Source organism: Virgibacillus litoralis, assembly GCF_017873675.1.
GTDB lineage: Bacteria > Bacillota > Bacilli > Bacillales > Amphibacillaceae > Lentibacillus > Lentibacillus litoralis.
Genome location: NZ_JAGGKK010000001.1, coordinates 1 through 230686, shown reverse-complemented (window position 1 = coordinate 230686; position 230686 = coordinate 1). Strand labels below are relative to the sequence as shown.

Sequence of the window (230686 nt, the reverse complement as noted above, 5' to 3'; positions counted from 1 at the left end):
TTCCTAATTTTTCATAGAAGTCTGCAATATATTGTGCTGTTTTTGTTTCATGAAAAGAAAGTTCCGGATACTGATGCAGATAACGACGGATTTCAACCATCTCCGGGTAAAGTGCATCAAGCTGTTTATGTATTTCATTTAGCAAAATAAAAACTCCCCTTATATTTTCTAATTATTATAACATTTTTAGGAGCAGGTTGAATAGTTTTGCTAAGAAAGTGCAGAAGGAGGGAGTGAATCGCCGGTTGGAGAGTGCGAATGTGCAGGAGGAGAGTGTGAATGTGCAGAAGGAGAGTGTGAATGTGCAGAAGGAGAGTGTGAATGTGCAGAAGGAGAGTGTGAATGTGCAGAAGGAGAGTGTGAATGTGCAGAAGGAGAGTGTGAATGTGCAGAAGGAGAGGCTGAATCGCCAGAAGGAGAGGCTGAATCGCCAGAAGGAGAGTGTGAATGTGCAGAAGGAGAGTGTGAATCAACAGAAGGAGAGTGTGAATGTGCAGAAGGGGAGTGTGAATCAACAGAAGAGCGCAAACATCAACAGAAGAGCGGAAACATCGACAGAAGAGCCCGAACATCAACTGGATACGTGCACAAATTAAAAAGGCTGCCTCTAATTTGAGACAACCTGACTGGATTATGATGAAAATCTTGGGTCTTTTAATAATCGTTCAATTTCTTCCTTATGATGTGTTTCATCAGCTATCATGTCTTCGAGTTTAACAACTAGCTCAGTATAGCCTAATTCGTCTGCTTGTTTTTTACGTTGTTCATAGCGTTCAATCGTGTCTTTTTCCGAATTAAGTGTTGCCTCTAATAAGTCTTTTACTTCAGTAGGCTGCGGAATATCTGCTGACTTCGTTGTTGGAGTTCCACCGAGTGTGCTGATTTTTTCGGATAGGTATAGTGCATGACCCATTTCATCGGTGATTTCCGCCTCGAAAAATGGTTTCAATGCAGAACGATATAGCCCAGAAACAACTGAAGCACTATACGTATATTGGATTGCTGCTCCATATTCATTCGCAAGGTCTTCATTTAGACCATCAATTAAATTTTGTAAATCTTTATTCATAGCATATCGCAACCTTTCATAAGATTTTTATCTATATAATTACATTTCCCTATTCCGTTTTTTTAAAACGTTAAATGAGGTATTATGGGATAAGGAGGTTATCTACGTGTGGAATAAACGGAATTATATTATTATTTTTTTATTTACAATTGTCATTATAACCTTAGGTACCTGGGTGGCGCGGATTATTACTGGACAAACCTTGTATGTTGATCGGCTGACACGTGGAATTGTTGAAAAATTTGATGACTCCAGTATTTATACGTTTTTCCGCTGGACGACAGAACTAGGATCTGAAGAGTTTTTAGTGCCATTCACAATCATTATTACCCTTTTGTTATGGTGGCTTTTTCGTGACTGGCTGCCGGCATTGGTTTTTGGAGTAGGAACGCTTACTAGTCATGGCTTGAATATATTGATAAAAAGACTTGTTGAGCGGGAGCGCCCTAGTATTCTTGTTGCCGCAAATGCTGAAGGGTATAGTTTTCCATCCGGGCATGCGATGATATCAATGGTTTGTTACGGTCTGCTGGCGTATTTTATTACAAAGAATCTTAAATCTGCAAAAGCCACTTTTGCGGTTCAATTTCTGTTTGCGCTGTTAATTTTTCTGATTGGAATAAGCAGGTATATGATTAATGTGCATTATTTAACAGATGTACTTGCGGGATTTATATTTGGATTTATTTTTTTAGTGGGTTTAATTTATTTATACGAACTGATACGTAATCGCAGGTTTAAGATTCAGTCTTAAGACGGAGGCAGAAACATTCCAGAGACCATTACCTTTCGAGATACCACTTAGTAAAATAGAAGTAGGTTAAATCAGAGGGAGTTTTCGAAATGGAGGCTGTATCGCAAAATTAATTGGTGTTTACAGCTTAAGTGTAATTCTAGGTATCAAATGGGAGAAAGAGGTGTGCAAAATGAGGAATAGTTTTTTGCGGTCTTTTGTAGCAATTACGCTGATTTTAGTAGGAGCAGCATTAGTATTAGCTAATATAGGAATTATTGATTTTAATATGAATAATGCCTGGATTTATATTTATCCAGTTCTATTTATTATATTTGGTCTAAAGTGGATGCTTGATAAAATAAGGTATAATGGAGGAAGCTGGATTTTTGGGTCATTTTTCTTCATATTTGGTTCACTGTTGCTGTTTGACCGTTTTGAACTAATTGAATTTACCTTTAATGATGTGTATAAATTGTGGCCGCTGCTAATTGTTTATATTGGATTTTCTTTTATAGGTAATTCTCAAAAGCGAAGCAAGTGGAATATCAAATGGGATAAAAAATTGTCTAAAAAGAATAAAGTAAAAGGCAATTATGACAGCAGTTTTTTCTCAATTGGTGAACATGAGTTTAATCAGCCTAACTGGAAAGTAGAGGCGATGAACCTTAAAAGTATGGCTGGTGATTTTTATCTCGATTTTTCAAAAGCATTTATTCCAGAAAAAGAAATTCCAATTACCATTAACTCGTTGGCTGGTGATGTTCATATTCTAATTCCTGAGAATATTGAGTTTCGTGTTGATGCTTCTGTTAAGGCAGGAGAAATTGACATAGCCGGGAGAAAGGCGGAAGGAATCAATAGACATCTACTGCACGAAACTGTTGATTACGAAACAGCAATAAAAAAACTGGATATTCTACTTGATCTGAAGGCAGGTTCCATTCGAGTTGTTACGGTCTGAAAGGGGAACGAATAAATGATGAAAAAATTTAGCAGTATCCGTTACATGTATATTCGTTCTCATTTATATGCGGTTTTTCTAACAACTGTTATTCTTTTATCTGTATTACTGTCGATACATGTCCTGGTAAGCCCAGACTGGCTTTCTGCAATGAGTATATTTGTCTTTATTTTGCTGTATGTTTTATTAGGTCTTATAATTTCTGTTTATGCCGGGTTTAAATCAAGTGGCGAAATAAAAGAACGGTTGGATTATTTATCTGTCTTAATTACCCAATTTGCGAATGGAAACTATCAATCTCGTGTCTATTTTAATGAAAGTGACGAGGTTACGAGAATTAGTAATGAAATGAATGAACTTGGCGAAAAGTTACAAAATCAGGTGAAGTCATTACAACGAATGGCTGATGAAAAAGCCGATTTTGCCAAGTCGTCACATAAGGCTGCAGTCATTGAAGAAAGACAGCGATTAGCTCGTGATCTGCATGATGCGGTCAGTCAGCAGTTATTCGCAATAACCATGATGTCTGAAGCGGCTTTGAAGCAGTTGGATATTGATTCTGAAGTAGCTAAGACACAACTAAGAGATGTAGCTGATAGCGCGTTGAAGGCACAGACTGAGATGCGTGCACTATTATTGCATTTACGTCCTGTTCATTTATCCGGGGAACCTTTGCCAATTGGGGTAAAGAAGCTAATTGATGAACTGAAACAAAAAACGAATATGAACTTTACGGTATCGATTGATGAAGATATTGAACTGTCCGAAACTACGGAAGAACATGTTTTTCGTATAATTCAGGAATCATTATCAAATACACTCCGTCATGCCGCTGCATCAGAAGCTAAAATAAAAGTTTTTATAAGAGCAAATGAGTTATTTTTGCATATCAGTGATAATGGAGAAGGTTTTAATGTGGATGAAGATACGAACCGTAAAACTTCATATGGATTGAAAACGATGAGGGAGCGAAGCGAGGAACTAGGTGGAACGTTCACGATCCGTTCAATTCAAGGTGAAGGAACATATTTGGATATCCGCATTCCTTGTTAAATTAGGAGGAGAGAAATGATAATTCGTGTAGTAGTGGTAGATGATCATGAAATTGTGCGTAAAGGGATAGTAGCCTATTTGCAGACGGAGAGTGACATTGAAGTTGTTGGTGAAGCTGCTAGTGGCAATGACGGTGCCGATTTGATTTTACAAACAAAACCAGATGTTGTTCTAATGGATCTGATGATGGAAAATGGTTCAGGAATTGAAGCAACTGCAAAAGTAATGAGAGAGTTGCCAGCATGTAAAATTATTATTCTAACAAGCTACTATGATGATAAACAGGTGTTTCCTGCAATTGAAGCGGGGGCGTTTAGTTATATTTTAAAAACTTCTTCAGCATCCGAAATTGCAGATGCAGTTAAAAAAGCTGGAGCCGGCGAAAATGTAATTGAGCCAAAGGTTGCTGGGAAAATGATGACCAGTTTTCGGACAGAGCAAAGGAAAGCACACGATGAACTAACGGAACGCGAGCTTGAGGTACTTTTGTGTATCGGTGATGGCCTTACCAATCAGGAAATCGGCGATAAACTTTATATTGGGATTAAAACAGTAAAAACACATGTTAGTAATATACTGTCAAAACTGGACGTTCATGACCGTACACAAGCAGCTGTATATGTTCACAAAAATGACATAGTTAAACAAGAGGATTAGAATTATGTAATCCTCTTTTTTGATTTTTTTATATAGAGTCTTGTATAATTCTTATGTATGATAAATAAAGGAGTGCGCGAACATGGACAATACAAAATCAAATGAAACATTATTAATGCTTGTTTGGGCACAGGCACTTCTTGCGCTATTGGGCAGCTTGTTCTTTTCTGAAGTAATGGGGTATGTCCCTTGCGAATTATGCTGGATACAGCGAATCTTAATGTATCCGTTAGTGATTATCTATGGTGCAGCAGCTTTTAAAAAGGATATAGCAGTTGCCTTACCAGGGTTAATCTTAAGTGGAATTGGCTTGTTAGTCTCAATCTATCATTATCTAATTCAAAAATTGCCAGCGTTGCATGAAGCTGGTGGATCTTGTGGAGCAGTTCCATGTAATACGCAATACGTTAATTATTTTGGATTTGTTACGATTCCTTTTCTAGCTGGAATTGCGTTTATTGTAATTTTTGTTCTACATATTATAATTATCAAACAAGATGGGAGGAAGTAAGATATGCAAAAGAAAATGCTAATTATATTGGCTTCAATACTAGTTTTGTTTATTGCACTTTACTTTGTGATTGATTATAAAAACAACCAGGCAATGGGCGATAATGAAAATCCTTATGGAAAAGATAACTTGCATCAAGCAACAATTGATCAGCTTGATGATCCTGATTATCAGAATCAAATCACCCCTGATAACTTGGAGGAAAAGTTGGATAACGGAGAGGACGTAACCGTGTATTTTTATGATCCAACATGTCCACACTGTAAGCGTACTACACCGATACTTGCCCCACTGGCTGAGGACATGGGCGTTGATATGAAGAAATTAAATGTACTGGAATTTGAAGATGCATGGAGTAATTATAGTATCCAAAGTACCCCAACACTTGTTCACTTTGAAGATGGAGAAGAAGTAGATCGAGTGAATGGATCGCAATCGGAAGAAATGTTCAGAGCGTTTTTCAATGAGTATGCAGTAGATGGGAATGAAGAAGCTAGCTAGGGTGGTTACCCCAAGCTAGCTTTTTTACTGTTTAGGAAATTATAAAATTTAAGTATTGTGGATATTTGGACTTCCGAATCAGCGACGTCCAGCTCCGACGTACAGGACGTACTAGTGCCGGTGACGCCACAGGACGTGGCGTTCTCACCGGCCAGCGCCTAGCGCCTAGTGGACTTCCCTCCCCGTGTCTACGATAAGTCAACATCGAATCGCTTACGCTCTTCGTGTATCCTTTATCTCAGGGAAAAGGAAGATCGACTAAGACCGCCGCTTTGCGCGGCAACGTCGACCCACCCGCAGCGCTGAGCGCAGTCCATACGGCACTGAACAGGCGCTTGCGCTTTTGTTCTTGAGTGTGTAAGTATAGCTAACGTATTCAGCGATTGAGCCTTTTGCGGATGACAAATTTTTATCTTCACAGTTGATAAACTGTGAAAGTCAACTAATGGTAACCGATTTGTAGTCTTTAGTGAGGCACCCTGTGAGGTTGAGAATCTCTTTACATGGACTCCTCATCATCCAGGTTTATCATTCGATAGCTTGTTATGAACGGTCTGTCTGCAAAATATGCAGGTGGTTTTGTTCCGCCGTCTTTATGGGCTTTTTTAAATTGGTCCGAGTTTTTCCAGTTTTCAAAGTCATCCTCTCTGGCCCATTGTGTCAAGACAACATAAGTATTACCTTTTTTCGGCTTTAACAAACGAAATGCTTGGAATCCAGGCATTGAGTCCACATTCTGTTGCCGTTGCTTGAACCGGTCTTCAAAAACTGCTGCACCGTCCTCGGTAACAGGGATGTTATTCATGACAACAAAGCCACTTTCCTGTAATTCTCCATTTTTGATAATTGCCTCATACGATCTCCCTGCTGAGAAAATGCTTTTACTGCTAGCTTCATAATAAACTAACGTGCTAGAGTCCCCGCTCATATAATAAAAATTAATAGATGGATGGTCGTCTCTAAGTTTTTTTAGAAAATCAAATGTCCCATTCGTCATATATGCGTTCATAATATACCCCTTTCTTTCTTTTCATTTTAACATACCCTATTTTTTGGCTCAAACTCAATTAAAATAATTATTAAGTAACATTAAGTATTATTCCTTTTTTAATGACGAATTTTGTCGTATAATAAAGAGTGTGTGCAGTAAATATAGAGGTGAACAAATGCATAAATCAAAGAGCTCTATAAGAAAGAAAATGAAATGGCTGTTGATTTCGTCCGCTTTTATTTTAATTGTTGCAATAATAGGATATACGGCTATTTTATTCGGTGGAAACCTTGTTGTTGATAAAGAAGAATTAATACTGGATGCAACGACAACAATTGAAACAAGTAATGGGCAAATAATTGGTAAATTATATTATGAAAATCGAATCCCGGTTAACATAGAAGAAATTCCAGACCATGTAACGGAGGCTTTTGTAGCTGTTGAGGACAGACGTTTTTATGATCATGGAGGTGTAGATTTTCAATCGGTTGTGCGAGCGGTCTATCGTGATATTATAGCTATGGCTAAGGTGGAAGGTGCAAGTACCATTACACAGCAATTAGCTAAGAATTTGTTTTTGCATAATGATAAAACATGGATGCGTAAGACCAAAGAAGTGATGGCAGCAATACACCTGGAACGCGAATTTTCGAAAGAGAAGATCTTAGAACTATATTTAAATGAAATTTATTTTGGACAAGGCTTATATGGAGTTGAGGCTGCTTCACAAAAGTTTTTCTCGAAGCCAGTTAAGGATTTAAATGTGATGGAAGGCGCGCTATTGGCAGGACTAGCTAAAGCACCTAATGGATATTCGCCAGTTGATCACCCTGAGAAAGCAAAAGCACGAAGAAATGTTGTCTTAAAAGCGATGGATGATACAGGCAAAATTTCGACTGAGAAGCGTATGAGTGCTCAAGGTAAGACATTAGGATTAGAACTAAAAAAAAATAAACCAAATCCGTGGACAGATAGCTATATTAGTTTAGTGTTACAGGAAGCTAAAGAAGATTATAATTTGTCGAATAGTGAGTTAAAACGCGGTGGATATCGAATTGTTGTAAATATGAATGAAAAGGCGCAAAAAATTGCCTTCAATAAATTCAAAAATGGGGACTATTTCCCAGGAAATACGAAGGGTGTTCAAGGCGCTTTCGTCATGATGGAACAGGATTCGGGAAAAATCGTTGCTGCTATTGGCGGCAGGGATTATCAGTTAGGTGATTTGAACCGTGTGACTGTTAACCGACAGCCAGGTTCAACGATGAAACCAATTGCAGTATATGGACCGGCTATGATGCAGGAAGCATATCAGCCATATACACTAATACGTGATCAAAAAATGGAAATAAATGGATATACCGTGACGAATTATGACGGTAATTATGAGGGTGCTGTATCTATATTTGAAGCATTAATAGAATCAAAAAACGCTTCTGCAGTTTGGCTTTTGAATGAATTGGGGGTATCCCATGCAAAGGACTACTTAACTAAAATGGACATTAAGATCCCTGATGAAGGTCTTGCTATTGCGCTAGGTGGACTTTCCGAAGGTCTGACCCCTTTAAAAATGGCTGAAAGTTACACTTCATTCGCTAGAAACGGGGAAACTATTGATTCATTTGCAATCGATAAAATATATGACAAGCAAAACGACATTATTTTTCAAGGTAAGGCATTTACAACCGATGTATTCAGTCCACAAGTGGCTTGGAATATGACATCGATATTAATGGAAGCTGTTAACGAGGGGACAGCAAGTGCTGGCGAATTCTCAAAGGCATTAGCAGGAAAAACTGGTTCAACTCAGCATCCGCATGTCGCTGATGAAGTAAAGGATGCATGGTTTGTTGGATATACCCCACAATATGTAAGTGCGCTTTGGATGGGGTATGATACATCAGATAAAGAGCATTACTTAACTGGCGGCAGTGAATTTCCAACAAAACTTACGAAGGCGATTCTTTCTGAACTGGATAAGGAGCAAACTCTTGCAGCTACTTTTGACAAGCCTGAAAATGTTAAGGATTTACCAAAACCGATTGAATTACCTGAAGAATTGGTATTAAATGCAGACTATACATTTGGGGGCTTCTCATTATTTAAAGGAAAGCTGCACTGGACCCCGGCTAAAGACGATCGGGTTGTTTATCATATTTACCAGGAAAAAGAAGGTGTTGATGAACGAATTGGTAAAGTTGAAGAGAAAAACGAATTTACTGTAAATAATATAAGTATTTTTAAAGCTACCAGCTATTATGTTGTACCGTACGATCCCTTGACTAAACGGGAAGGGAATAAATCAAATACCGTAACTTTGTCAATGTAATTTAGACAAATTGGTGACAATCCTTGTGGTTTGCTATACAGTGGGATGGGAAAAAGCTATAGTAAATAGTAGATAGTTGACCTTAAGTAGGTAAAATGGCAGTTTAAAAGGATGAAGATAATGTCAGAAAAAATCAATGATACAATTTTAAGAGCTTACAATGGAGAAAAAACGGATTATATCCCAGCTTGGTTTATGCGACAGGCTGGGCGTTCCCAAAAAGAATATCGGGAATTAAAGGAAAAGTATTCATTATTTGAAATTACGCATCAGCCGGAATTATGTGCGTATGTGACACGACTGCCTGTTGAACATTATGGAACAGATGCAGCTATTTTATATAAGGATATTATGTCGCCTCTACCTGCACTTGGAGTTGAAGTAGAAATTAAATCTGGAATCGGGCCAGTAATTCACAACCCAATAGAGAGCTTTCAAGATGTAGAAAGGTTGGGTGCAATCAACCCTAAAACCGATGTTCCTTATGTACTGGATACCATTCGTTTATTAAGTGAAGAGCAGCTGGAAGTTCCGCTTATCGGATTTAGCGGTGCGCCATTTACATTGGCAAGCTACATGATAGAGGGTGGACCATCTAAAAACTATGCAAAAACAAAAGCATTTATGTATCGTCAGCCAGAGGTATGGTTTGCATTAATGGACAAACTAGCAGATATGACGATTGCTTATGTTAAGGCACAAATTGAAGCTGGCGCAAAAGCCATACAAATTTTTGACTCATGGGTAGGAGCACTAAATGCTGCTGATTATCGTGTATATATAAAGCCAGTCATGAATCGTATTTTTACTGCCTTGCAAGAGGAAAATGTGCCTTTAATTATTTTTGGCGTAGGTGCACGGCACTTGTTGATGGAATGGAATGATTTACCAGTGGATGTAATTGGCCTGGATTGGCGCACATCCATTACCGAAGCACGAGAATTGGGTGTAACAAAGGTAATGCAGGGCAATCTTGATCCAGCCGTTTTGCTTTCAGATTGGCAAACAATAGAAGCAAAAACAAAAGGCATTTTAGATGAAGCGATTATGCAAGAAGGTCATGTTTTCAACTTGGGTCATGGTGTAACACCAGATATTAACCCAGAAACGCTTAAAAAATTAACCGAACTAATTCATTCCTATTCACAACGATAATAAGAGGATAGAAGAGGTGTTTAACAATGGAAAAAAAGAAAATGGGACTACTCGTTATGGCATATGGTACACCGAATAAAGAGGAAGATATTTTGCCGTACTATACGCACATCAGACACGGAAGAAAGCCTTCTGAAGAAGCATTGCAGGACTTAAAAGACCGTTATAAAGCAATCGGTGGTATTTCTCCGTTAGCAAAAATCACACAGGAGCAGGCAAAAGCTTTAGAGGTCAATCTCAATGCTTCTCAGGATGAAGTTGAATACAGTGTATACATCGGATTAAAGCATATTGCACCATTTATTGAAGACGCTGTTGAACAGATGGCTGAAGATGGGATTAATGAAGCTGTATCACTCGTGTTGGCTCCCCATTATTCAACATTCAGTGTGAAGTCATATAATTCTCGTGCAAATGATGAGGCAGAGAAATACGGAATTAACATTGAATCAGTTGAAAGCTGGTATGATGAGCCTGGATTTATTGAACACTGGTCAAATCAAATTAATGCAGTTTATGATGAAATGTCTGCTGAAGAGCGTGAGAAGGCAGTATTAGTCGTTTCAGCTCATAGTTTACCAGAAAAAATCTTGCAAAATGGTGACCCATATCCTGACCAATTAAAAGAGACAGCACGGCTTATATCTGAAAAAACAGGAATAAAAGATTATGCGATTGGCTGGCAAAGTGAGGGGAATACACCTGATCCTTGGCTTGGTCCTGATGTACAGGATTTAACACGTGACCTGTATGAACAAAAAGGATATCGTTCATTTGTATATGCTCCAGTAGGTTTTATTGCAGACCACCTGGAAGTTCTATATGACAATGATTATGAATGTAAAGTAGTATGTGATGAATTAGGCGCAAATTATTATCGACCTGAAATGCCAAATGTCCATCCTGATTTCATCGCTACCTTATCTAATGTTGTGTTACAAAAAGCAAAGAGTGAAGTACGATGAACGAAACGAAAAAAATTGTAATAGTCGGCGGCGGGATAACTGGGTTAACCGCTGCTTACTATTTACAAAAAGAAATTAAAGAAAACAATTTACCCTATGAGATTAAGCTTGTTGAAGCAAGTGACCGACTTGGAGGGAAAATTAAAACAGTCAGACAGGATGGATATACAATTGAACGCGGCCCTGACTCGTTTTTGTCACGCAAACAGCCTGCTGTGAAATTAGCAGAAGAATTGGGTATGACCGATCAACTCGTTCGTAATGGCACTGGGCAGTCGTATATTTTAGTGAACAATAAGTTGCATAAAATGCCTAAAGGCGCATTTATGGGTATCCCGGTACGAGTACGTCCTTTTTTATTTTCAGGAATATTTTCACCTAAAGGAAAGCTTCGTGCCGGAATGGACTTTGTGATTCCAAAAAGCAAAAAAGGCAGCGATCAATCATTAGGTGGATTTTTCCGTCGTCGGTTTGGGAATGAATTGGTAGAGAATCTGATTGAACCGCTATTGTCTGGTATTTATGCCGGAAATATAGATGATATGAGTTTAATGGCAACATTTCCGAATTTCTATCAACTCGAGCAAAAGCATCGAAGTTTGATTAAAGGGCTGCAAAAAACTACACCGAAAAAGAAAAAGTCTATAGGCAAAAAACCAGGTATGTTCTTCTCCTTTATAAATGGTTTTGAATCATTGATACATACGCTTGAGAAAACACTTGAAGATGTTGTTGTTTCATTGAACACAGCAGTAGATCATGTTGAAAAGAAGGACCAAGGCTATCATTTATTGTTAAGCAGTGGTGAGGTATATAAGGCAGATGCGATTGTAATGGCAACACCACATTATACATTGCCAAAAATGTTTAGCCAGTATGACATGTTTAATGAATTTCATGACATTCCAGCAACATCGGTGGCCAACGTTGCATTAGCGTTTGATCAATCAGCAATTAAAAAGGATATTGATGGAACAGGATTCGTTGTGTCCAGAAACAGTGATTTTCGGATTACCGCATGTACATGGACTCATAAGAAATGGCCACAGTCTACACCTGAGGGAAAAGCATTATTACGTTGTTATGTTGGACGGCCAACTGATCAATCGGTAGTGGATTTGTCAGACGAGGAAATTATCGAAATTGTGCTGAATGACTTGAACAAAACAATGAACATTACCCAGAAGCCAGAGTTCAGTGTCATTACACGCTGGCAAAATGCAATGCCACAATATACTGTTGGACACAAAGAGCGGATTGCTAATGTACGGGACGAGGCAAGCCGTGAGCTTCCCGGACTATTTTTATCAGGTAGTTCATACGAAGGAATCGGTGTTCCTGACTGTATTGGTCAAGGTGAAAGAGCAGTTGCTGATGTACTGGAATATTTGCGTGGATGATTGGACTGGCATCAAGGCGATAAGTAATCGCCTGGTGCCAGTTTTTTATATGATGATGGGTTTGGTTTTCTGCAGTATTTGTGTGAGAGGTGGTTATGGGGCGATTCAGTCTTCATGCGGATAATTCAGTCTTCGCTCAGCAGTTTGATCTGTAATTCAGTTTTCGTGGAGCTTAATTCAGTATTCACATCACTTGATTCAGTATTCATGCCGCAATATTCAGTTTCCAGCAAGATTTGAGTCTGGTGATGGGCTTTCTGCTGTGTATTTGTGCGAGAGTTGATGCTGGGCTGATTCAGTCTTCATGCGGATAATTCAGTCTTCGTTCAGCAGTTTGAGCTGTAATTCAGTTTTCGTGGAGCTTAATTCAGTATTCACATCACTTAATTCAGTTTTCATGTCGCATTATTCATTTTCCAGCAAGATTTGAGTCAACTAATGGCGCAGAAAATCTCTTTAATGAAATTAAAAAGTGCCCCAAAGCTCGATTGCTTTGGGGCACACTTTCGTTATTCGTAACTTTTCTCCAATTCGTCGATAAGTTCCCCGACATATGCAACCGCACCTTTGATTGCGTCTGGCTTGGACATGTCAAGACCTGCTTTTTCAATCAGATCCTGCGGCTTCATGGAACCGCCAGCTTTAAGTACAGATAACCAGCGATCAACGGCTGGCTGTCCTTCTTTTTGAATCATTTGTACGACTGCGGTAGATACTGTTAATCCTGCTGAGTATGTGTATGGATACAGACCCATGTAATAATGTGGCTGGCGCATCCAAGTTAGGCCAGCGCCTTCATCCAATATTACTGTATCACCCCAGAAGTTTTCCAAGGCTTCTTTCTTTTGTTTGGACAGTACATCTGCAGTTAATGGGGTGCCTTCTTCGGCTAAATCATAAATACGACGCTGGAATTCACCCTCTAGTAAATGAGTAACGAAATTATGGTAATACGTTCCTAATAATTGTGTGATGACCCATCGCTTCATTCGTTTGTCATCTGTCTTTTTAATCAAGTGATCAGCTAATAATAGTTCATTTAAGGTCGAAGGTGCCTCAACAAAATAGGTTGATGGTCGTGTATTGAAAAGCGATTGGTTTTTACCAGCTAGATAGAAATGGCCAGCATGTCCTAATTCATGTGCAAGAATGAAAGCGCCACGCATGGTATTTGTCCACGTGATTAAGATATAGGGATGGACACCGTATGGACTCGCACAGAATGCCCCAGTTGCTTTTCCAACATTATCTGCTTGATCCACCCAGCGATTGTTAACCCCTTGCTTCATAATCTTGCTATATTCAGACCCCATTACCTGTAGTGCCTCAAGAATAGTCGTTGTTGCTTCCTCGTATGTTGTTTCTGGATTGAATTCAGGGTCCAATGGTGCCTTTAAATCTGAAAAATGTAATTCATCTAAGCCCAGCTTATCCTGTTTAAGTTTTGCGAACCGGCGCATATGTGGTGCTAATTCTTTCTGGATTACATCTAACTGATTATGATACATGTCTTGTGTTACTTGTTGTGATTGGAGCAGCATTTCTGTTACGGAACTATACGAACGCAAGCTAGACATCTTAACCTGTTTGTTGACTTCGGTGGCATAAGTAGCCGCATATGTGTTTTTGTATTGGCTTAACGTTTTGATGAAGGAGTCATATGCTTTTCTGCGAATGTCTTTATCAGGTGATAATTCGTAGCGGTCTTCATAAAGTGCAAATGACATTGGCAACTCTTCACCATTATCATCTACAATCGGCTCAAATATCATATCCGATGATTTGCTGCGCTGATAGATCATGTATGGGGAACTATGTACTTCACCAAGAGCTGCAAGTGTTTCTTCTATTTCCGGTGCTAGTGTAAATGGTTTTTTTTCCATTATATCTTCAAGCATTTTACGGTAGGTTTCTAATCCTGGTTCATTGGCAATAAACTGTTCAATGGCACTAGGAGAAAATTCCAGCAGCTCGGATTCAATAAACGTTAATTTAGCACCTAAAGTAGCCATTACGGAGGAAATCCTGGACATATCACCTTGATTTTTAGGATCTGTCCCGTCAGCACTTGCCTTAAGATTAGCATATGTTCCTATTCGAATGAGACGTTTTTCAAAGTTCTCTAAAGCAACCAGGCAATTTAATAAATTATCGGCGTTATTCAGTCTTCCTTTGAATTGTGTAACATCACTAACATTTGCCTGAATAGCTGTTAGTTCTTTTTCCCAATCTTCTTCTGTAGCAAATAAATCTGTCAGGTTCCAAGTTTGCTCAGTCGGTACTTCTGAACGTGTCCAACGTTTGTTTTTAGTTGTCATAACTGTACCCCTTTCAAAATAATTAATTCGTCTCTCTAATTAATTATAAATTAAATACAGTTTAAATGAAATATTTTTCAGAAATATGCTGTTGCTCAGAAAATTCGGCATGTTGCCAAGATAGTGGGTGCGCACTCTAACGATATTGGCTTCTTAACTGCAAAAAAATACAGCTATTTTATATAGCTGTTAAATAGAAAGAGAATCTCTGTTATAGTACATTTAAAATAGGTTTCAGTTTTTTGGTCATACTAGATACTATCTAGCTGGATGATCACATTCGTCACATAAATTACCATAGCAATCAGCTTTCTCATGCATGGCCTGCCCGCACTGATGACACTTTTTCTTTGGTAAATTTCTGAAAAACTCAACGACGTTTATCATGTGTATCCTCCTTTAAGTTGATAGCTATATTGTAATATAACAGTATGCGTAATGTCAATACTGTGTTACAACAAATTAATAAAATGAGGTGAATGTCTATGAAATTAACGGTAATAGGCTGCTGGGGTGGTTATCCTGCCCCGGATGGAGCGACTTCGGCTTATTTAATTGAGAAGGATGATTTCTCATTATTAGTTGATGCAGGAAGTGGTGCATTATCTAAATTACAGAATTATAAACACATAATGGATATCGATGCAGTTGTTCTTTCCCATTATCACAGTGATCACATAGCTGATATTGGTGTTATGCAGTATGCATGGTTAGTGCATTCGTTTGTACATGAGCGAAATGAAATTTTACCTATATATGGTCATTCGGAAGACCTAGGAGGGTTTGAATCACTAACACATAAAAATACGGAAGGAATTGCATATGATCCAAGTGAAACATTGGAGATAGGTCCTATATCCATAACCTTTCTAAAAACCAAACACCCTGTTCCATGCTACGGTATGCGAATTACTGATGGCGAAAGTGTTATTGTTTATACAGCAGATACGTCTTATACGCAAGAGTGGTCTGAGTTTGCGAATAATGCCGACCTCCTGATAACAGATTGTAACTTTTACGAGGAACAGGATGGTTCGAGTGCAGGGCATATGAATAGTAAAGAAGGGGCTATGATTGCAAAAGAAGCACATGTGCAGGAATTATTGCTCAGTCATTTACCACAGTTTGGTAACAATTACGATTTGGTAAAAGAAGCAGGCAACTATTTTACAGGTGAAATTCAACTCGCGAAGGAAGGATTTGTCTGGGAGAAAAGTCGTTAGTTTTGATTGTATCAGCCTTATCTATTAAACTTATCAATGGATACATTATCAATAGGGAGGCTGATTTTGATGAAATTTATCGATAATAAAGGCATTACAGATCCAACCATAAATTTGGCATTGGAAGAGTACGTTTTACAGAACTTCGGAGAGCAAGATACATATTTGTTATTTTATATTAATAAACCCTCCATTATTATTGGACGCAACCAAAATTCTATTGAAGAAATTAACACGAACTATGTGGATGATAACGGTATTAAAGTTGTTCGTCGTCTTTCTGGTGGCGGAGCTGTTTATCATGATGAAGGTAATTTAAACTTTAGCTTTATTACAAAAGATGACGGGGAGAGCTTCCAAAACTTCGCGAAATTCACTAAGCCTATGGTGGAAGCATTGAATAAATTGGGTGTCCCAGCAGAATTACAAGGCAGAAACGACCTTGTTGCAGATGGACGGAAAATATCCGGCAATGCTATGTTTTCAACAAAAGGACGCATGTTTAGTCATGGAACCTTAATGTTCGACTCGGAAATTGAAAATGTTGTTTCAGCGTTAAATGTGAAAATGGAGAAAATCAAATCTAAAGGAATAAAATCAATTCGCAGCCGTGTTGCAAATATTTCTGAATTCCTGGAAGACAAGATCACGATGGACGAATTTAAAGAATTGATTTTACGTTATGTGTTCGACGTGGAGGATGTGAAAGACATACCACGCTATGAGTTAACGGAGCAGGATTGGGAAAATGTCCGTAAAATATCAGAGGAACGCTATCAGAAATGGGACTGGAATTATGGGAAGTCTCCTAAATTTAATATTCAGGAATCACATAAATTTGATGCTGGACTTGTCGACGTTCGTTTAGATGTAAAAAATGGAACGATTGAGAACTGTAAGATTTACGGGGATTTCTTCGGACTTGGTGAAGTTCGTGATATTGAAGATAAGCTTGTTGGTGTTCATCATGAGCGAAATGCAATTGAAGAGGCATTAAAAGATGTTGACGTACCACATTATCTTGGCAAAATCTCAAAAGAAGACTTTATCAACTTGTTATACTAATCAACAGTGAATATTGGATCTCCGTTACCAACCACAAATCTAAAACATTAAAATTGGATATGAGTGACCATCAATTTGTACTGCTGATTGATGGTCATTTTTTTGGGCTCTATTTGTAAGTTTTCTCGTTTTAATCTTCGCATTAGATATAAACTGCGACGTACTATTTAAAAGTTTGAGTGCTATGATGCCGCTTCGGAAATACACTTCGCTTTCCGTGGGCGGCTGATGAGCCTCCTTGCTCCTACGTCGCTGCGTAGTCTCATCTAGGCCTCAGCTCCCACAGGAGTCTACGTGTATTTCCTCCGCTGAATCGCTATAGAATAAATTTGTGACAGCACTAAAGTAGTCCGGGTGAGTGGAGGGCGGTGACTCCTGCGGGAATAGCACGTTCCGAAGACCCCACAGAGTGGTCTTCTCGAGGAGGCTGAGGTCGTGCCCGCGGAAAGCATCCGCCCGTAGCGAACCCCGGACGGCGGGACGAGAGTTTATAGATTTTATTCCTGCAGTTACTTCGCATTTTATATCTATTGTTAACCATTAATTATACTCCAAAACTACTTATTGCTGGGAGGTTCGTTTTTTAATGAATCAGCAAGCGCTTTCACTTGATTTGTCGTTTTCTGTATTTTATAATTAATATGAATTTTACTATAAAAATGAATGATTATTCATTCATATTACTAATCGTAGGGGGATTAATGTGAACTTAACAGAACAATTATCCATTACAGCCAAAGAGAACCCGCATAAGACCGCATATGTTTTTCAGGATAAAGAGACAAGCTATATGGAATTAGAAGAATCTGTTACAAAATTTGCTTCACGTTTACAAGAACTAGGCTATAAAAAAGGTGACCATATTGCTCTTGTAGTTGGGAATAGCCCATACTATGTGATTGCACTGTATGGAGCGCTTCGTATGGGGGCAGTCATCATTCCAATTAATCCACTATACACAGCACACGAAATGAGTTACATACTGAAAAATGGTGATGTTAAAGCTGTCATTACCATGGATGTGTTACTTGAGAAATTTGAAGCGATAGCTGATCAGGTTCCAAGTGTAAAACATTATATATCCTGCGAGAGTGGTGCAAATATTTCATTAGATGAAAGTCCTTTATCAGCTAAATTGAAATCGTTTACTCAGTTGATACAGGAAGGAAACCTGGAATTTGATGCACCACAAATGAGTGACGAGGATACTGCAATTATTTTATATACGTCCGGGACCACAGGTAAGCCAAAGGGTGCGATGCTATCTCATAAAAACATCTATTCGAATGCAAAGGATACTGCTGATTATTTAACAATTAGTGGAGAGGATCGAGTTATTGCAGCGTTGCCGATGTTCCATGTGTTTTGTTTAACTGTATCGTTGAATGCTCCATTAATGAATGGCGGAACTGTATTGATTATGCCTAAATTCTCGCCGCAGGAAGTGTTTAAGATAGCTACTGATCACAAGGCAACTATTTTTGCAGGCGTACCAACAATGTATAATTACTTGCTGCAAAGCGCAGAAGGCAATAGTTCAGCATTTGCTGGAATTCGTTTATGTATCTCCGGCGGTGCAGCAATGCCTGTTGCGTTACTCGGCCAATTTGAAAAAGCCTTTAATGCAATAATTTCTGAAGGATACGGCCTGTCTGAAGCATCACCGGTTACCTGCTTTAATCCATTGGATCAGCCTAGAAAACCCGGGTCGATTGGTAAAAGTATTATTAACGTTGAAAACAAAGTGGTTGATGAATTTGGTGAGGAAGTTGAGGCAGGTGAAGTCGGTGAATTAGCTGTTCGTGGCCCAAATGTGATGAAAGGATATTATAAGCTGGAAGAGGAAACTGCTTTAGCATTAAGAGATGGCTGGCTTCACACTGGTGATATGGCACGAATGGATGATGAAGGATACTTTTACATCGTTGACCGGAAAAAAGATATGATTCTTGTCGGCGGATACAATGTTTATCCTCGGGAAGTAGAAGAAGTATTATATGAGCATCCAAGTATAGCTGAAGCAGCTGTTATCGGTACACCTCATCCAGAAACTGGTGAATCGGTACTTTCCTTTGTTGTAACAAAAGACCCTTCGTTAAATGATGATATTTTAATGGAGTTCTGTAAAATGCATTTAGCCAAATATAAAGTACCATCAAAGATTGAATTTATGGATGAATTGCCAAAGAATACGACAGGGAAAATTTTACGAAAGAATTTGCGTAATAAAGTAGAACAGTAGAATTTATTTATAGAAAAGAGATGTTCTGAACCAGAGCATCTCTTTTTACTGTCTAGGAGCTTCTTCTTTTGCTAGTATAATTGACCTCAAATCCTGGAATACTAAAAAATAAAAGGATTTGTTAAAAATGAAAAAAAATAATGATACCCCGGAATTAGCTACATTCACAATATTAAATCCGGATTTTCATGCACAACTAGATCAAAGAGGGGGAGAGGAACAATTAACTGATGAAAATAATAGCAATGATGACAACTTGCCAGATTCAACAGATTAATTTTGTCTAAATTGTGAACATTGCTAATAATTTGTTGAAAAATTAAATTATTAATACCTTTTTTACTCGAAATTTGGTAAATTATAAATAAGCCTCTTTCTTTTCATTTAATTATGAAAGGATGAAGATAAAATGTTAAATGATGTTTACTTTCCATCGCATGAAGTAACTCCTCTAACCATGGCAGTGATAGCAAAGCATGATGAAAACGGAAATATTAATACGACTGTTTTAGAAGAGCAGGAAGAGTATTTTGTTCAACAACCCCCAAGTAAAGTCATAGATTATGCTTGCAAGTTCTTCGGTTCAAGTTTACGTGGCCGTCAAGACGGCACCCGCGATATTTGTGGTATTACACACAAAGCTCCCATTTCGATTGATCCTACCAGTGGCATGTATTTCTTTCCTACAATTGCACCAACAAGCCCAAAGTGTTCGTGGATTGCCCATTCTCATGTTAATCAGGTCATCAAAGGCCCTGGACAGTTTACTGAAGTTGTATTTAAGAATGGCAAAACGATTTTTGTGGAAGTTTCTCACGGGTCTCTGCTCAATCAAGTACATCGAACTGCACAATATCGCTATTTATTGGATAACCGTATTAAGTATTTGCAGAAACAGAATGCTGATGTGGTGGCAGAGCCTTTTGCATAAGTTCCTGGACGATTAGTTCCACTTTTTTGCGGATAGCAGGGTTAAAATAATTACGTTTTTCTTCCCGACCTTTGCTAATAAATAAAAATGAAGAAAATGAATCATTTTTATTTAGTGTTACTACCCGTATGCTCCCGTCCTCCATCATTTTTCGCAATTTCCTTCGCTCACTTGTTGCTTCTGAATTCATTTTTTCCAAAAGTTCAACATAAGGTTCTTTAATCTTAAAAGCTCCCTGCTGGATGTGCTGAATATCCTGTTGAATAACAACCATTGCCATCGAAAGAAATAGAAAGCGTGAAGCTAACTGTAATTCTTCTTCATTAAGATAGCGCATGATAACCCTCCATCAATAGAACGTTTGTTCTGTTATCATTATATGATAAAATAAATAAAAAATACACTAAAAAATTTGAAGCTGAAAAGAAAGAGGCTAATATCTTTATTTCTGGCTTTGCAGATAGTCAGGTTTAATTTAAACTAAAAGAAGATAAACTTGCATTAGGTGTATACGATGTTTATAGGTGATTAAGGGAGACATATTAATGGATGCGTTAAATTTTATAGCTAATCTCAAGATATTACTTCAAGAAGACAAGTTAGATGAATATATCATGCAATTATTAAATGAATATGAAAGTTTAGGTCCTATTCCAGGGATTGCATTACCTTTCATAGAGGCATTTTTGCCATTTTTACCATTGGTTGTTTTTGTGTTTGCAAATGCTGCGGCATATGGGCTGCTGGAGGGTTTTTTGCTGTCATGGGCTGGGGCATCGGTTGGTGCTGTTTTGGTTTTTCTAATCATACGAAGACTTGGTGATAAGCGACTTTTTAAAGCAATCCGTAACAATAAACAAGTACATAAGGTTACTGGCTGGGTTGAAAGACGTGGCTTTGGGCCGCTATTTCTATTAATGTGTTTTCCCTTTTCACCTTCAGCAGTGATAAATGTTGTATCCGGTTTATCCAATATAAGCACCCAACAATTTATATTGGCAGTATTGCTTGGTAAATCTGTCATGATATTTTCCATAGCTTATGTGGGATCAAGTATTTTTGAATTTGCAAAGGAACCGGTAAAAACGATAGTAGTTGGGATATGTATTGTATCATTTTGGCTTATCGGTAAATACGTTGAGCGTCGTTTACAACGAAAAGCATTAATCAAAGAAATTTCCGAAAGAGATTAGGTTAGAAATTATCTAAACGGGGTATGCTAGACAAAGAGAAAAGCGGAAGCGTCTATTAAAAGGATGGATAATTATTAACTCCATTAATCATGGGGCGCTTTTGCTGGACCGGAGAAAACGCCCTGGAGGAAATTTGTATGAAAAGAAAATACTTACGTAAAATTATCCCTGTTGTATTATTAGCAATAGCATTGGCATTTCTTTTTCGATCCTTTTTATTTGCAAGCTACGTCGTTGATGGTGAATCGATGGAACCGACCCTTTATGATGGAAACCTGTTAATGGTAAATAAAGTAGTATACGATTTGACAGATGTCGATCGTTTTGATGTTATCGTGTTTCATGCAAGTGCGAAAGATGATTATGTGAAACGGGTTATTGGCTTACCTGGTGATGAAATAGAATACAAGGATGATAAGCTTTTTATAAACGGAAAATATGTCAAAGAAACTTTTCTGAAACCATTTAAAAAGATGGATGAGATAAAGCCATATACAAGTGACTTTACACTGGAGGAAAAGACTGGGAAGACGAAAGTACCAAACGGAAATTTGTTTGTCATGGGAGATAATCGTGAATCTAGTTTAGATAGTCGTACGTTTGGTTTTATATCGGTTAATCAGCTTGTCGGAAAAGTAGATATAAAGTATTGGCCATTTTCCCAAATGCAATTAAGCTTTGGTAAATAGCTATAATTAAGCCTTTGTCTCTGATAAAATAGGGGATAGAGGTTTTTTTATTGAAGCTCTTTTAGTAAGGAAGTTCGATAAGGGGGATAAAATATGGGGATACGATTTTTATTAGGCAGATCAGGTACCGGCAAAAGTGGCAGGTCACTGGATGAAATTAAAGAAAAATTGGCTGATAACCCACAAGGTAAACCAATATTTTATATCGTACCGGATCAAATGACCTTCCAACAGGAATATGCCTTGTTTAGTGGTCATGATATCCATGGAAGTATTCGTGCGCAGGTTACCAGCTTTTCACGTCTGGCATGGCGTGTTTTACAAGAGACTGGTGGAGGTACGAGGCAGTTTATTAGCTCTGTCGGCATTCAAATGATGCTTCGAAAGATTATTGAAGAGAAAGAATCGGAGTGGAATGTATTCCAAAAAGCTTTGGAAAAACAAGGATTCTTGGAACAACTGGAAAAAATGATTACCGAATTTAAACGATATCGTATCACTCCCGAAATGTTATATATGCAAATTGAACAGATGAATCAGTTTGTTCATAAAGAATCTGGTGAGGCTGCACTATCGGATAAACTTAACGATTTATCGTACATATATGAAAATCTGGTACACGCCTTACAAGGTAAATATATAGATAGTGAGGACCAGCTACAATTACTGGCAGAGAAAATTAAGGATGCGACATTACTTGAGGGTGCCGAGATATACTTGGATGGCTTCCATCGATTTTCACCTAAAGAACTTCTTGTTGTTGAGGCGTTAATGAAGAAGTGTAAATCAGTGACTATTGCATTAACTGTCGATCCAACAGATGATGCAGATCTATCTGAATTAGATTTGTTTTACCAAACGAAAGAAACACATCAAACCCTTCAAACGATTGCTGCTGAAAATTATATAAGTATAGATGAAACTGTCGTACTTGACCCTGCGAACGGCAGATTTAAGGAACGTCCTTATTTTGCCCATTTGGAACAAAACTTCGATGTGCGTCCTGCACCTGAATACAATGGCGATGTTCCATTACAAATTGCTGAAGCAGTACATCCCCGTGCAGAGGTAGAAGGGGCTGCTCAGGAGATTTTGCGTCTGGTACGTGAGGAAAACCACCGATTTCAGGATATTGCTGTATTTATTCGACAAACAGATATGTATCACGATTTAATAGATACCATTTTTAGCGATTATGATATCCCGGTTTTTATCGATGAAAAAAGAACGATGCTGAATCATTCGCTGATTGAGTTTATTCGTTCTGTCTTAGACATTGTCGAAGGAAATTGGCGGTATGATGCTATCTTTCGTGTACTCAAAACTGGGTTTATTCCATCGATAGATTCAGAATATCCACTTACTAATGATGCGATTGATGAATTGGAAAATTATATACTTGAATATGGAATCCGCTCACGAGAACGGTGGATAGGGGATAAACAATGGATTTTCCAGCGTTTCCGTGGCTTTGATCGTTCAGCACAAACGGATACGGAAAAAGAAACGCAAAAGCGAATAAATGCGTACAGAAATCAAGTTGTACAAGCGTTACAAGAGTTTGATCAGAAAATAAGAAAAGCTGCTACGATAAGTGAATTATGTGAAACAGTTTATCTGTTACTGGAAGAGCTAGGTGTTCCGCAACGACTGGAACAAATGCGGAAAATGTACGATGCAGAAGGGGAAATTGAAAAAGCGCGAGAGCAGGAACAAGTATGGAATGCTGTCATCCAGCTTTTCGATGAAATGGTTGAGATGGCCGGGGACGAAACAATGAACCTGGATACTTTTCGCACGACAATAGAGGCTGGCTTTGATTCGTTAACATTTGCCCATGTACCGCCTAGTATGGACCATGTAATCGTTGGTACCATTGACCGGTCAAGAATCAGTGGAATGAAATGTTCCTTTTTGCTTGGTGTGAATGATGGCGTATGGCCAATGAAGCCAACCTCAGAGGGCATGATTAACGAACAAGAGCGTGAATTACTAGCGGGACAGGGTATCCAACTTGCAGAAAGCAGCAAGCGGCAACTCTTGGATGATTGGTTTTATATGTATGTTGCATTCACATCTCCAACTGATTATTTATGGTTAAGTTATCCGTTAAGTGATGAAGAGGGTAAATCGAAAATGCCATCACAGCTGATTAAGCGGATAGAGGATTTATTCCCATCGTGTGGCAACCATATTTTACTGCAGGACCCTGAGGAGCTGACAGAGGCGGACCGGTTTATAACGACCCCTATTAAAACAAGAGCGGCGCTAACAGCACAGTTGGCCCGCAGTCGAAAAGGGTATCCTGTTAAGCCTGTTTGGTGGCATGTTCTAAACTGGTATATCGAAAATCATCCAAAATATAGTACAACCTATACGATTTTACAAAGCTTGTACTATCAAAATCGCCCAATAAATTTAACAAAGGAAACAACCGAACAGCTCTATCCAAAACAGGTGAAAGCAAGTGTATCAAGATTAGAATCTTATTATCGCTGTTCCTACCAGCATTTTGCCAAATACAGCTTGAAATTGGATGAAAGAAAGACGTATAAACTCGATGCGCCTGATATTGGCCAGCTGTTTCATGAGGCATTGAAAAAAATAACCGAGTGGATTAAGGCAGATGGCAGGGACTTTTCCCAGTTATCAAAAAATGATAGTTCAGGCTATGCGCAAAAAGCGGTTGAAAGTCTTGCACCGATTTTACAGCATCAGATTTTGCATAGTTCTAACAGATATAAATATATTCAGCAAAAATTGCAGGAAGTTATCACAAGGGCAACGTATATTTTAAGTGAACAATCACGACAAAGTGAATTTTCACCAGTAGGATTAGAGCTCGGTTTCGGGTTTGACGATGAAAAAGCATTACCCCCTGTTACGCTGAAGTTAGAGAATGGTTTTGAACTTATGCTGCGCGGACGGATTGACCGGGTTGATAAGGCACTCAACAATGAAGATTTATTTTTACGGATTATTGATTATAAATCAAGTGCAAAAGGATTAAACTTGGTAGAGGTTTATTATGGTCTTGCTTTGCAGATGCTGACATACCTTGACGTTGTACTCTCCCATTCAGAACAGTGGCTTGGCGCTAAAGCAACACCAGCTGGGGTCCTTTATTTCCATGTGCACAATCCGATGGTTTCAGGCAAGTTAAAAATGAATGATGATGAAATTGAAAAAGAAATATTCAAGAAGTATAAAATGCAGGGATTGCTGCTATCAAATGAGCAAATTGTAAAAATGATGGATACATCACTTGATTCAGGAACAAGCCAGGTAATACCAGCAGGAGTGAAGAAGAATGGTGATTTCTACAGCCATTCTAAAGTTGCTGACAACGAGACGTTTTCCAGTTTGCAGCAGCACATTCATCACCTAATGATGCAGGCAGGAATCGATATGACATCTGGTGGTGTCCATTTAAATCCATTCCAGCATAAACAGAACACGGCTTGCACGTATTGCCCATTCTTGTCAGTCTGTCAATTTGATCCGATTTTAGAGGAAAATAATTATCGAAAGCTAACTGACTTAAAGGATGACGAAATACTGGAAAGACTCCGTCATAAGGAGGAAATGTAATGGCTAATTGGACAAAGGAACAGGAACAAGCAATCTATACGGACGGCAGTGATGTGCTCGTTGCCGCGGCTGCGGGCTCGGGGAAAACAGCCGTACTTGTCGAACGGATAATTCAAAAGTTAATTAAAAAAGATGACCCGGTAGATATCGATTCGCTGCTTGTTGTAACGTTTACCAATGCTGCAGCTCAGGAAATGCGGAACAGGGTTGGACTTGCCTTGGAAGAAGCATTGGCAGAAGACCCGAGCTCACCGCATCTTAAAAAGCAATTATCACTTCTGCAGCGTGCATCAATATCAACTTTACACTCGTTTTGCCTTGATACGGTAAAACAATATGCTTATTTACTGGATATTGATCCCGCTTTTCGTATTGCTAATGATATGGAAGCAGATTTAATTAAACAGGAAGTAATTGATGACTTATTTGAAGAATGGTACGGGAAAGAAGGCGAGGAACAAAAGAGTTTTTTCGCTGTTGTAGACCGCTTTTCCAGTGATCGCAGTGATGCAGATGTGGAAAGCCTTGTCCTTGATTTATATACATTTGCGGCGCAAAATCCGTGGCCGGATATGTGGCTTGATCAAATTGCAGATGTCTATGATATTCCAAATGATTGGAATGAAGATGAATTGCCGTGGCTGTCAATCATAAAAAGAGAAGCTAAAAACCAGCTGGAAGCGATGCAGCAAGAAATAAATCTTGCAATGGAACTAACAAGAGAAAGTGATGGACCATACCATTATGCGGATGCAATTGATTCAGATGCGGAAAATTTGCAAATAGCATTGGCACATCTGAATTCGTGGGATGATTTGCAAGCACATATGGCGACAAGTTCTTTTGCTAAGCTATCAGGCAAAAAAGTCGATTGTGATGATGCCAAAAAAGATAAGGTTAAAAAATTGCGTGATAGCTATAAGAAACGATGGAATGAAATGAAAGAAGGCTGGTTTAGCCGTGATTTGACAGGCCACATTGCAGATATGCAGGAACTGGCCCCGGTGATCAGGCAATTAACAGAGATTGTGAAACAATTTAAAACACGATTTACAGAACAAAAGCGGGAACGAGCTATTGTTGATTTTTCTGACTTGGAACATTATTGCCTGCAATTGTTAACTGACGATTCATCCACTGCGGATAAGGTTTTACCTTCAACTGTAGCCGTCAATTTGCAGAGACAGTTCAGTGAGTTATTAATAGATGAGTACCAGGATACAAACCTTGTCCAGGAGACAATTTTAATGCTGATTAGCGATCAGGCAGGCCCTGGAAACCGGTTTATGGTTGGTGATGTTAAGCAGAGTATCTATCGCTTTCGACATGCAGAACCATCGTTATTTATCCAGAAATACAAACGTTTTGCTGATGAAGGGATTCCCGCCAGACGAATCGATTTGGCAAGTAATTTCCGCAGCCGTGAACATGTCCTGATTGGTGCTAACTATATTTTCAGACAAATCCTTGACGAGGAATTAGGGGAAATTGCCTATGATGAGGATGCTGAGCTGATTTATGCAAATAAAATGTATGATACATTACCACATACTGAACCACAGCCAGAGCTAATCATTATTGATCGTGAAGTTCCAGAGGAAAAAGAGGATATTTCACAGGATGAAGAGGACTATCAGGATCTGGAAAAAGCACAGCTTGAGGCACGTGCATACGCAGAAAAAATTAAAGGCTGGATTGGACAGAAGGAAAGCGATCCCTTACAAGTCTACGATAAAACAACAGATACACAACGGGATATGCAGTATCGCGATGTTGTTATTTTAATGCGCTCAATGACATGGGCACCAACGATTGTCGACGAATTAAAAAAACAGGGAATACCGGTGTACGCCGAACTCTCGACAGGTTATTTTGATGCCATTGAAGTAAAAATCATGCTAAGTCTGCTAAAAGTGATTGATAATCCAAGGCAGGATATTCCGCTTGCTTCCGTACTCAAGTCACCAATTGTTGGGTTGAATGTAGAGGAGCTGTCACTAGTTCGATTAGCAGATCAGAAGGGAACATATTATGATGCATTGAAGGCATTTAACCGTCATAATTCGGATGATACAGCCATTAAGGTAAGTAATTTCCTGGAACGACTTGAACGTTACCGGCTTGCATCACGGCAGGGTGCTTTATCTGAATTGATCTGGCAGATTTATCGGGAAACAGGATATTATGATTTTGTTGGCGGTATGCCTGGGGGGCGTCAGCGTCAAGCGAATCTTAGAGCTCTATATGATCGTGCCAGAGGATATGAGTCAACATCGTTCCGTGGATTATTCCGCTTCCTGAGGTTTATTGAACGTATGGAGGAGCGTGGTGATGATCTTGGGGCAGCCCGGGCATTAAGTGAGCAAGAGGATGTTGTCCGAATCATGACGATTCATAAAAGTAAAGGTTTGGAGTTCCCAGTTGTTATCCTGGGAGCGATGGATAAACAATTTAATTTTATGGATTTGAAACGTCGTTATTTATTGCATAAAGACTTAGGGTTTGCCAGTAAATATATTGATCCGGTCAAACGGATAACCTATCCGACACTGTTTCACCATGCATTGCAAAAAGAAAAATTGCGAGAGCTCCTGGCAGAGGAAATGCGTGTATTATATGTTGCATTGACACGCGCGAAAGAGAAGTTAGTGATGGTTGGTAATGTCCCATCATTTGAAAAGAAACAACAGAAATGGGAAAAAATGATTGATCATTCGGAATGGATTCTTCCTGCACATTACAGGATTGAATCAAAAACATACCTTGATTGGGTTGGTCCTGCTTTAATCCGTCACAAAGGAAATGATGTACTGCGGACGTTGGAGGTTGATGATGCTGTTTTGGAAGCAATCCAAATCGATCCTTCTGAATGGAATGTTTCAATTTTACACGGCAGTTCGCTAACCAATCTAGATGAAGCAGTTACGCAAGCTGATCTAGAGCGAAAAGAAAATATCTTGAATTGGCAGCCGCTGGAATTGGATGATAGCCACTTGGATTGGGCTGTTAACGATCGCCTTGCTTACACGTATCCGTATCTTGAAGCTGCAACTTACAGGGCCAAACAAACAGTGACCGAAATTAAAAGACAGCGTGAGATAAAAGATGAATATAGTGGTGAACAGCTTATCCAAACGTCTCAAGCCCCAATCGCCAAACGCCCTGCTTTTATGCAAAAACAAAAATCGATTACTGCGGCAGAACGTGGTACCGCAATGCACACAGTGATGCAGCATATACCACTGACGAAGCCAATGACTGCAACAGAAATAGAAGAATTTGTGGAACAATTAGTAGAACGGGAAGTTTTGACGAAACAGGAGGCAGAGGTTATCGAGACCACTGCTGTTGAACAATTTTTCAACACGTCAATTGCCCAATTAATCATGGAATCACCGATTATTTATCGGGAAGTACCATTCAGCCTTTCGTTATCTGCAAAAGAAGTGTATGCAAACTGGACCAATAATACGGACGAACAAGTATTGGTGCAAGGTGTGATAGACTGTGTTATTCCAAAAGATGATGGGTGGATTATTCTTGATTATAAGACTGATGCCATCACTGAGGAAGTAACCAGCCATGTAGAAGATAAACTTTTAGACAGGTATAAAATTCAAATGAATTTGTACAAACATGCGGTGGAACATATTTGGTATGAACAAGTAAAAGAGACATATCTTTATTTCTTTTCCAAGCAACTTTTACTGGCAGTTAAGAATGTATAAATACTCTCTGACTGAATAAGTCCATAAGATTTGCACTTAAAGTAAAAAGTCATCTATGAAAGTAAATTATGTTTTCATTGGGTTGGCTAATGAATATCAGTTTTTTAATAAATATAATTTCCGAAAATGTGTCGAAGTAGTTACAAATTATAATGGTTATATTTAAAGAGTAAGACCCTGTCATATCAAGGGTTTTGCTCTTTATTTTTTTTGGAATTCTTTGCAAATGATTACTGGAATTCTTCATGTAATTAAAATCACGTATTCGTGTGATTTAGTTCACTTCGAAAAACACCTTAAAAAAATAAGATGTAGTAGAAAGATAGTTTACAAGGAGGGGATTTGTGATGGAAGCAGCAAAAACGAGTACTCCAGTCGAAAATAAAGAAGAAACATCATTAAAAGGTACAATGGTTTCCGTGTTATTTGTGTTAGGAGTCATCGTTGTTATGTGGGTAGGAGTCTTTTGGTTATATATGTCCAGAGTATAGGAGGGAAACGATATGCATCGCTTAGAAGAAATTTGGCTTGGATTAAGTGCCGGTATTTTAATTTTATTTATGGTTATAGTAGGTTATCAAACATTCGCGTTAGGTATGGGACCACCAAGTAATAAAGAAAATATTGATCCTGAGCAAGTAGATCAAACTGCTCCATTTGATAATCCTGGCGTGAAAAAGGTTGGGGAAAACGAATATGAAGTAGTTATGACATTACAAGCGTTTGGCTTTACTCCCAGCGATATTGAAGTTCCAGCTGGGGCAGAAGTGACATTTACAATGACTTCCAAAGATGTTGTTCATGGCTTTCAAGTTGCTGGAACAAACATTAATGCAATGGTAATGCCAGGTCACATCCAAGAAATCACTCACACATTTGATGAGCCAGGCGAGTATCTAGTGTTATGTAATGAATATTGCGGTGCGGGGCATCAGCTTATGTCCACGACAATCACGGTGAAGTAAAGGAGGTAAAGTCAAATGGAACAATCAATAAAAGAAACATTTCGCGAGAAGGCGAATAAAGGATTAGGCGTTAATCCTCTGGATGCTAAAATATCGAAATCATATTTATCAGTAGCCTTTATTACATTACTTATTGGCGGAATTTTAGGATTAGTACAAGGACTTCAGAGGGCCGGTCTTCTGGAATTGCCAGCATGGTTAAACTATTACCAAGTGTTAACAGCACACGGTATTTTATTAATTCTAGTTTTTACAGCTACATTCACAATTGGTTATTTATATGCAGTTCTATCCCATACATTAGGAGGACTTCTTCCAAAAGTGAGGAAAATGGCTTGGGTTGGACTTGGATTGATGCTGTTAGGAGTAGTACTAGTAGTAATAACAATTTTAATGAATGAAGCGTCCGTTTTATATACGTTTTATCCACCACTTGCTGCATCACCTATCTTTTATATCGGGTTAGTATTTGTTGTGCTAGGTATATGGTCATGCAGTTTTGGAGCATTCATCAATTACAATCATTGGAGAAAAAATCATCGTGGTCAAGTAACGCCGCTGTATGCTTTCTTCGCAATGGGTGTATTCATACTTTGGTTCTTCGGAAGTATTGGTGTAACAGTAGAAGTATTAACGCTCATTCCTTGGTCGTTGGGATGGAAAGAAACAATTAACGTCATGGTTAGCCGAACACTATTTTGGAGTTTTGGACACACATTGGTAAATATTTGGTATATTGTAGCAATTTCAGCATGGTATGTAGCAATACCAAAGATTATCGGCGGAAAAGTGTTTAGTGATAAACTTGCTCGAGTTGTTGTAATATTATTAGTTATTTTAAACATTCCTGGTGGATTTCACCATCAAATTATTGACCCAGGAATTTCAGAATCAGTTAAGTTTTTACACGTGTTTATGAGTACATCAATCGCATTCCCTTCATTGATGACTGCGTTCGCCATATTCGCTATGTTTGAAAGAGCTGGCAGAAAACGCGGTGGTAAAGGACTATTAGGCTGGTTCACAAAACTTCCATGGGGAGATGTGCGTTTCTTAGCCCCGATGATTGCTATGATTGCTTTTATCCCTGGCGGTGCTGGTGGAATTGTCAATACAAGTAACCAGATGAACCAGGTAATTCATAACACAATGTGGGTTGTTGGGCACTTCCATATAACTGTAGGTGTAACAGTTGTCTTAACATTCTTTGGGATTACTTATTGGCTTGTACCGTTTCTATCTAAGCGTAAGCTAACCCCTCAAATGAATAGACTTGGTGTTATCCAGACAATTATCTGGACAGTCGGAATGATCTTCATGTCAGGTTCACAGCATTTAGTAGGGCTGTTGGGTGACCCAAGACGGACATCTTTCACAACGTATGGAGACCATGAAATTGCATTAAGCTGGGTGCCTTACGAGTATGTTATGGCATTCGGAGGAACATTACTGCTTTTAGGTGTAATTATTCAAGTTTATGCAGTATTCAATATGATGTTTTTCGCTCCAAAAGGTGAAACAGAATTCCCTCTTGGTGAAGCTGAGGAAAATGAAGCACCTACACCACTATGGACTGAACGCTGGAGCATTTGGATTATCTTAATGCTAATGGTTGTAGCTATGGCCTACGTTGTACCGATTGTAGACTTTGTTGTTAACGGTGGACCCGGATCACCACCAATCAGAACATGGTAGTTGAAACAAAATTAAAGAGATAGTCCTGTTTGGGGCTATCTTTTTAAGCAGTAGGAAAGTATAAGTACTTTCTTACTGCCAAGTTTTCTAAAGTAAAACGAATGATAAATTACAAACTTGGGAAGTGATCGGTTATGATCAAGGACAGACGTAATTTAATAGCTATCATTCTCGTAATCATATTTGGAATTGGTTTATTTTTTATTGGAACCGATGGATTCCGTGCATTTACAGCAGAAAGTGCCAGAACATATGAAGTATTACAAAACAAGCCTGAATTTCCTTCTGTAACTTTGGAGGACAGTCACGAGCGAACATATACTTTTGATGAATTTGCAGAAGGAAAATACGTATTTCTAACATTTATGTATACAAGTTGTACCACCGTATGTCCACAGCTAGAAATGAACATGGCAGATGTCTATGATCAAATTCCGAGTAAGTATATTGGTGAGGACATCGTCTTTCTAAGTATAAGTTTTGACCCTGCAAGAGATGATCCAGCAACGTTAACCAAATACAGATCCTACTTTGGAAGTGATGGAGAAACGTGGCGCATGGCAAGAATAAATGACCAATCGGAACTGGACATTCTACTTGAAAAACTGGGCGTAATTGTTATCCCTGATGGTAATGGAGACTTCACACATAATAGTGCTTTCTATTTTATAGGAAAAACCGGCCATTTGCAGCAAGTGATGGATTTCACCAGAATTGATGAAGCTGCTGATACTGTTGTAAATATTCTTGACAGTGAAGAGGGGGAATAGACGATGAAACAAGCAATCTATGGTTTAATGCTTTACGTCTTTCTAATTCTTCCACCTGTAGCTAATTTACTTGAATCGATTATGATTGTGCACATGCATATGCAAATGCCACTCCTTGTGATATCTGGATTTCTAATGGCACGATTTTTTCAGATGAAGTTTCCGGGTTTTTTTGAAAAATGGAATGGTAACGGTGTACCTGGAATTCTATTATTCATTGTTATTTGGAGTTACTGGATGATCCCACGTTCGATGGATGAGGCTGTTACTATACAAATGGTAGAGGTATTTAAATTTATCAGTTTGCCGTTTTTAGCAGGGATTCCTCTACGTGATAGCTGGATGAAACTTGGGGAAGTTGGCAGAAATATTACTTATGTATTCTTTGTTATCATGTTTGGACTAATGGCGTGGCTGTATATTGGGGCGGATAGTCAGATATGCAATAACTATTTGGAAGTGGAGCAGAAGACACTTGGTTGGGGTTCACTCGCAATGGCAGCTTTTTTACTAATATATGTTTTGCAATTATTATTCATTGATCAATCAGAATTTGAATAGGAAGAAAAGTGCCTTGTAGTGAATAAATATACTTAAGCTATCAGGTGTTGATTCTAGATTTTGTAATAGGAGAGGGAACACGTTACTTGTCGAGGAGGAAGTATCATTTCGTATTGGGACTTCAATCAGTCACACGAAAATAGGAGCAAATAGCCAAAAGAACTGTCGCATCAATTGGACAGTTCTTTTAAATTAAGCATTAGCTGTTAAATTCTGATCGTTCACATCAGGGTCAAATGGGTTGGTGGAGCTTAAACCACTATTGGTACAAATGAAATCACCAGTGTTTTGTGATCCTGCACCTGTGTTTGTTTTGGAAGTACTTTTAGGTGCGAGATAAAAGGAATCACCAAAGTTTATGACGCCACCACCCACACTATTTATCTTTATTGGTCCAACAATTGATGGCATGAAGAACTCCTCCAGAATTTATTTTTCAGGATACACATAGTTTATGATGTCATGTTGTTATCCGTGTCAGTGGTATACTGACGGAAGTGTTTAACCCTTGCTTCTGCAGATAATTCATTAAGGTTACCAATATGCAAAATAGATGATTGACTGACCCCGAGGATAGATATGTTCCCTACTTTAATTACATTAGAATGATTTAGTGTATTTTTTTGGACTCCTGTGGCATTAGTCGGCCAGTTCGCGTCCCGCTGAAATAGTGAAAATTTATTAAAATGAAGACCCTCATCACCTACAAAAGTTGCACCTTCTTTTTGGATTGCAATTCCCCTTGATTTCGGACGGGCATTTAATGTATCGCCAATATTAAAAATTCCGCTATATGTTAGACCATGAACTCTGATATGTCTAACGGATGCTGTTCGCTTTTGCATCAATAAAACCCCTCATCCTGATAGTGGAACGATGGAACCAATCATAGTTGCTTCTGGTGGAGTATCGAAGAATGATGAGAGGATTATATCTTCACTGTCTCCTACTAAAAACACAGACGAAGATGTGATCGCATCTATTTGAACATTTCCGACTTGTAAACCCCAGTTATGAACTTCCATATTCATTTTCTGAATCATTCCTTTCCATATATGTTGTTAACGAATGATGAATTTCATTTTTAATTTGCTCCATAATGAATTGCTTCTTCTGGTCCTCTGAAAGGTTTTGATTGTTACGTTTGGATTCTTCTTCATAAAACGTGATTCGTTCGGGTAGCTGTTTGGCCATATCCTCGATAAGTATTGATGGATCTGTGTTATCAATAGAAAAATGATTCTGGTCAGCTATATTACGGATTAGGTTTGCTCCATGTTCTTTTAGGTACCTATTTAAGTCAGATAATAATTGTTGTTTGACTGGTGTTTTGCCAGGTGGAACAGAGAGATCTTCTATATCTTTCAGGTCATTTGGTGACAAACCAATGTGGAGAGTTCCATCAAGATTCTCTATTTTCAGCTGGTCAAAGTGATATTCAATTTTTTCAATGTTGTTGTGGTTCGATTCTTTTTGTTCAAACTTCTCGACTCTTGATTCCAGTGACCTGATTTTTCTGTCCTGCTCATCAATGCGTTGCAGTAAGTTATACATATAATTATTCCAGCTATTCATAAGAGTGTGCCCTCCTTACAACTAGGCAAATACCTATAGTAACATATGCATAACAGGCAAATATGTGCTATTGACCAGGCTGTTGCAATCGAATGATTGAAGACTGACCAACAGGTTCAGCCGGTTCCGCAGCTTCTTCATACTCCCCTGTATTGTAAATATCCGATTGTGCCTGAATACTTCCGGTGCTCCCAATTTGTACAACTGAAGAATTTGTGATCGCGCCTATTTTTAACATATGAATACTTATAGATTGGTGAATAGTAAAATTCATGGTATACACTCCATTAATTATCTATATTCTGATCAGCTACATCTGTATCCCGTACATACGTATTTGACTCTTTTAGCCTTATATGGGTCCCATCCCCTGTATTAAAGGAACCACCACCAGCATATGTTTTTGCAGTGCTTTCAGGACTCATTGAATAAACATCTCCAATGTTAAAGATGCTGGAAGAGCCTATATTAATTACTTTGACTGCGCCGACTTTTGCTGGCATGTTAAATCCTCCTTCAGGTTTAGTTTATGATTAAGGTGAAAATTTGTTGAAGCAGCAAAAAGAAGTTATTATTAATTTATAGAATAGTAGAAAAAAACTATCTATTTTTGCAGTTATTTATTCTTACTGCATAAGTACAGCTTAAACTTTAGACTTGCTTTCCAAAGTATAAGGATTCTAAGAAAGGTAGTGAAACGAATGAATGTTGCTTCGCCATTGCAGGGATCCAAACGATTAACATGGATTGATGCCGCTCGCGGTTTTGCTATTTTAGGAATTTTCGTCGTAAACATTGGAGCTTTCTCTGCACCATATTTTATGTACGGTGGGGAGGAAGATGCATGGACATCCACTGTTGATCAATCTACACAAGTAGTTATTGATATTTTCTTTCAGGCAAGCTTTTATACACTCTTCTCACTTTTATTTGGATTTGGCTTTCAGATCCTAAAAGAACGTCTGGTAGAAAAAAATACTGATGTCTATCCATTCTTATTTCGAAGGTTACTTATATTAATCTGTTTCGGTTTGATACATGCATTTTTACTCTGGCATGGTGATATTTTATTATCATACGGGGTTGTTGGTCTGTTTTTAGTGGCGTTTGTGAACCGCAAAAATAAAACGCTGTTGGTCTGGGGAACACTGATGTTAGGACTCAGTGTAATCTACTTTTCAAGAATGTTATTTGATGCAAGGGCATTTTTGGATGGTTATAACACTTCAAAAATTTCACTTGTGAAGGAAAATTATAGTAGCAGTGATCTGGCAGTAATTTTATCTCAAAACGCTAGCGACTGGCTTTATTCGAATAGTTTATTCTCCAGTTTGCTTTTAGCAACAACATTATTACCTTTGTTTTTATTCGGTATGTTCATTGCAAGAAAAAGGTGGCTGCACAAGCCCGACGAACACAAACAAACAGTCCTTATAGTATGGTTTATTAGCTTTCTGTTCTTTGCAGCACTAAAAATGGGTCCATATTTATATGGAAATCCGACTTGGTTCTCGTATATTCAGGATAATGTTGGCGGGACTGGATCCGCATTATTCTACTTATTTTCAATAACGTTGTTGAGCAGAAGCAGTTTTGGAAAACTAATATTAAAACCGCTCACATATGTTGGCAGAATGTCTTTAACAAATTATATAACCCAATCAATCATATGTTTTATATTGTTTTATGGAGTGGGTTTCGGGTTATATGGTTCCATAAGGCCAATCGTTGCCATGGGAATTGTTGCAGTTGTCTTTAGTCTGCAAATTATCTGCAGTAAATGGTGGCTGGCAAGGTATCGTTTTGGGCCGCTTGAATGGATCTGGCGAAGTCTTACCTACAAAGAAAAACAGTCATTACGAAAAGTGAAACGGAGGAATTCCTAATGTAAGCAGCAGGTGAGAATTGTACATCAGTGTGGCGTTTTTATTATCAAGCGAAACCGCCACAGTAATGTCAAAGATAAAGGTACAAAAGAAAAGGTATTTAAGTTATACTGAACAAAATACTTTACATATTTTAAATTGTTGAACGTCTTAAAGACATTAGGATTCGGCAGTGAAAGGAGAAGTAATATTGAGTAATCAGAAATTACAATTACCCCTCCAAACATTAAGTTTAGTTGCTGGATTTATGGTATGGGTAATTTTATCTTCATTAATGCCATTTATTAAAGAGGATATTAATTTAACAATTGGGCAAGTTTCTTGGGTTACAGCAGTGCCTGTTATCTTAGGGTCTATTTTACGAGTACCTATCGGGTATTGGACGAATCGTTTTGGAGCCAGGTGGATATTTTTAATTAGTCTTATCTTTTTAATATTTCCGGTATATTATATTAGCATAGCTAGTTCATTTATCGGTTTAATTATTGCTGGCTTATTTATTGGTGTCGGTGGAGCAATTTTCTCTACTGGTGTAACTTCACTTCCTAAATATTATCCAAAAGAACGTCATGGCTTCGTAAATGGAATCTATGGTGTCGGTAATATTGGTACAGCGCTAACTGCCTTTGGGGCACCGATTATTGCTGGGCAATTTGGCTGGGAAGTAACTGTCCGTTTATTAATAATACCGTTAATATTGTTCGCAATATTAAACTTCTTCTTCGGTGATCGCAATGAACCAAAGGTATCGACACCACTAAAGAATCAAATTAAATCAGTTTATCGTAATCAAAAGCTGTGGTTTCTAAGTCTATTTTACTTTCTGACTTTTGGTTCGTTTGTAGCATTTACAGTTTATCTTCCAAATTTCTTAGTATCAGAATTTAATTTGACAGAAGTTGATGCTGGGCTGCGTACAGCTGGTTTTATCGCACTTTGTACATTAATTCGTCCCCTTGGTGGTTGGCTTGGGGATAAGTTTGATCCCTTTAAAATCTTAATACTCGTATTTACTGGGTTAACATTGTCCGGGGTTTTGCTATCATTTTCTCCAACGATCACATTGTATACGGTCGGTACGTTAACCGTTGCGATTTGTTCTGGGATTGGGAATGGGACTGTTTTTAAACTAGTTCCTTTTTACTTCTCAAAACAAGGTGGAATAGTAAATGGTATTGTTGCAGCAATGGGTGGCTTAGGAGGCTTCTTCCCGCCACTAATTTTGTCTACTGTTTTCAGCCTGACAGGTCACTATGCAATTGGATTTATGGCTTTATCGCAGTTCGCGTTAGCAAGTTTAATTATTGTCATTTGGATGTATTATTCAGATAAGCTTAACCTTTCCAATCAAATTGTGGAAAACACTGGTCAAGGTGTTATGGTTACAGATACAACTGGAGTAATAACAAACGTAAATAAAGCTTTTACTGAAGTAACCGGGTTCAGAGCCGAAGAAGCATTAGGAGAAAAGACAAAATTATTAAGTTCTGGTTATCATACTGCTGATTTTTATCAATCCATGTGGGATGAGCTGGAGAGAAACCATTATTGGCAGGGTGATATTTGGAATAAACGAAAAAATGGTGAAGTCTTTCATGAATGGTTGACTATAAGCGCAATTGAAGGTGATGAAGGAGAAATCATTAAATATGTTGGTATTTTTAGTGATATCTCAAATGAGAAACCATCTGTAAACTAAACTTTCTCGATAAGGTCTGTGGTTTTTTAGTCATTGCGTGTAGACATAAGATGCGATACTGGAGCAATGTTGATTCTCGTTGAATCTAATACGTAATTGATATAAACTGCGACACACTTTAAAAAAGTTTGAGTGTTATTATGCCGCTCCGGAAATACACTTCGCTTTCCGTGGGCGGCTGATGAGCCTCCTTGCTCCTACGTCGCTGCGTAGTCTCATCTAGGCCTCAGCTCCCACAGGAGTCTACGTGTATTTCCTCCGCTGGGTATTCCTCACTAGAACTTAAAAAAACAAGATTTTATACCACTAGCAGTTGGAATATGCGAGACTCCTGTGGGACAGCGATCCTAAGAAGACCCCACAGGGAGCGTTCTTTGCGAGCGAGGCAGACTAAGTACGCCACGTCCTGTGGCAACGTCTGCACTAGCACGTCCTATGCGTCGGAGGCTCGTGGTGAGCCCTAGGTGCGCGAGTATATTCCAACTGCGCGGTTAGTGACCCTCACTAAATGATATTAATCGAATCTATGTCGCAGTTTATATATAATCTGCAATAAAAAATCCGAACTAATTCGAATTCTATTTCAAGAATTTTGAATCATAGTTCGGATTTTACTTTGACTAAATACTTTTATCCCAGCCACTTTATTTAATTCTAGGCAGATAAGAAAGTATAACTACTTTCTTACTGCATAAGTGCAACTAAGGCAATTCACCCAAAGGCTTGCACTCCAGAGTACAAGGGGTTCTAAGAAAGCAAAATACGCTTTCATAAGAATCCCTTTAACGAATGGCAAGTTTTCTAACCTTTTAACACATCTTTAATATGGTTTACTGCCCATTCCAGGTCATCCTTTTCAATGATAAGTGGAGGAGCAAATCGAATTACATTTTCATGTGTTTCTTTACATAGAAGGCCTCTTTCCTTCAATGCCTCGCAGTATGGGCGAGCAGCTTCATTTAGTTCAACACCGATAAACAGTCCTTTACCCCGTACTTCTTTGATCTTCGGATTATCGATGCTTTTAAGCTCGTCCATCATATAATTACCAAGTTCAAGTGAACGGTCGGCCAATTTCTCTTCTTCCAATACTTCGAGTGACGCAACTGAGACCGCACATGCTAGTGGGTTTCCGCCAAATGTAGATCCATGTGATCCTGGGTTGAACACGCCAAGAATGTTTTTGTTGGCAACGACACAAGAGATAGGGAATACACCACCACCTAGCGCCTTTCCTAGAATGAGAATATCTGGTGACACATTCTCCCAGTCGCAGGCAAACATTTTTCCAGTCCGTCCTAATCCAGCTTGAATTTCATCAGCAATATATAATACATTGTTTTTTGAGCATACTTCATATGCTTCTTTAAGGAATCCTTCCGGTGGCATGACAATTCCAGCTTCGCCTTGAATTGGCTCGAATAAGAAGCCTGCAGTATTTTCGTTAATAGCTGCCTTTAAAGCGTCAATATCTCCGTATGGAATGACTCTTATTCCTGGAAGCATTGGTCCAAAACCACGCTTATTTTCTGCATCTGAAGATAACGAAACTGCAGCCATCGTACGTCCGTGGAAGTTACCTTCGCAAGCAATTATTTCTGCTTTGCCCTCAGGAACATCTTTTACATCATAAGCCCAGCGACGCGCTGTTTTAATAGCTGTCTCGACAGCTTCAGCTCCAGTATTCATTGGGAGTGTCATTTCTTTGTTGGTTAATTTGCAAATCTTTTCATACCATGGACCTAACTGATCATTATGAAAAGCTCGTGAGGTTAGTGTTACTTGGTCTGCCTGTTTTTTTAATGCATCAATGATTTTCGGGTGACGATGACCTTGGTTAACTGCTGAATAGGCACTAAGCATATCCATGTAGCGATTGCCTTCTGGATCTTCAACCCAAACACCTTCCGCTTTAGATATGACAACAGGAAGCGGGTGATAATTTTTAGCCCCATATTCCTGAGTCTGATCAATAATTTGCTGACTGTTTTGTACCATACTATCCCTCCGATTTTATATCTCCATTACACTTTATAGTATAACAGTTTTTATACTATTTTACTTCTAGTTTGGGATGTTCAAATAATTTTCAAATGAATTTCTTAGTGGTACATGATATGATAGTTTTATTATGTATTAATGCATAGGAGGAACATAAATGAATACACATCTACACGTCACTGCATGGGTCTTGGCAGCTATTCTATTTATTGTAGTGGTAGTGCTGCACAAATCAGACAAGGCAAAAGGTGCAAAGATAGTACAAATGATACTGCGTCTGGACTATTTATTAATATTATATTCCGGTGGTACACTGCTTGCAGCATACTTCAGCGGCCCGCAAATGGGAGAAGCCATCTTTAAAGGGCTTGCAGGAATATGGGCTATTTTTGCCATGGAAATGATCAGCTTGAAAATGGGAAGAGAAGAAGCAACAAAAAGCTGGTGGATTCAGCTTGCTATCGCAATTATTCTCACATTAATTTTAGGTTTTGGACGTTTAGGATTTGGCTTTTTACCATAGGTGATCAAGGAAGGACTTTTCCAGTGAGGAGAGGTCCTTTTTTAGTGTGTTTTTGGCATTTGGCTCAAGCTGTCACAATATCGGCTCAAGTTCACAATTTTTTGGCCCAAGCTGTCACAAAGTCGGCTCAAGTTCACAATATCCCGGCTCAAGCTATCACATTTCCCTAGACTTATTGTGTCTGTTCATAACTATAATCGAATGCCAACGTAAAAAAGTGTCATATTTAATTTAATAAATAATGACACTTTTGACCGGTGAGATTCGATTGTATTGGTAGAACAGTTATTTCGTTAACGCTTTAAGTACATCATCGATTGTTTTTTCGGAAGCGATTAATCCTTTATTAGTCCAGTTACTCGGGTCATTCAAAGTATATACATTACCATTTTCGGCTGCTGGGGTACTTTGCCAGACATCACTGTTTTTCAATGTATCGATTCCTTGTTCACCTTCTGAAGCAAGCAGGAAAACATGATCGGCTTTTAATTCGGAAAGCTTCTCAAGTGAAAGAGGATTCCATTGTGTTTGGGCCTCTCCGAGATTCTTAATGAGTTCTGGTGAATTAATCCCTAATTCTGAATAAAGTACCTCTGCACTATGGCGATTTTCTTCAAATACAAAAAACTGATTCCCTGTTGCCCAAATCGCTGCAACAGTTTCATCGCCTATTGCACCACTTAATGTTTCTTTTGCATTTTCTACCTTGTCTTTATATTGATTTAGGGCTTCGTCGGCTTTATCTTCTTTTCCAAGAATCTTGCCAAACGTTTCTATTTGCTTACGCCAGCTGTTTGTTGTTTCTTCTTTCATGACATAAGTTGGAGCAATTTTTTGATAATCTTCATATGATCCTTCATAACTATCGATACCATGCTCGAGTATGATTAAATCAGGGTTCTGATTTAGAACCTGTTCAAGGGGGAGATTCCATTCGATTTTTGGAAGATCCATTAGTTCATATTCCAAGTAATTCTGGATGCTCTGTCCGATTGCCCATTTGGCAACCGGGGTAACGCCAAGTGCGAGTAATGCGTCTTCATGAAAGGGAGCAATAATCCGCTCTGCGTCAGTTGGGAGGGTAACTTCCCCCATCTTACTGTCTACCGTTACCTCGGAGTTCTGTTTGCTGTCCTGATCACTGCCATCTGAGGTTGAATCTGAATTATCACCGCCACATGCTGAAATAATTAATATTAGCAACAAGGTAAAATTCATTAATAAAAAACGTGATTTTTTAATTTTAAACATATGTAAGTCTCCTCTTATGTTATAATAAATCCCTAATGGTAATGATAATCATTTTCAATTGTAATGTCAATTAAATTTTTGTCATTGCAGTGGGAAGATTGAAGGCTTATACTTTTACATTAGGAAATAAATTGTAATTGCAGGAGAAAATCATGTTATCTACTATTCAGCATTCGTCATTCTTAAAAATAATAATCAATATCTTAACTATAATAGCATTATTACTTGCAATGGGACTATCAATTGCTTATGGGGCCGTAGATATAAATTTATCAACTGTTTGGCAGGCGATTATTAACTTTGATCGAGATATAACATCCCATCAGGTCATTCAGGAATTGAGGCTTCCACGTGCGATTGCTGCAGCACTTGTTGGTGCATTTTTAGCTGTATCAGGTGCTATTATGCAGGGTATGACCCGTAATCCGTTAGCTTCACCTTCAATCATGGGGGTCACCAATGGAGCGGCATTCGCTCTAGTTCTGACAATGGCATTTATTCCAGGTGTATCTGGTCTTGGTTTAACAATTGCTTCGTTTGCGGGTGCCGGTATTGCAGTTGTTCTGGTCTTTATGGTTGGTTCTTTTTCAACGGGGGGATTGACACCGGTTAAACTTGCATTAGCAGGTGTTGCAATTGGGACACTATTAAGCTCGGTTTCAACTATAATTGCACTTCATTTTAAGCTTGAAAAGCAATTAGGGTTCTGGCTTGCTGGGGGACTGGCAGGAACAAACTGGAGCTCTATTCAGGTTTTGCTGATATCTGGTGCTATCGGAATATTTATTGCTTTTATGATAGCAAAATCAATTACAGTATTAAATCTTGGTGAAGATGTTGCAGTAGGGCTTGGGCAAAATAATATCGTCATTAAAATATTAGGCATTCTGACTGTACTTATTTTAACTGGAGCAGCAGTCTCTGTTGCTGGTGCAATTGGTTTTATGGGCCTGATCATTCCTCATATGTCCCGGTTTATCATGGGTACGGATTTTCGCTGGATTATACCTTCATCGGCATTATTCGGTGCACTTCTGCTGGTTTTATCCGACATTGTCTCAAGGCTGATAAATGCCCCATATGAAACGCCGGTTGGTGCGATAACATCGCTCATTGGTGTACCATTCTTTTTATATCTAGCTCGTGGCAGCAGTGGGGGTGGCAAATAATGAACCCGATTTATCAAAAGAAAACAGGTCGATTTATTGGTATTATAGCGTTATTAATCGTATTAATTATCACTATGTTCTTTATCAGCCTTAGTACTGGTGTTATCAATATAGCGCCATTAGATGTAGTAAGGACGATAATTGGGCAGGGGACGGAAAGACAAGGTCTTGTGCTGTTTGACTTTCGTTTACCAGGGATTATTTTAGCTTTACTGATTGGCTCAGGACTTGCGGTATCCGGAGTAATTCTGCAGGGTGTCACCCAAAATGATCTGGCTGACCCCGGCATTTTAGGTATTAATACTGGGGCAGGACTTGCGGTCGTCTTATTTATATTTTTTATACAGGATTCATTGAATACAACGTTATCCATTTTTATAATGCCGCTATTTGCGTTAGTTGGAGCATTATTCGCCGCATTTTTGGTATATACATTAGCCTGGAAAAACGGTGTCAATCCGATACGGCTGGTGCTTGTGGGAATAGGTGTGAACGCAGGATTCAGTGCAGCCTTAATTATTTTTCAGCTGAAAATGAACCCACAGGACTTCAGACAGGCAACCGTTTGGCTTTCCGGTGATATATGGAGCGCCAATTGGTCATTTGTGTTAGCTCTCTTGCCATGGATCCTTATACTCGTTCCTTATGCACTCCACAAGGCAAACGTACTTAATGTCCTAAACCTCGGTGATGATGTGGCTGCTGGGTTAGGGTCTAAAGTTGAAGGGGATAGACGTCTGCTGCTGCTTATCGCAGTTGCTTTAGCCGGAGCTAGTGTTGCTGCTGGTGGAGCAATTGCCTTTTTAGGACTAGTTGTACCGCATATTGCACGTAGGATAATTGGGCCGTTGCATCAATATATTATTCCGATTTCAACGTTAATTGGTGCACTTTTGTTAATGGTTTCAGATACAATCGGCAAAAATCTGTTAACGCCAACAGAAATACCTGCCGGAGTTGTTGTGGCTGTCCTTAGTACACCTTATTTTGTATATCTTTTGGTTAAAACCAAATAAGCCGGGGAGGTTTTTTTATGTCCGAACAACATGAAGTTTATGACGTTACGATTATTGGCGGAGGACCTGTGGGCTTGTTCACTGCCTTTTATAGCGGCATGCGTGAGATGAAAACAAAAATAATTGAATATCTGCCATTTTTAGGTGGAAAAGTTCCCTATTTTTATCCTGAAAAAGTAATTAGGGATATTGGAGGTATAGCGAATATTTCCGGCGAAAAGCTGACTGATCAATTGATTGAGCAAGCAATGACGTTTAATCCGACTATTGTTTTAGGAGAACAATGCTTACATGCAGAAAAACGTCATGACGGTACGTTTATCCTTACAAGTGACAATGGAGCGAAACATTACACTCGAACGATTATCGTAGCAACAGGCTTTGGGACGCTTAAATCGACGAAATTGGAATTGCCGAATGCACATCAATTTGAAGAAAAGAGCCTGGATTATACGATAAAGCGCTTGGAAAGTTATCGGGGAAAACGTGTACTTTTGTCTGGCGGAGGAAATTCGGCAGTTGACTGGGCAAACGAATTAGAGTCAATAGCAGATCAGGTTACATTGGTTTACCGTAAAACAGCTTTTACCGGAATTGAAAGTAATATTACAAAGATGAAGCACTCATCTGTGGATGTTAAGACTCCTTATTCCGTGGATAAGTTAGTAGGGGATAAAGGACAAATTTCAAGCGCATTCGTTAAAAATTTGCATACAAATGAAGTGGAAGAGCTTGAGATCGATACATTGATCGTAAATCATGGATTCGAAATTGACCTTGGACCTATTGCAGACTGGGGAATGGAAATGGAAGGTGGCACCATTAGAGTAAATGGCGAAATGGCGACTTCAATCCCAGGTATGTTTGCAGTTGGTGATATAGCCAACTACCAGCACAAACTTCAACTGATTGCCGGCGGATTTAATGAAGGGCCAATTGCTGTAAACAGCGCAAAATTGCATATAAACCCAGAGGAAGAACTATCTCACTTATTTTCTACAACCTATGACTTTTCGGAATAAATCTTAAATATGAAGGATTTTCGACAATATCACAGTATTCATTGACTATTTTTGAAAAAGGTTAATAATAGGGAGGTATCAATTATCATTTTCTGGCAGTTGCAAAGTGAAAACACGCTTTTATTTTAACAATTGTCCAAGTTTTCTAAAAGGAGTACAATGATGAAACACTTACTAGTAGCATTTATAATTATTTCTTTTTCGTTGGGAATAAATAACCCGGTACAAGCAGCGAAAAAAGAAACCATACATAGTGAAATTATTTATAATCTGTTAGTTGATCGCTTCAATAACGGTGATCCTGCAGCGGGTGAGCAGGTTAATTTGGATGATCCCCTTGCTTATCATGGTGGAGATTTACAAGGAGTAACTGATAAACTTGGTACCTTAAAAGAATTAGGGTATACCACAATTGTATTGTCGCCAATTATGGAAAACGCACCTGGTGGATATCACGGGTATTGGGTTGAAGATTTTTATAAAGTTGATGACCAGTTTGGTACAATGGCGGACTTGAAAAATCTAGTAAAAGAAGCCCATGAACGTGACATCAAAGTAGTAATGGAGTTTGTAACAAACTACGTGTCAGCGACAAATCCCATCACAGAGGATTCAAGTAAAAGTGACTGGCTGAAAGAAAACAATAATGTTCAGTCATACCAATGGCTTGATCAAGCTGTTGTACTTGATCAGTCCAACCCAGAAGTACAAGAATTCATAATGGATGCTGCAGATTACTGGATTGAGGAAGCTAACATTGATGGGTATAAATTTCATGCAGCTGATTATACCAATGAGTTATTTTTAAAAGAATTGACTGCTCACATTAATGAACAAAACCCGAATTTTTATATGCTTGGAGATATTTTAAACAGCGAGGAATATACAGGTAATATAAAAGAGAATACACAAATTGATATGGTGGAGAATCATCCGTTATATCAACCAATCACAGGAACTTTTGCAAGTGCAGGAGAGCCTGTTTCAACCCTTTATGATGCATGGGTAGACAGTGGCAAAAGCGAGGATCTAACCTACTTGGATAACAAATACACTGAACGCTTTACGCAAAAACTGCTGAAAAATGGCCGGAATCCATTAACGACATGGAAATTAGCTTTAACCTATTTGTATACTGCTCCAGGAACTCCAATGATTTATCAAGGATCTGAGATTCCGATGGGTGGTGGTGCGTTTCCAGATAGTCAGGAGATGGTCCAATTTAATAGTGGAGACGAAGATTTATCAGAGTTCATCAATAGAGTTGCAGCACTTCGCTCACAATTTCCTGCCCTGCAAAAGGGGGATTATGAGCTATTAGGTTCAAGTGGTGCCATGAGCCTGATGAAACGTTCATATAAAGGTGAAACGGTCTATATCGCTATCAATAATGATACAGAGTCACAAGCTGTTTCAATTGATGGAATTAACTCTAATTTGCAATTAAAAGGTCTGCTTGGTGATAATCTTGTACGGGAAAATGAAAAAGGTGAATTTAAGATTGGCCTTGCACGTGAAACAGCAGAAGTATACATCGAACAGAATGATACTGGACTGAATTGGACATTTATTGGAACGGTTATAGGCATTTTTCTTTTATTCGTATTGGCAGTCATCCTATTAAGCAGAAAACAGAAAAAAAGAGAAGAAGCTGAAGCGTAAGATTTCAGTGTTGGACTGACCATCAATTTTGTAAGTTAATTGATGGTCAGTTTTATAGGGATTTAAAAAACCACATGGCTGCCGTGTGCTCAGCCACCATCAACAATGAAAAATGATAAACTGAAAATTAACCTGAATAGATAGTAAAAACTTTGGCGGGCACCAGAGTCCTTATATAGCGGGTTTACCCCTGTTTTACTCTGATATATGTTAAATAGGGCTTCTGTGTCCTCTAATTACTAGTTTTGCTTAAACCGTATGCTCAATCCACAAACCCACTTCCCTTTACCCGTTAACAATCATTCCGCCATTTATATGAATTACTTGTCCTGTCACATAGCTTGCATCATTACTTGCGAGATAGACATATGCTGGTGCTAACTCCTTTGGTTCTCCAGGGCGCTTCATCGGAGTATTTCCGCCAAAGGTATCAACTTTTCCTGCGCTGAAGGTTGAAGGAATTAGCGGGGTCCAAATTGGTCCTGGTGCAACTGCATTTACTCGTATGCCTTTATCCACTAATGATTGTGACAATGAGCGTGTAAATGAAGTAATAGCACCTTTTGTAGCAGAATAATCAATTAGATCTTCACTTCCTTGATAGGCTGTTATCGATGAAGTGTTGATAATCACACTACCCTGATGCATATTTTGTAATGCTGCTTTCGTCATATAAAAAGTTCCGAAAACATTCGTTCGAAACGTTTGTTCAAGCTGATCACTTGAGATGTTTGAGAATGCATCTTGCGGATGTTGTTCAGCTGCATTGTTTACAAGGATATCTACTTTTGAAAACGTCTCAAGTACTTCTGTGACTGCCGCTTCACAAAATGGCTGGTTGCCAATATCACCACTAATAAGCAGGCATTTTTGATCTTCCTGTTCAACTAATCGCTGTGTTTCTTTTGCGTCTTCATGTTCGTTAAGATAGACAATCGCGACATCTGCACCTTCTTTTGCATAATGAATACTGATTGCGCGTCCAATTCCGCTGTCACCACCAGTAACAATGGCAATTTTGCCTTGTAATTTGTTGCTTGGATTATAGTCTTTACTTATATATTCCGGCTCAGGATGCATTTTCGACTCTACGCCAGGTTGCTTTGATTGATGTTGGGGTGGTGGTGTTTTTCTTTTGTTGTTTTTATCCATCTTATCTCCTCCTGGAAAGTTAATTGATGTTTTATCCATTCCCCGAGATTAATAATTTAAACTAAAAAAAAGCCCTCTTCTGGAGGACTAATTGTTTCGCTTAAGCATACTCATGAGCTGAGATAGCGCCTTGTCTATGCAAATAGTAATAAATCTTTCGATACTCATTTATGTCAATTTCACTGTGGATGTATTTTTGCTGATAGAAATCCAAAAGGGCATTAATGGAATCAGGTGGCTGATTTCGATCCGTTTCAAAAATCGTTATTAGTTCAAATATACTCATACTCATATAAACCCTCCATAAAAAAATTCGCTTAAGGTTGTCCTATCAGAAATATATGCTGGAGGCATTTATATAATGCTAATTAATTCTACTTTCTCAGCGTAAAATGAACGCATAAACCTTGAAGGAATAAGAAAGCCTGAAGATACACTACTTTAGTTGACTTAGATTAATGGTACATATTTGATATAAACTGCGAACTAGTTGGGTGCAATAAAACCGCTACGGAAATACACTTCGCGCACCAAGGGCGGCTGATGAGCCTCCTTGCTCCTACGTCGCTGCGTAGTCTCATCTAGGCCTCAGCTCCCACAGGAGTCTCCGTGTATTTCCTATGCTGGGTATTCCTCACTAGAACTTAAAAAAACAAGATTTTATACCACTAGCAGTTGGAATATGCGAGACTCCTTTGGGACAGCGATCCTAAGAGACCCCACAGGGAGCGTTCTTTGCGAGCGAGGCAGACTAAGTACGCCACGTCCTGTGGCAACGTCTGCACTAGCACGTCCTATGCGTCGGAGGCTCGTGGTGAGCCCTAGGTGCGCGAGTATATTCCAGCTGCGTCGTTAGGAAGCCTCACAAAATGCTTTCAATAGGACTCCCTTAGTTAGTTCGCATTTTATATCAACTACAAAACTGGAAAATTTAAGCTATATTGCTGAAGACAGGAGGGAGGTTAACAAAAAAAGGGCTCCCTAAAATTAAAGGGAACCCCAATATCATTGTTAATACCTTTCTTTCAGTTCTGGTAGTTCGACTGTTTGTGTAACATACTCTTCTGACATATCATATACTTTCATTTGGCTTAGGGAGAATGTGTATAATGTGTCCCCAACAGATACCATCCGTTTAACTTCGGATTCCCATTTTGGGTGTTGCATTTGTTTGATCTCTTGCTGATGTGTGATGGTATCTTTTACATTGATTCCATTTTCAGGTGTAATATTGTATAAAAAGGCACCTTCGTAAACTAGTGACTGTTCTTCATATGTTGCATCACCTTTATGAACTGTTTTGGTTTCAAACAATGTTGCAGGAAAGCCAAAAATATTATCCTCTGGATGCTTATATAATGCATTATGGTTATGGTTGAGTTCTGTATAGGAGTGTCCCTGACCTATAATCTCACTATATTTTTCCTTAGGTTCTGTTGGATCACTTACATCAAATACTGATATTTTCAGTCCGTTAATCCTGACTCGTGGCTCACGACCATCCTCTGTTTCAACTAACTTTGTGTTTTGGCCGAAACCAATTACATGGTTATCATCTAAGGGATGCAAGTAATTGCTGAATCCAGGTATCTTTAGTTTGCCGAGAACAGCAGGTTTTTCTGGATTCTTTAAATCGATAACAAAAAGTGGATCAACCTGTTTAAATGTTACCATGTACGCAACTTCGTCCATGAATCTGACGCTATAGATTCGTTCGTCCTTGGCTAAACCTTCTAATTTTCCAATCGGGTTCATCTGTAAATCGAATGTATACAGGTTATTGGTAGAAGGTTCTTTTTCATTCCACATATCTCCCTTTGTTGTTGCCACACGAAATGTTTTGTTACGTTCATCCATGGCAAACTGATTAATTAGTGTACCATTAACAATCGTAGAAGCATTATACGTTATTTTTCCGCTATCGATTTTAAATTGATTGATTTCTGTATTTGCTGGTGGCCTTGCAATAGCGATGTCAGTTGTGTTTTTACCAGCATCATTTTCATCTTTTTCGTCCTGGTAATTATATTTATTTACTGCTATATAGATATTTTTCTTGGACATATACATTTGATTGGAAGCGCCAAGATAGGATTCCATAGCTATTTCTTTATCCATATTGTCTAAATCAATTGAACCTAACAGCAAGAAATTCTCATCCTCACTTTCAGGAAAAAAGTACATAGAATCAAAATCCAATGGCCTTACTTCGTTACTAACAGCAGTATCCTTAATAAATGGTCTTACATCAGTATCTGTAGCGTCCTCTTCAAGAATACGATAAGGGGGGTGCTGATTTGCAATTAAATACATATGTCCATCCATCAATCGCGATGCTGTAAGAGACCCTTCAAATGACACTTCCCGGACTTGCTTGGGGTTGCTTTTGTCAGAAACATCGTAAATCAGCACTGAAGTTTGTGCACGGTGCAAAGGAAAGCTTTCTATGCTGCTGGATTTGGCTGATTGTTGTTCTCGGATAGGTTTCGATTTATGTCCAATCATAATCAGGTTGTCTTTGTGCAAATAAATTTCAGCTGGACGAAAATTTTCCTCGGATATCGTGCTTAATACGTTACTATTATCATTATTAGCAGTTGTTATCACAACGTCAGATTCTCTAGCAAAATACACAAATTCGCCATCAGTTTTGATAATATCACCTTCATCAATACCATCAACTTGAACATTTGTTGTAGAGGCTTCTTCACCACTACTTGCTGTGTCCATTGCTGCATCGCCACTGGAACTTTCTTCCGTTGAGCTATCATTTTGCTGTACAGTCATTTCTTTTCGTTGTTCCATCCGTTCTTTAAGTAATGTCATTAGTTGTTCATTGTCTTTTATGTTTGGTATTTTTGCTACAGCTGTGAAAGAGTGAGTAAATGTATTGTCCAATTGACTACCTGCAGTTGTTTCAACATCGGCAGAAACGGTTATCATATACGTATGGTCAATGTTATACCCATCATTTGGTGCTTGCAGTGTCAACACCGTATTATCTTCATTCCATTCAAACGAAACATCAACTTGTTCGTTGTTGTTGTTCATGACTGTTACAGTTTTGCTTGTAAACGTATCAGGATTCATCTTTTCAGAAAAATGAATCGTCCAATCCTTGAATGTAGGCGCGTAACTTGATTTAGAAGGAATGTTTGCTGTTATTGAGTGAGAAAAGAAGATAAACGCCACTGAGATTATAACAATAAAACTTGTTCCAATTATCCACCAGATTTTCTTTTTCATAATTTAGTCACCTCTATATTTTTTTGCGTCTTTAACTTGTTAGACGACAGAAGGGGAATAATGTTACAAGATTATTACAAAAAATACTGACCCAGACTAATTGGATCAGTATCTATAATTACTTATATTCTTTATTTAAGAAGAAAATTGCGATTGTTCCTGGTCCTGCGTGTGATCCAATTGCTGAACCGACCATTTCGATTACAATATCGTGAGCACCAAATTTTTCTTTAATCATCTCAGCATATTTTTCGGCTGTCTCCAAGTCGTCGCCATGACTGATGCCGATCGTTTGGTTTGTGAAGTCAGTCCCGCGTTCCTCCATGATTTCAAGCATACGGTTCAATAACTTTTTTGAACCTCTTATTTTTTCGAGAGGGACAAGTTTTCCATTCTCAACATGCAGAATTGGTTTTATTTTTAGGAGCGTACCAACAAACGCCGCTGTCTTACTTACACGACCACCACGATAAAGGTATTCCAAATCATCAACAGTAAAGATGTGCTCCATGTGTTTTGCATGATATGTAGCTGTTTCGATGATTTCATCAACACTTGCCCCATCTTTAGCAAGCTCGGCAGCGCGGAGGACGATTAGTCCAAGTCCGATTGATACACACTTCGTATCGATAACATGGATTGATGCATCAGGATATGTTTCCTTAACTTCCTGTTCCATCATTTTTGCTGTTTGGTATGTACCGGATAATTCTGATGATAATGCCAGGTAAATTAGTGGCTGATTTGATTCTGCATACGATGTGAAAATACTTTTAAAGGATTGTGGAGAAACTTGAGATGTCTTGGGACTTTTTTCTTCTCGCATAGCATCATAGATTGCTTTAGGCTTTATTTCTCTACCGTCTGCAAATTCTTTCTCGTCTAAGTGAACCGTTAATGATACCATCTCGATGTCATATTCGTTATAATGTTCTTTTGAGAGATCACATGCTGAGTCTGCTAGAATTTTAATACTCATTATAATCACCTTCATTCATATAAAGTACTTGTATTTATTTAAGTTTAAAGCTATATAGAAAGATAGTCAAAGCATATTTGTAAGAAATGTAAAAATAATGATAAAATTAATCGAAGCTGACAGTAGGGAGGTAGCTATGTTTTTATTTGAAGCAAAACGTATTATAATTGTAATATTCGGAGCGATGCTCAATGCAATGTCACTAAACTTCTTCTTAATTGGGGCAAATGTTTACGCAAGTGGCTTTACAGGTGTCGCCCAGCTTATTTCCAGTGTATTCAATGATTTCCTGGGAATCGGTGTTAGTACAGGTATTCTATTATTCATATTAAATATTCCAGTTGCCATATTAGGCTGGTATAAAGTAGGTAAAGGATTTACTGTATATAGTGTTATTTCTGTTGTTTTTACAACAATATTTTTAGAGCTGTTGCCTATTGTAATTTTTTCAGAAGATATTATACTTAATGCTGTTTTCGGCGGAGTTTTAGCTGGGACAGGTGTTGGAATCACATTAAAGCTTGGTGCTTCCACAGGTGGTATGGACATTGTAGCGATGGTGTTATCCCGTATGAAGGATAGACCAATCGGAACTTATTTTCTGTTGTTAAACGGAATAATTATCGCCATGGCTGGGTTCCTTTATGAACCTGAAAACGCACTTTATACATTGTTAACACTTTATGTTACAACACGTGTAATTGATGCAATCCATACCCGTCATGAGAAAGTAACTGCAATGATTATTACACTTAAGGCAGATGAATTGCAAAAAGCGATCCATGATACAATGGTCCGTGGAATTACGATAATTCCAGCTAAAGGGGCATATACGAAAGAAGACAAAAACATGATGTATCTTGTTGTAACACGTTATGAGTTATATGATTTGGAACGAATAATTGGTGAAGTTGATCCGAATGCATTTACTAATATCGTTCAAACAACAGGAATATTTGGTTTCTTCAGACGTGACAACTAAAATAGTACAAGGGGTAATTAAAAATGAAAAAGTTAATCATTACTTTACTCTGCGCATTTGCTCTTGTGGCTTGCAGCAGTGAAGAAGGAACAGACTCAGAATCAGCTAATGAAAATAACGAAGAAGAGACTAACTCAGAATCAAACGGTGAGAAGAGTTCAGAAACGGAAGGAAGTGCATCGGTTCAATTTAGAAATGTTGAAATGAATATTCAGGAAAGTACTATTAGGGTTTCGGGTGAAGCCAAAGCTATGGACAATACATTCTTCTATAAATTTGAGCAGGGGGATTCAGTAATCGTGAAGGAAACTGCTGTTGATCTAGAAAAAAATGATCAAGGCTGGGGTAGTTTTCAGCTTGAATTAGAACTGACCCAAAAGGTAAGAGATGCACAAGTAATGCCAGTTATTACGTTATATGATAAAAAAGAAGATGGAACGATGGTAAATAAAAATTATCTTCCTGTCGATTTAAGAAATCTGCAAAATCAGCAATAATAAAGAGGTACAAATCATAACATAATATGATTTGTACCTCTTTGTTTAGCAGTTAAGAAAGTATAAATTCTTTCTTACTGCATAAGTGCAACTACGGCACTCGCCATTAAGACTTGGCGAATGCCAAGTTTTCTAACATATTGCTTATGTAATTTTAATATCCGTGGTTTTCAAATACTTCTTTAACTTTTGCTTCCAGTTGGTCCCATTCTGCATCAAACAGTTTATTGATCGTAATAAAGTTTTGGTATCCAAAAACATTATCGACACCATCAAGCTTCATCATATCATTTAATATTTCATGCTCACTTGTATCTCCAGGCATTACAGAAATACTGCTGTCTCCTTGAAATATAAGTTTGTCCGTTGTAAATTTTAGTGCATTTGGATTAGGTGTAGCTTCAGCTCTAACTCCCATTGTTAATTACCTCCCTAGATAATACCTACTTAATTTTATTTTAGCAGAAAATTACCCTGGAAAAAAGGAAAACACCCTTACCACCAAAATGTGGTAAAGGTGTTTATTTGCAGATAAGAAAGTATAAATACTTTCTTACTGCATAAGTGCAACTAAGGCTTATCTATATTAAGGCTTGGCGATAAGCCAAGTTTTCTAATGCACGTTATAATCCCTCGTCATCAGAAAAATGATTTGAAAATCAGTAACGCACATATAATGGAGGTTAACCTAATTGGTTGTGTTGACGTAATTTCTGTTCAAGTTGCTGTAATTGCTGTTGCTCTTCAGGAGAACTTTCTGCTTTCGCAGACTGTATTGCATTTTGTGCAGCCTGTTTATCCTGCTGGTTAGCAGCTCCCCTTTGACCATTCGTTATGCGGTTAACGGCAGTTTTAGCTTGCTGAAATAAATTATTTTCCATCTAAAACCCTCCTACTGTGTGGCTGTCCGCTTCCTCACGTTTACGTTCAGTATCACTGAAACGTGATCGGTAAGGAAATCGTTCATCGTGTTTTTTTACAGAATCAGCACTGTGTTGACTAAATCGCCTTGATTTGTTTTTTTTCCCCATCGGTGATTCCTCCTTAGAAAAACAGTTGCAACCACTTCTGAAAAGTGATTGGTAAAGTTTATCTATTCCGGAAGTCAACAAAAAAGTAGTGAACGCTTTGATACGCTCACTACTAGTATGGTTTAATTTATGGTTTATATTAAAGGAAATTTTTAGAGGGATTCTGTAACTTAAGCTTCAAATAATCTTCAAGAAAAACACCAATGCCATCTTGTTCATTTGTAGCTGTTACATGTTTTGAAATGGACTTTAATTCATCTATTGCATTTCCCATTGCAACGCCTACACCTGCATAGTCAATCATTTCCAAGTCATTATCCTCATCACCAAAAGCAATAATTTGCTCTTGTGGGATATGATAATAATGTGCAATTTTTTGAAGTCCTACTGCTTTATTCATACCTTTTCGGACAATTTCAATTATATTCCATGGTGCACCCCATTTACGGTGCTCAATAAGTTCGGCATGATAATCATCCAAATGGCTTCTTAATTCATGAATATGTTCTTCTTTTGGGTGAATTAACAAGGATGTTGGATCTTCTTTCAGTTCATTTTTAATGCTGCCGATTGTAAAAGGTGGATCCTGCTGAGTTGTTTGAAAGATATCAATAATATTCTCATCGTATTGATCAAGGTATACAGTATCCATAACTTCAGCTAAAACGTTATTAACGTTCAAATCATGGCATGCGTCAATAATTTTATGGGCTGTTCTAATGGGCATCGGGCTATGCAGCGCATCCCATTTATGATCAGTTGGATGGTGGATTAATGCACCATTGAAATTAACCATTGGCGTATCCATTCCGAGTTCATGGTAATAATTAATACTTGCACGGTGTGGTCTGCCTGTTGCAATAACCACAATATGCCCGTCATTCTTTGCTTGTTGAAGCGTTTCTAGATTACGGATACTAATTTCTTTATTATCTGTTAGAAGCGTTCCATCTAAGTCTAACGCAATTAAGTGCCGTTTATTTTCCATAAGTTTTCACCTCATATTAGTTTAGTTTATAAGTCATTTCCATATATGTAAAGGATTATATTACTTGTCGCTTGCAATTTACACAAATTTAATAATATGATGTTCAATATATGAAATTATATTATATGAGAGGGTCCTGAGAATGATTGGGATATTTCACCAACAAATCAAATCCATACCGTGTTTAATCATTGTTGATGCAGCAAAGGAAAAGGAACCATTACCAACACTTACATATTTCCACGGATTTACCAGTGCAAAAGAACACAATCTTCCCTTAGCCTACTTGCAAGCAGAAAAAGGATATCGCGTTATTCTTCCAGACAGCATGTATCATGGGGAACGCGAGGCAGAGATTTCCACAATTAAAAAGCAAATCTCCTTTTGGGATATCGTAATGCAAAATGTAAAAGAACTAAAATTTATCAAGGGCGCATTAGATGAAGATAACTTAATTTTGGATGATCGGTTTGGGATTGCTGGCACAAGCATGGGCGGAATTACAACTGCTGCTGCTTTGACACAATTTCCGTGGATTAAAGCTGCTGGCGTATTAATGGGATCACCCAAAATAACGACATATGCAAAAACGCTTGTAAACAGCTTTAAAAAAATGGGCGACTTACCAGTGACAGACGAAATGATTGGCCAGCTGTATGAACAGTTACAGCACTATGATTTGTCGAATCATATGGAGAAACTTCAGGAGCGCCCATTACTATTTTGGCATGGGGAAAACGATTCTGTTGTGCCATTTGATCATTCCTATACGTTTTTTGAGGATGCTAAGCAGCATTATTCTGACCAGGAGAACATTCAATTTTTGAAAGAAACAAATGCTGGCCATAAAGTAAGCCGTTATGCAATACTCGAAACAGTAAAATGGTTTGAAAAACATCTATAGTGTGAGTTGTATCATTTAAAAATTACTAAAAATATGTTTAAATAAAGGTAGTATAATGAAGGAGGGTATTGGTTATGGACGAAGCTCTGAAGGAAAATATGATGGGTGCACTTGAGAATGTAATTGACCCTGAGCTAGGCATTGACATTGTTAATCTTGGGCTAATATATGACGTTGATTTAAATGATGAAGGTATCTGTGATGTTACGATGACATTAACAGCTATGGGTTGTCCATTAGCTGCGCATATTGAACAGGATGTAAAACATGCACTATCAGATATACCTGAGGTAAAAGAAATAAATGTTAATATCGTATGGAATCCGCCATGGGGCAAAGATAAAATGTCACGTTATGCAAAAATTGCACTTGGAGTTCCAGATTGATTTTTAAATACGAGGTTGGTTCATATAACATGAATCGGCCTTTTTTTATATAATTGAATCAATTTTATAATTCGAAAATAAAGCAGTAATCCAAACGTATTTCTGGAGCGGTGTCATAGCACTTGAATTATTTTTCAACATATTTATATCAACTGCGAGGGTTAAATTCGTAACAATACTTACGAAAAGGTTACTTATATAAATGAGGTAAAAGTATGCAAATTTGTCAGATAGTTGGTTATAAAAATTCAGGGAAGACGACGGTAATGAATAATCTGATTCGTTACTTTTCATCAAGTGATCTGAAAGTTGGTACTCTAAAACATCATGGGCACGGTGGCGAGCCAGATGTAGTGGAGAATACGGATAGTACGATACATATTGAATCTGGTTCACTCGTAAGTGGTGTGCAGGGTGAAAATATAACCCAACTGACATTCAATATGAAGATGGATATTGATATGCTGATTCAGCTGTACAGCAGTTTTCCGATCGATTTACTATTAGTTGAAGGATATAAAAATGCATCCTATCCGAAGATTGTACTGGTAAAAGACGAGCAGGATTCTTCGCTTTTAAAGGGATTATCCAATATAATTGCAATAGGAACATGGGATGAGGGATTATTTAAAAATAGTGGGATTCCCACATTCAGTATAAAAAATATTGATGAAAACATAGTTCAACTAGCTGAATACGTAAGAAGGTGTTAAGATGGATAACAAATTTTGGATTACCGATAAGCCGATTCAAATAAATGAGTGTATAGAGAAAGTGGTCCGTGCCGAAGCGGGGGCAGTTAATACGTTTATTGGTACAGTTCGTGAGTTCACTAAAGGCAAAAGGACATTATACCTAGAGTATCAAGCATATCAGACAATGGCCGAAAAGAAATTAGCACAAATTGGTGAAGAAATCAATGATAAGTGGGATGATGCTGAGACAGCGATTGTTCACAGGGTTGGCCACCTGGATATATCTGATATAGCGGTAGTGATTGCCGTTTCGACCCCGCACCGTAATGATTCTTTTGAAGCAAGCAGGTATGCAATTGAACGAATCAAAGAAATTGTCCCCATTTGGAAAAAAGAGCATTGGGAAGACGGTACAAAGTGGGTAGGCGATCAGAAGGAACAAACGACCTATATACCTTCCGAGGAGGAATTGCGAAATGATTGATGTGTTATTTTTTGCCGAATTACAAGAGATTGTAGGTAACGAGAAAGTGTCTGTTGAAGCGGATGGAATGACCGTTACTGATTTGAAAAACAACCTTTTATCAACGTACAATTTGGATAATCTGAACAATGCAATGGTAGCAATAAATCAAGAATATGCCCAATCGGATGCAACCCTAAAGAAAGGTGATGTTGTCGCATTTATCCCGCCGGTAAGTGGCGGTTAAAAAAAGTATCGTTCGGCTCAGTCTTTGCAGCCGTACGATACGTTATCAACCCATTCCAAGCATATCTTTAGCACGATCACTCATTTTTACGGGTGACCATGCTGGTTCCCATACAAGGTCAATTTTTATTTCACCAACACCTTCAACTTGACTGACACGATGCAGAACACCTGATTTTATACTGTCATGCATTGGACATCCGAGAGTTGTTAGTGTCATTACAATTCTAATATTGTCATCAAAATCAACCTCGATACCATAAATAAGTCCAAGATCCATGATGTTTACGCCAAGCTCCGGATCAATTACTTCAAATAAGGCAGCTCCAACTTTTTTATCCAATGACATAAAGAAAGTCTCCTTTCTGATTTTACTTAATAAGAACATGAATAATTGATAAAGCGTATAGCAGGGACGTAACTGTAAGCAGTCCCTGAAAAACAAATACTAAAAATCCGATATAAAGTAAGCCGCTTCCGGTAAGGCCAACAACACTGATTACAAATAATGTGAATAGGATGACGGCATGCTTTTCATTAATCATTTCTTTCAGTGTAGGTACCTTTTCTTTGCCAATCTTATCTGCGTATTTATGTGTCCACCACAGAAAAGGGACGATTTTATACAGATAGCCGAGAATACTAAAAATAATCCAGCTCATAACATATAAAAATATCAGCCATCCCCAAACAGCAGATTCACGAACACCACTTACACTGAACATGAAAGCTAGCATATGAACACCTAATCCATTGAAAATAGCTAAAACAGAAAATGAAAATGGCTTATCTAGCTTTTTCTTAAGCCGTTTTGCTAAGATTTCCTTTATATCAAGTACAAAAAAGAAAAAACCTGTTAAAAGTAAAAACCAGCCGTTTGATTGGACTAGCGTATTTTCCATCCAAAATGAACTTATTAAGCTTACTAGGCCAACAATATATGTGATAAATGCGGGTTTTGCCCATTTCATTGAATAACCATGTGACAAACTGAACATTGGAACAAGTTTATAGGAAAATCCAAAGATCAATAATGTGAACCATCCAGAAACACCAAGGACAATGTGGGATGATAAAATTGTTCCATGACTGGCAATACCACCAACCGTGATATTCCAGGCTAGTAAAAAGCCAGCAACGATTGTTAGAAAAAAGCTTGTAATCGCACCAATCACAAATAGTGTCATGGTGTTCTTTTTCTTTTGTTTAAAAATCGTTTTAGCCATTTGAATGATAAACATAATAATTCCTATGATGGCTACTATTCCACCGTATAATGCGTATTCAGGCATTAGTCCAAGTAATAAAGCAAATGCTGTTACACCAATTGCAGTTATCAGAAATTGAATAAAGCCAAATGTCTGATTCCAGATTGGTGTTAAGAATGCAACAGGAACGAGCTGATACATCGCTCCCATCGCAATCATTGCCGCATATCCTAAAAGTAAAAAGTGTGCTCCCATCCAAATGTCTGGGATCCTGAATTGTCCCGTTGCCAGTACATCGTTATTAAAAAATAAAATTGTTTGTGAAATAACGAGCGCCGCTAGTGCATATAGGATAAAGGCTAGAGGCAATTTTATATTTGTGTCTGATTTAAGGCTTCCGCCAGCCATCATGTTATTCACCAGATTTCGTTATTGTAATTTTAAAGCTTCCATCTTCTTGTTCTTCCGTATTGTGCTGGTATCCGCGATCGTCCAATTCTTCATATAAAAATAACGGGCGACGGTCATTAATGATTGAAAATGATGCACCGTTTTCCATTTTATCCAGTGTCTTTAACGTGCGCATCATGGGTTGAGGTGGTTCTAGGCCCCGATTATCAATAATCACTATATAACAGCCACCTTTTTTGTGTAAGTTACTTTCCAATGTTTTGACTCTACTTTTTCAACAACCCGATCAAAGCCCTTGCGTCTTAATATTGCGTGCAGTGGCACAGGATTGAATGGGGCATGCAGGATAAAAGATTCCCCATCGCCTACCTCTTTGACAGCACCCATGATTTTATCGAAAGGTTCCTTCTTCATGCGCAAATCTTCGCGCACATCAAGTTCTACAACATTTACATCTGTTTTCATGAAATCACCTCATGTTTTATTCTGAATCTACTATCATGATAATGATTTTCAATTAACAAAGTAGTGACTTGTATCACGTTTTGAAAAATTTATTAGAGAAGAGTGCGAGCATCGAAAGAAGTGGGCGTGAATCGCCAGAAAGAGAGCGTGAATCAGCAGAAGGAGAGCATGAATCAGCAGAAGGAGAGCGTGAATCAGCAGAAGAAGGGCGTGAATCAGCAGAAGAAGGGCGTGAATCAGCAGAAGAAGAGCGTGAATCAGCAGAAGGAGGGCGTGAATCAGTAGAAGAAGAGCGTGAATCTGCAGAAGGAGAGCGTGAATCGCCAGAAGGAGAGCGTGAATCCCAGACGAAATGAAAATAAAGAGGTCATCCTCAATTTGAGATGACCTCCACTTAAAACAATTCTTCTTCTAACGCATCAGTATCCAGAATGAATGAACCTGACTTATCAGCAATTATTAGATTTTGTTTTTTTAACTGTGTGAGTGTACGGCTGACGGTCTCACGACTGGAACCTATCATGTTGGCAAGTTCGCGATTTGTGAAATGTGTTGTTATTTTAATCATTTCATCCTTGGTTTCTTTTCCATAGTCTTTGGCAAGTCTTAAAAGCAGCATAATAATCTGTTCGTATGTATTATGAAGAATTTTTTCTTCTAATCTATTATGTAGATCCATAATTTTATCGCCTAAAACGCGGAAAAGTTTAATACAAATTTCAGGATGGGTTATTAGGAAGTTCTCGAAGGTCTTAATGGGAATATAAATTAATATAGCATCTTCCAGTACTTCGGAGTGTGCCGGGCAATCACCTTGTCTAAAAAAACCTTGGTGCGGAAACATATCGCCAGGTTGAAGAACGTTTACAATCTGTTCTTTCCCATGTACGTCAGTTTTATAAATTTTGACTTTTCCTTGATGAATAAAGTAAACGTTTGTCAATGGATCGCCTTGCATAAAGATATGCGTGCCATGACGGTACATGCGGTGTTTAGCTAATTCAACAATTGGCTCCATTTCATAGTCTGTCAAATCTTTAAATAATGGAACCTTTTGTAATAATTCTTGAATGGATTGTGTATTCAATGTCATACTCCCTTCTTAAAAAAATTAACAGTGCCTCATCTTAATATTAGTCCACTTCCATTTTAACACTTTATATAGGTTTCTATAACCAATAAGTGTGAAAATTATTTGTCGGGCGTGATAAATATCATGTCAAGGTGTGTTCTCACTCACAACTAAGAACTGATTTTGCGTTTATGATGAAGTTGGTTAAAGGTTATCAAATCTTAATTTGGAGGGAAAAGCAATGAATGATACGCAGTTTGCAGTGAAAATTCATGCACCGGAAATAGAGCCAAGGTTTAGGCATCAGAAAATATTTGAAGTATTTGATGAGCTGAAATCAGGAGAGTTTATGGAGCTTTCCAATGATCATAATCCAAAACCGCTTCATTATCAGTTTATGATTGAACGTGAAGATACATTCTCATGGGAATACTTAGAAGAAGGTCCATCGCTATGGCGTGTAGCAATCGGTAAACAGTAAATTCATTAAGCCCTTGGTGGTTATTCCAAGGGTTTTAATTTGCAGATAAGAAAGTATAAATCCTTTCTTACTGCATAAGTGCAACTAAGATAATTCGCCCAAAGGCTTGGCGAAATACCAAGTTTTCTAAGCAGTTAAGGAAGTTTAAATTCTTTAGTAAAACTTGGCGATTTTATGACATTTACATAATAGTGAGAAATGTCACATCTGGTCACAAGGAAAATAGGTAAGCTAAATGCAGCAACTAATTTAGGAGGGGTAGCATGTTTCCACAAGATTATAATGAAAACCCGTTTATCGTTATTTGGGAATTGACACGAGCTTGTGAATTGAAATGTCTGCATTGCAGGGCAGAAGCGCAATACCATCGGCACCCATTAGAATTATCATTTGAAGAAGGAAAAAAATTAATTGATGATATATATGAAATGAATAATCCGATGCTTGTTTTTACAGGTGGGGACCCATTAATGCGTCCGGATGTTTTTGATATAGCTGAATATGCGGTGAAAAAAGGTGTGCGTGTATCGATGACACCATCTGCAACACCGAATGTAACGAAGGAAGCAATGGAAAAGGCGAAAAATGTTGGTCTAGCACGATGGGCATTTTCCATTGATGGACATTCTGCAGAGGTTCATGATCATTTCCGTGGTACTTCAGGTTCGTTTGATTTAACGATGAATGCGATTAACTATTTACATGAGCTCGAAATGCCCCTCCAGATAAATACGGTTATTTCAAGATATAATGTCGACTATCTGGACGAAATGGCTGAAATGGTAGAGAAATTAGGTTGTGTGCTCTGGAGTGTATTTTTCCTTGTGCCAACAGGTCGTGGAAAAGAAAGTGATATGATTTCACCTGCTGAACATGAAAGAGTATTACGATGGCTATATAAACTGTCAAAACGTGTTCCATACGATATAAAAACAACCGCAGCACAGCATTATCGCCGTGTTGTTATTCAAGGAAAAATGCGCGAGAATAAGGATCATGATGATGCGATTCGTTATGAGGATGCACTAATGAGTGGTAAGACAGGCCAAATTGATGGGCTCGGTCGTGCGCCTAAAGGGGTAAATGATGGTAATGGCTTTGTGTTTGTTTCACATACCGGTGATGTTTTTCCAAGTGGTCTGTTACCGATAAAAGCAGGAAATGTGCGCGAGACACCACTTGGAACGATTTACCGCGAATCAGAAGTATTCCAAAACCTGCGTAATCCCGATAAATATAAAGGAAAATGTGGTGTATGTGAATTCCGGCATGTATGCGGTGGATCAAGATCAAGGGCATATAACGTAACCGGTGATTACATGGAGAGTGAACCATATTGTGTTTATATTCCAAAAGTAATGCGGAAAAAGAAAAAACAAGCTAACTAAACTACAAAAACTTCTAGCAGGTATTTGGCTAGAAGTTTTTTCTTTTATTGGAAAATCGAAAGGCATGTATTAATTTTATAACAGGTCGTGCGAGCAGTTGCGCACTTCCTACGATAAATAAAATGGCACCTGCAGTTTTTAAATGGTCAAATAGAAAAAACACACTTCCAATCAAAAACCAAAGCCCAAGTGTGAAGTCATTTAATAAAGTTATCAATCGGTATTTTTTGTTAAATGAAAGTTCATAGGTGCCGAGATGGATGTCCAGGAAATTTTTTTCATCTTTAATAAAAGCCATAAAAATCCCTCCATAGGGTTAAAATACCCAGTTGGAGGGAGTGTCAAAACATAATTATAGGAAAAGAATGACAAGAATACCTACGACAAAGCAATAGAACGCGAAGTATTTAAGGTTTCCGCGTGCCATTACATTCATAAACCAGCGTAATGAATAATAGGAAGCAACAAGTGATGCCGCAAATGCCAGGATATATGGTATCGCTAGCACACTAATATTTTCATCACCTATAATATCACCAGCAGAAAGAAGAGTAATACCTAAACTAACTGGTATATAGAGCAGGAATGAGAACCGCAAAGCAGTTTCTGATTTCATGCCAACGAGCATTGCTGCAACAATGGTAGCACCTGAACGACTAATCCCTGGTATTAGAGCGACAGATTGAGCCAAACCAACAATAATTGCGTCCTTTATGGTTATATCACTATCATTTTTACTGCCGCGTAAATTGCGGATAATCCATAAAGCTAGCCCAGTTATAAGTAGTGTATAACCGATTACGGATACTGTGCTTAACTCTTCTTCAATATAATCTTCAAATAATATGCCGAGAATACCAGTTGGAATTGTTGCGATAATGAGAAACAGAATAAATTGAAAATCACTTTTTGCAGCGTTATCCTTTGTTGAAATATACCGAATCCCATTTTCAACCAACCGATATATATCTTTTCGATAAATAACAAGGACAGCAATAAGTGAGCCAAAGTTAACCAGTATTTCAAACGATAGCCCTTTCACCTCGGTTACACCAAACAGCTCGCGTAAAATAACAAGATGGCCGCTTGATGAAATCGGAATAGGCTCCGTAAAACCTTGTATCAATCCTAAAAAAGTATATTTTATTAATACCCAAAGCGAATTTATTACTTCCATAGTATTTCCTCCCAAACGAAGATGGATTTTCAACCATAACAAGTCACCAACCTATAGGCAATTGAATAGTCTAGTTGGTGAGGAGGTTGAAAATATGAATCAGAATTATCAACAAATGTTTGAATTATGTAAGAACCATATGCATTCCTATGTACTGGTTGAAATGAATGATGGAACAAAAGTAGATGGTATCATAACAGGTCTTGATGATGAATATGTGTATGTTGCAGTTCCAATAGGGCAAGGAGATGAGCAGCATGCAAATGCATACCCGTCTGATCAGCAACAGCGCCAATTTGGTTTCGGGTATCCTGGTTTTGGGTATCCCGGTTATGGCTATGGTTATGGGTTCGGATATCCTAGAAGAAGATTCAGACGACTTATCTTACCTTTGGCAGCACTTACTGCATTAAGTGTATTACCCTGGTATTAAAACAAAAACCCTTGCCATTCGTCACCTTGAAGGCAAGGGTTCATTTCAACAGTTTAAATGACTGCTTAAGTACAATTATGACATTCGCCATAAAAGCCTAATTAATGCCAAGTTTTCTAATAAATTTTAAATTATATTATTGTTCTCTTTCACTTTTTAAAGCACCTTCACCCAAAATGCTGATAGCTATTGTAACGATTACGGCAAGTATAACTGTGTTCATCAAATTGAATGGGTTGCCAGCCATACTACTTAAAACGTATGAAATAACACCACTAATTAAAAGTGCCCAAACTAATGGAAGTAGAAACCGCATAATTTACACCTCTTTTTTTATTGTATAGGAAATTATAAAATTTAAGCGCTGTGGATAATTGGACTTCCGAATCAGCGACGTCCAGCTCCAGCGCCTAGCGCCTAGTGGACTTCCCTCTCCGTGTCTACGATAAGTCAACATCGAATTGCTTACGCTCTTCGTGTATCCTTTATCTCACACGGGTCAGTCCAGTCCATACGGCGCTGAACAGGCGCTTGCGCTTTTGTTCTTTACGACAAGTACTGATTCGTGAAACTTTCCTCATATAGTTTATCAAATCCACATAAAAAATAAAAGTATTTATTAGTTACGAATAAAAGTGAAGGATGGGTATTCATGTTATTTTTGGTAGAGAATTGTTTTCAATGGATGGGCTTCCATCTTGTTAATTGTTTATTAGAGAATGGGAATGAAGTAGATGGAGTGGATGATTTATCCTCAGATAAAAAAGAACACCTGTCCATGTATGTTGGAAGAAATGCATCATTCCAGCATTTATCTTCTTTGGAGAGAGAAGCAACGTATGATAGAACAATTAAAATTACAGAAGATCAACTTGTTTTAACACTGCAGCAGAATACAAGCCATAGAATTAACCTTCCAATACTTTTTGGTGAGTGGATGCCTATGAAAAAAGCTGGAATGTACTATAAAAATAAGTTTATTTCATTTGATTCGGATATTTTTTTGAATGAAGCAATTTATATAGGAGACTTTATGAAAAGCCTTGCCCAGTGGATAAAGTCGTCTCAATTACCAGAAATCTTAGAAGTAAAATCAATAAATAATAAACAAAGTGAGGAGATAAAACTTGAAAATTCCGTCTACATTCGAAACAATAGAACTATAGAAGAAAATTTAAAAATGGTTATAAAGCACTATGAGAAATTTGAAGATTTTTATTAATATCCTGAAAGCTAACAGGTAAAGGTATTTACCATGTAGCAGTTTATGGCCAAAATACAGACAAGCAATCATTGATCCGGATTGGAGTGCGCGCGTTGAAAAAAGTTGCCATTGTTATATTAACAGCTATTATATTTATGATTTTATCGGGATGTTCAAATTATTTCGATCAAGGTAAATTGCAGAAGGCGGGAATGCTGGTTGAAACATCTATTCATGATCAGCCATGGGGGAAAAAGGGATATCAGGGATTACTTGAAATAGAGGAAGAGTTTAATGTTGATGTTTTTTTCAAAGAAGGTATTCAAACCGAACAAGAAGTTAACGAGGCAGTTGATGAACTGGTTAACCAAGGGGTGAACCTTATATTTGGACATAGCAGTACATATGGGAAACACTTTAAAGATATTTCAACAGCATACCCAGATGTTCATTTTGTCTATTTTAATGGTGGTCAGTTTGATGAAGATTTGACGAGTCTGAATTTCAACTCACATGCCATGGGTTTTTTTGGTGGAATGATTGCAGCAAGGATGACCGAAACGGATAATGTAGGGGTTGTTGGAGCGTTTGAATGGCAGCCTGAGATAGAGGGTTTTTATGAAGGGGCAAAATACCAGAACCAGGAAGTTGAGGTACACTTAAGTTATGTGAACAACTGGAATGAAAGTCAACTTGCATTGGAAAAGTATGAACAAATGCAGAACAAAAATGTAGATGTATTCTACCCAACTGGAGATATGTTTAGTGCTTCTATTATTAAACAGGCAAGTGAGGATGGCTTGTATGCGATTGGATATGTTTCGGATCAATCTGATATTGCTGAAAATACTGTTTTGACAAGTACAATCCAGCATGTTGAAAAATTATATGTTCTTACTGCGGAAAAATTTGATGAAGGAGAGCTTCGTGGTGGGGTGTTAACGTTTGATTTTAAGGATGAAGTTATCTCTTTGGGAAAATATAGCCCGGATGTCCCTGAGGAATTTAAGGATAAGATGAAGGAAGCAGTTGAGGAGTATAAGGAAACTGGATTATTACCAAATGAACAAGAGTCAGATTAATTCTTTTTCTTGCACATTGGGAAAGAATGCATTAAAATTAGTACCAAGTCATAAGATTTGATATTAACATTAGTTATAAGGGGATGAAAATATGGATGTTGGTCTTTTAGGCACTGGACATTACGTCCCAACCAACGTAGTGACGAATAAGGATATGGAGAAAATTGTTGATACAAACGATGAATGGATAAGAACGAGAACTGGTATAGAAGAACGCAGAATAGCAAGCGATGATATAAATACTTCAGATATGGCCTTTTTTGCAGCGCAGGAAGCATTAAAAGAGTCAAATGTAAAGGCAGAAGATATTGATTTAATACTTGTTGCTACTGTAACACCAGATACACCGTTTCCATCCGTATCATGTATGATCCAGGACAGATTAGGAGCAAATAAAGCTGCAGCAATGGACATAAGTGCAGCCTGTTCAGGATTTATGTACGGGGTAGTTACAGCTAAACAGTTTATCGAAACAAATGCTTATAAAAACATTTTAGTGGTTGGCGTCGAAAAACTTTCTAAAATTACCGATTGGTCAGACCGTAATACATGTGTGCTTTTTGGTGATGGAGCAGGCGCTGCAGTAGTAGGACCGGTTTCAGAAGGTAAAGGGATTCTGTCATTTGAACTTGGAGCAGATGGTTCAGGCGGAAAAGAATTATACCAGAATGATGAGGATCACCTTATTATGAATGGCAGGGAAGTATTTAAATTTGCTGTCCGACAAATGCCTGATTCGTCGGTAAATGTCGTTGAACAAGCTGGATACAACAAAGAAGATGTTGATTATTTAGTACCGCACCAGGCGAATATTAGAATAATGGAAGCCGCCCGTGAAAAATTAGGGATTTCCGAAGAAAAAATGGCGACTTCCATTAAACGATATGGAAATAATTCGTCTGCTTCTATTCCAATAGCTTTATCTGAAGGTGTGAAGAGTGGTAAGATAAAAGATGATGATTTAGTCGTTTTAGTTGGCTTCGGCGGAGGATTAACGTGGGGTGCTATTGCGCTTCGCTGGGGCAAATAATTTAGTTTACGTCATAGGAGGAATACTCAATGGAGGAAAGAAGAGTAGTTATAACAGGACTCGGATCAGTTTCCCCCGTAGGAAATGATGTACAGACAATGTGGGATAACGTTGTCGCAGGGAATTCTGGAATTGATTATATAACAAGACTTAATAAAGATGATTTTCCCGCTCATGTAGCTGCAGAAGTGAAGGATTTTGATCCAACACATTTCATGGAAAAGAAAGATGCGAGAAAGATGGATTTGTTTACACAATATGCTGTGGCTGCTTCTAAAATGGCAATTGATGATGCAAATCTGACAATTGATGAAAATAATGCTAATCGAGTTGGAGTTTGGATTGGTTCTGGCATTGGTGGAATGGGAACATTGGAAGATCAGCATACGAAGTTTATGGAAAAAGGATACCGTCGTGTAAGTCCTTTCTTCGTGCCAATGATGATTCCAGATATGGCAGCAGGTCAAGTATCCATCCAGTTTGGTGCAAAAGGAATTAACTCATGTACTGTAACAGCATGTGCATCAGGCGCAAATTCTATTGGTGATGCTTTTAAAGCTATTGCACGTGGTGACGCAGACTATATCATTGCAGGCGGAACCGAAGCACCGATAACGAATATGGCATTTGCGGGTTTTTCTTCGGCAAAAGCTTTATCAACAAATGAAGATCCTAAAAAAGCAAGCCGACCATTTGATTTAGATCGTGATGGATTTGTAATGGGTGAAGGAGCAGGGATTCTAATTTTAGAAACACTAGAATCTGCACAAGAACGTGGTGCGAGCATTTACGGTGAGATTGTTGGCTATGGTGCTACAGGCGATGCCTATCACATTACCGCTCCAGCAGAGAATGGCGAAGGAGCTGCACGTGCCATGCAGCATGCAATCAAAGATGCAGGGATTTCTCCTTCTGATGTCGACTATGTGAATGCACACGGCACAAGTACACATCTTAATGATAAGTTTGAAACTGTAGCAATCAAAACGGTTTTTGATGAATATGCTTCTAAACTGCCAATATCATCGACCAAAGGTGTGACAGGGCATTTGTTAGGAGCAGCTGGTGGTATTGAATCAGTCATATCTATTAAATCGATTGCAGACGGTCAAATTCCCGGGACAATGAACTATGAAACACCAGACCCGGATTGTGATCTTGATTATGTTACCAACGGATCTCGGAAGCAGGATGTCAACGTCGTGATGAGTAATTCACTAGGATTCGGTGGACATAATGTTTCGTTGATTTTTAAAAAGTTTAACTAGTCTAAGTAAAAGGCTGGCCTTGAGAGGTCAGCTTTTTTTTATTGTATAGGAAATTAATTTAAGTGCTGTGAATAACTGGACTTTCGAATCAGCGACGTCCAGCTCCGACGTACAGGACGTACTAGTGCCGGTGACACCACAGGACGTGGCTCGATCTGCTACAGCTATTCATGTATTCCAATGCCTATGCATAAAATAAAACAAAATACACTGGACAAGCATGGGTGGTGGAAAATGAATGGGTACAGTCTTTTTATTTTTGATAGGCTTTGGACTAGCTGTTACAGGTGGGGTAACAACGATAGCATACATGAATTTCTTGCCCTCAGGGATTTCCTGGGCGGATTATTTTATTTTTATAACAGGACGGCTGGAATGTTATTTTTTACCAATAGGCTTTGTATTAATGGCAATTGCACTTTTTCGATATCCTAACAATATGTAAACTTCTCACAAATCGAATATTTTTTTGCATGATGGTCATAATGTATTTTAAATGATTTCATTTTAAAAAAGACAAAGTGCAAAGAAACGAGGGTTGTTTATGTTGTATTTACACGATGTTTGGGTTAATTGGTTTGAAGGTGAAGAAAATGGCTATAGTGTTTGCTATTTTCATGAATGGCGAAAAGAGGACGGGATAGAGCTGTTAGATCAAGTTCCATTACTATACATATCTGAGGTGCTTTATAACTACATAGAAAATGACATGCATGATTTACCTAAAGGACTTCTTGATATGATTCATAAACGTGCATATGTCCGCAAAGGCCAAGAGAGAACCATGCTTGATTATGCGTGTGTTGTTACGGATGGCAAGGATATAATCGCTTTTGATTCAATTGGCTACCGGATCCCTATTCGTAAAAGCAGACTTATTCCACGTCAGGAGCAGCTTGTGTTTGATATGATTAAAACCACAAAACCAGAATCGTTTAAATTTGAAGGAGAAATAGTCGAAAAAGAATATCATATGCTTTCGATGGCTCCAGAACTTGTTCATGGATTGACGCGTAGAGAAAGACAGCTCAAGCAATTGTTGATGATCGCCCTTGATCAATTGAGAACTGCAAATAACCTGGAAGAACTTCGCTACTGGCTGACCGAATGGGATCCGAAAAAATACCCTTATATCCGGTATATGAACGAGGATAAAGTGTGGGAAGCACTTTATGAGGGAGTTAAGCAAGGGTGGAGTATAGGGCATGAAGAATTGTGCAGTAAGATGATTAAAGGACAACCATTTTTGGAAAGAATGTGGGAACTTGAACATGCTCCTGAGCAAAATACATCGAAACAGAATTAGATTGCGGAATTTTACGGTAGATATGGCTGAATAGATAAAGTTCGACACGGGATCGATAAACATGCTGCCGGAATCGATAAAGATCGACGCAGAATAGATAAAGTTCGACATAAAAACGATAAAGTTCACAGTAAATGCTTACAAAAAGGGTGCTTCGATAAATTAAAATCGAAGCACCCTTATTTATTATCGCTTTTTCTTTACGCGTCCTAATCCCATTGCCTTTTTAGCTTTTACTAATGATTTATTAGCTATTAATGAAGCTTTTTCTGCCCCTTTATCTAAAATATCATCCAATGCTTCAGAATCGATTAACTCGTTGTAGCGCTCCTGAATAGGTTTCAGTACATCCACAACAGCATTCGCAACATCCTGCTTGAATTCACCATATCCCTTTCCGGCATAATCTGCTTCGATCGTTTCCGCCGATTTGCCAGTACAGCTTGCCAAAATGGTAATCAAGTTGGAAACGCCAGGTTTATTTTCTTTATCAAATTTTACAATCCCCTCTGAATCAGTGACAGCACTTTTGATTTTTTTCTCAATTTTCTTTGGTTCATCAAGCATGGAAATAAATGCTTTTTCATTTTCATCTGACTTGCTCATTTTACTTGTTGGTTCCTGCAATGACATGATACGTGCGCCAACTTTAGGTATGTGGACTTCCGGTATCGTGAAAATGTCATTGAATTTATTATTGAAACGTTGTGCCAGATTTCGTGTCAGTTCAAGATGCTGTTTTTGATCCTCACCAACAGGAACAATATCTGTCTTATACAACAAAATATCTGCAGCCATTAGTGGCGGATATGTTAGTAATGATGATGAAACGGTCTCTTTACCAGTTGATTTATCTTTAAACTGTGTCATCCGTTCCAGCTCGCCGATATAGCTGATGGACTGCAGCATCCAGCCCAGCTGTGTATGTGCTGGAACTTCTGATTGAATGAACAAGGTTGATTTATCTGAACTAATTCCAGCTGCAAGGTATAAAGCTGCAAGTGAACGAATGTTTTGTCTTAGCTTCAGTCGATCCTGAGGTACGGTTATGGCATGCTCATCCACGATACAAAAGTAGCAATCATGATCCTCCTGAAACTCCACAAATTGCTGAATTGCACCTAAATAGTTACCAATCGTTAATGTCCCGCTAGGTTGAATCCCAGAAAATATTGTCTTCATTTTCCACACTCCAATGTTTTTTTTCATTAAAAAAAGCCCATTTATCCCTATCGAAAAGGGACGAATGAACCGCGGTGCCACCCTGATTATTCTACATTGTACATAGAATCACTTAAAAGTTGATTAGCTCGAAAGTCCAATTCCAATTCACCTTGGTACTTGTTTCCACCAGCCACAAGTTCTCTAAAAATCCAGAGGGTAATTGTACTTTATCTTTGTCAACGCTAAATTTATTAATTTGCTTTATTATATATGATAATAGTGGAGAAAATCAAGTACGAGAAAAATGGTGTAGTTTTTCTACTACTAGTATAGTCCAGGTAGCCGTTTAACAAATTAACATAATAATTTCAATTATGATAAAATACTGGTATGAATTGAGCGCTAATTATGAAATGTTGAAAGGAAGAGTTAGCTTGAAACGTAGAGTTGTGGTTACAGGGACGGGTGCTATTTCACCTCTAGGAAATGATACTGAAACCCTTTGGGATAACATAAAGAAGGGAAAGTCCGGCATTAAACAGTTGGAGTCCGAGGAATATGAGGATATTAACACAAAAATTGCGGGTTATATAGATGATTTTCATGGGGAGAAATACCTTGAAGCTAAGGAAATAAAACAGTATGATTTGTTCACACAATATGGGTATGCTGCTGCAATGCAAGCATTGGCACAGTCAAAAATAGATTTGGATACAGTGGATAAGGATCGAGTTGGAATTTATATTGGCTCCGGTGCGGGAGGTCTGCAAACACTATTACATAATCATAAAACAATGCTGGAAAAAGGTGCGAAACGGGTGTCTCCGTTCTTAATCCCAACGTCTATAAATAATATAGCTTCGGGATTAGTTGCGATTAAGACAGGGTTTCGTGGACCAAGCTTTGCAACGGTTTCTGCTTGTGCGACGAGCAATCATGCTATTGGTGAAGCTTATTTAAATATTGCTCATGGATATTCAGATGCAATTTTAGCAGGTGGGGCAGAGGCCACCATTACACCACTTTATTTTGCCGGGTTTTCAAAAATGCGTGCGATGTCAACGAAAAATGACACACCTGAAACGGCTTCTCGTCCATTTGACCTTAACCGTGACGGCTTTGTTATGTCAGAGGGAGCAGGTGTTTTATTTTTGGAAGAATATGAACATGCAAAAAATCGTGGTGCACCTATACTTGGTGAAATTATCGGTTATGGAAGTACAACAGATGCATACCATATTACAGCGCCGGATTCTCAAGGAGCTGCAAAAGCGATGAAGCTGGCAATGGAGCGGGCACAGGTTCAGCCAGAAGATATAGACTATATTAATGTCCATGGGACAAGTACTCCGGCGGGTGATATTTCCGAGACAAAAGCGATTAAAGAATCCTTTGGGGAACATGCTCAACATCTCAAAGTCAGTTCGACGAAATCCATGACAGGTCATTTGTTTGGTGCAGCAGGAGCCATTGAGGCAATAATTACACTGAAAAGTATAGCAGAAAATATTTTTCCGCCGACGATAAATCTGAAAAGTCCAGATCCAGAATGTGACTTGGATTATGTAGGAAATAAAGCTGTTAAAGGTGACATTACTATTGCTTTATCCAATGGATTTGGATTTGGCGGTCATAATGCTGTTATTGCTTTTAAAAAGGGCTGACTTTTTGCGATATTTTTTTCATAAAAACATAAAGGAGGAATATGAATGTCTTCAATCACAAATGAAACAACTCTAAGTCAGAGTGTTTCGGAAAGACGAAAGGTATTAGAGGAACTTTTTCCAGTATGGCCACGGGATACAATTGCGAGACACTTTTCAAAAGCATGCAGTCAATATAAAGATAGGCCTTATATTTACATAAATAATGAAGAATTCACATATGGAGAAGTCTGGGACAGAGCTGTTCAATATGCGAAGGCATTTATAAAACTAGGGGTGAAGCGAAGAGATCATTTGGCGGTTTTAATGGATAATGATTCCACATTTCCATCATTGATGATTGCCTCTTCTCTAGTTGGAGCAGTATTTATCCCAATCAATGGGATGCTCACGAAGGATGAGTTGAGATATATAATTTCCCAGTCAGACACGCAATATTTAATTTTAGAGCAAACGATAAAGGATAAACAACATGGTGAAGCAATCTCTGAATTACTGGATGAAGCGGATTTTCAAGAAAATAGTGAGTTAGAGCAAGTTATTTGCTTTGAAAATGAAAAACAGGATTCTATCAAAGATCATTTTCTAACATGGGATGACTTTATCAAAGGCTCAGAATCTGTTACAGATGAGGAACTGGAACAAAGGTGGGGGGAGTCCCTTTATCCAGATGAGGTTGCTATCATAATGTATACATCCGGTTCTACCGGGAGCCCAAAAGGTGTAATGCTTACAGATGATATGCTTCTTCAATCTGGATATGGTACATGTATGAGCAGAGCAATTGAAGATGGGCGGGTGACATATGCGCCTCTGCCATTTTATCATTGCTTTGCTATTATTGAGGCGATTTTGGCGATGTCCTTTGTCGGTGGTTCGTTCATATCAGCACTTGGGGCATCTCCGCTTTTATCACTGCAGTTAATGGAGAAACACAAAGCAAACGATTATCTGTGTGTACCTTCCACATTGGTCCCATTATTGAATCACCCGCGTGTTTCTGAATTTGATTTATCCAACCTTTTCGCCATGTGGTGTGGTGCAGCACCAGCCCCAGTTCCTGTATGGAAAAAGGCAATAGACGTACTTGGGTTAACCGAAATAATTACTGGATATGGTCAAACAGAGGTGGCGTCATCAGGGGTTACGACGGAAATTGGTGATAAGCTTGAACGCATTTCTTCAAGGGTTGGACGTCCTAAGCTCAATGGGGTCAGTGGACTTCCGGAATTTAATGGCAGTGCAGTACAGTATAAAACGATTGATCGGGATACCGGGGCAGATTTGCCTGCTGGTTCTGTCGGCGAACTTGCAGTTAGGGGTGCTACGGTTACCCGAGGTTATTATAAAAAGCAGGAAGAAACGGCAAAGACAATTGATAAAGATGGATGGCTGCGTACAGGGGATGTTGGAAGAATTGACGAAAATGGATATATCCAGGTGCTTGGCAGAAGTAAAGAAATGTATAAGGTATCAGGTGAGTTGGTATCTCCTCGTGAGGTGGAAATAGCGATCTCACATCATCCAGCAGTCAGTCAAGTAAGCGTTATTGGCGTACCGGACGCCCTAACAACAGAAATAGGTGCTGGTTTTATTGAATTAATAGAGGGTGAGACCTGTACACGAAGGGATATTATAGACTGGTGTTCTTCCCGCCTTGCCCGTTTTAAAATTCCACGTCATATTTGGTTTATAGATTCTTCTGAGTGGCCAATGACGAGCACAGGAAAAGTGCAGAAATTCCGTTTAACGGAAATAGCAGAAGAAAGACTATCAAAAAGTAATTGATGGAATTTTTAGCAGTTAAGAAAGTATAAATACTTTCTTACTGCATAAGCGCAACTAAGGCTTATCTATATTAAGGCTTGGCGATAAGCCAAGTTTTCTAATGACGGGAGGAATAAAAAATGGCAGAAGCCTGGCAACAAGAAAAGTTGCGTGTCCAGTATAAGGACACGGACCAAATGGGCATCGTACATCATGGCAATTATGTAACCTGGTTTGAAGTTGGCCGTACCGAATGGATGCGTCATTACGGGATTGCTTATAAAAAGATGGAATTCCTAGGTCTTCTTCTCCCGGTAATAGATGTAAATGTGAATTATAAAAAGTCTGCCCACTTTGACGATTGTATCGCTATATTTACGAAAATAGCTAACGCTTCTCCAGTGCGATTGGAGTTTTTATATGAGGCCAGAAAAATTAGTGAAGAGGAGTTCAAACGAAGCGAGGGGAACGAAATAGTTGAACCTTTCGGAGAGCTGCTTGCAAAAGGTTCAACAATGCATATGTGGGTAAATCAGGAGTGGAAACCAGCACGCATCAATAAAGTTGCTCCTGAAGTTTATACTGTTCTTCAAAATTTAATATAGAAATTAGCGAGTGAAAAAGACAGTTTTAATAAAAAATCCAGAGTTGACCATCAATTTGATGGTCATTTTTGGGTGTGACTTTTGACTCGAAATGGGTATGATTAAATCTTTACAAGCGGTTTTCATTGTAATTAATGAAAAAAAGTAAAGAATATGACACATATGGATGATACTTAATTTCTATTCAATTCAACAACAATGGCAAATCACATTAGGCTTGTTTTATCTAACCAAAATTGAAAGGGGGCCTTACTTGATGAGAAATGAATTAATGACAATGCTTGAAGAACAGGAAGATGAAATGATTAAGATTCGTCGCTATTTACATGAGCATCCTGAGCTTTCTTTTAAAGAAGAAAAAACAGCAGCCTATATTGCCGATTTTTACAATGGGAAGGATGTTGAAGTAGAAACGAATGTCGGAAATGGACTTGGAATCATTGTAACGATAAAAGGGGAATTGCCGGGCAAAACAATCGGACTCCGTGCTGATTTTGATGCGTTGCCAATCAAAGAAGAAGCAGATGTTCCTTTTAAATCAAGCACTGAAGGTGTGATGCATGCGTGTGGACACGATGCCCATACAGCATATCTGTTAATTTTGGCCGACTGTCTCATCCGATTAAAGGAAAACATCAAAGGAACCATTAAAATTATTCATCAACACGCAGAGGAACAGCCTCCTGGTGGTGCAAAAAGCATTATGGATTCTGGAAAACTTGATGAATTAGAGGCAATCTTTGGCATTCATGTATTACCAATGGCGAAAGCAGGAACAGTTGGCTATCATAGTGGATATTCTTTTAATGGACGTACTTATTTTAAATTGCGGGTACAAGCAAGCGGAGGGCATGGATCATCCCCACATAAAGCAAATGACGCTATCGTGGCAGGTTCCTACTTTGTAACTGCAGTACAAACGATTATCAGTCGCAGGGTAGACCCGCTGGCAACTGGTGTCGTAACAATTGGTTCATTTGATGGGAAAGGCAGCTTTAACGTTATTAAAGACAGCATTGAGCTTGAAGGCGATATTCGTTATTCGAATGATGAAACACAAGCAGTTATCGACAAGGAATTTCATCGGATTGTGAATGGATTGGAAGAATTGTTTGGGGTAACTTGTGAACTAACGTATACACCTGACTATCCACCATTATATAATGATCCTGAATTGACTGCATTTGTTGCAGGGAGCTTGGAAGGGGTTAAGGATAAAGACATTACAGAAGTCAAAGAATTTCCTAGGATGGCACCATCAGATGATTTTGCGTATTACTTGGAAAAAATTCCTGGTTCTTACTTCTTTATTGGTTGTACCCCAAAAGGTGTCGCAAAACCTTACTTCAACCACCACCCCAAATTCGATATTGACGAGGATGCGATACTAGTTGCAGCCAAATCAGTGGGTCATGTTGCTTGCAGTTATTTGGAAATGGATTAAATGACTAGTTTCGTCGCACATGAACCGGAGTGCCACCCTGATTACGGAGGGATGAGAGCGCAAAACTGGAGTTGAAGCTGTCGAAAGGGTTCTCATGAAAGGGATGAGAGCGCAAAAGTGGTGATGAAGCTGTCGAAAAGGTTCTCATGAAAGAGATGAGAGCGCAAAAGTGGAGTTGAAGCTGTCGAAAGGGTTCTCATGAAAGAGATGAGAGCGCAAAACTGGAGTTGAAGCCAGCAAAAAGTCCTTCATCGAGGTAATGAAGGACTAAAGGCATCATAAAATTTTATTCGTAGTAAGTCCACTGATGAACCCCGACAATATGGAAGTTGGTAGTATTTTTCGAATCGTCCTTTTCGGTTGCACTACTTGACACCAATCATGAATGAGATTGGTAGTAATCTTTCCATTGGGGAATAGAATCTTAAATTCTTTAACACTTCTTAATACAGCGCTTGTAATCGGCTCTCTATCTCCACAGTCGTGACAAACACATTTCCTTTTCATTATAGACACGGAAAATGAATCACATTTAGCACAGGTAGTCCCTTTTTTTAGTTGGTCATAATTGTAGGAAGGTATTTGTTTATAAGGAGAATCTGTGTTATTCAACGACAATAATTTTTCTGCAAGTTTTTTATGACTTTCAGTTAATTTTGAAGGTATTACATTTAAATTTTCCATGTATTGCTTAACTTGAGTTGGAAAAATAATTGGTTTATCTAGAGGTGCTTGGTATAAGGTGAATTTAGGATTAATAAAGACTATGGAAGCATCAATTTGGAGTTTGAATCCGAGGCTGAGAAGTAACTGACGTAGTAAGGATTCGCTTCTGCTCAATTGGTGATATGGATTAATAACTTCTAAGTTGGGTTTCTTGAATAGCTTATCATACTCATAATAATAATCGCCTTTATAGTTTTTCACTTCAAAAAAATAGATCTTTCCTGCCATGATGATGAGGGAGTCAATTTGGAATGTGGTATTATTTACTATCAGTAACAAATCATTTAATATCAAGCATTCACACTGTAGTTTTTCTGTTAAGCTATCAAATAACACCTCTCCTTCGTAGCCTTTTTTTAGATTGAAATAGTACTGCCTTACCTTGCTATCTAAATTCATTCGTTTGCTTAATAATTCTAAGATTATTAATTCATTCGATTTCATACGCGATTTATAAGGCATAGTCCACCTCCTCTTATTTATAGAATCTAGTTTTATTATACTATAATAGAATATTGAAATGGAATACAAAAGGAGCATGAAGCATTTATTGACATTGGGTTTGTATTATAAGTATAATATGAACATATACCGATATAAACATATATATTGTTGAATTGAAACGGAAGGCGAGGGAAATATATTGGAAGAAAATAAAGAAGCTGAAGAAAACGAAATAAGTAAAGACCTGGATGAAGAAACGTTATTTGTGGTATCTCAAACCTTCAAGGCATTAGGAGATCCAACAAGGATTCGAATTCTCCATTTGCTATTTAATAAAGAATACTCCGTAAATGAGATTGCAGAGACACTGCACCTTAGACAGTCAACTGTTTCACATCAATTGCGCATCCTGAAAAATTTACGATTAGTTAAGTATCGCAGAGAAGGTACGACGTTATATTACTCTCATGATGATGAACATGTGATGAATATGTTAAAACAAACATTAGATCACGCTTGTCATAATTAACAAAATAGTACATCTAAGTTGAGCGAAGTGTTGCATAGGAGGTATTACAAAATGGGGCACGATCATGACCATACACATGGTGCAAATAAAAAAGCTTTGATGATCAGTTTTTCAGTAATAACAGCCTATATGATTATTGAAGCAATAGGCGGATTACTTACCAATAGCCTAGCATTATTATCGGATGCAGGTCATATGCTAAGTGATTCCATATCACTCGGAGTTGGACTATTAGCCTTTAAATTTGGGGAGAAAGTAGCTAATTACAGCAAGACTTACGGGTATAAGCGATTCGAAATACTGGCAGCTGTGTTTAATGGTGTTACACTCATATTAATTTCTATTTATATTTTTTTTGAGGCTTACAAACGTTTTACAGCACCACCTGAAGTTGCATCGACTGGAATGCTAATTGTCGCTTCCATCGGCTTATTGGTTAATATTTTTGTAGCATGGATATTGCTGCGTGGAGATACAAAAGAAAATTTAAATTTACGCGCTGCTTTTCTTCATGTGTTAGGCGATTTATTAGGATCAGTTGGCGCAATTGCTGCTGCATTGCTAATCATATTTTTCAATTGGGGATGGGCCGATCCGCTGGCAAGTGTTATCGTTGCAGTTCTTGTGCTAATAAGTGGGTGGAGAGTTACGAAAGACGGGATTCACGTGTTAATGGAGGGAACTCCTAAGAATGTGGATCTAGATGAAATAATTAATATAATGGAAAATGCACAAGGTATTAAAAGTATACATGACTTGCACGTTTGGAGTATCACTAGCGGACAAAATGCGCTCTCCTGTCACGCGGTAGTAGATGGTGACTTGTCTGTCCATGAAAGTCAGGGACTGTTACGAACGATTGAACATGATCTAGAGCATAAAGGTATTGGCCATGTGACAATCCAGATGGAAAACAATGAACACCCACATGAAGATTCGCTGATGTGTCAAAACGACCATGAACATTCGGACCATCAACATGATCATTAAAAACCGCCATTGCCGTTTCATAACGGGTTCACTTCAGAGATGCAAACATTAAAAATACACACGAGATTTCGCTTGTGAAACCCCGTGTGTATTTTTATTGTATGAATTCAGCGGAATGTGAATCACACAAACCAGTGAAGTGAATCGTGGTTCCGCTAAATCGTTAAAAAAGCTGTTCTAGAAGGTTGAAACGGTTCCTGGTTCCGTTATTTACCCAATAACAATGAAAAATGTGGCTGAAAAGGGTAAATAGCGGAATGAGGATTACATAACGCGATCAAAATAGGCGTTTTTAAGGAAATAACGGAATGAGGATCCGCCAAATCTGTGGACATCAGCCTGTCTAGTGAAAATTATGTGATTATAGGTGAGACATAACTTGTGAATTACTGTTTTGCACCTCCCAAGTGAACCCGTTAGAACTCTCAATGGCGTTCTTTTACCATTAGAAGTAAGTTCTACTTCTCCATTTAATATCGTAAACTTAAATATAATGAATTAAATACCGATTACAAAACTAACATAATAACATACACTACTTTCTCCTTAATTACAAGTGAAATTGAACGAATTTTTTCGACAAATTTTGAAATATAATGTTCTAAATTACCTCGTTATCCGTTATAATATAATTAAAATGGGAATGGGAGATTGATAGAAAATGGAGAAAAAGAACATCATGATTATAGCAACAATAAGTGTTATTCTCCTACTTGGTATTGCAGTTCCAATGACTTTACATACAAGCAGTGGTGAGGAAGTCTATAATGCTAGTCCACATATGGAACGACAGACAAGCATAACCCCAATTGACACGAGCAAAAAATTACAGCGTTTTACATATGATGCGGGGGTAAACTTTGAGTATCCGGATGCCGTTCGCGGTATTTATGTTACAGGGCCATCTGCTGGAGGAAGCAGATTTGGAAAACTTACTAGTCTAGTAGAAAATTCAGATTTAAATGCAATGGTAATTGACATAAAAGAAGATCATGGTAATTTAACATTTAAGCCAAAAGAAGGCTCACCATATGAGGATATAGGCATTAATTATATTAATGAACCACGAAAATTGATTAAAGTCCTTGAAGAAAAAGGAATTTATCCAATTGCGAGAGTAGTAGTTTTTAAAGATTCCGTTTTAGCGAATAAACGGCCAGACTTATCTTTTACTAAAAATGGAAAGGTTTGGACCAATAATAAAGGGGAAGCCTTTGTTAATCCATTTAAAAAGGAAGTATGGGAATACAATTTAGAAATAGCTAAGAAAGCAGCTGAACTGGGATTTCAGGAAATTCAATTTGATTATGTTCGTTTTCCGGAAGGATTTGAAAAATACGACAGTGAATTGAGTTATGGCCAAGGTGACTATAAAGATGATAAAACGAATAATATTCAACGTCGGGTGAACGCGGTTACTGACTTTGTCTCATATGCAAGAGAAGAATTGGAGTATTACGACTTAGATGTATCAGTGGATATCTTTGGCTATGCTGCAACAATTCCAGAAGCACCAGGTATTGGACAAAACTTTACGAAGATTTCAAAGAACGTAGATGTTATTTCTTCTATGATTTATCCAAGCCATTGGACATCTTATTTTGATATCCCTGTGCCTGATAAAGAGCCATATAAGTTAGTAACGGAATATGCTAAAGTTGAGAATAAAGTGCTAGGAAAATTGGAAGAACCGCCAACTTCCAGACCGTGGATTCAAGATTTTGAAGCACCATGGTTATATAGCGGCGCAACTAAACAGTATGGAAAAGCCGAAGTAGAAACACAGATAACTGCATTAAAAGAAAATGGTATTAATGAATTTCTAATTTGGAATGCTGGAAATACTTACACCGAGAATGTTGATTATACACCTCTCAATTAAATACGACAGCACAAAAATCATATTTTCATTGTGAAAAATCGGGCTTCTTTAACGTATAGAGTCCGGTTTTTTTACGTATAATAAGCTTTAAAATCGAATTGTGGAAATAACTGGCTATCATTAAAAAATAAGAGGATAATGGACTCTGTAGAAGTTAAATCATGTATTTACCCATTATTTGTTGTTCATAAGCCATATTCTCTATCAAAATCGATTTAACAAAGGCAGGCTCATTCGTTATAATGTAAAAGACTACTAAAGATTAAGGAGTAGATCTATGAATTGGTATCAAAAGCTAAACAAATATTTCCCAATTGAGGAAATGAAGTCCAAAGAGCATATGGATATGCTTTTAAAGGAGAAAGGTGACGTCTACTATAAGGATGAAAGTCCTGAGCATGTTTTGATGTATGCTGAGTTTAATTCATTTCTATTTATAGACTATGTTTGGGTCTCTGCGAACTCTAGAGGCAAAGGAACCGGACATAAGCTAATAGAAAAGCTTAAAAAAAAGGATAAACCAATCATTCTTGAAGTGGAACCAGTCGATTACGATGACACAGACACAGCGAAGAGACTTCATTTTTATAAGCGGGAAGGTTTTGCCCACGCACAATCCATTGGTTACAATCGCCGCTCATTAGCTACAGATGAGGATACTCCTATGGAAATCCTGTTTTGGTCTCCAAGTGATGATTCCGAAGAGGAAATTTATGAAAAAATGAAAAAGATGTACGAAGACATTCATACCTATAAAGACGAAGAGATATATGGTCGAGCATATCAGCCTGTCGATGAAGTACTAAGCTACGATGAAGATCGTGAGTCTGATAACATATTTGAAAATCTAAAAGAAAAAGCATGAACAAATTTTAGCCTCTTGTTATTTTAACAGCAAGAGGCTAAATTTCTAAGTATTTTTCAATTAAAAGGTTTAATTAAAAATGATTTAGGGTATGTTAAAACTAAATGAGAACATTTCATGAACATTTATCAGCACAGTAAATTTTATAGGAAATACTCTACCTTTCGTTTGACAAATGTAGTATAATTATACATATAGGTTATTTAAACTTATTTTAATCTAATAAGTTATTCAAATGTTTATGAAATGACCATACACACTTTTAGATTGAGGAGTGAAGTTTCATGGTAACACTTTATACCTCACCAAGTTGTACATCTTGCAGAAAAGCAAAAGCATGGTTAGAAGAACATGATATACCGTTCACAGAACGTAATATATTTTCCGAACCATTATCGCTGGATGAGATAAAGGAAATATTACGTATGACTGAAGATGGTACAGACGAGATTATTTCAACACGATCAAAAGTCTTTCAAAAATTGGACGTCAATATTGATCAACTTCCGATGAAAGATTTATTTAATCTAATCCAGAAAAACCCTGGATTATTACGTCGACCAATTATTCTTGATGAGAAACGTTTGCAAGTAGGGTATAACGAAGATGAGATTCGCAGGTTCCTACCTAGAACCGTAAGAACTTTTCAACTACGTGAAGCTCAACGACTGGTAAACTAAGTTACTCGTCGATGTATAACAATTACTAACAAAAACGCAGAACCTGAAGTTAGAGGTCTGCGTTTTTTTTATTAAAAGCTAGTGACAAATCGAACGAAATAGGTTAAAATATGAAATTAATTATTAATTTATAGGCATATGAATTTTCAATTTGTATAAGATGTCATACAATAATAATATAAGATAAAGAATGGTTAATAACGTGTAATAAAGGGAACACGAATAATAAATAAACATTAAAGGTGAAGTAGTCTCTTCCACCATTACTATTGACCGTGAAGTCAAGCTTTTTCTAATAGAAGGGAGAGAAATATGATGGAAATAGAACGTATAAATGAGAATACGGTAAAATTCTATATTTCCTATATCGATATAGAAGATCGTGGATTTGAACGTGAGGAAATTTGGTATAATCGCGAACGTAGTGAACAATTATTCTGGCAAATGATGGATGAAGTTAATTATAAAGAAGACTTTAATGTCGAAGGGCCATTATGGATTCAGGTGCAAGCCTTGGATAAGGGACTGGAAATTGTTGTAACCAAAGCACAGGTCTCCAAAAATGGTGAGAATATCGAGCTGCCAACTGAGAATGGAAAGACAATCGATATTTCAGTTGATGATAAGATTGAGGATATGCTGGATGACAAATTTGGTGAAGGGGATGAAAAATCATCCAAGTCCAAAAAAGAAGAGGACGAAGATGGAAATCTATCACTAAGTGTAATGTTTAATGACTTTGAAGATGTTATTCAGTTAAGTCATTATTTCCAAGATAACAAAGATAAAACAGATAAAATAGAAGATACACTCTTCCATTACAACAATAAATATTATCTGTATATAGAATTCCCACAAGATGAGGAAGTTGAAGATGACCATCAAGAAGATATGATTAGTCAGGTTTTTGAATTTGCGAATGACACGGAAGTAACCATTCACTTTCTGGAAGAATACGGGAAACAAATCTTTGCTGATAACACATTTGAACAAGTACGTTCCCATTTTCCAGCTATTATTGGACGCTCTTAATAAAGGGTGTCCTTTTTTTTATGCTGTTTTTTGAAAAGACAAGCCCGGTGGTGAATGTCACTAATACATAATAAATATATGTATTTTTTTAAAGAGCCTATAAAATTGAAGGAATTTGTCACTCGCTGTCGAATAGGTAAAGATGGAGGTGTAAAATTAATGCTTCAGGCTAAAACTAAATATGGAACTTTTGTAACGCTAGCAACCTTAACTAAGCAAGAAATTTCAATACTAAAAGAGCGAGAAGAATTCAGTTGTCCAACATGTAATGAGCCAGTAATAATGAAAGCAGGTACGCTAATGGTTCCGCATTTTGCACATCGTTCCAACAGCAGTTGTCCTTCGAGTGAGGGTGGGGAAGGGCCGTATCATGAAAAGGGAAAATTGTTATTATACCAATGGCTTAAGCATCAACAGCTTACTGTTCAACTGGAGGCGTATTTACCTGAGATTAAGCAGCGGCCGGATATTTTAATTACAATAAACAATAGACTCGTAGCAATCGAGTATCAATGTGCACGAATTCCTGCAGCGCAAGTCCGTGAGCGTAATAAAGGATATCGCAGCGCAGGTATTACACCGATTTGGATCTTGGGTGCGAATCGACTGACACAAAGCAACCGTAGTCACTTAAAAATTGATCAGTTCCTACTTCAATTCATTCATCAATTTTCCTCTGTATTACCACTCATGTTATTCTACTTTTGTCCCAATAGTCTTCAGTTTATTTCATTTCAGGATTTTTACTTTTCAAAAACACAAACAGCAATAGGTAAATTTCATACGAAAAAGTTAAATCAAATGTCATTTAAAGACATGTTCCAAGCAAATTTCTGTACTACAAATGACTTGTTTCAATCCTGGAAATGGGAAAAACGCACATTTCGGTTAAAGGCGACAAACCGCTTATATGGACGAGAGCTGAATTGGCATCAATGGATCTACCTTAAGCAGACACACAAGGAGTTCCTCCCATCAATAATCCACCTGCCGATTTCCTCACAATATATGATGAAAACTCCACCATGGGACTGGCAAAGCAGACTTTGTATTGAAGTCATAGATCCGCTCCCGATGGAAAGCCCTATTTCGGTTAAATCGTGTGAGCATCTACTTCGTCATCATTTCCATCATCCGAATGAATTCCCCTTAATCAAGCAAACAGTTAACCCGGTTCATCAATACCTTCAATTGCTGGAACAGTTAGATGTAATTCAGCAAGTTTCTCCAAACTATTTTGCCAAAAAAAGCCCCATAAAATTTTATAAAAATATTGAGGATGCTCTGGCTGGGGATGAAAAGCTGTTAAATTTGCTGATTACAAACAAAATACGGGCATGATTACGAATTATTTCGTTATACTAATTAGAATGAAGGATTTTTTTCATTTTATCTAGAAATAGTAAGGAAGGATTAGAAAACTAGGCTTATCGCCAAGCCTTAATGGTGAAAGCCTTAGTTGCACTTATGCAGTAAGAAAGGATTTATACTTTCTTAACTGCGAACAAAGGAGGAAACGATAGTGGCAAAAGCAACAAAGGAGTTACCAAAAAGAAGTGAAATACCACAAGAAAAAACGTGGAAGCTGGAAGATATTTTTAAAACAGATGACGCATGGGAGAAAGAACTGCAAGCGCTAAAAAATGATATCCCATCAATTGAAAAATTTCAAGGCAAAATAACGGAGTCTGCGCAAAATCTATATGATGTATTAAGGCTTCAGGATCAGCTGTCAGAGCGAATTGGCAAACTATTTACATATGCACATATGCGATCTGATCAGGATACAACAAATTCAACATATCAGGAGATGAACTCAAAGGCCGAGAATCTGCTGACACTTGCATCAAGTTCAATGAGTTATATTGTTCCTGAAATCCTGGCAATGGACGAAGAAAAATTGGAAAGCTTTGTTAACGAGAAAAAGGAATTAAAGCTATATGATAAAACACTAGATGAGATTTCTCGTCAGCGACCGCACGTGTTAAGTGAAAAAGAAGAAGAATTATTAGCTGAAGCATCAGAGCCCATGTCAAGCGCAGAAAATACGTTTGGAATGCTGAATAATGCCGATTTAACTTTTCCAACGATTAAAAATGAAGATGGGGAAGAAATTGATTTAACCCATGGCCGTTATATAGGATTTTTGGAGTCAAAAGATCGCAGTGTTCGTGAAGCTGCTTTTAAAGCAATGTATGAAACGTATGGCAAGTTTAAAAATACATTTTCTGCTACATTAACTGGCACGGTTAAAACAGACAATTTTAATGCAAAGGTCCGTAATTATAATTCCGCACGGCATGCAGCTTTAGATGGTAATAATATTCCAGAACAGGTGTATGATAATCTGATTGAAGCAGTTAATGATAAATTATCATTGCTGCACCGTTATGCCGAACTGCGTAAGAAAGTGCTAGGACTCGATGAATTACACATGTATGATATGTATACACCACTTGTTAAAGATGTTGATATGACTGTTCCTTATGAAAAAGCACAGGAATATGTGGTTGATAGCTTTGCACCTCTTGGTGAGGACTATGTGAGTAAAGTGAAAGAAGGCTTTGATAGCCGCTGGATTGACGTTGAAGAGAATAAAGGTAAACGTAGCGGTGCATACTCATCAGGCGCGTACGGTACTAATCCATATATATTACTTAATTGGCAGGATAAAGTGAATGATTTATTTACTTTAGCACATGAACTTGGTCATTCATTACACAGCTATTATACGCATGAGTCACAACCATTTCGATATGGAAACTATTCGATTTTTGTAGCAGAAGTTGCATCAACATGTAATGAAGCGTTACTAAATGATTATATGCTAAATCATGTGGACGACGAGAAACAAAAGCTTTATCTGTTAAATCACTTCCTTGAAGGATTTCGTGGGACTGTCTTCCGTCAAACAATGTTTGCAGAATTCGAGCATGACATTCATAAACGCATGCAGGAAGGCGAGGCTTTAACTGCAGAGAAGCTAACGGAAATCTACTATGAATTGAATAAAAAATACTTCGGTGATGAAGTTGTTTCAGACGAGGAAATTGGTCTAGAGTGGGCGAGAATTCCACATTTTTATATGAATTATTATGTCTATCAGTATGCAACTGGATATTCGGCAGCTACTGCACTATCCAATCAGATTCTCAATGGGGAAGAAGGAGCGGTCGATCGTTATCTTGACTTCCTAAAAGCAGGAAGCAGTGATTATCCGATTGAAGTTCTGAAGAAAGCAGGCGTTGATATGACATCCAAAGAGCCGATATTGGCAGCACTTGATGTGTTTGAAGAAAAGCTTAACGAAATGGAAGAACTGCTGTTGAAATAAAAATAAAGTGCTGTCACCGTCTTAATTGTGGGTGACAGCACTTTTTTGGCAAATAAGTGCAACTAAGACTTATCTACATTAAGGCTTGGCGATAAGCCAAGTTTTCTAAGCAGTTAAGAATTTATACACAGCATTAGCGCAACTGAGTTTTGTCGTTAAAGCTTGGCCATAAGACAAGCAATTTTAATAAGAATTATCCTCGCATTCCTCCACGGTAAACATTTCTATGTGTAAACGTATAAATGGTTAAATAAATTGAAATAAATAACATTGGTAATGTAATGAATAGAGGTATCAACTGCATTAGACCGAGAATATTTAAGAAGATGACTATAACCGTTGTGATTAAAAAGATAAGTGGGAGGAGATCCTGCATGATAACCACTCCTATCATAGTATGTTAGTACATCATATGTGACAGAAAAATGAATTAGAAGTGTGACATTTTTGTGAAAAGCTTCACCTGCGATTGAAAAAAACTCCTACTGTTGATAACATAAAAAATGTGAGATGAATCACAAACAAAAAACCCCTTTTGTTTGATCATGAAACTTTCTCCCATCCCCCCCTTTGTTTATTATAAAGGTCGGAGAACTAACTTAGGATATACGCTGCCCCGTATATCCTTTTTTCTTGGCTATTTTTAACCCGACATGGCTGCCGAATGCCCGGCCATCATCTGTCATGTCTTATAGCAAATCTGAGGTTTTGCTGACACCAGGGACCTTATTTGATACATATGCCCTCTAATAACCATGATATATGTGAAATAAGGGCTTCTGTGTCCGCTCGTTAAACCATTTATAGGAACACCCTGTGCCTTTGCAACACGCAGACACCAGCTAAATGAATTTGTAATCAAGCTAGTTAGGTATCTCCATACAAAACACCGCAACTATTGGCTTGGCGATAAGCCTATGAGGTGAGATCTGAACTCGGAAGACTGCCCGCTAAAACGGGAGAGGTTCATCAATATCAAGAGCCCTTAATAATCAGTCAAAAAAATACGCAAAGCACAATCAACTCCATGCTTTGCATATTATTCATCATTATATCTCCAAAATGTCCCGTATTTCACAGGGATCTTTTCTACTGACCGCCTTAACAGCAATTTTTTCATTTCTTTTTCTGTTTTAGCTGTTGTCCAGTCATATACTACCGAAATTTCTTTATTACCGACAACACCATAATTTTTAAGGAAGTTTTCCAATGGTGGTTTGCTTGAAGGTACCGGGTCTTTCTGTAGAATCTGTTTCAGCACTTGGACATAAATATCATATGGATAAAGACCGGAAATTTTAATTCCTTCTTCTTCAGAAACTTGATTAAAAAAAACAATTGTCGGGATATAATCTACTTCCATTTCCTTTGTCAGCTTCAAATCACACTGAAATGCTTTTTTAGCTGAAGTAGAATATAAATCATCTTCAAATTCTTCGATGTCGAGATTTGATTGTTTTGCACATTCCATCAATACTGCTTCATCAGAGATGTTCTTCTTTTTCAGGAAGACATTCTCCTGTATTTTTCGTAAAAAGACTCGGCCCGCTTTTTTCCCTTGCAATTCGGCTGCTTTTATTGCAAGCGATGCAATCCATGGTGACGAAACTGGATTCTCAACCCATAGATCACCATCACAACTCATACCCGTGCGGTTAGCTGTTTTTTCCCAAATATCTCTTAACCGTTTCGGTTTATCAAATTTATCTTTATTAAGTGTATTTAAATGCCCGCTAATAATCGGGCGTATAGTGAAAAATCTACCATATTCAATAGACAACTTTTTCAAATACGGTTCCAGCGACCAGCACTCGGGACAAAGCGGATCTACAAATACATAAATTTCAATTGGTTTTTTTACAAAATCGAAGTAGCTATATTTTGCCGATGTGTTTGTACTTTTTGAGCTTATTAGCCCAGATTGACTCCAACTCACATCGATTCTCCTTTCTATTATTACGGTGTATTCATCATATGGTGTGCTGTCATGGTCAGTTTTTCAAATATAGCTGTTTTGTATGGTTCTTCTATTTCTGCTTCTTCCAATGCTGCATTCATACATTCCAACCAAGCGTCTTTGCGTTCAGCTGTGATTTCAAAAGGCAGATGACGTTTGCGCAGCATCGGATGACCACGTTCTTCGGAATATAGTCTTGGTCCACCAAAAAACTGAGTTAAAAACATTCTCTGTTTTCTTGCAGTTTCCGTTAAATCATCTGGAAAAATTGGAATCAGCTTTGGATGATTACCTACTCTTTTATAAAAAGCTGTTACTAATTTATCGATTGAATCAAAGCCGCCAATTACTTCGAACATTGTTCCAGGTTTGGTCATACAGTTATTCTCTCCTACTATGTTTGTTCTAATTGTAGCAACGTAAAATTTTAAGAGCAACTAATCTGATTTATTCTATTAATTAATTGCTGTCGTTTTTAACCTTGGAAGTGAAGAAACGTTGTATCTTATTAGGTGTTTGACGTCGTTTTATATTAAATTTTTCCAATATCTCCTGCATCATTTTACGACCGGCTTCCTCGGAAGTAGCTTCTAGTTCCAATTCATAGTCAGATGTGTCACCATAAGAACTATAATCAAGCACTAATAACACGTCTTGATAAGTTAGTTCACGTCGTTTGGTTGTCAAATTCCCGAAGTATTTTAAGTCTTCCAGATAAACACCTTTATTTTCCAATTGTTTGGAAGTATACTCTTTTGCTACGAATTCCCCGTTTATCCATTTTTCAGCTTCTTGTTTTGTTAACGTATCATGTGTTTCGAGCAAACCAGTATCATGTGGTTCTTTTAATGTTAGTGTGAATGTGTTATTTTTTTCCCTGATCCTTAATGCACAGCCATTTTTTTTAAGAGAAAAATCAGCAGTTTCAAAATAATGATTTGTTTGTGTTTGCGCATCACTTGGGAAAGGCAAACTATTTAAGACGCGTTCAAACTCGTCTTTTGTTAATAAATTTTTATATTCGATTTCAATTTCCTGTGCCAATTAAAAACCTCCAGTATAAAATATTAATAGGAGTTTAAAAAGGTAAAAGGATGGCAGCTGAATATGCTTAAATAATAGAAATAGCTACTTCCAATAACCAGTCACTTTCACTTTTGTTAATTATGGCGAATGATGTACAAATATGCAAAGATTATCCATTTTCATATATTATGATAAAATGGGAAAAAAGATGATATATAGGTGGTGTGAGGATGAATTGGGATGTATTACTTGCCCCTTATTCACAGGCAGTGGAAGAATTAAAAGTAAAACTAAAAGGAATTCGTGCACAATTTGAGCACGAATCAAGACATTCGCCAATTGAGTTTATTACGGGAAGGGTTAAACCAGTTCCCAGTATCTTAGAGAAAGCAGAAAGCAGACAAATACGACTGGACCGGGTCGAACAGGAATTGCAGGATATTGCGGGAGTTCGAGTTGTTTGCCAGTTTGTTGATGATATTTATACAATTGTAAACATGATCAAATCACGTGAGGATTTAAAGATTGTTGAGGAAAAAGATTATGTATCAAGAAAGAAGGAAAGTGGCTATAGATCTTATCATATGATTATCAAATATCCAGTTGAGACGATACACGGCGTGAAGATGGTAATAGCTGAAATTCAAATTCGCACTTTGGCCATGAATTTCTGGGCAACAAACGAACATTCATTAAACTATAAGTATAAAGGCAGTATTCCATCGAATATTAAATCAAGGCTGCAGCGAGCTTCTGAAGCAGCATTCAAATTGGATGAAGAGATGTCTATTATAAAAAATGAGGTACAAGAAGCACAACGAATATTCCACCGAAAGTAAGGAGAGAGTGTACTGTGAAATTTGCAATAGTATCAAAAGGCGATGAAAGATCAAACAAAATTAAAGCTACTATGAAACAATATTTAACAGATTTTGATTTGGAATATGATGAAGATGATCCGGGTTTAGTTATTTCTGTAGGCGGCGATGGCACGTTCCTTGAGGCTTTTCATCGCTATGTGCATTGCATTGATTCCACCGCGTTTATTGGAGTACATACAGGCCATCTAGGATTCTATGCGGACTGGGTGCCAGATGAAGTTGAAAAGTTAATTATTGAAATTGCGAAGACTCCTTTTCAAATTGTTGAATACCCATTATTAGAAGTGATTATTCGCGGACAAAACGGTGGAAAAGAAGATCGTTTTCTTGCTTTAAATGAAGCTACAATTAAAACGACAGAAGGGTCAGTTGTGTTCGATGTAGAAATTAAAGGAGATCACTTTGAGACATTTCGTGGTGATGGCTTATGTATTTCAACTCCTTCAGGCAGTACAGCGTATAATAAGGCGTTAGGTGGCGGGATTATCCATCCATCACTTGAAGCGATTCAGCTTACTGAAATGGCGTCAATTAACAATCGCGTTTTCCGTACTATTGGTTCACCATTAATTTTGCCGAAACATCATACATGCCTATTGAAGCCGGTTGTGGACCGCAGCTTCTTAATCACGATTGATCACTTTACGGAAAATTATACAAATGTAAAATCAATCCAATGCCGTGTGGCGAAAGAACGAGTCAGATTTGCAAGGTTTAGACCATTTCCATTCTGGGACAGGGTGCGCGATTCATTTGTTGCAGATGATGATAAGGAATTTTAGTAGTAAGGTAAAGAGTGTGGCAGGTGAAGCGTGTTGAAATGGATAATTGAAAATGAACATCAGGGACTGATTATTCGAGAATATTTACAGCGGATACAAGCTTTCTCCAGAAATGTAATTAAAGCAATCGTTCATGATGGTGGGGAAATCAGTGTGAATGGGTCACCCAAAACGGTTCGCTATCAATTAGAAGTTGGTGATACGCTTTCTGTTACATTTCCAAAAGAGAAAAAAGGGCCTTTTATGATACCTGAAGAAATACCGCTTTCAATTGTTTATGAGGATGAGGATGTCTTAATTATTAACAAGCAGCCGCATACTGCAACTATTCCATCCAATATTCACCCTTCAGGAACTATTGCAAATGGGGTTCTTTTCTATTATGAAAACCACGATATACCATACACAGTTCACATTGTAACACGACTTGACAGGGATACCTCAGGATTATTACTGATTGCAAAACACCGTTACAGTCATTCGATTATGGCAGCATCACAAAAGGCAGGCAGGATAAACCGACGCTATCATACAATAGTAGAAGGCCATCTACAAAATAAAAAAGGAACCATCGAGGCTCCTATTGGACGCAAAGAAGGTTCCATTATTGAAAGAACAGTAACAGCAACAGGGAAGCCTGCTATAACGCATTATAGTGTTGTGGAAGAGTCGTTAACCCATTCGCTCTTGGATGTTCACCTGGAAACAGGGAGGACTCACCAGATACGCGTACACTTTTCAGATTTAGGCTATCCAATAGCAGGGGATGACCTGTATGGAGCTTCCACACAATCGATTAGTCGTCAGGCACTTCACTGTTACCAGCTTTCATTCATGCACCCTTTAAGGAAAGAGAGAATGAATTTCACAATACCTACAGCTCATGATATGGCCGAATTGATTCACTCAAAATAGTGAAATTTCTCCTCGACTAAAGGCTGTTTTGATTGTACAGAAACGACTTTTTCCTCGGGTAATCGAAAAGCAGTCAACATATTTCCGAATACACATCCAGTATCAATATTAATTGTTTTATTAATGGTACGCGGCTGTTTTATCGGTGTATGGCCATAGACAATCCAGTAACTACCTTGATAATCCTGGGCCCAATCGCGTCTGATCGGACGGCCATCCTCGTCAAACTTTCCAGTAATATCACCGTATAGGACGAACGTTTTTACTCGTTTATCCGTCCGTCCTATATATTCTTCCTTAATTCCTGCATGCGCCACGATCGTTTTTACTTCCGGTATTTCCAGATATAATGGAGTATTTTCATATAACTCGATAAATTGTTCTTTTACCGTTTGCTGTTCAGACTTCGGTAATGATGTATATTCCGCTACCGTCGTCTCTAAGCCATACCGCTGCTTAACATCATTTCCTAAAAAGTACCGATATAATTTATTGCAATGGTTACCTGGAACATAACGGGCTTTCTTGTGAACAATCACCATATCATATACAAGTTTAATTAATGCTATGGAATGTGGACCCCGATCGGTAATGTCACCTAGAAATACAGGCGTTCTGCCGTCAGGGTGCAAGAAGATTCGCCTTTCATATCTGTAGCCTAATGTATGAAAGAGCTCTTGAAGCTCCTCCATACATCCATGTACATCACCGATAACGTCAATTTTCATTATTCTTTCCACCTAGCCTCGCTAAACATATATTCTTTCGTTCTCGAATGCACATTAAGAACAATTCCAATCGACAGCATATAGGTAATTGTTGAACTACCGCCATAGCTTAAGAATGGGAGCGGGAGTCCTGTAATAGGCAACAGCTGGATTGACATGCCGATATTTTGGAAAATCTGATAGGCAAACATACCAACAATACCTGTTACAAGGTAGCTGCCGTAAGTATCGTTACTTAACAATGCGATGTGGATCAGACGATAAACTAACAGGAAAAATAACATTACAACAAGACTTGCGCCTACAAAGCCAAATTGTTCTGAAATTGCAGTGAAAATCATATCGGTATGGCGTTCAGGCACATAAACCTCCATATCACCAATACCTTTTCCAAATAACTGGCCTGATCCTATTGCCATCATCGCCAAAATCAACTGATAGCCCGCATCATAATTTTGCTGCGGATTTAACCAGCCGTAGAACCTGCTTGAGACGTGGTCAAATACTGATTCTTCCAGGAAAACAGCGATTGGCCCAGGGAATAAATACCATGCGACAATTGCCAGCAACACAATATCAATTACGATAAAAGCAATTGAAAAAAGAATTCGCCACTTAACACCTGACACGAGAATCATAAAGCCAGTTATCGCTATCAGAACTAACAATCCACCCAGATCAGGCTGTACTGCTAATAAAGCCATTGGGGGAGCGGAAATGATAATTATTTTCGCAAGCAGTCCTAAATCACTTTTAATCGTTTTCTCGATATATTTAGTGTTATGACGAACCATTACATGTGCAAGTGTCAAAACAAGAATTACCTTCATAAATTCACCAGGCTGGATCGTTCCTATCACCGGAAATTTAAACCAGCTGATAGCACCATTTGCTTCATGGACAATTCCAGCCGGAAATCCAGCGAAAAGCATAAGCAGTGAAGTTAATCCAATCCCATATAGTATCCAGGTAATTTGATGAAAACGGTCATAATCAATAAGCATGACTGCAGTTATTACGATTCCCCCAGCTATGAACCATAATGCTTGTTTAAGCATAAAATTTGACCCGTCATATTTTTCAGGTAAGCTGGGTTCGATTGTATATAAAGTAAATAAACTTACTAACCCTAAGAGTATTAAGATGAATACCAGCGTATAATCAATATTAAGATTTTTCATATTTAACCATGCTTTCTGTATAATCTTGTTTGTTTCTATCCTTTAGCAATTTTACACGATAATGACAAATAAATTAAGTCCTCTTTTCAAAAAGAAATAAGCAGGAACATATTGGGAGTTAATTTTATAATGTCTTTTTCCATGCTATAATTACCGCAGGACAAAGATAGAAGAAGGATGTGATCATATGGAACATATAGATAACCAATTGCAGAGCCTTATAAAAAATGAGCAAATAGAAGCATTCCGAGATGAATTTCTGGATTTGCATCCATATGATCAAGCTGTGTTTTTTATGGAACAGCCAGAAGATATCCGACTACGAATTTATATGTACTTATCACCTGAAGAAACTGCAGATTTTATGGAAAACATAGATCTTGACGATATTGAACCGTTTTTCATGGAGATGGACCCCCGTTTTGCAGCGATGGTATTGGCGGACATGTCGACTGATGATGCGGTAGATATTTTAAATGAATTAGAAAAAGATGCCGTTGTAAGTTTTCTCACGATAATGGACAATAAAGCTGCCAACGAGATTAAACAGTTGCTGCATTATGAGGAAAAAACTGCCGGCAGTATTATGACAACGGAGTTTGTAGCGATATATCAAACCAAAACTGTAAAAGATACAATGCAGTATTTGAAGGCTGAAGCTCCAGAGGCTGAGACAATTTATTATTTATATGTAGTTGATCAAGATAAACGGCTTGTTGGAGTGCTATCGTTACGCGATCTGATTATTGCTGATGAAGATACACTGATATCGGATTTAATGAATGAAAAGATTGTTTCCGCATCGGTTGCTAAAGACCAGGAAGAAATTGCTCAGATGATGCGTGATTACGACTTTCTCGCCTTACCGGTAGTTGATTTCCAGAATCATTTATTAGGAATTATTACTGTCGATGATATTTTAGATGTTATGGATGAGGAAGCAAGTGATGACTATTCTAAACTTGCTGGTGTATCTGATATGGATCGGCCAAATGATAACGCATTTGTTTCGGCAAAAAAGCGCCTGCCATGGCTTGTCATATTATCGTTTTTGGGAATGCTGACAGCGAGCTTGATTGGTCAGTTTGAAAATACACTTGATGAGGTTGCAGTTCTAGCGATTTTTATCCCGTTAATAGCGGGAATGGCCGGGAATACTGGGACACAGGCGCTAGCTGTTGCAGTTCGCGGACTTGCGAATGGTGATTATGGCAAACAGGGGAAGATGAAGCTGGTGTTACGTGAAGCTGGGACAGGGTTAATAACTGGGACAGTTTGCGGACTAGTCATTACTATTATTATTTTCCTATGGCAGGGCCAGTTCTTTCTCGGTTTACTAGTAGGCTTATCGATTATGGCAACGCTGATTGTTGCAACACTAGCAGGATCACTAGTACCTATCTTGATGGATAGACTAAATATCGATCCAGCTGTTGCATCTGGGCCATTTATCACAACAATCAATGACATCATTTCAATTCTTATCTATTTTGGAATGGCGTCCGCATTCATGAGCTTTTTAATTTAGGCGAAATACACAAATCCGAAACTGGGTTCATATAATGGTCTGACTAAAGGAATACAAAGGAGAGAATGCAGGATGGGAGAAAAAAAGTTTGCCAAAAGCCCATTACTCTATATTCATCAGCCATCAATTGGAACACCAAAAGCTCCAATGCAACATCAATACACAACGCCAAAAAAAGCATCTGCTGAACAGGTGGTGGCTCAGGAAACAAAAAGTGTGCAGACACGTACCTTAAGACGTGATAATTTTAGTAAGAAAAGTGAAAGTGAAGAAGATACAAATGAAGACGCAGATGAGAGTGATGAAAGCTCAGACCAGGAGCGGAAAAAATTTAAGGATATGACAATAAACGAGCGCGTGGACTATCTTGTAAATCCACCCAAGCATGTGCCAGCAATGAAATGTGAAGTTAAAACAGATGAACGAAATTATCGAGGTACCATTGTTGATTTCATGGAAGATAATGTGATCATGCGTCTTGGCAGAAGAACATCAAAAACAGAAATACCTTTTGAGTCGATTAATGATATACGTCTTATCGGTTTCTAAAAAAGAAAGTGCGCCGCATTGTTGCTGGCGCACTTTTTTAAGTTTTTTTAGATTAGTTAAAAGCTGAAACTGCAGGAAGGCATGTTATATGACAGAAGCAATTTAAATCAACCGTCATGCAGATGCCTGTAGCACGAAGAGGCTTTGTGTCCTGATCTACTGGATCCTTTGGATTCTCGTCATTATCACCTGGGTCTCTTAATAATTCAACTACAGCACAGCAATCATCCATCACACGCTTAACGCGGAAGTAGAAGCTTGCTTTAACATCCCCAATGTCATCTGGATGAGCACCGAAGCCTTTAAAAGGTTTACAACTATCTTTACAGTATAGTATTACCGGTACTGTGTCTAATCCATTGCCATTGTCTGTTTCCCCAAGCAAATCATTGATGGACCGTTCGCAACTCGTGTCACATTGATTTTCTACAACATCATTTTGTGCATCAACTATTTCTTTTAAAATATCGCATACACAGTTACCTGTATCAAAGTCTTTTCCACAACCCATGAATTATATCTCCTTCCTAAATATTATTGACTTGTTGTCTTTAATAGGATATGTGTCAGTGGGTATATGGTGTGGGCATTCGTCAGCATTATCAAGATATTTATAACAGAAATCTTTTTTTATTTGGGGCATTTGTCTATACCCATTGAAAAAAGATACATAGACTAATAGCGACCATGAATCTCAAAGGGAGTGTTAATGAAATGTCTGATAACAGAAAAGTTATTCATGTTAAGGATTTAGTAATAAAAGCAGATAATGTTTACTTTGACAGACCTGATCGTCGTCGCAGAGATCCTTTTTTCGGAGACAGGCAGGATGACGATGAGAGCGTAGAAGGTACTGAAAGCTCAAGTCATCGGGACCGTGATGACGAAAGTTCAAGTTCAGATTCAAACGACAACGATAATCGTGGACCTTTTTCCTGGATATAAAAAGCAGAAGAATACAGACAGCTTTGGGTAGCTGTCTTTTTCTTAGTTAAGAAACCAACATGGCTGCTGAATGCGCAGCCACCATCTATCATGAAAATTAAAGTTAGCGGACACCAGGGACCTTATTTAGCAAAAATCCACGAAAATGGTGGTGTTTGCGGACACCAAGGACCTTATTTCATACAAATACAGTTAAATAACCATGATATACGTATAATAAGGGCTTCTGTGTCCGGGTAAACTTCGAGAAAGTTGCTTTTATATAGAAATAGCGTCTCCTGTGTCCGCTAAAATCAAGTTATAGAGGTATTTTCATAGAAAATTATAAAATGAAGTGCTGATGATTACTGTTCTTACGAATTAGCCACGCCAGCTCCTAGTAGCCCAACCCGCGTCTGAGATAATGTTTGACTAAAACCATCACATCTCGTGGCAACATCGAACTTCCGGGATATGCTGTCACAGTCCATATGGCGCTGAGCAGGCACTTATGCTATCTAAGGGAGTGAGTGAATGAGAGAAAAGCGTGACATTCGATTGCTTAAGCAGCTGAAAATAATTGAAAAGCATTTAGCTAAAAATGAAAAATGGTTCCAATATCCAGAGAAGAAAATGCAAGTTTTTGAGAAAGAAATGGACGACTGGAATAAAGAGTTTTTGCAAGGGGTTTCCGATTTTGAAAAAATAATGAATGAATTTGAAAAAAGAATGGAATAAATTCCATTAATAAAGGGTATTGTTATATAGGTATCGAATATAGACATAAAATGGTGTTCTTAGCAGTTAAGAAAGTAGATTTCTACTACTACGAATCAATTTAAACAGGTGGAAGGGGATATTCACGATGGGTTATATTTTGCCGATAAATCATTATCAGTATAAAGATTACCAGCAGCGTGTAACTGAAGATAAACAGGATCCTTATTACATTGAAAAACCGTACAAAGCAATGTTGGAAGCAAAACACCTGGATATAGCCAGGCAAGAGGCGCGGCTTAGGACAATTAGAGACTCTGACCACAAGCTATCTGCTGTGAAATCACCAACAGCCGAAAAAATACTTGCCGATGTCACGGGGAAAGGTCTCCATTTTAGTGATAGTATATAATAAAAAAGAAATGGGCCCTTGCCAATTAAGGCAGGGCTCAATTTAACAGGCAAGAAAGCATATAAATACTTTCTTGCCTGTTAAATGTGTGACTAGGTTTTCACCATTAAATCCTAGTGATATGCAGTTTTCTAATGTTAAAAATAACCTAAGTTTCTTTCTCAGTGAACGGCAGTACAAATAATTCATCTTTCCCCTCATTCCACTCTGCATAAAAGACTTCTTTTACTGAATTGAATTCTTGTTTAGTTAGTTCCTGTTCCAGCCAATCCTTCGAAAGATTTGCTTCTTTTAGGTTATCCCACAATACCTCTCCATCATTAATTAATGTAATTGGCAGCCGGATAGTTTTAGGAGCAATATTAAAATCTTGTTTGGTCGTAGTTTGGTGAATGGATTTTTTCATCACGGAAACCGTGCCGTCTGTTTCCAGGATTGCGTACTCAACTTCTGAGACGGAAAATACGTCTTTAGATCTAAGTAAGTGTTGTAACTGGTTGATATCCAGCTTATTTTTCTTCATTTCTTCTCTTATTAATTTTCCTTTATGAATAATGATTGAAGGCTGTCCTTCCAAGAGTGAACGGGTTCCTTTATACTTTTGCGTAATAATTTCTGTCACGTACAAAACAATTCCAGCTACTGTTACTGCAAAAGCAATTTCAATTACCCCAGCTTTATCATCAAAAATTGCATTTCCGACAAGTTCACCCAAGACCAGCGCTGCAATAAAGTCGAACGCAGTTAGCTGTATTATCTGTGTTTTACCCAGTACCTTAGTCAATATAAATAAGGCAAGGAAGCCAAACAATGTTTCAATAAGTATCGGCATTAAATTTTGCATAGAAGCTCCCCCTCATAGCACTTTCTCCATTAGGATATCCGAAAGGGGAAACACCATACATTAGAAAACTTGGCTTTTTAGTTACGGCATTAGTTGCACTTATGTTGCCAAAAAGTTCGTAAATGCTAAAAAAAGCGACAGTCCGTTTGGAAACAGACTATCGCTTTTAAATTAGTTCTTTTACCATTGCTACATGCGGGATGCCAGCGTCCATGAATTCACCGGAAATTGTTTTGTATCCGAGCCGCTGGTAGAAATCAATCGCATGTGTCTGGGCATTCAATTTGGCTTTATCATAGCCTTCATTTTTGATGATAGCTTCCATTGACTCAATCATTTGTGCGCCATTGGACTTGCCTCGCTCGTCCTTAAGAACACAAATTCGTTCTAATTTGCCGTAACTGTCAACAAAACGTACCCGACTGGCTGCTATAGGCTTGTCATTATCGTAGCCAATCAAATGAATGGCTTGCTCGTCAAACGCATCTAGCTCCTCTTCAGGAGGTACGTTTTGTTCATCAACAAAGACTGCTGTTCGTACGTTATATGCCTGCTGTCTCTGGTCATTTGTCTCAACTACTTTTATTCTCACACTTTTTCCTTCCCAAAAACAAACGATTCATAAACAGTCCATGTTCCATTATCCAATTGATACAGAAGCTGAAAGCGATCTACAGTATCCTCAAATTGAATGTCTTTCATTTGCATGCTGCCAAACACATCGGAATACTCATCCTGAGAAAGCTTCTGGGCAATCGTAATATGCGGTACGAAGTTGTACTCCATATTTTCAGGAAACTTGCCCGTCTGCATTTTTTCGAATAAATCGATAATCTGCTGAGTTGGCTCGACCTTCAGATAGATTGTGTTTGTAACCGGCGCAAACGTACTCACTTTGTTGATTTGCAGCTTAAACGGCTCTGTATCATTTGCGATATGCTTTAATTCTGTAACAAGTTCATAGATTGTTTCATCATCAGCTTCAAAGGCTTCCTTAAGTGTAAGGTGTGGCGGAATCAGAGCATAATGCGGATCGTAACGTTTTCTATACGAGTTAATATCATCTTGAATTGGTTTTGATGGAAAAATTGCTATACCATATTTCGTCATAAGAATCCTCCTTCATAATTTTAGAAAACCTAGTTTATCGGCTTATTCTTAATGTTGAATGCCTTTGTTGCACTTATGCAGTATACTAATAACTGCAATAAAATGCTCTAATTGCATTTTGGTCTATCTTTTATTATAACAAAAATTTACTTAATGTATAAAGAAGATTTTCAGAAATTAGTAAATATTTAGCCGAAAAGCGTTGATAGTGCTCGCTTTAAATCTTTTTGCCAAAATTTCCAAGTGTGTTCGCCATCTTCTAATTCATGATACGTATAGCTCATGCCTTTATCCTTAAGTAGTTCATTTAGCCCACGGTTTGGTGTTATGAAATCGACTTGTTTCCCATCTGTTGTATCTACCGCTGTTTCAGCTGTTCCAATCGTATGATAAATATCAATTGAATGGGGGTTTTTGGCGTTTTTAACGGCTTCTGTAACAGTTTCATCAACATAAGGTGATTGCATGATTACTTTGCCAAATGTGTTCGGATATTTCAATGCTGTCATGAGAGCTAGTGTCCCGGCAAGTGAATCTCCCATTAATGCACGGGACTGACCCATATGATAAGTAGGGAGCAGGTCATCAAGGAAAGGGACTGCCTCGTGTACGAGAAATTTGATATAGGCCTGCTGCTGATCACCAGTTGGGTGGTACTTTTTTTTGCGGTCATATTTATCCTGATAATGAATCCCAACAAAAACCGTATTATTAATTTCTTCACTAGCATGCAGCTTATCACTTAATGTGGCAACGCGGCCAAGCTGATAGTAATCGTCACCATCCTGCATTATACAAATGTGGTATTTGTAAAGAGGTGAAAACGATTCTGGCTGATAAAGTTTTAGTGTCATTGTTTCATTTAAATAGTTGCTTTCAATTTCTTTTTCGACCATTGTTCCTTTTCGTCCGATTGTATACACCTCATTTGAATGTGTCTTGTTAGCTTCCCTATTTCTGGCAAAATAAAACAGTTACAAATAGTCTACCATGTTTGGAATCGATATTCTATGCGCGCTGTTTAAGTTGACCTTTGTACAAGTCATAGTAGTTGCCTTTTTGCTCAATTAATGACTCATGTGAACCTTGCTCAATTATTTCGCCATGCTCAAGCATAATTATTTTATCTGCTTCCTGAATTGTATTTAACCGGTGGGCAATTACAAAACTGGTTCGGCCTTGCATGAGCTCTTTTAATGCATCCTGAATTTTTAATTCGGTTACTGTATCAATATTACTTGTTGCTTCATCCAAAATAAGGATTGATGGATCGGCTAAAATCGCTCTTGCTATCGTAATAAGCTGTTTTTGCCCTTGACTGATACCACTGCCATCCTGGTCCAAAATAGTATTATATCCATTTGGAAGCCTTACGATAAAGTCATGCGCATTTGCATTTTTGGCAGCTGAAACAACTTCTGAATCTGTGGCATCCAATCGTCCGTAACGGATATTTTCCCGGATGGTCCCGTTGAAAAGAAATGCATCCTGCAGCACAAACGCCATATGCTGTCTTAGACTTGAACGTTTTATGTCTTTTATATCCACACCATCAAGCGTTATTTCGCCGGAATCATAATTGTAGAAGCGTGAAATTAAATTGATGATTGTTGTTTTTCCGGCGCCAGTATGACCGACAAATGCAACTGTTTGACCAGGGTGGGCCTCAAACGTGACATTCTTTAAAATAGATGTATCTTCATAGGCAAAGGAGACATTTTGGAACCGTACATTTCCATCCGTATTCTTAAGGTCTCTTGCAGTCTGTTCATCAGTTTCTTCTTGTTCCTCGTCGATTACATTGAAAACCCGCTCTGCACCAGCAACAGCTGACAGTAAAATATTAAACTGATTCGATAGCTCGTTTAATGGGCGGGTGAATTGTCGTGCGTACTCGGTGAAAATAACAATTACCCCAACTGTGATAATCTCTTCAATCGCAAGAATACCGCCTACCAACGCAATCAAGCCAAAGCTTAGAAAGTTCAGCATATTCATGACCTTTGGAATAAATCCTGAGATTGTCATCGCCCAAAAGCCAGAGTGCTGGAGGTTTTTGTTCCGTCCCTTAAACTCATTAATCACACGCTTTTCCTGGGAAAAGGTTTTGATTACATGCTGGCCTGAAACAGTTTCCTCAACATATCCATTCAAATCACCCAAATGATTTTGCTGCAGTTTATACAATGGGCCAGTTCGCTTGGTAATCCAGCGTATTCCAAGAAACATTGCTGGTATAATCGTCATCGTAACAGCCGTCAGAAGCGGACTCAAGATAAGCATGACAACTAAAGTACCAACTAGGGTTAGGATACTTGCGAAAATTTGAATAACCGACTGGTTGAGAGTGTTGTTTACATTGTCGATGTCGTTGGTAATCCGGCTCATTAATTCACCATGCTGCCGTTTATCAAAATACGAAATCGGCAGGCGATGGAACTGATGGAACAGGTTTGAACGCAGTGAATATACGGTATTCTGCGCAATGCCTACCATCCAGTAATTTTGTAAAAAAATCGATAATGAATGGAAAAGGTAGATAATAACCAGCCAGATTAACAGCACGCCAAGTCCTGATGCTTCTTGTGTCACGATATAATCATCAATCGCCATTCCGACCATGAATGGCCCAAGCAGACTTAATCCGGAACTGATCAGCACCATGAAAATCACAAGTGCGAGCATCGCCTTTTCGCGAGCAAGGTATGACCAGATTCGCTTGATCGTGCCTGAGGTGTTGCGGGCTTTATCTTTTTTCTCGTGTTGTATGTTTTCAAGCGGAATTTTTTTATATTGAAAAGGATGTTTAATATCTTTAAGTGGCATCAGGAAGCTCCTTTCCAAACTGTGATTCCACAATTCTGCGGTATAGACTAGACTGCACAACTAATTCATCATGTGTACCAAGGGCAAGCACTTCACCATTATCCATCAGTAAAATGCGATCAGCACTCATGGCAGTAGATATTTTCTGAGTAATAATTAACGTTGTGCAATCATCATGCTGAATCGCATCGAGCAGCTTGGATTCAGTCGCAAGATCCAAAGCACTCGTACTGTCATCAAGCATTAGTATTTTCGGACGGCGGATCAATGCGCGCGCAATTGAAATCCGCTGCTTCTGACCGCCAGATAGATTGACACCTTTTTGCCCGATCTTTGTATCGTATTGGTCAGACAAGTCCATAATTGTTTCATGAATTTGCGCATCCCGTGCCGCCTGAAAAACTTCCTCCTGTGATGCATGTTCTTTTCCCCATGCAATATTATCAGTGACAGAACCGGTGAACAGGAGCGGGTTCTGAGGAACATAACCAATACTCCGCCTAAGCTGTTCCAATGTATAGAACGTAATCGGCTTATCGTCAATATAGATATTACCGTTTATTACATTGTACAGCCGTGGAATTAACTGGAATAATGATGTTTTACCAGATCCTGTAGCACCAATTATCGCAAGCTTTTCACCTGGGTTGACCTGGAATGAAATGTCATTAAGTACTGGTTCTTGTTGGTTTGGGTACTTGAATGAAATGTCATCAAACTCAATTTTTCCGCTAGGGACAGCAGCCTCATCCCGTGCATCCTGATGGTCCACAAGGTCAACATTAACACTGAGCACCTGATTTAAACGTTCGGCAGACGCCTTTGCACGCGAAAATGCCAGGATAATAAATGTGAACATTGAAATCGCCATTGCCACGCGTAATGCATAATTCACTATCGCAACAACGTCACCAACTGATGTCTGCCCAGATACTGCTAGTGAGTTTCCGTACCATAAAATGAAAATAAGACTTAAATTCATTACAAATAATAAAATCGGCATCGATGCTTCAATAAAACGAAATGTCGACCGTGTCATCGTTGCCAGATCGCTATTTGCTTTGGTAAATCGCTCTTCCTCATGGTTACGGCGAAGAAATGCTTTGATCAACCGCATCCCAGCAAGATTCTCCTGCATTACGCGGTTTACATTATCCACACGGCTTTGCACCATATCGAACATTTGACTCGCAACCTTGAGAACCCATAATATAAAAACAACAAGAAGTGGCACCGTAATTAGGAAAATCAGTGCGAGCTTAGCATTCACAATAAATGCCATCACCACACCGCCGATAACAATCAATGGTGCTTTTGTCATAATCCTTAACGCCATAAAAATCGTATTTTGCAGCTGCCGGACGTCATTCGTAAACCGCGTAACAAGCCCAGATGTCGGATATTGATTCAAGTTCGCAAATGAGAATGACTGAATCTTATGAAACAGCTTCTCCCGAACATCATAAGCAAATCCCAAACTCGTATGCGACGCAAAAAAGGAATTGAAAATCCCAGCTATAAACGCAGTAAAAGCAAGGCCAATCATAATCAAGCCCCACATCATAATCGTATCTAGATCCTTATTCATAACCCCATCATTAATCATCTTCCCTAGAAAGAAGGGAAGAAGCAGTTCAACCATAAGCTCAATTATTGTCAGGCTATATGCTACTGAAATAGGAATTTTATACGGTTTCAAAAAAGAAAAAACATTCTTCACGTGATGAACCTCCGATGCAAGAAAAACTTGGATTATCGCCATCCTGAAAGGCGAAATATGTGTAAAATCTATTATAATAGGAAAACGTTTTTATTTCGAGTGTGGAAGTATTTTTTGTGGAGTTGTTGTGTTTTTTTTATAGGGGAAAAGGGCGCGAAAACTGAATAAACCCGGGTGAATCCTGAATGTTGTGCCACGAATCCTGAATCACTGGTGCTGAATCCTGAATAAACGCAGAATCATCGTATGAAACTGAATAATCGCTGGCGAAGACTGAATAAATCGAGGTGCTAACACCTGGAGCGGGCAGGGGACAGTATTTTCCGTACTCAGTACAAAAACATATTGACAGAATTTATCATTCTACTATATAGTAATAGTTGTCCGATATTTACTATTTTTACGATTCCGTAGCTCAGCTGGGAGAGCGCATGCTTGACAGGCATGAGGTCGTTGGTTCGAGCCCAATCGGAATCATAGCTAGGAATCCTTGATAGATAAGGGTTCTTTTATTTTGCAATTAAAAAAGTATAAAGCCTTTCTTACTAATCCAATTTGTTAGAGGGCTTTAGTCATTATGCTATGGGTGCGTTTCTACAATAGATAGAAGCGTTTTTTTACTTATGTCTAATTCTATCTTTTAATATATTCTCCACGCATAGATGATTACTTTTATTGAAAAATTCCTAGAAATGTAATTTGTATATAAAAAATTTCGTCTTATATATGAGGAGAAGCAAATCGGGGGGAGAAAAGCTTGGCAGAAAAAGAAGTGATAACAAGATGGTTTCATGAATATAGTGATGACATTTTGAATTTTCTGATCTACTATACAGGTTGCGTTGAGGTGGATGACATGGTTCAGGAAGTGTTTATTAAAGCGTTGAATCGAATTGATACGTTTAATGAATTGTCCCGACCTAAAACATGGCTTTTTAGTATTGCACGAAATGTTGCAATTGATGAGATAAGAAAATGGAAAAGAGAGAAAAATAAAATTGAAAAAGTAGGGAGTTATAAGGAACAAAAGGGTACCCAATCACCTGAAGAGATTTATCAATTAAACGAAACCAATCGAGAATTGTATCGGATTATCAAAACATTAAAGCAAAGTCATCGTGATGTTCTAATATTAAGAGGGATAAAAGAGCTTAACATAAAAGAAACAGCAGCAGTCCTACATTGGAGTGAAAATAAGGTGAAGGTTACATACCACCGAGCATTAAAAGCTCTTGAGAAAAAATTAGGAGGGCTACCTGATGAATAATAATAAATTATCACAGCGATTAAATTCTTTCCCTAAAGATCACCAATTAAATCAAGATACAAAAGAGAAAATTAAACATGTTTTACAAGCAGAGGTTAGGCGAGAAAAGAAAAAGGTGGAATGGAAGGGTCTCAAAGGTTTTATTAAAAAAACAAAGATACCAGTTGCCGTAACTACAGCTGCAATATTATTTTCCTTTTTGCTATTAACGGTAAAGAGCTTTGATTTTAGTCAAACAGAAGATAACAAAAATTCTGTTGATGATCCAGACACAGAATTACCAGCAGAACAGCCAGAGATGGATAAATCAGAAGAAGATAAAGACCAGGACAAACTAAAAGAGGAAAAAGAACAGGTTAGCCCTAGATTGAAAGCTATAACGAAAACACTATCAGATTTTGAACTTCCTAAAGATAATAGAATTACGGGAGAACGGAAAAAAGAATTAGTTGGTAACTACTCAAACTTTGACAAGTTGATTGTTTATAAGAGTGGATATGTCTTGAATAAAGATAACAAAGCAATTGAATCAAGAATATATTTTAATGACAAACCACCAAAAGCAACAGGAACAATAGCACTAGCATATTTTAGAACACTGCTGTTAAAGGAGATATCAAATCATACTAATTTACAAGGTGAACATAGAGTTGATGATGAAAAGATGACTATTACGGAAAAAGATCGTACCATTATGGAGAACTTTTTAAAAAATGACGATCCAAACACACAAAGCGTTCAGGGTTGGGATGCAGTGGAAACAGATATAAATAGTAAACTAAAACGGCTAAACTCCGTAGAAGGTCAATTGCAAGAATACGAAGATTTGTATGATTGGATTAATGAAGCGAAATCCTATTTTAAAAAAGCAAAGGAAATTGGTGTTAAGGATTGGGAGAAGGCATACAGGAAATACATTAAAGGTGCAAAATTTGTAGATGAATTAAAACACGCTATGAATCAATAAGAAAAAGAAAAAATCTCTTGTATCGAAAACATATTAAGAAAAAATACTAAATGAATATAACGCCTTCCTATTTAAATAATGGGCTCAAGTTAAGCTATAAATTGTAAAATCAAAAGGGGTGGTTAGTATGGCGAGAAAAGTATTGATAGTACTCGTATTAGTCTTTTTTGGTATTTCTCTTGTAGGTTGTAGCGCAGGAAGCACACAAAATCAGCACACAAATATAGACGAGGACGAAAAACAAGCCGAAGTGAAAAAAATACTGGAAGATGGAATAGGCCATCATGTTGGTATATATGAGAATCTTCCAAAAGACATCAAAACTTATCTTAAAAAGAAACCTGAAATGCTGAAAGAATTGGTTCAGGGCCCAGACCCAAGATTTATGGCAGTAGTAGACGCAGCAAGGTATCATTTAGATAAAGTGGAGATCAAAGATATAGTTTTTCTTTACAAACATAAGGAGGCGAAATTTTCACACCTTGTAGAGAACGAAAATGGCGAGGAACCACCTGCAATGAAAATTGTGGTTAATAAAGATTTAATTGAAAAGCTAAACAATAATTGATTGGAAAGCAACCTTTAATCGAGGTTGCTTTTATATAAAAATCTAGATTTGTATCTGAATTTATGTTTATGATTGTGAGGAAGGGTAAAGGTTATGAAGTGGAGCACATTACTTTTCTAATGCCATAAAAAGGAATTATTATATAACAGCGAACCCCCCTGGAAAAGAAATTATGCCAATTTTGACAGGCATGAGGTCGTTGGTTCGAGCCCAATCGGAATCATCAAAGTTACTAAGCTGTGAATTCAGGTAATTCAAGGATTCGTAGCTTTTTGCCGTGTAGAAAACTATAAAATTTTAACCCTGTAATAACCTCTCTGTGAAAAAACATCTGCCCTGAGCACAATCCAGTAATAACAGCCTCAACAAAGAGCCTTTCCTTCATCATTAAACAAATTTCTTTCCATTCTTCCGGTTTTGTAATAGCATAGTTCAAGTGATTAAGAAATTAGCAATTGGAGGAACAACTGATGTCTGATCGCAACAAAGGCATTATTTTATTATTAGTATCTGCTTTAGGTTTTTCACTTATGGGGGCTTTTGTGAAGCTTTCTGGTGATTTACCAACAGTTCAGAAAGCATTTTTTCGCAATATTGTAGCTGCTATTATTACATTAGGCATCGTAATATATCATAAAGAAAGATTGTTCGGAAAAAAAGAGCATCAGAAGCTCCTGCTTTCCCGTTCTGCACTTGGGACGGTTGGAATTGTATTGAACTTTTATGCCATTGATCGTTTGGTTTTATCTGATGCTGAGATGCTGAATAAACTCAGTCCGTTCATTCTTATTATATTCTCGGCGGTTTTTCTGAAAGAAATTGCTCGCCGGTTTCAGGTCTTTGCCGTAATTGTAGCGTTTATTGGCGCATTATTCATCATTCAGCCCGAATTTTCCGTAGAGATTTTCCCGTACATTATCGGTGTACTGGGTGCAGTGTTTGCAGCTGGTGCTTACACTTTTCTTCGGGTATTGGGAAATAAAGAAAAATATTATACCGTCGTTTTTTACTTTTCTTTGTTCGCAACAGTGGCGCTGCTGCCGTTCACAATTCTTTTTTATGAACCGATGAGTATAAAACAGTGGGCATTCCTGATCCTGGCTGGGTGTTGTGCCACTGTCGGCCAATTTGGAGTGACGCTTGCTTATAAGTTTGCACCAGCCAATGAAATATCGATTTTCTTTTATTCGACGGTCGTATATTCGGCACTGTTAAGCATTGTTCTATTTGGACAAATTCCAACGATCCTCAGTGTCATTGGCTATATCATCATCTTTGGTTCATCGTTCTATATGTTCTTGAAAAATAACCGGATGGATATGCAAAAAGCAAAATAGACAATATTTATAAAAAAATAAGTTAGCTTGAGAGCAGGGTAGTATCTTTAGTGTAACGGGTTCAGTTTTGGGAGAGAAAAATGCTAATAACAATAGAAATAACATATAAATTAGCATACAATTCGAACCGTATTTAACAGTATAAATAGCAAACTAAAACGCTCAGAAAATAATCTGAGCGTTTTATAACGTAATATTTAATTTTCTTATTCAACTAACGCACCCTATAGTTAAACTTCTAGTTTTTATTCATTATCATTGCGGGTGAATTTGTCAGCTAATTTTGCGCCGATATAAGCACCTAAAGCAGCAATTAAGGCAATTATAATTTCCCTATAACTAGAATTTGGAACGAACATGCTTGCTGCAAAAGCAAATAGACCAGTAATGAGTCCTACCAAAACACCTTGTGACCAACTTCTCTTTCTTTTCATTTCTACCTCCTATGCTTTTATTAGCCATTTTATTTCTAAATCATTAGGAACTGCCTCATCGACAACCCCTTGTTTCACTTTTGCACCCGTTAATGCAATAACAAACCTTTAATCAGATTTCCTAATAAAATGAAAAGTCAAACTGGATAAGACAAATGAAAGTATAATTATTATAGGTGATACAAAAATAAGTCCTATTAAATTTGTTTTATAATTCAAAGGAACAAATTCTTCCCAAACTTCACCTGTAACTTTCCATAACACCATAAAAATTAAAATTGTGAACACAAAATAAATAATTTTTTCTATGAATTTCCTCATTTTACCTCCCCGTCAAACTAGCGCACATCTAAATTTTAAAGAATACAACTAATGCCCCATAAATAGTAACTTTTCTTCTTTCACTAAACTGCGTATATAGTTGAACAAGGGTGCAATCCCTTATTCAAGGAAAGCACCCGATAGTGAAACAGATAATTATATGTCCGTTGGAGTAAGAATGATTTTTTCCTCTTTTAACTCATTATCATTTTTACCTTTCCATTGAACAATAATATACACTTGTTTAATATTGTTCATGGCTACTGGTTTCCCAAACTTTGTTAAATATATTGGCGATGACCCCCCTGTATCCATTTCGGCTATATCCAATACATCATCATCCCACAAGGTTGGAAGATTATCAGACATCAATTCATATTCATGCAATCTACTTCCACGTTCCTCCTCATTTTTTAGAACTACATGAAAAGATAATTTAAAGTAATCTGCAAAAAACTCTGTCTCCCCTTTCATATAAAGCTTGCCTTTACCAATATTTAAACGCTCGTTAGCACTAATTTTAACATCTACAACCTTCCAAGTTTTGCTCTCTCCTGAATATACCTCACTTGTTTGAGTTGGATACATTGATTTATAAAATATTATCCCAAGTATAGTAGAAAAGATTATAAATATTATTACTTTCTTCAACTTTATTCCCTCTTCCTTATTAAACTCTACTGCTGCTTTAGTGGAACAAGGATGCAATTCCTTCTTGTAGGAAAGCACCCTTTAATAAAATAAGATACTTCTGATTGATACAAATAAAACAAATATAAATGCAACTATACTTAGCCAGCCCAATACTTTATAACCCTGTAGAAATGCTTTTATTCCTAATACCAACGTCACTAAACCCAAAAACAACAAATTATATGGCTGAAACTTAAAATCCTCGGTAATCAACCCATACCCTCCAAGAGAAACAACTGTTATTGCAAAAATAATTAGCAAAAAATTCAACAATTAAAAACCCCCATTTAACCAATTTACTACTATTGCTAATTTCTTGTTCAAGTAACCTGCCTCTATAGTTGAACAAGGAGAACAACTCCTTATTCAAGGAAAGCACCCGTTAGGTTAAGTACATATTTTCACAATGTTTCAGCGTCAGCTAATTATTAATCCTAAGATAATGGGTAAAGTCAGCATAAAGATTGAACAACACATTAAAAGTAATGTTGTTGGTTGAGATAGTTTTTTTCGTCCTTTTCCTTTATACCAACCTGAAAATTGGAATCTATTCCTATACAATACAAACAGTGAAACATAAATTCCAAGTGCTGCAATCCACTGATAACTCTCTGTAACTTCGTTTATTGTATAGATATTTCCTATTACTAACCAAACCAGTCCACCTAATAGCATAAATATAAAAATAATACGTAGTAGCTCTAAAATTACTCTCATCGTCTCCCCTTAACCGCCCCTTTGGCTCCACAACAGCACCAAAGGGCTTATAGAAATAAAGCCACCCTTTAGATCAAGATGATTTCTCTGCCCAAAAATTTACATATAAGTTTGTAACTGTCACATCAATCATTCCTTCTTCTTCAAAATCAGGATTTATATTGTCTGGTAAATCTAAATAAAATCCAAACTCTTCTACATCACTTGTATCTTCAGAAGGACTTAATTGATAAGTATCACCTCTATACGTTGCTTTTGCTTTCGCCTGAAATTTACTAATTAAATCATCATTATTATGTTGGAGTTCCACACCCGATACTAGTGTTGCACCACCTAAACTATAACTTCCACTTGACCTAAAGAACATTTCATATTCATTTGAATTATGAGCGATTACTTTAAACATATAAATTTGGTTTTCTCCATCCTGAAAAAGCACTTTTTCTTTGTTACTCTCCAAATCATTTAAATCAATCTCGATTGTATTTTCTCCTTCAACAGGGTGTGCATTATTATGATAATCTTCAATGTTAGTGGTAAAGTAATTTATCCCTTGTGTCCGAAGATTATATGTTTCCACTGCTAGAGGTACAAGCACAACACCAAGAACTATTATTGCTGCTGCAATATATACCGTATTTAGATTTAGGAATCGTTTCATTGAACTCCCCCAATTCACAACATTTTTATTTTCGCCATAAGCCTAATTCCATTTTTTTACAAAACTGTTTTGTTAGTTCAATAAGAAATGCCTTCCTAATTGAAGTAAAGCACCCAATAGTTTAAGAAGCCTCCTAATAATTTCGTTGTTTTTTGAGAAACATACACAAGAGGTGATTTTATGGATAAAGAGGAATTAAAGCTCACATCGGCTGAGATAGGGACACTGTGGGGGGAATATGTAAATGGAACAGCCGTTGATATTATCAACAAATATATGCTATCCATCATTAAAATGAAAAGATAAAAACGCTTTTTGAAGATGCGATAAAAACATTTGCGAAACAGAAAAAACAAATAACTACTTTTATTGAAAACGAAGGATTTCCCATTCCCATTGGGTTTACCGATTCAGACCTTAATACAGGGACAAAAAGATTATTTTCAGACATATTCTGTTTGCATTATTTACACATTATGACCTTACATGGTTTATTAGGGCATACAACATCGCTTAGTTCATCTGTAAGAAAAGATTTACGAAATTTTTATGATTCCTGTGATAATGACGGAAAAAGAATGTACCATCAAACGATTGAATTATTACTAGAAAAAGGGCACTTCCAAAGGGACCCTTACTTTTATCCTAAAGCAACCCCTGAATTTGTTTCAGGTCAACAGTTTTTAGATGGTTTTTTTGGAGACCAACGTCCTTTAGCTGCAACCGAAATTATCGCTATTTCATTTAATATGAAAAAGAAGGTAATGGAAAAAACTCTTTCCATTGGTTTTAGTCAAGTGGCACAATCAAAAGAGGTTAGAAAATTTTTAATGTCAGCACAGCAAGCATCGGACCAGCAGATTCAATTATTAGGTAAAATATTGCATCAAGATAATTTACCAATACCAATGTCTTGGGAATCAGAGGTGACAAATTCTCAGGATTCTCCTTTTTCAGATAAGTTAATGTTGTATCACATTGGATTCTTATTACAAGCTGCACAAGCTTATCATGGAACAGGATTAGCATCAGCCATGCGGACAGACCTTGTAATGACTTATGAAAAAATCATATTGAAAAACCTCATGGTTACAAAAGAGTGGTTTAATTTGATGACTAAAAATAAATGGTTAGAACAACCACCATTTGCTCCTGATAGAAAGAAAATTGCAAAAGACAAATAATACACTTTTATGATGCTTCAAGAATAAAGGGGCATTTTATTTTTAACCAAAATTCTTCTTAAGTTAAACTGCGTCGTTAGCACAATAACTCCCATATTCATTTTAACATAAAATTCTATTTATTTTCTTCAAAAAAATAAACCTTTGATTAAGGTCCGCACGGCATCTTCAATTTTTGCATCCGTTAGTGATATATCATATGTAATCCATAAAAACCAATCATTTATTCTTACTTGACTTATAAAATCTTGCGGCAGTCACTAAAATACCTCCAACTATGAGTAAAGGCATTGAGTATGGAGAAGATTCTGGTGCATCTTTAAGAAAGTCCAATACTATGCCAATTAGCATTAAAATTGTTCCAATAATAAATAAAGCTCTGCGTAATTTATTATTCAAAACAACCATCCTTTCAAGTTTTCCCCATTCCATTTTATCTCGGAAAATAATTACATTATATTGATGAAATTTATTAATTATCTACGTCTTAAGTGGAACAAGGGTGCAATTCCTTATTGAAGGAAAGCACCCGTTTATTTAATATCTTTGTTATTGTCCAACCTTTAATGGACCAGCTTCAACTAACCATTCATCAATGGCTTTAGCCGAATAATAGAACTCATTTCCAATTTTTATATATGGAATGACACTTTTGGAAATATCTTCACTGATAAACATTTGAATTTCCTCTTCTGTAAGCCCAAGGTATTCTCCTAATTCAGATTGACTTAATAAGAGTTGTTGCTTCATCGCTTCTGTTTCTTTTTCTTTAAGTGCTTCACTATTATTTAAACCACTCGAAATTAACCAACTTCCTATCACAATAGCAATGGCTAATGAAAATATTGATGTTGCAATTAAATTGTTTTTCATTATTTGACCCCTTCTGTATTTTTAACGATTCAGGTGTAGTAAAGTTTCAACCTTCTTCAACTAACCTGCTTCGTTAGTTGAATAAGCTCGTTTTGTTTTTCTATCCATATTTTAACATAAAATCCCAGAAAACCTTTCCATAATATAGAACAACTCACTATTAGCATCACATACCACATTTAAAGCAACATTGCTTTTAACACTCGTTTTCACACCTTAAATGCACAATGTACATAAATTTATGTACGTTTGTTAAAAAGATTGCTATTTACTATATTAATCTGGGTCTTAAAAATAGACAAACGTTGTCATATCAATAAAAAAAGGAGTACGAAACGCTATGCGATTTGTGCTCCTTTTTAGTATGTTATTTATTGTTTTCTCTCCCGTTACTGAACCCGGTATCTTTAATGATGCTGCTCTATTTTTATTCGTACGATGAGATTAATTACCACTATACCTGCATATAATCAAGTAGCAACTTTAGAACAGTTTACTTAAGAGAGAAGTCAGGTACAGATACATAGACAATTAATTACTAGCATAGGGAGTGAAGGGTCATGAAGGTGCTCGTAACCGAGTTGATGTGGGATGATGGAATTGAAGAACTCAAGCGCAATGGCTATTCCGTGGATTATGATATGGAATTGGGACGGAAAAGAAGTGAATTGCTTGAATTGGTGCCTGCATATGATGCACTCATTGTCAGAAATGAAACTAAGGTCGATGCAGAATTGCTTGATGCAGCCAAAAATACCAAAGTCATTGGCCGTCTTGGTGTTGGCCTTGATAACATTGATCTTGAGGCGGCAAAAGCTAGAAACATTCCAGTCATCCCGGCTGTACATGCGAATGCGACGTCTGTTGCAGAGTATGTAATGGCATCGATGCTGGATGCCTATCGTCCTTTGGCTGAAGCAGATGCTGATGTTCGCAAGGGCAATTGGGATCGAAAGTTCTTTACTGGATATGAATTAAACAGGAAAACGCTCGGACTTGTCGGATTGGGTGAAATTGCCCACCGTGTTGCCAAACGTGCCAATGCTTTTGGAATGAATGTCATCGGCTATGACCCATTTGTTAAGCCATACGATCATATACTGGCAGAAACCGGAGTTCGGCCGGTGGAAACGCTTGATGAACTGCTCATTCACTCAGACTTTGTTTCCATCCATGTCCCATTGACAAAAGCAACCCGGCATATGATCAGCAAAGATAATTTTAAATGTATGAAGCGCCATGCTTACGTAATCAATTCAGCAAGAGGCGGGATTGTACACGAACAGGATTTGGTAGAGGCTGTGCAATCCAAGGAAATTGCCGGGGCGTACCTTGATGTACTGGAAACAGAGCCTGTTCAAAAGGGTTCACCACTTTCCAAGGTTGAAGCTATCCACCTTTCCCCGCATATTGCCGGTTTAACAGATGAATCGCAATCCCGTACAGCTATGATGGTTGCCAAAGAAGTGATGAAAGTGCTGGAAGGCGGAAAGTCACTTTGTGCTGTGGTGTGATTTACGTTACATCCAATCACGGATAGTTGACACTTTTAAAGACCTCCATATTCTTACTGATACAAGGAATGGAGGTCTTAGGTTTGATTATTTATTAGCTGCACTTTTTAGGTATTCCAAATAAAGAAGATCGAACCAATTCTTTGTCTGTCATAAAGTATTCATGATTGCGCAACAGCTTAGTTTGCAGAGAAGCTGAGATAGCAGAAGCGTCGTACGCACATACGGACATTATCCCGATTTCACTAAGACTACAGTCTTCAATATTGTCAAATTCCTCAAGTTTATTTGAACTGGTATTATTACTTTTCCATTCCACATGTGCCCACGTGCGTATAGTACTATTTTCATTTATACAAGCATTTAATTTATTATGGAAATGTTTGACAATGCTTTGCATATGGGATTTTGTGTAACTCCGATAAAATGAATAATTATCAATATGATGAATATATTTTTGTTCCTCATTTGAATATAACTTCTTAATTTTTTCCTCTACCTCATGAAAAACGTTTTGATTTTCTATGATAATAAGATGATGACCACTTTCCGTGCCTGCCTTAATATACGCCATCATATTTTCTATATAGTTATTCTTTTCTTCAAAAACATACAAGATATGTGCTGAATCGAATTCTTGCAGATACTTTGTCAATGGAATCATTTAATCCCTCTCTTTCTTCTCAGTAGAAAACTTGGCATTCGTTAAAGGGATTCTTATGAAAGCGTACTAACCCCTTATACTTCGGAGTGCAAGCTTTAATCGTGCCTAGGTTGTATTTACTGCGAATTAATAAGTAGCTAATTATTTCCTGTTTAATTAGAATCTCTCTTGGATGAAAAGGGAAGGGAAGATAAGTGATTTATTTAGTGAGCGATAAAAGGGAGAATCTACTATTTCAGAATCCGTCATAAGATATGAATAGCAACGCATTTTTTGTATATGCAGCCCTGCTGATATTAATGAAGCATCATAAGCTCGTAAAAATAATAACTTTCTGTATGCTACCTTCAAATTATAATTGTCCTCCAGATTAAGATACCTTCCTAACTTGTTTATCCAATCATCTTCGGTATATTGCTCTTCAATCATCCATATACGTACAGGTTTTTCTTCTTCAAACATATCTTGTAATTTATGAAACTTATCCACTATACCTTTAGGTTCATGCTGAAGTATTTCATTCTGGTCAATAAAGTATATGAGATTTTCTATTTCAGTCTTAGTTAAGAAATTTTCTAAACGCTGCTGTATCTTTGTGTGATTTCTATTATGCTCGATGATAATACAATAACTACCTTTTTGAACTCCTGTAACAAGAAACGTCACAACATGGTCAAGATAGCTATTTTTATTATTAAAGAGATATAGTATATCTCCTCTATCCATGCTGCTGAAGTATTCAGGTATATGACGATATGAAGGGGTGTCCTTAACAATGCTAAGGTTATCCTCAAAAAATATCATTGGATCGAAATTTAAAACTTTAGCGATGTTAAGAGCAATGTTAAAACTGGGATTGCGTTTTCCAGTTTCAATTTGTGAATAAAAAGCCCTATCAATATAAGCATCTAAGGCCACTTTTTCTTGCGTGAATTGTTTTGATTTTCGAAGCCGGATTAACCATTCTCTCTTCATAACTCCCCCCCCAGTCTTGTTAGCAGTTAAGAAGGTATAAATACATTCTTACTGCATAAGTGCAACTAAGGCACTCGCCATTAGGCTTGGCGAATACCAAGTTTTCTAATAAAAGGCATAAGATTATCCCGTACTATTTGAAATAATCTGAACTAAATGTTTGCATATTAGAGTATTTTATCAAATATTGAATGGATATCGTGTGGCTAAGTTGCCACAAAATTCTGTTGTTTGCACCAAACGCATTAAAGTATATACGATCAATATTCTCGGTTTGTGGCAATTCGACACATTTCGCATTTTATCTTGAATTGAAAAGGTTGTGTAGGTAGTATTTATTATATTAGATAAAGATAATGCAAGATTGGCTTGATTCACTATGGAACATTGTACCATGAATACTTAGTCTAGGGATGTGACTTTTACATTAATAGATTAAATATTTTTAATGGTGGGGACCATTTTCTTATAGAGAGGTTGCTGTAAAGCCACAGTTTTAATTTAAAGTGAATTATAAATAGAAGATTAATTAAAATAGGGGTAATTAAAATGATGATATATTTAAGTGACGAAGCGTTAATAAACGCATATAAAAAAGCATTAAAATTAAGACTGGAAAGAGATTTTCTTGAATTATTAATGATTGAGCTGGACAGAAGGGGAATAACTTTCAGAAACTATGAATATGAAATAGAGGCATTAACTTGAATTTATCCGGATTTAGCTCAGTTGGAACTGGTCAATTCCAATATCCATTCTTTAAAATCCACAACACGATTATGTTTAGGGTGTGAATCTGTACCAGTGATGATCATGGGTGTAATTGAATCTTTTTCGTGTAAAGATCCATGCCCTGCTCCACCAAGGTGAGCAGGGGAGTGTTTTGCGATAAATTCATGGCCAGGCTTTGCATCGACCACAAGATAACGGCCTTCGTGAGAGTGAAGAGCTCCATTTAATCTTGCTAGTGCGTCAGGAAACCTGCCGTATGATATTTCATTTTGGTCATTAACGGATAAATTCAATACGGTAAAGTCACCATTCATATCCCATTTTTTATTATATGGATCAGTAAATTCACCATCAGGCTTAGGTTGATAGGTGAATTTTCTATTTACATTCCCGGAATATACATGATTTCCTTCATCGTCTTTCCACGCAATAAAATTAATTCGAGAATCTCCTATTAAATCCAAAGCCATTTCCGTATAACCAACTTTTTCATCTAACAAATTAATATAGGCCATTCGTTCATTAACGGCCAATACAATCTGATCTTTTTTAGTGATTGGTTTTCCTGGTTCGGATACCCGGTACTTTCCGGCCAGTGTTGTTAAATCAATAATCGATTTGGAATGTTCCTTTCCAATTGCTGATTGGGCGCTGTCACCATAGACAATCAAGACCATATTTTTGGTTGCTTCTTCCCAAGTAGGATATGCGTCCAGAATCATTCGAAGATGCTGATCAACCTTTTCAATCCCTTTTAGATCCATTGGACCGTGCTTATGGACACGACCATCCAAATCCGGAAAATAGCCAAGTGTAAAAGCGGGGAGGCTATTATTTTGAATAAGATATTTAAGTTCTTCAGCAGTAAAGGCATCATTGAGCCCTAATCCTTGCCAAACCTTGTTATGTTTATCATTCTCAGGACTTAATTGAGATAGACTTCCCAAGGAGAACAATGTTGGTCCTTTTACAGTTATGTTGTCGGACATTAAGTTAACCCCAGAAACTAATCTTGGAATATGCAGGTTATGTGTTTGCTTTCCACGATAAATCAGCCCATTAATGGAGGCGGTTTGAAGTTGTCTTTTATTTAATTCCTCATAAATAGTATCAGTACTTTTACTTAAATGCTGTTGATTCAAGTTGGTAATATTGTCGTTAAGAACCTGTTTAATTCCAAGCCGGAGGACTTCCATTTTTCCACTACCATAGTTCACTAAACGGTTCTCAACTTGATTAAACCAAACAAGTCCAGGAAGTTTATGCTTATCGGCATATGTCCCTGTTAAGAGACTGCTGTCAACTGTAACTGACATGGTAGGATATGAGCTTACAACGTTATCTAAATACTGTCCATGTTCAGATAAGAATTTCAATGCAGGTGCTCGTCCGTCTTTAATAGCCTTTTGTAAAGGTTTATCCATTAAAGAATCAACAATTATCAATACAACTGGTTTAGACTTAGAAGTTGTATCGACTTTTTCATCACTTAAGTCTTTTGTCGGGGTTGAAAAACCATACCAAATAATAAAAATTAAAACGAGGGCTAAGCTTATCAGCGCAATAATCAATTTTTTAATCATTCCAGTTCATCCTTTAACTTAGTAATAGTATTGTTACGATTACTCGTAAAATTATGTGCTTTATTTGGGAACTGTGTGGAACCATATAATTTTGTTATAATAAAAGTGTTGTATGGAGGGGTGGCAGATTGCATTATTTAAAGGATATATACAAAGAGGAAATTTTTGAAACAGTTTTTGAGAACGCTTACCATTGTTTTGTTGTAGTAGATGGTGAAGGCTTGATAACATACATGAATAATACGTATTGTGACTTTCTAGAGACAAATAAACAAGAAGCAATTGGCAAACATGTAACCGAAGTCATTGAGAATAGCAGAATGCATATAGTTGCTAAGTCCGGTGTGGAAGAAATTGCTGACCTTCAATATATCCGTGGTAATCATATGATTGCCAATCGTATTCCTGTACGTTCTGAGGGGAAAGTTGTTGGTGCAGTTGGGACTGTATTGTTTCGTGATACAAAAGAATGGAAAAAGATGAACAGTCATATTAAGGATTTATTGCTGGAATTGGAACATTATCGCAGTCAATTGAACAATCAGCACGGAACAACATACTCGCTTCATGATATTGTAGGCAGTTCCCCGCAAATGAATGAATTGAAGAATAAAATAAAAAAAGTTTCACCTGGCGATGTTTCTGTATTACTCAGAGGTGAGAGCGGCACAGGAAAAGAGCTGTTTGCACACAGTATTCACCACTTAAGTGAACGAAGCGGTAAACCATTTATTAAAGTGAATTGTGCAGCAATACCTGAACACTTACTGGAATCGGAATTATTCGGCTATAAAGAAGGTGCTTTTACAGGAGCTAAAAAGGGTGGCAAATTAGGTAAGTTTCAGCTTGCTAATGGTGGTACCGTTTTTTTAGATGAAATTGGTGATATGCCATTAAGTGCCCAGGTGAAAATTCTAAGAGTTTTACAAGAAGGAGAAGTCGAAGCGCTTGGGGCAAACGATACGCAAAAGATAGATGTGCGAATTATAGCTGCCACAAATCAGTCTCTGGAAAAATTAATCGAAGAACAGCGCTTTCGGGATGATTTATTTTATCGGATAAATGTTGTACAGGTCCGGATACCTCCACTTCGAGAACGAACAGAGGATTTACGGGTTTTATCCAAATATATTCTAACTAAAGTGACAGAGCGCTCAGGCAAACGGGTTATCGACTTTGACCAGCCTGTATTGGAATGCTTCATGACATACCAATGGCCAGGGAATATTAGGGAATTGGAAAATGTTATTGAATCCGCGGTCCATCTAACGAATACCGAAATTATAAAAGTGGAAGACTTACCAGACCATATCCAGCCAAATTCTAATTTTTTGCAACAAAATGGTACCTTAAAGGAAATTCTGAATAACACGGAAAAGCAAACAATCGAAAGAAGTTTAAAAAAAGCCAATGGAGATAAGCTAAAAGCTGCAAAACTGCTGGGAATCGGTAAATCGAAATTGTACGATAAAATAAAGAAATACGGAATTTGAATTTTCCGTAATATCGGAAAGTTATTCCGTATTCGTGGAAAGGCAATACAAGTAAGGGCTTACATTACTATTAAATAAGAATTTAGATCCAAATTCCGTAAAATCGGAATTTGGATTTTTTCGTTCCAGTTAAAAACGTCGATTTTGTGACATTTTGCAAGGATAGCTAAAGTTGGCATACTTTTTGCTTATATAAGAGTGAGGGGAGTGCAAAAAGATGAAAAATACCTATACATCATTTAATGAAGCAGTTAAGGACATTCAGGATGGTTCCACGATTATGGCCGGTGGATTTGGCCTTGTCGGAATTCCGGAGAATCTGATACTTGCTTTAGTAGAATCGAACGTGAAGCATCTGACTGTGATATCCAACAATTGTGGTGTTGATGATTGGGGGCTAGGCCTGCTGCTGAAAAATAAACAGATTGATAAGATGATTGGCTCGTATGTTGGGGAAAACAAGGAATTTGAACGACAGGTTTTATCAGGAGATTTAGAGGTTGAACTTGTTCCTCAAGGCACATTAGCAGAAAGAATTCGGGCGGGCGGTGCTGGAATACCTGCATTCTATACACCAGCTGGAGTCGGGACCCCGCTTGCAGAAGGTGTGGAAGTACGAACGTTTGATAATAAAGAGTACTTGCTTCAGACAGCGTTAACGGCAGATTTTAGCCTTGTCCGGGCAGCAAAAGGGGACAGAAATGGAAACCTTGTGTACAACAAAACAGCCCGGAACTTTAGTCCATCGATTGCTGCAGCAGGAGAGGTGACAATTGCTGAAGTTGAGCAGCTGGTTGAGCCGGGTGAACTTGACGCTGATCACATTCACACTCCAGGCATTTATGTACAAGGATTAATTGAAGGCAAGCAAGAGAAACGGATTGAACGATTAACGTTAAGAAAACAAGCATAAGAAGGAGGAGTATTTATGGTGGAGCAGGCCGATAAGGCAACTATACGTGAAAATATCGCTAAACGAGCGGAGCAGGAAATTGAAAGCGGTTCATATGTGAACTTAGGAATTGGCATGCCGACAATGGTTGCAAACTATATCCAGCAAGGAAAAGAAGTTGTTCTTCAGTCAGAGAATGGCTTGCTTGGAATTGGCAGGTCTCCAGAAGAGGAGGAAGTTGATCCGGATTTGATAAATGCTGGAAAAGAAACCGTTACAGCTTCATTAGGTGCATCTTATTTTAGCAGTGCAGAATCCTTTGGCATGATTCGCGGGGGACACCTTGACCTTGCTATCCTCGGTGGCATGGAAGTCTCCGAAACAGGGGATTTAGCTAATTGGATGATCCCAGGAAAAATGATTAAAGGCATGGGTGGCGCAATGGATATTGTCCATGGAGCTAAGAAAATTGTTATTATCATGGATCATGTTAATAAACATGGCAAGCCGAAAATATTAAAAGCATGCACACTTCCGTTAACAGGTAAAGGTGTCGTTAACCGGATAATAACAGACCGTGCAGTAATTGATGTTACCAGTGCTGGTTTAAAACTAACAGAGGTGACAAATGGCTGGACAGTTGAGGAAGTTGTTCAGTCAACAGAAGCAGAACTTATTTTATGTGAGAATTTGAAAGCGGCATCACTATAAAAAAATGGAGGGGTTCAGATGTTAGTAGATAATAAAGTCGTTTTTATCACAGGTGCAGCAAGTGGAATAGGGTACGAGATTGGCGTTGATTTTGTCGAAAACGGAGCAAAAGTTGTTTTTTCAGATATCAACGAAGCAAAAGTAAATGAAGTAACGGAAAAACTGAGTAAAGAAGGGCATGACTGCTTTGGAATAAAATGTGATGTAACAAAGGAAGATGAACTCACTTCTGCCATTGATAAAACGGTTGAACGATATGGCAGAATTGACGTTCTGATTAACAATGCCGGGCTACAGCATGTTGCATCAATTGAAGACTTTCCAACTGAAAAATTCGAATTCATTACCAAGGTTATGCTCGTTGCACCATTTATGGCAACAAAACACGTATTTCCGATAATGAAAAAACAAGGATATGGCCGAATTTTAAATATGGCATCGATTAATGGGTTGATTGGTTTTGCTGGAAAAGCTGCTTATAACAGTTCAAAACATGGCGTAATCGGACTAACAAAAGTTACTGCTTTAGAGGGTGCTGAACACGGAATTACGGTTAACGCTGTATGCCCGGGTTATGTCGATACCCCACTTGTCCGAAATCAGCTTGAAGATTTGGCAGGTAACCGAAATGTTTCGCTCGAGAAGGTGTTAGAAGATGTTATTTATCCGCTAGTACCACAGAGACGTCTGCTGTCTGTTAAGGAAATCTCTGATTATACAATGTTCCTCGCCAGTGACAAAGCAAAAGGTGTAACAGGTCAGGCAGTAGTATTAGATGGAGGCTACACAGCTCAATAGACGAGACGTGGGGACAGGTCTCTTGTCCCGAAATTTCCTACAATGCTCAATAAATAGAATCTACTAATCTATGAGGAGTGAGAAGATGAATGATGTATATATTTTAGAAGGAGCACGAACTCCATTTGGAAGTTTTGGAGGAGGGCTTAAAGACAGTGACCCAACGGACCTTGGCGTAACGGCAAGCAAGGAAGCAATCAGACGCAGTGGGATAAAGCTTGAGAATATCGACTTAACCGTGATGGGAAATGTTATTCACTCGTCCAAAAATGCTCCATATCTCGCAAGACATGTTGCATTAAAAACCGGTATCCCACATGCAAGTCCAGCTCTTGCAGTGAATCGTTTGTGTGGATCAGGGTTACAATCGGTAGTTTCCGCGGCGCAATCGATCATGCTGGGTGAAGGTCAAGTGGCACTTGCTGGTGGAGTTGAAAGCATGAGTCTATCACCATATGCATTAAGAGGAAGTCGCTTTGGAGCGAAACTTGGAACACCGCAAATCGATGACATGCTCTGGGCTGCTTTGACGGATGAATATATTGGCGGCGGTATGGGCTTAACCGCTGAAAATCTTGCCGAAAAATATTCTATCTCGCGCGCGGATCAAGATGAATACGCTTACCTGAGCCATCAGCGGGCAGCAGAGGCAAGAAGTCAGGGTAAGTTTGCTGAAGAAATCACACCAGTTGAGGTGAAATCAAGAAAAGGTACTGCTTTTGTTGAGGATGATGAGCAGATCCGTGAAGATACAAGCACCGAAAAACTTGCTAAGTTAAAACCTGCTTTTAAAAAGGATGGCACGGTAACTGGCGGAAATGCCAGCGGAATAAATGATGGTGCTGGGGCAGTAGTTTTGGCAGACAAGCAGTTTGTCCAGAAAAACAAGGTAACCCCAATCGCCAAGATTATCTCATGGGGAGTAGGCGGTGTTGACCCGGCCTATATGGGTATTGGACCTGTTCCTGCAATTAAGAAAGCATTGGCGAACTCGAACTTATCGTTAGATGATATTGATTTAATAGAGGTAAATGAAGCATTTTCGGCACAGTATCTTGCTGTTGAAAAAGAGTTAGGTCTGGATCGGGAAAAAGTGAATGTCAATGGTGGAGCTATAGCGCTAGGGCATCCAATCGGCGCCAGCGGTACACGAGTGCTTTATTCCGTTATTAAAGAATTACAGCGAAGAAATAAAAAATATGGAATAGCATCATTATGTATTGGCGGCGGCCAAGGAATCGCTATGGTTGTAGAAGCAACATAAAATTTAAGTGGTTTATATTTTTAGGAGGGGTTTTTAAATGTTTGGTATTTTATTAGGACTTGTTGTATTAATGGTATTAGCGTATCTTGGCTGGTCGATTATATGGGTAGCGCCAATTGCAGCTGGGGTAGTAGCAATTACAGGTGGTTTGGATATACTCGATGCATATAAAGACACATATATGGGTGGATTTGTCTCGTTCGCGAAGGCTTGGTTTCCTGTATTTATGCTTGGGGCAGTGTTTGGCAAGCTGATGGAAGATACAGGGATGGCAAAATCTGTTGCGGTAGCATTTACTAAAGTCATTGGCACGCAGCGCGCGATATTGGGTGTGCTGGTTTCAGCAGCAGTGCTAACATATGGAGGCGTTAGTTTATTCGTAGTTGTATTTGCTGTTTATCCACTTGCGTTAACACTATTCCGTGAAGCTAATATCAGCAGAAAATTAATACCAGCAACAGTTGCGCTTGGTGCATTCACGTTCACCATGACAGCAATACCTGGAACACCACAGATCCAAAATCTGATTCCGATGGATTATTTTCATACTGACGCGATGGCGGCTCCAGTTATGGGGATAGTTGCAGGGATAGTAATGGCTGTTGGTGGTTACTTGTACTTACGCTGGCGCGAAAAAAAGATGACAGCAAAAGGAGAAGTTTTTACGGAGCCAAAGGATAACAAATTTATTAATGTAGAGGGAGATACACCTTCATTTCTGTTATCGGTATTACCACTTTTAACTGTACTTATTACCCTGAATGTATTTGGATGGGATGTTGTGGTGGCGCTGATAGCCGGAATTGCTTTAATCATGGTGCTGAACTTTTCCAAATTTAAAGGATTTGTTAAGACAATTAATGCTGGAGCGGTTGGTTCTGTAACAGCGATAATCAATACTAGTGCAGCAGTAGGGTTTGGTACAGTAGTTAGAGCCGTCCCTGGGTTTGAACGGTTAACCGAACTGCTAATGGGAGTAAAAGGAAATCCGTTAATATCCGAAGCAATTGCTGTTAATATACTTGCTGGTGCTACAGGTTCGGCTTCAGGTGGTATGGGGATAGCCTTGGAAGCTCTTGGCGATAAGTATTATCAAATATCCCAGAATACAGGAATCGATCCCGAACAGCTTCACAGAATTGCATCACTTTCCTCGGGTGGACTTGATGCACTACCACACAATGGAGCTGTACTGACATTATTCGCCATAACAGGTATGACACATAAAGACAGCTATAAAGATTTATTTGTAGTTGCAGTGTTAATACCAGTAATTTCCGTAATCGTAGTAATCCTACTAGCTGCAATCGGAATCTTTTAAGGGACAATAGGGAAAGGGACAATAGGGACAGGTTCATTGTCCCAGAATGTTTTCCGAACAAGATGAAGATAAGTTGTTTTAATTGATATTCTATTCTAAATAATCTATATATTAGGAAAAGGACAAGGAGATGATATTTATGGCAGATTGGCTCACAAGTTTAAAAACAGATACACCTCAAGAAGGGTTCGAACTTGCGATTACACTCTCTAGAAAGGGCGTAGGATACACCCAGACTTCTCCAGATGTTCGTGAAAAATTAAGGGCAGACTACGCAGAAAGTGCAGATAGTTTAACAATGGCCTCACAAGTTATAGCAATACATTATCAAACAGTTGCTGCAGCAAATAACTATTGGAAATAAGAACATATCTAAGGACCGGGCGGCTTTTTGCTCGGTCCTTTCTGTTGCAGTCAAGAAATCCTTCATTTTGGATACGTACTGTTCAAATTTTCGAATAATGGTAGTTATGTTATAGTTGTTAGGTTAAAAATTGTTTGAAAGGGGGACTCAGTACAGCATGAACTGGTACATAAAGGTTTTAAAAAATTATGTAGAATTTGAAGGAAGAGCAAGGCGGCAAGAATACTGGATGTTTGGGCTTGTTAGTTTTATTATCGCAATCATATTAGGGATATTTGAAGGGGTGTTAGGAATATCAGGGGTGTTATCAGGACTTTATTCCCTATTTATATTTCTGCCGGGATTGGCTGTTGCTGTTCGCAGATTACATGATACTGGAAAGTCCGGATTTTGGGTTTTAATTAGTCTTATCCCAGTGGCAGGGGCAATTGTTTTATTAATTTTCATGTGTTTGGATAGTGATTTATATGAGAATAAATACGGGCCAAACCCAAAGTTTAATTAAAATCTATTAACCTATGAATAAAAAATGCCTGGCAGCCGGACTTTAGTATAGTCCGTCATGCCAGGCTTTTTCTGTTAAGCGGGACAAGGAACCTGACCCTCATGTCCCCCTGACCCTCAGTCCCTTATTCTTCAAACATTGCGCTGACATCTGGGTTTTCTTTTTTGGATTGGTCTGTTACTTCAAATGATGGTTTTTGGCTGAAATTAAAGATAGATGCGATGATGTTTCTTGGAAATGTTACGAGATAGGCATTGAAGTCTGCTACTCTAGCGTTAAAAGTTCTTCGTTGCGCCTGAATATTTTCTTCAATATTTGTAATCCGGTTTTGCAGGTGATTATATTGAGAGGTGAACTTGATATCAGGATAAGCTTCCAACCTGCCTAACAGGGTATTTACAGAGCCTTCTAACCGCTGGGAGTCTGCCAATTTATCTTCCACATTTTTAGTTGAATTACGATTCACCTGTGAACGTAAAGCAGTTACTTCCTCAAGCAATTCCTTCTCATTTTCCACAGCACTTTTCGTCGTTGAAATTAAATTAACAATTTCATCTGCCCGATTTTGTAAGAGTACATCCATATTGGAAAAGGATTGTTCCACTTTTACCGCGCCTTTTTTAACGTTATTGTATGTGATAATGATATACAGAAGAAACAGTGCAACTACACCAATGATAATAAACATTGTCATGACCTTTCACCCCATCTATGCCTTATTCCATAGTTTTAAGTTAAGATCTAACTCTTCCACTAGTATTAATGCCTGATTAATATCTTCAAAATAATTATAAATCGATTCCTTATCAGCCTTCTTGTCGATATTAAATTCGAAATGGTCCTGAAGTGTGTTTAATAGGAAGTACATTTTCCCATCTTTAAATGAAAAATAAGGAACAATCTTCTCAATAGTTTTAGCGACGATTTTTAAGTGCTGATTCGGTATACGTTCTTTTGACCTTTCTTTTGCTCCATCAGTCAAAGCCAGCATTTTTTCCATGAAGCCTGGTGTTAAAATATAGCGTGCTTTGACTTCATCTGTTGTCTTAACTGCAAATCGCTCATTAAATTCCACATTGTCAAGCTCGATTTCTTCAAGCTTAGGCTGTTTATGAAATATGTCCAGTTTTTTAAAGTCGAAAAATAGATTTTTTCTCGGTGCAATGACAGTGGTTCCTTGAAAATCTTTATTAAAATCAACATCAAAGAACAACCCTTGGAAAATGACGGTTTCTTGTTGGTGTCCATCGGTATCTGACCATACGTCTATAGCTGTCACTTCGGAAAAAGCGATATCTGTTTTAGGGCTCTCTTCCGGTTGCAAATCTTCCTCACTTCGTTCCAGACTGGAAGTAACCTGTTTAATATTTTCTGGTGTAGCATTTTGGACTGAAAATTCATGTTCCTCGGTTTCAGACTGATCCTGATCATAGACACTTCCCCAAATTAGATCGTCCCCGAGATATTTATCTGGTTTCTTTGGGAAAACCCTTGTATCTAAAAAAGTCTCTTTAGGTATATGTTTTTCTGGTGCGTATTGGAATTCGGGGTTAATAAATGTTACAACCTTCCGTACAATTCGTTGCTTCATGACGCCTTCGAATGACTTGTATGTTTTGGACATCTTACTAAATCCAATAATAAGTACGACAAATGTTGCAATAAAAAACGCAATGAAATAGTCTGAGAAAATCAGGCCAAACACAATAGGAATTAACGCAGCTACGGTAGTTATTTTGGCTTGCTTATTTCGTCTCTTCTTTAAATTATTTCTGTTCGCTTCTAATTCTTCAATTTCGCCCTTTATTTCCTCTTCATAAAACTGGTCGAACTCTTCTTTTGTTTTAGAAATCTTCTTCACTTTACATTCCCCTCGTTTATAGGTGACATATCTATAACTACTATATTCATCATACCGAGGAAAAATAATAACGTATATTATACTCTCGTATACATTTTTAAACTACTGCGCAAAATGAAGAATGTGATATCTTTCCAGTTAAGTGAAATTCTGCAGATATCTACAGGAAAGGAGTGGATTTGTTTGAGTGATGCTATTAAAGCAGACATTGAAAAAATACTTCAAGATAGCCATGTTGGGCCAATGGCTACGGTACAAAATGATAAACCGCATTCCAGGTATATGACTTTTTTTCATGAAAACCTGAAACTTTACACAGCAACAAGTAAAGAAACACATAAAACCGAAGAGGTTGAAAAGAACCCTTTCACACACATTCTACTCGGATATGATGGCGAAGGGTTTGGTGATGAATATGTGGAATACGAAGGAAAGGCTACCATCAGCAATTCCGAAGAGCTGAAAAGACAGCTGTGGATTGAAGATATGAAGCATTATTTTGATGGACCTGAGGACCCGAATTTCATTGTACTAGAGATTGAGCCAATTCAAATCCGGTTAATGAATAAAAAAGGCAAAGCGCCAAGAGTACTGGATTTGTAATGTGAAACGCAAGCTATTCAACTGTTGAATAGCTTGCGTTTTTTTAAAATAATAGGGGAGGCTCATTTGATGAATCCTCGTTCCGTTATTCATTACAAAAACCCTGTTTAGAGCATGGCTAAGGATCCTCATTCCGCTATTTGCCATTTTCAGCCCTATTTTCCATTGAATTTGTACAATTAACGGAACGAGGATCCGCCTCATCTCTTTTAGAGAAGTTTTTTAGCCTTTTAGCGGAATGAGGATTCATTTGTATTTCGGATTGGAAAAACTTCACCTTTAAGCATTATTTCAACCGTCTGAATCCCTCCTGATGGAGATAGTCAGCCGCTGCATTATATGTTGCGTGGGTTCCATCTAAGTCGTCCCCAGCATAGATATTCCAAGCGTTATAATCGTTGGTTAACATTAATGTCTGGTTTTCAGGATTAATCCATGTTTCTTCAATAAGTTCGGATTCTGACAGCGAATCAATTGATTGTTTTAGCACTTTCCAAAGCTCCTGTTCCGAAAAGTCACGGATATTAACCATGCCTTTGGAATCGATCGGGTAGTTTTCATCTATCTCTTCAGCGTATACAAAACCGTTCCCGTTTGGGTGCAGACGATATACTACTATTTTTTTATCCATTATGCTTTCTTCAAAATGGAAATTAACACGACCAAGTGAGACATCGTGACGCTGTAATTCAGGAAAGGATTCAATAATTGCTAGTTTTTCTTCAAATGTAAGCATGAGACCTCCACGGTGAATGTGATTTAAGATTCAACCCCTATTATACCACTGGATTTTTTAAAAATACGAATGATTCGGATTTGACCAGACAAACAACTTTCCCTCCATCTGAATTGATTTATAGCAGCAACGTCATGATAAAATACCTAGTAGAAATGGATTATTCACTAAATTTTAAAAATTTGCTATATTTAGTATATAAAACTATCAACTACTAACTAATAGATTCACACAGTGTTCCTATATTCGTTGGTAGTGAAAAATTTATCTATATAGTTATCAACATAAAAAAGGAGGAACTAGTTTAATATGGCTCATTATAATAATTGGAGAAGAATCTTGATGGTTTGTTCAATTTTATTGTTATGTGTACCGTTTCTAAATACGAATAAGGTATCAGCAGATAGCACAGAGGATGTTACTATTAACCCCAAACCACAGGAAATGAAAATACTGGGTGAAGCATTCCCTCTTACACCGGTAGTGGGAATTGTAGTAGGGAAAGAAACGGATGAACAAGCTATTCAGGAAGTAGTTCGTGCATTAAAAGCTGCTGATGTAAAGCAAATCGTACGCAAAAATGCAGGTGAGAAGGTGAATACACCTGTTACCATTTGGATTGGTGGTCCTTCCGAAAATCAAGCCTCGGCAGACGTGTTGAATCAGATGGGTGTAAATGGAACTGAAACGTTAAAAGATGAAGGCTACACCCTTGTATCAGCAAATAATGATGATAAACAAATCGTTCTTGCCGGAAAAGACAAGACAGGAACCTTTTATGCAGCGGAGACGTTTAAGCAAATTATTCAAGAACGAAAAGGGCGAGATTTGATTTCGCAAGCAGAAATCCGTGACTGGCCAGAAATGCCAATTCGTGGATCAATCGAAGGGTTTTATGGACCGACTTGGACACATGATGACAGATTAAGTCAAATAGAATTTTATGGAGAAAATAAACTTAATACGTATATTTATGCCCCTAAGGATGATCCATATCATAGAGAAAATTGGCGTGAGCCTTATCCTGATGAAGAATTGAAAAAGATAGAGGAACTGATAGATAAGTCAAAAGAGAATCATGTGAACTTCACTTTCTCCCTTTCTCCTGGACAGTCAATTTGCTACTCTGGGGACGATGATTTTGCATTGTTGAAGAAAAAAATGGAGAAGATGTGGGATTTAGGTGTAAGATCCTATGCGATTTTTCTAGATGATATTAGTAAAAGCTTGCACTGTGAACAGGATAAGGATAAATTCGGAGACGATGCGGATCCAATAGCAGCGGCGCACGCTCATCTGCTGAATAGGTTTACCAAGGAATTTATTCAAACACATGAAGGTGCTGAGCGGTTGATTACTGTTCCAACAGACTATTCCGGAAATGGTACAACTGTTTACCGTGAGCGCTTTGCTGAATTACTTCATAAGGACACAGTTGTTATGTGGACTGGTCCGAAAGTTGTATCTGAACAAATAACATCAGAAGGAGCAACAAAAGTTCGGAACATTTTTCAACATGATTTGTTAATATGGGATAATTACCCTGTTAACGATTTTGATCGTAACAGCTTGTTTTTAGGTCCACTTGTTAAAAGAGATTCAGATTTAACAGAGAATGGTGTAGTAGGTTTAACAACAAATCCAATGAATGAGGCAGAAGCATCTAAAATTCCGATGTATACGATTGCCGATTATACATGGAATCCAGCTGCTTATGAGCCAAGAGAATCATGGGAACGCAGTGTTCAATCATTTGGCGGAGATGCAGCAGACGTTTTGAAAACGTTTGCTGAGAATTCTTATTCTTCTCCGCTTAACGAAACCGAGTCACTGACGCTAACACCATTAATCAATGAGTTCTGGAAGGCTTATGTATCCAATAATGCGGACCAAGCTGCGGATGAATTAATAGCTGAATTTAAAAAATTGCAGCAGAATCCAGCCAAACTTCAAAATCAAATGGAAAATGATAAGTTTCTACTTGAAGTCGAACCTTATCTAGAAAAACTGAAATTGTATGGTGAAGCTGGCGAAGTCGTCGTCAACTATTTAATGGCACAGCAAGAAGGAGAGGCAGCTAAGGCAAGCGAGTACAGAAAAGAACTAATTACGTTGTACAATCAATCTGAACAAATTCCACAAAAAATTGGACAAGGTGTTATAAAACCATTTCTGGTAAAAAGCGCAATAACCTTACCTTCCTTATCATTAACGTTACAACCGTCAATAGATGATTTTTGGGAGGCGTATGATAGTAATGATATAGGTGGAACTGCGGATAATTTGATCAGTGAATTTGATATGTTGCAGCAGATTCCTGATACTATGCGGCAGAATATAGACAACGAAGAATTCCTGAAGTCAATTGAGCCATATTTAAAGAATCTCGACGTATACGGTGAAGCTGGGGAAGTCGCTGTTAACTATTTAATAGCGCAAAAAGAAGATCAACCAGATAAAGCAAGTGAGTACCAAGAGAAACTAAGAACTTTAATGGTACAGGCTTATAAGATGCCACAGAAAATTGGAGAGCAAACAATCAAACCGTTCTTAATCGATAGTATGTGGGGAGATCTTAACGTTATTGGTTACAGAATGTTGGACGGTGTCAATACATTTCGAGGGGGAGGAGAACTGATTCAATATACACCTGAACATGGAGACACTACTGGAACAAACCCTTGGGGATATGAAGTAACTGTAGTGGACGATACTGTAGTAGAAAGAGGCGGAAATAATTCCGCGATTCCAGATAATGGCTATGTACTAAGCATCCATGCGAATGATTGGCTGCGGGATAATGCGACGATCGAAGCTAACGTTCAAATAGAAAATGGTATCGTTCTTATCACAAAGCCCGAAGAGTAAACAGCAGTCGAGATAAATATCTTGAAACATAAACCCATCTGTCTATTTAACGACAGGTGGGTTTATTTATTTGCACTTATGCAGAAAACAGGGTTTAGGTTTTCTAACATTAACAATTTGTATAAAGGGAACTTGAGGATATGTGCGGGACGAGGAACCTGTCCCCCCGGACCACCTCCGAAATCAAAGGGCCATTTGACAAAGTTATATAAACCTTCTAAACTAAATTATGTAATATGAACTTGTTCATTAGAAGAACGTGTTCATAAAATGAATGGATTCAATTTAATGATGAATCTCTGTGTAAACAAAAAGATGAAGTTTACATATCTTAAAAATCCAAAAGGGGGGACTAATTTGATTGAATTAAAGAACATAGGAAAAACGTTTGATGATGGATTTCAGGCATTAAAAGATATTAATTTAACGTTTGAAGAGGGAAAGATAAATGTATTAATTGGTCCAAGTGGTTGTGGTAAAACGACAACTATGAAACTGCTAAACCGATTAGTAGATTATACACAAGGCGAGATTCTGATCGATGAAGAAAATATTAAAGACATTAACCCGATTACCCTTCGCCGCAAAATGGGATTCGTTATCCAAAATATAGGCTTATTCCCTCATATGACCATTTATAATAATGTAGCAACCGTGCCGAAACTATTGAAATGGGAAAAGAAGAAAATCCGTAATAGAGTTGTTGAATTGTTAGAAATGGTCAATCTCGATCCAGAAACGTATATGCTACGCTACCCTTCAGAACTAAGTGGTGGTCAGCAGCAGCGAATTGGTGTTATTCGTGCTCTTGCTGCAGAGCCTTCTACCATTTTGATGGACGAGCCTTTTAGTGCTCTAGACCCCATCAGCAGAGAACAATTGCAAGATGAACTACTTCGTCTTCAATCTGAAATCAATAAAACGATTATATTCGTCACACACGATATGGATGAAGCGATAAAAATTGCTGATCAAATCATTTTAATGAAGGATGGCAATATTGTCCAAAAAGGGTCTCCACAGCAAATTTTAGAGAATCCCGCAAATGATTTTGTGAAGGATTTTATCGGAGAAAAAAGGCTTGGAATGGACAGAAAGCTACCGCAGCTTAACAAGTTTATATCTAAGGATTATATCGCTATTTCAGATGACACTTCGGTTGAGTCAGCGATGGATAAGATGATAGCCAATCAAATCGCTGAAGCACCTGTTGTGAAGCGTGATGGAATTTATGCCGGTGTAATTAACTTATATGACATGCTGTCAAACAAGGATCAGAATATGCAGGATTTAATTAAGCAAACAAGCTCGGTGATTACGGAAGATGAAGATACGGAAAGTGTATTAAAGAAACTTGACGAGTTACACGGATCAACTCCAATAATCTCTCCAGATAATTCACTTGTTGGTATTCTGGATAAAGACAAATTGTTGCAGGCATTGAAGAATGTAACAGAAGGTAAGAGTGGTGTTGCTTAAATGGAATTGCTATCAGAGTATTTGACATATTGGTCTGAAGATTATTCATCCATTTTAGAGTACATGTATGAGCACATTCTTATTTCCTTTACCGTGATCATCTTAGCAGTTGCTATAAGCGTACCATTAGCTATTTATATGACGAAGATGAAAAGTAACAAAATCAAGAGTCTTATTTTTAACATTGCTAATGTGTTTCAGACAATACCAACCATTGCTATGTTAGCCATTATGATTCCTATAATGGGAATTGGCTTCACACCCGCAGTAGTGGCTTTGTTGTTATATTCATTGCTGCCATTGTTACGAAACACGTATTCAGGTATGGAGTCTGTTAGTTCGGAAATCATTGAAGCAGCGAAAGGAATGGGATTCAGTACATTTCAAAGGCTGTTCAAAGTTGAATTGCCTGTTGCTTTTCCATACGTTATGTCCGGAATCCGTGTAACTGCTGTTTATATCATTAGCTGGACAACACTGGCAGCATTAATTGGTGCAGGCGGATTAGGTGACCTTGTACTGGCAGGTATTGGTTACAATGATCAATACATGATTTTCACGGGTACGATATTGGCCATCGTAATTGCAGTTTCACTAGATCTTGTTTTAGGCAGAATTGAGAATATAGTAAAAAGAGCTTAAGAAAAGGGGATTTAAAAATGAAGATAAAAAGTTTTTTAGTCGCAAGTTTAGTCGCTTTAATGTTTTTAATTACAGGTTGTGGAGATGATAGTTCAGCAGATGGTGGAGAGGTATTTACTGCAGCAGCAGCTAAAAATACTGACTCTAAAATAAATGTACAAATTTTAAAATCATTAGTGGAAGACCAAACAAGTCATGAAGTAGAAATTGTTGAAGACCTTCCAGCGAGTGCTCAGATTTTTGCTGGAATTGATCGTGGAGAATTTGATTTTGCTAACTTATTTTCTGGTGAAGTATATAACAACTATTTTGATGATGTAGAGTATTCAACCAATCCAGACAAAACATTGAAGCAAGCCCAAAAATTCTTTGGTGAAAAGTACGACATCAAGTGGTATGACCCGGTTGGCTTTATTAACAACTACAGTATTGCAGTTAACAGAGACTTTGCAGAAAAAAATAATGTAGAAAACTTAACACAATTAGAAGAATTTGCAGATGAAATGGTATTAGGTACTGATAATGCCTGGATTGAACGTGATAATGATGGGTATAAAGGCTTTCAGGAAACATATGGCTATAAATTTGCTGAAGCGCGCGGAATGGACGTTGCATTAATGTATGAAGGAATTGCAAACGGTGATTTGGACGTTGTAACTGCCTATACAGTAGATCCGCAATTAAAGGAATATGACTTGAAAGTTCTAAAAGATGATAAACATTTCTTTCCACCATACGAGGCTTCTTTAGTCGCACGTAATAGCGTGATTGATGAAAATTCGGAAATTGATAAAATCGTTGAATCTACAGTTGGGCTAATTTCTACAGAAGAAATGACCGATCTAATATATGAAGTGGATATTGAAAAGAGAAGTATCAAAGAGGTATCAGAGGAATTTCTAAAAGAAAAAGGAATGTTAGACTGAGAAAAGGTGAATAAACATGGAGTTCATTAGTAGACTTGTCCAATATATAATTGAAAACTACAGTGAATTGTTATCTCTATCGATAGAACATTTATTAATGGTGGCCTATGGTATCGGGCTGGCACTCGTGGTTGGCGTACCGCTTGGTATTATTGCAGCAAAGTTTGAAAAGCTGGCACCGGTTATCATCTCGCTTACCAATATATTGCAGTTGATACCTAGCTTAGCCATGCTGGCAATATTAATGCTCTATTTAGGCTTTGGATTTGAAACGATTGTCGTTGGATTGTTTCTATATTCCTTGCTTCCTATAGTGAAAAACACCTATGTTGGAATTAAAGAAGTAGATGACAGTATTATAGAAGCAGGAGTTGGCAACGGGATGACGACACTTCAATTATTGTTAAAAATACAATTTCCCTTATCTATTCCGTTTCTGCTGGCAGGGGTAAGACTGGCAGCGGTAATCGCTATTTCTGTCGCTACACTTGGTCCTTACGTTGGCGCAGGTGGCTTAGGAAAAGAGATTATTTCCGGGATTAGCCTTCAGTCGGATGTAAAGATTTACGCTGGTACAATCATTGCTACTTTAATGGCGATTATAGCTGATATTTTACTAGGGAAAATCGAAGGAAAAACGAAACGCCGGCTTGCTTAATTGAAACATATTGCAGAAGTTTTTGCGTGAGTTGGAATGATGAAGAAGCCCCTTGGTTGTCTTGACCAGGGGGTTGTTATGAGCAGTGAAGAGAGAATAAAGTACATTGGCAAATGTCAAGTTTACCAATATGATTCTCGTAGTGGAAAAATATATTAAATGAAATTTTGAGGTGTGCGGCTAATGAATGTAAAAAGAAAAGAGATTCAAACGGCTAGAATGTGGCGTTTTTTTCTTGATGCAACTTCAGAGCTTATTGAAGAGAAGGGTTTACACCATATAACTATCCGAGAAATCGCGGATCGGGCTGGGTATACCAGCTCTACAGTTTACAATTACTTTCGGGATTTATCTCATTTGAAGTTTTTTGCTGTCATGCGTGATACGGATAAATACTTAAAAGACCTGCCTGGTTATATGGAAAAAGGCAATAATACAGTGGAAAAATGGTTGTATGCATGGGAATGCTTCTGTAAACATTCCTTTCAATTACCTGAGGTGTATTCTCTTCTCTATATTGAAAACCTTGGTACTATTCCAGAAGAACTTATGCAGAATTATTATCAGGTTTATGCAAATGAATTAATTAATCTTTCTGAAGAAGTGCAATCCATTATCACACATCACAATATAGCTACCCGAAGTTCTCTCTATATTCAAAGTGCTAAAGAGGAAGGGTTTATCCATGAAGAGGACATTGAGTATATCGCTGATATGACTATGTTGATCTGGACGGGGATGCTAACAAATCTCCTCAATTTACGGAGAAATGTTTCAAAAGAGGAAGCTGCAAAGCAAACAATGAATTATGTATATAAAAGTATTATGTCCACAGTTGTTCCTGAAAAAAGAAAAGAGGTCAACTATATATATGGTGACCGTAACGATAACGAAAACGGAAGTAGTACATCTTAGAGGAGTGAAATAAGTTGGTTTTTAATGTAAGTGATTCAAATGATAGAAAAACAATAACAGAGTTTCCAAGAGAAATAGAAAAGAAAGATCATGTGTGGATTCCTATGTCTGATGGGACAAAATTAGCAGCTACAATCTGGCTGCCAAAAGATGCAGCGGAAAATCCCGTCCCAGTTATATTGGAATATCTGCCGTATCGAAAAGATGATTTCACAGCAATTCGCGACTCAATTCGTCATCCTTATTTTGCCGGGCATGGGTATGCAAGTATTCGTGTTGATATCCGCGGAACTGGTAATTCAGATGGTTTTTTGCCAGATGAATATTTGAAACAGGAACACGATGATGCTTTGGAAGTATTCGATTGGATTAACGAGCAGTCATGGGCAACAGGCGATGTTGGAATGATCGGGAAATCCTGGGGTGGATTTAATGGGTTGCAGGTTGCTGCAAGACAGCACCCAGCCTTAAAAACAATAATTACACTTTGCTCCACTGATGACCGTTATGCAGACGATGTTCATTACCGCGGAGGAAATATACTGGCATCAGATATGCTTTGGTGGGCATCAACCATGTTCGCTTACAGTGCTCGTCCACAGGATCCAGAAGTAGTTGGAGAAGGCTGGAAAGAAAACTGGTTGGAGCGATTGAAGACTACTCCATATGTTAATGAATGGATGAGCCACCAAACAAGAGACGACTATTGGAAGCATGGATCGATAAATGAGGACTACTCGGATATTCAGATACCGGTCTTTACTGTTAGTGGATGGCAGGATGGCTATACGGATGCTGTGTTTCGTCTAGTTGAAAATCTCCCATATGCTAAAGGGTTGATTGGACCGTGGGCTCACGAATATCCAGAAGTCGCAACGCCAGATCCGACAATTGGTTTTCTGCAGGAGTGTCTTCGCTGGTGGGATCAATGGTTAAAAGGGATTGACACTGGAGTTAAGGATGATCCGAAATTTATAACTTGGATTCAGGAGAACGAATTACCGGAAGTTAACTATGATGAAAGACCTGGAAAATGGGTAGTTGATTCTTCATGGCCTTCAAAAAATGTTAATGAAAAACATTTCTGGCTTCATGACGGAAAATTGGAATCTGAACAGAATTCTAATGAGAAGGTAATTGTGCCAAGCGTTCAGGAACATGGATATTATGCAGGGGTATTTTGCCCATTTGGAGAACCAGGTGATTTACCGTCTGATCAGCGATTCGAAAACGGGAAATCAGTCGTTTTTACAACGGATCCTTTTAAAGAAAGTTTTGATATGCTAGGGCATCCGATGTTTGACATGGAATTTACAGTCGATCAGGAAAGTGCTCTTGTTGCTGTCAGGCTTTGTGATAAGGCGCCAACTGGAGAATCTACTTTACTTAGCTGGGGAATGTTAAATTTAAATCACCTTAATTCCCATGAGCATCCGGAAACTTTGGAACCTGGAAAGAAATATCAGGCATCTATTAAACTGAATAGTGTCGGACAAACAATTCCAGCCGGGCACTCACTGGAAGTAGCTATATCACCAACGTATTGGCCGCAAGCTTGGCCATCACCAAAACCCGTGACATTGGAAATCTATGCTGGGGAATCAACGAAAGTAAGGCTGCCAGTCCGTACACCACAGCCGGAAGTGGATGGTGCAGTTCATTTTGATTCTCCGGAAACGGCTCAAGTGATTGATAGAGAAATTCTCAGAACCGAAAATCGGACACGAAACATCTCGCATAATACCATAACAAATGTATGGCTGCTTGAAGACTTTTCAGACGAAGGGGAGCGTTTGCTGCCTCATAACGGGTTGAAGCATGGAAGTATAAATAAAAACACTTACACGATTCAATCAGGTAATCCTTTAGCTGCCAAGGCGCAATGTGAATGGGAACTGACAGTTGGAAGAGACGACTGGGAAGTAAAGCTAATTACCAATAGTGAGATGACGAGTGATAATGATACATTCTATCTAACAAATACAATGACCGCTTTTCACAATGGAGAACAATGCTTCCAAAATACCTGGAAAAAAGAAATACCAAGAGTCTATCAATAGAATAAAGGCAGTAAGGAGAATAGCGCCTGTCATCTGGAACATAATCATTCCAGCTGACAGGCATTTTTTTGAGAAGCAGGGACAGGTTCCTCGTCCCTGTTCAATCTGCGAGTGCGACAAAAGGGGGACGAGGAACCTGAACCCACATCCCGCTAAAAAGAAGGAATGACCATGACTTTTGTCGAATAGTTAAGGACATCACTTTAATTATGCTGGAGGATACAAATGAAAATTTTAGAACTGAAAAATGTTGAGACGCAGCTTGGCGGCAGTACACTGCTCAGTAAGATTTCGTTTGCGATGGAGGAATCGAGGGTAGTAGCACTGGTTGGACATAATGGTGCAGGGAAATCGACATTAATGAAGACAATATTAGGTGAACTGGAAAAAGCAAAAGGTGAAATTACCATTAACGAAACGTCAACCCAAGACGATGATCTTTTAACATACAAAGAACAAATTTCCTATTTGCCGGAAGAACCGCTTTTACTGACAGAGCTAACTGTCATGCAGCATTTTCAACTGTACGCAATGAGTTATGGAGTAGAAGAGGCGATAATGGAGGAGAAAATAAAAACGTACACCTCCGGATTTGAACTGGAGGATAAACTAAACGAATATCCTGAATCATTATCTAAAGGTATGCGCCAAAAAGTACAGACCATCTGTGCGCTGCTTCCGGACACGCCGCTGCTGTTAATCGATGAACCATTCATGGGACTTGATGTCTTTGCGATGGATTATCTTGAGGAATTAATACGTGAAAAAGCCAGGGGCGGAACAGCAGTATTATTGACATCCCATCAACTGGAGCGGGTAAAGGATATTGCAGATACATATATTATGCTGCAGCATGGGGAAGTGCTGGATCAAGGCCCGATTGATGATTTTAAAACAATTAGACGGAGGAAGCATGATGATCACTAGAAAGACAGATTTTCGTGCATATTGGTTAATCCGCAGGGGCCGTTTCGCCAAAAAGAAAAAGGTTTACAAACAAGTAGCAGCCATAGTAATTGATCTAACGACAGCCATTTATGTTGCCGCATTAGTTGGTTACATAGGGGTAAGTTTGTTTCTTACCGGTAATATCATTGAGGAGCTTGCACCGTTTTTTGCTTTTGTTGAAGAGAATGCGAGCAAAGGCTATTTGCTATTATTAAGTGTGCTGCCAATCCGCTACATCGTTAGATCTTTCCAGCATCCAGGTTTGCTGTTTTCTACCTCAGAATATCAGTTGGGATTGCTGCCATTTAGTAGAGAAAAAATTTGGGCATTTATATTGGTGGAAAAATTAATTAAGCTACTCTTGCTTTACAGCTCAATAGCAGCACTTCTGATTTTAGTAACGCCTATTTCCAGTTCAATGATTATCTCATACCTAACACTATTTGCTGTGTATGATCTGGTAATGGTAGTACCACAATGGAAACTGTTTCAGCAACGTTTTTGGATAAAAGCTGGGTGGCTACTGCTTTTTATTTTAAGTAATCTCATTGCAGTTATATTGGAAACGAAATTAATTGGACTCTTACAGCTTATATTAATTATTCTTGCACATATTTATATGTTGCCTCGCTTATTCAAGGGAATTAATTGGGAGCGAGTAACTGAAATCAGTGATTATTATATATGGAACATGCTGGTGGTCTCAAAAGTTTCTCAAACTAAATTTAAAAAGAAAAAGACCTATAGTATTCTACAAAACTCATCGAGGCGAAAGCGTTCTTTTGCTACTAAATTCTCTATCTACCATAGGCTTTGGGAGCTGTACCTTGTCAAGAACTTTGGTGTGATTGCACAGGTGATCGGTGCAATCCTGTTAATGCTGGTTGCGTTACAATTTTTTGAGGAGTGGATTTTCTATATTGGGATGGCAGTTGCAATTCATGTTTATACAGCCTTGTGCGCCAATCTGTTTCATAATCGTTTTCATGCAGACATTGTCGAAGTTCTCCCGTGGGATCTATCTATGTATAAGCGGACATATTTCAATTGGATGGCAATAGGGGGCGGACTGTTATTTCTCCCCATCTTTTCATACTTCATCAGGCATTGGGACATATGGGCTCCTTTTCAGTTAGTGTTCGTAATTAGTGTTTTCTTATATGCGTATCACGTGAACATGGATAAAACAATCATTGTGCTGGCTAAAAAAGCTGGCTCCCTTCAATTGCGGGAGGGGTTAAGCTTTGTGTTCATTATTTTAGTTGCAATCAGTCATATGCTCCCAGTAATTTCGCTTACAGCCATAGGAATTGTCTGGGCGTTATATTTTCAAAATGGTCTCAAATCTGTTATTTAGGTTTGGGACCTTATCCTCCTGATGATTTTGCATTTTTAAAAGTAGCGCTTTTTTCCCCGCATATACATAACAAAATCACAGTGTTTTTGGGGGGTGAATATTATTGGGTGTAATTTCTGTTATGAATTATAAGGGTGGGGTCGGAAAGACGACGCTATCCGCTAATATTGCAGCTGATCTAGCAAACAGAGGTAAGAAGGTATTACTGATTGATATGGATCCACAGGCTAACCTGACATTGTCATTTATAAATATAGAAGAATGGCAAAGCCTTGATCGGCAGGGTCGGACAATCAAGCATTGGTATGATGACTTTCTGGATAAAGATGGGGAGGCATCGCTTGGAGATTTAATAATTACACCAAATCGCGTTAACAGCCGATTAAAGAAAACCGGTGGAAGAATCGATATGATCTGTTCGCATTTAGAATTGATTCATGTCGACATGGAACTTTCAAGCAGGCTTGGTGGGAACACAGAGAGAACCATTCGCAGCAATTATCTAAAGGTGTTATCACGTCTTCAAACGAAACTGGATGAAATAAAGGGTGAATACGATATAGTCATTATCGATTGCCCGCCGAACTTTAATTTAGTTACACAAAATGCGCTAGCAGCAAGTGACGCATATATTGTTCCGGCAAAAGCGGATTATTTATCGACGCTTGGAATCGATACGTTAATGCGCTCTGTAAAAGCATTGACGGAAAAATATAATCAATACAGTGAAGAAGCTGATTCGAATGTATCGAAAAGAATTTCTCCTCGCGTGTTAGGTGTGGTATTTACAATGGTCGCTTTTAATAAGGGGAGACCCATCGCCGTACAAAGAGAATATATAAATCAAGTTCAGAAGAGCCATCCATGTTTTCGTAACGTATTACGTGAAGGTAAAACAAACTTTGCCACAGCTCCTGAAACAGTCATTCCGGTCATGTTAACCAAGGGCAATAGCCTGCCGCAGCAAGTAATACGAGACGAAATCAGGCAGATTACAACTGAATTGCTCGGATTATATGGGGGGAATCATGGGTAAAAAAGAAACGGAAAAGATGCTGCGAATCACAATGGAATTCTTAGAAGGGTTAACGAATAAACAATTTCAGGAATTAGTAGAAAAGAAAGCTTTTATTCGCTTTGAAGCAAAGTTTGATTATACAGCAGATTATGACCAGATCATGGATAGGATTAAGAAGGATTCAAATGTTGAAAAAATCCTGAAAAAGTATACGAAAAAAGAACTCGCTTTATTCTGCTGCCACCATAATGTGAACATTAAATCGAACGATACCAAAAAAGTGATTTATAAAAAGGTAGCATCTCATCTGAACATTGATCATTCGTTTGCTAAAGAGACAGGAGAATCAAATTGGAAGCAAATCGAAAATGCCTTACATAATTGCGGCACGTTGGAGGAAGCCAAGAATCTTCTGGCAAACCAGAGTCTACTACAGTTAAAAAAAGATATCACCGCATTTGCCAAGGCACAGGGAGTCTATGTAAATCAGGGATACTCAAAGCAGGAGTTACTGGAGCGGATTGCAGACTCCGTTGTTGGAGCTCGAATAAGAGGGGAGATTATAAGGTCGGCGTCGGCGGATTAGAAAGGGCAGGGACAAAACCTGTCCCTTCTGTCCCTTTCACGTGAAAATGGATAAAACAATCATGCTATTGGCTAAAAAATCCGTGTCCCTTCAATTGCGGGAGGGGCTAAGTATTGTGTTCATTATTTTAGTGGCAACCAGTCATATGCTCCCAGTAATTTTTCTCACAATGGGTGGAGCTTTCCTCGTATCTGGCAATGCGACCGAAGTAGCGGAAGCGAACTTTTCGGCGATCCAGCGAATGGAACGATGGTTTTCCAAGCTTGCATTGCACCGACCTGGTAGGAAAGTGGGAACATCACTCATACGAGGAAAGATGCCACAGTGCAAGATTTTAGGCAAGAATTTTTCCGTCATAGACTTCTTTGGTCGTTAAAGTTAGGCTTGTTAATATAAGGAAAAGTCCGAGCATTGTGCATATATTGTAATGAAGTTACGGGAAGGAGTTTTCTAAGGAAATGTACAATTACTATCATAGAATATTACAGACTAGTCCTGCTTTTATAGAGCAACAATTAACTTTGGGGAGACTAGGTCATTTTTACCGAGTGAACATCTTGGGTAATGATGAAATTGTTCAACTTGTTTCCTGGGATCCAAATACTCAAGTAGTAGGTATAAATATGAACGGTACTTACAGACAATTTGATCCTAATGATCTTACTGGAATGTCTTATATTGGACCACAAATACCTCAGCCCCAAACGCCAGCACCACCAAGTGGAGGTCCCATACCTGGTCCGGGGGGAGGAATACCATGGACACCACAGTTATGTCCACCAAAGTGGCCCGGTGGAAATCCGGGGATTATGATACCTGGATACGGTTGTGTTTATTATTAAAATAATACAGATTAATATAAAAGCGTTTTTGAAGTTTTTATTCAAAAACGTTCCTTTTTTGTTCAGTTATCTAGATCATTAGTATTAATGTAATCAATCCAACATAAGCAACAATGTACAGTTATTATTTGTTAGCATTTTTCTCCAGCCAGGTATCAAATGCTTCGATTTCTTTTAGTATCTTGCTCTACTTTGAATTTTTTTCTAATAATTCATTTGCAATCTTGAGTTTTCTCAAAAGCCATATTTTAATTTTCTTATCAGGCAGGATATATTTCACAGAGGGTATCAAAAAATTGCTGTCTTATTTCCCCAGAAGGATGATGTTTAAACCTTATATGATAATTAAAATCATCAAAGTAAAGAAATTCTCCTACAACTTTTATTGCAGGATCATACGTAGTATATAACGCTATCATTCTCCCTGCTGATAAAGACCTTACAAAGCTTTCCATTTGACTCCTAGACATACAAGGCAATGATTGTGATGGATGCGGCGAAATATCAGTTGTAACGGTGCAAATATCTGAAACGTTTATACTATATCCAGATACAATTACTTCTCCAGTAATAGCATTATAACTGCGATATCTTCCAGGACTAAATGCAACTGGACTATCAATCGTATTATATTTAATAGGTGAACCTTTAATGGATGTTCTAAAAAACTCTCTTATTTCAGCTTGACTCTGACATTTTGAAATAGGCTCGCTTGGTGGCGTTCCCCCTTCTTGTGACCCATCACCTGGAACTTCAGGAGTTTCCCCACTGGGTATCCAATTACCAGGGAGCCAAGGAATTCCATCACTTGGGTTCCAACCACCAGGAAATCCAGGAAGACCAGGAAGTCCTCCATCTGGCAGAAGCTGTCGCTGCTGGGGGGGAGTAAGTGCACGCATATCAGGCCCTAAATAAACTAAATTGGCTAGATTAGTGGTTTTAAGATTCGTAGGCTTTTGTTGTCCAACAATATACACTCTAATTACGTTGGTTTCTGGAAAATACTCAAAAAGTTGAAAGGTGTGTGTCATATGATGAATTTTATCATAGGCTTGGAAATAGTGATTCCGCCACCCTTGATTGATACTTTCTATAATTTTGATAGTAAAATCTTTATAGCTCATATTTTAAACCCCTTTACTTTGACGTTCTATACATAGTATTCACTATGCTCGACAAATGACATTCCACCTTATTCCTTATCAGGGACGAGGAACCTGACCCTTATGTCCCCCAACCTGACCCTACCTCCCGCGTTTCTCTAATTCTGTTCGGATGTTCATGTGGTCATTTTTGCTATAGGGGTAAAGGAATGTTGCGATTAGAGCCATGATGACGAAGATGCCTGGCGCGATGCTCATTGTCCATTGAATGGTTGTCATAGTTGTTTCGCTTTGAACCTCGTTTGCTGCATAACCCGACAATTCAAGAATTACACCAATCAAAAATATGGCTATGGAGTTGGTAATCTTCATGAAAAAAGTCATAACCCCAGCATATACGCCTTCACGCCGTGCTCCTGTCTGGTATTCATCCATATCAACCACTTCTGGCAGCATCGCCCATGGTAACACGTGCGCAACGCCATATCCTATACCGACAACTGCACCGATAACATAAACAACGAAATCAGCTGATTCCTGAGATACCAGCAGCCACCCGGCCTGTCCTGCAATCCAAATAAACAATCCAATTAATAGTGCACTTTTCTTACCCAATATTTTGGTAAGCTTCGCCCAAACAGGTAGGGATAAAATACTGACACCGATAACAATGACAAATAGAATCTCCATATCAAATTCACGATTCAGCCAGTATTTCATGTAGTAAATGACAAAACCTTCAATAATATTTGCCGCTGCATAACACCCTACATAAATCCATAATAAATATTTCAATGCACGATTCAGCCGTAAATGATTAAATTCTTTTTTAAAATTAAATTTCTCTGGTTTAGGGGCATCCGCATTTTCCCTTGTAAAACCAAACATAACAAGCGCTAACGTCAACAGGAAAATCCCAACACACATTGCCATGACCGACCATCCGTATTGATCGGCAATCATTTTCGGAATCGTCGCTGCAATCAGCCCAAAAAACAATTGGAAAAAAATCCGGTAATTATTGATGCTCGTCCGTTCATCATAATCTGTGCTATATTCAGTGATCAGTGAGATGTACGGTACATGGAACAGGGTAAGCGACGTCATAAATAGAATATAAAAGAGGGCATAATACAAAAAAGTTATCAATTGTTCGTCAAAACCAACCTGGCTCCAAAGCAGCGAAAAGAAAATCGCAAGTGGAACTGCAGCAATCAGGAAGAAAGGACGTCTTCGGCCCCAGCGTGTTTTGGTCCGGTCAGTAATAACTCCAATGAACGGATCGGAAATAGCATCCCAGCCACGGCCAATCATGAAGATAGCACCTGCTAATGCCGGTGAAAGACCAACAACATCTGTCATGAAATATAAAAAGTAAAGCCCAAGAATCGTAATCCCAACAACGGACACACTTTCCCCAGAACCAAACAACATTTTACGGCCAAATACTTTCATCCTAATTCTCCCTTATATTTTTTTATCATATCTTAAGTGCCTCATGACGAGGGTTAATGCAACTTGCTAGAAAGGTAGCTTGATTCAATATATGTTTAAGCGCTGTATTTATAATTAAGAATTCTAGATTCATTCTGTGATAACCTCTATTCATTATCATTCAATTACTAAAAATATTTATCTATTCCATGCCACTTTTTAACCGCCGCATACGATAGTAATAGTGACCACCTCTTTCTATATATACAATCGAACACCAGGCCGAAAAGGTGGCATCAGCATATAAAAAAGGGAACTTCTTATTAAAAAGAAGTCCCCTCATTACAAGATTGTACTATCGAACGACCCGCCGTACACCAGCTATATACAGTACTCCCAGCATCACGAACAGACCCAGGAAGCCATTACGAAATCCAATGGTATCGATCATCAGTCCGAACAACGGAAACAGGAGCATAATGCTGAAGCTCTCGACCACGCTAATCATCGAAAAGAAGGTAGCGCGGACATTGGACTCCAATCCCCCCTGGATAAAGTTCGAGAATATTGGTTCGTATAATGTCACAAGCTGCGAAAGAATCAGGAATGACATAACGATTGCCCAGTCAGGCGAGACGATAAATAACAGGAAAAACACAAGGTATAGCACATATCCATAGCTTGTAATACTGCCAAAGCTCCATTTTGACTCAAGTCTGTATGCTACCTTGGCCATTACAACACCAAGTAGCCCTTCCACTGTGAAAATAATTCCGATTGTCATCGAGCTGTAACCCAAGCGTGTGAAGAATTCCTGTCCATAAAAAGTCAAAATGACAATCGATGTTCCAATCATAATAAAAAAGATAATCGGAATATGGGCAGTCTGGTTAGTTCGCCAAATTCGGATGCCTGCCTTTAGCTGACCCAGCCATTGCTGCTTTATGCCGGTATGGGAGCTGGAATTCTTTTCTCGTTCAGGTTCGTGCAGCATGGCAATTGGAATCAAGGCCAGCAAATGGGTGATAATAATCCCCCCATATACAAGCTCCCAGTTGATTTCAGCCATCCAGCCACCAGCCAGTTTGGCAAAGCTAAGCGATAATAGTGCGAGCGCCGTCATGTTGCCAAATACGCGTGTATACTGTTTTTCCTTGTCTTTCTCCTTCAGGGTGTCATAAATAAGTGCTTCCTCGGCACCTGACTGGAATGTGATACTTGTTCCAAGTGTCATGAGCGCCAGGCCGAATAAGGAAAGGGAATCACCGACAAGCATGAAAGTCCCATACCCAACACTTAAGATATTACCGATAAACAGGCTCACTTTCCGGCCGTAAACGTCGGCGATTATCCCGGTTGGAATTTCAAGCAGGACGACACTTAAGTGCATCAGTGCCTCGACTATTCCAATTTCGCTCATGCTTAATCCTTTGTCATTCAAATAAATAACCCACAACGCCCGGTCAAAAAATAACTGGGCGACAAATATATAAATATAAATATACCGAATGTTTTTTGTTAAACTTGTTGTTTTCAATGTTAAATCCTCCGTGAACTGACGCAAAAAAACCACAGGCAAAATTACTTACCTGTGGCGCGAGCGAAGGATATACCTTTCTCAATTAAATACCGATACGATTGAGGCAAGAATTTTTTACGTCAGATAAGTTTTTGAAATATAAAAGCTAAAATTAGACATACGTATCCAATTTCGCTGAAAAATTCCAAAAACAGTTGCCATGAACGCAATAAATCGCTTTACTTCATGCACAACTTTAACTAACGTAAACATTCTATCTGCCTCCTTTTCTAATAAGTTAATTCCATGATAATTCAACTTGGATGAAAAAACAATCCCTGTTTCTTCTAGAACCTTCTTATAAATATACAATCGAATGCCAACTCTAATAGGTGTCATCAATTTTGAATTTTTCAGGTTCAAGGAGTTATTATAAATCTATTAAGGACAGGGAAGGAAGTTAAATAATGAAATTAGATCTTCGAAGTATAGATTCAAAACATGCATATAAACTTTTAATTGGATCTGTCGTGCCACGTCCGATTGCGTGGGTATCAACTATAAATGATAAAGGAGATAATAATTTAGCACCTTATAGTTTTTTCACGGTTGCTTCGCGCAATCCTCCAATGCTGTGTATCTCCATTAGCCCTGGAATCGAGGAGCGCGAGGGAACTATAAAAGATACACTTTCAAACATTAGGTCACAAAAGCAATTGGTTATTAATATCGTTCCATCACTTCTTGGTAACGAAATGCAAAAAACCGCAGAACATGTTCCAAGCAAAGTTGACGAGTTTAAAGCTGCCGGTTTAACACCAGCTAAAAGTACTATAGTAAATCCACCCAGAGTGGAGGAAGCACCAATTTCAATTGAGCTCGAGCTTAATCAGATTCTAGAACTTGGAAGCGACCACCTGGTTATTGCAAATGTTGTTCATTACCATATACAAGATGAGTACTATCTTGGTGACTATAAAGTAGACGTAGAAAAGGTAGGTTTTCTCGCGCGTCTTGCAGGAGATTATGGTGAAATAAATAACATACACCAATTGCCCAAACTATAATCTATTTATGAAAGTAAGTTTTCGATTATCAAAAAGATGTCATCCAACTTGACTCTGGCTTACGGCGATAGAAAGTAAGTATTCATGTCCCCAAAAACAAAACATGATTTGTCCTTCTTCTGAATAGCAATAAAGAAAGAGGTTCTATCAGGAGGAGTATCTATGCTGCAATTATTGTTGGAAGTTTTTACGAGTGAGCGTATAGCGGAAGACATTTTATCAAATCCAGTTACCGAGCTGATTTTCGTGATTCTGTTCATTAGCTTTTTCCTTACCGTTTTCGTTCATCTGGGTCTATTTACGAAGCTTAAAAAAATAAGAAATTATATGGAATCAACAGATCAAATGGATATTGAACCACTTAACACATTTAAGGCCCAGTTTGATAGAATCCGTGACAAGGAATCGGTGAAACCGGAGACTTTCGTACAAGAGAAATTTTCCGGTTGGCGTGTGTTTAACATGCCTGTTGTCAATCTCATCAAAATGGTTCAGATGACCGTTTCCATTTTTATTTTAATCGGGGTATTAGGGACGTTTATCGGTCTGACAATATCACTTGGAAGTATCAACGCCACTGGCTCTCAATTGGTTGAGAATATAGCTGCAGTACTGTCAGGAATTGATGTGGCATTTTACACCAGTATAGCTGGGATGGGGCTTTCCCTCATCATGACCGTGCTTATTAAAATCTTTAACACGGAGTATATGCTAACAGATATCATGTTAAAAGTAGAATCCAATCTAGATGGCCAAGAACAGGAAGGGATGAGCCGGCTGATTGAAGTGTCTGAGACGATAAACCATTCCATTCAGCATTTGCAGGAAACAAACCAGGAATCACTGACAGGAATTGAGAACGCATTTTCAGGCTTTCAGGAATATACGAGCGGTCTGCAGCAATCTGCCAAAGATTTGGCCAAGTTTAATGAAGGGCTTTCCAGCAACCTGCAGGAATTTCAGGAACTGTTCCACCATATGAAAGAGGTGACAGATGGGTTTGGCGAATCTACCAAAAAGCTAAATGACAACTTTGATTCGCTGTTTTCCTATTTTAAACGAATGGATGGAAAGAATGAACGGATGGCTAAAGCGTTTGAGAATACCTATGAGAAAGTGAAGGAAGTTTCGACAGCTCAGATGGATACCCTGAATCAATTCGAGGAATCTGTGGTTGAACTAAAATTGTTTACGTCATCGATCATGGAGGGGCAGGAATCCATACATGCTGCATTTGAAAAAATTACTCAGAAAAATAATGACCTGGCCAATAAAATGGATGCGCATAATAAAGAGTTTAAACAGGTTTTTGGAAGTGACCTCAGCTCGAAACTGGCAGGAATTATCTCTTATATTGGGGAACTATCAAAGCAATTTGATAAAATGGGCGATTCGATTGTTCAGTTACCGCAAGCCCTTGAAGTGATCAATCAAACACAGGCAGAATATAAGTACCTATTAACAGATCGTTTTGACGAGCTGAAGGAATTTAACCGAACGTTTAATAGTCATTTAAAAGCACATTCTGAGGAATCGAAGGCATTTGAAAAACAAATAAATGAAGCAACCAATACGTATGAAAAAGTCGGCATGCAGAATAACCAGCTGATTAACGATATAAATAAGACGATATCCCAGATGAACAATACGTTCAATCAACGCGAAAATCAGTTGGAAGTAAGTGTGGATGTTTTAAAAAATACACTCTCCAATTATGTGGATAATCTGGAGGGAGGACTCGGGGATAAACTTGATAAGGTAGCACGAAATATAACTGATTCAGTGGAAATGACGAATGAAGCGATCAAGAAGGAATTCCAGGAAATACGGCGCCTGTCTGAAGAAATCGGGCAAAGCAATTCCCGTTATGCCCAACAAACCTTACAGGATCTTGGTCGGGAGATTCAAGGGTTAAATCGGCAGCTGAATTCCATCGGCCAGCAACCTGGAAATAACGGTACAGGGTTGAGACAAAATGACTACTAAATACCAGCGACTCTTTAAAAAGGAACAGGACGACGGGCATTTTTGGCCATCATTTACCGATCTGCTGACGATTATCCTATTATGCTTCATCTTAATTTTCATTACGATGATGATTATCAAATCCCTGCAAATTGAAGAAATGAAAAAGACCATCGATCAAATTATGGGAGTACGGGCCAAGCTTGTTAATGAGCTGCAGACAGAATTCAGTGATTCAACTCTGGAAATTGAAGTGGATGAGAAGACAGGTGCAATCATCTTTGATACAGAAATCTTATTTGCATATGATAAATCCGAATTGAAGCCTGCGTCCTTTCAGTTTTTGGATGAATTCGTCCCGAAGTATCTGGATATATTGCTGCAAAACGGCTATGAAGAATATATTGCGGAAATCATTATCGAAGGTCACACCGATCGTGACGGCAGCTATTTATATAATTTAGAACTCTCACAGGAAAGGGCCTACAGTGTCGCAGCCTACATTCTCAGTGATGATTTTCCATATAAAAATATCCAAGACCATCTGCAGGAAAAATTAACAGTGAACAGTAAATCATATACCGATTTTCGCACAAATGAATCCGGTGATTACAGTGCAGCTGAATCCAGAAGAGTGGAATTTAAATTTCGGTTGAAGGATGAGGAGATCCTTGAGAGGACGCGAGAGATTTTAGCGGAATAGCTGTGGAAAAGAGCCCCGCTTTCGCCTGTTTGGCGGACTCTACCTAAAACTCAGGTGGTTGGATTAAAGTTTATCTTTGCCCGCACCAACAAAGGAAGGTTGTGAATAAAGATTTAACTTAACTTAGCTTTTTATAAGTGGATATTGGGCTGACCAAAAACTTAAAGACTATGATTTTTAAAAGGCTAGTACAATTGCTACAGATAGGCAAGTTATTATTTTAAAGCCACCAATAGAAGGGCACTATTAGTTACCCTTGCTTTTTCTTTGCTAATTCATCACGGTCAAGTGCTCGTGGTGGCTCTTCCATCCACCCGTATTTAATCATCAATTTAGCCCCGTCATCCGCAAATTTTAAGCTTTCCGCTACAAGTCTGCTGTACATGGCTCCAATATCTCTTCTAGGGCTCACTGACATACTAGCTCCATAATAACCAACACTGATTGCCGTTAAGGCTGTAGTATAGAACAGCATCTTTCTATCAGAAAACGTGTATGTGATTGAATCCGTAACCTCTGTATCCAATGACGTAGGACTAGGAATATCACATTCGCTTAAATAAGATCCAAATATCTCACAATGTTTTTGTGCTATTTCTTTACCTCTAAGAATAAATTCAGTTACATCCTTCTTATTTGCAACCTGACTATACCCAATCATAGTGGCTGAACCTAGTGCATTTCTTTGGAAATTGGCATAAAGATTTGTAATTTCAGTACCAGTTAATGGTCTTTTCTCTCCAAAGTATCCTGCAAGAAAGTTTTTCTTCTTCACAAAATCGAAGTTTTCAGGGGTTGGAAGAAGTGGTGGCTTTATATATAACCCTTTTTTTAACAATAGATCATTAGTCTTCTTAAGAATATCATCTGATTCACGTAGACATTCACTAAAAAAAGTATAAATATCTTCTCTCACAGCAAGTGGTAATGCTACACTATATGCATTCAGCCCCAATTTACCTAAATTGTTAGTAGAGAATAAAAAATAAGTATCAGTAAATAACCTAGGAGCCGTAACGTCCACATCTTCATCTAACTTAAAACCGTGTGGAATAGGATAGTTTTCATTATTTAGTATTTTTGTTATTGTTTCGATATGTGATTTTGATATATCCAAAGCATATTGAATTAATGCCTTTATTTCCATATCTTCAGCTTTATTTACTTCATATTGTAAATGACAAATGGCACCACTATCATTCATATACGTGTTCCACAAATTGGTTATTTCAGCAGAAGTTAACTTCATTTTTTTCATCACCTTTCATTTATTTTTCGTCCAATTATGTTACTAGTTAATAATTTACCCGTAATCTTGTGAAATATGAATATCAGTGTTTTTCCTTTTTTTCATTTGAATCAATTTCATAATTCAAAAATAAAGTAGATATTCAAGTAACACTTGCTGCCTCCAATAAGGAAACGATGCACCTGGCTGCTACCATTTAATAACACCAATATTACAGTTTGATGAAAAAAGTAATTGCGAGAATTATGGACAGGAAAAATCCATACATTGTAGGGAAGTATTTGAAAATTAAAGGAGTATGTGAAAACACAGAACAGAGCCTTGGAATGTACCATAGTGTAAATGTGAACGTTCGTGTAGCAGCTATGGAGGTGTTTTTTTAATGGCTTTTTTTATAGGAATATTAATTGCATCGTTGTTCTATTTTAATTATTTAAGAAAACCCCCGGAAAACAGCTTCATCCCCTCATTCAAATTAAGGAATGAAAGCATTGGTAAGGACCGAAATGTAAACCGGGAACCGATTGAGCCAAGCTTCACTACTCGATATATCAATGTACTCGAGGCTGATGGAGGGCGGATTATTAACCTTAGCAGACAGAGGAAGGAGAACGCTGTGGAAGTGTTCGAATGTAAAGATCAGGATAGTGCGGATACCACAATTGCCCTGTTATTAACAACATTCTCAGGATCAGTAGCAGATCACGATGCACGCCCTTTATACATCAACATTACAAATGAAGATCAAATTATAAATATAACAATTAGCAATGATAGGGATGACAATGCAATAGAAGTTGTTAAGTGTATGGATGAAAGAGAATGCAAGGACCTTATCCGAAAAGTGGAAACCCATTATGAAAAATATAGACCGGTGCTTGTGTTTAAGTGAGGGATGATATAATTTTTGGAGCCAAATGGATCTGGCTTGATGGGATCCCCAAAAAAAGTATTCCGACAAGAAGGGACAGGAGCCTTGTCCCAATATATTACGATGAAAGTGGTGGAGGCAGGAATCAACTAGGATTACTGCCATTACTATTTTCAAAGAGGCAAGAAGGACCTGTTCCTCTATTCGATTTGGATTACAATAATCTTTGTTTATTAAGGCAGTATATTAAATAGTTGCTAAGCACTTTGCCTTTACGTAAGAACCTTTTGGGGATTATTTTAATAGTGGTTTTGGAGCGGTGGCATTAAGGTCTATCTGCTCAGATTTCTTTTCATCCAATAGAAGGGACGTACATGATTCAGGAAAATCAAACGGTATAAACTGCTGATAGTCATCCGGTAAGATGTCAGCGTCCTGGTAATTTCTATACGTATTATCAACTGATTCCAGCAGATTTTGTTGTTTCAGATGCTTAACAATAACATCCCCAATGTATCTTCCTAACCGAATTCCTTCATTATTATCAGATGGAAAATGAACGCCGGCATATAAACGACTTACTGCATCGTCTTCCGCTATTTTCCATAGTTTCCTTGATTCCTTTGGAAAAAAATAGCTTAACACAATGGCTGTGCAAGCTGACATTGTTGCATGACCGGATGGATAAGTTGGAAATCGGGGAGTGCATAGTAACGTCCGCAACTTTTGATCATATTGATTGGGTCTTGCTACATCCCATCGATATTTTAAATCCCATACGACGATCATCGTGTCATTAACAGCTCCTTGTACTGCAGCAATTAATCGCGCAGCATTAGTTGGACCAAGATTATACGAATCAATTAAGCGGTCAATGACAGGCGTCCACTGTTTGGTAGGGACTCCTGTACCGTAATAGATACCTATTTTACGCTGCGAAGAGGTTAAATTTCGCAGGGTTCTTTTGACGGTGCGTAACTCTCTTTCAAAGTTAATCAGATTAGGGGGTGTTATAGGCAGGTTCAATTTCTCACCCTCTGGATCTAAGAATCTTCCATTATTGTTTCGTTGTAAATAGGTTAGAGGCCAAGATCCTGCAGAAGGGGTAACAGGTTCACTTGGGGGCTTCTTTTCTCCAGCATATGCTAGTTCGGACCAGCGTAGGTAATTTGTTTCCAAAACGTTCTCACCTCTCGTTTTTCTTTATAATATGGAAATAACGGGGAAGTGAGTAGGCTTATTACAGAATTATTAAGTGTCTGGCCCTTAGATTGACCTAAGTTCAATAGGTGTGTTTCCGTCAAATAAGGGTTCTTATGTCCGCTAAAATTCTTCTCCTTTAACTGCAGTACGTTCAACTTTCCATGCTGCCCCGAATCTGGATAAGGCAGATCTGTTATTGGTATTTCTAAAAGCAAAAAGAGATGTATAATAGGGGGAACTACTATTTCCAGTAATCCCCAACTATAAATACGAAAGGAGCATAAATCTACATGCAAACTGAAGCAGTAAAACAACTTAAACAATCTATGAAACTGCCTGTCATTATGGCGCCGATGTTCCTCGTTTCGAATCCTAAGATGATTATTAATGCCTGTGCATCTGGAATCATCGGTTCTTTTCCGGCCTTGAATGCTCGCACCAGTGATGATTTAGAGGAATGGATGCACCAAATCAGCACTGAATTAAAGGAAATAAAAAGCAAAAATCCAGATAAAACGGTAGCACCATGGGCAATTAACCTTATCGTGCATCGCTCCAATAAAAGGTATGAAGAAGACCTTGCCTTAATTGAAAAATACCAGCCGCCAATTGTAATTACGTCGCTTGGGGACCCAAGTGTTGTCGTAAAGGTTGTCCATGAATATGGCGGGTTTGTTTTATCCGATGTCATTAACGTGAAGTTTGCTAAAAAGGCGATTGAAAAAGGAACTGACGGATTAGTACTTGTCGCGAGCGGTGCAGGAGGACATGCTGGAGTCTTGAATCCCTTCGCTTTCCTTCATGAAGTGAAGGAATTCTGGGACGGGCCAATTGTTCTGGCTGGTGGTATGTCAAAAGGTGAGGATATCCTGGCAGCAGAAGTGCTTGGAGCGGACTTTGTTTACATGGGCTCCAGATTCATTCCATCTGCAGAGAGTTCAGCCGTGGAAGACTATAAAACTATGATTATCGATTCATCCATAGACGATATCCTTTATACCGATACGTTTAGTGGTGTGAATGCAAATTACCTCATTCCAAGTATACGAAAGGCCGGATTAGACCCTGATAACTTAAGGGAAAAAGAGGAAATAAACTTTGATAAATTAAATAACTCCAAAGCAAAGGCATGGAAGGATATTTGGGGTGCTGGACAAGGTATAGGGGCAATCAACAAGATTCAATCTGTTTCCCAAATCGTTGATGAACTCCAGCTTTCCTATGAAGAAGCAAAAGCTGGAGTTGTACGTCATGACAAATAGGAGGTAATGAGTTTGCTAGAGGAATACGGATTAAAACAAATAAAGCTTGATCTTCCTTTTCGGCTAAACCATGTGAATTGTTTTATTGCGGAAGGGGAGGACGGCTGGAAGGTTATTGATGCTGGACTTCATAATAAGGAAACTGCAGATAAATGGGACAAGGAATTAGCAGGAAAAAAGGTTACCGATATTTTAGTTACCCATTATCATCCTGATCATTTTGGTTATGTCGGAGCTATGCAAGAAAAAACGGGTGCACGTGTTTCGATGACAAAAATTGACACTGATGCGGGAATAAATGCTTGGCAAGAGAGCTTTATACGTGAACTTGCAGCGAATTACTCGCTGGCAGGTGTCCCTAATGAGATTGCCAACTCCATGACAACCAATACTAATGAATTTGTTTCCCGTGTTACACCTTACCCTAATGTGAACCACTATTTTCAGGAAGGTGAAATGATCCCAATTGGCAACTATGAATATGAAGTAATCTTTACCCCAGGGCATTCGGAAGGCTTGATTACTTTTTATAATAAAGAGAAGAATATGCTGCTTTCGACCGATCACATCTTACCAAAAATAACACCGAATATTTCATATTGGTTTCATGGTGATCCTAATCCATTAGCTACCTATCTAGCATCTTTAGAGAAAATTAAAAAGCTTGATGTCGACTTTGTAGTCCCATCCCATGGTCAGCCATTTCACGGGGCGAATGATCGAATTGACGAAATAAAAACCCACCATGACCATCGGCTTGAACAAACATTAGAATCAATTAGTGGCGGCAGTACAGTGTACGATACGTGTCAGAGATTATTTTCCAAAAAACTGACGATCCATGAGATGAGGTTTGCTATTGGTGAAACACTTTCCCATCTGGAATATTTACGATATAAGGGAGAATGTAAACGGGACATTAAGGATGGGACATATTGGTATGAGGTTCGGAGTTAGAAATATTAAGTGAAAAAGGGGTCCTAATGCTATAAAAAGCCGAATAGCATTAGGACTCCTTGTCACTTATTTTATCTTCTGCGATTCTCTATTTAACTAAACTTCCAACCCTGCAATCCCAAATCCACCAGGTCCTGCGTGAGTTGAAATCATAGCACCAGCTTGCATCCATTTTATATTTTTAAAACCATTTTCTTTAGCGATTTCTTCCACCCGTAGCTTGATACTTTCATCAAGTCCGATCGAATATTGAAAATAAAGCTGTTCCCGGTCAATGTCGAATTGATTCAAATAATCATGCAAAAGCTTTTCGGCAACGCTACTCATTTTACCGCGATATTTCTTAGTAGAAACAAGCTTTCCATCTATTAATTCAATCCGTGGCTTTAATTTTAACAAGGCCCCTCCAAGATAGGCGACATTGCTTACACGTCCACCTGCTCTTAGAAACTCTAAGCTTCCGGGTACGAATGCCAGTCTTGATTTCGGGATGATAGCTTCTATTTTTTCTATTAGACGATCAGGTTCAATTGCAGGTTCATTCTCAAGCAAGGTAACAGCATGCATCACAATAGCTGCTAATCCACCTGTAACGTTTAAAGCGTCAATTAGAAAGAGATCCTCAAAATCCTCAGAGGCAATCACTGCACTTTGAAAAGAAGCGGAAGCCTTTGAAGTATATCCAATGTGAATAATGATGCAATCAGGATAATCCGCCTTTATCTTCGTAAAAAAGTCATGATATTCATGAGCATTTGTGGCAGTTGTAGAGGGTATATTTTTTGTACGATCATAATAGTCGTAAATATCCTCTACGGGTAACGAACCATCTAAGTAATCCTTCCCATCCATGATGACATGCATCGGCACCACCTGAACAGCATGCTTCTCAGCCAAATTCTCCGGTAAATCTGCTCCACTTTCTGTCGATAAAATAATTCTTCTCATAGTACATCCCCTTTCGTGTGAAAAAATCCACTGTTTTTCGTCCTATATTACGTTTATCTAATTATACAGTATAGGGAATAGTTATTCATTAAATAGGAAAAGAGTATTTATACATTTTATGACACTTTTTCCTCGCTGCAAACGATAGAAATAGTAACCCCCCCTTCTATTTATATAATCGAACGCCGACCTTAAAAGGTGTCATCGAAAATGTTACAGAGCCTATTTGAACCTATCCAGTTTATTGTACAGTCTATTTTATTATAAAGATATTTTTAAAGTCATTGACATAAAGTAAGCCGTTTAATTTGGATGGACGATAAGTTAAAAAAGAGAAAAGACCACTAATGTTTCATAATGTGAAATATATTTGTTGCACGACCAAATTTATATCGATATAATCGTCAAAGATGAAATATTTAAAATTTTCAATTATGGAAGCGATTACAATTTTAGAGTCAATCATATTAAACATGATACTTATTGGGATTTATCAATACTTTTTTTGTGGAGGAATTAGAATGATAGAGTCTGTAAGAAAGGCTAGTAGAATTATAAATTGCTTTACAACTGAAGATCCTATCTTAGGAAATGGACAAGTTGCAGAGAAACTCGGGTTGAATCGTAGTACTACACATCATTTAATTAGCACCTTATGTGATGAAGGGCTGTTGATGCGAGCTAGTAACGGAAAGTATCGTCTTGGTTGGAAATTACTTGAATTAAATAACAATGTAATGTTCCAGCAAGATATATATGATAAAGCAATTCCGATAGTTAAGGAATTGACCCAAAGATTTAAAGGGACGGTTCATATAGGTATGTTTGACAAAGGCGAAGTTGTATTTGTTTTGAAGGTTTCTTCACTAGATTCATACTCTATACAGACACATGTCGGAGCAAGGAAACCCGCATATTCCACCAGTGCGGGAAAAGTTTTACTATCTTTTAATTCATCTTATTTGAAAGAAACTATCAGTAGAGGGTTATCACGTCAAGCTCCTAATACGATTACGAATACGGATAAGCTAAAACAAGAATTAGCAGTAGTACGTAAAACTGGCTACTCAATTAGTAATAATGAGAACGACACAAACACATATGCAATTGCGGCACCAATATTATCTTATTCTGGAAAAACTATTGCAGCAGTAAATTTAGTCGGTCCAATTTCTTATATGAAAGGAAGTCACCGGACTATAATGATTAAAAGTATTATTAACACCGCAAATTCTATATCTCAAGAACTAGGTTATATCGATATATAACATTAAGAAAAATAAGAAAGTTGGTTATATTATCAGGGGGGGTGTTAATGCCCGAAGCGCAGTAAAAATTAGTTCACGAGTTAAAGGAGTATTGCGAACTAGAGTAATATTTTAACCAACAATAAAGGGGGACAACTTTTTGGAATTAATTAATACTTGTACTGTAATATAGGGACTTTAGTGTATACGAATTCTTGTAATTAAAAGCTGAGAATATCAGATATGTGAAAATATTATTTCTATAAACTTAAAAGGGGTGTTTGTAATTGAAAAAAATAAGAGGTTTTTTCATATTTACTTTAATAATGGTTTTAATACTTACTTTAGGTGCATGTAGTGAGGGAGAAGCGGGTGGTAGTGAGACGGAAAAGAATGCGAAAGAATACAGCTTTAAACTTGCTCACATAGCTCCGGAAAATCACATTTGGAATGATGCTGCAAAAAACTTAGCAAAAGAGTTGAAAGAACGTTCTGACGGTCGTATGACGGTGGAAATTTATCCAGGTGGGCAGCTAGGAAGTGATGCCGATATGGTGCAACAACTTGAAACTGGTACTCTAGATTTCGCGTTCATTACTAATGCTCATTTAACATCGATGTCAGATGCATTTAGTGCTTGGTTCGCACCATTTTTATTTGATTCATACGAAGATGTTCTTGAGGCGAGCAAAAGTGATGTAGCCAAAGATGTTTTAGCAACAGTTGATGATACTGGAATAAAAGCGATGAATTATTTCTTCTCAGGTAACCGTGTTATGTTATTTAGAGAAAAAATTGAAACACCTGAAGAGATGGAAGGTTTATCGATGCGTGCGACACCTAGCCCAGCACTACAAGATTGGTATCGTTCCTTGGGCGCAAATCCTGAATCAATCTCATTACCAGAAGTATATCAAGCGGCCCAAACAGGTGTTATCGATGGAATGGATATGGATTTAGATGCAGCAGTTACTTCTAACTTTAACGAAGTTACTGGTTATGGGGCTGTAACGAATCATATGGTTTGGCCATCAATTATGGTTACAAATAGGGAACAATTTGAAAATATGCCTGAAGAGGATCAAAAAATTATAGAGGAAGCTATGGCGGCGACGTCTGAATATGCAACACTTAAACGATCTTCACAAGAGGAAGAGTTTATTAAAACTCTAGAAGGTCGGGGAATGGAACTTTATAATATGGATGAATCTTTGTTTACGCCATATACTGAAGAGTTTGATAAAAAATATAAAAGTAAGGACCCATTAATTAAAGAATTTATTGAGACATTCCGTTAGGAGGTAATTTTTTGAAGACTTTGGATACATGGGTTGAATCGATTGAAAAAGTAATTTCAGTTATTTTAATCGCAGCACTAACCCTAGTTATAGCTGCATCAGTATTCTATCGATACTTTTTAAATGCACCAATTTATTGGGCAAGTGAAGTAAGTATATTTATGATGGCGTGGCTTACTTTTGTAGGGGGAAGCTTGGGACTTAAATATAAGTCCCAAGCTTCTATAACATTTTTGGTAGAAAGGTTCTCAATGAATGGAAAGCGTATTTTGGATATGATTTCGCATATTGTTATCTTAGTTTTCCTAATACTTTTGCTGTATTTAAGTTATGATTGGATATTTTCTTTATCGAGTCAAAAGTCATCTGCTATGCGAATTCCTATGTGGGTACCTTATCTTTCCGTGCCAGTTGGTTTAACTTTCAGTTTTATTCATTTATTGAATTACACTATAGATCTAGTGAAAAATAATAAACAGGAAGGTAATGCCTCATGACAATGATTATTGTTGTATTGTTGTTCATTGTATTTTTACTCGTTGGAATTCCCATATCATTAGTATTAGCTATTACTTCGCTATCGTATTTATTACTAAGTGGCCTGCTAACAGCAATGGGATCTGCTCCACAGTCTATGTTCTCTGGAGTAGATAGCTTTGGATTATTAGCCATACCTTTATTTATGTTAGCCGGTGAGTTAATGAATGGCGGAGGAATTACGAAAAAGCTAGTAAATTTTGCGAGAGTTTTAATTGGTCATTTTCGAGGTGGACTAGCATATGTAGCAGTTATTGCAAATATGTTTCTTGCGTCCATTCTGGGCTCTGCAAATGCTCAAGCAGCAATGATGAGTAAAGTAATGGTCCCCGAAATGGAAGAGGAAGGTTATAGACGTGATTTTTCTTCTTCTCTAACTTTAGCTTCTTCTATAGTTGCACCAGTAATTCCACCGAGTATGTTATTTATTATTTATGGCACTTTAACTGGTGCTTCTATTGGTGATTTATTTATGGCGGGTATTATCCCCGGAGTCTTATTAGGTATAGGTTTTATTATTGTCATCGGTATAATGGGCGCGAAACAGGGTTTTCCGAAAAGTAAAAGAGCAAGTTTGAAGGAAATCATAGCAACCTCTATAAAAGTGCTACCTGCTATGCTTATCCCATTTACGATAATTTATGGTATTTTAGGTGGTATATTTACACCTACTGAATCAGCAGGTGTTGCTTGTATAGTGGCGTTCATAGTAGGTGCTTTTATTTATAGAGAATTAAAAATGAAAAAACTTCCATCAATATTTATAGATACTGTAATTAACACTGCAACAATCACCTTTCTAATTGTGACAGCAAATTTATTTGGCTTTGTTTTGTCGTTTGAGAGGATTCCGCAGTTGATTGCTGATTCAATGCTTGGTATTTCAGACAACCCGTTCGTATTTTTATTATTAGTCAACATTTTTCTCCTGTTACTTGGAACTGTATTAGATGGAATCGCCGCATTAATTATATTAGTACCGGTTATGATGCCTTTACTAGGAATCTACCAAATAGACCCAGTTCATTTTGGGGTAATAATTTGTATTAATTTAACACTTGGTTTATTAACACCACCAGTAGGAACAGGGTTATTTATTGTTTCTTCCATTGCAGAAGTAAAGTTTGAGTACCTTGTTAAGGCGATAATGCCATTCTTAACTATGGCAATAATAGTGTTAATCATACTTACATACTGGGAAGATGCTGTATTGTGGATCCCAAACCTTATTAGTGACTAACTTATTTATATGCTCTTTAGAAAAGCTGAAAGGTAAAAAAACTTGTATCATTTTCACATGATGAAATCAGACTGTTGTTACTAGTTTGAAAGTTTATTATATTTAAATCAACAGACTAAAAGGGGGTTAGAAATAAATTTGATGGAGAGTTTTTTATCCGTGAATCCTTGGCTTTTGTACAAATATATAGGTGGGTCCGAGTAAAGCAATGAAAAGGGCAGATAAAAGAATTCATCTTAATAAAACCATCAGAGGAATAAATAAAAATGTACATCAAAAAGTCTTAAGTATTTACAAAATGTAAGCGCTAACTTAGTGGATAAAACTATCATGAAATACTATAGGAAGAATTTAGGAATTTAGAACATTTATAAAATGAAATTAAAGGTTCATGGATAATCAAAAACTAAGGAGGATGAATAATGGGTATTAGAACAGGTGAAGATTATATCCAAGCTTTGAAATCAAGACAACCGGAAGTTTGGATGAATGGAAGAAAGGTTACGGATCTAGTCAATGAAGACAATTTCAAACAACCGATTCGCGAAATTGCAAAATTGTATGATATGCAACACGATTCTAAGTATCGAGACAAAATAACGAGTATATGTGAGGAAACCGGTGAAAGGGTATCAAATGCGTTTATTGTTCCTAAAAATTATGATGACCTGATGGCTCGTAGAGAATTATACGATGTTTGGGCAGAGGCGACTTTTGGATTGATGGGAAGAACGCCGGACTTTTTGAATGTGACTGTTACTTCCATGGCTAGTAGTCCGAACTTTTATAATCAATACAATTCAGACTGGGCGGAAAATATTAAAAACTATTACAAGTATATTCGTGATAATGATTTATTTATGACACATGCATTGATAAATCCGCAAGTTGACCGGAGTAAATCTTCTCATGAACAAAAAGATCTCTTTACACATTTAGGTGCTGTTGAAGAAACCACCGACGGGCTTATTGTTCGCGGGGCAAAAATGCTTGCAACACTTGCTCCTATTACGGATGAGGTTATTATTTATTCATTCCCGGGTTTTAAACCTGGTGACGAGCGGTATGCGTTGTCTTTTGCTGTACCGATTGATACGCCCGGGCTACGTTTAATGTGTCGGGAACCTATGCAAGATGGAAAGCGTCCGTTATTTGATCATCCACTTGCATCAAGGTTTGAGGAAAATGACGCTGTTCTTATTTTCAACGATGTTCTTGTACCTTGGGATCGAGTCTTTCTTTATAACAACGTGGACGCAGCCAACAAACTTTATTCTGAAACTGGTTTAAGTCAAAACACTCATCAAAATGCGGCGCGAGGATTAGTGAAACTTAAGTTTGCTCAAGAGGTAGCATCAAAGGTGGCTGATGCAATAGGTGTAGACGGGTTTCTAAATGTACAAACACAATTGGGTGAACTGGTGCAGTCTGTTGAAACGATTAGAGCTTTGTTACGTACTGCAGAAAATGAATATACTATAAGATCTAATGGAGAGGCCATACCTAATCCTATACCATTGGAGACTATTCGAGGCATTTTGCCGAAAGCATATCCTCGGGCTATTGAGGTTATCCAAACAATCGGAGCAAGTGGATTAATCTTACCCCCAACGGAAGCGGATTTAAACAACCCGGAATTAGCAGAAGATATTGATCGTTATTATGGTGGACGTTCAGGTATATCAGGTGAGGAGCGGGTTCGATTGTTTAAGTTAGCGTGGGACTTAAGTGGTGAAGCGTTTGGCCAAAGATTAGTGCAATATGAACGGTATTATTCAGGTGATCCGGTGAGGAAATTGGGTATGTTTTATAGTAAACATAAACGTCAAACTTCCTTTGATATGGTAGACCGTGCACTGGAAGAAGCTCTTGATTTTAAAAATAAATATCCCAAGAATCCAGTTTAAGATTATTTTTGATCTTTTTTATAATAACGGACAATTCAGATATCCCATGATTGAAAGGGCGTGATTTTTTGGAGGTTCATGAGGCGAATGAAAATCTTATCTTACCTAAATCAATTATTACAATAGGTGCCTTTGATGGTGTACATCGTGGCCATCAGAAAGTTATCCGAGAAACAGTGAGAGAAAGTGCTATTGAGGGCGTTCAAAGTGTGGTATATACCTTTGATCCACCACCACGTGCCTACTTTCAAGGTGCACACATTTTAACATCTGTTAAAGAAAAGATACACAGATTTAAAAGACTAGGAGTCGATTATGTAGTTATTGCACCATTTGATGAATCATATACAAAACGAAGCCCTGAAAGTTTTATAAGTGAGTTAAAACGATTAAACCCAAAGAGTATAAGAGTAGGAGAAGATTTTCGTTTTGGAAAAAGCCGCAAAGGAGACGTAGATCTTCTGAAAAAACACTTTTTAGTTCAACCTATTCATACAGTTTACTGTACGAAGGGTACACGTATTTCATCAACAAGAATTCGTGAGTTGATGTTAGAAGGGGACATTCAACAAACTGAGCCCCTTTTAGGATGGTAGGATTAAGTTTATTTAAATAAGAGTTTACAAGTTTACTAAAAAAATGGAGGTATTTAATATGTCAAAGTTTAAAGCATTTAATTTGTTAGGTTGGATTGAAGAGAATAAAAGTGAAATGAAACCACCGGTAAATAACAAACAGCTTTGGGCAGATTCCCAAACCATTTGTATGATGGTTGGAGGACCAAATAAACGTCGTGACTTCCATGTAAGTCCCTCAGAAGAGTTTTTTTACCAAATTAAAGGTGATTGTTATGTTGAAGTAATTAATGATGAAGGAAAACGAGAAGTTGTAACAGTTAAGGAAGGGGAAGTGTTTTTATTACCAGGTATGGTTCCACATTCTCCACACCGAGTTGCCAACACGTATGGACTCGTTATCGAGCAACCTCGTGGTGAAGGGGTGACGGAAGATATGGTTTGGTTTTGCGACAAATGTGATCATGAATTACATCGTATAACAATGGTATTAACAAATATTGAAAAACAGCTTAAAGGCGGAATTGAAGAGTTTGATTCAAATGAAGAGCTTCGTACATGTAATAATTGTGGTCATGTTATGTCCGAAACTGTAGGACTTTGGAAATGAGAGTAGATTTTCATACACATATTATTCCAGGGGAAATTCCTGATTTTACGGATAAGTTTGGTAGTGACAAATGGCCGGTATTGGAAAAAACGTGTAGTTGTGGTGCGAATATCATGATCGAGGGAAATGTATTTCGTGAAGTTACCGATCAGGTGTGGAGCCCAGAAAAAAGAATTCAGGATATGGATGCTGAAGGTGTAGATATTCAAGTGTTATCTCCTATCCCAGTAACATTTTCTTATTGGGCTAAAGTAGAGGAAGCGGAAGAAATGTCAAAAATACAAAATGACTTTATCGCTAATACGGTTAAACAGTATCCAGATCGTTTTGTTGGATTGGGTACTGTCCCTTTACAAAATGTAGAAGTATCTATTAAAGAGATGGATCGTTGTATACATGTATTAGGATTAAGGGGTATTGAAATTGGTACAAATATCAATGGAAAAAATCTAGATGAACCTGAATTTACAACTTTCTTTGAAATGGCAGAGAAATGGGGAGTACCAATATTCATTCACCCCTGGGAGACTTTGGGTAGAGATCGCCTGCCCCGTCATAATTTCATGTATACAGTAGGAATGCCGAGTGAAACGGCTGTAGCAGCAGCTAGTTTAATTAATAGCGGTATTATGGAAAGGTTTCCTAGATTAAAAGTTTGCTTTGCTCATGGTGGTGGATCGTTCCCTTATATTTTACCGCGGTTAGACCAAGGTTGGAATGCGTGGCCAGACTTACGATTAACAAGTAAGCCACCTAGTCACTACGCAAAAAAGTTCTATTTTGATTCATTGAATTATGACCCATTAAATACTAGGTATCTAATAGATCGTTTTGGTCATGAGAAAATTGTAATGGGATCTGATTACCCGTTTCTACTTAGGGAAGTTCCCCCGGGTAAAGTGATTGATGAAACTATTAAATTAACAGATGAACAAAGAACGGCCATTTTAGGAAAAAATGCGCTTAACTTTTTAAATGTTGATATAAAGGAAGAAATCAAATGACGAAAACACCAGAGGAAAAACTTGAAGAACTCGGACACGTTTTGCCACCTTTAAGGCCATCATGGGGTAGTTATGTAAGCTGTGTGAGAGTGGGGAATTTATTATTTACTGCGGGACAGGGTGTTGACCAATATCATGGTAAATTGGGCAATGAATTAACTACTGAAGATGGCTATCTGGCAGCTCGTCAATCCATGCTAAATTTGTTAAGTGTAGTTAAAAATGAAGTAGGCGAACTAAGTAATGTAATACAGTTTGTTAAATTACTTGGTATGGTTAATTCGACAGAAGATTTCATAGAACTACCACAAGTTATGAATGGTGCTTCTGATTTAATTAGCGAAGTCTTTGAAGACAAAGGAAAACACGGTCGTTCAGCTGTTGGTATGGCACAACTTCCTAATAACACAGCAATTGAAATAGAAATGATTATTGAAATAGAAAATTAGGGAGGAATAGGAAGTGACTAATGAGGTAGCAGCTAATAGTAGACTCATACAGGATTCTAAGCTGTTTATTGATGGTAAATATATAGAAGCTCTTTCTGGTGAAACGTTCGAGACTATTAACCCAGCTACAAATAAGAAGCTAGCTAGTGTTGCTAAGGGTGGTAAAGAAGATGCGAAACAAGCAATAGACGTGGCACAAAGCACATATGTAAGTGGAGTTTGGAGCACCATGTCTGTTATTGAAAGATCGCGTATCTTATGCAAGATGGCGGATTTAATTATGGAAAACGTCGATAAACTTGCCTATATTGAAACATTAGATGTTGGTAAACCAATTAAGGAAAGTCGTGGATTTGATATTCCCCGTGCAGCAGACAACTTTCGATTTTTCGCTGAAATGGCTAAATACATGGTAGATGAACATTATGATATGCATAACCATATGTCTTATGCACAATATGCACCAGCAGGAGTTACAAGCTTAATTATTCCTTGGAATCTTCCCTTCATGCAAATGACATGGAAGGCCTCGGCAGCATTGGCTGCTGGCAATACAGTGGTGGTTAAACCAGCCTCTTATACACCACTAAGTGCTGTCTTGTTGGGTGAGATTGCTAACGAGGCTGGGCTTCCTCCTGGTGTACTCAATATATTGACAGGGCCTGGTGGTTCTGTAGGAACAGAAATGGCTACCCACCCATCTGTCAGTAGGATTTCCTTTGTTGGGGAGTCGACTACGGGAAAAACAGTGATGCGTAATGCAGCTGAAAATTTAACTCCTGTCTCATTAGAGCTTGGCGGAAAGTCTGCGAATATTATATTTGCAGATGCTGATTTAGAAGAAGCGGTAGCTGGATCAATTGATGCCATATATCGTAATCAAGGGGAAATCTGTTTAGCAGGTTCAAGAATTCTGGTGCAAGAAAGCATATATGATCAATTCTTAGATCAATTTGTAGCAGCTGTAAAGAAAATTAAAGTAGGAGATCCTTTGGATGAAGCAACTGATATGGGAGCTCTTGTATCTTCTGGGCACTTGGAAGCTGTGGATGACTACGTGCAACTTGGATTAGCGGAAGGTGCAAAACTTGCCTATGGGGGAAAAATGGTCGCAGAAATGGAAGCAGGTAATTTCTATGAACCTACCATTTTATATGATGTTGATAATAAGATGAGGGTAGCGCAAGAAGAAATTTTCGGCCCAGTACCAGTTGTTATTCCATTTAAAACAGAAGAAGAGGCAATCCAAATAGCCAATAATTCAATTTACGGTTTAGCAGGGGTTGTATGGACCAATGATTTACGAAGAGGTCAACGAGTTTCCTCACTAGTAGATGCAGGTTTATTATGGGTTAATTGTTGGTATGTTCGTGACTTAAGAACTCCATTCGGTGGCTCTAAAGCAAGTGGCATTGGACGTGAGGGTGGTAGACACAGCTTCGATTTTTATACTGAAGCAAAAACGATTACCATAAAAAAGTAAAAACAAACGAAAGGGGATAAAGTGATCGCCTTTCGTTTGTTTAGTATAGGGGGCTATATGGTGTCAAAGCAAATTAGTCAATTTGTTACAGAGCTATTAGAGGCAGAAAAAGCGTGTCAAGGAATTAGGCCGCTAACTGAACAGAATAAAAACTTAACGGTTGAAGAGGCATATCAGGTACAACTCGAGATTGTGGAAATGAAGCTTGCACAAGGTAATAAGATCATTGGTAAAAAGGTTGGATTAACTAGTGATGCCATGCAACGTATGTTGAATGTCAATGAGCCTGATTATGGACACTTGTTTGATGACATGCAAATAGAAGATGGAGGAAACGTCAATGTAAGTACGATGATTGCACCGAAAGTCGAAGCCGAAATTGGCTTTGTTTTAGATACAGATCTAAAAGGCCCAAATGTCACTTATTTAGATGTCATGTTGGCAACGAGGTATATTGTGCCTACGCTTGAGATTATTGATAGCCGAGTTGCTGATTGGCAAATTAAACTAGCTGATACGGTTGCTGATAACGGATCATCCGCGAAAGTGGTAATTGGTAGTCAAACATCAACACTAAATCAAGTAGATTTACGTACTAATAGTATGGTCTTGTTTAAAAATGAGAAATTGATTGCAACAGGGGCCGGTGCTGCCGCTCTTGGACATCCGGCGGAGGCTATTGCCTGGTTAGCAAATAAATTATATGAGTACGATATTACATTGAAAAAGGATGAATTAATTTTACCCGGTGCTTTATCTGGAGCTGAAGCTGTAACTGCTGGTGATAAGATTGAAGCTAAATTTGGTTCACTTGGTAATGTAGCTGTTTATTTTAAATAGCTTTTCGTAACTTAAAGGTATTCCAGCAAAACTATTTTGAATGAGAGAGGGGAAATAAATTGGAAAAAGTAAAAGCGGCTATAATCGGCTCAGGAAATATTGGGACGGATTTGATGTATAAATTAGAACAAAGTGATGTGATTGATTTAACTACTATGATTGGAATAGACGCGGATTCTGATGGATTAATAAGAGCGGAAAAAAATGGGTATAGAGTCTTTTCTAACGGGATACAAGGTTTCATTGACAATCCAGGTTTAGCGGATATTGTCTTTGATGCAACATCTGCGATTGCTCATGTGGAACATGCAAAAATTTTAAAAGACCTTGGCAAAATGGTGGTTGACCTTACCCCTGCTGCTGTTGGCCCTTTTTTTTCTCCAGCGGTTAGTAATAAAGAAGATAATAGTAAATTGGATAATGTAAATATGATAACGTGTGGCGGTCAGGCGACGATTCCTATTGTCAATGCCGTTAATCAGGTTGCAAATGTGAAGTATGGTGAAATAGTTGCGACAATCTCTAGTTTAAGCGCTGGTCCAGGAACAAGAGCGAATATTGATGAATTTACAATTACAACACGTCGTGGAATTGAAAAAGTCGGTGGTGCAGATACCGGAAAGGCGTTAATTATTTTAAATCCAGCAGATCCACCAATTCTAATGCGAAACACAGTGTACTGTGAAGTAGAACATATGGATGAAGAAAAAGTGAACACTGCGATTAAATCAATGGTTGATAAAGTAAAAGAATACGTACCAGGATATCATCTCCGACAAGATCCTATATTCGATGAGAATACCATAACTATTTTTCTTGAGATTGAAGGAGCGGGAGATTACTTTCCACCCTATGCAGGCAACCTTGATATCATGACAGCTGCAGCCAAGCGTGTTGGCGAAGACTTTGGTCGTTTAATGTTAGATGAAAAAGCGGCAGTGCAAATAGAATCATAAGAAATCGACAGGAGTGAATTAAATGAGTGATGGTAAAGATTTACAACTAACAGAAGTAAGTTTACGTGACGGGAGCCATGTGGTAGCACATGCATTTACCGAAAAACAAGTGCGTGATGTTGCGAAGTCGGTAGATAATGCCGGCATGCATTATCTAGAAGTCAGTCATGGAGATGGCTTAGGTGGATCTACTTTGCAATATGGAAGATCCCTTGTTGATGAAATGAAGTTGATTGAAGCAGCTGTTGATGAATGTAAACATACAAAAGTTTCTGTGCTACTCATCCCTGGGATTGGAACAATAAATGAATTAGAACAAGCGCATAATCTCGGGGCTCAATTAGTACGTGTTGCGACCCATGCGACTGAGGCCGATGTATCTGCTCAACATATTAAAAAAGCTCGGGAGTTAGGAATGGAAGCAATTGGGTTTTTAATGATGGCACATTCTGTCTCTTCTGAGAAATTGGTGGAGCAAGCTAAACTGATGGAAAGTTATGGAGCTCAAGCTGTTTATGTAACGGACTCTGCTGGGGCATTGCTTCCACATGAAGTACGTGAAAAGATCCGCGCAATGCGTGAACATTTAGATGTAGAGATTGGTTTCCATGCTCATAACAATTTATCATTAGCTATAGCAAACACACTTGTTGCGATTGAAGAAGGGGCGACCCGAATTGACGGAAGTATTCGTTGTCTGGGGGCAGGTGCTGGGAATGCTCAAACCGAAGTATTACTTGCGGTCTTGGAACGAATGGGGATAGATCTGGGCATAGATTTGTATAAAATGATGGATGTAGCCGAAAATGTGGTAGGTCCTATTATTCAAGGGTCACAGGAAATACGCAAAGGAAGTCTTGTTCTAGGATATGCTGGAGTATATTCTAGTTTCCTACTCCATGCAGAACGTGCTGGGAAAAAATTTGGAGTTGACCCACGTGATATTTTAATAGAACTCGGAAAAATGAAAGTAGTTGGTGGGCAAGAAGATATGATTGTTGATGTCGCTGCTGATTTATCCAAAAAAGCTAAAGAGAGGGTTTAAATATGTCTTTGATTACAAATAAAGAAAAAGAAATTATTAATTATTTGTACGCAGCAGAGCAGGACGCAGTTGAAGTGATTAAAGTGACCGATGACTATCCGGAACTAACGATCGAAGAAGCCTATGGGTTACAAGATGGGTTACTTGCTCATAAACTGGTAGAGAATGGAACAAAGAAAATTGGGTTAAAGCTTGGATTAACGAGTAAAGCCAAACAAGAAATGATGGGAGTAAACGAAGCTATTTATGGGGTGCTGCATAATGATATGCTGGCGTATGAATGGGAGCCTGTGGTTCATGCACAACTTATACATCCAAAAGCCGAGCCAGAAATTGCCTTTTTCATGGATCAAGATTTAAAGGGTGCAGATATAACGGAGGAAGATGTAATAAACGCAACAAAATATGTTGCTCCTGCCATTGAAATTATTGATAGTCGTTACAAAGATTTTAAATTCACTTTAGTCGATGTGGTAGCAGATAACTGTTCCTCTGCTAAATTTATTGTAGGAAGCAAATGGGTTTCGCCAGACACAGTTGATTTAGGTAATATTGGAATGGTGATGACTAAAAATGGTAAGGTAGCTGCAACAGGATCGAGTGCTGCTGTTTTAGGACATCCTGCAACAGCTATAACTTGGGCAGTTCATCAGTTAGCAGCACGGGGAAAAGGTCTTAAAAAAGGTGATATTATCCTAAGTGGTGCGATGTCAGGTGCAATTGCCTTCGATTCGGGGGATTCTATTATTGCGGAATTCGATAATTTAGGCAGTGTTTCTATGTTTTGTAAATGAAAATAAGTTCCAACGGGATATAGAAACAAGGTAATCACCAATATCTAGTAGGTGGTTACCTTATTTGTTTACTAGATAAACTATTCAGTGACCTTAGGAAAGGATAGGAAAGGGGGGAGGGGATACTTAGGAGGTTTTCGTATTTTTGCGTGAAAAAGTGCCAAGATTCCAATGGCACTTGCGGGCTTGCTAATAAATTTTCCCCGTGACTAGGTATTGCTATGTCTTGTTACTGTTTAATATGAGCTCTGTATAAGGCGTGGTTAGTAATGACGAAGCCTACCATGGAGTTTTATGTTATGCCTGTTGTTTTTGACTTCAATACCTTTTGCATGTGCACTATCTCTTTTGCTAGTGTATGAATGCGACCCAAGAGTTCTGTATTAACGATTTTATTATCCTCAGTATAATGATCACAGTTAGCATAAACATATGATGGGGCCACATGAGATCGCAGGTATCCTGCTATCGGTTTTAATTGATTCTCAATCATTAGATAATGTTGGTATGTTCCCCCATTTGCTACGAAAGCCATAACTTTATGGCGAAATATCGATGGTTTAACCAAATCAAACACATTTTTTAATGGGGCTGGTATTGAACCATTAAATATTGGGCTTCCAATAAGGTAAGCATCGGCACTAGACATTTCTTCTATAATTCTTTGAGTATCGTTATTATATAAATCAAAGCTTCTACCGTCACTAAATTGCATATCATATTCCCTTAAATCAAGGAGTTTGGTTTCAATACTAGAGTCTATACTGTTTATTTCCTCCATAACAGCTTTTACGAGTATTGATGTTTTTTTTCCCACAATCGTTCCCGACACTCCAACTATTTTCATAATTAAACCTATCCTTTCCAAACAATATTTTTCTTTATTAACTATTAGTTAATTTAAGCTATGACTCTTCATATTACATTTCAATTATCTTTAAATTCACTTAATAAAACAACTCTAAAATTTCACAATATTAAATATTGTTTAGTTTATTTTTAGGAATCTGTCAGATCTATTGAGCCTGAAGTAACAGCTGTAAAAGCAAAGGTATAAGTAGCCTGGACAGGAATTTCTGGGAGTGACCTAAAAGCCTATCACCATGGAAAGGGGATGTACATCCAATAACAGTCGAAAAGTTCTACATGTCCTTGGACATGAATTTGTAGGTACTGAAGCTAAAATCGGAGAAGGATTTACAAATGTTTCATTTGGCGATGATGAAAATTTAGTTAGTTCAAATGACTTAAAAATTAATAAATGAAGATAACGCAAAACAAGAATCCGATTCTTGTTTTGTATTGCAGTCTATTTAAATCTATGATACAAGGAGAATTGAAATTGAGTTTAAACTGTAGCCTGGCCGTTCTGCTGAGGGTTTGTTTTATCCGATGTTATTAATATGAAGTTTGCTAAAAAAGCGATCAGAAAAGGTGGTTGGCGGTATTCAAAAGGAGGGGATATATTGGGTGCAGAAGTTCTTGGAGCGTATTTTGTTTACACGGGCTCCAGGTTCATTCCTTTTCCAGTGAGTTCAGCTGTGGAAGACTATAAAAATATGATTATCAATTCATCCATAAACGATATCCTTTATACCGATACCTTTCATGCTGGAGTCTTGAATCCCTTAGCGGTGTGAATGCAAATTACCTTATCCCAAGTATACGGAGTGCCGAATTAGATCCTGATAACTTAAGGGAAAAGAGGAAATAAACTTTGATAAATTATATAATTTGAAAGCAAAGGCGTGGAAAGATATTTGGGGTGCAAGAGCTTCAATTTTTTCTACCAGACTATCAGGTTCAATTGCAGGTTCATTCTCCAGCAAGGTAACAGCATGCATCACAATAGCTGCTAATCCACCTGTAACGTTTAAAGCATCAATGAGAAAGAGATCCTCAAAATCCCCAGATGCAATCACTGCACTTTGAAAAGAAGCGGATGCCTTTGACGTATATCCAATGTGAATAATGATGCAACCAGGATAATCCGCCTTTATCTTCGTAAAAAGTCATGATATTCATGAGCATTTGTGGCAGTTGTAGAGGGTATCTTTTTCGTGCAATCATAATAGTCGTAAATATCTTGTACGGGTAAAGAACCATCTAAGTAATCCTTCCCATCCATGATGACATGCATCGGCACCACCTGGACAGCATGCTTTTCCGCCAAGTCCTCTGGTAAATCTGCTCCACTTTCTGTCGATAGGATAATTCTTCTCATGGTACATCCCCTTTCGTGTAAAAAAGCTGTTCCTGTACGTCCTACATTACGTGTGACTAATTATACAGTAAAGGGGGTTGTTATTCATTAAATAGGTAAAATGGTTCTACATTCTATTAGATGGTTATCACACTAATGGAGTATAAAAAATAGACCTCATACTCATATGAAGTCTATTTTATCGTGCTTTATGAAAAAATAGGTTTTACCAACCCGAGTCATAGCCTGAATCGAGCCCAGAGTCGTAGGAATCATACTCATATGAATCATAGCCTGAATCAACCCCAGAGTCGTAGGAATCATATTCGTAGGAGTCATAGCCTGAATCAAGCTCAGAGTCGTAGGAATCGTACTCGTAGGAGTCATAGCCTGAATCAACCCCAGAGTCGTAGGAATCGTACTCGTAGGAGTCATAGCCTGAATCGACTCCAGAATCGAAGGAATCGTACTCATAGGAGTCATAGCCTGAATCAACCCCAGAATCATAGGAATCATACTCATAAGAGTCATAGCCAGAATCGACGCCAGAGTCGTAGGAATCATACTCATAGGAGTCATAGCCTGAATCAACCCCAGAATCATAGGGATCATACTCATAAGAATCATAGCCAGAATCGAAGGAATCATACTCCGGAAATTTGGTGCCATATTCTCCTGTATAAGGATTTAAATTACCATAGGCACTATAATTGTTCCAAAAGTAACCATCAGCTTCAGTCCGGAAATGACCTTCAACATAAGTACCATCATCACGTAAATAACCATCAACCCATGTATCTGCGCTTACCGTTGTAACTATGTATAGACTTAGAATTAGGGAAAAGGATACAAATAAAAATACTTTTTTCATTAAATCACTCCTTAATAAATCAATTATAATTACAAACATTTCGTATGTAAATATTCAGAATGTTTCAATAGAGTAAAAACATACACAATGCTTTACCTTTAGTTTGAGGAATGAAACTAGAATCAATCTTTAATGAGGTTGTAATATAACCACTTTCACTTAATGCCATTCCTTGCACCTTGCACAGTTTATCTTTATCATGCAAGTTCCGGTTTTCGTTAAAATACCAAAGGAGAAAAATATACGGTCCCAATAGTGACGATGTCTTGCTGACAAACTTATGGAGAAATTGATCTAATTTCACTAAACCTATTGTGTAGCAATAAATAATTGTTCCTCTGTGTTTATATAAAGGAAAACATGACAATAGAGGTTAAGTGGATTGATAGTGATTATTTTGTTGATTGAAATTATTAAAGTGCCATTTTAATTAGCGTGTAAATTAAGAAATAATTTAATAATAATAACTGTTATCATCAGAATTTTCCTGTTTTATCCTATCTAAAATATGATGTAAATTTTCAGCTATATAAAATATATCACCTAACTCGAACCAAGTATTATATAGTGGTTGAGCGTGAGATAAATCATCCCTTAGTTTTCTAGAATCTCTAAAAAGTTTAGTTGCTTTTGTCTTGCTCAGATCTATATATTCGTCTAAATGATTGTTATCATTAAGAAGAATATCTGTTTTATCACAAAACTGGGTACAATCCAGTAAATCATTTTCTCTGTTTTTTTCCATAAGTTTATTATATTCTTCTTGTGCTTTCTTAACTCTCCCTTCATTTAGGCAATTTTTCCAGGTGTCGTTTGGATAAAGTTTTTTTATTAATAATGCTACACTGCTTTCAAATGAAGTAATTAGCCCGTAGAAAAGCATGCGAACAGCAGGTTTTTCTAGATCAGAAGTTGTTATTATGGCAATAATACTTGATCTATCAATTATGAAGAGTCTGTCTTGCTTTTTTAATAATTGAATACACTCAAATAACGGAGTATTGACTGAAACTAGATCTTTTATGTCAAATTTATGTATATAGTCAGTCCAGTTATCAAATGTAAATTGTTGTTTTTCTATATAACCAATAATAGAATCTTTTTCACGAAATGCTAGTACATCAAAGTTTCTGTTATTAAAAAAATGATCTATTTTCTCTAAGTCATTCTTAGTAACAGAAACAATTGGTTCAGCAATGTGTTTTGCTGTAAAAAAATTATCGAATGCTGGATTTACAATTTCCATTTAAATCGCCTCCGGATTTTAATTGTATTTTATTAACATTTACCAACACCTGTTAATAAATGTTCTAATAATACCCATATTAGTAGTTTATGCTATTTACTCTAATTATTGCAAAAGATGATAATCTTTTTAATACTAACATATCAAAATATGAGAACAGCTTAGTTAAACTTGAGAGGACTATTTCCATTCCATTATGTTTGAGATAAGCAAAAAGAAAAATAGTTTATATACCATGGTTAATAAACTACATTTGTTTGACTTTTGTGATAAAATCGCTATAAGAATTAAATGGAAAAATTCGTAAGATAATTTAACGCCAACAAATAGGGGGTAAGTATAGGTGGTTGAATTAAACGAGTTTACTCAAATAAAGGGAACTTCAAAGCAAATCGTTGACTATTGGAAATGGGCATACTCAAATATTAATACGAACAGTGAAAGAGGAATATTTGCCGAATTTTTGGTAGGAAGTGCATTGGGTACACTTGGAACTGGTAGAGTAGAGTGGGATATTGCAGATGTAGAGTATAGAAGGAAGCTTATTGAAGTGAAGTCTTCAGCTTTTGTACAAGAATGGGAGCAGAAGAAGCTATCTGTTCCACAATTTAATATTGCTAAAAAATATGAGTTTGGTGAATATACAACCTCACGTGACAGACATGCACAGATATATATTTTTGCACTTTTATTCGAAAAAGTCCGGAATATTATGGATCCTCTAAATATTGAACAGTGGGAATTTTATATTCTATCAACAAAAAATATAAATGAACACTTTGGTGTTCAGAAATCTGTTTCATTAAAACCTTTAAAAAACGTGTGCCATCCAGTCAATTATGATGATATAAAGTCTGTAGTTGATGAGATAATTGATAATTAAATTATAGTGAGGAGGCTATAAATTGAAACACTGGATTTTTCAAGGGAACCCTAAGCAATTCAATATAGATGAATACATTTTAGATAACAAGGTTGTTTCATGGAGCATAAGACAAAAGCAATTTGTAGATAAAGTAAATATTGGGGATAAGGTTTTTCTATGGCGATCAGATGGAGGGAAGAAGAACACCGGAGGGATAATTGCTCATGCTGAGGTAATTTCAGATGTATTTGAAGAAGATGAATATAAGGTTGAATTGAAAATAGAAGAATATCGGTTAACAAATAATAATGGAATGCTGTTAAGACATCATTTAAAAGTAATTCCAGAGACAATGAATTTACAAATAATAAAAATTGCAACAGGTACAAACTTTCTATTAGGTGAAGGTGAATATCAACGAATCTTAAAACTTTGGAATAATCCAAGTTTAATTGATGAAAAGTTTGAATTACCAACGCTAGATAAGTATATGCATCTCTTTAAAATTGAAGGCGTAGAAAAACTAGAAAACAATGAATATATCCAGGATAGTTATGATTTCTTTAGAAACTTTAGTAACCCTTCGTATTTAGAATCAATGGAATGGGAAAATGTTCAGGAGCTTGGTAACCATATAAATGCGTTTCGTATGGCCTTAGCAAGAAAACGTGCTTTAGGTGAAATGAATGCGCCGATAGAAAAATATCGTAAGAGTTTTACATATTTAATTCATGGAGAAGCGCCATTAAGAGAGAGGATTGACCGTTTTCTAACAGAGGAACAATTTAAATTATTTGGCTTTGGACAAAGTGTAGTGAGTGAAATGCTTGGTAATATTTTTCCTGAAGAAAACTGTTTCTATAATCAACGCGATAAAGTAGCTGTTGAAAACGTCTTGGAAATTGTTCCAAATTACACTCGAGGAGACACATATGGCGAAAGGTTTATGAAATTCCAGGAATCTATAAAACGTGAAGGTATTGCTGAGAAGTATAAAGACATTGTTGGAAAGAGAACTAACTTACCAATTTATTTTGAGATAGATCAATTTCTCAGCTTTCTATATGAAAACTTTAGCAAGGTTGGGGAAGAGATACCTGAAACTTCAGAACCAAAGTATTGGATGATTGCTGCTGGTGAAAATAGTAAGTTATGGGATGATTTTTACACAAATAGTCATATTGCTATTGGATGGGATGAACTCGGGGATCTTCGTCAATATAGTAGTAAAGTAGATATGATGGATGCATTAATTGATGTTTATCAAGTAGATTATAAACCCCATAATGATGCCCACGCTAACTATCAATTTTGTTATGAAATGCAAGTGGGCGACTATGTGTTTGTGAAGCGTGGAAATAGTCATGTAATTGGTTTTGGTAAGATAATTGGTGAATATAAATACGATGAAACCATACAGTCGGATTTTCGCTCCATAAGACAAGTTGAATGGGATAAAGTTGGAGAATGGTATTCACCTGGCTTACCGACAAAAACATTAACTGAATGGACAATGTATGAAGATGCTGTTGAAAGACTACTAGCTCTATTAAATGGAGAAACTGGCTATTCTAAACCAGTACCAGGACATACTATCGTTCGTGAAAATTTGGTATATGATCATGAACAATTCTTGAAAGAAGTATTTATGTCAGAAGAAAAAGCAGAAGATATAAAAGAGGCTTTGGAGTACAAGAAAAACATTATATTACAAGGGCCACCAGGGGTTGGAAAAACGTTTGTTGCGAAACGATTAGCATATTTACATATGCGTGAAAAGGATCCTGACAAAGTAGAAATGATTCAATTTCACCAATCATATACCTATGAAGATTTTATTCGTGGTTACAAACCAAATGATGAAGGAAGCTTCTCATTAAACGATGGTATTTTTTATAAATTTTGTCAAAAGGCAATCAATGATCCTGAAAGTAATTACTACATGATTATTGATGAAATTAATAGAGGGAATTTATCTAAAATATTTGGCGAGTTAATGATGCTACTAGAATCAGATAAACGTGGTAAAGAGTTTGCGCTTAAATTAGCATACTCTAAAGATGATGAAGTATTCTATATACCAAAGAACTTGTACTTAATAGGTACGATGAATACTGCAGATCGTTCTTTAGCACTTGTTGATTATGCATTGCGAAGACGTTTTACATTTATTTCGGTAGTACCCGCATTTAATAATGATAAATTCGAGGAATTTTTACGTAATAAAAATATAAGTCAAGGTTTAATCGATAAGATAATAACTTCAGTAACTGAAATCAATAATGAGATCGCTAAGGATGTTATTAATCTAGGGAAAGGATATGAAATCGGTCATAGTTATTTTTGTCCAGCAACAGAAACAATCCATGATGAACAGAATTGGTATGATCGAGTAATTAGATTAGAAGTGGCACCTTTACTTCGTGAATATTGGTTTGATCAGGAGGAAAAAGTAGATGGACTCCTTGAAAAGTTCAACTAAAATACCTATAAAAAATATTTATTACATGCTTTGTTATGCATGGAACCGGTTGGAAGAAAAAGATGCCGTTAATGTCTCTAGAGCAGATGAAAAGGATCTTCACCATTTATTATCGAGGATATTAGTGAATCGTTTGCGTATTTTAATTAAGCGTGGCTTTTACAAAGAATATACAAGTATAGAAGAAGAGACCCCAAGTATACGTGGGAGAATTGATTTTCAGCAATCGTTAAATGAATTATCCTTCAAGAAAGCTAGGATGTATTGCCAATATGACGAGATGACACATGATATCTTGCATAATCAAATTATTAAATCAACACTTTATGAGCTATTGAAAACCTCTCAAGTAGATGAAAGATTAAAGGGAGAATTACAGCAGATTTATCATTATTTTAGAGATATCCGTCTTATTAAACTCAATACAAAAGTTTTCAATGATGCTAAAATTCATCGCAGTAACTCCCATTATGGGTTCTTGATTGATATTTGCAGGTTTTTACATGAATCTCTTTTAATGAATGAAAATGAAACAGGAGAAAAGTTTATTAACTTTGAACAAGATGCAACAGCAATGGCGTACTTATATGAGGACTTTGTACGTAATTTTTATAAAGAAGAATTACCTGAGAGTAAAGTGTACCGCGAAAATATTTATTGGAATGCAGAAGGGGAAGACTTATCATATTTGCCCAGGATGGAAACGGATATATCTCTAGAGTGGAATGATAGAAAAGTTATCATGGACACGAAATATTACCAAAATGCAACTTCATCAAAACTAAAAAATGGTAATGAAAAATTGATTAGTACCAACTTATATCAGATCCATGCTTATTTGAGTAATTTTAAAAATAGAGAAATGAAAGACTTAACGGGTATATTGTTATATCCAACAGTCGATAGAGATTTAGATCTGTTTTATAACATATTAGGTTTTAAGATTAAGGTTTGTACAGTGGATTTTAATCAGGAGTGGCGGAATATACATGAACGGTTGTTGAGTATTGTAGATATAGGGTAGGTAGTTTAGTTAAGAAATATGGGCGCCACGATACAATAGCATCTAGAAAATCAGAGCGAACTGCAAAAAGGAGAGTTATAGAAATGGAAAATACTAATTTAGTTGATCCAGAAGTATATATTGAAAAAGGATATATAGATAGTAACGAAGATGTAGCATTTAAGAGGATTTATGAAGCATGTAATCTATTTGGACATAGATACAAAGGTTACCAAAGGGGCGGAACATATCATCCATATAGAGATGATGTAACCATTTGGTTCCCTAAATTGTATACTAATAATAGTTGGATAAATACTATTTCTACAGATGAAAATACTATATTTGAAAGGCCTTCTAATTCAAGAGAAGTTGAAGAACATATGAATTTACATATTGATAGTAACATTCATAAAAGAATTATATTTGCCCATGAGAAAGATATTCACGGTAGTTTAATGTATCGATTCAAGGGTGAATATGAGATTGATGTCCAGCAGTCATATAAAGAGAAATGTTTAGTGTGGACAAGAATAGCTGAAAGAGTAAACACATTTACATCTAAAAAGTAGTTAGTCCTTAAGGATTGTGTGGCTTACATTTGGATAAACATAAACTGTAGGGTATTTAAATGTAATGTAGGGAGGATCGTTCAAATAATTCTATTTGATTTGGTAAGTATTAAATGATGAATGTGTTAGTAATTAATTCTTCTAAAACAATCCAGGTTTTCAAAGAAACTAGGATTGTTTATCTTATTCCCAGAGAATTAATGTTTTTCAATAATATGTTAGAATTAACAGAAAGTGGAATGCGTAGAATGAGGTAAAGACATTTGATTGCAGTTACTAGTATTCAATATTTAAAAATTATAAAAAATTCAGGACTATTTCTCAAGAAAAATTTAAAACAGATGAACTACCAACAGAACAGTATACAAAAGTAATTGAATTTTTGAATGAAATACTAGAACAAAAATACGATCCGAAGAGTCTTAATAAACAGGCTCAGGGTAACCTTTACCGAGTTAAAACACGTGGCAGAAAAGATTTACGTTTACTAGGTTTCATAGGTAAAGACCATTCTAAGAATGAATCAATGTTTGAAAGGTATAATAAATAAAATAAAAAGTCCATGATAATGGCAGACATAATGAAAACTCTACCTTATTTTAAAATTGTACTTGAATTTTTAAAAGGGTTAAACGAATATTTCAAAGTTAAAAAGCAACAAGTTTTATCTGAACTCGCTATGCAAATTGTACGTAATTCGGTTGGAAAGAATTTAATGAAAGAGTCTGTTGCTGAAGAAAGAACTCGTAATTTATTTGTTTATTTAGAAGAAGTCGGATTAGTAGATGAGGAGTGGAATCTAGTGGTAGAACAACAAATTCGTCCAATGTTGCTAAAAGTTATGAAAGAGTATGTTTCTGAGAGAAATGCCCCATTTAAAGCAAATGAACTAGGCAACTTTGTTAGGAATGATTTAGTTAATGTGTTCAAGAGTCTTTCTATGGTTGATACAGAACAATACACAATTAAGGCTTCAGTAGGTCAAGGAAATTGGGCACAGGTACCCTGGTTAGCAATTATGCATAAAGATATTACCAATACCACTCAAAAGGGGTACTACATTGTTTACCTTTTTAGCGAAGACATGGAACGTCTTTATTTAACGTTAGCACAAGGGGTGGCAGATAATACTAAAGAAACTATTAATCACATTAAACAGGATATAAGAGACAAAGTATTTATTAATCCTAACATACATACTGACAATGAATTGGATTTGGGAACAAGTAGTAAAGCAATTGGTTATAGGGATTCTACGGCTTTGTATATTCCTTATGAAAAAAGTGATTTTCCAAGTGAACAACAATTGAAAGAAGACCTTTCTCATATGATTAATTATTACGAAGAATACATAAGTAAACAGTCAGGACAAGTTATTAACGAGAAACAAAAAGACGTTGATGAAACAGACGAAGAAATAATTAACCATATTCAAAGTTATATTGAGTCAAAAGGGTTCTATTATAAAAAAGATGAAGTTAAGAATTTATTTGTATCACTTAGAACAAAACCTTTTGTAATTTTATCGGGTATATCTGGAACAGGTAAAACAAAAATTATTGAATTGTTTGCTGAAAGCCTAGGCGCAAAAGATGAAAACGATCGATTCAAACTTATTCCTGTACGTCCAGATTGGAGTGATGGCTCAGATTTACTAGGTTACGTAGATATAAAGGGCGATTTTCAAAAAGGGCCCTTAACTTCAGTGATCCAAAAAGCCTCTAATGATAAAGATAATCCGTATTTTGTTGTTCTAGATGAAATGAATCTTGCTAGAGTAGAGTACTATTTTAGTGACTTTTTAAGTGTGATGGAAAGCAGAAAGTGGGAAAACGGTAGAATTATTACTTCAGCTTTATTACCTGAAGAACAATTTCAGGAGCGGCTAACAATTCCACCTAATCTATACATTATTGGAACAGTAAATATGGATGAAACAACACATCCATTTAGTAAAAAAGTATTGGATCGTGCAAACACAATCGAGTTTAATGAGGTAAAGTTGGATCATTTTTCATTTCCAGAAAGTAATGACTCGGGTTCAAAGCTTTTGAATAATGAGAGAATACAGTCACAATTTTTAAACTTAAAGGATGCATATACTAGGCATAAAAGCATTATCCACGAGGTAACAGAAGGACTGATTAAAATTAATGATCTGTTATCTCCAATTCAAGCTCACATTGGATACAGAGTTCGTGATGAGATTTGCTTTTACTTAATTTATAGTAGGTATCTAATGGAATTTGATAAAGCTTTTGACTATCAGTTGCACCAGAAGATATTACCAAGAATTACTGCTACTGAAACACAAGCATTTGACGTTTTGAAGGGTATATATCAGTTTTGCACTAGTCATCAATTTGATGAAGCAGAAGCTGATGATCAAGCAATAGAAATGGAAATCATAAAAAATGCAAGATATCCTAAATCAGCCAAAAAAGTGTATGAGATGTTGAGAAGGGGGCAAACGGATGGTTTCACTTCCTTCTGGATCGGGTAATGAGGACACTGAATTAGTTGTTATCGAGACAGTCGATTTTTATCTATATATAAAGGGTAAACCTTATCATGAACGATATGAGGGTTTACGGTACTACCAAATGATTCAAACAGATGAAACAATGGATTTAAGCGTAAAGGGTGAAGACATAAAATCAATATTAATATACGATCTAAATGAAGGTAAATTAAGCGATCAGACAACGGTTCCACCTATATTTTTTGAGAATAGAGTCTATCAGTTAGTTGTTACACCCAAAAATGAAAAAAATTTATCCTTTTATCATGAACATCCAGGTTTAAGAAAGTCAGTCACTAAAGTTGGGGACCATACCCATCGTTTACTGATGGGGAACTTACATTTTCAAAATGAAGTTGGATTTTCTACATTTGAAATTCATGACGGCAGTAATGATTTGTTGAAAGTAACAATGGAGATATTTCCAATCAAACTGAACTATAAAGAGGACTATAAGAAACTGCTAGATGAGGTTAATGAAGAAGTTTATAACCTTGCTTATCACTTTATAAAAAAGACCTTTTTAGGTGCTACTACTTCCTTTGCTGCTCAGCCCTCTTGGTCTGAATTTTATAGATTATTTGATGCCCATTTTGCTCGTCTAATAAAGTCAATTAACGTAATTGAAAGGCAGCCACACCACCATCTAAAAACGACTTACAGAAAAGTTCGAGGCGATCAACTGAAAAAGGCAGATTCAACTGGACGAAACTACCTGAGAAAGAAGCCACATCTATTTCACGAAGTGCAAAATGGAATCAAACTCGGTGAGCAAAATGTAATGCCAAGCCATGGACTAAATGTAAAAAAACAATTATCGTACAATACACTTGAGAACCAATTTGTGAAATGGATGATGAAACGACTAGTAAATAAATTAGAGGACCTTTCGAATGTTATTCAAAATTCACTCCACCCCTATCAACAAAATAATAATGAGGAATTATTAGCTAAAATTTATAAGATGAAAGCAGAATTGGAGAGAAGACTTAAAACACAGTTTTGGAGACAGATAAAACAGTTAAATCGTTCTGTAATGAGTCTCGTAATCCAAATGGCTCCCGGTTACCGAGATGTGTATCAAATATTTCTAACAGTATCTCGGGGTCTTGTTCTTCATGGTCAACTTTATAATATGTCAGTTAAAGATGTTGCGACCCTTTATGAATATTGGACCTTTATCAAATTAGGACAAATACTCGGATCAAAATATCCAATGATAAGTCAGGATATTATTAAAATTCGAAGAGACGGCTTGTTTGTTCAACTTGATCAATCTGCATCAGCTAAAAGAGTATTTAAGCATCCTGTTACCAATGAAAGGATTACTTTACACTTTCAGAAGCTGGACAAAAATCTCCCAACAGTCGCTCAAAAACCAGATTCCATGTTAAGCATTGAAAAAAAGGGTAAGGGTTATTCTTATCATTACATTTTTGATGCGAAATATCGAGTAGATTTTGCAACTGAAGGAACTTACTATCAAAATAAATATCATCAACCAGGCCCTCTGGAGGAAGATATTAACACGATGCACCGGTATAGAGATGCACTCGTTGTAAAAGAAGAAGGCCCATTTGAGAGATATGCATTTGGTGCATATGTATTATTTCCTTGGTTCGATGAAGAAGCGTATGAAGCCCATGATTTTTATAAAAGTATTAACGATGTAAATATTGGGGGATTTCCTTTCCTTCCTAATAGTACTAGGTTGGTTGAGCAGTTTATAGAAAGGTTAATAGAAAGAAATCCAGAAGAATTACAAAAAGAAGGGATACTTCCTAAAGGCACTCTGGAAGAATGGCAATCATCCTTAGAAGAAAAAGTATTGATAGGCAAAGTAAATAGCAAGGACGTTTATCAGGAATTCCTACAGAATAAAAACTTTAGCATTTCTTTACATTATCTTAAAACCGGCTGGCAGGAAGCAAGATATATTGGACTTTACCTTCCCAAAAAAGAGTTTAATGATCTCGGCGGGATTACCCTTTATGGTGAGATTGACCGGGTGGATATTGGTGATAATGTAGTCTTTCGCATTAATGTGTGGAAGTCGCTTGAAAAAACGATTATACCAGTACATTACGGCATTCAATACTATATGATGACAACTTTGAATAATTTACGTGGTGCTATGGAATTACCCGAGTTGTTCATGAAATCACCAGAAGAAATGAAATTATGGAAGGTTTTGAGAAGGATATCTTCTAAGGTGAAATTAGAATTAAACGATCGATACGTAGATAAGGCTGGTATGGTTAAGAATTTTTCTATAGGTGAAATGAATCTTAAGTTAAAAGAATCTGGAAAGTTAGAGATTACTAAAGGTAAGAAAGTTGAAAGAATTTCAGCCGAAGAATTACTGAAAAATCCATCAACTGTTTTCCGCCATATTGTTGAAATGATTTAATTTATTTTATTTAAGCGAGTGTGTCTCTTTCCTTTCAAATTGGTGGGGACCTTAATGCTGTCGATACCTTTGTTAATTTGGCAACTTAAAATAGTACATTTACCTTAATAGTTGAACATTTAAATATATAATTATGTTTATAAGACTACTTTGATAATAAGTAACTGAACCCCAAAATTGTTGGATAAAATCCGATAGTCTAATATCATGAGTATAGATACTCTATGGTTATTTTACTGAAGATTTTGTATTACAGCATTCCAAAGGAAAATAATTCCAATTAATGATTAACTAATATTTATGTCTCCTTACTTAGTCTCAGGTTATACATTTTTTTGTACACCTTAACTGATAACATGAAATCATACTAAGTAAGGGGGCAATTAAAATGAAGAAATTATTTACTGGATGTTTAACTGCTATTGGGGCAGTTGTCGTTTTAGGTATTATTATAGCACTATTTTCAGGTGGTGATGATTCACCGGATACTGCATCAGGAGATAGCGGTGATGCGAATCAGGAAGAGACTTCTGACAATAATGGGCAGGAAAAGGATAAAAAAGAAGAAGGACAGGTCAAGAAAGCAGGCGTTGGTGAAACAGCTACCGTTGCAAATGTAGGTTTTACAGTTGATAATGTAAAAACTACCGGTGAAATTGACAGTGGAAATGAATTTGTTGAGAATGCTACAACAAGTGGCAAATTTGTTATTCTGGATGTGACGGTTAAAAATGACCAAAAGGAACCACTAACAATTGATTCCAGTTATTTTAAAATCAAGTCAGCTGACGGAACAACATATGAACCTATTACGGATGGTCAGGTTATGATGGCTATGAGCGATAGTATGGGAGACTTTTTCCTGACACAAATAAATCCAGGACTAAGCAAATCAGGAAAAGTTGTCTTTGAAGTATCGAAGGATCTTAAACTAAAAGATTCGGTTCTGCATAGTCAGACAGGATTCTTTGGCACAGAAAGCATAGAGATTAGTCTGAAGTAAAAATTGGATACGGCTACTTCTGTAAGGATGGTTGTAATGAGTGGGATAAACCTAAGTGTGGGTTTATCCCTTTTTATATAGGAACAATTAACAACATTCCTTTACAGTCCGATAATAGAAGTAAATAAATTTTAGGGGAATGATTCGTTTGCTTGGTCTGTTTAAGAAGAAGGAGAAACCTCAATCAAAACCAAAGAAAGAACAAACTAGTAATAAGAAAAATAATGAAGTGGTAGCAGGAAGAAAAGGGGAGATTGGCGAGTATAAGATTGATATTCAGCTGTCACAGCTCCCAAAGGAATACATGTATCTTAATGATATTATGATCAAAAATGCAAAGTCGGCCTCCGGCTATTCACAAATTGACCATCTTGTACTAACGCCATATGGCATTTTTGTTATTGAGACAAAGAATTACCAGGGTACAATATATGGTGGAAGAAATCGAAAACAGTGGCTTATCAATGGGAAGTTTAAAATGATAAACCCGGTCATACAGAACTATGGCCATATTCAAGCGCTTAAAACGCTTGTAGATAAGAGATTTCATTCTAGTTTTATTTCGCTGGTATCATTCACAAAACGCTGTAAGCTTAAAATCGACATGGAATTAAGAGAAATCTCAGCTGATGAGATGGTCATATACGATATTTATCTTACTGAAACAATCAATAGAAAAGTATCGATTGCTAAATTGAAGGATAAAGAGCCATTGTTATCAGAAGGGGATATTCAGCAAGTATACAATATATTATCTAAAGCAAACATTACAGATCCAACGATAAGAGAACAGCATAATAAAAGTTTAAAAGAGAAAAACAGCACGAATAAATCAGCTGCTGCTAAATGTGTTGTCTGCAGTAAACCTGTTTCACAAAAGGTTAAGGATTATTGCATGGCAAATAAAAAGTTCGATGGGAAAGTTTATTGTTATGAACATCAAAGAAGTCGGTAATATATACAGAATAGTGCCTGTCAATCAGAATACTTCCGAGTGACAGGCCCTTCTACGTCCTCGTTCCTTCGTAAATAGTCGTCAACCTCAACCTCGTTGATAATATAATGTTTTGTTCAGAATAATATACTAAGTATAGGGGCTTACAAAATAATCGCCTTGAGAAGTATTGTTTAATCTTATCGTAAATGATGTAATTTAATAGGTGATAATTATGACTCATATAAACAAAGGGGGGAAATTATTATGAGCATAATTAAACAAGAATTAGTATTAACACCCACGACATACAGGCTTCAGATAGGAATCGCTTTGTGTTCAATTATATTTACAATCGGAACCACCTTACAAAATTTTGTCATTGTCAATATATCACTGATTGAAACAATGATGCAGATGGCTGACGCTCCGAATCCAGAAGGACAAGCACCCGGCTTCACCAATGGATTTCGTCTTGTAGGATGCATTTATATAATCGGAAACGCTTTGGGTATTTTAGCATTTAGAGTTAGATCAACAATACTATGGTGGGTTATATTAGTGGTTAATTTTACACAAGGACTTGGCTTTGTAATGATTCCGTCGTCTATGTGGGTTGCTGCTATTAGTGAATATGGTATATGGGGAATTTTGCCGAGTGCAATAACTGATGGCGGGGCAATTATTTTAGCAATCATAATGATTTATACTATGGTTAAATATCGTTCAACTTGGGCCCAGCAGCGACTGGCAGTATAAATTTTGGAAGGTTTCCGACAACTATGGCTTCTTTTACTAAATCGGTTTTAAGCTGCTCTCTTAATTAGAAAAGCAGCTTGTTTTCATTTTACTGATAAGTTATAAGAGAGCTTTGTTGCTACTGTATTTAGCCTTTCGTTCGATCGATTACTTTTTTCCCCTTAAAGTAAACCGTTTTTATCCCTCCTATATCTGTAATGTCCAATCCAGGGACACCTCCAGTAATGAGAAAGTTTGCATCCATTCCCTTTGTTAATCTACCAAACTGGTGCCCTTTCCCCAATATGTCTGCAGGGTTTGCAGTTAATAGCGCTAGAATATCGTTTTCATCATATCCATGTTCTTTTAAAAGTTGCATTGGTGGTTGAGAAACAATCATGAGGGCATCGGGACCTTTTAATTCTTGATCATTGAACGGTAGCCAACTTATGTCTGGATAAGGAGGGAGATATGAATCGGTTGCAATGGATACAGGAATATTTTTTTGGTGTAGTCTTAGTATGTTTTCTGGTGAGTTTGGTTCAAGGTGAGTACCACCCATTGGGGTTGCTACAATTTTCACTTTTTGTTCTTTAACAATATCCATTTGTTCCTCAGTTATCTTATGCGCATGGTGGAGGACATCAATACCTGCATCAAGTGTCATTTGAATTGCATCCTCGCCAGCTACATGAGCACCAATTTGTTTTCCGGATTGATGATAAATTTCAACTATTTTTTCTAATTCTTTCTTGGTGTAAATTATTTCTCCTGCTCGTGGCACATCATTGACTTTAAAATTTGCTGGAGTCGCATTGATAAAAATATTTTCACCGGGATAATCACTATGTTGTGCCATTTGTTTAACAAGGAAGAAATTTGAAAGGTCTTTTTGATCAACGCCAGTCGATTTAGTTACAGATGTGTAGTGTGACAATTTCTCAAACCCAATAGATATACTGGTAGCAGCAAATGAAATGTCTAAAGGGATATCTGTAGTTGTTTCCCGGTAATCATCGATTGAAAAATCACAAAGCGGATGACCACATATTTGTTCACCTAATGCCGTTATACCTGATGATAATGCATGGAGAAGAATCGACTTGGCTGCTAGAAAATGTGTTTCTTTTGTAATTGGATGGAGAGAGGTTGGTGCGAATTCTAGCAAATGGGTGTGGCAATCTACTAGTCCTGGAGTGATCACATAATCCGAGTAATCGACAACTTTAATTCCGGCATATTTTTCACGAAGCTTACCCCAACTACCAATGTCTGCTATTTTTCCGTCTTTAACAACCATCGCACCGTCATTTATGCTACCTAATTGACTAACTGTTACAAGCTTTTTCCCGCAAATGAGATATTCGTTTTTCACAGTTTACACCACCAGAAAAGGAGTTAGGAAATAACCTAGCAGACATGCTGTAGCCACTCGAATAATTATCCCGATAACAGCTGCCATTATCACTTCACGTTCATGTAAGTCAGATGTTTCTGCCCAAGTAGCTGGTACTTGCCCAAAGATAACGGACAATGGCAAGCCTGAATTAGCTAATACAAAGGAACCAACAATTAGACGTGGATCTATTGTTGTAGCTAATTCGGCGAGTTGTGCAACGGCTAACGTAGGTGCTGCTAATATTGAAATGATACCTGTGGTAGGTTCTATGCTTATGATTGTAAGAACTGAAGCTAAACTTAATTCAATTGGATCCCAAACACCGATAAATTTTAATACACCGATAAAGAAAAACACAACAGCGACAGCTGGTATGATAATTAAGAATAATAATTCAGCACCTTCTTTTGCTGATGAAAATATGGTATTCATAAATTTCGTGTTTGGAGTGAATCGTGGAAGATTATCTAACGTTACTTTTTTAGTATCACGGTAAATAGTTCTGGATAAAAGAACTGGAACAATAATTATAGGTATAAAAATAGATAAAATGATAAGTGGAAATCCATTAATACCAAATACAGATAAAGCAATTAAACCTAAAACAAATGTTGCAAAAGATTGGGGAGATTGAACCATCGTTGCTATAGCAATCTTTTGTTCCGACTTGGTTGCATTTGCTTTGACAAGTATTGGTCCAGCAATCTTTCCTGCTGCATTAATGTCACCTAATATATTATAAACACTTGGAACGATGACAGATGGGTTAATTTTGAATACCTTCATAATTGGGACAAAAATGCGGATCAAGCCGTCAGTGAAACCAAGCCGTTCTAACATGCGACCCATAATAACACTCACGATAATCGCAATTCCAACCTCACCGGTTAAGAAAATATCAACTACAACTGGTTTGACCTCTTTAATTACTGTATCAAACAAATTTGCTAAGGAATTAGGTGCTAATAAAAGAAGGGCTAGTGAAATGACAACTAATAAAATACCGATTACCTCATACAAATGCCATTTAGATCGATTGGGAGGAACATGTTTTTGCTGTTGTTCATTACCCATAATTTTTTCCTCCAAGCTATTTTTTATATAGCTTATGAAGGAACTGAAAAATGTGTGTTTGCCTATTTTTAATTTCATCAGACAAGCAACAGAAATAAAAATTTTATATCCATTACTAAGAATTTCAAAATTATAATTGGGCCATAGAAAAGTATCGATTGCTAAATAAAAGCATAAAGAGCCCCCATTATCATAGGCGGATATTCAGCAAGTACCATGCTTGGCATAGTTTTTGTAATAAAAATGTTATCATTTTTATTACAAATTTGATTGGCTTTCAATAGGATCAGTTTTCCGCAAACGGGTCATGTAATTAAACAAGGAAATAAATTGATAGGACTATATCAAGGGAATTTTATACGATAAAATATATTGTGACAGGAACATATGTTTGCTAAAATAAAGTAAAGAACAGAGGAGGAGTTTAATGAGCAATTTAGTGCTTCGAAATGTGATTGAAGATGATCTTCCTATTTTTTTTAAGCATCAGCAGGATAGTGAGGCAAACCAAATGGCCGCCTTTACAAGTAAGAACCCTAATGATTGGAATAGCTTCGCTGAACACTGGAACAAAATACTTACGAATGAGAATATTATTAAGCAAACAATCATTGTTGAGAACACCGTCGTTGGCCATGTAGTACACTTCGAGCAGTTTGGGGAACCAGAAGTAACCTATTGGATTGGAAAGGAATACTGGGGTAAGGGAATTGCAACCAAAGCTTTACGGGAATTTCTAAAACAGGTTACAATTCGTCCACTTTATGCTCGTGCTGCAAAAGACAATACTGGATCCATAAAGGTTTTAAAAAGATGTGGGTTCATGATTTCGGGTGAAGACAGCGGGTATGCAAACGCGCGTGGTAAGGATGTTGAAGAGTTTATTCTCACCCTCAATTAAAGAAATTCAAACTATAGTGTTTATTCCTTTATAGGGCGCTTTTTTTAAAAGAAAAGGCTAATTTCTCAAACGGGCCATATTGAGGAATAAGAAAAAGGATTAATCATAAGTAAATCGAAGTCGTCAGGGGGTATTTGGAGGACATCTAATGATATTTATTATTTTGGAAGGGACACAAGGATTATGAAAATTCGAGGCTATCACGGTGCTGACATTAATAAGATTGTTTCACTTTTTTATGAAACAGTACACTCTATAAACGCACGGGATTATTCACTAGAACAACTTAATGCATGGGCACCTAAAGATGAAATTGAGGTTAAACTGACAAATTGGAAGGAATCTTTAAGTAATAACATCACATATGTTGCTGAAATAAATGATAAAATTGTCGGTTTTAGTGACATGAGTCATAATGGACACTTGGATAGACTTTACATTCATAAGGACTTTCAAGGACAAGGAATAGCTACAACTTTGGTAAATATGCTTGAATCTGAAGCGAGAGAACTACGGATTTCGGAAATTGATACGGAAGCAAGTATTACAGCAAGACCCTTTTTTGAACGTCAGGGATACCAAAATATTAGGTCTCAAACTGTAGAACGTAGAAACATTACATTGATTAATTATAAGATGATCAAAAAATTGGCATCCGAATAACTTGATATCTGGCTTCTTACGCTAACGGGTGCCTTAACGAAAGAATGGGTTATTATTTCGGTAACCCATTTGTTCTAAGAAGTCTTGGAGGTATTGTTTATTCTGATATAATATATTGGATCTATTTTGCGTAAAAAAGGAAAAGGAATTAGGGGGTTATTGCCGAATAATATTATGTATAGATAATATTCGTTAGGAGTGGAAAGTATGGTCCTGGAACAAGAAGTATCAAATGAGGTATATAGGTTAATGGAGTTACATCAGGAATTTGAGAATGGGAAATATGAGGAGATGAATGATCTATATTCTGATGAATTTCAGGGGTGTCTTTACATGCCATCAGTGGGACAGGTAGAAAAATTCAATATTAAGGATATAAAAGAAGGCAATGAAGAGGCCGCTAATCACTTTAAAGGTAAAAAAATACAGTTCATTTTTTCAGGATTAAAAATCTTACCACAACACGAAAATCAGGCAACGGCTTCATATGAAATTACATATAGTGATGATGAAAGTGAAAGAGTGGTTAGAGCCTTGAATCTTGAAGTTTGGCAAAAGGGTTCGGATTATAAATGGAGGATTATCCGTTGGTATCAGGAAAAAGGTGTATAAGGAATGGGAGAAGTCGTAACAAACAATTAAACAAACGGGCGCGCTTATCAAATTGTGCACCCTTCTGAAATGGGCTAGATTGTGGAGTAACTCTTTTATTGCGTAGTAGACTCATTCTGTGTAATAAAGGTCTTCATTATAATTGACTTGTAGCAAAACGATTATATAAAAATAGAGTAAAAATCCATTTTTGCTCTATTTTTATAAACTTGTTATTCCTCTTTAATCTTCCTACTATACAAAAATGTAACTTCATACCTCTTTTGCTTTTTTACTTTTTAACGAGTCCATAATAAATCTGAAAAAAAGTATGTATATAGATGTAGCAAGTAGATAAAAGGCAAATGAATTAAGGAAAGTCCATCCACTAAACTTAAAAACATTAAAAAACACAGCTAACCATTCAAAGCCTAGAGCAAAAAGAGACCAAAAGACGACATATGTAGTAATATATTTACCCTTTGGATCAAACTTGTCAAATAAATATACACATAGTAATGCATAGGGAGAATACATCAAATATGTTACTATGTCTGTTACCTCATATTTCTCAAGGTCATTAAGGTCATATAAATCCAAGGGTGGCGTTGCTATTAGATGGTCCATAATAATAGCAATAGTTACAGTGAACAAAACCATTAAGATAGAAATTACATGAGGATATCGTTTTGGGAGTAACAAAATCAATATGAAACCACAAACAGTGGTAAGGATTATAAACCATTCATTTTCGTTAAACTGTTCTGGCAATGGTAACAATTAGCTCATCTCTTTTCTAAGTATTTTTCTAAAGATGGTTGAGAGGAAGTTTATAATAAGTAAAATGACAACCCACTCTATTATGGAATAAAAAAGATTCCATTTCTCAAAATCATATACATTAAGAAGGTTGGCTAGATATTCAATCCCTATTAAAAGGGGTATTAAAATAAACAGTATAATCCAATTATTCCTGTTATTAGCCCCCTGGGTATTATCTATATACCAAATAATAAGAACAGGAATAAGGAAGACCCTAATAAGTGCCATTGTCCAATAACTAGTTGAACTGCTATTTAAATTGATCATCTCCATGTTCAATACGAAGATGGTCATAAAATTATGATGAATAATGTTAATTACCATCCAAATGAAGAATATTTCAAATAGATGAAGATTCTTTTTGGATACGACATATGTCAGATTTATTATTACTGTTAATGCAAAAAATATTGAAAATGCCATAGATGCTCCTCCACTTATGTGCTTTTAGAAATAGTTTAATCTTTCTATGTTTAAAATATTCTTTATTTAATTAAAGTGGATTGTGCCGAAGATGAACAATTAACAAAACATAGTCATTTGCTACGGAGCACAAAACTACTATGCAATATAAAAGAATTTTCAACAATCAGGCGCTATTGTTGAATTGAATAACGAGAGGGTAATTTTTTCAGTAAAACACTGAAAAATTGCCCTTTTCTTTGACAATAAAGAGAGTAAAAATACTATCTTACTGGTTCCTTGACTTTGGGTGGTAACTAGTGGTAATTCTTGTGGCAGTATCAGGTATAATCAGGTAATCACAGTTGAAGGCAGATAAGCAGCAAAGTTATGAAAGTAGTCCAAAATATTTTCAAAGATTATTCAGTCCACCCTATACAAAACCATTAAAAATCGCAGTTAAAGTAACGATGATTTGGAGAAAGCTCTTTTAAAAGTCAGGTTGAATTATGAACTACCAAACTTGATAAAGCTCTATGAAGAAAATATTCATACTTGACAAGAGATGCTATTCTGTATTACTATATACCAGTAATAAGTAATACTTAATACTTGTGATACAGAGTACTGGATAATATAGTGAAATTACATTAAAAATGAGGGATAAATTTGGATAATAACACAGAAATGATGAAAGGGTTGCTCGAGGGGTGTGTGCTTGAGATCATCAGCCGTGGCGAAACATACGGATATGAAATCACGCAACAGCTGAGAGAACTTGGCTTTACTGATGTTGTTGAAGGCACAGTTTATACGATTACAATAAGGCTCGAGAAAAACAAACTGGTGGACATTGAGAAAAAGAAATCGACTGTGGGACCACCTAGAAAATTTTACAAACTCAACGCAGCAGGTCAAGAGCAAGTTGAAACGTTTTGGGAAAAATGGGATTTCATTTCAAGCAAAATGAACGAACTTAAAACGAAAGAAATCAAAAGGAGTAGATAAAATGAGTTTTATTGAAAAAATTATCGGAAGTCTGGATGACAAGCGGGAATGGAGAGAGATGGAGGCGCGTGCGAAAACACTTCCAAGTGAATACTTTAACGCTTACAAAGCTATCCAAAAATACATGTGGACCACTGGTGGCCTTACCGACTGGAAGGAATCCAGCCAAATCTTTGGTGGCATTCTCGATCTCTTTGAGGAAGGTGCAGCGGATGGTAAGAAAGTCACTGAGCTCACGGGTGAGGACGTGGCCGCTTTTTGTGACGAATTAGTGAAGGACACGAAAACTTGGAAAGACAAATATCGCGAGAATTTAAACAATACGATTGGTCGTGAATAACAGCGAAATCTTAGTGGATTTTGGCCTGGCATCGATATGGAGCAAACCCGAAGTAATCGTTCGGGTTTGCTCCGTTGTTGTTTATTAGCCTGACCAAAAAGATACAATAACGTTTTTATTGCTGTTGGCGATGATTGGAAAAGTCGAACTTATAACTCCAGTCATTATAATACTAACTATTATGATGAATACAAAGAGAACCAAACAAGAATAAAGTCTACACTACCGAGGGCTTGTCTTGAACAGTAAGATAGTTGCACGATTTAGTTTTATTAAAGAAGCAAGACCCAAATAAGTGCCTGGCGATAATGTGTCAGACATTATATTTTTGGGTCTTTTTTATTTTGTTAAGACTAAAAAGTTATTCCTTGTTAAAAAAAATTAAAGTTTGCCGAAATAATAAGAGGATAGGAAAAGTATTCTTGAATTACCAATTTATTTAGAATAATTATTGCAGGAGGAAACGTAATGAAAAAATTGAAATTAATAATCTTTGCTATTTTGGTGGTGTTTTTCATTTTTCCGGTGAATAGCTTGGAGGCAGAAGAACTGAAGACATATGACAAACTAACCTTGGTAGATGAAGATTACCAAAATGATTCACTACTTCGAGTATACAAAGATAAAGATGGGAATGTCGTTTTTCATTCTATTTTTATTCAACCGGAGTTAAGTGACACCATTAAGGCAAGCGAGGACCAAGTTTTGACAGCCAAAAAATTATTGCTTGCATTTTATATGAAGTTCGATTTAACCAATAAAATGAATGAATTATTACATAAGTCCTTTCCTAAATCCAATCCTAGAACCGATATGGAAGTAAAAACAATTGAAATTTCCCCCGACTATTTGGATAGGTTGGAAGAAACAGAATCAATATCACTTGCATATGCGAAAGATCAAAAAGCAAAATTTGAACAGTTAAGTGAAGCAGAGCAAGAAGCACAAAAAGGGTATACCTTTTATTATTACGATTACGGTGAGGAATATTTGGGAACAACGGAGGAGTATATAAGGCGTTTAGATGTTGAAATTAAGGAAAGTACAGATCATTCGATTACGATAAGTTGGACTGCGAATAACACAAACGTTCCAGACGGAATTCTTTATATGTACGTATCCCTTGATTCAAAATGGAGTGAATGTTTTCCAATAGGCGCTGTTTCCCCTTGTAGAATTAAAGTGGACGGAGAACAGCAATTTACGCTGGATAATTTAGAACCTTCAACCACATACAAAATCAGAATTGGGGGAGGCGTATTTTCGGAAGATTCAACTGCATCTAAGTCCGTTGAAGCAACAACAGAACCAGAAAGTAATAATGAAAAAGAGAAATCTAAGGGAGACGATGTTTCTCTAAAAAATCATATTACTGTTGATCCAAACATTACGAAGAATACGGCAAAACTTCCAATGAATGTAATTGATTTACTTGCAAACGAAGGATTATTAACCGTCAACTTGGAAAAAATGTTTAATATAGAGAACTCAACTATTCAATTTAGTCCAGAAGAAATGGATGAATTGTTACAACGTAAAGCAACCATCCAGCTTGATCATAGTGAGGTTGAACTTTCCGTACCGTCTAACGTATTACAAAATTCAAAAGTCACAAAAATAAACTTGGATAAATTGGAAGCTGTTAATGGTGCTCTTAGCGCTGTATTTGACTTTAGTATTACCCAGGGGAATAAACTTGTCAGTCAATTTGACCAACCAATTACACTCCGTTTCCCAGTAGATCAAGAATTGGTAAAGGACACGAATAATTTAGCAATTTACTTCCTTAATGAAGAAACTAATGAGTGGGAAAAAATCGGTGGAACTTACGAAGATGGAAATGTAATCGCCACAGTTAATCATTTCAGTACATATACTGTCTTTGAAGAATCTGTAGAAGAAACTACATCTAACGAAGACTCTACTATTAATGATAGTGGTGTAACTGGGAAAAAACTACCAAATACTGCATCAAATGCTATGAACTTCCTAATGCTTGGATTGTTATTCAGCCTTCTAGCTATTGCTTTGGTCGTTTATCAGAAAAAAAGAGGAAGAGCTTAAAAATTTTTAATTCCCCTCCTACCTTTAGGAGGGGATTAGTTCAGTTAAAGATGTAAATATCATAACAGGAGTTGGAAAATGTTATGTCAGTAAAGAAAAAGAAGGTCAGCATAATTGTAATTGTATCTATCCTATCTACTTTAGGTGGGATTTTCTTGCTATACGGATCGTGGCTAATGGTAGACAGTAAAATTTCACAGGACAAAGCACATGAAATTGCAAAATCGAAAGTGGTATCTAGCTCAGCACAAGTGATTACTAAAAAGGCAACTCCTAAATCCTATCAATTTGAAAAAGGAGAAATTTTTGGTGTTTTACACATACCTAGCATAAAGGCGGAGCTTCCAATAATAGAAGGTACGGGGGAGGAAGAACTTAAACAAGGGGTCGGGCATTTTATCGGTTCTTCTTACCCAATGCAAAATAATCAAATTGTTCTGTCAGGTCACCGAAACACAGTGTTTCAAAATTTAGGTGATCTTGTTATTGGCGATTATATAGTTGTTGAAATGCTTGACGGAGAGTATAAGTATGAAATTAAATATACGGAAATTGTAGATGCAGATGATCGTACAGTGATTCGTTCGACAGCACCAAATGAAATACTTACGTTAACAACTTGTTATCCATTTAGCTATATAGGAAATGCTCCTAAGAGATATATAGTTTATGCCGAACCAGTTTTTGTAGAGCAATCTGGTGAGAGAGGTTAATGTTATTTATAGAACTTTAACCTCTCTTACAATAGATTAGATCCGTGCATACCATTTTGGCGGAAGATGGTTCTTCAAAAGCAAGCCGTTTTGGTAATAGTATTCTGTTAAGGCTGTTCAAGGCCAAAGCAAACGATGCTTCCATTGCTCACCGTTACGCTTATATTGCACCCGCATATGCTTGCGTTCCGGATCCCCTTGCCAGAATTCGATTTCATCAGCAAGGACAGCAAAAAGCTTCCAGTTGGGGCTTATTGTTTTAGGGGTTTGATTTACCAAGTCTTTCGTTTTTAACAGTTCACTCTCTAAATCTTCTCGTTTATCCAATGTTTTACTCTGATTTCCGATTAGTGCCATTGCCTGAGCTGCACTCGACCTCTTCAAAAAATCCTCCGTGTTTCTCTCTTTTGTCATTTCGGAAGCGACTCCACGTATTCGAACCTGCCTGCCTATTTCAGACCAATAAAAAGTTAAGGCGACTTTCTGGTTTACGTGCAGCTGCTCTCCTTTTCGACTTGCCAGTGATGTTGCAAAATACCACCTGTCACGGGTTACATCTTTCAAAATTAATACTCTGGCGTCGGGAGCTCCTTCCGCATCGACAGTTGATAGTGTCATTGCATGAGGTTCGTTAACACCTTCTTCAATGGCCGTGTTCAGCCATTGCAAAAACAAATCTGACGGGTTGTTCGTTATCTCATTTGGATGAAATTCTGGTAACGGACCGGCCAATGACTTTAAATTGCTTAATAAATCCCTTGCTTGCTTCATAATCCTGCTCCTTTCATTATGAATCTAGCATCTTATTTTTAATATAAAAGAATTATTATCTTGAATCAACTTTATCATTATTTTAAAGGTGGATAGCAGCAGTATTGCTAATGTTTCTTATGTAATCAAAAATAAGAACCCTAATCTGCAGCAATACGTCCAGATTATTGAGCAATCGAGAAGAAATTCATAGCAATAGTATGTGATAGACTTAAGAAAACATAAGGAAGTAATAAGTTTAATCCATCTATAAATGAATGCGTTAACAGGCGCAATCCTGGAGTAAGAGGTATGGTTTAATTATCGATATTTGCAGTAACTACAAAAGAGTGAAATCAAAAAGAAAGATAACTAATAAAATTAATGGAGGGACCAAAATGTTAAACCAAGTTGAAATAACCCATACTTTCAATGCTTCACGAGAACTGGTGTTTAAGTCATTTACCGAATCAGAACATTTACAGAACTGGTGGGGGCCGAAAGAGTGGACGTTTCATGTTGCAAAAGCAGATTTTCGTCCGGGAGGTGTCTTCCATTACAGCCAGAACCCTGCTGATGGCGATGTAATGTGGGTTAAATTTATATACAATGAAATGATTACACCAGAGAGAGTCGTTTACACCAGTTATTTTTCTGATGAGGAAGGAAATATTGTGCGTGCACCTTTTAACGAAAACTGGCCATTGGAAACATTGAATACACTGACGTTCACTGAAAATGGGGGTAAAACAACCCTTACAGCAATAGTGGCTCCTGCTACATCAGCAACTGAAGAGGAACTGAAAACCTTTGGAGAATCACAAGTTATGGTTCATGAAGGATTTTTAGGCACCTTTAATCAATTAGAAGATTATTTATCAAAGGAATCAAAATAATCCGGACCATGCAAGAAAATCACCGACTAAATTAGCGGTGGTTTTCTTTTTGAGGTGGAGAAAATAATTGATTTAATTTCAGGCTTACACAAACGGGGGCAAATCAGGAATAAGTGCTTGCGTCTAAATTTTATATAAGGGCATTTTTGTTAAGAAAAAGGATTTTAAAGCAACGAAAAGAATTAATATATGAATGCAATCAGAAAGGAGTATATTTTATGAGTGAGGATATTAGCGTAAATCTTCCCAAGATTGTCACGCATGATGAATGGCTTGCGGCTCGTCAGAAGTTATTAACAAAGGAGAAGGGGATTATTCGTAAGCAGGATGAGTTGAGTGCTGAGCGTCGCAGGATGCCTATGGTTGAAATCGATAAAAATTATATTTTTGAAGGACGAAATGGCGAAGTAAGTTTACTTGATTTATTTAAGGAGTGTCGCCAGCTTATTGTATATCACTTTATGTTTGATCCGACTTGGGATGAGGGTTGCGAGGGTTGCTCCATGATTGTTGATAGTATGGGACACCTTTCTCATCTGTATGCTCGTGGTACTTCTTTAGTTTTGGTGTCCCAGGCACCTTTGAGCAAAATCGAACACTTTAAAGAACGTATGGGTTGGGGGATACCGTGGTTTTCTTCTTTTGAAAGCGAATTTAATTACGATTTTGAGGCCACATCAAAGGATGGTGCACAGCTTCAACACCAGGGCTTGAGTGTTTTTCTGCGTGATGGAGACCGTGTCTTCCACACGTATTCTACGTATTTACGAGGTCTCGATACACTCTTAAGTCCTTTTAACTACCTTGACCTAACACCATTTGGCCGACAAGAAACTTGGGAAAACTCGCCCCAAGGCTGGCCGCAATCTCCCCCATATGAATGGTGGCGTCTCCATGATGCTTACGATTACACTGAAATTCCAGGTTCATGTTGTCATTCAAGAAGCATCACTCGTAAATAGTTGTATTTTCGGTTTAGTGCAACAAGGTATTTATTCAAGTGGAACAAATAAACCTTATTTTAAAAGTGAAAGATAACGGTTAAGGCATTAAGGAAGAAGATTTACCATACATTTTCAATTCATTTTTTCGTGGCGAAAACTATATCTGGATTTTAGTTTAATAGAGCAACAGAACGACGGAATACTGACTGGGAGGGTAAACGATGGGTCTCGGAAATGAGTATTTAAAAGTTGTTCAAGAACGGTTTAAAAGTGTCAAAGATCTTGGGGATAGAACAATAAGTCAATTGTCAAATGACGATATTCACTGGAATTTAAATGATGCTTCAAATAGTGTCGCTGTTATAGCTAAACACTTAAGTGGTAATATGGTGTCCAGATGGTCTGATTTTTTAACATCGGATGGAGAAAAGTCATACAGGAACCGTGATCAGGAATTTGAGAATGATATATCGTCAAAACAGGAATTGATAACAGTTTGGGAAAAGGGTTGGAATACTGTTTTTGAAACATTAAATGGGTTAGAGGGTCAGGATCTCTTGAAAAGTGTGTTCATTCGTGGTGAAAGTCATACGGCATTAGAGGCAATTGAAAGGCAAATGGCGCACTATGCCTATCATATTGGGCAAATCGTTTATATTGGGAAACAAATAAAAGGTGAGAATTGGGAAACGCTCAGTATCCCTAAAGGAAAATCAGAAGAATATTTACAACAAATGCTGAAAAGAAATCAGAAATAAAAAAGGGTTAGCCCTTATTTTCACGAATAGGATTATGAAGTATTCTAGTAATAATAATTAGGGAAAGGAGATTAAACATGGATGTAAGATTTCCAATTGGGGAATTACAAGTTCCCAAAAAGGTAACGTTAGAAAATATTCAAGAATGGCTAAAGGAAATCGAAACTTACACGATTCGATTAACAGAAACTGTTGATTCATTAAGCGATGAGGAACTAAGCAGAACATATCGCGATGGTAGCTGGACAGTTCGTCAACTTGTTCATCATATTGCTGACTCTCAGTTGAACATGTATCAACGTTTGAAGCTAGCTTTAACAGATGAGAATCCAACAGTACCAGCTTTTGATCAAGAAAAGTGGGCTATTCAACCGGATACAGAGCTACCCGTAGAAAGTTCTATTAAAATGCTGGAAGGTATAAATGAGCGCATCGTATCTTTAGGATCCAGTTTAACGGAAGACCAATTAGATCATGTTTTTACTCACCCGAATAACGGTGAAATAACAGTTGCAGCAAAAGTTGCAAAATTAGCTTGGCATGAAGAGCACCACTTAACCCATATTAAAATCGCATTATCAAAATAGCAAACTATTTATGGAATTGGCTTATCGAACTTCGGTAAGCCAATTTATTTAATAAGGAATAATTATAGAAGTCTTATTCAACTAAAGGCGTGATAATAGTAAAGATTTTAAAATATCACGTTTGCTCGTTTCCGATGTCACAAATCAGGGTCTTACATTGTTATATGTATGAAACTTAAAAAGGAGCTGAGTAATAATGGACGACTTGACATGTATAATTATCGGAGGCGGTTATGCAGGGCTTAAAGCACTCAAACAAATACAGGAAACAACCCGGGACATGGCAAACGGACGGCGGATTCGGTTTGTACTGGTCGACAAGCAGCCCGGACATCTGCGCAAATTGAGGTTATTTCGGCCAACTACGGTCGAGGAAGAAATTATGATTCCTTGGAATGATTTAAATTTAGGTGAATTTGAATTTGTGCAAGGTACAGTTACATCTGTGGATAGTGAAGAAAAGTGGTTTCAATATGTGGATGTGCAAGGAAATGATGCCCAAATTCATTATGACCTTTTAGTCGTGGCTGTTGGCAGCACCGTTCGGCGACCAGATACCGACCAAGGTGGGATTGCCTTGACTGATCAACAATCCGCGGCAGACATCCGGGAGCGCTGGCATGTCAATTTACGAAAGGCTGCTGACGAGACGAATCCTGAAGAACAAAAGCGACTAATGACAATCGCGGTTGCTGGAGCGGGTATCAGTGGCATCGAGACGTCTGCAGAGCTAGCACTCTCTATGCAGAAGGAAGCAGCTGCGCTAGGACTGAATTCGTCCAACGTTTCCGTATATTTGCTGAATTCACAGGAACAACTGCTCCCAGGAGTGTCGGAGAAATTTAGGCGGAAGTTGGATCAGGAGCTCAACAAATGTGGAGTGACCGCACTTTACAATCGTAAAGCGATACGGGAGGAAACAGGAGAGGTGACCCTAAATAATGGCGATTCACTGAAAGTTGGTCTATTGATATGGATGATTGGTCTGTTACCGAATCCAGCCCTGCGCGGTATGGGCTTACCAATTACACCTGATGGTCAGGTGCTGGTAGATGAATGTTATCGTGTACAAGGGGCGCCGGGGGTATACAGCATTGGCGACTGTGCGAGAATCGTCGATCCGAAAACAGATAAGGCGGAACAGAAGACGTGCTTTGAAGCTGGAATACAAGGGATTCGACTGGGAAAGATCGTGAGTGCCGATTTGGAGGGTCAACTTGCACCGATCCATAAAGCATCGAAATCAAATATGGATGTCTATAATATTGGTCTGGGTCAAAAAGGTGTGTTTTGGATACGCAAATGGGGAATTGATATGGTGATGACAGGAAAGACTCCTGGGAAGCTCAAAAAGCTGGTAGAGGATAAAGCCAGTTACCTTCGATAGAAATAAAGTGTCCAAGATGCAATAGTTATAACTCTCAAGACAGGAGGGACAGTGAGATGGAAGAACTATACGATCAATATAAAGCGCTGCTGTTTACGCTGGCATATCAGCTGACAGGGTCTGTTGCAGACGCGGAGGATGCGGTACAGGACGTATTTTTTAAGGCGTACGAAGCACATGTCGAACGTTTAGAGGAGCCAAAAGCTTATTTGTGTAAAATGGTGACCAATCGCTGTCTCAATCTGCAGAAGTCGGCACGAAAGAAGAGGGAAGCATACGTCGGTCCGTGGCTTCCCGAACCGATTCGGACGCAAGAATCAGATACACTTGAGATGACGGTTGTCCGCCGTGATTTGCTTTCTTACGCCATGCTCGTACTGTTGGAGAGGCTGACACCTACAGAACGGGTAGTTTTCGTCTTGCGTGAGGCGCTGGGATTCGATTATCCCGAAATAGCCGAACTGCTCGGCAAGAGAGAGGCGAACTGCCGCAAGCTGATGAGCCGGGCGAGAAACAAGATGGGAATATCAGAGGAAGAGAAAGTCGCGACCGAAGCGATAGAATTGGAATGGCTCAACCGGTTCCTCACTTCCCTTGAACAAGGTGACGTGGATCATCTACTGTCTCTGCTGACTGAAGACGTCATGCTCGTCACTGACGGAGGAGGAAAAGTAAAAGCATTCAGACACCCAGTACAAAAGCGTGATCTCGTAGCTCGATTCCTGGCTGCTGCGCTTGAAGGGATGGCTCCCTTTTATCAGGAAAGTCTTCACTATGAAACTACTTCTTTGAATGGTGAGACCAGTATAGTACTCCGTTCTGGTGAAGAAACAGTAGCCGCTATATGTGTACAACTCCGGCAAGGAAAGTTCGCAAGAATCTATGTCGTACGGAACCCGGATAAGCTTACTCGGGTTTAGGGTAGTCGATTACAGTCTCTAGAAAATACTGTTGGAAAGATGTTTACTTCTACCCAATCAAGCTGCAAGTATAAAAATTTTTCTCACTAATGACTTCTGTACTTTCCTGACTAAATATTGCACATCTCATTGAAATGTGCATAAATGACTTTTTACATAAAATTTTTAAAAATTAAGCAATCCATGAGAAATCAACTTTGATATAATTGGAGACAGCTAATCGATAATACAAGAACGGGAGAGTGTATCATGGCCAAACATAAGATTTATACAATGAGTTTTGCAAGTGTCTATCCCCATTATGTTACGAAGGCAGAGAAAAAAGGACGTACGAAAGCGGAAGTCGATGAGATTATCCGTTGGTTGACAGGGTATAGCCAGGAAGAGTTAGAGGCGCAACTGGAAAAAAAGACAGATTTTGAGACCTTCTTTGCGGAAGCCCCTCAACTGAATTCTTTACGAACATTGATCAAAGGTGTGATTTGCGGTGTCCGAGTGGAAGACATCGAAGAATCAACAATGCAGGAAATTCGCTATCTGGATAAGCTGGTCGATGAATTAGCGAAGGGAAAAGCGATGGAGAAAATTTTACGGAAATAATTAAAATGTAGGAACGCTCTTTTTTTAAAATATAAAAGGAACAGTGTTTTTTTGCAAGTTGGATGTGAAGGGTACAATGTTGGAACAGGTTTCTTATAAAAGGAACGAGATTTGAATAACAAGCAGAAAAGGGGAGCTTCAAATGCTTTTTAGTGGAGAAAGAGTTCGGCTAAGAAAAATGTCCAGTGAAGATGTTTCTACTTACCATAGGTGGAGAAACGATATAGAGATTATGCATTTCACAGACTCATCTTTGGATGTTTTTACGTATGCTGACACTGAAAATTACGTTAAAAGCATAACTGAATCTAATAATTCCAAAATCTACATAATTGAGGAACTTGAAGCTAATAATCCAATTGGCGTCACGTCGCTTATTAATATTGATTATGGAAACCGTAATGCTGAATGTAATATAAGCCTAGGGGATAAAAGTTACTGGGGTAAAGGTTTTGGACAGGAATCTTTTCGTCTGCTATTGGATTTTGCATTTAACGAGTTGAATCTGCACAAAGTGTATTTACGAGTATTTTCCTTCAATGAAGGGGCAATTAAATTGTATCAAAAACTAGGATTTTATGAAGAAGGAGAATTAATAGAACAATTTTATCGGGATGGCTCTTGGCATAATGTTATATTCATGGGTCTTTTGAAAAGAAATTATATTACCGCCCATGCGTTTTAGTTCCGAATCCCTTACCAAAGTTCCACTCCATCTAATTTAGCGAACATCCTGATTCAGCACCTGACATGATTCAGTCGTAATTTTTTCATAGGATAGCTGGTAGGCATGGCAGAATTGTTGTGTGTGATGCCGTTTAGCTGTATCGTAAAAGAGGAAGATATAACTAATGCAAAATTAGATGAAACAGGAGCTGATTAAATTGCTCGGGCAACGATTTAGACATACAAAGCGCTATCGTGAAATTATAAATGTACTTATGAAAAATGGATTCAGCCATTTCCTGTTCCGGGTTGGCCTGGCAGATCGAGGACTTGCAGCAGGGCAGGGTGCTGATGAGATAGATCGAAACATGAAAAATGTTGGGAAAAGGCTGCGGCATGCACTGCAGGATCTGGGGCCATCATTTATTAAGCTCGGTCAGATTGCCAGTACCCGCCATGATGCGTTGCCACAGGAAATAATAGAAGAATTGGAAAAGCTTCAGGATCATGCACGGGTTATTCCATTCGAACATGTGCGTTCTACAATAGAATCAGAGCTTGAGGATGAGCTCGGCAATCTGTTTGCAAGCGTGGATTCCGACCCGCTTGCGACAGCGTCAATCGGACAGGTACATACGGCTAAGCTCTTTAGTGGCGAGGATGTCGTTATTAAGGTACAGCGACCGGGGCTGAAGTCCAAGATCGAAACGGATTTGGAAATTTTGCAGGGATTTGGGAGGATACTGGAGGAACGCACTGCCTGGGCAAAGCGATACCGGCTCTGTGACATTATTGATGAACTTTCCACCTCACTGAAGAATGAGTTGGATTACTTAATGGAAGGCATTGGTGCAGGACGGATTTCCAAGCAGTTTGAGGATGATGCGTTTATTAAAGTCCCGAACGTTTATTGGGATTTTTCGACCAAACGGGTATTGACGATGGAAAAAATTGCAGGTATCAAAATTTCCAAAGTTGAGGAACTGGATGCCAATGGATATGATCGGGTTAAAATTGCCCGGCGCCTTGCAGATACAATGCTACGGCAGCTGTTCGAGAATGGTTTTTTTCATGCCGATCCACACGCTGGAAATATATATGTATTGCCGAAGAACTCGATTGCATTTTTTGATTTTGGGGAAACCGGAATGATCAATAAGAAGATGCGACAATACTTTGCTTCGATTCTCGTGAACCTTCACCAGGGCAACACAAAATCGATGATAAAAACCTTTTCCAAGATGGATATTATCGGTGAAGAGACAGATATTGAAGCATTGCGGCGTGACTTGGACGACCTGCATGTCCGCTATGAAAACATCAAAATGAAAGAGCTCAGCCTCGGCAGGGTTATCCTGGAAATATTAAATGTGTCGTATCACAACTACATAAAAATACCAACAGAACTGGCGCTGGTCAGCAAGGTAATCCTGACGCTTGAGGGAGTTCTGCAACGACTCGATCCGGAATTTAGCCTTATGCGGGCAGCGGAACCTTTTGCACAAAAACTGATGTGGCAGCGGTACCGTCCAAAGGAAATTATCCGAAATTCACTGGAAGAGATTGGTGAAGACATCGGTATTATTTCCGAATTGCCAAGTGATTTGAAGGAAGTAATGGACGTAATCAAGAAAGGCAAGATTGGGCTGGATATTAATGTGAAACGCGGCGATCAAATCATGCGCAGGGTGGACAAGATAAGTAACCGGCTTTCCTTCAGTGTTCTGATGCTTGCCTTCAGTATTCTAATGGGCAGCCTGATTGTCGGTTTAGCAATTGTCGGACAGGACACCATCATCTGGAACCTGCCAATCATTGAAATCGGTGCAGTAATCGCAGCCCTCATGTTTGTACTGATGGTGATAACAATTATCCGGTCGGGACGGATGTGAAGAGGTTCTAAGATTGAATAGAGCGAAAAATGGGTAACACATATTAACAAATGTCCTTTCGAAAAACTGTATTAGAGGAGGTCAACAATGAAGCAGACACTTGTCGTTTTTCTGATTCTTGCTGTATTGATGGTCACCTTTTTTGTAGCAATAGAATTTGTTTAGTTTAGTGAAAAAGTGGGACGAGGAACCTGTCCCTATGTTTCTCCCTATGTTTCTTATGAGAAAATGGACACTCAAATTAGTTTCCTTTCAGAAGGTGGCACGGGGACATCGGTACACGATTTATCAATTGAAGTTGATGATCTTGATAGTGCACTGGCTCGCGTAAAAGAAGCAGGTATACTAATTGAGTAGGTCCAGCCAAAGAACCATGGGGGGGAGCGAAACTACGTTAGAGGTCCGTTTGGGAAACTAATCAATATATTACTCTAACTATAATTCAAAAAAATTCATTGAAGAAGTTGATGGGTTAAAATTTAAGAGATAGCAAATAATATAGTTACAGCCACCTTTTTAAGGTGGCCCGCGCGATAAGCTAAGTTAAACTTCTGTTTTCCGCAATTATGACTAGTCTAAATATTGTATGAGAATAGTATTCAGAGGATTTCTTATTATCTTTTTGCCTAGTTTTTGCTCACCACTGTGGGAATCAGGCTATTGCAAATTCAATCGTTGGTGTTGTTACAATACCAGAAATGATTAATTTGATAACTATTTTTATATACTAGTATGTTAACGACTAAGCTATAAATGATTCCTAATTATTGAAACAAGTCCTAATATAAAAAGATTTTTATTTCACTTTTGTTACTTTTGCAACAACTGACGCTTTGGTTTTATACAATAAACTTTGGTGAAATTGGGACAGAACATCGGTTGATACATTGTTAAGTGGCATTTGATGTGTGTATACTTAAAATGGTCAAAAAAGTGATGTCTGCCGTGGCTTCCGTTTTTAGAAAAGTTACTGTTCAAACAATTTTCTTTCTCTTTGAAGAAGGTAAAATATTTAGTTCTTCTCTATACTTTGCAACAGTCCTCCGTGAAATCATTATTCCATTATTTTTTTTAAAATGATCTGCAATTTTTTGATCAGAATGCGGCTTGTACTTATCCTCCTCATTTATTAACTGTTTTAGTAATAATTTAACTTTTGTGGAAGAAGAGTTACCACCATTGCTTTGCCCGATTTTTGAGGTGAATAATTTCCCCATTTCATGGGCTCCATTTGGTGTTCGGATAATTTTATTATTTATAGCACGACTGACAGTGGATTCGTGCATATCTATTTCCTCTGCAACTTCTTTTAATGTCAACGGTTGTAAGGAAGCAAAGCCATTATCTAAAAAATCCTGCTGTTTCTCTATAATTACTTGAGTAATTTTTAAAATTGTGTTCTGGCGCTGTTCAATACTTCTAACTAACCACATGTATTTTTGATAATTTTCTTTAATATATTTTGATGTTTCATTTTTTTTGTTTAAAAAATGCATGTATTGTTGGTTTAATTGGATTTTTGGTAAATAGCTATTATTTATAGAAATGCTATATGCTCCATATGATTTTTCGATTGTTATGTCTGGATATAAGTAACGTGTAGAGTTATTGGAAATTTCAGCACAGGGCTTTGGGTTAAGAGTTTGAATGCAATCGAAAATTCTTTTTACTTCTGTTAAAGATATATTCAACTTACGTGAAATTTCATGCCATTTTTTATCTGCAAGTAATTCAAGGTATTCTCTGATTACATAGGTGACTAAGGAGTCATCTGGATAAAACTCCTGAGTTTGTAATAGTAGACATTCCTTCAAATCCCTTGCCCCTACACCTATTGGTTCCAATTTTTGAAGGATACGGATGCTATGTTTAACCAAGTCTTCATTTACTGCTAGCTGATCTGCAACTTCTGAGGTAGTTATGGGTAAATATCCATTATCATCTAAATTTAGTATTAAGTAACGTAGAATAATTTGCTCTTTATCACTAACTTGTAGCCATTGCGTTTGCTCCAACAAGTTCCCCCATTGCCCATGGTCCCCAATTGCCATGAAATCTAGTGGATTAATAGATTCACCCCCGTCATAATTGGAGTTCGGTTCGTTGTATGTTGATTGATATTTATCTTCAAATCGTATCTCTAATGACTTTTCTTCTATTTCGATTAAGGGGTTCTCAAGCGCTTGCTCCTGGATAAATTGAGATAACTCAATTGTGGAATATTGTAACAAGGCAATTGCTTGCCTTAGCTCTGTGGTCATCGTCAAATTCATGGTTTGTTTTTGGTGTATTCCAAGTTCCATCGTTTTCCCTCCTTGAATCTATACTAACCTATAGCTAATTAGTCTAAATTTTATGAATGTTTTTTTACCACTATACCATAAAGTACTGATGTTCGAATAAAAAATTATATGGAAAAATACATAGATAATGAGTATTTTTTGTTGGGATAGAATATCGTCTTTCCTTAATTTGTAATTCAAATTTTTTCCTAGATAGACCTAAAATTTTACAAACTTTGGTTATATCTTTATGAATGGCACGACCCGATACATAACACAGATTTTTCAAAATTAATTCTGATTTGAAACGTGAAACACAGTTTGAAACGATTAATGAAACGTTATCGTTTTAACCCCTTTATACTAAACAATTATTTTTGGCATAAGACTTGCATTTATTTAAATAACAACTATTAAAGGAATGAAATAAATTGGTTTTAAATGTTAAAAATAGGAATATTTGGGATAGATATTTAATTGTTCTACTCACTATACAAAGTGTCGCCTCATTATCCTATTATGCATATGTTCCTTTAATTCCCTTTCTTCAAGAAGAGCTTGTTCTCAACAACTATGAAATTGGGTGGTTAACTTCTGCAGTTTTTTTAGGCTCATCCATAATTGCTATTCCTTCAGGGATAATAGTAGATAAGATAGGTGTGAAGAAGGGAATTTTCATTTTTTGCTTTATCATCTCTTTTGATTTATTATTATTTATATTTTCATCAAGTTTCACATTTGTTTTAATATTACTTTTTATCATGGGTATCGGTTATGGTGGTATTACACCTAGTACTAACAAAGGTATAATTGATAAATTTTCATTTTACAATCGTGGGACAGCGATGGGAATCAAACAAACTGGAGTTCCACTGGGAAGTACTTTAGGTACACTTTCTTTACCTTTTTTAGCAAGCAGGATTGGTTGGCAGAATACATTGTTAATCCTCTCAATTATTGTAATGGTAATCACTTTTCTCAATTTTATAATGTATAAAGAAAATAGCGGTGGCAAAAAGGATCAAAAATTAAAACTTAGAGAAAACTTAAAGAAAATCCTACAGAACAAACCTTTAATTAGTCTAGCTGCTATTATAATCTTCTTTATTTGGACACAACTTAGTGTTATGACCTATTTAGTTGTTTATATTAATGAATCTTTAGAAAAGTCACTCCATTTTTCATTGTTTTGTCTAGGGACCCTTCAGTTTGGGGGGGTAATAGGCAGGGCCGCCTGGGGCTACATCAGCGACCGTTTTTTTAATAGGAATAGGGGTGCTGTTTTAGCCCTAATTGGTATTCTATCTGGGTCTTTTGTTATTACATTAGGAGTAATAAACAACAATCTTTCAGAAGCTTTGTTATTAATTCTATCTTTTTTGTTGGGTTTTTCGACACAAGCTTGGAATGGAATTTTTGTTTTAATGATGTCAGAAATTGTACCCAAGAACCAAGTTGGTATAGCCAGTGGATTTGGACTGTCTGTTGTTTACCTAGGTGCTATAGTAGGGACTCCTCTATCAGGATGGATCACTGATTCTACAGGTCATTATGGTTTAATGTGGCTAATCGTAGGAATTATCATCATTTTAACAAGTACCATCACTTATTTTATGAGGTTTGACAATTATCTAGGTAAAATATAAAAATAATTCGTGGGTTGCTAGCACTAAACTAATGTGCTATGACATAAAAAGTTAAATAATGGAGGGGTGTTTATATGAAAATCTAAAAAATATAAAGGTAGTAGGTACTAGATAGAAACGATTCAATTATTATAAAAGGAGGACACAAAATGAAAAAGTTTAGCCATTTGTGTGTATTTATGTTAACGCTTACAATAATGGGTGGCTGTGTAAACGATGCCGCATCTAATGACCAAACAAGTGATACAGATAAAACCTATGAAATGATCCTCTCAAGTGAAGTGCCAGAAACACACTTTAAAAGTCAATTAATGAAAAAATTTACGGAAGAAATAACTGAAAGAACAGATGGAGGGATAGAAGCTAAATTTTTCCCTGCTGGACAATTATACTCTGACATAGATGCACTACAATCTATTGGAACTGGTTCTGTTCATAGTGTTTGGCCCGTTTCTGTACAATTGGAGTCTTTCAATTCAGGATATGGATTTTTGTCGTTACCATTTGCAGTAACGGACGAGAATATGTTAATACCCGAATATAGATCTGATTTAATGGATATATTAACTCCTCTTGTTGAACCTAATGGAATGGAAGTAGCAGGTCTTCTACGCACGGCTGATTTGTTATTTATTTCTCAAGACACAGAGATGAAGTCGATAGATGACTTGAAAGGTATGAAAATACGTATGACTGGTGGAAAGTGGCTTTTAGAAATGGCAAAACAGATTGATACTTCAGCTATAAGTATACCAGCATCTGAAATGTCTACTGCTTTGTCTCAAGGAACGATTGATGCTATCTATTCATCACCGTCAGGATGGAAAACCATTTTAGGTACATCTGTTCCTTATGGTTATTACGTTCCTGGATTGAACGTATTAACTTATTCCATTGTACTTGATAAAGAATGGATGTCCACACTACCACAAGAGTATCAGGAAGAAATTAACACACTAATCGATGAACTTTCATCAAATCAGTGGCAAGAATCTATGACTACGGATAAAGATATTATGGATGAATTGAAAAATGATGGAGTAACTATTCATACAGAAAATAAAGAAAATATAGACGGCTTGAAACAAAAATTACAACCAGTTTATGATGCGTTTAAGAATGAATTTCCAGACATTTATAGTGATTTTGAAAGTATCAATAAATAATTTTTAAGAGGGTGTTCATATATGTTTAAAGTAACAAGATTGGTAGAGAAAAGAGTGTTGCTGCCTATTTCAATTATCCTCTTTACCTTTTCAGGGCTTCTAATGTTTATAGAAGCCCTGCAAAGGTCTTTGTTTAGTAAGTCATTTGAATGGTCAAGTGAAATCAGTATTTACTGTATGATCTGGTCCATTTTACTAATGATTGCTTATGCTGGAAAAAAGGGCCACCATATTAGAATTGAACTCTTATTTTCTAAAATGAACAGATCATTGAAAAGAGTTTTATTTATATTAGTTAATATAATGAGTTTCCTTTTCTCTGTAGTCTTGACATATTCTAGCTATCTAACAGTTTATCATGCTTACAAAACACAGCAATTATCTCAAACAACTTTGCAACTTCCAATCTGGATGCTCTCAAGTATATTAATTATTACAGGGATTTTGTTATCGATATATTATTTAGAGGCACTTTTGTTAGCTTTAAGGGGAAACAAAGTTTCTCAAAAATAATAATTGTAATTAAAGTGTTTTAAAATACTTAGGTAACTAAGGTAGAAACTCAAACGGGAGGAGGATTATATGGTCATAGGGATCTCAATAGTAATTGTCTTACTATTATTAGCATCAGGTATGGAAATTGGAATTGCCATTGGTCTTGCAGGTGTATTATTATTATTATTTCATGCTAACATCCCACTGTCTGTTATTTCACATGAAGTTTTAAATGCTGTTGATAGTTACTCGCTTTTAGCAATACCCTTCTTTATATTGGCCGGAAATATAATGATGGAAGGAAAGTTAGCTGATCGGTTAATGGATTTTTTTGGTTCATTTATGCGAACTATTCGAGGAGGGCTAGGAATAGGCGCCATGCTATCAGCTATTTTCTTTGCAGCAATTAGTGGATCAAGTGTTGCCTCTGCTGCTGCATTAAGTAAAACGATAACAGTCTCCCTGCAAAAAGAAAATTACACGAAAAGTTTTACTGCTGGAATTGTTGCAGTAGGTGGAACATTAGGTCTAATGATTCCTCCAAGTCTAACCTTTATTTTAATAGGGACAATGGTTGGTATACCTGTAAGGAATTTATTTATTGCTGGTATAACTCCTGGAATTTTAGAAGGCATTTTGTTAATTTTTATGACTTATTTTATTTCAAGAAAATATAATTATGGTTATAAAAATAAGGTTAAGTTAAGTGAAGTTTCATCTTCATTTTGGAAAAGTAGTGGGGCAATAATTTTACCAGTTATCATATTAGGTGGAATTTACCTAGGTATTTTCACTCCAACAGAAGTTTCAGTGGTATCGGCTTTATACGCACTAATTGTTTGCGTATTCATCTATAAGTCTATTAAATTAGTAAAGGTCCCGGGAATTATTAAAGAATCAATTTACTCCACATCAATGATTTATTTAGTCTTGATTGGAGGTAGCTTGTTAAGTTTTATTTTGACTAGATTGGGCGTTGCAAGTACAATACTAACCTTTATCCAAAGTATGGAATTACCATTATGGGCCTTCCTATTACTTATTAATGTTGTATTGATAGCTTTAGGTATGTTCTTAGACGGTATTTCCTTAATCGTTATCCTTACACCTTTATTGTTCCCAGTTGCTACTGGTATGGGTATTGATCCAATACATTTTGCAGTAATTATGGTTGCAAATGTTGAAATTGCTACGATTACCCCTCCGGTTGGCCTTAATTTATTTGTGATTAGTGGGGTGAGTAAACTAGAAATTTCTGAGGTTGTTAAGGGAGTTGCGCCATTTTATTTAATTAGAATTTTCGGTTTATTATTAATTACCTTTATCCCATTTATTTCGCTTTGGTTACTTTGAAATAAATAAAACTCTAATGGATTCGTATAAGGAGGAAGCTAAATGGATCTTACATATCTGTTTGTTCCGGGAATAAGTGAAAGAAAAATATCAAAATCTTTTTCAAGTATGGCTAATGTCATTATTATAGATCTAGAAGATGCAGTTACAATATCTAGAAAAGATGAGGCAAGACACATTGTATATAATATGTTAATTAATAAAACCGAAAAACTGAATAAAACTTTTATACGGATTAATTCATATCTATCTCCTTGGTTTCGTGAAGATTTAAGGCTAGTAAGTGACCTAAGTATAGATGGAGTAATAATTCCAAAATGCGAAGATGCCTCTACAATAAAAAACACAATGAATTTAATAGATAAACAACTAGAAATCATTCCCTTAATTGAATCAGCTTCAGGAGTTCATAATGTTAAGTCTATAATTCGATCAAGTAATCAAATTGATAAGGTTGCATTTGGTGCAGTTGATTATGCTATTGACTTAGGGGTTGACTGGACTCCTAAAGGAGAAGAAAGAAGACTTGCCATGCAAAAGTTAGTATTAGCATCAAGAACATGCGGTATATCATCTCCAATTGATGCAGTATTTCCAATATTAAACAATCAGGATGAGTTTAAACTAGATGCGAATTATGGAAAAGGAATAGGATTTTATGGAAAAATGGTTATTCACCCGAATCATGTTCAGTGGGTGAATGAGGTGTACAAACCAACAGAACAACAATTGAAATGGAGCAAGAAAGTCGTTAACATATATGAAAATGGTGAAAACTCTGGAGCAGTTGAATTAGATGGTAATTTAATAGATTATCCTATATATAGCCAAGCAATAAGAATTTTATCGTATTATGATAAATAACTTAAGATTTAATAAATCTACTCTTATTTTTTATTTTTTTAACAATAATTAAGCTTTCTATGCTATCTAGCCTCATCATCTTCAAGGAATCACATCTGCTACTTGCAATTACAAGTGCAATTGCAAGTAGTAGAAATAATCTCCTTTCACTCTTCTTTTAACTCCGGTCGTGTTATTAATTGTATAAAATTAATTTTTATATAAAATATTAATACTTTAAAGGATTATTACCTCATTTCGAAGAATTATTAGTAAGATAGATTATCTGCTGAAAGGGGTTATTTTTTTGCCGACAAAAATACTAGTATTGACACATCGAAACTTCTCCCATTTATTTTATGAGGTAATGGATATTATGAAATTACCTATTAAGTTAAAAGTCGAAGAAGTCGGTTTTGGAGAAATTAATAAATATATTGATAGCAATAAACTTCTGAATTACGATTTAGTAATTACTAGTGGGGCTCATTTAGAAGTTATAAAAAGAGACTTTAATGAATTAACGTATTCCATTCCTATTTATCCATTTCAATTTTCTGAATCGGACTTGGTAAAGTCTATTGCAAAAGCAAAGAAGTACAGTAATAAAATCGTTTTAATGTACTATGGTCAAAATAAGTATGAACTAAAAAAATATGAAAAATTATTAGATGTTAAGCTAGATGATTTATCATTTGAAGATCTTGATGATGCAGAAAAATCACTTAGGGAATATAAAAAAATGGGATTTAATGTAGTAATTGGAACCAGTTCTATATGTGAATTAGCAGAAGATATCGGGTTAGATAATATTTTAATTTATTCGACGGAATTGATAAAAATAGAGTTAATGAAAGCGTATCAATTGGCTACAACTTACAACAAAGTAGTAAAACATTCAAAGTTAAAAGAAATAATGTTTAAACAAATGTCAGACCCTGTTTTTTTGTTAGATGCTAGTGGAATGGTATTGGATGTAAATCGTACAGGTGTAGGTTATTCTCAAAAAAATTTTAAACATGAGATAATAGGAAAAAATATAGACTCTCTTTTAGGGAAAACCATTTATGATTTACAAAATGAAAATAAAGAAGATGAAACAGACGAAGTACTCCATCCTTTGTATATAAATTCTAAAATAAATTGCTATTTATTAATTAAAAAAAACTCAGCAATTTCTCCTGTCATTAAGGAGTTTAAGGATTCTTATACTTCCAAAAACAAATCAAAGTATAGTTTTGAAGACATTATTCACCAATCAACGATTATGAAAAAATTGATTACAAGAACGAAACAATACTCTAGATCTGATGCACCTATATTAATATATGGTGAGTCGGGTACAGGCAAAGAACTTTTCGCACATAGTATCCATAATAACAGTCAAAGAAAAGATAAACCATTTTTACCTGTAAATTGTTCTGCAATACCACAATCTATATTAGAGAGTGAATTATTTGGTTATGAAGAAGGAGCGTTTACTGGAGCAAAAAAGGGTGGAAAACCTGGCATGTTTGAAATTGCTCAAAACGGGACTATTTTTTTGGATGAAATAAGCGAAATCCCACTAGATATACAAACCAAACTATTACGTGTTCTCCAGGAAAAAGAAGTTATTCGTTTGGGTGGGAAAAAGATTATTCCACTAGATGTACGAATAATTACAGCAACTAATAAATTACTGATAAAACAAGTTGAGGAAGGGTCTTTTAGAGAGGATTTATATTATAGAATTAACGTTTTACAACTGAATGTTCCATCATTAAGAGAGAGAAGTCAAGATATACCATTAATATTTAAGTATCTACTACAAAAAAACGGACTATCTCCGGAACAAGCAATCTATTTATCAGAATTTGGTCACGAGAGTATAGTTTCCTATCAGTGGCAAGGAAATATAAGAGAGATTGAAAATTTTGTTGTTAGGCTTACAGCCTTGACATCTCTTTCAACTACAACTTATGACTTGGCAAATTGTTTTACAGATGTTTTTCTAGAATTTTTACAATCCAAACGTCAGGACCAACAGGTCTCTATAGTAGATGAATTAAAAATCAGTGATAGCCTTCAGAGGTCTGCATCTGAAAGAAAAAAAATAATTGATGCCTTAAAACAAGCGCAAAGTAATAAGTTGGAAGCTGCAAAAATTTTGGGGATCTCTCGTACAACATTATGGAGAAGAATGAATGAATTTAATTTGGATTTAATCTTGTATGATTGATGGTTCGGAAATATCTTTTAAGAAGACAAGGGTTTGTATAATTACAAATCTCTGTCTTTTTTTTCTTTTTTTACTTAAAATTTATTAATTTCAATCTGTTTCAAAAGCGTTTCATAAATATAGAAAAATTGAAACGGTCACAACTGTTTTCTCTTATTAATTAAGATTATTTTTTGGCATGGAACTTGCATTATTTAAAGTGAGAGGTTATTTATAATAACAATATAGTAAGGAGGAGAGATATGAAAACTAAAGGAAGCACCAATACTATTTCTGACAGCCTATCGAAATTAATTAAAGACACTAATATTAATGAAATGTCAGAAAGTGAAATTGATCTAGCTAAGTTTCTAACTTTGGATTTCATAGGGTTGGCCGCACGCGGTAACCATTTTGAAACAAGTAAGCCAGTTCATAAGTATCTTGAGAATTTTGGTGGGAAAGGGAGTGGGACAATCATAGGCAAAAGGGGTATAAAGTCACTCCCTCAATACTCTGCACTAGCTAATGGTGCAGCAGCACACAGCCTAGAACTTGATGATGTTATTAATGAGGCCTCATTACACCCAGCTGTAGCAGTTTTCCCTACTGCATTAGCTACATCAGAGTATTACGGAAGTACTGGCAAAAGTTTTATTGAAGCATCTCTCGTAGGCTATGAAGTAATGGGGAGATTAGGAAAAGCATTAAATCCCTCAAATGTTTATACAAGAGGTTTTCATCCAACAGGTATTTGTGGAGTATTTGGTACCGTTGCAACTGCGAGTAAGATAATGAATCTCTCTGAAAAACAAACTACCTATGCTTTTGGAATAGCAGGTAGCCAAGCTGCTGCATCTATGGAATTTTTAGAAAGTGGTGCATGGACCAAACGTTTGCACCCTGGTTGGGCTTCGCATAGTGGTATGATTGCGTCAGAACTTGCAAGTAATAATTTTGTTGGTCCTAACACAATATTTGAGGGGAGTAAAGGTTTTGCGCAATCTTATTCCTTTGATTCTGATCTGTCTATTTTAGATGAGCCATTATCCTTTGGTGATAGTCAGATGCAGAAGACAAGTATTAAGCCTCATGCTTGTTGTCGATATAAGCAAGGACCACTTGATATGATTTTAAAAGTAGTAATAGATAATGATTTGGAACCAAACGATGTTGAGAAAATAAATGTATATATGGTGAAAACAGGTATGTCTATTGTAAGTTGGCCAGAGGCAGAAAAGAGAAATCCAAAAAACACGGTAGACATACAATTTAGTATGCATTTTGGGGCAGCAGTCGCAACATTATATAGAAAAACATTATTAGAGGAATATAGCCAAGAGAATATTAATAATTCGGATGTTAAGAGTATGATGAATCGCGTATTTTGCTATCATGATCCGGATTTAGATAAAGAATTCCCAAAAAAGTGGCCTTCTAGGGTGGTTATAGAAACATCGAAAGGAACTTTCTCTGAATACCTCGAATACCCAAAGGGAGAGCCAGAAAACCAACTTTCATGGGAGGAATTAATAGAAAAATTTAAATATTTAACTGGTACAGTTTATACATCCAATGAACAGGACAATATTATCGATGCAGTAAGAAATTTAGACCAGATTGAAAATATTAACGTACTATCAAAATTATTATAAAAGTTCTTAAAGAGGAGGGGTTATTTTGAGTTTATTTGAATTAAATGATGAACAACAACAGGTACTTGATATGGTTCGTGACTTTTGCAAGAAGGAGATCGAACCAGTTGCTAGAGAATTAGAACATAATGATGAGTATCCCAAGGATATTGTAAACAAAATGATGGAATTAGGATTTTTTGGGTTTACCATCCCAGAAAAGTATGGTGGAATCGGTCTTGACTATGTTACCTACTCTCTTGTTGTAGAAGAACTTACTAGCCATTGGATGAGTATTTCTGGCATTATTAATAGTCATTTAATTATGGCATATATTATTCAAAAGTTTGGTACCGAAGATCAAAAAAACAAATTTTTGCCCAAATTGGCTACTGGTGAATGTAGAGGTGGGCTTGCTTTATCTGAGGCGGATGCAGGCACTGATGTACAGAATATGTCTACAAAAGCGGAAAAGTCCGGAGACAGTTATATAATAAATGGAAGTAAAATGTGGATCACAAATGCACGTCATGGTAATACATTTATTCTGGCAGCAAAGACGGATACAGAAATTACTCCAAAATATAAAGGAATAAGTTTATTTATTATTGAAAAGGGTCATGAAGGATTTCAAGTACAAAGAGATATTGACAAGTTAGGATATAAAGGTGTTAAAACTTGCGAAATCGTTTTTGATAATTTTGAAGTCCCTGCTGATAAACTAATAGGTGGGCATGAAGGGAGAGGATTTAAACAAGTACTTGGTGGTCTAGAACTAGGTCGTGTCAATGTTGCTGCCAGAGGGTTGGGACTTGCAAGAGCAGCTTTTGAAGATTCTATTCGCTATGCTCAGGAGAGAAAGACATTTGGGAAGCCAATTTGTGAACATCAAGCTATCCAACTTAAATTAGGAGAGATGGGAACCAAGTTAGAAGCAGCAAAACTGTTGACAGTAAATGCTGCTATGAAACTCCAAAAGGGTGAGAGAAGTGATTTAGAAGCGGGAATGGCTAAACTTTTCGCAACTGAAGCGGGATTTGAATTATCTTCTGAAGCAATGAGAATACACGGTGGTTATGGTTATACAAAAGAATTTGATGTAGAGCGCTATTATCGAGATGCGCCCTTGATGCTAATTGGTGAGGGTACAAATGAAATGCAAAGAATTATTATTAGCAAAGGATTAGTAAACAAATATAGCATTTAAAGTTAATAAGGAGGAATAAGCTATGGCGGAAATACACACCCCATTTGGTCGTGTATATGAAGATTTTAATGTTGGGGACCTGATCATGCACTGGCCAGGCAGGACCATTACAGACGCAGATGATACAATTTTTAGTTTATTGGCTTTAAACCAACACCCACTGCATATTGATTCACATTATGCAGCTCAATCGCAATTTGGTAAAAACTTGGTAAATGGCACTCTCGTTTTCTCTATAGCCGTTGGAATGACTGTAAATGATATTAGTGGGGCAGCAATTGCTATGCTTGAATATGAGAATATTAAACATCTAGCACCAACTTTCCGCGGGGATACCTTATATGGATCAACCAAAATCCTAGATAAAAGGGAATCGAAGAGTAAAATTGATAGAGGTATTGTTTATGTTGAAACCGTTGTCACGAATCAAAGAGAAGAAGATGTCATGAGCTATAGAAGGCGACTACTCATTCCAAAACGCGAGTTTGCTTCACGTCCGTATACGCATAGGTAAGTATTAATCTCTCCAAAAATCAAGGAGGCAAAAAATATGAATAAACCATTAGAGGGATTAAGAATTATTTCTTTGTCCCAATATGGTGCGGGGCCATATGCAACTTTACAATTAGCAGACCTTGGTGCAGAAGTAATAAAAATAGAACAAAAAAGTACGAACGGGGATGTTTCCCGACAAGTTATTCCATACGCTGAAAATGGAGATAGTCTATTCTTTCAATCCTTAAACCGGAACAAAAAAAGCATTACACTTGATGTTAAATCCGAAAAAGGAAGAGAGATTTTTTATGAATTAGTACGAGAATCCGATGCAGTTTTTAATAATTTTAGGGGGGATGTTCCAGAAAAACTAGGGATTACTTATGAACAACTTAAACATATTAATCCACAAATTGTTACATGTTCTTTATCTGGCTTTGGAACGTCTGGTTCATTACGAAGTGAACCAGCATATGATTATTTATTACAAGCTAAACTTGGGCATATGTCGTTAACTGGAGAACCAGAAGGTGTACCATCGAAGTATGGGTTATCAATTATTGACTTCTCAACTGGTATGATGGCTGCTTTAGGTTTAATGGTCGGTATCTATCAAGCTAAATCAAAAGGTATTGGTAGCGACATTGATGTTAGCCTCTATGATACAGCAGCTTCCGTAATGAACTATATTGCTACATGGCATTTAAATCGAGACTATGAACCTAAAAGAACAGGATATTCTGCACATCCTACATTAGTACCTTCCCAACTTTTTCCTACTAAAGATGGAAATGTAGTAGTAATGTGTAATAAAGAGAAGTTCTTCCAGATACTCTGTGAAAGATTGGGAAAGCCGGAGTTGGCTGAAGATGGGCGATATAAAGACTTTGAAAATCGGTTTAAAAATAAAGAAACTTTGACCCCAAAACTGATATCTTTGTTTAAAGAAAAGGATACAAAATACTGGATAGATAAATTAAAAGGAAAAGTTCCTATTGCTCCTGTTAATACCGTCAAAGAGGCATTAGAAGATCCTTTTATTAAAGAAAGAGAAATGATAGTCGAATATGAACATCCGACTTTTGGGCTTTTAAAGATGTTAGGAACTCCAATAAAGGTTAAAGACTATAAGCCTGAATATAAGGCTGGTCCTTCAATGGGAGAACATAATACTGATATATATCAAAACCTACTTAATTTAACACCTGAAGAGATTAAGGCATTACAGAATGATTCTACTATTTAAAAATAAAAGTTAGGTAGATAATGTAAAAGAAAACTTTTATTCCATTTATGTGAATTTATAAAAATAAAAATGTAAAATGATTTGACCTTTCTTTTATATGGTTTTCAAGGTTAATTAAAAGAAGTAAGGAATATATATCTATGTAATAAATAAAATTAACAAAAAAATTGTGGTCGAAAACAGTAAAATGGATTTTCTTCTTTAATGTAACTTCTATTAAAAAGTAATGCTGGTGAGATAGTTGAAATACTTATGAGGGATTATGATCTAGATAATGGCTGAAAACAAATGATTTAATCTGGAGCAAGTCCTGCTTTAATAATTGTTCATGATCCACTGAATACATGCACGGCCGGGAGCTTTTCACAACTAATACTTAAGGTGATAGAAGCAGAATATCCCGAAGTAATCCTAATGGAGTATATTGTAATCGGAAGGAATTTAACTCCTAAACTTGTAATTAAACTAGAAATAGTCACATCTTTGATGCAACAGATAAAAGTAACCGTTGATAATACTATATTTATACGTCCTATTTATTCTGGGAAATCTTTGAAAATAATACTATAATTGATGTGGCAATTTTTGTTACCATTCGGCCCAACAATATTACTTCTCTACAAAAAGATGAAAGCCGTATAGGAGAAGTATCTATAAAGGATATGACCACCAGAAAGATATGTGTTTAATGGCTCAAGAAAGGAAAATTATTAAATTAAAAAAGGGAGGACCATTAAAAGTCTCTCCCTTTAAAACTTTATTCCTCATCTAAAATTGCATCAAATGCCTCTGATACTCTATCAAATTCTTCATCGGATTCAATTGCTGATAAATCATTGTCATCGTCTATTTTGAGGAAGAAGAGATCAATGTCATCGTCACTTTCCGCTTGTAAATCCTGTACAAAGCTGACAGCCACATAGTCAGTGCCTTCCAATGTAACCTTTGCCAATACTTCAACTGATTGTTCCTCTTTTGACTCATCACTTATTGTAAACACTTCGCCAACTTCAATTTCGCCCATTTTATTAATCCTCCTAATGCTTCTGCATATTCATTATTTTCTCTTTAAGTATGAAATTAATACAACCTTTTGTAAAATGAAACATAGTGAATACCTAATTCGTAGCTAGAATAGCAGCATAAAACAAGGAGGATTTTTATGGGGGAGTCAATTTATTTTACAGATAACTTCTTTTCAAAAGGAACAACGGAAATTTTTAATAGTGAACAGGAGGTAGTCGGGTCACTTGACTTAAAAAGTGCTTTTTCCTCAAGTGTCGCTATTCTGGATGTGGAGGGCAACATTGTAGTAACGGGTTCTTCTCCTTTTTTCTCAAGAGGGTGGATTGTGAAGAATCAAAGTGAGCAGGAACTTGGGAAATTAAAGCAACGTTTTGCCTTGTTTTCCAAGAAGTTTGTCTATCATTCCTATGATCATGGTGAGTATGAAATTAAATCAGAGGCGTTTTCCAAGGAATATGACATTCTTGATCAGGATGAAAATCTGGTTGCTGCATTTAAGAAGGTTAGTGGTTTCTTTCAATCACCAGCATATGAGTTAAGCAGTAATTCATCCCTGTTAGCCAAGGAAGAATTAATAGCAGTTGTGATGGGAGTTAATATGATTATTAAACGAAATAATTCTGCGGGAGCAGGTGGTGGAGCAGGAGGTTCTTAGATAGCGGATTTTGACAAAATTGATTACATCCAATGAAATGTACCATACCTGACAAACTAACTAGGAGGTGTTAAGAATGAAGGTTAAACGAATTGTTGCCAATGTTGAAACGCAGGATGTTACCAAAGCAAGGTACTTCTATGAGGAAGTACTTGGACTTGATCAATTAATGGATCTGGGATTTATTGCAACTTACGGCTCGCATGAGAAAATGGACATTCAAATCAGCTTCCTTTCAGAAGGCGGATCTGGGACACAGGTACCTGATTTGTCGATTGAGGTTGAGGATCTTGATGAAGCACTTGCTCGGGTAAAAGAAGCAGGAATTCCAATTGAGTATGGACCAGTCAATGAGCCATGGGGTGTTCGGCGTTTTTATGTAAGAGATCCGTTCGGAAAACTTGTTAATATTTTAATTCATCTATAATATGCAAATGGGCTATTATTTGAATTATGGTTAATGCGGAGTACCTTAGGATAACGGGTTCCGTTTAGAGGTGCGCATACTAAAATTCACGTACAAAACCGCACAGTAATTCACATATGAATTCACTGTGCGGTTTTATTGATATAACAATAATATTGGTACATTTTATAGCAAAATTCACACTACTATTCACCTGTATGGAAATAATTATTTCAGGGTGTGCGAATCGGTTGTGAAAAAGTTGTGATTTCAATAAAAGTTTTCTGCTACACATTAAAGGAGTCAGAATCTTATGTTAGAATAAAGATAAACATTGTGAAGGATTACACTTAAACTAACGGAGCAGTTTAGTTTAAGATGAGTATGAAACTTTTATGTGGCATTTGACAAAAAACGGGTAACAAAAAACCTCTTAAGAGTAAGAGGTTTAAACAATCGTATTTTCATTTATGAAAAGTTGTAGGGCTTCCGCTGATTCTTCAATATTATCAAATAATTTGACCGTATTATTTTTAAGATTGGTTATCTCTATAGTCCTTGTATGTTTTAAGCATCGTACTGTCATTACTGTTTGTTCATTAGAGCTTAATGTATGTCTAATCTCAACATTGTTGTACTGACAAAGAGTTTCAAGCATTTTTATTAGACTTTCTTTTGACATTTTAGTGTCTCCTCCTTAATGATGGAAGAAGACTAAGGAAAGTCAAAAGGTTCCCAACAATTGTATTGTTAAGATATTAAGTATAACATATATAAGGTATATTGCATAGTATTGTCTGAATAGTTAGAATAATGTGTGTAATAAAAGCGAAAATTCTTATTAAATTAATGGGTGCAAGAGTTGAAGAAGGGGTTGGTCCAAAAGCTCTCTTATATAAACTACGCAATTTCTACAGGATACAAATAGAGATTTAAGGAGGGATATTTTGATACAAGCTATTTTTATTGACCGAGATGGAACTATAGGTGGAAGTGACCAAGTAGTTTATCCAGGTGAGTTTCAACTGTTTCCTTAAGTTCAGAGTTCAATAAATCAATTAAAAAAATCAGGTGGAATGATTATATCCTTTACCAATCAACCAGGCATATCAAGAGGAGAGGCAAAAAGAGAAGAATTTGAAAGTGAACTCAAAGGTTTTGGATTTGATAAAGTTTATCTTTGCCCACACCAACAGAATGAAGGGTGCAATTGCCGAAAGCCTTCTACTGGAATGTTACTTCAGGCAGCAGAAGACAACAATCTAAACTTAAATCAATGTTTTGTAATTGGTGATAGATGGACAGATATGCTTGCAGCTAAAGACGCAGGATGTATTCAAGTTTTAGTAAAAACTGGTGCAAGAGTTGAATATGGAACAACATCCTTGTTCAACTATAGAAGCAGGTTTAGTGGAAGAGTACAGAAAATTTTTGTTCAACAATCGGGACAGTTTGTTGATAACCGAAATTTCTATTTTGAATATTAAGTTTTTAAAAAATTATAGTTATGTTAAAATTAATGAACCAGAGCTTGTGAAAGATTAATACTAAAGTGACGATGCAGTATTGTTTACAAGAATAAAATATGGTCTATAAATAAAAATTGACTAAACAATATAATTTTGCTACAATTCTTTTAATTATTTAATATGGAATATAAGGCTGTGAAGAGAAGAGTAATTTTGATTAATTATTTTTAGAGAGCTCCTGTAGGTGGGAAGGAGTAATAATAATCTTAATGAAAAAAGGCTTGGAGCTTTGCACGGATCTAAGATCGTATTTCTTAGTGATACTGCGACGGGATCTCCCGTTAAAGAGATAGGGTATAATCAATTTTAAAAAATCATCGTACCCGAAGAGGTTGATTTGGTAACATATCAACAAACTGAGGTGGTACCACGAAGTTAACAACTCTCGTCCTCAAGATGAATAATCTTGGGGGTGGGAGTTTTTTTGTTGTTTAAATTCGTATTTACAAGATCTAATAAACGAACGAAAAGACTGGAGTGAAAAGAATGAATAGTGAACAAACTACTCATAGAATAGAGAAATTAGATACTTTAAGATCTCAGGGAATTACGGTATATCCTGAAAAATTCGCTATAAATTATGAACTTAATGAAGCTTCTTTCCTTGAGGATGGAATGTCGGATGTTCGGGTTGCTGGAAGAATAATGGGTATTAGAAGCTTCAGCAAATTGAGTTTTATTACACTATCAAACATACAAGGAAGTTTACAGCTTCTTTTGAAAAAGGAAGAGATTGGAGAAGAATCATTTAATCAATTTCATACTTTATTAGACATTGGTGATTTTATTGGTGTTGAAGGACGGATGTATACGACTAAAACAAACGAGAAAACATTACGTATTGAAAGCTATGTATTTCTTGGGAAGGCATTACGAACTCTTCCAGAAAAATGGCACGGGTTAAGCAACGTTGAACTTCGATATAGACAGCGGTACTTAGATTTAATGATGACAAAAGATACTCAAAATCGAATGTTAGCTAGAACTAAAATGGTACGTTCAATTCGCAGATTCTTTGAGGACCAAAATTTCTTGGAAGTAGAAACGCCAATCCTACAGCATACTTCCTCGGGTGCAATTGCTAATCCTTTTATGACCTATCATAACGCTTTGGACACTGAATTAAATTTACGAATTGCCCCGGAAACCTATTTAAAAAGGTTAATTGTAGGTGGGTTTACCAAAGTATTTGAGTTTGCTAAGTGTTTTAGAAATGAAGGGCTTAGTCCTCAACATCTTCAGGAATTTACAATGGTTGAAGGGTATGCGGCATACTGGAGTTATGAGGATACAATGAAATTAATGCGTGATATGGTTCTGTTTATTCTGGATCAAACCTTCAATACAACTACCATTACCTTACAAGGGCAAACGATTGACTTCTCGCTAGAATGGGACATTGTTTCCTTCAGGAATTTAATTTTAAGGGATACAGGTATTGATATAGAGCTTTATCCTGATGTTGAGGATTTACACCAAGAAACAAAGCGAAGAGATATTGATTTAGAACATTCGGATATTGAATCTTTAGGGAGAGGTAATTTCATTGATCTTCTTTACAAGAAAATGTGTCGATCTCAACTTGTGAAACCAACATTTTTAATCCAGCACCCTATCGATTTATCTCCACTAGCTAGAGCAAATGATGATAACCCCACTCTTACTGATCGGTTTCAATTAGTGGTGAATGGAGCAGAAATTATAAATGCCTATTCAGAGTTAGTTGACCCAATCGAACAAAGAAGAAGGCTGGAGGCTCAAGCTATTCTTAAAAGTAATGGGGATATAGAAGCTATGGAAATGGATGAAGATTATCTAACAGCTATGGAATATGGGATGCCACCCATTTCCGGTTGGGGATTTGGAATTGAACGCTTGTTAATGGTACTAACTGATAGTGATACTATTAAGGATTGTGTTTTATTTCCGTTGATTAAAAAACTGTAGAATCTATATATAGGTGTTGATTTGAGTCCGATTTACCGCCTATATATGGATTCAGGCACAAATCTGTATCCGTAACCAGCTAATAGAATCTTTTTTTCTTATTACTAATGGGTGCATTAGTTAAACGAGCTATAAGAAGAAATGAAAATTATAAAATTGATCTTCAGCAATCGGGCGCGATTGTTGAATAAGCGGCTCTTTTCTTATTCAACTACCATGAAAATTAACTTCTAAAATAACGAGAAAAAGGCAAAACTAAAGAAGACGCAGCTCATTGGTTTTTTTAAAAGGGAGAGCGCCAAATT

232 protein-coding genes, 1 tRNA gene, 3 pseudogenes and 2 other annotated features (1 of these 238 cut by a window edge) are annotated in these 230686 nt (G+C 37.3%); of the genes and pseudogenes, 160 read left to right on the top strand and 76 right to left on the bottom strand.

Annotated features, from left to right (window positions below; translation table 11 throughout):
- Window positions 1-145 carry the beginning of a M20 family metallopeptidase gene (locus J2Z82_RS01170; RefSeq protein WP_280922956.1) on the bottom strand. Its footprint begins 1022 nt before the window's first position, so the window shows 145 of its 1167 coding nt (coding positions 1-145); its start codon is at window positions 143-145; its stop codon lies off the left edge, out of view.
- A gap of 88 nt (window positions 146-233) precedes the next feature.
- Between J2Z82_RS01170 and J2Z82_RS01165 the strand changes: the two genes are divergently transcribed.
- Entirely contained in the window at window positions 234-596 is a 363-nt protein-coding gene (locus J2Z82_RS01165; protein WP_209478960.1) for a hypothetical protein, read from the top strand.
- A 35-nt stretch (window positions 597-631) separates the two neighbouring features.
- Here the strand turns inward: J2Z82_RS01165 and J2Z82_RS01160 are convergent, their stop codons facing one another.
- Window positions 632-1069 (bottom strand): ferritin-like domain-containing protein, encoded by a 438-nt coding sequence (locus tag J2Z82_RS01160; RefSeq protein ID WP_209478959.1) that lies wholly within the window; start codon window positions 1067-1069, stop codon window positions 632-634.
- Window positions 1070-1175: 106 nt separating this feature from the next.
- On the opposite strand from J2Z82_RS01160, the gene J2Z82_RS19660 reads away from it, so the two are divergent.
- From J2Z82_RS19660 to J2Z82_RS01130, 6 genes are all read left to right on the top strand, one after another.
- The gene (locus J2Z82_RS19660) at window positions 1176-1823 is read left to right on the top strand and encodes a phosphatase PAP2 family protein (protein WP_209478958.1); all 648 of its coding nucleotides are present in this window, start codon (window positions 1176-1178) and stop codon (window positions 1821-1823) included.
- 172 nt (window positions 1824-1995) lie between these two features.
- Window positions 1996-2766, top strand: coding sequence for a cell wall-active antibiotics response protein LiaF (gene liaF, locus J2Z82_RS01150; RefSeq protein WP_209478957.1), 771 nt, complete (start codon window positions 1996-1998; stop codon window positions 2764-2766).
- A gap of 15 nt (window positions 2767-2781) precedes the next feature.
- On the top strand, window positions 2782-3819 hold the full coding sequence (locus J2Z82_RS01145) for a sensor histidine kinase (RefSeq protein WP_209478956.1): 1038 nt from the start codon (window positions 2782-2784) through the stop codon (window positions 3817-3819).
- Window positions 3820-3837: 18 nt separating this feature from the next.
- Entirely contained in the window at window positions 3838-4476 is a 639-nt protein-coding gene (locus tag J2Z82_RS01140; protein WP_209479165.1) for a response regulator transcription factor, read from the top strand.
- A gap of 82 nt (window positions 4477-4558) precedes the next feature.
- A complete protein-coding gene (locus J2Z82_RS01135; RefSeq protein ID WP_209478955.1) occupies window positions 4559-4987 on the top strand; it encodes a disulfide oxidoreductase in 429 nt (142 codons plus the stop codon).
- 3 nt (window positions 4988-4990) lie between these two features.
- Window positions 4991-5488, top strand: a complete 498-nt coding sequence (locus tag J2Z82_RS01130; RefSeq protein WP_092493614.1) for a thioredoxin family protein — start codon at window positions 4991-4993, stop codon at window positions 5486-5488.
- Between the two features lie 499 nt (window positions 5489-5987).
- On the opposite strand, the gene J2Z82_RS01125 is transcribed toward J2Z82_RS01130, so the two are convergent.
- Window positions 5988-6497 carry an antibiotic biosynthesis monooxygenase family protein gene (locus J2Z82_RS01125; RefSeq protein WP_209478954.1) on the bottom strand — a complete coding sequence of 170 codons (510 nt, stop codon included), beginning with the start codon at window positions 6495-6497 and terminating at the stop codon, window positions 5988-5990.
- A gap of 157 nt (window positions 6498-6654) precedes the next feature.
- Between J2Z82_RS01125 and J2Z82_RS01120 the strand changes: the two genes are divergently transcribed.
- The 4 genes from J2Z82_RS01120 to hemY all read left to right on the top strand — a co-directional run bounded on the left by J2Z82_RS01120 (window position 6655) and on the right by hemY (window position 12328).
- Window positions 6655-8808 carry a transglycosylase domain-containing protein gene (locus tag J2Z82_RS01120; RefSeq protein ID WP_209478953.1) on the top strand — a complete coding sequence of 718 codons (2154 nt, stop codon included), beginning with the start codon at window positions 6655-6657 and terminating at the stop codon, window positions 8806-8808.
- A gap of 120 nt (window positions 8809-8928) precedes the next feature.
- On the top strand, window positions 8929-9963 hold the full coding sequence (gene hemE / locus J2Z82_RS01115; protein WP_209478952.1) for a uroporphyrinogen decarboxylase: 1035 nt from the start codon (window positions 8929-8931) through the stop codon (window positions 9961-9963).
- Window positions 9964-9989: 26 nt separating this feature from the next.
- The gene (gene hemH, locus J2Z82_RS01110) at window positions 9990-10928 is read left to right on the top strand and encodes a ferrochelatase (RefSeq protein WP_209478951.1); all 939 of its coding nucleotides are present in this window, start codon (window positions 9990-9992) and stop codon (window positions 10926-10928) included.
- Window positions 10925-12328, top strand: coding sequence for a protoporphyrinogen oxidase (gene hemY, locus J2Z82_RS01105; RefSeq protein ID WP_209478950.1), 1404 nt, complete (start codon window positions 10925-10927; stop codon window positions 12326-12328). Before hemH ends, hemY begins: the two co-directional genes overlap by 4 nt.
- Before the next feature lie 509 nt (window positions 12329-12837).
- On the opposite strand, the gene pepF (J2Z82_RS01100) is transcribed toward hemY, so the two are convergent.
- On the bottom strand, window positions 12838-14646 hold the full coding sequence (gene pepF, locus J2Z82_RS01100) for an oligoendopeptidase F (protein WP_209478949.1): 1809 nt from the start codon (window positions 14644-14646) through the stop codon (window positions 12838-12840).
- A 258-nt stretch (window positions 14647-14904) separates the two neighbouring features.
- Window positions 14905-15033: a protein YhfH gene (gene yhfH / locus J2Z82_RS01095; protein ID WP_092493621.1), complete on the bottom strand. Its 129-nt coding sequence runs from the start codon at window positions 15031-15033 to the stop codon at window positions 14905-14907.
- A gap of 98 nt (window positions 15034-15131) precedes the next feature.
- On the opposite strand from yhfH, the gene J2Z82_RS01090 reads away from it, so the two are divergent.
- The 5 genes from J2Z82_RS01090 to J2Z82_RS01070 all read left to right on the top strand — a co-directional run bounded on the left by J2Z82_RS01090 (window position 15132) and on the right by J2Z82_RS01070 (window position 20107).
- Window positions 15132-15869 (top strand): MBL fold metallo-hydrolase, encoded by a 738-nt coding sequence (locus tag J2Z82_RS01090; protein ID WP_209478948.1) that lies wholly within the window; start codon window positions 15132-15134, stop codon window positions 15867-15869.
- Window positions 15870-15938: 69 nt separating this feature from the next.
- Complete coding sequence (gene lplA / locus J2Z82_RS01085) at window positions 15939-16934, top strand: lipoate--protein ligase (RefSeq protein ID WP_209478947.1); 996 nt, start codon at window positions 15939-15941, stop codon at window positions 16932-16934.
- A gap of 703 nt (window positions 16935-17637) precedes the next feature.
- Window positions 17638-19176, top strand: a complete 1539-nt coding sequence (locus J2Z82_RS01080) for a fatty acid--CoA ligase family protein (protein ID WP_209478946.1) — start codon at window positions 17638-17640, stop codon at window positions 19174-19176.
- Window positions 19177-19303: 127 nt separating this feature from the next.
- Entirely contained in the window at window positions 19304-19453 is a 150-nt protein-coding gene (locus tag J2Z82_RS01075) for a hypothetical protein (protein ID WP_209478945.1), read from the top strand.
- A gap of 132 nt (window positions 19454-19585) precedes the next feature.
- Window positions 19586-20107 carry a competence protein ComK gene (locus J2Z82_RS01070; protein WP_209478944.1) on the top strand — a complete coding sequence of 174 codons (522 nt, stop codon included), beginning with the start codon at window positions 19586-19588 and terminating at the stop codon, window positions 20105-20107.
- Here the strand turns inward: J2Z82_RS01070 and J2Z82_RS01065 are convergent.
- Window positions 20055-20444: a YhjD family protein gene (locus J2Z82_RS01065; RefSeq protein ID WP_209478943.1), complete on the bottom strand. Its 390-nt coding sequence runs from the start codon at window positions 20442-20444 to the stop codon at window positions 20055-20057. The two genes, J2Z82_RS01070 and J2Z82_RS01065, sit on opposite strands and share 53 nt — an antisense overlap.
- A gap of 208 nt (window positions 20445-20652) precedes the next feature.
- Here J2Z82_RS01065 and J2Z82_RS01060 point away from each other — a divergent pair, with 208 nt between their 5' ends.
- The 9 genes from J2Z82_RS01060 to J2Z82_RS01020 all read left to right on the top strand — a co-directional run bounded on the left by J2Z82_RS01060 (window position 20653) and on the right by J2Z82_RS01020 (window position 33299).
- Window positions 20653-21300, top strand: coding sequence for a TVP38/TMEM64 family protein (locus J2Z82_RS01060; protein WP_209478942.1), 648 nt, complete (start codon window positions 20653-20655; stop codon window positions 21298-21300).
- Window positions 21301-21437: 137 nt separating this feature from the next.
- The gene (gene lepB, locus J2Z82_RS01055; RefSeq protein ID WP_209478941.1) at window positions 21438-21989 is read left to right on the top strand and encodes a signal peptidase I; all 552 of its coding nucleotides are present in this window, start codon (window positions 21438-21440) and stop codon (window positions 21987-21989) included.
- Between the two features lie 93 nt (window positions 21990-22082).
- Window positions 22083-25580, top strand: a complete 3498-nt coding sequence (addB, locus tag J2Z82_RS01050; protein WP_209478940.1) for a helicase-exonuclease AddAB subunit AddB — start codon at window positions 22083-22085, stop codon at window positions 25578-25580.
- Window positions 25580-29308, top strand: coding sequence for a helicase-exonuclease AddAB subunit AddA (gene addA / locus J2Z82_RS01045; protein ID WP_209478939.1), 3729 nt, complete (start codon window positions 25580-25582; stop codon window positions 29306-29308). The genes addB and addA overlap by 1 nt, the downstream gene beginning before the upstream one ends.
- A gap of 347 nt (window positions 29309-29655) precedes the next feature.
- Window positions 29656-29799: a cytochrome c oxidase subunit 2A gene (locus J2Z82_RS01040; RefSeq protein WP_209478938.1), complete on the top strand. Its 144-nt coding sequence runs from the start codon at window positions 29656-29658 to the stop codon at window positions 29797-29799.
- Between the two features lie 12 nt (window positions 29800-29811).
- A complete protein-coding gene (locus J2Z82_RS01035; RefSeq protein ID WP_092493632.1) occupies window positions 29812-30273 on the top strand; it encodes a cytochrome c oxidase subunit II in 462 nt (153 codons plus the stop codon).
- Window positions 30274-30288: 15 nt separating this feature from the next.
- Window positions 30289-31968, top strand: coding sequence for a cbb3-type cytochrome c oxidase subunit I (locus J2Z82_RS01030; RefSeq protein WP_209478937.1), 1680 nt, complete (start codon window positions 30289-30291; stop codon window positions 31966-31968).
- Window positions 31969-32102: 134 nt separating this feature from the next.
- Entirely contained in the window at window positions 32103-32738 is a 636-nt protein-coding gene (locus J2Z82_RS01025) for an SCO family protein (protein WP_209478936.1), read from the top strand.
- A 3-nt stretch (window positions 32739-32741) separates the two neighbouring features.
- Window positions 32742-33299: a hypothetical protein gene (locus tag J2Z82_RS01020; RefSeq protein WP_209478935.1), complete on the top strand. Its 558-nt coding sequence runs from the start codon at window positions 32742-32744 to the stop codon at window positions 33297-33299.
- A 192-nt stretch (window positions 33300-33491) separates the two neighbouring features.
- Here the strand turns inward: J2Z82_RS01020 and J2Z82_RS01015 are convergent, their stop codons facing one another.
- The 6 genes from J2Z82_RS01015 to J2Z82_RS00990 form a co-directional block, all read right to left on the bottom strand.
- Window positions 33492-33710: a spore germination protein gene (locus J2Z82_RS01015; RefSeq protein WP_092493636.1), complete on the bottom strand. Its 219-nt coding sequence runs from the start codon at window positions 33708-33710 to the stop codon at window positions 33492-33494.
- A 41-nt stretch (window positions 33711-33751) separates the two neighbouring features.
- Window positions 33752-34144: a spore germination protein GerPE gene (locus J2Z82_RS01010; protein ID WP_209478934.1), complete on the bottom strand. Its 393-nt coding sequence runs from the start codon at window positions 34142-34144 to the stop codon at window positions 33752-33754.
- Window positions 34145-34156: 12 nt separating this feature from the next.
- Window positions 34157-34330, bottom strand: coding sequence for a spore gernimation protein GerPD (locus J2Z82_RS01005; protein ID WP_092493638.1), 174 nt, complete (start codon window positions 34328-34330; stop codon window positions 34157-34159).
- Window positions 34311-34874 carry a spore germination protein GerPC gene (gerPC, locus tag J2Z82_RS01000; RefSeq protein WP_209478933.1) on the bottom strand — a complete coding sequence of 188 codons (564 nt, stop codon included), beginning with the start codon at window positions 34872-34874 and terminating at the stop codon, window positions 34311-34313. Before gerPC ends, J2Z82_RS01005 begins: the two co-directional genes overlap by 20 nt.
- 67 nt (window positions 34875-34941) lie before the next feature.
- The gene (locus J2Z82_RS00995) at window positions 34942-35148 is read right to left on the bottom strand and encodes a spore germination protein GerPB (protein WP_209478932.1); all 207 of its coding nucleotides are present in this window, start codon (window positions 35146-35148) and stop codon (window positions 34942-34944) included.
- Between the two features lie 13 nt (window positions 35149-35161).
- Window positions 35162-35377, bottom strand: a complete 216-nt coding sequence (locus tag J2Z82_RS00990) for a spore germination protein (RefSeq protein ID WP_209478931.1) — start codon at window positions 35375-35377, stop codon at window positions 35162-35164.
- Window positions 35378-35575: 198 nt separating this feature from the next.
- Here J2Z82_RS00990 and J2Z82_RS00985 point away from each other — a divergent pair, with 198 nt between their 5' ends.
- On the top strand, window positions 35576-36760 hold the full coding sequence (locus J2Z82_RS00985; RefSeq protein WP_209478930.1) for a DUF418 domain-containing protein: 1185 nt from the start codon (window positions 35576-35578) through the stop codon (window positions 36758-36760).
- 190 nt (window positions 36761-36950) lie between these two features.
- Window positions 36951-38459 carry a nitrate/nitrite transporter gene (locus tag J2Z82_RS00980; RefSeq protein WP_280922955.1) on the top strand — a complete coding sequence of 503 codons (1509 nt, stop codon included), beginning with the start codon at window positions 36951-36953 and terminating at the stop codon, window positions 38457-38459.
- 801 nt (window positions 38460-39260) lie between these two features.
- On the opposite strand, the gene J2Z82_RS00975 is transcribed toward J2Z82_RS00980, so the two are convergent.
- Window positions 39261-40457, bottom strand: coding sequence for an ornithine--oxo-acid transaminase (locus tag J2Z82_RS00975; RefSeq protein WP_209478929.1), 1197 nt, complete (start codon window positions 40455-40457; stop codon window positions 39261-39263).
- 160 nt (window positions 40458-40617) lie between these two features.
- Between J2Z82_RS00975 and J2Z82_RS00970 the strand changes: the two genes are divergently transcribed.
- The gene (locus J2Z82_RS00970) at window positions 40618-40983 is read left to right on the top strand and encodes a YisL family protein (protein ID WP_209478928.1); all 366 of its coding nucleotides are present in this window, start codon (window positions 40618-40620) and stop codon (window positions 40981-40983) included.
- A 285-nt stretch (window positions 40984-41268) separates the two neighbouring features.
- On the opposite strand, the gene J2Z82_RS00965 is transcribed toward J2Z82_RS00970, so the two are convergent.
- Window positions 41269-42234 (bottom strand): iron-hydroxamate ABC transporter substrate-binding protein, encoded by a 966-nt coding sequence (locus tag J2Z82_RS00965; protein WP_209478927.1) that lies wholly within the window; start codon window positions 42232-42234, stop codon window positions 41269-41271.
- Window positions 42235-42386: 152 nt separating this feature from the next.
- On the opposite strand from J2Z82_RS00965, the gene J2Z82_RS00960 reads away from it, so the two are divergent.
- The 4 genes from J2Z82_RS00960 (at window position 42387) to J2Z82_RS00945 (ending at window position 47103) form a co-directional block, all read left to right on the top strand.
- Window positions 42387-43403: a FecCD family ABC transporter permease gene (locus tag J2Z82_RS00960; protein ID WP_209478926.1), complete on the top strand. Its 1017-nt coding sequence runs from the start codon at window positions 42387-42389 to the stop codon at window positions 43401-43403.
- Complete coding sequence (locus J2Z82_RS00955; protein ID WP_209478925.1) at window positions 43403-44419, top strand: FecCD family ABC transporter permease; 1017 nt, start codon at window positions 43403-43405, stop codon at window positions 44417-44419. Before J2Z82_RS00960 ends, J2Z82_RS00955 begins: the two co-directional genes overlap by 1 nt.
- A 17-nt stretch (window positions 44420-44436) precedes the next feature.
- Complete coding sequence (locus J2Z82_RS00950) at window positions 44437-45441, top strand: NAD(P)/FAD-dependent oxidoreductase (RefSeq protein WP_209478924.1); 1005 nt, start codon at window positions 44437-44439, stop codon at window positions 45439-45441.
- A gap of 162 nt (window positions 45442-45603) precedes the next feature.
- A complete protein-coding gene (locus J2Z82_RS00945; protein WP_209478923.1) occupies window positions 45604-47103 on the top strand; it encodes an alpha-amylase family glycosyl hydrolase in 1500 nt (499 codons plus the stop codon).
- A 285-nt stretch (window positions 47104-47388) separates the two neighbouring features.
- Here the strand turns inward: J2Z82_RS00945 and J2Z82_RS00940 are convergent, their stop codons facing one another.
- From J2Z82_RS00940 to J2Z82_RS00925, 4 genes are all read right to left on the bottom strand, one after another.
- The gene (locus J2Z82_RS00940) at window positions 47389-48255 is read right to left on the bottom strand and encodes an SDR family oxidoreductase (protein ID WP_209478922.1); all 867 of its coding nucleotides are present in this window, start codon (window positions 48253-48255) and stop codon (window positions 47389-47391) included.
- A gap of 100 nt (window positions 48256-48355) precedes the next feature.
- The gene (yppF, locus tag J2Z82_RS00935) at window positions 48356-48547 is read right to left on the bottom strand and encodes a YppF family protein (protein WP_342453589.1); all 192 of its coding nucleotides are present in this window, start codon (window positions 48545-48547) and stop codon (window positions 48356-48358) included.
- Window positions 48548-49266: 719 nt separating this feature from the next.
- A complete protein-coding gene (locus J2Z82_RS00930) occupies window positions 49267-51501 on the bottom strand; it encodes a beta-propeller domain-containing protein (protein ID WP_209478921.1) in 2235 nt (744 codons plus the stop codon).
- 118 nt (window positions 51502-51619) lie between these two features.
- Window positions 51620-52480, bottom strand: coding sequence for a DegV family protein (locus tag J2Z82_RS00925; RefSeq protein ID WP_209478920.1), 861 nt, complete (start codon window positions 52478-52480; stop codon window positions 51620-51622).
- Between the two features lie 136 nt (window positions 52481-52616).
- Between J2Z82_RS00925 and J2Z82_RS00920 the strand changes: the two genes are divergently transcribed.
- Both J2Z82_RS00920 and J2Z82_RS00915 read left to right on the top strand, forming a co-directional pair.
- Complete coding sequence (locus J2Z82_RS00920; RefSeq protein WP_209478919.1) at window positions 52617-53462, top strand: YitT family protein; 846 nt, start codon at window positions 52617-52619, stop codon at window positions 53460-53462.
- A 23-nt stretch (window positions 53463-53485) separates the two neighbouring features.
- On the top strand, window positions 53486-53959 hold the full coding sequence (locus tag J2Z82_RS00915; RefSeq protein WP_209478918.1) for a Gmad2 immunoglobulin-like domain-containing protein: 474 nt from the start codon (window positions 53486-53488) through the stop codon (window positions 53957-53959).
- Between the two features lie 154 nt (window positions 53960-54113).
- On the opposite strand, the gene J2Z82_RS00910 is transcribed toward J2Z82_RS00915, so the two are convergent.
- From J2Z82_RS00910 to J2Z82_RS00895, 4 genes are all read right to left on the bottom strand, one after another.
- On the bottom strand, window positions 54114-54377 hold the full coding sequence (locus J2Z82_RS00910; RefSeq protein ID WP_209478917.1) for a NifU N-terminal domain-containing protein: 264 nt from the start codon (window positions 54375-54377) through the stop codon (window positions 54114-54116).
- A 265-nt stretch (window positions 54378-54642) separates the two neighbouring features.
- Window positions 54643-54840, bottom strand: a complete 198-nt coding sequence (locus J2Z82_RS00905) for a DUF3813 family protein (RefSeq protein ID WP_209478916.1) — start codon at window positions 54838-54840, stop codon at window positions 54643-54645.
- Window positions 54841-54990: a hypothetical protein gene (locus J2Z82_RS00900; RefSeq protein WP_209478915.1), complete on the bottom strand. Its 150-nt coding sequence runs from the start codon at window positions 54988-54990 to the stop codon at window positions 54841-54843.
- Window positions 54991-55129: 139 nt separating this feature from the next.
- Entirely contained in the window at window positions 55130-55978 is an 849-nt protein-coding gene (locus J2Z82_RS00895) for a Cof-type HAD-IIB family hydrolase (RefSeq protein ID WP_209478914.1), read from the bottom strand.
- Between the two features lie 142 nt (window positions 55979-56120).
- Between J2Z82_RS00895 and J2Z82_RS00890 the strand changes: the two genes are divergently transcribed.
- From J2Z82_RS00890 to moaD, 5 genes are all read left to right on the top strand, one after another.
- Window positions 56121-56882, top strand: coding sequence for a prolyl oligopeptidase family serine peptidase (locus tag J2Z82_RS00890; protein ID WP_209478913.1), 762 nt, complete (start codon window positions 56121-56123; stop codon window positions 56880-56882).
- Window positions 56883-56956: 74 nt separating this feature from the next.
- A complete protein-coding gene (locus J2Z82_RS00885) occupies window positions 56957-57268 on the top strand; it encodes a metal-sulfur cluster assembly factor (protein WP_209478912.1) in 312 nt (103 codons plus the stop codon).
- Between the two features lie 215 nt (window positions 57269-57483).
- Window positions 57484-57981 carry a molybdopterin-guanine dinucleotide biosynthesis protein B gene (mobB, locus tag J2Z82_RS00880; protein ID WP_209478911.1) on the top strand — a complete coding sequence of 166 codons (498 nt, stop codon included), beginning with the start codon at window positions 57484-57486 and terminating at the stop codon, window positions 57979-57981.
- Between the two features lies 1 nt (window position 57982).
- Entirely contained in the window at window positions 57983-58447 is a 465-nt protein-coding gene (locus J2Z82_RS00875) for a molybdenum cofactor biosynthesis protein MoaE (protein WP_209478910.1), read from the top strand.
- Window positions 58440-58673, top strand: a complete 234-nt coding sequence (gene moaD, locus J2Z82_RS00870) for a molybdopterin converting factor subunit 1 (protein WP_209478909.1) — start codon at window positions 58440-58442, stop codon at window positions 58671-58673. Before J2Z82_RS00875 ends, moaD begins: the two co-directional genes overlap by 8 nt.
- Before the next feature lie 45 nt (window positions 58674-58718).
- Here moaD and J2Z82_RS00865 read toward each other — a convergent pair whose 3' ends face one another.
- Genes J2Z82_RS00865 through J2Z82_RS00850 form a run of 4 tightly spaced genes read right to left on the bottom strand, consistent with a single transcriptional unit; the run spans window position 58719 to window position 60756 of the window.
- Window positions 58719-59021, bottom strand: a complete 303-nt coding sequence (locus tag J2Z82_RS00865) for a metal-sulfur cluster assembly factor (protein ID WP_209478908.1) — start codon at window positions 59019-59021, stop codon at window positions 58719-58721.
- A 22-nt stretch (window positions 59022-59043) separates the two neighbouring features.
- On the bottom strand, window positions 59044-60288 hold the full coding sequence (locus tag J2Z82_RS00860) for a hypothetical protein (protein ID WP_245250980.1): 1245 nt from the start codon (window positions 60286-60288) through the stop codon (window positions 59044-59046).
- A gap of 4 nt (window positions 60289-60292) precedes the next feature.
- Complete coding sequence (locus tag J2Z82_RS00855; RefSeq protein ID WP_209478907.1) at window positions 60293-60508, bottom strand: DUF2249 domain-containing protein; 216 nt, start codon at window positions 60506-60508, stop codon at window positions 60293-60295.
- Window positions 60508-60756 (bottom strand): DUF2249 domain-containing protein, encoded by a 249-nt coding sequence (locus J2Z82_RS00850; protein WP_209478906.1) that lies wholly within the window; start codon window positions 60754-60756, stop codon window positions 60508-60510. Before J2Z82_RS00850 ends, J2Z82_RS00855 begins: the two co-directional genes overlap by 1 nt.
- Before the next feature lie 80 nt (window positions 60757-60836).
- Between J2Z82_RS00850 and J2Z82_RS00845 the strand changes: the two genes are divergently transcribed.
- Window positions 60837-61112 carry a hypothetical protein gene (locus J2Z82_RS00845; protein ID WP_209478905.1) on the top strand — a complete coding sequence of 92 codons (276 nt, stop codon included), beginning with the start codon at window positions 60837-60839 and terminating at the stop codon, window positions 61110-61112.
- A gap of 38 nt (window positions 61113-61150) precedes the next feature.
- On the opposite strand, the gene J2Z82_RS00840 is transcribed toward J2Z82_RS00845, so the two are convergent.
- Entirely contained in the window at window positions 61151-61849 is a 699-nt protein-coding gene (locus J2Z82_RS00840) for a Crp/Fnr family transcriptional regulator (protein WP_209478904.1), read from the bottom strand.
- Between the two features lie 220 nt (window positions 61850-62069).
- On the opposite strand from J2Z82_RS00840, the gene J2Z82_RS00835 reads away from it, so the two are divergent.
- Entirely contained in the window at window positions 62070-62309 is a 240-nt protein-coding gene (locus tag J2Z82_RS00835) for a DUF2249 domain-containing protein (RefSeq protein WP_092493669.1), read from the top strand.
- Between the two features lie 263 nt (window positions 62310-62572).
- A complete protein-coding gene (locus J2Z82_RS00830) occupies window positions 62573-63697 on the top strand; it encodes a TIGR04053 family radical SAM/SPASM domain-containing protein (RefSeq protein ID WP_209478903.1) in 1125 nt (374 codons plus the stop codon).
- Window positions 63698-63725: 28 nt separating this feature from the next.
- Here J2Z82_RS00830 and J2Z82_RS00825 read toward each other — a convergent pair whose 3' ends face one another.
- Window positions 63726-63995 carry a YrhK family protein gene (locus tag J2Z82_RS00825; RefSeq protein WP_209478902.1) on the bottom strand — a complete coding sequence of 90 codons (270 nt, stop codon included), beginning with the start codon at window positions 63993-63995 and terminating at the stop codon, window positions 63726-63728.
- A 54-nt stretch (window positions 63996-64049) separates the two neighbouring features.
- Complete coding sequence (locus J2Z82_RS00820) at window positions 64050-64874, bottom strand: undecaprenyl-diphosphate phosphatase (protein ID WP_209478901.1); 825 nt, start codon at window positions 64872-64874, stop codon at window positions 64050-64052.
- A 94-nt stretch (window positions 64875-64968) separates the two neighbouring features.
- On the opposite strand from J2Z82_RS00820, the gene J2Z82_RS00815 reads away from it, so the two are divergent.
- Window positions 64969-65307 carry a hypothetical protein gene (locus J2Z82_RS00815; RefSeq protein ID WP_209478900.1) on the top strand — a complete coding sequence of 113 codons (339 nt, stop codon included), beginning with the start codon at window positions 64969-64971 and terminating at the stop codon, window positions 65305-65307.
- Between the two features lie 136 nt (window positions 65308-65443).
- On the opposite strand, the gene J2Z82_RS00810 is transcribed toward J2Z82_RS00815, so the two are convergent.
- Window positions 65444-65623 carry a YjzD family protein gene (locus J2Z82_RS00810; protein WP_209478899.1) on the bottom strand — a complete coding sequence of 60 codons (180 nt, stop codon included), beginning with the start codon at window positions 65621-65623 and terminating at the stop codon, window positions 65444-65446.
- A 336-nt stretch (window positions 65624-65959) separates the two neighbouring features.
- Here J2Z82_RS00810 and J2Z82_RS00805 point away from each other — a divergent pair, with 336 nt between their 5' ends.
- The 6 genes from J2Z82_RS00805 (at window position 65960) to J2Z82_RS00780 (ending at window position 71197) form a co-directional block, all read left to right on the top strand.
- Complete coding sequence (locus tag J2Z82_RS00805) at window positions 65960-66529, top strand: hypothetical protein (RefSeq protein WP_209478898.1); 570 nt, start codon at window positions 65960-65962, stop codon at window positions 66527-66529.
- Window positions 66530-66615: 86 nt separating this feature from the next.
- On the top strand, window positions 66616-67593 hold the full coding sequence (locus J2Z82_RS00800; protein ID WP_390313518.1) for a BMP family ABC transporter substrate-binding protein: 978 nt from the start codon (window positions 66616-66618) through the stop codon (window positions 67591-67593).
- Between the two features lie 91 nt (window positions 67594-67684).
- Window positions 67685-68623 carry a beta-ketoacyl-ACP synthase III gene (locus J2Z82_RS00795; RefSeq protein WP_209478896.1) on the top strand — a complete coding sequence of 313 codons (939 nt, stop codon included), beginning with the start codon at window positions 67685-67687 and terminating at the stop codon, window positions 68621-68623.
- A 29-nt stretch (window positions 68624-68652) separates the two neighbouring features.
- A complete protein-coding gene (gene fabF / locus J2Z82_RS00790) occupies window positions 68653-69891 on the top strand; it encodes a beta-ketoacyl-ACP synthase II (RefSeq protein WP_209478895.1) in 1239 nt (412 codons plus the stop codon).
- Between the two features lie 238 nt (window positions 69892-70129).
- Window positions 70130-70336, top strand: a complete 207-nt coding sequence (locus J2Z82_RS00785; RefSeq protein ID WP_209478894.1) for a YuzI family membrane protein — start codon at window positions 70130-70132, stop codon at window positions 70334-70336.
- A 99-nt stretch (window positions 70337-70435) separates the two neighbouring features.
- Window positions 70436-71197, top strand: a complete 762-nt coding sequence (locus tag J2Z82_RS00780; RefSeq protein WP_209478893.1) for a YjbA family protein — start codon at window positions 70436-70438, stop codon at window positions 71195-71197.
- A 186-nt stretch (window positions 71198-71383) separates the two neighbouring features.
- Here J2Z82_RS00780 and trpS read toward each other — a convergent pair whose 3' ends face one another.
- A complete protein-coding gene (gene trpS / locus J2Z82_RS00775) occupies window positions 71384-72379 on the bottom strand; it encodes a tryptophan--tRNA ligase (RefSeq protein WP_209478892.1) in 996 nt (331 codons plus the stop codon).
- Window positions 72380-72432: 53 nt separating this feature from the next.
- Window positions 72433-72610 (bottom strand) — a binding site (T-box leader).
- A 185-nt stretch (window positions 72611-72795) separates the two neighbouring features.
- Here trpS and fabF (J2Z82_RS00770) point away from each other — a divergent pair.
- The 4 genes from fabF (J2Z82_RS00770) to J2Z82_RS00755 all read left to right on the top strand — a co-directional run bounded on the left by fabF (J2Z82_RS00770) (window position 72796) and on the right by J2Z82_RS00755 (window position 77841).
- Window positions 72796-74025, top strand: coding sequence for a beta-ketoacyl-ACP synthase II (gene fabF / locus J2Z82_RS00770; RefSeq protein ID WP_209478891.1), 1230 nt, complete (start codon window positions 72796-72798; stop codon window positions 74023-74025).
- 45 nt (window positions 74026-74070) lie between these two features.
- Window positions 74071-75813 (top strand): class I adenylate-forming enzyme family protein, encoded by a 1743-nt coding sequence (locus tag J2Z82_RS00765; protein ID WP_209478890.1) that lies wholly within the window; start codon window positions 74071-74073, stop codon window positions 75811-75813.
- Between the two features lie 119 nt (window positions 75814-75932).
- Window positions 75933-76397, top strand: coding sequence for an acyl-CoA thioesterase (locus tag J2Z82_RS00760; protein WP_209478889.1), 465 nt, complete (start codon window positions 75933-75935; stop codon window positions 76395-76397).
- Window positions 76398-76653: 256 nt separating this feature from the next.
- Window positions 76654-77841, top strand: coding sequence for an amidohydrolase (locus tag J2Z82_RS00755; RefSeq protein WP_209478888.1), 1188 nt, complete (start codon window positions 76654-76656; stop codon window positions 77839-77841).
- 276 nt (window positions 77842-78117) lie between these two features.
- On the opposite strand, the gene J2Z82_RS00750 is transcribed toward J2Z82_RS00755, so the two are convergent.
- Window positions 78118-79029 (bottom strand): nuclease-related domain-containing protein, encoded by a 912-nt coding sequence (locus J2Z82_RS00750; RefSeq protein ID WP_342453588.1) that lies wholly within the window; start codon window positions 79027-79029, stop codon window positions 78118-78120.
- A 181-nt stretch (window positions 79030-79210) separates the two neighbouring features.
- Here J2Z82_RS00750 and J2Z82_RS00745 point away from each other — a divergent pair, with 181 nt between their 5' ends.
- The 8 genes from J2Z82_RS00745 to pepF (J2Z82_RS00710) all read left to right on the top strand — a co-directional run bounded on the left by J2Z82_RS00745 (window position 79211) and on the right by pepF (J2Z82_RS00710) (window position 88323).
- The gene (locus J2Z82_RS00745) at window positions 79211-79540 is read left to right on the top strand and encodes an ArsR/SmtB family transcription factor (protein WP_209478887.1); all 330 of its coding nucleotides are present in this window, start codon (window positions 79211-79213) and stop codon (window positions 79538-79540) included.
- A 51-nt stretch (window positions 79541-79591) separates the two neighbouring features.
- Window positions 79592-80530 (top strand): cation diffusion facilitator family transporter, encoded by a 939-nt coding sequence (locus tag J2Z82_RS00740; RefSeq protein ID WP_209478886.1) that lies wholly within the window; start codon window positions 79592-79594, stop codon window positions 80528-80530.
- A 661-nt stretch (window positions 80531-81191) separates the two neighbouring features.
- Window positions 81192-82412, top strand: coding sequence for a putative glycoside hydrolase (locus tag J2Z82_RS00735; protein WP_209478885.1), 1221 nt, complete (start codon window positions 81192-81194; stop codon window positions 82410-82412).
- A 277-nt stretch (window positions 82413-82689) separates the two neighbouring features.
- Window positions 82690-83277 (top strand): GNAT family N-acetyltransferase, encoded by a 588-nt coding sequence (locus tag J2Z82_RS00730; RefSeq protein WP_209478884.1) that lies wholly within the window; start codon window positions 82690-82692, stop codon window positions 83275-83277.
- A 284-nt stretch (window positions 83278-83561) separates the two neighbouring features.
- Window positions 83562-83957: a transcriptional regulator SpxA gene (spxA, locus tag J2Z82_RS00725; RefSeq protein WP_092493689.1), complete on the top strand. Its 396-nt coding sequence runs from the start codon at window positions 83562-83564 to the stop codon at window positions 83955-83957.
- 315 nt (window positions 83958-84272) lie between these two features.
- Window positions 84273-84989 carry an adaptor protein MecA gene (gene mecA, locus J2Z82_RS00720; RefSeq protein WP_209478883.1) on the top strand — a complete coding sequence of 239 codons (717 nt, stop codon included), beginning with the start codon at window positions 84273-84275 and terminating at the stop codon, window positions 84987-84989.
- A 105-nt stretch (window positions 84990-85094) separates the two neighbouring features.
- Window positions 85095-86330, top strand: coding sequence for a competence protein CoiA (locus J2Z82_RS00715; RefSeq protein ID WP_209478882.1), 1236 nt, complete (start codon window positions 85095-85097; stop codon window positions 86328-86330).
- Window positions 86331-86511: 181 nt separating this feature from the next.
- Window positions 86512-88323: an oligoendopeptidase F gene (gene pepF, locus J2Z82_RS00710; protein WP_209478881.1), complete on the top strand. Its 1812-nt coding sequence runs from the start codon at window positions 86512-86514 to the stop codon at window positions 88321-88323.
- A 193-nt stretch (window positions 88324-88516) separates the two neighbouring features.
- Here the strand turns inward: pepF (J2Z82_RS00710) and J2Z82_RS00705 are convergent, their stop codons facing one another.
- The 4 genes from J2Z82_RS00705 to J2Z82_RS00690 all read right to left on the bottom strand — a co-directional run bounded on the left by J2Z82_RS00705 (window position 88517) and on the right by J2Z82_RS00690 (window position 91324).
- Complete coding sequence (locus J2Z82_RS00705) at window positions 88517-88699, bottom strand: hypothetical protein (RefSeq protein WP_209478880.1); 183 nt, start codon at window positions 88697-88699, stop codon at window positions 88517-88519.
- A 663-nt stretch (window positions 88700-89362) separates the two neighbouring features.
- On the bottom strand, window positions 89363-90259 hold the full coding sequence (locus tag J2Z82_RS00700) for a ClpXP adapter SpxH family protein (protein ID WP_209478879.1): 897 nt from the start codon (window positions 90257-90259) through the stop codon (window positions 89363-89365).
- A gap of 20 nt (window positions 90260-90279) precedes the next feature.
- Entirely contained in the window at window positions 90280-90657 is a 378-nt protein-coding gene (locus J2Z82_RS00695; protein ID WP_209478878.1) for a globin domain-containing protein, read from the bottom strand.
- 82 nt (window positions 90658-90739) lie between these two features.
- The gene (locus tag J2Z82_RS00690) at window positions 90740-91324 is read right to left on the bottom strand and encodes a CYTH domain-containing protein (protein WP_209478877.1); all 585 of its coding nucleotides are present in this window, start codon (window positions 91322-91324) and stop codon (window positions 90740-90742) included.
- Window positions 91325-91536: 212 nt separating this feature from the next.
- On the opposite strand from J2Z82_RS00690, the gene yjbM reads away from it, so the two are divergent.
- Genes yjbM through J2Z82_RS00675 form a run of 3 tightly spaced genes read left to right on the top strand, consistent with a single transcriptional unit; the run spans window position 91537 to window position 93884 of the window.
- Entirely contained in the window at window positions 91537-92145 is a 609-nt protein-coding gene (gene yjbM / locus J2Z82_RS00685; protein ID WP_209478876.1) for a GTP diphosphokinase, read from the top strand.
- 14 nt (window positions 92146-92159) lie between these two features.
- Window positions 92160-92969 carry an NAD kinase gene (locus J2Z82_RS00680; RefSeq protein ID WP_209478875.1) on the top strand — a complete coding sequence of 270 codons (810 nt, stop codon included), beginning with the start codon at window positions 92160-92162 and terminating at the stop codon, window positions 92967-92969.
- Between the two features lie 30 nt (window positions 92970-92999).
- On the top strand, window positions 93000-93884 hold the full coding sequence (locus J2Z82_RS00675; RefSeq protein WP_342453587.1) for an RluA family pseudouridine synthase: 885 nt from the start codon (window positions 93000-93002) through the stop codon (window positions 93882-93884).
- Here the strand turns inward: J2Z82_RS00675 and prpE are convergent.
- Window positions 93872-94612 (bottom strand): bis(5'-nucleosyl)-tetraphosphatase PrpE, encoded by a 741-nt coding sequence (gene prpE, locus J2Z82_RS00670; protein WP_209478874.1) that lies wholly within the window; start codon window positions 94610-94612, stop codon window positions 93872-93874. The two genes, J2Z82_RS00675 and prpE, sit on opposite strands and share 13 nt — an antisense overlap.
- On the bottom strand, window positions 94612-95793 hold the full coding sequence (locus tag J2Z82_RS00665; RefSeq protein WP_209478873.1) for an FtsW/RodA/SpoVE family cell cycle protein: 1182 nt from the start codon (window positions 95791-95793) through the stop codon (window positions 94612-94614). The genes prpE and J2Z82_RS00665 overlap by 1 nt, the downstream gene beginning before the upstream one ends.
- Before the next feature lie 187 nt (window positions 95794-95980).
- Between J2Z82_RS00665 and mgtE the strand changes: the two genes are divergently transcribed.
- Window positions 95981-97321, top strand: coding sequence for a magnesium transporter (gene mgtE, locus J2Z82_RS00660; protein ID WP_209478872.1), 1341 nt, complete (start codon window positions 95981-95983; stop codon window positions 97319-97321).
- Window positions 97322-97393: 72 nt separating this feature from the next.
- Window positions 97394-97870 carry a CotO family spore coat protein gene (locus J2Z82_RS00655; RefSeq protein ID WP_209478871.1) on the top strand — a complete coding sequence of 159 codons (477 nt, stop codon included), beginning with the start codon at window positions 97394-97396 and terminating at the stop codon, window positions 97868-97870.
- Window positions 97871-97922: 52 nt separating this feature from the next.
- Here J2Z82_RS00655 and J2Z82_RS00650 read toward each other — a convergent pair whose 3' ends face one another.
- Entirely contained in the window at window positions 97923-98381 is a 459-nt protein-coding gene (locus J2Z82_RS00650; RefSeq protein ID WP_209478870.1) for a CotY/CotZ family spore coat protein, read from the bottom strand.
- Window positions 98382-98584: 203 nt separating this feature from the next.
- Between J2Z82_RS00650 and J2Z82_RS00645 the strand changes: the two genes are divergently transcribed.
- From J2Z82_RS00645 to J2Z82_RS00635, 3 genes are all read left to right on the top strand, one after another.
- On the top strand, window positions 98585-98815 hold the full coding sequence (locus J2Z82_RS00645) for a hypothetical protein (RefSeq protein WP_209478869.1): 231 nt from the start codon (window positions 98585-98587) through the stop codon (window positions 98813-98815).
- 513 nt (window positions 98816-99328) lie between these two features.
- Window positions 99329-99532 (top strand): hypothetical protein, encoded by a 204-nt coding sequence (locus J2Z82_RS00640; protein WP_209478868.1) that lies wholly within the window; start codon window positions 99329-99331, stop codon window positions 99530-99532.
- 127 nt (window positions 99533-99659) lie between these two features.
- Window positions 99660-99923, top strand: a complete 264-nt coding sequence (locus tag J2Z82_RS00635; RefSeq protein WP_209478867.1) for a hypothetical protein — start codon at window positions 99660-99662, stop codon at window positions 99921-99923.
- A 148-nt stretch (window positions 99924-100071) separates the two neighbouring features.
- On the opposite strand, the gene J2Z82_RS00630 is transcribed toward J2Z82_RS00635, so the two are convergent.
- The 6 genes from J2Z82_RS00630 to J2Z82_RS00605 all read right to left on the bottom strand — a co-directional run bounded on the left by J2Z82_RS00630 (window position 100072) and on the right by J2Z82_RS00605 (window position 106423).
- A complete protein-coding gene (locus J2Z82_RS00630; RefSeq protein ID WP_209478866.1) occupies window positions 100072-100767 on the bottom strand; it encodes a DUF421 domain-containing protein in 696 nt (231 codons plus the stop codon).
- Window positions 100768-100933: 166 nt separating this feature from the next.
- Window positions 100934-101359: a GNAT family N-acetyltransferase gene (locus J2Z82_RS00625; RefSeq protein ID WP_209478865.1), complete on the bottom strand. Its 426-nt coding sequence runs from the start codon at window positions 101357-101359 to the stop codon at window positions 100934-100936.
- Window positions 101356-101877, bottom strand: a complete 522-nt coding sequence (locus tag J2Z82_RS00620; protein WP_209478864.1) for a YjcG family protein — start codon at window positions 101875-101877, stop codon at window positions 101356-101358. The genes J2Z82_RS00625 and J2Z82_RS00620 overlap by 4 nt, the downstream gene beginning before the upstream one ends.
- A gap of 188 nt (window positions 101878-102065) precedes the next feature.
- A complete protein-coding gene (locus tag J2Z82_RS00615; protein WP_209479160.1) occupies window positions 102066-102791 on the bottom strand; it encodes an alpha/beta hydrolase in 726 nt (241 codons plus the stop codon).
- A gap of 94 nt (window positions 102792-102885) precedes the next feature.
- Window positions 102886-104703: an ABC transporter ATP-binding protein gene (locus tag J2Z82_RS00610; protein ID WP_209478863.1), complete on the bottom strand. Its 1818-nt coding sequence runs from the start codon at window positions 104701-104703 to the stop codon at window positions 102886-102888.
- Window positions 104693-106423, bottom strand: coding sequence for an ABC transporter ATP-binding protein (locus J2Z82_RS00605; RefSeq protein WP_209478862.1), 1731 nt, complete (start codon window positions 106421-106423; stop codon window positions 104693-104695). Before J2Z82_RS00605 ends, J2Z82_RS00610 begins: the two co-directional genes overlap by 11 nt.
- Before the next feature lie 404 nt (window positions 106424-106827).
- Between J2Z82_RS00605 and J2Z82_RS00600 the strand changes: the two genes are divergently transcribed.
- From J2Z82_RS00600 to J2Z82_RS00580, 5 genes are all read left to right on the top strand, one after another.
- Window positions 106828-106900, top strand: a tRNA-Val gene (locus tag J2Z82_RS00600).
- A 280-nt stretch (window positions 106901-107180) separates the two neighbouring features.
- A complete protein-coding gene (locus tag J2Z82_RS00595; protein ID WP_209478861.1) occupies window positions 107181-107690 on the top strand; it encodes an RNA polymerase sigma factor in 510 nt (169 codons plus the stop codon).
- The gene (locus tag J2Z82_RS00590) at window positions 107683-108657 is read left to right on the top strand and encodes a hypothetical protein (RefSeq protein ID WP_209478860.1); all 975 of its coding nucleotides are present in this window, start codon (window positions 107683-107685) and stop codon (window positions 108655-108657) included. Before J2Z82_RS00595 ends, J2Z82_RS00590 begins: the two co-directional genes overlap by 8 nt.
- Before the next feature lie 127 nt (window positions 108658-108784).
- Window positions 108785-109225, top strand: a complete 441-nt coding sequence (locus tag J2Z82_RS00585; protein WP_209478859.1) for a hypothetical protein — start codon at window positions 108785-108787, stop codon at window positions 109223-109225.
- A gap of 470 nt (window positions 109226-109695) precedes the next feature.
- A complete protein-coding gene (locus J2Z82_RS00580; protein ID WP_209478858.1) occupies window positions 109696-110562 on the top strand; it encodes a DMT family transporter in 867 nt (288 codons plus the stop codon).
- Between the two features lie 245 nt (window positions 110563-110807).
- On the opposite strand, the gene J2Z82_RS00575 is transcribed toward J2Z82_RS00580, so the two are convergent.
- The 5 genes from J2Z82_RS00575 to J2Z82_RS00555 all read right to left on the bottom strand — a co-directional run bounded on the left by J2Z82_RS00575 (window position 110808) and on the right by J2Z82_RS00555 (window position 113388).
- Window positions 110808-110996 (bottom strand): hypothetical protein, encoded by a 189-nt coding sequence (locus J2Z82_RS00575; protein ID WP_209478857.1) that lies wholly within the window; start codon window positions 110994-110996, stop codon window positions 110808-110810.
- Window positions 110997-111473: 477 nt separating this feature from the next.
- Window positions 111474-111968: a hypothetical protein gene (locus J2Z82_RS00570; RefSeq protein WP_209478856.1), complete on the bottom strand. Its 495-nt coding sequence runs from the start codon at window positions 111966-111968 to the stop codon at window positions 111474-111476.
- 81 nt (window positions 111969-112049) lie between these two features.
- The gene (locus J2Z82_RS00565; protein ID WP_209478855.1) at window positions 112050-112283 is read right to left on the bottom strand and encodes a DUF3953 domain-containing protein; all 234 of its coding nucleotides are present in this window, start codon (window positions 112281-112283) and stop codon (window positions 112050-112052) included.
- A 144-nt stretch (window positions 112284-112427) separates the two neighbouring features.
- Window positions 112428-112727: a hypothetical protein gene (locus J2Z82_RS00560; RefSeq protein WP_209478854.1), complete on the bottom strand. Its 300-nt coding sequence runs from the start codon at window positions 112725-112727 to the stop codon at window positions 112428-112430.
- Window positions 112728-112800: 73 nt separating this feature from the next.
- On the bottom strand, window positions 112801-113388 hold the full coding sequence (locus J2Z82_RS00555) for a hypothetical protein (RefSeq protein ID WP_209478853.1): 588 nt from the start codon (window positions 113386-113388) through the stop codon (window positions 112801-112803).
- Between the two features lie 180 nt (window positions 113389-113568).
- On the opposite strand from J2Z82_RS00555, the pseudogene J2Z82_RS00550 reads away from it, so the two are divergent.
- A pseudogene (locus tag J2Z82_RS00550) lies at window positions 113569-114572 on the top strand (DUF3231 family protein).
- Between the two features lie 219 nt (window positions 114573-114791).
- Here the strand turns inward: J2Z82_RS00550 and J2Z82_RS00545 are convergent.
- Window positions 114792-114971, bottom strand: a complete 180-nt coding sequence (locus J2Z82_RS00545) for a hypothetical protein (protein ID WP_209478852.1) — start codon at window positions 114969-114971, stop codon at window positions 114792-114794.
- Window positions 114972-115121: 150 nt separating this feature from the next.
- Window positions 115122-115445, bottom strand: coding sequence for a MerR family transcriptional regulator (locus tag J2Z82_RS00540; protein WP_209478851.1), 324 nt, complete (start codon window positions 115443-115445; stop codon window positions 115122-115124).
- Between the two features lie 560 nt (window positions 115446-116005).
- Here J2Z82_RS00540 and J2Z82_RS00535 point away from each other — a divergent pair.
- On the top strand, window positions 116006-116959 hold the full coding sequence (locus tag J2Z82_RS00535; RefSeq protein ID WP_209478850.1) for a hydroxyacid dehydrogenase: 954 nt from the start codon (window positions 116006-116008) through the stop codon (window positions 116957-116959).
- Window positions 116960-117053: 94 nt separating this feature from the next.
- Here J2Z82_RS00535 and J2Z82_RS00530 read toward each other — a convergent pair whose 3' ends face one another.
- Window positions 117054-117623 (bottom strand): MEDS domain-containing protein, encoded by a 570-nt coding sequence (locus J2Z82_RS00530; protein WP_209478849.1) that lies wholly within the window; start codon window positions 117621-117623, stop codon window positions 117054-117056.
- Between the two features lie 156 nt (window positions 117624-117779).
- Window positions 117780-118598, bottom strand: a complete 819-nt coding sequence (locus J2Z82_RS00525) for a helix-turn-helix domain-containing protein (protein ID WP_209478848.1) — start codon at window positions 118596-118598, stop codon at window positions 117780-117782.
- 549 nt (window positions 118599-119147) lie between these two features.
- Here J2Z82_RS00525 and sda point away from each other — a divergent pair.
- The gene (gene sda / locus J2Z82_RS00520; protein ID WP_209478847.1) at window positions 119148-119306 is read left to right on the top strand and encodes a sporulation histidine kinase inhibitor Sda; all 159 of its coding nucleotides are present in this window, start codon (window positions 119148-119150) and stop codon (window positions 119304-119306) included.
- Between the two features lie 17 nt (window positions 119307-119323).
- Here sda and J2Z82_RS00515 read toward each other — a convergent pair whose 3' ends face one another.
- Window positions 119324-120913: an alkaline phosphatase family protein gene (locus tag J2Z82_RS00515; RefSeq protein WP_209478846.1), complete on the bottom strand. Its 1590-nt coding sequence runs from the start codon at window positions 120911-120913 to the stop codon at window positions 119324-119326.
- Window positions 120914-121041: 128 nt separating this feature from the next.
- On the opposite strand from J2Z82_RS00515, the gene J2Z82_RS00510 reads away from it, so the two are divergent.
- From J2Z82_RS00510 to J2Z82_RS00475, 8 genes are all read left to right on the top strand, one after another.
- The gene (locus J2Z82_RS00510) at window positions 121042-122406 is read left to right on the top strand and encodes a sigma-54 interaction domain-containing protein (protein WP_209478845.1); all 1365 of its coding nucleotides are present in this window, start codon (window positions 121042-121044) and stop codon (window positions 122404-122406) included.
- Window positions 122407-122623: 217 nt separating this feature from the next.
- A complete protein-coding gene (locus J2Z82_RS00505; RefSeq protein ID WP_209478844.1) occupies window positions 122624-123319 on the top strand; it encodes a CoA transferase subunit A in 696 nt (231 codons plus the stop codon).
- 15 nt (window positions 123320-123334) lie between these two features.
- Window positions 123335-124009 carry a 3-oxoacid CoA-transferase subunit B gene (locus tag J2Z82_RS00500; protein WP_209478843.1) on the top strand — a complete coding sequence of 225 codons (675 nt, stop codon included), beginning with the start codon at window positions 123335-123337 and terminating at the stop codon, window positions 124007-124009.
- Between the two features lie 18 nt (window positions 124010-124027).
- Window positions 124028-124807, top strand: a complete 780-nt coding sequence (locus J2Z82_RS00495; RefSeq protein WP_209478842.1) for a 3-hydroxybutyrate dehydrogenase — start codon at window positions 124028-124030, stop codon at window positions 124805-124807.
- Window positions 124808-124892: 85 nt separating this feature from the next.
- Window positions 124893-126071, top strand: coding sequence for a thiolase family protein (locus J2Z82_RS00490; RefSeq protein ID WP_209478841.1), 1179 nt, complete (start codon window positions 124893-124895; stop codon window positions 126069-126071).
- A gap of 37 nt (window positions 126072-126108) precedes the next feature.
- Window positions 126109-127392 carry a GntP family permease gene (locus J2Z82_RS00485; protein WP_209478840.1) on the top strand — a complete coding sequence of 428 codons (1284 nt, stop codon included), beginning with the start codon at window positions 126109-126111 and terminating at the stop codon, window positions 127390-127392.
- Window positions 127393-127531: 139 nt separating this feature from the next.
- A complete protein-coding gene (locus J2Z82_RS00480; RefSeq protein ID WP_092493726.1) occupies window positions 127532-127756 on the top strand; it encodes a hexameric tyrosine-coordinated heme protein in 225 nt (74 codons plus the stop codon).
- 157 nt (window positions 127757-127913) lie between these two features.
- The gene (locus J2Z82_RS00475; RefSeq protein ID WP_209478839.1) at window positions 127914-128261 is read left to right on the top strand and encodes a DUF805 domain-containing protein; all 348 of its coding nucleotides are present in this window, start codon (window positions 127914-127916) and stop codon (window positions 128259-128261) included.
- A gap of 124 nt (window positions 128262-128385) precedes the next feature.
- Here the strand turns inward: J2Z82_RS00475 and J2Z82_RS00470 are convergent, their stop codons facing one another.
- Together J2Z82_RS00470 and J2Z82_RS00465 are read right to left on the bottom strand one after the other, a co-directional pair.
- Window positions 128386-128955 carry a LemA family protein gene (locus J2Z82_RS00470; protein ID WP_209478838.1) on the bottom strand — a complete coding sequence of 190 codons (570 nt, stop codon included), beginning with the start codon at window positions 128953-128955 and terminating at the stop codon, window positions 128386-128388.
- A gap of 15 nt (window positions 128956-128970) precedes the next feature.
- On the bottom strand, window positions 128971-130122 hold the full coding sequence (locus J2Z82_RS00465) for a DUF3137 domain-containing protein (protein WP_209478837.1): 1152 nt from the start codon (window positions 130120-130122) through the stop codon (window positions 128971-128973).
- Window positions 130123-130305: 183 nt separating this feature from the next.
- Here J2Z82_RS00465 and J2Z82_RS00460 point away from each other — a divergent pair, with 183 nt between their 5' ends.
- Window positions 130306-130725 carry a pyridoxamine 5'-phosphate oxidase family protein gene (locus tag J2Z82_RS00460; protein ID WP_280922954.1) on the top strand — a complete coding sequence of 140 codons (420 nt, stop codon included), beginning with the start codon at window positions 130306-130308 and terminating at the stop codon, window positions 130723-130725.
- 286 nt (window positions 130726-131011) lie between these two features.
- On the opposite strand, the gene J2Z82_RS00455 is transcribed toward J2Z82_RS00460, so the two are convergent.
- A complete protein-coding gene (locus J2Z82_RS00455; RefSeq protein WP_209478835.1) occupies window positions 131012-131461 on the bottom strand; it encodes a hypothetical protein in 450 nt (149 codons plus the stop codon).
- 309 nt (window positions 131462-131770) lie between these two features.
- On the opposite strand from J2Z82_RS00455, the gene J2Z82_RS00450 reads away from it, so the two are divergent.
- The 12 genes from J2Z82_RS00450 (at window position 131771) to J2Z82_RS00395 (ending at window position 145760) form a co-directional block, all read left to right on the top strand.
- Window positions 131771-134329: a beta-N-acetylglucosaminidase domain-containing protein gene (locus J2Z82_RS00450; RefSeq protein WP_209478834.1), complete on the top strand. Its 2559-nt coding sequence runs from the start codon at window positions 131771-131773 to the stop codon at window positions 134327-134329.
- A 357-nt stretch (window positions 134330-134686) separates the two neighbouring features.
- Complete coding sequence (locus tag J2Z82_RS00445; protein ID WP_209478833.1) at window positions 134687-135808, top strand: betaine/proline/choline family ABC transporter ATP-binding protein; 1122 nt, start codon at window positions 134687-134689, stop codon at window positions 135806-135808.
- Window positions 135809-136450, top strand: a complete 642-nt coding sequence (locus J2Z82_RS00440) for an ABC transporter permease (RefSeq protein ID WP_209478832.1) — start codon at window positions 135809-135811, stop codon at window positions 136448-136450.
- A 17-nt stretch (window positions 136451-136467) separates the two neighbouring features.
- Window positions 136468-137376 (top strand): ABC transporter substrate-binding protein, encoded by a 909-nt coding sequence (locus J2Z82_RS00435; protein WP_245250977.1) that lies wholly within the window; start codon window positions 136468-136470, stop codon window positions 137374-137376.
- A 16-nt stretch (window positions 137377-137392) separates the two neighbouring features.
- Window positions 137393-138034: an ABC transporter permease gene (locus tag J2Z82_RS00430; protein WP_092493741.1), complete on the top strand. Its 642-nt coding sequence runs from the start codon at window positions 137393-137395 to the stop codon at window positions 138032-138034.
- A 183-nt stretch (window positions 138035-138217) separates the two neighbouring features.
- Window positions 138218-138949 (top strand): TetR/AcrR family transcriptional regulator, encoded by a 732-nt coding sequence (locus J2Z82_RS00425; protein WP_209478831.1) that lies wholly within the window; start codon window positions 138218-138220, stop codon window positions 138947-138949.
- 14 nt (window positions 138950-138963) lie between these two features.
- On the top strand, window positions 138964-141009 hold the full coding sequence (locus tag J2Z82_RS00420) for a CocE/NonD family hydrolase (RefSeq protein WP_209478830.1): 2046 nt from the start codon (window positions 138964-138966) through the stop codon (window positions 141007-141009).
- Window positions 141010-141234: 225 nt separating this feature from the next.
- Entirely contained in the window at window positions 141235-141936 is a 702-nt protein-coding gene (locus J2Z82_RS00415) for an ABC transporter ATP-binding protein (RefSeq protein ID WP_209478829.1), read from the top strand.
- A complete protein-coding gene (locus J2Z82_RS00410) occupies window positions 141926-143314 on the top strand; it encodes a hypothetical protein (RefSeq protein ID WP_209478828.1) in 1389 nt (462 codons plus the stop codon). The genes J2Z82_RS00415 and J2Z82_RS00410 overlap by 11 nt, the downstream gene beginning before the upstream one ends.
- Window positions 143315-143417: 103 nt before the next feature.
- Window positions 143418-144350, top strand: coding sequence for a ParA family protein (locus J2Z82_RS00405; protein ID WP_209478827.1), 933 nt, complete (start codon window positions 143418-143420; stop codon window positions 144348-144350).
- Window positions 144343-144918: a hypothetical protein gene (locus J2Z82_RS00400; protein WP_209478826.1), complete on the top strand. Its 576-nt coding sequence runs from the start codon at window positions 144343-144345 to the stop codon at window positions 144916-144918. The genes J2Z82_RS00405 and J2Z82_RS00400 overlap by 8 nt, the downstream gene beginning before the upstream one ends.
- A gap of 458 nt (window positions 144919-145376) precedes the next feature.
- Complete coding sequence (locus tag J2Z82_RS00395) at window positions 145377-145760, top strand: hypothetical protein (RefSeq protein ID WP_209478825.1); 384 nt, start codon at window positions 145377-145379, stop codon at window positions 145758-145760.
- A gap of 260 nt (window positions 145761-146020) precedes the next feature.
- On the opposite strand, the gene J2Z82_RS00390 is transcribed toward J2Z82_RS00395, so the two are convergent.
- The 4 genes from J2Z82_RS00390 to J2Z82_RS00375 all read right to left on the bottom strand — a co-directional run bounded on the left by J2Z82_RS00390 (window position 146021) and on the right by J2Z82_RS00375 (window position 150089).
- Complete coding sequence (locus tag J2Z82_RS00390) at window positions 146021-146884, bottom strand: hypothetical protein (protein ID WP_209478824.1); 864 nt, start codon at window positions 146882-146884, stop codon at window positions 146021-146023.
- Between the two features lie 120 nt (window positions 146885-147004).
- Window positions 147005-148318, bottom strand: a complete 1314-nt coding sequence (locus J2Z82_RS00385; RefSeq protein ID WP_209478823.1) for an MFS transporter — start codon at window positions 148316-148318, stop codon at window positions 147005-147007.
- A 334-nt stretch (window positions 148319-148652) separates the two neighbouring features.
- Entirely contained in the window at window positions 148653-149834 is a 1182-nt protein-coding gene (locus J2Z82_RS00380; protein WP_209478822.1) for an MFS transporter, read from the bottom strand.
- A gap of 117 nt (window positions 149835-149951) precedes the next feature.
- Window positions 149952-150089, bottom strand: a complete 138-nt coding sequence (locus tag J2Z82_RS00375) for a hypothetical protein (protein ID WP_209478821.1) — start codon at window positions 150087-150089, stop codon at window positions 149952-149954.
- A 194-nt stretch (window positions 150090-150283) separates the two neighbouring features.
- On the opposite strand from J2Z82_RS00375, the gene J2Z82_RS00370 reads away from it, so the two are divergent.
- From J2Z82_RS00370 to J2Z82_RS00360, 3 genes are all read left to right on the top strand, one after another.
- The gene (locus J2Z82_RS00370) at window positions 150284-150883 is read left to right on the top strand and encodes a flavin reductase family protein (RefSeq protein ID WP_209478820.1); all 600 of its coding nucleotides are present in this window, start codon (window positions 150284-150286) and stop codon (window positions 150881-150883) included.
- A 162-nt stretch (window positions 150884-151045) separates the two neighbouring features.
- Window positions 151046-152869, top strand: a complete 1824-nt coding sequence (locus J2Z82_RS00365) for a MotA/TolQ/ExbB proton channel family protein (protein ID WP_209478819.1) — start codon at window positions 151046-151048, stop codon at window positions 152867-152869.
- Complete coding sequence (locus J2Z82_RS00360) at window positions 152859-153551, top strand: OmpA family protein (protein WP_209478818.1); 693 nt, start codon at window positions 152859-152861, stop codon at window positions 153549-153551. The genes J2Z82_RS00365 and J2Z82_RS00360 overlap by 11 nt, the downstream gene beginning before the upstream one ends.
- Before the next feature lie 250 nt (window positions 153552-153801).
- Here J2Z82_RS00360 and J2Z82_RS00355 read toward each other — a convergent pair whose 3' ends face one another.
- On the bottom strand, window positions 153802-154800 hold the full coding sequence (locus J2Z82_RS00355) for a DUF3231 family protein (RefSeq protein WP_245250976.1): 999 nt from the start codon (window positions 154798-154800) through the stop codon (window positions 153802-153804).
- Between the two features lie 382 nt (window positions 154801-155182).
- On the opposite strand from J2Z82_RS00355, the gene J2Z82_RS00350 reads away from it, so the two are divergent.
- A complete protein-coding gene (locus J2Z82_RS00350; protein WP_209478816.1) occupies window positions 155183-155692 on the top strand; it encodes a hypothetical protein in 510 nt (169 codons plus the stop codon).
- A gap of 273 nt (window positions 155693-155965) precedes the next feature.
- On the opposite strand, the gene J2Z82_RS00345 is transcribed toward J2Z82_RS00350, so the two are convergent.
- On the bottom strand, window positions 155966-156850 hold the full coding sequence (locus tag J2Z82_RS00345) for a vanadium-dependent haloperoxidase (RefSeq protein WP_209478815.1): 885 nt from the start codon (window positions 156848-156850) through the stop codon (window positions 155966-155968).
- A 314-nt stretch (window positions 156851-157164) separates the two neighbouring features.
- Here J2Z82_RS00345 and J2Z82_RS00340 point away from each other — a divergent pair, with 314 nt between their 5' ends.
- Window positions 157165-158136, top strand: coding sequence for an NAD(P)H-dependent flavin oxidoreductase (locus tag J2Z82_RS00340; protein ID WP_209478814.1), 972 nt, complete (start codon window positions 157165-157167; stop codon window positions 158134-158136).
- Window positions 158137-158142: 6 nt separating this feature from the next.
- Window positions 158143-159093: an MBL fold metallo-hydrolase gene (locus J2Z82_RS00335; RefSeq protein WP_342453586.1), complete on the top strand. Its 951-nt coding sequence runs from the start codon at window positions 158143-158145 to the stop codon at window positions 159091-159093.
- A gap of 96 nt (window positions 159094-159189) precedes the next feature.
- Here J2Z82_RS00335 and J2Z82_RS00330 read toward each other — a convergent pair whose 3' ends face one another.
- Complete coding sequence (locus J2Z82_RS00330) at window positions 159190-160041, bottom strand: DegV family protein (protein ID WP_209478812.1); 852 nt, start codon at window positions 160039-160041, stop codon at window positions 159190-159192.
- A gap of 521 nt (window positions 160042-160562) precedes the next feature.
- Here J2Z82_RS00330 and J2Z82_RS00325 point away from each other — a divergent pair.
- The 14 genes from J2Z82_RS00325 to J2Z82_RS00260 all read left to right on the top strand — a co-directional run bounded on the left by J2Z82_RS00325 (window position 160563) and on the right by J2Z82_RS00260 (window position 174026).
- Window positions 160563-161309: an IclR family transcriptional regulator gene (locus tag J2Z82_RS00325; RefSeq protein ID WP_209478811.1), complete on the top strand. Its 747-nt coding sequence runs from the start codon at window positions 160563-160565 to the stop codon at window positions 161307-161309.
- Between the two features lie 266 nt (window positions 161310-161575).
- Window positions 161576-162586 (top strand): TRAP transporter substrate-binding protein, encoded by a 1011-nt coding sequence (locus tag J2Z82_RS00320; RefSeq protein WP_209478810.1) that lies wholly within the window; start codon window positions 161576-161578, stop codon window positions 162584-162586.
- Window positions 162587-162597: 11 nt separating this feature from the next.
- On the top strand, window positions 162598-163083 hold the full coding sequence (locus tag J2Z82_RS00315) for a TRAP transporter small permease (protein WP_209478809.1): 486 nt from the start codon (window positions 162598-162600) through the stop codon (window positions 163081-163083).
- A gap of 2 nt (window positions 163084-163085) precedes the next feature.
- On the top strand, window positions 163086-164363 hold the full coding sequence (locus J2Z82_RS00310) for a TRAP transporter large permease (RefSeq protein WP_390313519.1): 1278 nt from the start codon (window positions 163086-163088) through the stop codon (window positions 164361-164363).
- 422 nt (window positions 164364-164785) lie between these two features.
- Entirely contained in the window at window positions 164786-166270 is a 1485-nt protein-coding gene (gene hpaB, locus J2Z82_RS00305) for a 4-hydroxyphenylacetate 3-monooxygenase, oxygenase component (protein ID WP_209478807.1), read from the top strand.
- Between the two features lie 68 nt (window positions 166271-166338).
- A complete protein-coding gene (locus tag J2Z82_RS00300) occupies window positions 166339-166866 on the top strand; it encodes an FAD synthetase (protein WP_209478806.1) in 528 nt (175 codons plus the stop codon).
- A gap of 58 nt (window positions 166867-166924) precedes the next feature.
- The gene (locus J2Z82_RS00295; RefSeq protein WP_092493781.1) at window positions 166925-167455 is read left to right on the top strand and encodes a 3-hydroxyanthranilate 3,4-dioxygenase; all 531 of its coding nucleotides are present in this window, start codon (window positions 166925-166927) and stop codon (window positions 167453-167455) included.
- On the top strand, window positions 167452-168459 hold the full coding sequence (locus J2Z82_RS00290) for an amidohydrolase family protein (protein WP_209478805.1): 1008 nt from the start codon (window positions 167452-167454) through the stop codon (window positions 168457-168459). The genes J2Z82_RS00295 and J2Z82_RS00290 overlap by 4 nt, the downstream gene beginning before the upstream one ends.
- Window positions 168456-168908, top strand: a complete 453-nt coding sequence (locus tag J2Z82_RS00285; RefSeq protein ID WP_209478804.1) for a RidA family protein — start codon at window positions 168456-168458, stop codon at window positions 168906-168908. The genes J2Z82_RS00290 and J2Z82_RS00285 overlap by 4 nt, the downstream gene beginning before the upstream one ends.
- 13 nt (window positions 168909-168921) lie before the next feature.
- A complete protein-coding gene (locus J2Z82_RS00280) occupies window positions 168922-170391 on the top strand; it encodes an aldehyde dehydrogenase (protein WP_209478803.1) in 1470 nt (489 codons plus the stop codon).
- A gap of 57 nt (window positions 170392-170448) precedes the next feature.
- Complete coding sequence (locus J2Z82_RS00275; protein ID WP_209478802.1) at window positions 170449-171231, top strand: 2-keto-4-pentenoate hydratase; 783 nt, start codon at window positions 170449-170451, stop codon at window positions 171229-171231.
- A gap of 59 nt (window positions 171232-171290) precedes the next feature.
- Window positions 171291-172187 carry an acetaldehyde dehydrogenase (acetylating) gene (locus J2Z82_RS00270; protein WP_209478801.1) on the top strand — a complete coding sequence of 299 codons (897 nt, stop codon included), beginning with the start codon at window positions 171291-171293 and terminating at the stop codon, window positions 172185-172187.
- A gap of 22 nt (window positions 172188-172209) precedes the next feature.
- Window positions 172210-173232 carry a 4-hydroxy-2-oxovalerate aldolase gene (gene dmpG, locus J2Z82_RS00265; RefSeq protein WP_209478800.1) on the top strand — a complete coding sequence of 341 codons (1023 nt, stop codon included), beginning with the start codon at window positions 172210-172212 and terminating at the stop codon, window positions 173230-173232.
- Window positions 173233-173234: 2 nt separating this feature from the next.
- Window positions 173235-174026 carry a 2-keto-4-pentenoate hydratase gene (locus J2Z82_RS00260; protein ID WP_209478799.1) on the top strand — a complete coding sequence of 264 codons (792 nt, stop codon included), beginning with the start codon at window positions 173235-173237 and terminating at the stop codon, window positions 174024-174026.
- Between the two features lie 292 nt (window positions 174027-174318).
- Here J2Z82_RS00260 and J2Z82_RS00255 read toward each other — a convergent pair whose 3' ends face one another.
- On the bottom strand, window positions 174319-174873 hold the full coding sequence (locus J2Z82_RS00255; RefSeq protein ID WP_209478798.1) for an NADPH-dependent FMN reductase: 555 nt from the start codon (window positions 174871-174873) through the stop codon (window positions 174319-174321).
- 619 nt (window positions 174874-175492) lie between these two features.
- Here J2Z82_RS00255 and J2Z82_RS00250 point away from each other — a divergent pair.
- Window positions 175493-175666 carry a hypothetical protein gene (locus J2Z82_RS00250; RefSeq protein WP_209478797.1) on the top strand — a complete coding sequence of 58 codons (174 nt, stop codon included), beginning with the start codon at window positions 175493-175495 and terminating at the stop codon, window positions 175664-175666.
- 120 nt (window positions 175667-175786) lie between these two features.
- Here the strand turns inward: J2Z82_RS00250 and J2Z82_RS00245 are convergent.
- From J2Z82_RS00245 to J2Z82_RS00235, 3 genes and pseudogenes are all read right to left on the bottom strand, one after another.
- Window positions 175787-176250: pseudogene (locus tag J2Z82_RS00245) on the bottom strand (DegV family protein); the annotation flags it as partial.
- Between the two features lie 205 nt (window positions 176251-176455).
- On the bottom strand, window positions 176456-177100 hold the full coding sequence (locus J2Z82_RS00240; RefSeq protein WP_209478796.1) for a hypothetical protein: 645 nt from the start codon (window positions 177098-177100) through the stop codon (window positions 176456-176458).
- A gap of 454 nt (window positions 177101-177554) precedes the next feature.
- The gene (locus J2Z82_RS00235) at window positions 177555-178346 is read right to left on the bottom strand and encodes a hypothetical protein (protein WP_209478795.1); all 792 of its coding nucleotides are present in this window, start codon (window positions 178344-178346) and stop codon (window positions 177555-177557) included.
- A gap of 343 nt (window positions 178347-178689) precedes the next feature.
- Here J2Z82_RS00235 and J2Z82_RS00230 point away from each other — a divergent pair, with 343 nt between their 5' ends.
- From J2Z82_RS00230 to J2Z82_RS00190, 9 genes are all read left to right on the top strand, one after another.
- The gene (locus tag J2Z82_RS00230) at window positions 178690-179229 is read left to right on the top strand and encodes a hypothetical protein (RefSeq protein WP_209478794.1); all 540 of its coding nucleotides are present in this window, start codon (window positions 178690-178692) and stop codon (window positions 179227-179229) included.
- 22 nt (window positions 179230-179251) lie between these two features.
- Entirely contained in the window at window positions 179252-181693 is a 2442-nt protein-coding gene (locus tag J2Z82_RS00225) for an AAA family ATPase (protein ID WP_209478793.1), read from the top strand.
- Window positions 181668-182717, top strand: a complete 1050-nt coding sequence (gene mcrC / locus J2Z82_RS00220) for a 5-methylcytosine-specific restriction endonuclease system specificity protein McrC (protein WP_209478792.1) — start codon at window positions 181668-181670, stop codon at window positions 182715-182717. Before J2Z82_RS00225 ends, mcrC begins: the two co-directional genes overlap by 26 nt.
- Window positions 182718-182800: 83 nt before the next feature.
- Window positions 182801-183268 carry a hypothetical protein gene (locus tag J2Z82_RS00215; RefSeq protein WP_209478791.1) on the top strand — a complete coding sequence of 156 codons (468 nt, stop codon included), beginning with the start codon at window positions 182801-182803 and terminating at the stop codon, window positions 183266-183268.
- 568 nt (window positions 183269-183836) lie between these two features.
- Complete coding sequence (locus J2Z82_RS00210; protein WP_245250975.1) at window positions 183837-185771, top strand: McrB family protein; 1935 nt, start codon at window positions 183837-183839, stop codon at window positions 185769-185771.
- Window positions 185743-188199: a restriction endonuclease-like protein gene (locus tag J2Z82_RS00205; RefSeq protein ID WP_209478790.1), complete on the top strand. Its 2457-nt coding sequence runs from the start codon at window positions 185743-185745 to the stop codon at window positions 188197-188199. Before J2Z82_RS00210 ends, J2Z82_RS00205 begins: the two co-directional genes overlap by 29 nt.
- 388 nt (window positions 188200-188587) lie before the next feature.
- Window positions 188588-189202 carry a DUF4352 domain-containing protein gene (locus J2Z82_RS00200; RefSeq protein ID WP_209478789.1) on the top strand — a complete coding sequence of 205 codons (615 nt, stop codon included), beginning with the start codon at window positions 188588-188590 and terminating at the stop codon, window positions 189200-189202.
- Between the two features lie 139 nt (window positions 189203-189341).
- A complete protein-coding gene (locus tag J2Z82_RS00195) occupies window positions 189342-190157 on the top strand; it encodes a nuclease-related domain-containing protein (protein ID WP_209478788.1) in 816 nt (271 codons plus the stop codon).
- Window positions 190158-190403: 246 nt separating this feature from the next.
- A complete protein-coding gene (locus J2Z82_RS00190) occupies window positions 190404-190895 on the top strand; it encodes a hypothetical protein (RefSeq protein ID WP_209478787.1) in 492 nt (163 codons plus the stop codon).
- A gap of 127 nt (window positions 190896-191022) precedes the next feature.
- Here the strand turns inward: J2Z82_RS00190 and J2Z82_RS00185 are convergent, their stop codons facing one another.
- Both J2Z82_RS00185 and J2Z82_RS00180 read right to left on the bottom strand, forming a co-directional pair.
- A complete protein-coding gene (locus tag J2Z82_RS00185; protein WP_209478786.1) occupies window positions 191023-192249 on the bottom strand; it encodes an amidohydrolase family protein in 1227 nt (408 codons plus the stop codon).
- A 3-nt stretch (window positions 192250-192252) separates the two neighbouring features.
- Entirely contained in the window at window positions 192253-193347 is a 1095-nt protein-coding gene (locus J2Z82_RS00180; protein WP_245250974.1) for a hypothetical protein, read from the bottom strand.
- Between the two features lie 427 nt (window positions 193348-193774).
- Here J2Z82_RS00180 and J2Z82_RS00175 point away from each other — a divergent pair, with 427 nt between their 5' ends.
- The 3 genes from J2Z82_RS00175 to J2Z82_RS00165 all read left to right on the top strand — a co-directional run bounded on the left by J2Z82_RS00175 (window position 193775) and on the right by J2Z82_RS00165 (window position 195523).
- Window positions 193775-194248, top strand: coding sequence for a GNAT family N-acetyltransferase (locus tag J2Z82_RS00175; protein ID WP_209478785.1), 474 nt, complete (start codon window positions 193775-193777; stop codon window positions 194246-194248).
- A gap of 183 nt (window positions 194249-194431) precedes the next feature.
- The gene (locus J2Z82_RS00170) at window positions 194432-194911 is read left to right on the top strand and encodes a GNAT family N-acetyltransferase (RefSeq protein ID WP_209478784.1); all 480 of its coding nucleotides are present in this window, start codon (window positions 194432-194434) and stop codon (window positions 194909-194911) included.
- Window positions 194912-195118: 207 nt separating this feature from the next.
- Entirely contained in the window at window positions 195119-195523 is a 405-nt protein-coding gene (locus J2Z82_RS00165) for a hypothetical protein (RefSeq protein ID WP_209478783.1), read from the top strand.
- A 252-nt stretch (window positions 195524-195775) separates the two neighbouring features.
- On the opposite strand, the gene J2Z82_RS00160 is transcribed toward J2Z82_RS00165, so the two are convergent.
- Window positions 195776-196282, bottom strand: a complete 507-nt coding sequence (locus J2Z82_RS00160) for a hypothetical protein (protein WP_209478782.1) — start codon at window positions 196280-196282, stop codon at window positions 195776-195778.
- Window positions 196283-197395: 1113 nt separating this feature from the next.
- Between J2Z82_RS00160 and J2Z82_RS00155 the strand changes: the two genes are divergently transcribed.
- The 4 genes from J2Z82_RS00155 to J2Z82_RS00140 all read left to right on the top strand — a co-directional run bounded on the left by J2Z82_RS00155 (window position 197396) and on the right by J2Z82_RS00140 (window position 200851).
- Entirely contained in the window at window positions 197396-197734 is a 339-nt protein-coding gene (locus J2Z82_RS00155; protein WP_209478781.1) for a PadR family transcriptional regulator, read from the top strand.
- A gap of 1 nt (window position 197735) precedes the next feature.
- Entirely contained in the window at window positions 197736-198074 is a 339-nt protein-coding gene (locus tag J2Z82_RS00150) for a DUF1048 domain-containing protein (protein ID WP_209478780.1), read from the top strand.
- Window positions 198075-198542: 468 nt separating this feature from the next.
- Window positions 198543-200138 (top strand): fibronectin type III domain-containing protein, encoded by a 1596-nt coding sequence (locus J2Z82_RS00145; protein WP_209478779.1) that lies wholly within the window; start codon window positions 198543-198545, stop codon window positions 200136-200138.
- An 83-nt stretch (window positions 200139-200221) separates the two neighbouring features.
- On the top strand, window positions 200222-200851 hold the full coding sequence (locus J2Z82_RS00140) for a class D sortase (RefSeq protein WP_209478778.1): 630 nt from the start codon (window positions 200222-200224) through the stop codon (window positions 200849-200851).
- 117 nt (window positions 200852-200968) lie between these two features.
- Here J2Z82_RS00140 and J2Z82_RS00135 read toward each other — a convergent pair whose 3' ends face one another.
- The gene (locus tag J2Z82_RS00135; RefSeq protein ID WP_209478777.1) at window positions 200969-201622 is read right to left on the bottom strand and encodes a pyridoxine/pyridoxamine 5'-phosphate oxidase; all 654 of its coding nucleotides are present in this window, start codon (window positions 201620-201622) and stop codon (window positions 200969-200971) included.
- A 377-nt stretch (window positions 201623-201999) separates the two neighbouring features.
- Between J2Z82_RS00135 and J2Z82_RS00130 the strand changes: the two genes are divergently transcribed.
- The 10 genes from J2Z82_RS00130 to J2Z82_RS19495 all read left to right on the top strand — a co-directional run bounded on the left by J2Z82_RS00130 (window position 202000) and on the right by J2Z82_RS19495 (window position 210608).
- A complete protein-coding gene (locus J2Z82_RS00130; protein WP_209478776.1) occupies window positions 202000-202497 on the top strand; it encodes an SRPBCC domain-containing protein in 498 nt (165 codons plus the stop codon).
- Between the two features lie 218 nt (window positions 202498-202715).
- Window positions 202716-203459 carry a DUF899 domain-containing protein gene (locus J2Z82_RS00125; RefSeq protein WP_209478775.1) on the top strand — a complete coding sequence of 248 codons (744 nt, stop codon included), beginning with the start codon at window positions 202716-202718 and terminating at the stop codon, window positions 203457-203459.
- 203 nt (window positions 203460-203662) lie between these two features.
- Complete coding sequence (locus J2Z82_RS00120; protein WP_209478774.1) at window positions 203663-204199, top strand: DUF1572 domain-containing protein; 537 nt, start codon at window positions 203663-203665, stop codon at window positions 204197-204199.
- Between the two features lie 77 nt (window positions 204200-204276).
- On the top strand, window positions 204277-204786 hold the full coding sequence (locus J2Z82_RS00115) for a YfiT family bacillithiol transferase (RefSeq protein WP_209478773.1): 510 nt from the start codon (window positions 204277-204279) through the stop codon (window positions 204784-204786).
- Between the two features lie 196 nt (window positions 204787-204982).
- Window positions 204983-206173, top strand: coding sequence for an NAD(P)/FAD-dependent oxidoreductase (locus tag J2Z82_RS00110; protein ID WP_209478772.1), 1191 nt, complete (start codon window positions 204983-204985; stop codon window positions 206171-206173).
- A gap of 56 nt (window positions 206174-206229) precedes the next feature.
- A complete protein-coding gene (sigJ, locus tag J2Z82_RS00105; RefSeq protein WP_209478771.1) occupies window positions 206230-207093 on the top strand; it encodes an RNA polymerase sigma factor SigJ in 864 nt (287 codons plus the stop codon).
- 249 nt (window positions 207094-207342) lie between these two features.
- The gene (locus tag J2Z82_RS00100; RefSeq protein ID WP_209478770.1) at window positions 207343-207693 is read left to right on the top strand and encodes a DUF2200 domain-containing protein; all 351 of its coding nucleotides are present in this window, start codon (window positions 207343-207345) and stop codon (window positions 207691-207693) included.
- Between the two features lie 142 nt (window positions 207694-207835).
- Window positions 207836-208378: a GNAT family N-acetyltransferase gene (locus J2Z82_RS00095; RefSeq protein ID WP_209478769.1), complete on the top strand. Its 543-nt coding sequence runs from the start codon at window positions 207836-207838 to the stop codon at window positions 208376-208378.
- Between the two features lie 199 nt (window positions 208379-208577).
- Complete coding sequence (locus J2Z82_RS00090) at window positions 208578-210251, top strand: ABC1 kinase family protein (RefSeq protein WP_209478768.1); 1674 nt, start codon at window positions 208578-208580, stop codon at window positions 210249-210251.
- Window positions 210252-210479: 228 nt separating this feature from the next.
- Window positions 210480-210608 carry a VOC family protein gene (locus tag J2Z82_RS19495; RefSeq protein WP_280922953.1) on the top strand — a complete coding sequence of 43 codons (129 nt, stop codon included), beginning with the start codon at window positions 210480-210482 and terminating at the stop codon, window positions 210606-210608.
- Between the two features lie 617 nt (window positions 210609-211225).
- On the opposite strand, the gene rpoN is transcribed toward J2Z82_RS19495, so the two are convergent.
- On the bottom strand, window positions 211226-212554 hold the full coding sequence (gene rpoN, locus J2Z82_RS00085; protein ID WP_209478767.1) for an RNA polymerase factor sigma-54: 1329 nt from the start codon (window positions 212552-212554) through the stop codon (window positions 211226-211228).
- A gap of 410 nt (window positions 212555-212964) precedes the next feature.
- Between rpoN and J2Z82_RS00080 the strand changes: the two genes are divergently transcribed.
- The 11 genes and pseudogenes from J2Z82_RS00080 to J2Z82_RS19740 all read left to right on the top strand — a co-directional run.
- Entirely contained in the window at window positions 212965-214179 is a 1215-nt protein-coding gene (locus J2Z82_RS00080) for an MFS transporter (RefSeq protein ID WP_209478766.1), read from the top strand.
- A gap of 149 nt (window positions 214180-214328) precedes the next feature.
- Window positions 214329-215345: a TRAP transporter substrate-binding protein DctP gene (dctP, locus tag J2Z82_RS00075; RefSeq protein ID WP_209478765.1), complete on the top strand. Its 1017-nt coding sequence runs from the start codon at window positions 214329-214331 to the stop codon at window positions 215343-215345.
- Window positions 215346-215366: 21 nt separating this feature from the next.
- Entirely contained in the window at window positions 215367-215858 is a 492-nt protein-coding gene (locus J2Z82_RS00070; protein ID WP_209478764.1) for a TRAP transporter small permease, read from the top strand.
- A 69-nt stretch (window positions 215859-215927) separates the two neighbouring features.
- Window positions 215928-217193 carry a TRAP transporter large permease gene (locus tag J2Z82_RS00065; protein WP_209478763.1) on the top strand — a complete coding sequence of 422 codons (1266 nt, stop codon included), beginning with the start codon at window positions 215928-215930 and terminating at the stop codon, window positions 217191-217193.
- Between the two features lie 42 nt (window positions 217194-217235).
- Window positions 217236-218057 (top strand): HpcH/HpaI aldolase/citrate lyase family protein, encoded by an 822-nt coding sequence (locus tag J2Z82_RS00060; protein ID WP_209478762.1) that lies wholly within the window; start codon window positions 217236-217238, stop codon window positions 218055-218057.
- 286 nt (window positions 218058-218343) lie between these two features.
- Window positions 218344-220257 (top strand): sigma 54-interacting transcriptional regulator, encoded by a 1914-nt coding sequence (locus tag J2Z82_RS00055; RefSeq protein WP_209478761.1) that lies wholly within the window; start codon window positions 218344-218346, stop codon window positions 220255-220257.
- A 242-nt stretch (window positions 220258-220499) separates the two neighbouring features.
- A complete protein-coding gene (locus tag J2Z82_RS00050) occupies window positions 220500-221891 on the top strand; it encodes an MmgE/PrpD family protein (protein ID WP_209478760.1) in 1392 nt (463 codons plus the stop codon).
- 25 nt (window positions 221892-221916) lie between these two features.
- Window positions 221917-223077, top strand: coding sequence for an acyl-CoA dehydrogenase family protein (locus J2Z82_RS00045; protein WP_209478759.1), 1161 nt, complete (start codon window positions 221917-221919; stop codon window positions 223075-223077).
- 22 nt (window positions 223078-223099) lie between these two features.
- Window positions 223100-223591, top strand: coding sequence for a MaoC family dehydratase (locus J2Z82_RS00040; protein ID WP_209478758.1), 492 nt, complete (start codon window positions 223100-223102; stop codon window positions 223589-223591).
- Between the two features lie 36 nt (window positions 223592-223627).
- Entirely contained in the window at window positions 223628-224818 is a 1191-nt protein-coding gene (locus J2Z82_RS00035) for a CaiB/BaiF CoA transferase family protein (RefSeq protein ID WP_209478757.1), read from the top strand.
- Between the two features lie 312 nt (window positions 224819-225130).
- Window positions 225131-225388: pseudogene (locus tag J2Z82_RS19740) on the top strand (adenine nucleotide alpha hydrolase family protein); the annotation flags it as partial.
- A 187-nt stretch (window positions 225389-225575) separates the two neighbouring features.
- Here the strand turns inward: J2Z82_RS19740 and J2Z82_RS00030 are convergent.
- Entirely contained in the window at window positions 225576-225842 is a 267-nt protein-coding gene (locus J2Z82_RS00030) for a DUF1292 domain-containing protein (RefSeq protein WP_209478756.1), read from the bottom strand.
- A gap of 138 nt (window positions 225843-225980) precedes the next feature.
- Here J2Z82_RS00030 and J2Z82_RS00025 point away from each other — a divergent pair, with 138 nt between their 5' ends.
- Together J2Z82_RS00025 and J2Z82_RS00020 are read left to right on the top strand one after the other, a co-directional pair.
- Window positions 225981-226499, top strand: a complete 519-nt coding sequence (locus J2Z82_RS00025; protein WP_209478755.1) for an LURP-one-related family protein — start codon at window positions 225981-225983, stop codon at window positions 226497-226499.
- 76 nt (window positions 226500-226575) lie between these two features.
- Window positions 226576-226926: a VOC family protein gene (locus J2Z82_RS00020; protein WP_209478754.1), complete on the top strand. Its 351-nt coding sequence runs from the start codon at window positions 226576-226578 to the stop codon at window positions 226924-226926.
- Window positions 226927-227353: 427 nt separating this feature from the next.
- Here J2Z82_RS00020 and J2Z82_RS00015 read toward each other — a convergent pair whose 3' ends face one another.
- Window positions 227354-227587 (bottom strand): hypothetical protein, encoded by a 234-nt coding sequence (locus tag J2Z82_RS00015; RefSeq protein ID WP_209478753.1) that lies wholly within the window; start codon window positions 227585-227587, stop codon window positions 227354-227356.
- Window positions 227588-227954: 367 nt separating this feature from the next.
- Here J2Z82_RS00015 and J2Z82_RS00010 point away from each other — a divergent pair, with 367 nt between their 5' ends.
- Window positions 227955-228392, top strand: coding sequence for an HAD-IIIA family hydrolase (locus tag J2Z82_RS00010; protein ID WP_390313520.1), 438 nt, complete (start codon window positions 227955-227957; stop codon window positions 228390-228392).
- Window positions 228393-228560: 168 nt separating this feature from the next.
- Window positions 228561-228830, top strand: a binding site (T-box leader).
- Window positions 228831-228920: 90 nt separating this feature from the next.
- Window positions 228921-230381 carry a lysine--tRNA ligase gene (gene lysS, locus J2Z82_RS00005; protein WP_209478752.1) on the top strand — a complete coding sequence of 487 codons (1461 nt, stop codon included), beginning with the start codon at window positions 228921-228923 and terminating at the stop codon, window positions 230379-230381.
- Window positions 230382-230686 lie beyond the last annotated feature (305 nt).

Excerpts from the sequence above, each read along its gene's own strand:
- J2Z82_RS01160 (WP_209478959.1), bottom strand. The coding sequence starts at position 1,069 with ATGAATAAAGATTTACAAAATTTAATTGATGGTCTAAATGAAGACCTT.
- liaF (WP_209478957.1), top strand. The coding sequence starts at position 1,996 with ATGAGGAATAGTTTTTTGCGGTCTTTTGTAGCAATTACGCTGATTTTA.
- J2Z82_RS01145 (WP_209478956.1), top strand. The coding sequence starts at position 2,782 with ATGATGAAAAAATTTAGCAGTATCCGTTACATGTATATTCGTTCTCAT.
- J2Z82_RS01135 (WP_209478955.1), top strand. The coding sequence starts at position 4,559 with ATGGACAATACAAAATCAAATGAAACATTATTAATGCTTGTTTGGGCA.
- J2Z82_RS01130 (WP_092493614.1), top strand. The coding sequence starts at position 4,991 with ATGCAAAAGAAAATGCTAATTATATTGGCTTCAATACTAGTTTTGTTT.
- J2Z82_RS01125 (WP_209478954.1), bottom strand. The coding sequence starts at position 6,497 with ATGAACGCATATATGACGAATGGGACATTTGATTTTCTAAAAAAACTT.
- J2Z82_RS01120 (WP_209478953.1), top strand. The coding sequence starts at position 6,655 with ATGCATAAATCAAAGAGCTCTATAAGAAAGAAAATGAAATGGCTGTTG.
- hemE (WP_209478952.1), top strand. The coding sequence starts at position 8,929 with ATGTCAGAAAAAATCAATGATACAATTTTAAGAGCTTACAATGGAGAA.
- hemH (WP_209478951.1), top strand. The coding sequence starts at position 9,990 with ATGGAAAAAAAGAAAATGGGACTACTCGTTATGGCATATGGTACACCG.
- hemY (WP_209478950.1), top strand. The coding sequence starts at position 10,925 with ATGAACGAAACGAAAAAAATTGTAATAGTCGGCGGCGGGATAACTGGG.
- pepF (WP_209478949.1), bottom strand. The coding sequence starts at position 14,646 with ATGACAACTAAAAACAAACGTTGGACACGTTCAGAAGTACCGACTGAG.
- yhfH (WP_092493621.1), bottom strand. The coding sequence starts at position 15,033 with ATGATAAACGTCGTTGAGTTTTTCAGAAATTTACCAAAGAAAAAGTGT.
- J2Z82_RS01090 (WP_209478948.1), top strand. The coding sequence starts at position 15,132 with ATGAAATTAACGGTAATAGGCTGCTGGGGTGGTTATCCTGCCCCGGAT.
- lplA (WP_209478947.1), top strand. The coding sequence starts at position 15,939 with ATGAAATTTATCGATAATAAAGGCATTACAGATCCAACCATAAATTTG.
- J2Z82_RS01075 (WP_209478945.1), top strand. The coding sequence starts at position 19,304 with ATGAAAAAAAATAATGATACCCCGGAATTAGCTACATTCACAATATTA.
- J2Z82_RS01070 (WP_209478944.1), top strand. The coding sequence starts at position 19,586 with ATGTTAAATGATGTTTACTTTCCATCGCATGAAGTAACTCCTCTAACC.
- J2Z82_RS01065 (WP_209478943.1), bottom strand. The coding sequence starts at position 20,444 with ATGCGCTATCTTAATGAAGAAGAATTACAGTTAGCTTCACGCTTTCTA.
- J2Z82_RS01060 (WP_209478942.1), top strand. The coding sequence starts at position 20,653 with ATGGATGCGTTAAATTTTATAGCTAATCTCAAGATATTACTTCAAGAA.
- lepB (WP_209478941.1), top strand. The coding sequence starts at position 21,438 with ATGAAAAGAAAATACTTACGTAAAATTATCCCTGTTGTATTATTAGCA.
- addB (WP_209478940.1), top strand. The coding sequence starts at position 22,083 with ATGGGGATACGATTTTTATTAGGCAGATCAGGTACCGGCAAAAGTGGC.
- addA (WP_209478939.1), top strand. The coding sequence starts at position 25,580 with ATGGCTAATTGGACAAAGGAACAGGAACAAGCAATCTATACGGACGGC.
- J2Z82_RS01040 (WP_209478938.1), top strand. The coding sequence starts at position 29,656 with ATGGAAGCAGCAAAAACGAGTACTCCAGTCGAAAATAAAGAAGAAACA.
- J2Z82_RS01035 (WP_092493632.1), top strand. The coding sequence starts at position 29,812 with ATGCATCGCTTAGAAGAAATTTGGCTTGGATTAAGTGCCGGTATTTTA.
- J2Z82_RS01030 (WP_209478937.1), top strand. The coding sequence starts at position 30,289 with ATGGAACAATCAATAAAAGAAACATTTCGCGAGAAGGCGAATAAAGGA.
- J2Z82_RS01025 (WP_209478936.1), top strand. The coding sequence starts at position 32,103 with ATGATCAAGGACAGACGTAATTTAATAGCTATCATTCTCGTAATCATA.
- J2Z82_RS01020 (WP_209478935.1), top strand. The coding sequence starts at position 32,742 with ATGAAACAAGCAATCTATGGTTTAATGCTTTACGTCTTTCTAATTCTT.
- J2Z82_RS01015 (WP_092493636.1), bottom strand. The coding sequence starts at position 33,710 with ATGCCATCAATTGTTGGACCAATAAAGATAAATAGTGTGGGTGGTGGC.
- J2Z82_RS01010 (WP_209478934.1), bottom strand. The coding sequence starts at position 34,144 with ATGCAAAAGCGAACAGCATCCGTTAGACATATCAGAGTTCATGGTCTA.
- J2Z82_RS01005 (WP_092493638.1), bottom strand. The coding sequence starts at position 34,330 with ATGAATATGGAAGTTCATAACTGGGGTTTACAAGTCGGAAATGTTCAA.
- gerPC (WP_209478933.1), bottom strand. The coding sequence starts at position 34,874 with ATGAATAGCTGGAATAATTATATGTATAACTTACTGCAACGCATTGAT.
- J2Z82_RS00995 (WP_209478932.1), bottom strand. The coding sequence starts at position 35,148 with ATGAATTTTACTATTCACCAATCTATAAGTATTCATATGTTAAAAATA.
- J2Z82_RS00990 (WP_209478931.1), bottom strand. The coding sequence starts at position 35,377 with ATGCCAGCAAAAGTCGGCGCAGTCAAAGTAATTAATATAGGCTCTTCC.
- J2Z82_RS00985 (WP_209478930.1), top strand. The coding sequence starts at position 35,576 with ATGAATGTTGCTTCGCCATTGCAGGGATCCAAACGATTAACATGGATT.
- J2Z82_RS00975 (WP_209478929.1), bottom strand. The coding sequence starts at position 40,457 with ATGGTACAAAACAGTCAGCAAATTATTGATCAGACTCAGGAATATGGG.
- J2Z82_RS00970 (WP_209478928.1), top strand. The coding sequence starts at position 40,618 with ATGAATACACATCTACACGTCACTGCATGGGTCTTGGCAGCTATTCTA.
- J2Z82_RS00965 (WP_209478927.1), bottom strand. The coding sequence starts at position 42,234 with ATGTTTAAAATTAAAAAATCACGTTTTTTATTAATGAATTTTACCTTG.
- J2Z82_RS00960 (WP_209478926.1), top strand. The coding sequence starts at position 42,387 with ATGTTATCTACTATTCAGCATTCGTCATTCTTAAAAATAATAATCAAT.
- J2Z82_RS00955 (WP_209478925.1), top strand. The coding sequence starts at position 43,403 with ATGAACCCGATTTATCAAAAGAAAACAGGTCGATTTATTGGTATTATA.
- J2Z82_RS00950 (WP_209478924.1), top strand. The coding sequence starts at position 44,437 with ATGTCCGAACAACATGAAGTTTATGACGTTACGATTATTGGCGGAGGA.
- J2Z82_RS00945 (WP_209478923.1), top strand. The coding sequence starts at position 45,604 with ATGAAACACTTACTAGTAGCATTTATAATTATTTCTTTTTCGTTGGGA.
- J2Z82_RS00940 (WP_209478922.1), bottom strand. The coding sequence starts at position 48,255 with ATGGATAAAAACAACAAAAGAAAAACACCACCACCCCAACATCAATCA.
- yppF (WP_342453589.1), bottom strand. The coding sequence starts at position 48,547 with ATGAGTATGAGTATATTTGAACTAATAACGATTTTTGAAACGGATCGA.
- J2Z82_RS00930 (WP_209478921.1), bottom strand. The coding sequence starts at position 51,501 with ATGAAAAAGAAAATCTGGTGGATAATTGGAACAAGTTTTATTGTTATA.
- J2Z82_RS00925 (WP_209478920.1), bottom strand. The coding sequence starts at position 52,480 with ATGAGTATTAAAATTCTAGCAGACTCAGCATGTGATCTCTCAAAAGAA.
- J2Z82_RS00920 (WP_209478919.1), top strand. The coding sequence starts at position 52,617 with ATGTTTTTATTTGAAGCAAAACGTATTATAATTGTAATATTCGGAGCG.
- J2Z82_RS00915 (WP_209478918.1), top strand. The coding sequence starts at position 53,486 with ATGAAAAAGTTAATCATTACTTTACTCTGCGCATTTGCTCTTGTGGCT.
- J2Z82_RS00910 (WP_209478917.1), bottom strand. The coding sequence starts at position 54,377 with ATGGGAGTTAGAGCTGAAGCTACACCTAATCCAAATGCACTAAAATTT.
- J2Z82_RS00905 (WP_209478916.1), bottom strand. The coding sequence starts at position 54,840 with ATGGAAAATAATTTATTTCAGCAAGCTAAAACTGCCGTTAACCGCATA.
- J2Z82_RS00900 (WP_209478915.1), bottom strand. The coding sequence starts at position 54,990 with ATGGGGAAAAAAAACAAATCAAGGCGATTTAGTCAACACAGTGCTGAT.
- J2Z82_RS00895 (WP_209478914.1), bottom strand. The coding sequence starts at position 55,978 with ATGGAAAATAAACGGCACTTAATTGCGTTAGACTTAGATGGAACGCTT.
- J2Z82_RS00890 (WP_209478913.1), top strand. The coding sequence starts at position 56,121 with ATGATTGGGATATTTCACCAACAAATCAAATCCATACCGTGTTTAATC.
- J2Z82_RS00885 (WP_209478912.1), top strand. The coding sequence starts at position 56,957 with ATGGACGAAGCTCTGAAGGAAAATATGATGGGTGCACTTGAGAATGTA.
- mobB (WP_209478911.1), top strand. The coding sequence starts at position 57,484 with ATGCAAATTTGTCAGATAGTTGGTTATAAAAATTCAGGGAAGACGACG.
- J2Z82_RS00875 (WP_209478910.1), top strand. The coding sequence starts at position 57,983 with ATGGATAACAAATTTTGGATTACCGATAAGCCGATTCAAATAAATGAG.
- moaD (WP_209478909.1), top strand. The coding sequence starts at position 58,440 with ATGATTGATGTGTTATTTTTTGCCGAATTACAAGAGATTGTAGGTAAC.
- J2Z82_RS00865 (WP_209478908.1), bottom strand. The coding sequence starts at position 59,021 with ATGTCATTGGATAAAAAAGTTGGAGCTGCCTTATTTGAAGTAATTGAT.
- J2Z82_RS00860 (WP_245250980.1), bottom strand. The coding sequence starts at position 60,288 with ATGGCTGGCGGAAGCCTTAAATCAGACACAAATATAAAATTGCCTCTA.
- J2Z82_RS00850 (WP_209478906.1), bottom strand. The coding sequence starts at position 60,756 with ATGAAAACAGATGTAAATGTTGTAGAACTTGATGTGCGCGAAGATTTG.
- J2Z82_RS00840 (WP_209478904.1), bottom strand. The coding sequence starts at position 61,849 with ATGACATTGAATACACAATCCATTCAAGAATTATTACAAAAGGTTCCA.
- J2Z82_RS00835 (WP_092493669.1), top strand. The coding sequence starts at position 62,070 with ATGAATGATACGCAGTTTGCAGTGAAAATTCATGCACCGGAAATAGAG.
- J2Z82_RS00830 (WP_209478903.1), top strand. The coding sequence starts at position 62,573 with ATGTTTCCACAAGATTATAATGAAAACCCGTTTATCGTTATTTGGGAA.
- J2Z82_RS00825 (WP_209478902.1), bottom strand. The coding sequence starts at position 63,995 with ATGGCTTTTATTAAAGATGAAAAAAATTTCCTGGACATCCATCTCGGC.
- J2Z82_RS00820 (WP_209478901.1), bottom strand. The coding sequence starts at position 64,874 with ATGGAAGTAATAAATTCGCTTTGGGTATTAATAAAATATACTTTTTTA.
- J2Z82_RS00815 (WP_209478900.1), top strand. The coding sequence starts at position 64,969 with ATGAATCAGAATTATCAACAAATGTTTGAATTATGTAAGAACCATATG.
- J2Z82_RS00810 (WP_209478899.1), bottom strand. The coding sequence starts at position 65,623 with ATGCGGTTTCTACTTCCATTAGTTTGGGCACTTTTAATTAGTGGTGTT.
- J2Z82_RS00805 (WP_209478898.1), top strand. The coding sequence starts at position 65,960 with ATGTTATTTTTGGTAGAGAATTGTTTTCAATGGATGGGCTTCCATCTT.
- J2Z82_RS00795 (WP_209478896.1), top strand. The coding sequence starts at position 67,685 with ATGGATGTTGGTCTTTTAGGCACTGGACATTACGTCCCAACCAACGTA.
- fabF (WP_209478895.1), top strand. The coding sequence starts at position 68,653 with ATGGAGGAAAGAAGAGTAGTTATAACAGGACTCGGATCAGTTTCCCCC.
- J2Z82_RS00785 (WP_209478894.1), top strand. The coding sequence starts at position 70,130 with ATGGGTACAGTCTTTTTATTTTTGATAGGCTTTGGACTAGCTGTTACA.
- J2Z82_RS00780 (WP_209478893.1), top strand. The coding sequence starts at position 70,436 with ATGTTGTATTTACACGATGTTTGGGTTAATTGGTTTGAAGGTGAAGAA.
- trpS (WP_209478892.1), bottom strand. The coding sequence starts at position 72,379 with ATGAAGACAATATTTTCTGGGATTCAACCTAGCGGGACATTAACGATT.
- J2Z82_RS00765 (WP_209478890.1), top strand. The coding sequence starts at position 74,071 with ATGTCTTCAATCACAAATGAAACAACTCTAAGTCAGAGTGTTTCGGAA.
- J2Z82_RS00760 (WP_209478889.1), top strand. The coding sequence starts at position 75,933 with ATGGCAGAAGCCTGGCAACAAGAAAAGTTGCGTGTCCAGTATAAGGAC.
- J2Z82_RS00755 (WP_209478888.1), top strand. The coding sequence starts at position 76,654 with ATGAGAAATGAATTAATGACAATGCTTGAAGAACAGGAAGATGAAATG.
- J2Z82_RS00750 (WP_342453588.1), bottom strand. The coding sequence starts at position 79,029 with ATGCCTTATAAATCGCGTATGAAATCGAATGAATTAATAATCTTAGAA.
- J2Z82_RS00740 (WP_209478886.1), top strand. The coding sequence starts at position 79,592 with ATGGGGCACGATCATGACCATACACATGGTGCAAATAAAAAAGCTTTG.
- J2Z82_RS00735 (WP_209478885.1), top strand. The coding sequence starts at position 81,192 with ATGGAGAAAAAGAACATCATGATTATAGCAACAATAAGTGTTATTCTC.
- J2Z82_RS00730 (WP_209478884.1), top strand. The coding sequence starts at position 82,690 with ATGAATTGGTATCAAAAGCTAAACAAATATTTCCCAATTGAGGAAATG.
- spxA (WP_092493689.1), top strand. The coding sequence starts at position 83,562 with ATGGTAACACTTTATACCTCACCAAGTTGTACATCTTGCAGAAAAGCA.
- mecA (WP_209478883.1), top strand. The coding sequence starts at position 84,273 with ATGGAAATAGAACGTATAAATGAGAATACGGTAAAATTCTATATTTCC.
- J2Z82_RS00705 (WP_209478880.1), bottom strand. The coding sequence starts at position 88,699 with ATGCAGGATCTCCTCCCACTTATCTTTTTAATCACAACGGTTATAGTC.
- J2Z82_RS00695 (WP_209478878.1), bottom strand. The coding sequence starts at position 90,657 with ATGACCAAACCTGGAACAATGTTCGAAGTAATTGGCGGCTTTGATTCA.
- yjbM (WP_209478876.1), top strand. The coding sequence starts at position 91,537 with ATGAATTGGGATGTATTACTTGCCCCTTATTCACAGGCAGTGGAAGAA.
- prpE (WP_209478874.1), bottom strand. The coding sequence starts at position 94,612 with ATGAAAATTGACGTTATCGGTGATGTACATGGATGTATGGAGGAGCTT.
- J2Z82_RS00665 (WP_209478873.1), bottom strand. The coding sequence starts at position 95,793 with ATGAAAAATCTTAATATTGATTATACGCTGGTATTCATCTTAATACTC.
- mgtE (WP_209478872.1), top strand. The coding sequence starts at position 95,981 with ATGGAACATATAGATAACCAATTGCAGAGCCTTATAAAAAATGAGCAA.
- J2Z82_RS00655 (WP_209478871.1), top strand. The coding sequence starts at position 97,394 with ATGGGAGAAAAAAAGTTTGCCAAAAGCCCATTACTCTATATTCATCAG.
- J2Z82_RS00650 (WP_209478870.1), bottom strand. The coding sequence starts at position 98,381 with ATGGGTTGTGGAAAAGACTTTGATACAGGTAACTGTGTATGCGATATT.
- J2Z82_RS00645 (WP_209478869.1), top strand. The coding sequence starts at position 98,585 with ATGTCTGATAACAGAAAAGTTATTCATGTTAAGGATTTAGTAATAAAA.
- J2Z82_RS00640 (WP_209478868.1), top strand. The coding sequence starts at position 99,329 with ATGAGAGAAAAGCGTGACATTCGATTGCTTAAGCAGCTGAAAATAATT.
- J2Z82_RS00635 (WP_209478867.1), top strand. The coding sequence starts at position 99,660 with ATGGGTTATATTTTGCCGATAAATCATTATCAGTATAAAGATTACCAG.
- J2Z82_RS00630 (WP_209478866.1), bottom strand. The coding sequence starts at position 100,767 with ATGCAAAATTTAATGCCGATACTTATTGAAACATTGTTTGGCTTCCTT.
- J2Z82_RS00620 (WP_209478864.1), bottom strand. The coding sequence starts at position 101,877 with ATGACGAAATATGGTATAGCAATTTTTCCATCAAAACCAATTCAAGAT.
- J2Z82_RS00610 (WP_209478863.1), bottom strand. The coding sequence starts at position 104,703 with ATGCCACTTAAAGATATTAAACATCCTTTTCAATATAAAAAAATTCCG.
- J2Z82_RS00590 (WP_209478860.1), top strand. The coding sequence starts at position 107,683 with ATGAATAATAATAAATTATCACAGCGATTAAATTCTTTCCCTAAAGAT.
- J2Z82_RS00585 (WP_209478859.1), top strand. The coding sequence starts at position 108,785 with ATGGCGAGAAAAGTATTGATAGTACTCGTATTAGTCTTTTTTGGTATT.
- J2Z82_RS00580 (WP_209478858.1), top strand. The coding sequence starts at position 109,696 with ATGTCTGATCGCAACAAAGGCATTATTTTATTATTAGTATCTGCTTTA.
- J2Z82_RS00575 (WP_209478857.1), bottom strand. The coding sequence starts at position 110,996 with ATGAAAAGAAAGAGAAGTTGGTCACAAGGTGTTTTGGTAGGACTCATT.
- J2Z82_RS00560 (WP_209478854.1), bottom strand. The coding sequence starts at position 112,727 with ATGAGAGTAATTTTAGAGCTACTACGTATTATTTTTATATTTATGCTA.
- J2Z82_RS00555 (WP_209478853.1), bottom strand. The coding sequence starts at position 113,388 with ATGAAACGATTCCTAAATCTAAATACGGTATATATTGCAGCAGCAATA.
- J2Z82_RS00540 (WP_209478851.1), bottom strand. The coding sequence starts at position 115,445 with ATGAAAAACAATTTAATTGCAACATCAATATTTTCATTAGCCATTGCT.
- J2Z82_RS00535 (WP_209478850.1), top strand. The coding sequence starts at position 116,006 with ATGAAGGTGCTCGTAACCGAGTTGATGTGGGATGATGGAATTGAAGAA.
- J2Z82_RS00530 (WP_209478849.1), bottom strand. The coding sequence starts at position 117,623 with ATGATTCCATTGACAAAGTATCTGCAAGAATTCGATTCAGCACATATC.
- J2Z82_RS00525 (WP_209478848.1), bottom strand. The coding sequence starts at position 118,598 with ATGAAGAGAGAATGGTTAATCCGGCTTCGAAAATCAAAACAATTCACG.
- sda (WP_209478847.1), top strand. The coding sequence starts at position 119,148 with ATGATGATATATTTAAGTGACGAAGCGTTAATAAACGCATATAAAAAA.
- J2Z82_RS00515 (WP_209478846.1), bottom strand. The coding sequence starts at position 120,913 with ATGATTAAAAAATTGATTATTGCGCTGATAAGCTTAGCCCTCGTTTTA.
- J2Z82_RS00505 (WP_209478844.1), top strand. The coding sequence starts at position 122,624 with ATGAAAAATACCTATACATCATTTAATGAAGCAGTTAAGGACATTCAG.
- J2Z82_RS00500 (WP_209478843.1), top strand. The coding sequence starts at position 123,335 with ATGGTGGAGCAGGCCGATAAGGCAACTATACGTGAAAATATCGCTAAA.
- J2Z82_RS00495 (WP_209478842.1), top strand. The coding sequence starts at position 124,028 with ATGTTAGTAGATAATAAAGTCGTTTTTATCACAGGTGCAGCAAGTGGA.
- J2Z82_RS00490 (WP_209478841.1), top strand. The coding sequence starts at position 124,893 with ATGAATGATGTATATATTTTAGAAGGAGCACGAACTCCATTTGGAAGT.
- J2Z82_RS00485 (WP_209478840.1), top strand. The coding sequence starts at position 126,109 with ATGTTTGGTATTTTATTAGGACTTGTTGTATTAATGGTATTAGCGTAT.
- J2Z82_RS00480 (WP_092493726.1), top strand. The coding sequence starts at position 127,532 with ATGGCAGATTGGCTCACAAGTTTAAAAACAGATACACCTCAAGAAGGG.
- J2Z82_RS00475 (WP_209478839.1), top strand. The coding sequence starts at position 127,914 with ATGAACTGGTACATAAAGGTTTTAAAAAATTATGTAGAATTTGAAGGA.
- J2Z82_RS00470 (WP_209478838.1), bottom strand. The coding sequence starts at position 128,955 with ATGACAATGTTTATTATCATTGGTGTAGTTGCACTGTTTCTTCTGTAT.
- J2Z82_RS00455 (WP_209478835.1), bottom strand. The coding sequence starts at position 131,461 with ATGCTTACATTTGAAGAAAAACTAGCAATTATTGAATCCTTTCCTGAA.
- J2Z82_RS00450 (WP_209478834.1), top strand. The coding sequence starts at position 131,771 with ATGGCTCATTATAATAATTGGAGAAGAATCTTGATGGTTTGTTCAATT.
- J2Z82_RS00440 (WP_209478832.1), top strand. The coding sequence starts at position 135,809 with ATGGAATTGCTATCAGAGTATTTGACATATTGGTCTGAAGATTATTCA.
- J2Z82_RS00435 (WP_245250977.1), top strand. The coding sequence starts at position 136,468 with ATGAAGATAAAAAGTTTTTTAGTCGCAAGTTTAGTCGCTTTAATGTTT.
- J2Z82_RS00430 (WP_092493741.1), top strand. The coding sequence starts at position 137,393 with ATGGAGTTCATTAGTAGACTTGTCCAATATATAATTGAAAACTACAGT.
- J2Z82_RS00425 (WP_209478831.1), top strand. The coding sequence starts at position 138,218 with ATGAATGTAAAAAGAAAAGAGATTCAAACGGCTAGAATGTGGCGTTTT.
- J2Z82_RS00415 (WP_209478829.1), top strand. The coding sequence starts at position 141,235 with ATGAAAATTTTAGAACTGAAAAATGTTGAGACGCAGCTTGGCGGCAGT.
- J2Z82_RS00410 (WP_209478828.1), top strand. The coding sequence starts at position 141,926 with ATGATCACTAGAAAGACAGATTTTCGTGCATATTGGTTAATCCGCAGG.
- J2Z82_RS00400 (WP_209478826.1), top strand. The coding sequence starts at position 144,343 with ATGGGTAAAAAAGAAACGGAAAAGATGCTGCGAATCACAATGGAATTC.
- J2Z82_RS00395 (WP_209478825.1), top strand. The coding sequence starts at position 145,377 with ATGTACAATTACTATCATAGAATATTACAGACTAGTCCTGCTTTTATA.
- J2Z82_RS00390 (WP_209478824.1), bottom strand. The coding sequence starts at position 146,884 with ATGAGCTATAAAGATTTTACTATCAAAATTATAGAAAGTATCAATCAA.
- J2Z82_RS00385 (WP_209478823.1), bottom strand. The coding sequence starts at position 148,318 with ATGAAAGTATTTGGCCGTAAAATGTTGTTTGGTTCTGGGGAAAGTGTG.
- J2Z82_RS00375 (WP_209478821.1), bottom strand. The coding sequence starts at position 150,089 with ATGTTTACGTTAGTTAAAGTTGTGCATGAAGTAAAGCGATTTATTGCG.
- J2Z82_RS00370 (WP_209478820.1), top strand. The coding sequence starts at position 150,284 with ATGAAATTAGATCTTCGAAGTATAGATTCAAAACATGCATATAAACTT.
- J2Z82_RS00365 (WP_209478819.1), top strand. The coding sequence starts at position 151,046 with ATGCTGCAATTATTGTTGGAAGTTTTTACGAGTGAGCGTATAGCGGAA.
- J2Z82_RS00360 (WP_209478818.1), top strand. The coding sequence starts at position 152,859 with ATGACTACTAAATACCAGCGACTCTTTAAAAAGGAACAGGACGACGGG.
- J2Z82_RS00355 (WP_245250976.1), bottom strand. The coding sequence starts at position 154,800 with ATGAAGTTAACTTCTGCTGAAATAACCAATTTGTGGAACACGTATATG.
- J2Z82_RS00350 (WP_209478816.1), top strand. The coding sequence starts at position 155,183 with ATGGCTTTTTTTATAGGAATATTAATTGCATCGTTGTTCTATTTTAAT.
- J2Z82_RS00340 (WP_209478814.1), top strand. The coding sequence starts at position 157,165 with ATGCAAACTGAAGCAGTAAAACAACTTAAACAATCTATGAAACTGCCT.
- J2Z82_RS00335 (WP_342453586.1), top strand. The coding sequence starts at position 158,143 with ATGAGTTTGCTAGAGGAATACGGATTAAAACAAATAAAGCTTGATCTT.
- J2Z82_RS00330 (WP_209478812.1), bottom strand. The coding sequence starts at position 160,041 with ATGAGAAGAATTATTTTATCGACAGAAAGTGGAGCAGATTTACCGGAG.
- J2Z82_RS00325 (WP_209478811.1), top strand. The coding sequence starts at position 160,563 with ATGATAGAGTCTGTAAGAAAGGCTAGTAGAATTATAAATTGCTTTACA.
- J2Z82_RS00310 (WP_390313519.1), top strand. The coding sequence starts at position 163,086 with ATGATTATTGTTGTATTGTTGTTCATTGTATTTTTACTCGTTGGAATT.
- hpaB (WP_209478807.1), top strand. The coding sequence starts at position 164,786 with ATGGGTATTAGAACAGGTGAAGATTATATCCAAGCTTTGAAATCAAGA.
- J2Z82_RS00295 (WP_092493781.1), top strand. The coding sequence starts at position 166,925 with ATGTCAAAGTTTAAAGCATTTAATTTGTTAGGTTGGATTGAAGAGAAT.
- J2Z82_RS00290 (WP_209478805.1), top strand. The coding sequence starts at position 167,452 with ATGAGAGTAGATTTTCATACACATATTATTCCAGGGGAAATTCCTGAT.
- J2Z82_RS00285 (WP_209478804.1), top strand. The coding sequence starts at position 168,456 with ATGACGAAAACACCAGAGGAAAAACTTGAAGAACTCGGACACGTTTTG.
- J2Z82_RS00275 (WP_209478802.1), top strand. The coding sequence starts at position 170,449 with ATGGTGTCAAAGCAAATTAGTCAATTTGTTACAGAGCTATTAGAGGCA.
- dmpG (WP_209478800.1), top strand. The coding sequence starts at position 172,210 with ATGAGTGATGGTAAAGATTTACAACTAACAGAAGTAAGTTTACGTGAC.
- J2Z82_RS00260 (WP_209478799.1), top strand. The coding sequence starts at position 173,235 with ATGTCTTTGATTACAAATAAAGAAAAAGAAATTATTAATTATTTGTAC.
- J2Z82_RS00255 (WP_209478798.1), bottom strand. The coding sequence starts at position 174,873 with ATGAAAATAGTTGGAGTGTCGGGAACGATTGTGGGAAAAAAAACATCA.
- J2Z82_RS00240 (WP_209478796.1), bottom strand. The coding sequence starts at position 177,100 with ATGAAAAAAGTATTTTTATTTGTATCCTTTTCCCTAATTCTAAGTCTA.
- J2Z82_RS00235 (WP_209478795.1), bottom strand. The coding sequence starts at position 178,346 with ATGGAAATTGTAAATCCAGCATTCGATAATTTTTTTACAGCAAAACAC.
- mcrC (WP_209478792.1), top strand. The coding sequence starts at position 181,668 with ATGGACTCCTTGAAAAGTTCAACTAAAATACCTATAAAAAATATTTAT.
- J2Z82_RS00215 (WP_209478791.1), top strand. The coding sequence starts at position 182,801 with ATGGAAAATACTAATTTAGTTGATCCAGAAGTATATATTGAAAAAGGA.
- J2Z82_RS00210 (WP_245250975.1), top strand. The coding sequence starts at position 183,837 with ATGGCAGACATAATGAAAACTCTACCTTATTTTAAAATTGTACTTGAA.
- J2Z82_RS00205 (WP_209478790.1), top strand. The coding sequence starts at position 185,743 with ATGGTTTCACTTCCTTCTGGATCGGGTAATGAGGACACTGAATTAGTT.
- J2Z82_RS00200 (WP_209478789.1), top strand. The coding sequence starts at position 188,588 with ATGAAGAAATTATTTACTGGATGTTTAACTGCTATTGGGGCAGTTGTC.
- J2Z82_RS00195 (WP_209478788.1), top strand. The coding sequence starts at position 189,342 with ATGATTCGTTTGCTTGGTCTGTTTAAGAAGAAGGAGAAACCTCAATCA.
- J2Z82_RS00190 (WP_209478787.1), top strand. The coding sequence starts at position 190,404 with ATGAGCATAATTAAACAAGAATTAGTATTAACACCCACGACATACAGG.
- J2Z82_RS00180 (WP_245250974.1), bottom strand. The coding sequence starts at position 193,347 with ATGGGTAATGAACAACAGCAAAAACATGTTCCTCCCAATCGATCTAAA.
- J2Z82_RS00175 (WP_209478785.1), top strand. The coding sequence starts at position 193,775 with ATGAGCAATTTAGTGCTTCGAAATGTGATTGAAGATGATCTTCCTATT.
- J2Z82_RS00170 (WP_209478784.1), top strand. The coding sequence starts at position 194,432 with ATGAAAATTCGAGGCTATCACGGTGCTGACATTAATAAGATTGTTTCA.
- J2Z82_RS00165 (WP_209478783.1), top strand. The coding sequence starts at position 195,119 with ATGGTCCTGGAACAAGAAGTATCAAATGAGGTATATAGGTTAATGGAG.
- J2Z82_RS00150 (WP_209478780.1), top strand. The coding sequence starts at position 197,736 with ATGAGTTTTATTGAAAAAATTATCGGAAGTCTGGATGACAAGCGGGAA.
- J2Z82_RS00145 (WP_209478779.1), top strand. The coding sequence starts at position 198,543 with ATGAAAAAATTGAAATTAATAATCTTTGCTATTTTGGTGGTGTTTTTC.
- J2Z82_RS00140 (WP_209478778.1), top strand. The coding sequence starts at position 200,222 with ATGTCAGTAAAGAAAAAGAAGGTCAGCATAATTGTAATTGTATCTATC.
- J2Z82_RS00135 (WP_209478777.1), bottom strand. The coding sequence starts at position 201,622 with ATGAAGCAAGCAAGGGATTTATTAAGCAATTTAAAGTCATTGGCCGGT.
- J2Z82_RS00130 (WP_209478776.1), top strand. The coding sequence starts at position 202,000 with ATGTTAAACCAAGTTGAAATAACCCATACTTTCAATGCTTCACGAGAA.
- J2Z82_RS00125 (WP_209478775.1), top strand. The coding sequence starts at position 202,716 with ATGAGTGAGGATATTAGCGTAAATCTTCCCAAGATTGTCACGCATGAT.
- J2Z82_RS00120 (WP_209478774.1), top strand. The coding sequence starts at position 203,663 with ATGGGTCTCGGAAATGAGTATTTAAAAGTTGTTCAAGAACGGTTTAAA.
- J2Z82_RS00115 (WP_209478773.1), top strand. The coding sequence starts at position 204,277 with ATGGATGTAAGATTTCCAATTGGGGAATTACAAGTTCCCAAAAAGGTA.
- J2Z82_RS00110 (WP_209478772.1), top strand. The coding sequence starts at position 204,983 with ATGGACGACTTGACATGTATAATTATCGGAGGCGGTTATGCAGGGCTT.
- sigJ (WP_209478771.1), top strand. The coding sequence starts at position 206,230 with ATGGAAGAACTATACGATCAATATAAAGCGCTGCTGTTTACGCTGGCA.
- J2Z82_RS00100 (WP_209478770.1), top strand. The coding sequence starts at position 207,343 with ATGGCCAAACATAAGATTTATACAATGAGTTTTGCAAGTGTCTATCCC.
- J2Z82_RS00095 (WP_209478769.1), top strand. The coding sequence starts at position 207,836 with ATGCTTTTTAGTGGAGAAAGAGTTCGGCTAAGAAAAATGTCCAGTGAA.
- J2Z82_RS19495 (WP_280922953.1), top strand. The coding sequence starts at position 210,480 with ATGGACACTCAAATTAGTTTCCTTTCAGAAGGTGGCACGGGGACATCG.
- rpoN (WP_209478767.1), bottom strand. The coding sequence starts at position 212,554 with ATGGAACTTGGAATACACCAAAAACAAACCATGAATTTGACGATGACC.
- dctP (WP_209478765.1), top strand. The coding sequence starts at position 214,329 with ATGAAAAAGTTTAGCCATTTGTGTGTATTTATGTTAACGCTTACAATA.
- J2Z82_RS00070 (WP_209478764.1), top strand. The coding sequence starts at position 215,367 with ATGTTTAAAGTAACAAGATTGGTAGAGAAAAGAGTGTTGCTGCCTATT.
- J2Z82_RS00065 (WP_209478763.1), top strand. The coding sequence starts at position 215,928 with ATGGTCATAGGGATCTCAATAGTAATTGTCTTACTATTATTAGCATCA.
- J2Z82_RS00060 (WP_209478762.1), top strand. The coding sequence starts at position 217,236 with ATGGATCTTACATATCTGTTTGTTCCGGGAATAAGTGAAAGAAAAATA.
- J2Z82_RS00050 (WP_209478760.1), top strand. The coding sequence starts at position 220,500 with ATGAAAACTAAAGGAAGCACCAATACTATTTCTGACAGCCTATCGAAA.
- J2Z82_RS00040 (WP_209478758.1), top strand. The coding sequence starts at position 223,100 with ATGGCGGAAATACACACCCCATTTGGTCGTGTATATGAAGATTTTAAT.
- J2Z82_RS00035 (WP_209478757.1), top strand. The coding sequence starts at position 223,628 with ATGAATAAACCATTAGAGGGATTAAGAATTATTTCTTTGTCCCAATAT.
- J2Z82_RS00030 (WP_209478756.1), bottom strand. The coding sequence starts at position 225,842 with ATGGGCGAAATTGAAGTTGGCGAAGTGTTTACAATAAGTGATGAGTCA.
- J2Z82_RS00025 (WP_209478755.1), top strand. The coding sequence starts at position 225,981 with ATGGGGGAGTCAATTTATTTTACAGATAACTTCTTTTCAAAAGGAACA.
- J2Z82_RS00020 (WP_209478754.1), top strand. The coding sequence starts at position 226,576 with ATGAAGGTTAAACGAATTGTTGCCAATGTTGAAACGCAGGATGTTACC.
- J2Z82_RS00015 (WP_209478753.1), bottom strand. The coding sequence starts at position 227,587 with ATGTCAAAAGAAAGTCTAATAAAAATGCTTGAAACTCTTTGTCAGTAC.
- lysS (WP_209478752.1), top strand. The coding sequence starts at position 228,921 with ATGAATAGTGAACAAACTACTCATAGAATAGAGAAATTAGATACTTTA.